The organism is Collimonas sp. OK307, assembly GCF_900113705.1.
Classification (GTDB): Bacteria; Pseudomonadota; Gammaproteobacteria; order Burkholderiales; family Burkholderiaceae_D; genus Collimonas.
This window is the reverse complement of the sequence record NZ_FOQI01000002.1, coordinates 171,653-402,338: the sequence shown is the minus strand read 5'-3', so window position 1 is coordinate 402,338 and position 230,686 is coordinate 171,653. Positions and strand designations below refer to the sequence as shown.

The window sequence follows — 230,686 nt, the reverse complement described above, 5'->3', positions numbered from 1 at the left end:
TCACATCGATATCGAAGCCGACCAGTTCCTTGTGCTCGTTTTCGTATTCGAAAGGAGCATAGGTAGCGCCGGTGCCGACCACATATTCTTTGATCTCCGCACTCGCAGCAGGTTTGTCTTCATGCTTGCTGCATGCGCTGATACCGCTCAAAGCCAATACGGTCAATATGAGGGATGCTGCTTTGATTGCGGTACGTTTCATGATTTTTCCATTTCCTGTGGTTCAGCAAATCAGCCCAGGCGCTTGGCCGCGATAGCGTTGCCCGCGCGGCTCACCGCCTTGCGTCCGAGATGCGCCGAGATAAACTGTCCGGCGTCGACGACGGCATCCAGATTGATACCGGTTTCGATGCCGAGCCCTTGCATAAGATACAACACGTCTTCCGACGATACGTTGCCGGTCGCGCCCTTAGCATACGGGCAGCCGCCCAGGCCTGCAACTGACGAGTGATAAATCGAAATGCCGACTTCCAGGCTGGCATAAATATTTGCCAGCGCCTGGCCGTAAGTGTCGTGGAAATGACCCGACAGGCGCTCAATCGGAAACTCCTGCACCAGTCTTTGCATCACCGTATGTACTTTGTTCGGTGTGGCGACGCCGATGGTGTCGGCAATATCGATTTCGTCGCAGCCGAGGTCGCGCAAGCGATGCAGTACGTCGACGACAGAATCTACGCTGACTTCGCCCTGATACGGGCAGCCGAAAGCGCAGCTGATGCTGCCGCGCAGACGCTTGCCCTCTTGTTTGGCCACTTGCGCCACTTCACGGAACCGTTCGATGGATTCGGCGATCGAGCAGTTGATATTCTTTTGCGAAAACGCTTCCGAGGCCGCGCCGAAAATCACCATCTCGTCGGCGCCGGCTGCGAGTGCGGCTTCCAGGCCTTTCATGTTGGGCACCAGAGCGGAATAGATGACGCCCGGCTTGCGCTGGATGGCAGCCATCACTTCACTCGAGGTTGCCATCTGCGGCACCCATTTCGGCGATACGAAGGAAGCTGCTTCGATGTTGACGAAGCCGGCGTTGGTCAGCTGGTCGACCAGCGCTATCTTGACGTCGGCCGGGATGGTTTCCTTTTCGTTTTGGAGGCCATCGCGCGGGCCGACTTCGACGATTTTCACTTTGCTTGGGAATGTCATGTCATCACCTGTTCTTCAAATTTCGGTTTTCAATAACCTTTGGTACGGTCGACTACGCCGTTTACGCTCTGGCCACTTTCCAGCGCCAGTATCTTGTCGCGGATCTGCCGGACCGTGTCTTCATCTACCGTCACAGCCGATATATGCGGCGTGATCGCGATACGCGGCTCTTTCCAGAACGGGTGGGCTGGCGGCAAAGGTTCTTGCTCGAATACATCCAGTGTCGCGGCAGCTATTTGCCCTTCCCGGATAGATGCCAGCAGATCTGCCTCGACCACATGACCGCCACGGGCCACATTGATCAGGTAAGCGCCGTCTGCGCCCTTTTGCAGTTTCTGCAGGTTTTGTCGATTCACAATGCCACGCGTGGCGTCGGTCAAAGGCAGGATGCACACCAGCACCCGTGACGCTCGCAGGAAAGCGTCGAGATCGTCGTCGCCGACAAAGCTGCGCACCCCCGGCTGGTTTTTGGGAGTGCGACTCAAGCCATTCAACGGGAAGTCGAAATGCGCGAGTGCTTCGGCGATACGCGAGCCTAGTACGCCCATGCCGAGAATGCCGATGCTGAAATCGCGTTTGTCGGACGCTGGCAATGGACGCCATTCGCCGCGGGCGGCTTGTTGCCGGTAGATGTCGTGACGGCCGAAATAACCTAGCACGGCATGCGTCACGTAATTTGCCATCTGGATTGCCATGCCGCCGTCGTCAACTCGGATTAATGGTACGCCGGCGGGCAATGCCTCGCCTAGTTGCAGGATTGCGTCTACCCCGGCGCCGAGATTGAAGATGGCTTTGAGGTCGTGGCGGCCTTGCAGCATGGCTGCGGGTGGGCGCCATACCAGCGCGTAATCGGCCGGGGCGTTGTCGCCTTCTTGCCAGAAACGGATATCAGCTTGCGGCAGGGCTGCGCTGAAGTCGGTGATCCAGTTTTCGAAGTCGGAGCCTGGTGGTACGTAACACAGGAGTTTCACTGTTTGGTCCTTACGCTGATTTGTTTGCTGTCTTGTGTGCTCCGTGGCCCGTTAAGTGGGGTCAGAGTAATTTTCGCAAAAAACGCGAAAAAAAACTCTGACCCCATTTAACTAGTTCTGCGATTCTTTAAGCCGTCTTAAAGACTAGCAATTGGGCGGATTCGCTTACTTGATCGCCTACTGCGTATAACAACTCTTCGACCAGGCCATCGGCGGGGGCGGCGATTGTATGCTCCATTTTCATGGCTTCCATAATCAGTAATGGTGCGCCTTTTTTTACCTGTTCGCCTTGGGTTACCAACAGCGCGACGATCTTGCCTGGCATTGGTGCCGTGAGGCGGCCGCCTTCGGCTTCGGTGTCGCCGGCGTGCAGCAGCGGATCGACATAGCCCAGCGTGTACTGGCTGCCGGCGTAAAACACGTGGAACTGCTCGCCTTCGCGCACTACGGTGCCGGCTACGGTTCTGTCGCCGAGGCTGATTTCGATGGCATTGCCGTCTTGTTCCAATACGGTCATCTGCTTGAACGTCTGGGCGCCGAATTGCTCATGATGCAGCAACCAGCGGCCTGCCTCGTAGGTAACGTCGAGCGGACTGGCCTGGCCGTCGTCGACAAATGCGAGTCGGCGTTGCAGGCTGCCGTTCAGGCGCCAGCCATCAGTGTTGGTCCATGGATCGCTGCCGGCGTTGTTGGTGGCATTACGCTCCGATAGCAGCAACGATGCCGCCGCCAACGCGAATACCTCGATCGCCACCGGAGTCGCAGGAGGAAACAAGGTATCGTGATGCCGTTCAATCAGGCCGGTATCCAGATCCGCTTCGGAGAACGGCTTACCGGCAATCAGGCGCTGCAGGAATTTGACGTTGCTGGCAAGGCCGACGATCTGGTATTGCGCCAGCGCCGTTGCCATCGCAGCCAGTGCTTGTTGCCGGTCCTGGCCCCAGACGATCAGCTTGGCGATCATCGGATCGTAGAAAGGTGAAATCGCATCGCCTTGACGCACGCCGGAATCGATCCGGACGATGCTGGCCCCGGATTGGGTGACCTCGAATTCGGTTGCAGCCGGCGTGCGTAGATGGCGTAACGTGCCTATCGACGGCAGGAATCCTTTGTCCGGATTTTCAGCGTAAATACGGGCTTCCAGTGCATGGCCGCTCAGTTTGAGTTGTTCTTGCTTGAGCGGCAGCGGTTCGCCTGAAGCTACCCGCAACTGCCATTCGACCAGATCAAGGCCTGTAATCATTTCAGTCACAGGATGTTCTACCTGCAGGCGGGTGTTCATTTCCATGAAGTAGAAAGAACCGTCCTGGTTGGCGATGAATTCCACCGTACCGGCACCGACATAACCGACTGCCTTGGCTGCGGCTACCGCGGCTTCGCCCATGGCGCGCCGGCGTTCCGGCGTCATGCCCGGCGCCGGTGCTTCTTCCAGCACTTTCTGATGGCGCCGCTGTACCGAGCAATCGCGCTCGAACAGATAGACGCAATCGCCCTGGGTATCGGCAAACACCTGGATCTCGATGTGACGCGGGCGCGTCAGGTAACGTTCGACCAGCACCTTGTCATCGCCAAAGCTGTTGATCGCTTCGCGTTTGCAGGAGGCCAGCGCTGCCTTGAAATCGGCGCTTTGCTCGACGATGCGCATGCCCTTGCCGCCACCGCCGGCACTGGCTTTCAGCAGCACTGGATAAGTGATCTTGTCGGCTTGCTGCTGCAGGAAGTCGGCATCCTGGTTCTCGCCGTGATAACCAGGCACCAACGGCACCTGGGCTTTTTCCATCAACTCTTTGGCCGCCGACTTCGATCCCATCGCCGATATTGCGCTAGCAGGCGGGCCAATAAATACCAGACCGGCCTTGGCGCAAGCTTGGGCAAACTGCGCGTTTTCTGACAAGAAACCATAGCCCGGGTGGATAGCCTGCGCACCGGTAGCCAAGGCCACTTCAATGATCTTGTCGGCACGCAGATAGCTTTCCTTGGCCGCGGCCGGACCGATCAACACCGCTTCATCGCATACCGCAACGTGCTTGGCGCCGGCATCGGCATCCGAATACACGGCCACGGTCTTGATACCCATGCGCCGTGCGGTAGCTGCCACGCGGCAAGCAATCTCGCCGCGATTGGCAATCAGTATCTTGGTAAACATGCTGTCTCCCCCATTAATATTATTTATTGCGGTTGGGTATTGCTGTCGGCGGTAACTTCACAACGTGCATCGAATGTCGATGAACGCGAATGCATGCCGAGTTTTTCCAGCAGGGCACGGTCTTCTGCCACTTCCGGATTGCCGGTGGTGAGTAGCTTGTCGCCGTAGAAAATCGAGTTGGCGCCAGCCAGGAAACACAGGGACTGGATCGCTTCACCCATTTGCCGGCGGCCTGCGGACAAACGCACCCGCGCCTTCGGCATGGTGATGCGGGCCACGGCCACGGTACGCACGAATTCAAACAGGTCGATCGGGTCGATGCCGTGCAACGGTGTACCTTCGACTTGCACCAGATTGTTCACCGGCACCGATTCCGGATACGGTTCCAGATTCGCCAGTTGCGCCACCAGGCCGGCACGTTGCAGGCGTGATTCGCCCATGCCGACGATACCGCCGCAGCAAACCTTGATGCCGGCGCCGCGCACGCTGTCGAGCGTATCCAAGCGATTCTGGTAATCGCGGGTGGTGATGATGTCACCGTAAATTTCCGGTGCGGTATCGAGGTTGTGGTTGTAGTAATCGAGGCCGGCGCCCTTCAGGCGTTCAGCCTGGCCTTCGCCAAGCATACCAAGCGTGGCGCAGGTTTCCAGGCCCAGTGCCTTGACTTCGCGTACCATTTCTTCGACTTTTTCCAGGTCACGGTCTTTTGGTTCTCGCCATGCTGCACCCATGCAGAAACGGGTTGCGCCATGCGCCTTGGCTTGACGTGCGGCTTCCAGCACGGTATCCAGCGGCAAGATTTTTTGTGCGGTGACGCCTGTGTCGTAACGCGCTGCTTGCGGGCAGTAGCCGCAGTCTTCCGGGCAGCCGCCGGTCTTGATCGACAACAGTGTCGCCAGTTCGACTTCATTCGGGTCGAAATTTTCGCGATGCGTTTGCTGCGCCTTGAACATCAGTTCGTTGAACGGCAGGTTGAACAGATCCAGCACGGTTTGCACCGGCCATTTGGCGTCGGCTGGCAGCACCATAGGCTTGGCGGCTGGCTGGAATGTAATTGGTTGCGATGACATGATCAGACTTCCTTTGTGTTGAGGGAATACGGTTAAGAGTTTGGTGTATTGCCGGATGGCGCAGGCCAACCCGGCAAACAGGAAAAATTCAAATGACTGGCGGCGGCCTCGACCAGCGCCTTGGCGGGCAATGCGTTCATGCGCGGCACGTGCCCGAGAAATGGTGCGTCGATGCGATTCTTCAATGCGGCGATATTCGCGTCGCCATTGAGCATGGTGGCGTCGACCGTGTTGGCGACCCAGCCAGCCAGCCGCAAGCCGCGCGCGGCAATCGCTTCGACCGTCAACAGTGCGTGGCTGATACAACCCAGTCGCAAACCGACCACCAGCACTACAGGCAAGCCGAGCTGCTGCGCCAGGTCGGCGGTATCGTGGGTATCGTTGAGCGGTACGCGGAAGCCGCCAACGCCTTCGACTACCACGGCGTCGGCCAGCTCCGTCATCTGTCGATAACAAGACAGGATGTGCGCTAGCTCAATCGTCCGGTCTTCTTGTGCCGCGGCGATATGTGGCGCGGTCGGCTGGCGTAATAGAAACGGTGTGGTCAATTCCTGCGGCAGCTTCACGCTGGCCTCTGCCGCGAGGATATCGGCATCGTCGTTGTGCCAGACGCCGTCGCGCAACTCGGCGCCGGCGGCGACCGGTTTCATGCCGGCGCTACGGACGCCGGTTTTAGTCAGTCCATGCAGCAAAGCGCCGGCGATCAGCGTCTTGCCGATTTCCGTATCGGTGCCGGCGACAAACCACGCGGCCTTTTGGGTATTTACGATAGCGTTAGCCATGATCGATCACGCTTTCGAAAACCGCGGCGGTGCGGGTTGCCAGCAACGTGATCTCTTCGTCGTCGAGAATATACGGCGGCATCAGGTAGACTGTTTTTCCGATCGGCCGCAGCAGCAATTCATGCTCTACCGCACTGCTGAAAAACCGGCGTGAAAATGTCGCGGCGTGCGCTTTGTTATCGATGACGGCATCGAATGCCCAGATCATGCCGCGTTGACGGAAATGCTGTACTTTCGAATGCTGCGCCAATGGCGCCAGCGCCGCAGTGATGCGCTCTGCCCGCAGACGATTGGCGTTGATCACGTCGTCTTCCTCGAAAATCGCCAGTGTCGCCAGCGCAGCGCGGCAGGCCAGCGGATTACCCGTGTAGGAATGCGAGTGCAGGAAACCGCGCGCCAGGTCGTTATCGTAGAACGCCTGATAGATTTCATCGCGCGTCATTACCAGCGATAACGGCAGGTAACCGCCGCTGATGCCTTTCGACAGACACAGGAAGTCCGGCCAGATTGGCGTCTCTCCCGGCGCAGCCGCCTGTTCGGACGCAAAGAAAGTGCCGGTACGGCCACAGCCGACGGCAATTTCGTCAAAGATCAGATGGACTTTGTAGCGGTCGCATAGAGCACGCAGTTCGCGCAGATAAACCGGATCGTGCATCGCCATGCCGGTGGCGCATTGCACCAACGGTTCGATGATGATGGCGGCGATATGACTGGAACGTTGCTGCAATAATTTTTCCAGTGTGGCAGCCGCCCGGTGGGCGACATCGGCAGCGCTCTCGCCGTCGCGTGCGCCACGCGCATCGGGTGACGCCACCACATGCGCCTGGCGCAACAGGGGACCATAGGCATCGCGAAACAGGGGCACATCGGTCACCGCCAGCGCACCGATGGTTTCGCCGTGATAACTGCCTTTCAGGCACACGAACTCCTGCTTGTCGGCGTAACCGGCGTTACGCCAGGCATGGAAACTCATCTTCAAGGCGATCTCGACTGCCGAGGCGCCGTCGGAAGCATAGAAACAATGACCCAGCACATTGCCGGTGCGCGCCGCCAGTTGTTCCGACAACTGCACTACCGGTTCATGTGTGAAGCCAGCCAGCATGGCGTGTTCGAGCTGATCGAGCTGATCCTTCAATGCGGCGTTGATACGTGGATTGGCGTGGCCGAACAGGTTGACCCACCAGGAGCTGATCGCATCCAGATAGCGTTTGCCATCGGTGTCATACAACCACGCGCCACGGCCGCGGCTGACCGCGATCAGCGGCACCGATTCATGGTGTTGCATTTGGGTGCACGGATGCCAGACACTGTTCAGGCTACGCTGAACCAGATCCGACTGTGGTGCACGTGTATCTGTACTATTTTTACGCAATTTTGTTCCTGGCATAATTGTCAGCCAGCACGTGCAGCGCGCTGACCAACTGATCTATTTGTTCGATGCTGTGCGCCGCCGACAGCGATATGCGCAAGCGCGCAGTGTCCTTCGGCACGGTCGGCGGTCGGATCGCCGGTACCCAGATGCCTTGCTCGCGCAGGCCTGCCATCAGATCCAGCGCCAGCTGATTGTCTTCCACGATCAACGCTTGCACCGGGGTCTCCGACGGCAGCACAGGCCAAGGCAAACTGGCCAACCCGCTGCGCAACCGCGCAATCAAATCGCGCAAGTGCTGTTGCCGCCAATCTTCGGTCTGCATCAGCTTGACCGCTGCCAACAAAGCCCTCGCCAGCATCGGCGGACTGGCTGTAGTAAACACATAGGTGCGCGCCCGCTGCAGCAGCCATTCAATCAACAGCGCATCGCCGGCGACGAAGGCGCCTGCCACTCCGGCCGCTTTACCCAAGGTCCCCATATACAGGATGCGTTGCGACTTCAATCCGAAATGCGCCAGGCTGCCGCGTCCTTGCGGACCCAGCACGCCGAAGCCGTGGGCATCGTCCACCAGCAGCCAGGCATCGTATTTTTCACACAGGGCCAGCAGTTCAGGCAACGGAGCGATATCGCCATCCATGCTGAACACGGCATCGGTAACGATCAGCTTGCGCGGGTGGTCGCTCTTGGCCAGCAATTGTTCCAGCCTTGCCACATCGGCATGCGGGTAGATGCGGAACTGCGCGCCCGACAAGCGCGCGCCATCTATCAGGCAAGCGTGATTCAGGCGATCTGAAAATACGATGTCGCCGGGGCCTGCCAGTGCCGGGATGGCCCCCATGTTCGCCATGTAGCCGGTCGAAAAATGCAAGGCGCGCGGCATGCCGACGAATTCTGCCAGCGCCAGTTCCAATTCCTCGACTACGCTGGTGTGCCCGCTGATCAAGGCAGATGCACTGGCGCCGACGCCGTATTGATCAAGCCCCGCCTGCGCTGCGGCACGCAGCGCAGGATGGTTCGCCAGGCCGAGATAATCATTGCTGCAAAAGGACAGATATTGGCGGCCCTCGACGTCCAGCAACGGTCCCTGCGGACCGTCGACGATGCGCCGCTTGCGTAGCAGCTTCTGCTCTTGCAGCGCAGCCAGCTGTTCGCGGATCTGGTTCAGCAGCTCAGGCATATTGGGCTTCCGCTGATGTTGCCGGTGTCGCTTGTTCTGCCGCCGACGGCCGCGCAAATTTTAGCGACAGCCGGTTCAGGCTGCGATATACCGCGTTGCCGCCCCATGATTGCGTAACGCCGGCCAGTTGTAGCTGAGGCAAGCGCTGCATTACGCTGCGCATCGCGATTTCTGCTTCCAGATAGGTCAATGTTGCACCGATGCAGACATGTGGACCATAACCGAAGGACAGATGGGCACCCTGATTGCGCGCGATGTCGAGCCGGTCCGGCTCGGTGAACTTGGCGGGATCGCGATTGGCGGCGCCGATCAGCGGGATCACCAGATCGCCTTTTTTCATCAACTGGCCGTGCATCTCGACATCGACCTTGAGCCGGCGGCCGGTGTATTGCACCGGGCTGTCGAAACGCAGTAATTCTTTTAAGGCGGACGGCAGCAGCGACGGCGTGCCTTGTAGTGCCTGCCATTGTTCTGGATGCTGCAACAGCGCCAACATGCCGTTGCCGAGCAGGTTACGCGTGGTTTCATGGCCGGCGAACAGCAGCGTGCAGCACTGCGCCAGCAATTCCTTGGTGGTGATTATGCCGCCTGTGGCTTCAGCACGTATCAGCTGACTCATCAGATCGTCGCCCAACGCTGCGCGACGCTGCGGCAGCAGCTGGCGGAAATATTCGTTCATGGCGATCAGGCTGACCTGGGCCGCGCGGGCGATCTCCAGCGTTGGTGTCGGGCTGCCGATGAAGGCGGCGATGTCGTCGGACCAGGCGACAAATTCGCTGCGGTCTTCGGCCGCGATGCCTAGCATGCCGGCGATTACCAACGCTGGCAAGGGACGGGCGAAATCGCGCATAAAGTCGAATTCGGCAAACTCCCCGGACCCACTGTCAGCGGCCTTGGTCAACACCTGGTCCAGCAGACGATCGACAATCATCTGGATCTGCGGTCCCAATTCCTGCAATGCCGCTGGCTTGAAGCCTGCATTCATCACCTGCCGCAAACGGGTGTGCTGCGGCGCATCGACGAACAATAGCGAACGCGAAAAAATCCGTTTGAATTCGCGCAGTTCGGCCAACGCCCCCGGGCCGCTGCTATTGGCCCAACCACCGGCGCGGCGCACCGAGAAACGCGGATCGCGCAACACGCTGGCGACGTCGGCGTGGCCGGTCAGCAGCCAGGCGCCGCCGCAGAACTCCGGGCTCCAATGCAACGCGCCTTGGGCACGCAACGCGTGGTAAGCCGGGTAAGGGTCGTTCAAAAATGCTTCATTAATCATTTGCTATCTTTTCCGGCAATTAAATCTCTGCAAGGACGAGATTGTATGTGATCACAGCGTAATCACTGCATGATCACTGCAGCCAGGACGGTTTGCGCTTCTCCAGGAAGGCGCGCACGCCCTCCCGCCCTTCGGTGGAAGCACGGATTTTGGCGATCTCTTCGACCGTATCGGCAATCAGCACTTCCGTCAGCGGCTGGCCAGCAATCGCACGCACCAGACGCTTGGCTTCGGTGACAGCGTTGGGACTGGCCGCCAATAACGCTTTGAGCAACAAACTGACGCTTTCATCCAATTTCTCTGCGGAAACCATCTCATGCACCAGGCCGAGCTTTTGCGCAGTTTCTGCAGAAAATCGTTCTGCGGTAATAAAGTAGCGGCGCGCAGCCGATTCGCCGATGGCCTTGATCACATAGGGCGAAATGGTTGCCGGTATCAAGCCGATCTTCACTTCCGACAAGCAAAACTGTGCCGTATCGACCGCCGCCACGATGTCGCAGGCAGCCACCAGGCCAAGTCCGCCGGCATAACAATCGCCCTGCACCTTGGCAATCACCGGTTTCGGGCATTGGTAAATGGTGCGCAACATGGTCGCCAGCTGGGCAGCATCGGCGCGATTCTGTTCCGGCGTGTAATCCGCCATCGCCTTCATCCAGTTAAGATCGCCACCGGCGCAGAACGCTACGCCATTTGCCGCCAGCACAATCGCCCTGACCTCGGCGTTGCTGCCCAAATCGGCAAAAGCGTGGGTAATTTCGGCAATCATGGTCTCATTGAAGGCATTACGTACGTCGGGCCGATTAAGAACGATAGTAGCCACCTGGGACGCATGTTGTATTGCTAAAGTCTGATAAGTCACTTGTTCATCTCCGCTTGCCGCATTGCTACGGCCCAATAAATAAGATCCAGTTCCGGGCATGCATGGCCCATGGCGGTCAGCGCCGCAGTGAGTTGACCACGATGGTGGGTTCCATGATTGAACACATGCCCCAACGTTGTCGCAAACGGTGCGATGGCCGGCGCACCTGACGCTCTGTTGTAATGTAGATCCCGGTCGAAATCTTGCGCTGGATTCGCATCCAGCCAAACTCCCCAACGGCCGGTTGCCTCTCGCAACGCCACGGCAAGCGCGCCGCGCTGGCTTTCCAGCTCAGTTTCCAGCGGCATTTTCAGCGACACGCCCTCGGCAAAACGCGCATACCAGAGCCGCTCACCCACCAGCATGTGATTAAGCGTGCCGTGGATAGAGCCAAAATACAGCCCCCGATCCTGACGATACTCAGTCTCGCTGACAGCATCGATATCTGTCAGCAATTTGTCTGTGGCCCAGACGTGGTAACGGGCCAGTCGTGCAAAATATGGTTGCATCATTTACTCAACGGCTCCGCAGGAAATCCATTTCGTCCCAGAAAATCGGCCACCACCGGCTCCCAGATGTTGAGGCCGGATGAAAACAATAAATGTCCATTCTTGGCAAACGGCGGCAGTAATTTGAGCTCGGCCTGGCCGCCTGCGTTGTTAAACGCGGTGTACCATGCCTGGCTGTATTGCGGACCGAAATACAAGTCATTCTGGGTGTATACCCAAAGCATCGGCACCTTGGCGGTCTTGCCGAATTGCGCATACATGCTTTCCAGCTTGGCGCCCTGGCAAGGTATTCCTGGATGTCCCTCCGGATCACCGCCGGCGCCGCCGGCAAAATTGATCGCCGCCACCAAGCCTTGCGGCATCCTGGCTGCGGTAGCTGTAGTGGTGTAGCCACCAACCGATTGGCCCACTAACAACACCCGCCCTGGATTAACGTATGGTTGTTGCTTGGCATAATCAAGTACGGCCAGCACTTCGCTGCTAGCTGCCTCGGCCATCGGCCCGTAGTCTTTGTCGCGGCAGCCGCCGCTATCTTCAGGGTCGGGCTCGACACCGGCTTCGCCATAACCCAGCCGGGTCGGCACAAACACGGCAAAACCACGCTCGATGAAGAAGCGCACCTGCGGCGTGTAACGGAATCGCGGCGGCTTGGAGCGATCGGTACCGCTCCGGCCGTGATTGATGATTACAATCGGAAACGGTCCGGTACCGGCAGGCTTGAATTGCGTCACGATGACATTGCCGCTGACGGGCCGGCCGTACAGATTCTTGACAGTGACCGGCAAGCGGGTGACAGCTTCGTTCAAATCCTGGGCCAGGGGCTGATCTGCGGCTTGCGCGCACCATGCACACAGACACAGGCATGCAGACGCCACAGCTTGTGTCACCGATATTTTTGTCATTGTGCGCATGATGGCTTTCTGTTCGCTATCCGGTTTTACATCCGGAACACGCCGAACCTGGTTTCCGCAATCGGTGCATTCAAGGCTGCGCTCAAACCCAGTCCAAGCACCCGGCGCGTATCGGCCGGATCGATCACGCCGTCGTCCCACAAGCGGGCGGAGGCGTAATACGGATGGCCTTGATGTTCGTACTGGTCGCGAATCGGTTTTTTGAAAGCTTCTTCTTCTTCGGCGCTCCAGCTGCCGCCCTTGCCTTCGATGCCATCGCGCTTGACGGTTGCCAGCACGCCGGCGGCCTGTTCGCCACCCATCACCGAGATACGGGCATTCGGCCACATCCACAGGAAGCGCGGTGAATAAGCGCGGCCGCACATGCCGTAGTTACCGGCGCCGAAGCTACCGCCGATGATGACTGTCAGCTTGGGTACGGCAGTGGTTGCCACCGCCGTCACCATCTTGGCGCCGTTGCGGGCGATGCCTTCGTTTTCGTAGCGGCGGCCAACCATGAAGCCGGTGATGTTTTGCAGGAACACCAATGGAATCTTGCGTTGTGAACAGAGTTCGATGAAGTGGGTGCCTTTTACAGCCGCTTCGGAAAACAGAATACCGTTGTTGGCGACGATGCCGACCGGCATGCCGTAGATATGGGCGAAGCCGCAAATCAGCGTGGTGCCGTAGCGCGCCTTGAATTCGTCGAATTCGCTGCCGTCGACGATGCGCGCGATAACTTCGCGGACATCGAAAGGCTTGCGGGTATCGAGCGGAATCACGCCATACAGTTCATGCGCCGGATACCTGGGTTCGACTACCGGACGCAGCAGCGGACCTTGCGGTTTCTGGCGATTCAGGTTGGAGACGATAGTGCGTGCCAGCGACAACGCGTGCATATCGTTTTGCGCCAGATGATCGGCCACGCCGGACAGCCGGGTGTGGACATCGCCGCCGCCGAGGTCTTCGGCGCTTACCACTTCGCCGGTTGCGGCCTTTACCAGCGGCGGGCCGGCCAGGAAAATCGTGCCCTGGTTCTTGACGATGATCGACTCGTCGCTCATTGCCGGCACATATGCGCCGCCTGCCGTACACGAACCCATCACCACCGCGATCTGCGGAATGCCTTTGGCAGACAGGTTGGCCTGGTTGTAGAAGATGCGGCCGAAATGGTCACGATCCGGGAACACTTCATCTTGATTCGGCAAGTTGGCGCCGCCGCTATCGACCAGATAGATGCAAGGCAAATTGTTTTGCTCGGCGATCTCCTGCGCGCGCAAATGTTTTTTGACGCTGAGCGGATAGTAGGTGCCGCCCTTGACGGTTGCATCGTTACAGACCACCACGCACTCCTGTCCCGCGATACGGCCGATGCCGGTGATCACGCCCGCGGAGGGCGCTGCATCGCTGCCGTCCTTGTCTTTGTAGACGTGATAGGCGGCCAGTTGCGAAAATTCCATGAACGGCGTGCCGGGATCAAGCAGCATCTGCACCCGCTCGCGCGGCAGCAACTTGCCGCGCGCCACATGCTTTTTGCGCGCAGCGTCGCCACCACCCTCGGCGATCTGCGAGACCTTTTGGCGCAAGTCATCCACCAGCAAATTAAGCGCGCTGGCATTTTCCTGGAATTCTTCGCTACGTGAGTTCAGCTTGCTTTCTAACTGGGGCATTGCGATGTCCTTTGTGTCTAGAATTTTGAATCATCCTTTTGGAACGATTCTTTTGGAACCGTTCTTTTGGAACGATCTTTATGCGGTGTGGATATCGTTGAGTTTCAACTCGTCCTTCATCGCTTCACGGATCTTGAATTTCTGTATCTTGCCGGTCACCGTCATCGGGAAGGCATCGACAAAACGGATATAGCGCGGCACCTTGTAATGCGCGATCTGGCCTTGGCAGAAATCACGCACGGCTTGTTCGTCCGCGGTTTGCCCGGGGCGCAAGATAATCCAGGCGCATAATTCTTCGCCGTATTTCTGATCCGGCACGCCGACTACCTGCACATCCTGGATCGCCGGATGACGATATAAGAATTCTTCAATCTCGCGCGGGTAGATATTCTCGCCACCGCGAATCACCATGTCTTTCATGCGGCCGACGATATTAACGTAGCCTTCAGCATCCATCGTCGCCAGATCGCCGGTATGCATCCAGCCTTCGCTGTCGATAGCTTCGCGCGTCTTTTCTGCATCGCCCCAATAACCGTGCATCACCGAATATCCGTGTGTGCATAACTCACCTGAACTGCCGATGGGCATGATCGCGCCCGATTCCGGATCGATGATCTTTACCTGCAGGTGCGGCTGTACCTGGCCGACGGTGGAAACCCGTTTCTCGAGCGGCGTATTGGTCATGCTCTGACAGCTGACCGGACTGGTTTCGGTCATGCCGTAGGCGATGGTGATCTGCGCCAGATGCATGTCGCGCACCACGCGTTTCATCACTTCGATCGGGCATGGCGATCCGGCCATGATGCCGGTGCGCAGTGTCGACAAATCGAATTCGGCAAAGCGCGGATGATCCAGCTCGGCGATGAACATGGTCGGCACGCCGTGCAAACCGGTGCAGCGCTCTTCCTGTACCGCCTGCAGTACCGACAGCGGCTCGAAGCCGTCATTCGGATAGACGATTGTGGCGCCGTGCGTCAGGCAGGCCAGATTACCGAGTACCATACCGAAGCAGTGATACAAAGGTACCGGAATACAGAGTCGGTCCTGCGCCGTCAGCGTCATCGCTTCGCCAATGAAGAAACCATTGTTAAGAATATTGCGATGGGTCAGTGTCGCGCCTTTCGGAAAACCGGTAGTGCCGCTGGTGAACTGGATGTTGATGGGATCGCTGGCTTGCAATTGCTTGCCGATCTCTGCCAGTTGCGGATCGGACGGGTCGCCGCTGGCGATAAAATCGGCAAAGCGCAACATGCCCGGCTGCGCATCGCTGCCGAGCTGGATCACGGTTTTTACAGTCGGCAAACGCGCTGCCTTCAAGCTGCCCGCGGTGGCGTGTTCGAGTTCAGGCGCCAGCGTGCGGATCATGTCCAGATAGTCGCTGGTCTTGAAACTGGTCATTGAAATCAACGCCTTGCAGCCGACATTGTTCAACGCATACTCCAGCTCGCTGACGCGATAAGCCGGATTGATATTCACCAGCACGACGCCGGCGTAGGCCGTGGCCAGTTGCGTCAACAACCACTCGGCATTGTTGTGCGACCAGATGCCGATGCGGTCGCCCGGCTGCAGCCCGAGCTTGAGCATGGCGCTGGCCAGTTGCCTGGCCTGGCTTTGCATTTGCCGATAGCTCAGGCGAATCTGCTGATGACGCGATACCAGTGCGTCATTGTCGGCTACCCGCTCCACCATCTCGTCGAAAAAGCAGCCGATGGTCTGTTCGATCAGCGGGATATCCTGACCGCCTCGGTCGATGCTGGAATTCAGTTGCTTCATGATCTTGTCTCCTGTTATGACCTGCTAATGCTTCCCGCAATGATTTTTATTTTTCCGGGAAACTGCCATCGACATAAAACCAGCGTGGCTGGTCTTCTGCGCCAGGTTCACGCTCGCGCACAAAGCGACTTACTTCGTGCAAACGCTCTGCACGGCCGCCGATCTTGTAACGCGCTACAAATTCCACGATGGCGCTGTCACCGTCGGCCTGATGCTTACGAACGTCAAGGCCCAGCCATTTCAGCCCGGCTTCGGCCACGATCGGCTCGGTCGGTCTGGTACTGCGATGCCAGGTCGCTTGCAGATAGGCGCCGTTGTCCATGACGTAGGCGCTGTAACGTGAGCGCATCAGCGCCAGTGCGGTCGGCGCCACCTCGCTGCCACTGTGGTAGCGACCGCAGCACTGTGCGTAATTGCCCCCACCGCAAGGACAGTCATCAACCTTATTCTTCAAATCTTGCCATCCCTCAGAAATGCTTCGAGTTGGTCGAAACGGTCGAAACCCCAGAACGGCTCGCCATCGACAATCATGAACGGCGAGCCGAACACGCCGCGCGCCATCGCCAGATCGACTTCCGCTTTCAGCTGATTCTTGATAGGCACGCTGTTGATGCCCTCACTCAGGCCAGTGGTCTCGATGCCGCTGTGATGGCCGATCTCAAGCAGATTCATCGGCTCGGCGATATTCGTGCCGTCGACAAAATAAGCTTTGTAAATCTGCTTGGCGTATTTGATGGCTTTGTCTTCACCTTGTTTGCCACGTACCCACAGCACGGCGCGTGCCGCTGCCTGGGTGGAAATCGGGAAAGCGCCGGGACGTTTGTACGGGATGCCGTGAAACCGCGCGCTGCGCTCGAAATCGTGGAACGAGTAATCGCCCTTGATCGGCACTTGCGGCAAAGGTGACGAGCCGGTGGTCTTGAATACCGGTCCGAGCAGGATCGGATGCCATTCGACATCGCGCTTGTATTTTGCCGCCAGTTCGTCGATACGGGTGGCTGCAAAATAACCATACGGAGAGGAAAAATCAAAGTAGAAATCAATTGCTGAAGCCATCTTCTTATACCCTGTCTGACGGGAACCTCTGGAAACCTACTGCGCGCCTCAATCTCTGGTTTCCAGCGGCTCCCGAATCCAATTGTTTAAATCACAATTTATGGAGGCTTATAACAAAGATCAGCGTGAATTCGCGAAACTCCGCGAAAACCGCTGATCCATTTGATGCCTGCTACTCAACTACATCAGAACTTGTTGCAAGGACTAGTTGTAACGCATCAAACCAGTTCGACTGCGATGGCAGTACCTTCACCGCCGCCGATGCACAACGATGCCACGCCACGCTTGCCGCCCTTAGCCTTCAAGGCGCCCAGCAAAGTGACGATAATGCGCGCGCCGGAAGCGCCGATCGGATGGCCGAGAGCACAAGCGCCGCCGTGGACATTGATCTTGTCGTGCGGAATATCGTGTTCTTTCATCGCTGCCATCGGCACCACGGCAAACGCTTCGTTGATTTCGTACAGATCGACGTCGCTGCTCTTCCAGCCGACTTTCTTGTACAGCTTTTCAATCGCGCCTACCGGTGCGGTAGTGAACCATTCCGGTTCTTGCGAATGGCTGGCATGGCCGAGAATGCGGGCAATCGGCGTGCAACCGAGTTTCTTGGCAGTCGATTCGCGCATCAGCACCAGTGCTGCGGCGCCGTCGTTGATGGAGGACGACGAAGCCGCCGTGATGGTGCCGTCTTTCTTGAACGCTGCGCGCAGCGACGGGATCTTGTCGATCTTGGCCTTTTGCGGACCTTCGTCCTTGTCGATCACCACTTCGCCGGCACGGCTGGTGACGGTCACCGGCGCGATTTCCCATTTGAAGGAGCCGTCGGCAGTGGCGGCTTGCGCGCGCTGTACCGAAGCGATCGCAAACGCGTCCTGGTCGGCACGGCTGAAATGGTATTTGGCTGCGCATTCTTCACCGAAAGTACCCATCGAACGGCCGCCGCCGTTTTCACCCTTGGAGTAAGCATCTTCCAGGCCGTCCAGCATCATGTGGTCGAAAATCGTGGCGTGGCCGATGCGATAGCCGCTGCGTCCTTTTGGAATCAGGTAAGGCGCATTGGTCATCGACTCCATGCCGCCGGCGACCACCACTTCATTGGTCCCTGCCAGCAAGGCATCGAAAGCGAACATCGTGGCTTGCATCGCCGAGCCGCACACCTTGGAAATGGTGGCGGCATTGGTAGAAACCGGCAAACCGGCTTTGATGGTTGCCTGCCGTGCAGGCGCCTGGCCTTGGCCGGCTTGCAATACATTGCCGAACAACACGCCATCGACCTGCTCCGGCTTTAGCCCGGCGCGCTCAACTGCGGCCTTGATCGCCACGGCGCCCAGATCACTGGCGGTCAATCCCGAAAAATCACCTTGAAACGCACCCATTGGAGTACGTGCTGCACCGACGATAACGATTGGGTCATTCATGTTACTTCTCCAGATTACGACAACTTTGTAAGCCGCTTCAGGAATCACCGGCATTGCCCTGTGATTCGCCAGAACGGCTTTGCTGCCTGGTTGGTCAAAAATAAAATGGTTCGGATGGTTCGATTTCTTGCGTCTGTTACCGGTCAATCAACCTTGTGCGTAGGTAAAACGGCATTCTTGCGGATACGGGAACACATCGTCGAAATGCCCCTCGAGAATGTGCTGCTTGTGTTGTTGCCAATATTGCTGGGTCAATAGATCCGCATGATGTTTTATAAAGTATTTCTTCACGTTTTGATTTCCGAGAAGAAATACACCAAATTGTTCCGGAAAGACATCGTTCTTGGCGATGGAATACCAGGGCTCGGCAGACATTTCGTCTTCCTCATTACGCGGCTGCGGGATAGTCCTGAAATTGCAGTCGGTAATGTATTCAATCTCATCATAGTCGTAAAAGACGACACGATTGTGACGCGTCACGCCAAAATTTTTGTACAACATGTCGCCAGGAAAGATATTCGCCGCGACCAGTTCCTTGATAGCGTTACCGTATTCGGTGATGCCATGCTCCAGCGCCGCCTGATCGTTGTTTTTCTCGGCATTATTCAGATAGATATTCAGCGGCACCATGCGCCGTTCGATATACAGATGCTTGATGACTATTTCGTCGCCATCTTCTTCGACTACCGACGGCGCTACCAGCTTCAACTCGGCTAGCAGTTCGTCGGAGAAACGCGCACGCGGGAACGCCACGCTGGAATATTCCAGGGTATCGGCCATGCGGCCAACCCGATCATGATGCTTGACCAGCAGGTATTTTTCCTTGACCAGCGCGTTGGTGGTTTCCTTCGGCGCCGGGAAATAATCCTTGATGACCTTGAACACATACGGAAACGACGGCAAGGCGAATACCACCATCACCATACCGCGAATTCCCGGGGCGATCTCAAAATGATCCGACGAGTGCCGCAGATGACGCAGGAAATCGCGATAAAACAATGCTTTACCGAGTTTTTGCAAACCCAGGATGGTGTAGATTTCACTACGCGGCTTGTTCGGCAACAGGCTGCGCAGAAACTGTACGTAGGCTGACGGCACTTCCATGTCGACCATGAAATAAGCGCGCGTGAAAGAGAACAGGATCGTCAGTATCTTGGTGTCGAACAGCACCGCATCCAGCACCAGCTTGCCATCCCGGTCATGCAGGATTGGCACCACAAACGGATACTCGCGCGGGCCGTTGATCATCTTGCCGACCACGTAAGCGCCCTTGTTACGGTAGAACAGGTTCGACAGCACCTGGATCTGGTGATTCGGCTCCAGCGCGACGGTGCCGAAGGCTTGCGCTATGCGATCTTCTGCCATTGAGACATCGCGGTCCAGGTCTGCGAACGGCCGCTGCAGCTGGAAGTTGGTAATCAAACGCTTGAGCGTGTAGTGCAAGCCATCCTTGGACGGGTAGTACACCCGGTAGGTAGGCAAGGCTTCATCGGTATCGATGTATTCAGTCGACACTGCCGGCCGCACGAAAATGAAATCGTTATGGAAATAGGCGCGATGCAGGATGTTGCAGCAGACCGAGTTGAAGAAGGTCTCGGCCAGCTCCGGCTGCTTGTGATCGGTCAGCATGCCGATGTAATGCAGCTTCACCTCGCGCCAGACCTCGTCGGTCAGATCGCTTTGGTCGTATTCGTCTTCCAGCGCCTGCACGCATTCATGCACCCGCGCGTCGTAGAAACCGATCCGCTCGCGCGCGGCGAGTTGCGCCGTTTTCCAGTCGGCGTCTTCGAAATGCTGCTTGGCCAGCACACTGGCTTCACGGAACAAACGGTAATGCTTGTCGAAACCGTCCAATATCATGCGCGCAGTATCGAATGCGATCTGCGACGACAGTAATTTTGGAAAGTTTGCCGACGTAATCATCCCGGATTCCTCGGTTGGACACGCGTGAGTGCGCATTTTTCCGGCCCTCTGGCTAGGCGCGACGACGACGCGGACTGCATTCCGCTAGGAGGAGCAACGACACCAGAGGGTCGGAAAAGTGTGCAATCGCGCGTGTAGCGCTCGTCATCCAATTGGCGGCCTCTATCGAATGAAGATACATACACACTTACCAGGCTTTTCAGGCGAAAGTAAGCGGTCAACCGAGGAATTTGGGATCATAGCGAGAACCGTTCCTTCCAGCCAGCCAACATCGCCAGGCTGACGCCGATACCACCGCACACCACGATCAATGGCCGTTGATACGGCGCCAGCACCGGCAGTTTTTCGTAGGCCACGGCCAGCGCCGCGCCGCATGCCGGCTCTACCAGCGTGCGCATCTGATCGGCAAATGCCAGCGAAGCGGCGACCGCCTGGGCATCGCTGACCGTTACGCTGTGCACTTCATGCCGCCTGGTCCAGGCAAAACATTCAGCGGCCACACGCTTGGCGGCAAGGGTACCTGCAATCGATGTAATCGCCGGCAAGGTCACCAGCTCGCCGGCGCGCACTGCGGCGTTCAGCGAAGCTGCGCCTTCAGTTTCTACTGCGATCAATGGGATATGCTGCAAGCCGTTGCGATGCAAACCGCTCAACACGCCGCTCATCAAACCGCCGCCGCCGACCGAGCAGATGACAACGTCGAAATCAACGCCCAGCTCGCGCGCCTGCAGCACCGCTTCGTCGATCATGGTGGCGTTGCCGTCCCAGATATCAGGATGATCGAAAGGTGGAATGTAGACGCTGCCAGGCTGCTCACACAGCTTCAACGCCAGCTGATTTGCTTCATCCCAGACGCTACCATGGACGATCACCTCGGCGCCGATATCGCGGATGCGCTGGCAAACTTCTGCTGCGGTGGTTTCCGGTACCACGATAGTCGTCTTGACGGCCAGCGCCGCACCGGCAAACGCCGCCGCAAAGCCCGCATTGCCGCCCGAGGGACACACCAGGAGGCTGGCGCCGCCGGCCACCGCGCGCTGGCACAGCAAACCGATCCCGCGCAGCTTGAATGAGCCGGCCGGCTGGGTGTTTTCCATCTTCAACAAAACTTGCTTGTCGAGAGCGACGGAAAGTTGCGGGTGTCGCAGTAACGCGGTGTGAATATGCAGTGAAGTCATGTTCTCGACGCTGTTGCCTTTATGTTAATAATACAATTCGAAAATGCAATTAATTACAAGGTTTCCGCAAACAGTTCACGGCCGATCAGCATACGGCGGATTTCGCTGGTGCCGGCGCCGATTTCATACAGCTTGGCGTCGCGCCACAGGCGTCCTACCGGATACTCGTTGATGTAGCCGTTGCCGCCCAGCGCCTGGATTGCCTCGCCTGCCATCCAGGTAGCCTTTTCGGCCGAATACAAGATCGCCCCGGCCGCATCCTTGCGCAGAGCGCGGGCTGCAGCCGGTGTCTTGGCGCGGTCGCAAGCCTGGCCGACGGCGTACACATACGCCTTGCATGCCATCATGGTCGAATACATATCGGCCAGTTTGCCCTGCATCAGCTGGAATTCGCCGATGGACTGGCCAAACTGCTTGCGGTCATGCACGTAGGGGACGACTACATCCATACATGCTTGCATGATACCAAGCGGGCCGCCGGAAAGAACGGTGCGTTCGTAATCCAGGCCGGACATCAGCACGTTGACGCCTTTGCCCAGTCCGCCCAACACATTTTCCACCGGTACTTCGCAATCCTGGAACACCAGCTCGCCGGTGTGCGAACCGCGCATGCCGAGCTTGTCCAGCTTTTGCGCCACGCTGAATCCCTTGAAACTCTTTTCGATCAAAAAGGCGGTCATGCCGCGCGCGCCGGCTTCCAGGTCGGTCTTGGCGTAAACCACCAGCACGTCCGCATCGGGGCCGTTGGTGATCCACATCTTGGTGCCGTTGAGTATCCAGCGGTCGCCCTTCAGTTCGGCCCGCAATTTCATGCTGACCACGTCGGAACCGGCATTCGGCTCGGACATCGCCAGGGCGCCGATATGGTCACCCGAGATCAGCTTCGGCAGGTATTTGGCTTTTTGCTCGGCGCTGCCGTTACGCTTGATCTGGTTGACGCACAGGTTCGAGTGAGCGCCGTAAGAGAGGCCGACCGAAGCCGAAGCGCGTGAGATTTCTTCCAGGGCGATGATGTGCGCCAGGTAACCCATGCCGCTGCCGCCGTATTCTTCTTCGGCGGTGATTCCGAGCAGGCCCAGATCACCCATTTTTTTCCATAAATCCATGGGGAACTGGTCGTTGCGATCGATTTCTGCGGCGCGAGGCGTGATTTCCACGGCGGCGAATTCCTGGATTGCACTACGTAATGCGTCGATATCTTCGCCGTGATCGAACGTCAAGCCGGGTAAGTGGATCATGTTGTCTCCTTCGTTATTTTGCTAGCTAGAGTTAGCTGGCTGTCATGTGAATTTACGGTTACTAGTCATGGTGCGACGTGATCGTTCAGCTCGCCGCTGCTCAGCAGGCGGCGGCACTCATCCTCGTGCGCGCTGATTTCTGCCAGGGTCACTTCGATGTCTTCGCGCTGCTGTTCCAGATGTTCGCGGTGACGTGCCAACACCTCCAGGAACAGTTCCAGTTGGGGCGCCGAATCCTTGGGCGAGTCGTACATATCGACCAGGCTCTTGATTTCCGACAACGTCAGCCCGAGCCGCTTGCCGCGCAAGGTCAGCTTCAGACGCGTGCGCTCGCGGGCGGCATACACCCGGTTGCGGCCGCCGGCGCCGTCCCGCTTCGGGCTCAACAAACCCTGATCCTCATAAAAACGGATCGCCCTGGGGGTAATGTCAAATTCGCGGGCAAGTTCAGTAATGGTGTAAGTCGACATGGTCTCAGGGTGGCAGAACAAGAATTGCTGGTTTAGGTACAATGGCAGTTAACGTTAACGTAAAGCACATTGTAGGCGCGCTGGCGGAAAATGAAAACACCGAAAAACTACTAGCTATAAAACTAGTTACAAAAAGAGAAAGAATCCAGGATGAACGCACTCGAAGCCCAGCTCAGCTATGCATTCGGCGACACCTTGCCAGCCAGCGGCGCTACCCTCGAAGTCGCGCCGGGCGTGCGCTGGCTGCGGATGGGATTGCCATTTGCACTGGACCACATCAATTTATGGCTGCTGGAAGACAGCGTGGAAACCGACGACGGTATCCGGCACGGCTGGACTATCGTCGATTGCGGGATTGCCAACGACGCCACGCGTGCCGCCTGGGATGCCATTTTTGCAAGTGAGCTGCGCGGCCTGCCGGTATTGCGGGTGCTGGTCACCCATTGCCATCCGGATCACGTCGGCCTGGCCGACTGGCTGTGCCACCGTTGGCAAGCGCCGCTATGGATGAGCAGCGGCGAGTATCTTTCTGCGCGCATCATGTCGGCGGCGCTACCCGGCGCTGACGGCAGTGCATCCTTGCCACATTTTCAGCAGCACGGCATGCACGATCCCGAGGTTATCGCCAAGGTATCTCAGCGCAAGTCTTACTATCCGAACATGGTGCCTGCGGTGCCCCAAGCCTATCATCGGCTGGCGGACCAGCAACAGGTACGCATCGGCCAGCATCAATGGCGTGTGATCACCGGCTTCGGCCACGCACCAGAACACGTCGCGCTGCATTGCACCGACCTGGATCTGCTGATTTCCGGCGATATGGTGTTGCCGCGGATTTCGACCAATGTCTCGGTGTTTGCGATTGAGCCGGAATCGAACCCTGTCCAGCAATATATGGATTCCCTGGAAAAATACCGCGCGCTGCCAACCACAACGCTGGTGCTGCCATCACACGGCAAGCCGTTTCGCGGTTTGCAGATCCGTATCGACCAGTTGCAGCAACATCATGGGGAACGGCTGGCGGAGGTCGTGGAAGCCTGCACGGCGGCGCCGCAGTCCGCCAGCGACATCGTGCCGATCATGTTCAGGCGGCCGCTGGATGCGCATCAAATGACTTTCGCGCTGGGCGAAGCGCTGGCGCACTTGCACAAGCTGTGGTTTGACGGTGTGCTGAAACGGCGGCTGGATGCCGATCAGGTTTACCGTTTCGGTATTGCTGAATCGGTCTAGCTGAACTACTGCTGTATCGCCGCCACAATCATCGCTACCGCCAGCATCAGGCTACCTGCGACGCGATCGGTAATCCGGGCAAAACTCGGTCGGGTGGCGATGGTTTGCATTTTTCCGGCCAGGGCGGCGTAGCCGATCAGGATAAAGCATTCCGGAATAATCGAACCCGCCGCCAGCCAGATCATTTGCGACGGTATGTTAGCGGCCGGATTGAGGAACTGCGGCAAGATGGCGATGAAGAAAATCAGCGCCTTGGGATTGGCCAGTTGCAGCGTCAGGCCGCTGAACCAGATTTTCCAGCCGGAGGCGTTGCGGCTATCCAGCTTGGAGGCGGTGATCGGCGAAGGCCGGCCGAATATTGCCGACAAGCCGAGATACGCCAGATACGCCACTCCCAGCCATTTCACTACGCTGAACAAGGTATGCGAAGCGACGATCAAGGCGCCCAGGCCGGTCGCCGAAATGGTGAAATAGATCGCATTGGCGGTCAGTATCCCCAAGATGGCGAAAACCGCCTTCTTCCAGCCCACCGTGATGCCGTAGGCAACCACCAGCATGACCGCCGGCCCCGGCGATGCCGACAGCGCAAATTCCGTCAGTACGAATAAGAAAAAATTGTGAAAGTCCATGTGCTCTGATCAGTTCGTTGTTTTGCGTGCCTTGTGCGGCGCTTTGGAAAACGCCAGATCGTACAGCCAGTTCGGCAACAGGCGCAATAACTTGGCGACTACACCCATCTGCCACGGAATCACCTGATAGCTGCCGCCGCGCGCGACCGCAGCGCCGGTCTTGGCGGCGAACTGTCGCACCGGCATCAGGAACGGCATCTTGTAGTGATTGACCTGGGTCATCGGCGTGTCGATATAACCCGGGACGATGGTGACCACCTTGATGCCGCTGGCGCGCAATTCCACCCGGAGCGACTCGCAGTAACTGATCACCGCCGCCTTCGATCCGCTGTAGGCGCCGGCTCCCGGCAAACCGCGAATGCCGGCCACGCTGCCGACGCCGACCAGCCGCAGACCGGTTTGACCGGCCTTTGCCTGGCGTTTCATGGTGGCGATAAATGGTGTAAAGGTAGCTACCGCGGCCAGTACATTGGTGGCAAACACTTGCTCAAACACTTGCTGGTCTTCGGCATACTCGGTCAAGGTGCCTTGTGAAATTCCGGCGCTGGCGATCACCACATCGACACCGTCGCTGGCAGCGATGAAATCCTCGGCAGCAGCAGTCAAGGCAACATGGTCATTGACATCCAGCGCGTACAGGCGATGCCGTTCCGGATGCGGCAAGCCCGCCAGCAATTGTTCCAGCACAGCCTGACGCCGGGCAACCAGCCCCAGCGTTGCGCCCTGCTCTGCATAATATTGCGCCAGTGCGGCGCCGATGCCGCTGGAGGCGCCGGTGATGAATACACGTTTCATGGAAGTGCCTTTACGTCGATAAAAAAGCCCGCCCTCTTGCGAGAGGCGGACTTTTCAAGATCTGCTGCCGACTGACCGTGATGGTCAGCTTGCTTGTCGGCTTGCTTTTAAGCTGACTTATTTTTTGGTCGCAGCGACCTTCGTCACCAGGCTATCCATCACTTGCAAGGTCGCCTTGAACAGTTCCGGTTCACTATTGCCAGCGCCAGGAGTCGCACCGACTATCGACGGCGAGGTTACGTAACGACCGTCAATCACCAGCATTGGCACACCGTCGACCTTGTAGGCATTTTGCAACTGGACGGCGCGAGTGACCTTGGTTTGCACCGCGAACGAATTGTAGACTTCCAGGAATTTGGCTTTATCGAGACCTTGCTTCACTGCGAAATCGGCGACTGCGCTGTCTGTATCCAGGCGCTGACGCTGTACGTGGATCGCGGCAAAGACCTTAGCGTGCATTTCAGGCAGCTTGCCCATGGCTTCCAGCGTGTAGTACAGCTTTTTCTGCGGTACGTACGGTGACTTTGGCTGCTGCTGGTTCGGATTAGCAGGATCGATAGCGAAATCGACCGGCACACGCTTGAAAGAAATCTTGTCGCCTTGCTTTGCTACCCATGCTTCCAGCGTCGGTTCGAGCGCATTGCAATGAGGGCAGAAATACCCGAAAAATTCTGTCACTTCGACTTTTTTCCCGAGACCGGAATCGACAGGTTGCGGGTTATCGAGAACTTTGTATTCGGCGCCCGCAACCGGGTTAGTCGGCGATGCACTTGCGCTGGCGGCAAGCAGGCCGAAACTCAACGTAAGACCAGCGACAGCCAAGGCTTTTTGAAAAAAACGCATGAAATATCCTTTTTTTATTAAATTGCGAAGCAAATTATTGACGGAACAGAGTTCAAGAACCACCTGGCGTAACATTGTGGCGAATCACACTATTCCTGACCGATTAAACAAACCGCATAAATTACAAACAAAAACATTCACTTACTTGTTCATTTAGTTGTAATCAAAGCGTGTTATTTCGCAGCCCGTACCACTGCTGCATTAACGCCGTTATCTGACAACTTTCCGCGTATCCGGTTCATTGTTTCCAACTGATTAAATGGCCCGACCCGTACCCGATACAAAGAACCGGTATCGGCCTGGCGTTCGCTGATCTTGGCTTCAAAACCCATCAGTGCCAGTCTGGCCTTGGCGCTTTCAGCTTCGCCCTGCTCGCGGAAGGCGCCGACCTGCAGGAAATAAATCCAGTTGTCGTCAGCCGCAGCGGCTTTGGTTTTAGCTTCGGCGATGTCGCCGGCCGCTTTCTTGGTCTTGTCGGCGGTGGACTTATCGACGATAGGGGGCAACTTGCTGTCCTGCGCCTTGGCAACCAGTGCATCCAGCTTTTTCTCGGCGGCAGGGCTTGGCGGCGGCGTACCGTCGGCGGACGGTGCGGCGGCGGTAGCCGGCGGAGTAAACGCCTTGGCTGCTTCCTTCGCCGCATCCTTGTTACCATACAGCGACTTGTTCGGATCCGGCAACTGATCGTTCGACGGCGCCGCCGACGTCGATGCCGCAGGTGCAGTAGCGACGTCTGGTGTTTTTTCGGTCTTTGTAGTCTTGTTGGTAAACGGCGTTGGGGTCTTGGTGATCATGATCGCCACCACGACGGCAATCGCCAATCCGATAATCAGGCCGAAAATCAGGCCCAGTAAGGTACCGCCAGCTTGCTTGTTGTTAAGTTTGCTCATACTTCCCCAATGACATCCTCATTACAGACGAATACAGACGATTACAGACCGTCTCCGGCAGCGGCTGCCAGAGATCGCCGATTGTAGATTTACATCACATGCGGGCCGGCGCCGATACGCCGATCAGCGCCAAGCCGTTGCGCAACACCTGACGGGTTGCGTACATCAAGGCAAGGCGCGCCATCTTGAGCGCTTCATCGTCAACCAGAACCCGCTCAGCATTGTAGTAGCTATGCAGCTCACCCGCCAAATCGCGCAGATAAAATGCAACCTGATGCGGTCCCAGCTCTTCCAGCGCATGCTGCAGCATATCCGGATATTCGGCCAGCTTGGCCAGCAGGCTGGCCTCGCGCGGCGCGGTCAGCGGGCTCAGGTCGACGCTGCCGATGCCGGCTTCGTCACCAGTCCATTGCGCCAGCACCGAACAGATCCGGGCGTGGGCGTACTGCACGTAGTAGACCGGATTTTCGTCGGATTTGGCCAACGCCAGATCGACATCGAACACGAATTCAGTATCGGCCTTGCGCGAAATCAGGAAGAACCGCACGGCGTCGCGGCCGCGGGTCAGGTCGCGCGGGGTGTCCGTGCCCTGCGTACCGTCGGTCGCGCCATCCTCGCCAGACGACCATTCGATCAGGTCGCGCACCGTGACATACGAACCGGCGCGCTTGGAAATCTTCACTTCCTCGCCGTTCTTCATCACAGTCACCATCTTGTGCAGCACGTAGTCCGGATAGCCTTGTGGAATGCTCATGTTGACGGCTTGCAGGCCGGCGCGCACCCGCGCAATCGTACCGTGGTGATCGCTGCCCTGGACATTGATAACCTTGCCGAAGCCGCGCTGCCATTTGACGATATGGTAAGCAACGTCGGGCACGAAATAGGTGTAGGTGCCGTCAGACTTCTTCATCACGCGATCTTTGTCGTCGCCGTAGTCGGTTGTGCGCAGCCACAATGCGCCATCCAGCTCATAGGTGACGCCGGCGGCGATCAAGGCCTCGACTGTGGCATTGACCTTGCCATCCTTGTACAGCGACGATTCCAGGTAATAGTTATCGAACTTGACGCCGAAGGCCAGCAAATCCAGATCCTGCTCGCGGCGCAGGTAAGCGACGGCGAATTTGCGGATCGATTCGATATCGTTAATGTCGCCACTGGCGGTCACCGGTTCGCCATCGCTGGCGGCAACCGTCTTCTTCGCCAGGAAATCCTGGGCAATATCGGCAATGTAATCACCGTTGTAGGCGTTTTCCGGCCATGCAGCATCGCCCGGCTTGAAGCCGTTGGCGCGCGCCTGCACGGAAGTCGCCAGGGTAGCGATCTGGACACCGGCGTCGTTGTAATAAAACTCGCGGGTGACGTCGTAACCTTGTATCTCGAACAGCGCAGACATGGCATCGCCGAGCGCGCCCTGGCGGCCGTGGCCTACATGCAAAGGTCCGGTCGGATTGGCAGACACGAACTCGACCAGCACTTTTTTGCCGGCGCCAAGCTTGCTCTTGCCGAAGTCGGCGCCTTCTTGCAGCACGCTCTTGACCACCTGTTGCTTGGCCGCCGCCGTCAAACGCAGGTTGATGAAGCCCGGGCCGGCGATTTCAGCGGATTCGATCAGATCGCGATGTTCGGTGCTGGCCAGCACTGCCGCTACCAGGGCTTGCGCCAGTTCACGCGGGTTCTTTTTCAGCGGCTTGGCCAGTTGCATGGCGATATTGCAGGCGACGTCGCCGTGTGAAGGATCGCGCGGACGCTCCAGCGTCACGATCGGCTGCAGCTCGCTGCCGGCAATAATAGGCTGCAGGGCAGCGTTGAAAAGGTCGATGATCTGTTGTTTCTGTGGTGCAAGCATAGGATAGGTGGTCAATAGTACGGAGGCCGTACTGGATTAATGCGAAAAGTCTATGGGACAGCCCCATTTACTTGATTATTCTCGATTATACCGGCTTGGCGGCGCAATCTTCACCCTGCTTGCCACTGCCAGATTACAACATCCGGTAAATCCAGCCGCGCGCTGCAAGCATCAAAAACAGCTGCTAAGATGCTGCGTCTCGGCCAGAGCATTTTTGACAAGTTTCCGAAACGCATCTAAACCGCCCGTGGCCGCAACGATTTTGCCTTGTTAATTTGTCTACAGGAACCTCATGACCCAGTCCACACCACGTGTAGCCGACCACCCTGCCCACCCGCAATTTCTCAGCCGCTGGTCGCCACGCGCCTATGCCAATGACGAGATTTCCGAACAAGAATTGCTGACCATCCTGGAAGCGGCACGCTGGGCGCCATCGTCCTACAACTCGCAACCTTGGCGTTTCGTGTTCGCACGCCGCGGCACACCGCACTGGAACAACCTGCTGCCTTTGCTCAACGATTTCAACCGCAGCTGGGCGGAAAATGCAGCGGCATTGGTGATCGTCTTGTCGAAAACCACCTTTGCGCCACCGGGCAGCAGCGAAGAACACCCGATGCCGACCCACTCTTTCGACGCCGGTTCAGCCTGGGGTTACCTGGCGCTGCAAGCCAGCTTGTCCGGCTGGCATGCACACGGCATGGCCGGTTTCGACAAGGAAAAGACGCGCACCGAACTGAATATCCCTGCCGATTTCGCGATTGAAGCTGCGGTAGCCATCGGCAAGATCGGCGATAAAGCCATGTTGCCGGAAGGTTTGCGCGCCAAGGAAGAGCCAAGCCCGCGTTTGCCATTGCAAGCTTTGGTTTCCGAGGGGACTTTCAAGGCCTGAGAGCTTTGTGGATTTGATCCGCTTTTTGCGGGTTGCCAAATTTAATGCGGATAAACAGTGAGAACTGTTTATCCGCATTTTTTATTTGCTTTGCCAATTCACCAGCACAATCCCGCTCAACACCAGCAACGCACCGAATACGAATGGCAAACCAATCGGATCGCCCAGCAGCAATACGCCGAAACTGACACCGAACAACGGCGTCAGGAAAGAAAACACCGTCAGCCGCGAAGCGAGATAGCGGCGCAACATCCAGAACCAGGCCAGGAAGCTGCCGAAAGCGACGATCAGCGACTGGAACACCAGGCTCACCCACATGATGCCAGTCGGCGGCGCTACTTCGGTCTGCCCTGAAACCAGAGCCACCAGCGGCAGCGTCAATGCGGCTATCACCAACTGGTACCACAAGGTCATGCTGGGAGAGGCGTTGGTGAGGACGCTGCGCTTGATCATGATCGTGGTAGCAGCCCAGAATACTGCGGCCAGCACACCCAGCGCATCGCCGATCAGCATACGGCTGAAACCGGCGCCGGCTTCAAAGCCACCGGCAAACGCCACGGTAATCCCGGCAAATGCGGCGATCACACCTAGCCATTGGGTGACGCCGAAACGTTCGCCCGGCACCAGCCAGTGCAAACCCAGCACGGTGAAAATCGGCGCGGTGTAAACAAACACCGACATGTGCGAAGCAGTTGTGTAATTCAAGCCGATAGAGACGCACAGGAATTCGCCGGCAAACAACAAGCCGGTTGCCAGCCCCGGCCAGAAGGTGCCGTCGGTCAGCGAAAATTTGCTGCCGCGCCACCACATCAGACCGCTCACCAGCACTGCCGCTACCGCCGAGCGCAAGCCGTTTTGCAAAATCGGCGAGATGCTGGGCGCCGCCACTTTGATTGCAACTTGTTGCAGCCCCCAGCACAGGCACAGTATCAACATCAGGGTCATAGCCAAACCGTCCAGCGGTTTGCGAGTCGCGGGCATATTGCTATCTTTCAGAAACAGGGATTGTTTGTCATAAATGTCATTTTACTCAGCGCTGATTTATCCCTATCATCAGCTTGATCGGGCAAGAGTGAGTGCCCGGTAAAAATCCGATTTCAGATTGCGAGGAGTATGCTTGAAAGTAGTCATTTTTGCATTACCGGCAGCAAACCGATGATGGCCGGAGCATATTATTCATAAGCCAGTCAAAGCCCCGCGCCCTCGTAAACTGTTACTGTTGAGCGTCTCCGCCGGCGCCGGCCATATGCGCGCCGCCGAGGCGCTCAGGGCCTATGCCGCCGCCGAATTCCCCGACACCGAAGCGATTCATCTGGACGCGATGGATTATGTGCCGGCCGGATTCCGCGCCGTGTACACGGATTTTTATCTGCATCTGGTAAATCGCCATCCTGCGTTGTGGGGCTATGTTTACCAAAAGAGCGACAAGGCCCTGACCAACTCGCCAACGCAAAAACTGCGGCGTGCGATTGAACGTATCAGCACCCGCCCCTTGCGTGCTGCGATCCAGGCAGCGGCGCCGGACGCTATCATTTGCACCCACTTCCTGCCGGCCGAATTACTGGCGCGCGAAATCGGCAGCCAGCGTGTGGTGTGCCCGGTCTGGGTACAGGTTACGGATTTCGATTTGCACAGCATGTGGCTGCAACCGCTGATGCGCGGTTATTTTGCCGCCACCGAAGAAATCGCCTATCGCATGCGGGTGCGCGGCCTGGCGGCCGATGCGGTACACGTGACCGGCATCCCGATCATGCCGGGATTCGGGCAACCGCTGGATCGCCGGCGGTGCGCACAGCAATTCGGCCTGGATCCCGACCGCAAGATTATCCTGATGATGTCCGGCGGCGCCGGTATCGGCGATCTCGATAAGACCGTGCAACGGTTGCTAGAGCTGGCCGACGATTTCCAGCTGGTGGCGCTGGCGGGCAAAAACGCCACGCTGCTGGCCAGCCTGCAGCAACTGGCAGCTGCCCATCCCGGCCGCCTGTTTCCTTTCGGCTTTACCCATCACGTGGAACAATTGATGGCGTGCGCCGATCTGGCGATTACCAAACCGGGCGGCCTCACCACCTCCGAATGCCTGGCGATGGGGGTACCGATGATCATCCACTCCCCGATCCCGGGCCAGGAAGAACGCAACGCCGACTATCTGCTGGAACAAGGCGCAGCACTGAAAGCGATCGACCTGACCGCACTGGCGTTCCGGGTTCAGCAACTGCTGCAACAGCCGGAACAGCTTCAACGCTTGCGGCAGCACAGCCTGACGTTGGGCCGGCCGCATGCCGGCCGCGCGGTACTGCAAACTGTCTTTAGTAAACTCGATTCTCAATTTCATACGTTATCCACATGACCGCAACTACACCTTTTCGCCGCTTGTTCGGCATGCTTTTCTGGGCAGTGCTGACTGCCTTTTTTTTCGCCAACGTCGAAATCCAGATCGAGGGCGCCGCCGGCTGGGCTACCAACTTGCCGACCTGGCGCATCGAACATCACTGGCTGCTCGACATCTTCTGGGGCGGCCGCGCCATGACCGGTTATCACGCCTGGATTTTTCCTTTCATTGCGCTGATGTTCCACTATCCGATCTGGTTCAACGGCAGTTGGGACTGGCGCGCCGAAGCCCGGATCATGGCTTCCATCATGGTGTTCTGGATCAGCGAGGACTGGCTGTGGTTTGTACTCAACCCGGCATACGGACTGGGACGCTTCAATCCGGTCGACGTACCGTGGCATAAGCACTGGCTGGGCGGCGTGCCGGTCGACTACTGGATTTATTCGATAGTGGCAATCCTGTTGTTGTGGCTGGCCGAACGCAAGCCGCGTCCGGCACGCGTCGCGCTGAATTAGAGCTGAATCAATATATGAATCTCTGGTTCTGTATAGAAGTAGAGATTCACATATGTATTGTAAAAACAATTGGAACTTGGTAAATTGCGGACCCGTTCCAAGTTTGAAATGTTGTTAATGCTGATCAAAAAACCCGCAAAAAAAAAGCCACTCTCTCAAAAAAACGCGTCTCTCTCTGAAAAAAACGCGTCTCTCTCGAAAAAAAATACGCCTCTCCTGAAAAAAAACGCGTCTCTCTCCCAAAAAAACGCGCCTCTCCCGCCAGAAAACGGGTCTGATCCGCGCTTGCCGCGTTATCTGCAAGTCCGTGACGATCTGCTCCAAAGGATCGCTTTGCGTAGCTGGGCCGCTGACGAAGCGCTGCCATCCGAGGATAAACTGGCCGCCGAATACGAAATTGCAGTCGGCACCATGCGCAAGGTGCTGGACGCGCTAGTCATCGACGGCGTCGTCGATCGCGTGCGCGGACGCGGGACATTCGTCGCACGCGCTGCCGAACGCTCATCGATGCTGCGTTTCGTGCGGCAACACGTTAAAGCTAAAAACCAGCTGCCTACCGCGCAGATCCGGTCGATGACGACCGCCATCCCGCCCGTTGCAGTGGCAGATAAACTCAAACTCAAGCCACGTGACAAAGCGCTATATCTGCATCGCACCCGTTCTTTAGATGATGAAATCGTCCTTTCGGAACATATCTGGCTACCGCTCGCGCGCTTCAGGAAGCTACAAAAATATCTAAAAAGCAATTCTCCGGCATCCCTGTATCCCGTCTATGAGAGCGAATGCGATGTATTGGTCTCGCGCGCCATCGATGATTTGACAGCGAAACCGCTGAACCGGGCCAATGCTTCCGTGTTCAAGCTGAAAACCAAGACCGTGGCGATCTGCGTCGAGCGGCTGATGCTGGATCACGCCGGCGAACCGGTCGAATGGCGCACGTCCTTTGTGCCGGCTGAGCGTTTCCAGTATTCGGCGGAAATTCGCTAGGATTCTGGCAGGCGGGGCAGGGGGCGGCACGCCAAGGCGGAGAGCCATCCTGCCTGGCTGTCGATTCACGACGTATTCCTGCATTTCGTCGCTTTCCGCTTCTCCCGCCTCTGCGGCGGCCAGATAATCGCCGCAGATCAATCAACCGGAGAACGACATGCTTGCACAAATCATTTCACACACGCCAATTTGGGTCTGGGCGCTACTGGCTTTCCTGATCTATCGTGGCGTCCTGGCCAGCGTCGATCGCGAACTGACGTTGAAAAAACTATCCATTATTCCGCTGGTGATGCTGGCACTGTCCTGGCAGGGCGTGTCCACTGTGTTCGGCGTCACGCCGCTGCCTGTGCTGTGCTGGCTGCTGGCGGCCGCTGTCGCGGCGAGCTTGAACTGGCGCCTGTTCAGGAAGGATCGCGTAATTGCTTACCCAGAACGCGGCGTGGTGTTCCAGCGCGGCAGCTGGCTGCCATTGATACTGATGATGGGGATTTTCCTGACCAAGTATGCGGTTGGCGTGACGTTGGCGATGCATCCGGCGCTAGCGCATGATGTCGCATTTACAGCCCTTGTCTGCGCACTCTACGGCGTCTTTAACGGCATGTTCATCGGCCGCCTGCTACGCGTCGTCAGCCTCTATCACCGTGCGCAACAAGCGCCAGGCGTCTATAACGGTCAATTGAACGGCTAAAGACAGGGGGGAAAATGGTTCTTCACGGATTACCGATAAACAACGGTAAAAATAGGAAGGACGTAGGGTGGGCACGCTTTTGTGCCCACGCGTTACCGCGATAAACGGAGTACAAACCCTCGCGGCGCGGAAATAGGCATGTGCGTGGCGCGAGTTCACGCGTGGGCACAAAAGCGTGCCCACCCTACAGGCTGCCATTTAGCCATGCCGCGAGCATCGCCCCATAATTCAAAAACCGATTGCGGTGCAAGGTGCGGCGAAATTAGCGCTTACAACTCATCCACAATTTAGGTGGGTGAATTTAAACTGATAGCGGTTGGCACGTTTGCACCGTTCTCAACAGAGTTGAGTACATACCTCAAATTGCCCATTGGCACTCAACGTAGTGACATCGCTTACTCGGGTTGCATCTGCATTGATGACAGGCTCAAACACCACATTGGCGCTAAAATGCTTGCCCCGTTGCGGTATACCAGCCGATAAGGGGGCGACGACCTCGTCAGGACGCAATTGGTGGCTGGCCTGACTGTGTTCATTAATTTGGCGACGACGTGTCTTGGCGCCAACTTCAACCACTTTGCCATCCAGGCGCGCATCTTTAAAGGTCATCGTCAAACGACCATCCGCGCCAAACTGGTAGGCGTCAGCATCGAGATGGGGGGCAATAAAACGCACTCCGATTACCTCTGGATTCCGGCAATGCACATTAATAGTCATCGTGCGCTGTCCCATGCTGACTTCTTTTGCCTGCAGATTATTTTTCAATAACTGACCACGGCTCTGGCTACCGTAATCGATATCGACGTGACTGGCTTGCAGAGTACAGTCACGTTCTTCAGCCGCCCATAGCGGCAATGAAAGGGATGACAGCAAACCTGCCATTAAGAAGCGGCGGACAGACGCTATTGCTATTGTCAACATCAGAATATTCCTTCATATCAAATTGATGCTATGCACTAGCTGTACAGGTAGTGCATTTTCATTCAAACAATGTTCGCGCGCAGGAATCCGTAGCAGGATTCCTGCACCTAACGGCAGGTTGCATCCAGAGTCTCGAAGTACGTCGTCGTATTCGCCTTGGCTGGCACCTTAAAATCGAGCAAACAACTACCTTTGTCAGTTTCAACCATAAGTGGCAGCGCAGCAGGCACGTTATTGAGGAAAATTTTCTGCTTGCCCAACACAATCGTCAAAAAATTTCCATCTGCATCGAGCACCGACGCGCCTTTGGGTAAAGCTTTATCCAGCGTAGTTATATTGAGCAACATACGCCGCGTCTTGATCACCTCAAAATCGATTTGTGCTACGGCACCTCTGCTGCTGTTGACTTCTTTGATACCGTTAACAATATCAATATTGCGTGGCAAGCCTTTGGTCGTCAGTACAACCCGGCTCTTGTTATAGGCGAGCAACTGTGGCAATACCGCTTGCCCGACAAAATCGGTCCAGACCGGGCCGGCGGGAGAATCGATCTTGACGCCGCCGACATCACCTACCTTCACGATACCGAAGGTATCCTGGATAGGATAAGGAGATGCTGTCAAGCCATTTGCATGCGCTGCGATCCCGCCTTGAACCTGTATTGAGGTATTGTTGGAGCCAGTTGATGAACGCGAGTACATCAAGTTAGTACGCGCATAGCGTGGCAACAATGCCAGGTTAGCGGATATGTCATTGTCCTTGGTACGCGTATCATAGTTGGTAGACAGGTTATAACTAGCATACTCATTAATCCGCTCGCTATAACCGACGGTGGCACGCTGCCTGCCTTCGGCGCCGCTAACAGAAGTATAAACACGACGCTGATGGCGTGGATTGCCTAACGGCATGCTGACACTGAGGTAAACCTGATTGCGCGGTTTATTGATATTACCGCGATGGGTATCCGCAGTCATATCGCGTTGAAGATTAAGAGAGACATTCGCATTACCGATACTCTTGCTCCAAGATGCGCTCATCTGCTGGCTATTGCGACCATTGAAGAAGCTAGAGCCGGTGTAACTTAGATTCAAGCCGCCGATTTTGTCGTGACGCCAGCTCACGCTACCACTCAATTGGGTGCGATAACGGCTTTCGTAGCGTTGCAGATAATCATCCTGCTGCATTGCAAAGGTGTCGAAGGTATCGCCCAATTCTCGATAACCCGCAGTACGCTGACTGACCGATACGCTGGTGCTAAGGCCAGCATCGTACAGTTGGCCACGCCAGGCGACTCTGGCCTGAGCGCCTCGCACACCTTCCCGACGGGCATGCGAGCCTTGCAACTGAGTGCTCATGCCATGGGACACCCAGTTATTATCCAAACCGACACCACCAGAGACGAAATCCTTAGAGGCAAGCAGGCCAACCGAGGTGGTAGATGCCAAACCGCTCTTCCAGGCAGCGCTACCTGCCGCCACCACAGGAGCGCCAAGCTCTGAATCACCCGAGCCAAAAGTGCGCACTTTACCAACCGCGAAAGAATAGCCGGGAGCTCCGCCCTGAGAGCCAATTTCCAGCGAGGCGGCGGGAATTGTCAAATGCTGTGTTGCGCCATTTTCTTCGATGATATGGACATCCACATCACGGCTACTACTTAACAGCGGCACATCTTCAAAAGAAAATGGCCCGGGAGGCACCACCGTGGTATACAGCAGCGCCCCATTTTGTCGTACTTCCACCCGCGCCTGGCTTTGGGCCAGCCCGTTGATGCGGGCACTGGGGCCACCATTACCGGACAACCCGGCTTCCGGCCCAAATTGAACCCCGGTAATCGCGGCACCGCCGAACATGGACATATTCATATCGATCTGGCCGATTTGCATGGTGGTTCCCATGTCGACGAAAGTATGCTGCGCGTAGGTATACAACTGCTGGAAGTCAGAGCGATTGTTTTGCGCAGAATAACTTTGACGGCTGCGTATTATCCAATCGCTGACATTGAGACCCAGCTCTGTATTGGCGAACACATAATGGTCTTTGTAACTGCCGTACTGGCTGTGCTGCGACAGCACGTCGTAATTGAACATACCGGCAGTGCCGCCACGTTCATAATGCGAATTTTGTGCGCTGGGCGCTGCACTTGCCAATGCCGCAGTCGGCACCACCAATTCGATTTCGTCAAGATTGGGGCGTAAGGTAACGATCGTGGCAGGAAAAGTGCAGAGGAAAGAACACTCGGCGTCAGGGGCGCCTGCAGAATCAGACAACGCCTCAGATTCCGTCAGTCTTTCCTGTCTTTGATGCGGCAACACCAAGCGTGCCTGCTTCAGGAAATCCTTATCCATCATCAATGCGCCATCGGCATCAAAACGGGCCTGTACCCGGCCACGCGCTTCACCGTTGATGATCAACGATACCGCGCGGCGCCCCTGCAGATAACGCGGCGCCTTAGCAAAATAACCAGCCAGGGCCGGATCCAGGCCGCGTCTCTTCAGCGTGTCAGCATCAAACTCTGCTAACGCCAACTCCAATGGCGATGTATTTTCGGCAAAGGCCGAGCTCGCGCATAGCGTGGCAGCTGCCAAAGCCAAAGTGTGCAAACCGGCGCCGAATGATGACCAAGAATGCTTCACGGCGTTACCGCCTCTTCATGCTGCAAAGGCGCATCATAGGTTTTGGTCACAAAACCATACACGGTGGCCGGGGACATACGCACCCCGGTGGTGGCGCGGGTAGCCGACACCTCGCTGGTGAGCTGCAGTGTTTCACCTGGCAGAATATAGGTACGCGGCAAACTAGCCAACATATCCTGTGGCAATAACTGTACCGATTGCGCCATGCGCACGACATAGGGGCTACTGTTCTTGAGGCTCAACTGCCCGCCGTTGGAATGCCAGGTCAACAACTTCCATGGCTCACGCTCCATCGGCAAGCTCTTGGGATTGATCAGCAGCGGGATATTCTGACGGGTACTGACCCCAATCCGCTCATCGCCCTGCCTCTTGGCCTTGGGTGGCAAACCTTCCAGAATGACACGCCGCAACCGTTGGGTGGTCAGAGGTTGGCCATTGTCATTTTGCAACATAAAACGCACTAATTGCTTTGCACCAGCTTCCACCCTGATGACCGGCGGATTAACGATGATCAGCTGATCCTTATCTTCTGGCAAATTAACGATAGATGTGTGCAGCAATACCGGCGTTTTATCCGTATTTTGCACCACCAGCGATACCTCACCATCAGCTTCCTGGAGGATGACAACTGACGTGTCGGGCACTACGCCAGCAGCGTAAATAAAAGAGCTGGAAAAAAAGCTGGCCATCAAGCCAATGGCGATAAAACGTTTAATGGGGAACTTATTGGGAAACATAATGAATCCTCCTATTGTTAGTACTGACCCTACCCATGGCAGGACGAATACCATGATAAAACAGCACTTATTCCATGTCGGCCGGGCGATTCCGCTTTTTGGCCGGAATCGCCCGCAAGTGATGTAGGAAAAATCGCAAATCACAAGAAAAGGATTAAATCCATCATGATTTATGATTGAATAATTAATAGCTGCGACACCCGTCAACAAAGACTGAGCTTCCCCTGAAACATCATCTTCACCCAGGCGGCGTAAATTGGCGTTACACAGCAAGGAGCCGGGCCAATGATTGCGGGACTCGGCAAGCGCCGGCCACCGAACGTGATCACGGGGCGCTGGCCGGAACGGTCTGGGCACTGCTGGCGCATGATCGCTCGTATGACAAGGGTTACGTCAGTGTCGGGCCGATGCAGGAAGCCCGTATTGAAACCGGTTTATTAACGAAAGGATGGCACGTCGAAAGGGGGGTATAAGGTATTGAGTGTGATGACAAACAGGTCGGACCGGGCTTGACTAAACCTGATGAGGTTATAGAACTTAAAGCTCGTCGAGGGAATGCGGTGTGAGTCAGCGGATTTCATCGGGGGCCAGCAGAGAAAAATTAACTGCAGCAAGGCCGGATTTACAGCGGACCAGGCCTGTCTGCACCTTGGCAAACGGGAGTCGTCCATATAGAACCATATAGCACCAAAAAATATCGCGGCCTTAACCGTCTCAGACCTTGATCAACCCCAATAAAATTTTTGTCGGACGCATGGCACTCAGCTTTGCATTCCTGGGAAAACAGTTCCCAGAAAATCCCCTAACCCACCAGGCTAGGGGACATTAAAACTTCCAATGCCAGGAACAAACGTAAAAGGCCACCTTGGCAATGACGATAGTTCACATTGGAGTTTGCCGCAAAAATATTAGAGGGTATACATCTCGAGCGTTAGTTCTCCTTGCGCTTCCACGAGATCCCCACTGTGGTCGTAGCTGGCCGCAGGAGGGTACACTACCTGGGTTCTAAGGTTGAAGCCATGATTGATAAGTGCTGCTGGGGTAGTAGGGTCGGCAGCGACAGCCAGAGCGGTCAAGTACTCAGCCTTCGTATATTGGTGATGCGTTGCGGAGTCATCAACGATGCTGGTATGGGATTCCCATGTCGTCCCATCATTAGACATCGCGTAATAAGTGTTCCTGTTCCCCTCAGGTTGAGTCAACGTCACGAACAAGTTTGCAATCGGCTTCGCATTGTGCACCCCCATGCCGAACGCGGCTGTGATCGGCCGCTCTGAAGTCACCGCGTCTGGGTGAGTAGAACCTGCTTTATTATCCACAACTTTCAATGCGACCTGCGTTCCGGCAGCGCAGGTGACTACCACACTATCTCGCTTTGACGCACTCACAAGCGGCGCGGCACCCAATTGCTCTGTTTTAATGCCGGGATGGTCGATCTGTGTAGGCACCGTGCTGAAACTGCAACTACCTGGGCTAATCTCGGCTTTAACATTGACGACACTCGATGTCACCAAGGTCGCCGCTTGCGCGGTCGTGGCGCACAGAGCTAACGCGCCCAATATTAACAAGGGGGATTTCTTGAATGATGATTTGATATGCATTTGAACTATCCTTTATGAAAATTAATATAAGTAAATCAACGCTACCCAGTGATCCGCCATGCACCCTCCTGACCTTTGCCAGAGCGTGACATGCGCACCACCGATCAACGGCACATGTGGCGATTAAAAGAGATGAAAAATCGCAGTGGTGGGATGGATCGATAAATCAGCCCAGTCCCCACACATCGCCACTAGCGACCGATACCTGCTCGCCCCGTTTCCGAGTAAGGCAATAACCTTTACGAAGGGTGCGCAGGTGTAATTATGGAGGTGGCACATAGGTGCCGACCATAGTATTAATCTCAATATTTTGTAGGAATTATCCTAAAAAACGATAGTTTTTTCAGGTGCGTGCCCACGAGGCTTAAACGTGACGCAAGTGCGTCCAATTTCAGGCCTGGAGCACAAGTGCGGGGGGGGTTACGTTCGTTTTTGTGTGGTCTCTGCTTGGGCTGCTGGTGCATCTGGCGCTGCACGGACGGCTTTACTCGCTGCTGCGGATGCTGCCGGCCAGTTCGTAGGTATTAACAGATGTGCCTGGCAAGGATATCTTGCATGCGATAGAAACCGTGATTACCGGCGGCATATACTACATACAGCGCGGCGCTGGCGCAAAAACGCGTGCAGCCGATGACGCCGGGGCAATTGCTGACCGCGTGCGAACACCAGGTATTTCACAATTGATCAAGTTTGCGGTGGAAAATAATTTCCGCTGACAAAATTGATCGAGCCAGCGACTGTTACCCTAACTTTCCTTCAGCGGCCAGCTCGCGGATCACGCGAATGGTGTCGATATCGGCTTCTTCATAAGCCGAGCGCCGGAACTCGTCATAAAATTCCTGTTCGGCCTGGGCTGCCGGTTCCCGCTCGACCGCCTCGTCTTCATATTCAAACCGTACGAACAGCATTTCCGGTCCGGGCTCTTCAATCGTCATGATCAGGCTGGAGCCGGCAATATCTTGCTGTTTCGGCACCTGGTAGCGCACTTGCAGCTGCGGCAGGTAACTGACCACATCCTTGACGGTCACTTTGCCGTACCGCAATTCACGCGTCACCGACTGCACCGATTTGTCTGACAAGCTGCAATCGTCCAGATGCTCGACAAACAACATCGGCTGCTCAGCTCGCGTCACCAGTCCTCGCCATAGCTGCTCACGGGTCAAAGAGTCGATCAGCGGGTTGAGGGGATCGTTGATTTCGATCAGATGACTGAATTTCATGGCATGTCCGGCAAATAGTTGATGACAGATTGTCCCATATTCGGCACTAAAGCAGGTGCAACACGCCAGCAACCGTACCCGCCCCTCGCGCACTGTTAAAATACAGCGCTTTGCTCCTTCAGGTCAGTCGCTGCGCTGTAACTTATGTCGTCTACTCCCAATTTCGGTCTCAATACTCCCCAACGGGAAGCCGTCAAGTACCTGGACGGCCCCTGTCTGGTGCTGGCCGGCGCGGGCTCGGGCAAGACGCGCGTGATTACGCAGAAAATCCAGCATCTGATCGAGGATTGCGGCTACGATCCCAAGCATATCGCGGCACTCACCTTTACCAACAAGGCGGCCACCGAAATGCAGGAGCGTATAGCCAAGCTCCTGAAAAATCCGAAACAAGCCAAGCACATCACCGTCAGCACCTTCCATTCGCTAGGCGTCAAGATCCTGCGCCAGGAAGCGCGCGAACTGGGCTTGAAAGATCGTTTTTCCATCATGGATAGCGATGACTGCTTTTCAATTGTGCAAGACCTGGCGATTACCACCGATAAACAGCTGATCCGCCGCATCCAGACCGCCATGTCGCTCTGGAAGAACGGCCTGATCGATCCCGAACAAGCCATCAAGCAGGCCGTTACCGAAGATGAAGCGCAGGCGGCGCGGATTTACCGCAGCTATGTGGCGACGCTGGCGGCCTATCAGGCGGTCGATTTCGACGACCTGATCCGCTTGCCGGTTGAACTGTTCCGTAGCAATGAAGCGGTACGCGATAAATGGCAACGGCGACTGCGCTATCTGCTGGTCGACGAATATCAGGATACCAACACCTGCCAGTATGAACTGGTGAAGCTGCTGGTGACGGGGCTCGGCAAGAAGCCGATGTTTACCGCGGTGGGCGACGACGACCAGGCGATCTACGCCTGGCGCGGCGCTACCATCGAAAACCTGAAAACCCTGCAGGTCGATTTTCCGGACCTGAAAGTGATCAAGCTGGAACAGAATTACCGTTCCTCCACGCGCATCCTGCAAGCCGCCAACGCGGTCATCGGCAACAATCCCAAGCTATTCGACAAAAAACTGTGGTCTGAGCACGGGCTGGGCGATCCGATCAAGGTGATGGGCATGGAGGATGACGAAAAAGAAGCGGAGCAGGTAGCGATCATGCTGTCGGCCCATCGCTTCGAGCGGCGCGCCAAGTTTTCCGATTACGCCATCCTGTACCGCGGCAACCATCAGGCGCGGACGTTTGAAAAGGCCCTGCGGCGCGAACGCATCCCGTACACGATGTCGGGCGGCCAGAGCTTTTTCGACCGTGCCGAAATCAAGGACATCATCAGTTACCTGCGCCTGATCGCCAACGAAGACGACGATCCGGCCTTCATCCGCGCCATCACCACGCCCAAGCGCGGCGTCGGCCAGGCTACGCTGGAAGTGCTGGGGACCGTGGCCGGGCAATGGCAGTGTTCGCTGTTCGAAGCGGTGTTCAAGGGCGGCATCGAAGCCAAGCTGACCGATCGCCAGCTTTATCCGCTGCGCGAATTCTGCCATTTCATCAACCAGCTGGAAGCCCGCGCCAGCCGTGTCGGCCCGGCCGGCAGCGGTGAGAATGCCGCCGCCGTGCTGGACGACATGATGAAGGAAATCAATTACGAACATTACCTGTACGACAGCTTCGACGACCGCGCAGCGCAAGGCAAGTGGCAGAACGTGCTGGACTTCACCAACTGGCTGAAGGAAAAAGGCACCGGCGGCAAGGATGGCGCGGGCGAAGAACGCAATCTGCTGGAGCTGACCCAGATGGTGGCGCTGATGTCGATGCTGGAGGGCCGCGACGAGGAACCGGATGCGGTACGCATGTCGACCTTGCACGCGTCCAAGGGACTGGAATATCCGCACGTGTTCCTGATCGGGGTCGAGGAAGGTATCTTGCCGCATAAGGGCGATCCGGATGCACCGCCGGACACCATCGCCGCCCGGATTGAAGAAGAACGGCGCCTGATGTATGTCGGCATCACGCGCGCCCAGCGCAGTTTGCATGTCAGCTGGTGCAAGAAGCGCAAGCGCGCCGGCGAATCGGTTGTTTGTGAAATATCACGCTTCGTCAAGGAAATGCGGCTCGACGAGGGTGAAGCCATGCCAACCGAGGCGGAACAGATCACCCCGCAAAATCGCCTGGCCAATTTGAAGGCTTTGTTGCAGAAGCCGAGAGCCGCGTGAGATGATAGGCACTACAGCAAAACCTATCCAGGAGTAATACCATGAGCATAGACAACATCAAGACATCGCTGGAAAAACTCCGTAGCACGCTGGAAAGCAGCGGCACGGTGGACAGCGAGTTGAAAGGCTTGCTGCAATCGCTGGATAACGATATCCAGGAATTGCTGAAATCTTCGGAGGCCACGACAACAACGTCGACGACGTCGGCGTCAGAGCCCGCCTCCGATATCCGCTCCGCCCTGATAGAACGCGCCCAAGGCATTTCTGCTCGTCTGGCGATACGTCATCCGCATCTGCAACCTGTATTGCGTGAAATTGCGGATACCTTGACCAATATGGGCATTTGATCCAGATTAGATTGAAGCTCATCTGGTGGGCCGGAGAGGATAACACCTCCCGTCCTGCACACTTTTCAGGCAAGCCTGGCGACAGCTGCAAGAATTAGCGCTACGCTCATCCGCCCTGCTTGTTTAGCCATCTTATTTGATTGCTTTGCTCCCTGAACTCCCCCTGCTTAGCCGGTTGGGAACAGAGCAATTGTCATTATTTTTTTATTGGAACAATATGTGGTTTAAAAATCTGCAGATCTACCGTATTCCCGCACCATGGGCCATTTCGGCCGAACAACTGGAGGCATTCCTGGCGCCGCAGGCATTTGCCAAGTGCAGCAGCCTGGAACTGCAAAGCCAGGGCTGGCTGTCGCCACGCGACAACGGCATGCTGGTGCATACCGTGAATCGCCAGATGATGATTTTGCTGGGTACGGAAAAGAAATTATTGCCGGCCACGGTCGTCAATCAGGTGACCAAGGCGCGCGCCGCTGAAATCGAAGAACAGCAAGGCTATGCGCCTGGCCGCAAGCAATTGAAAGATCTCAAGGAACAGGTCACCGACGAGCTGCTGCCGCGCGCCTTCAGTATCCAGCGCAATACCTGGGTCTGGATCGATCCGGTCAACGGCTGGCTGGTGATCGACGCCGCTAGTCCGGCCAAGGCAGAAGAAATCCTCAAACTGTTGCTGGGATCAGTCGACAAATTGCTGGTTTCCAGTCTGCGCACGGCCCATTCGCCACTGACCTCGATGACCAACTGGCTGGCTTCAGACGAAGCGCCGCACGGCTTTACCGTCGACCAGGACACCGAATTGCGCGCCGCCGGCGAAGGCAAGGCTACCGTGCGCTACGTGCGCCACACTATCGAAGCTGACGATGTGCGCCGTCATATCGCCTCCGGCAAGCAATGCACGCGGCTGGCAATGACCTGGGCCGACCACATCTCCTTCGTGCTGACCGAATCGCTGGCGATCAAGCGTATCGCCCCGCTGGACGTGCTGAAGGAAGGCAACGACACCAGCAGCAAGAATGACGACGAACGTTTCGATTCCGACATGATGCTGATGACCGGCGAGCTCAACAAGATGCTCGGCGACCTGGTATTTGCGCTCGGCGGCGAACCGGCGGTCTGACGCAAACGGTCGACAGGGGCGGACTGAAACTCCGCCCCATAAGTAAGCTTTAGAAAGCCCTGATAGTGGTGCCGCCGTCGGAAGACTCGAAACTGTCGGGGCTGATCATGACGCGGTTGCGGCCTGCCGCCTTGGCGCCATACAGCGCCATGTCGGCGCGCTGGAAGGCCTCGTCTATGCTCTCCCCCGGACGGAAATCGGTAATCCCGATGGAGGCCGTCAGGATAATATCCTTGCCGAACTTGCTCCAGTCATACATCTCGGTCTCGGCGCAGATCCGGTCCAGCGCCGTCACGCCCTCTTGCACCGTAGTGCCGGTCAACACCAGTACGAACTCGTCGCCGCCGTAACGGGCAAAGTGGTCGCTCAGGCGCATTTCATTACGCACGATCTCAACAAAAGTCTTCAGCACCATATCGCCGGCAGCGTGGCCAAAATTGTCGTTAACCGACTTGAAGCCGTCCAAATCCAGGATCGCGATGCAGAAAGGCGTGCCGCCGCGCTGGAAACGCTTTTGCTCGACCGCCAGGATTTCCATCAGCGAACGGCGGTTTTCGATATTGGTCAGCTCATCGCGGGTAGCCAGTTCCTGGACCCGCTTCATGGCCAGCACCAGCTGCTGGTTCTTTTCCATGATCTTGCGCTGCATGCGGCTCAGCATATTGGTCAGGTAGATGCAGCGGCCCAGCGTCAGGATGAAGGACAGGCACACCAGCAACTGGCTGAAATTGCTCGCCACCGGCAGCCGCAGGTGCGCGCCTGCCACGCTGAAAGCCAGCACCAGGGCTAACGAACCGATCAGCCAGCTCACCACGTACCAGAAGGTACTCAGCCCCAGTACCCCGAAGCCGTAGATGATGAAGAAATTGATCAGGAACAGGTAACCGACCTGCGGCGCCAGGATCATGAAACCGGTCTGTAGCAGCAAGGCGATGACCACTTGCGGGAACGTCAGGGCTGGATCCTTGTAACCCCGGTTGAAGCCGCCACGGATTATCAGGTAGAAAATACCGTTGGTTATCACCACGGCCATGCCGTAAAGCAGCGCGATTTCCGGCTGGATCACCCCCGCGCGGGCAAAACCCCACAGCAGCAGGGTATCCAGCAGGCTGCTCAAGGCAGCGCGCCCGAGCATGCCCAATGCCATCGCATTCACTTCTTTTCGTCGTTGCTGTTTCATGTCTCCGACTTCCCGTTGATTGCCATTGTTTTATTCACCCTCATAGGCAACCAGCAGTCACGCATGACTGACAGCGATTCACGTTGTGGGAGAAATGGATGCAGGACATGGTGCCAAAAAGAAACAATAATGCCATGTTCTGGTGATCGCACGGATGCGGAATTAAGTTATGTATCAAAATTATTGCACTACAGATATTCTATAGCTTACTTGTAATTTAAGCCGCATCGGCAAAAATGGCGCAGTAAATTTTAGGCGTCTTTAGCGTTTTAAGAGGATCAGGGCAGTATGAGAGTCATTATTTTGTTATTAGTTGCCATCGGGATAGGCGGTTGGTACTGGAATCGTCAAAATTCTATCGATGCGGAGAGCGTCACACGCTTTTACGACACCGCCACCGAGCATGTCCTGAACGGCCGCGGCAAGGACTTATGCGCAATGCTGGCCAAGGATTTCACCCGCACCGGCATCAATTCCACCAGTCAGGGGCGGCTTCAAGAGAATTACGATAAGGAAGAAACCTGCGACAGGTACGACAAGATGTTTGAATCGCTGGCCCAAGCCGGAAGGCAAAGCGGTATATCGACCAATTACCAGGTCACCATCGAACATATCGAGATTGGCAAGGATCGTAAGAGCGCTGAGGTGAAAGTTGCTACGAATATCAGCATGGCCGTCGGGCCGATCGGCAGGATCGCCGAGACCAGGGATAAGAGCAGCGAAACGCTGGTGATCCGCAATGGCAAGCTGCTGCTGCAAAAATCCGAGGGCAGCGCGATTACCCGTACCATCGGCGACCGGTTTTAATCTCTCGCCGGAATTCGAAGCAAAAAAGACGGCCGCAAGGTCGTCTTTTTTCATATGGATTCTTGAAATAAAAATGCCCGCTTGCGCGGGCACTTGTATTCTTGGCGGAGTGGACGGGACTCGAACCCGCGACCCCCGGCGTGACAGGCCGGTATTCTAACCAACTGAACTACCACTCCTAAACTACTGCTTCATTTACGATCATTTGGCCACTTGGTGGGTGCTGAGAGGCTCGAACTCCCGACCTACGCCTTGTAAGGGCGCCGCTCTACCAACTGAGCTAAGCACCCAAAATGCACACTTAGACAGCCAAATTTTCTTAACGTATGTCACTACGTCTGAAGGGGGCAGATTGTACAACGGTTTTTTTAAATTTGCTAGCGCTTCGTCGCATTTTGTTTTGGAAAGTTTTTTTAGGCACTGCATTTTCGCCCGCAACCCCGCGTATTTACTGGGTTAGCGGGGTTCGCAACGGGTTTTAATTTTTTCTGGAATTCGTCTCTGGAATTATTTTTACCGGGTCGGTTTGCCGAGATGGAACATCAGGCGCATATCGATTGTCTTAACAAAATACAGCTTGATAAAGATCGTTGCCAACGGTGCTACTGCCGGATAATCCAGCCATCTTGGACTTTCATTAAAAATTATCAATACTTATAAAATAATTAATAAAATCTTTGGAGGTGACTAAGATGAATGCCCGAATCAGGATTGGCCTGTACTCTATCAGCGCGCTCATGCTGGCCGCCTGTACCAACAAGCTGGCAGAATCGCCGCTGTCCTCCACCACTTCGACCGCAACCTCAACCGCCACCACGCTGGATGACTACAAGCGTGGGCTGGCGCAAAGAATCGCCGCGGTCAATTCGACCGAGGTATACGTCGGCCGGCCGCAGGCATTATTGCGCGCCGTGATTGTAGTCAAATATTTTGTAGGCACGGACGGCCAACTGCTGCGTGCGGACATTTTGCGCACCAATCGAGACCGCAAGGCCGAAGCTACCGCATTGGCAACGCTACGCCGCGCAGCCCCCTTCCCCAAACCAGATAGCAGGCTCGTGCGACGGGGCGAAGTCGAGATCTCCGAAAGCTGGCTGTTCAATAACGACGGCCGCTTTCAATTGCGCTCGATCGCAGAACAGCAGATGGACGAGTAACTGTCATCCCACAGTCTGGACGCGATTGCGTCCGGCTTGCTTCCAGCGCGCTTCTCGCCTACCATCGAGCTACCAGCCGGAACGCAAAGACAGACCCCGTGTGAGACTCCACCACGCCGCGTTCGCAAATTTATCCCCTTTATCCCCCTTTTTTTACGAGACAGCATCGCAATGGATAATCAGTCGCCACTCATCATTTCCAGTTTCGACCTGGAGCGCATTGAACAATTGATGGCATCGAACGCCTACCGCAACCTGCCCGGCATCGACGCCTTGCAGAACGAACTGGGCCGCGCCACCGTGGTGGCCCCCGAAGAAATTCCGCCGGGCGTCATCACGATGAATTCGGCGGTGCGTTTCGTCGATGAAGTCAGCAACACGGAATACCGCATGACGCTGTCTTATCCGGGCCCATCCAATGCACCTGACGCGGTATCGATCCTGGCGCCGGTCGGCAGCGCCTTGCTGGGCCTGTCCGTGGGACAAAGCATCTCCTGGCAAGGTCCGGGCGGGCGGCCTTTAAAGCTGCGCATACTGGATGTGACCTATCAGCCCGAAGCCAACGGCGAATTCCATCTTTAACGGAACACGCAATAGCGCTGTATTCATCAACGATGCAGCTGCAAGTTTTCAATACGCGGGATTTTCGCGTCGGTTACACAAAGAATAAAGACAAACATCATGTTAAGCGCAGATTATCAACGCCCTACCAAACTCTACCGTTATTCGGAGCGGCAATGGCTGGAGCGCTCGCTGACGCTCGGAGAATTCCGTTTGCGTCCACCCGCAGAGAGCCTGCAAATCAGCAACCTCCATCATTCGCGCGGCGCGACAGGCCGGGCGGCGCCGCAAATGCTGACCTTGAGCATGAGCAGCAGCGATGACGCCAGCTTGTTCAACGCGTTCGCACCAGCGGATTGCTGCCTGGTGATTCACGACACAGAACAATTCGGCGAGCTGATCCACCGCGCCGCGCAGCGCGTGCTGCCGAACTGGGCCGGAATTGACGCCGCCGTCAGCTACGGTCAGCCGAGCCCGCTGGGCAGCGCCTTCAGCAAAACCAAACGCGACGCTTCCCACCACGAATGGCTGTTTGCCTGGCGGCCGGCGCAAGCGACGATTGCTTTGCGCCCCATCGTTATCCAGATCGGCAACATCGAAGCGATTGCAGAACTGCAAAACAAGAAATAAAAAATGCGATATAAAACTTGATTGCCGCAACATCAGTCGCCCGCACCGGGTGACCGCCAGACGCAAAATAACTGTCAAAAAAACACTTTGTTGGCAGGCTGGCATAAGAGCCTGTATTATCGACACACATCGATACGCCTAAGTCAGCAACACCGCAGATTTTTACAGAAGCGATTGCTACACTTGAAATTTACGAATGAAGGAGCTACACGATGCACCGATCCACTCTGAGAACCCGCAGCGATATCCGCAGCATGGTCGAAGATGCGCAACAACTGTTTCGCGAAGCAGCCGCCAGCACCGGCGAAAAAGCCGAAGATCTGCGCAACAAAGGTTTGGAACTACTTGACTCTGCCGTGTCTAAGGCACAAGACGTGCAAGCTGCTGCAATTGAAGCAGGTAAGGAAATCGTCGCCACCACCGACGACTACGTCCAGGAAAATCCATGGCGCGCGATTGCTATTTCGGCCGGTATCGGCTTGCTGGTCGGCCTGGTCATTTCCCGCAAATAATCGCAATATAACTATCAGGCTCGCATGAACCCACAACAAGCCAAGCAAGGCAGTCCGGGTCTGGTGTCCGGGTTGGTCGGCACCGCCAAGAACATGTTTGCGCTGGTGATCAGCCGCATCGAGTTGGCCGCCCTCGAATTCTCCGAGATCGGCTCCCACCTGTTCAAGTTATTCCTGGTCTGCGCGCTCGGCATCGTCGCCTTGTGGTTTGCTCTGGCCTTCTGGAGTGGCCTGGTGCTGGTGCTGGCCTGGGAAGCCCTCGGCTGGAAGATACTGCTGATCCTGGCGGTGTTCTTTACCATACTGGCGATCGGCACCGGCTTGTACGTGCGTAGCGTGTTGCGCCAGGGCCGGCTGGGTTTGCCTGTGACCATGGCAGAGCTGCGTAAAGATCGTGACGCCTTACTTTGAACACGGGACCTGACATGAGCAGATACTCAGGGTTGGACAGCAAACTTTCAACCGCCGAGCGCAAGCAAATGCTACTGGCGGAAGGCGCCGCCTTCCGCGCCGACATGCTCGTCTCGCGCGATATCGTGCGCGCGAACCTGAACAGCAAATCGGTAGCGTCCATTTTGCTGGGCCGGATGACCGGTATCGCGTCTTCGGCATTCAGCAATCCGATCAATCTCAAGACCGGCAATCTGCGCACTGTGCTGCCGCTGCTGCTGACCGGCGCCTCATGGTTATCCAGGCGCGGTACCCGCAAACCCCTTCTTATCGGCGCGGCCGTCATCGCAGCAATCGGCGGCGCCTTATTTTTCAGCAGTAGAAATACCAAGGCAACAACGGACGACGAATAACCGCAATCTCCAGCCGGAGATACGGTTTTTTTGCTGATGCTGTCTAAACTTTAGAGAGGAAATACCATGCATAAATTCAAGATCGGCGCCCTGGTTCTGGCAGTTACCGTGGCAACAGCAGGCTGCGCCAACATGACAGAAACCCAAAAAGACACGGGCATAGGCGCCGGCGCCGGCGCTGTACTGGGTGGTCTGGTGGGTGGCATTGCAGGCCCGGGCGGAGCCAAACGGACAGCTGCCGGTGCAGCAATCGGCGCTGCAATTGGCGCGGTTGGCGGCAATATCTGGGGCAAGCGCCAGCAAGAGCAAAAAGCAGCGATGGAAAAAGCTACTGCCGGTACTAACGTACAAGTCACACAAACTGCCGATAACCGCCTGAAGGTCAACGTTCCAGCCGATACCGGCTTTGCTACCGGACGCGCCGACCTCAATCCGGCCCTGCGCCCGATCCTGGACCAGCTGGCGACATCGCTGGTTCAAAGCCCGACATCGCTGGTGGAAGTCTACGGCCATACGGATAATACCGGCAGCGACGCCATCAATGGCCCGCTGTCACGCCAACGCGCGCAGAATGTCAGCAGCTACCTGAGCAGCCGCGGCGTCGCGCCAAACCGCATCAGTACCGATGGCCTGGGCTCATCCCAGCCACTGGTTGCCAACGATACTGCAGCCAATCGTGCGGTTAACCGCCGTGCCGAGATTTATGTCCGCGAGCCGGCTCCTGCTCAATAAGTCCAGCAACCGGCGAATTGATCTGCCGGCCAGGCCCACGGGCGAAAAAAAACCAGTCGATGTTTCGACTGGTTTTTTTTACGACTTCCGGATGCGGAATGAATTATTTTGCTGCCGGCTCCGAAGCAGCGCTGGCTGCAGCAGAGGTTGAAGCGGAAGCAGCCGCACTTGCAGATGCGTCGGCAGCAGCGGCTGGCGCAGTAGGCGCCGGCACTTCCGGTTCCTTGAACTTGCCACCGGATTGATTGGCCATGTAAACCACGGCGCGCGCAACTTCGATATCGTCCAGGTCGGCATTACCGCCCTTGGCCGGCATCGCCCGCAGACCGTGCAATGCATATCCGACCACCTTGTCGTAGCCATCGGCCAGACGCGGGCCCCAGGCGCCGGCATCGCCGACCTTAGGTGCACCAGCTACGCCAGCTGCATGGCAAGCTGCGCAGGTGGATTTGAAAACTTCTTCGCCCGACAGCAATTGCTTCGGTGCGTTGACATCTTTGAAAGTGAAACCGGCATCGGCCACAGGGCTGATACGGGCGGCAATCGCTTCCGGTGTCTGCCCCTCGGAACCGGCGCCGACTTTCTTGCCGGCGGTAACGTATTGCACCAGCAATACGATGCAGATGATGGGGACCAAAAAGCCCGCTGCAATGGCAATGATCAGTTGCTTCGGTGTTCTGATCGCGGATTGATGTTCTTCGTTATGTGCGTCGCTCATGATTCCCTCAGTGCAATTTTCAAAGCCGTAGCCGGATAGGCGCAAAAAACAGTTGAAACCGCCCAAACAGCACACGATCCCCCGCCAAACCCTTGATTATAGTCGCAATAATTACTATTTGGAACGGAGAAACGTTGCTTTACATGGACGCGCGCGCAGAAAAACGGTATCCTTCATGCCTCTTCACCGTTCCTCTTATGCGGCTGTAGCTCAGTGGATAGAGTATTGGCCTCCGAAGCCAAGGGTCGCTGGTTCGATTCCAGCCAGCCGCACCAGTTTTTCTTATATAAATCAATTTGTTACGCGCTTATACCCGTAGCTATTTTTCTTTTCGACGTCTATTAATCGCTCCATGTAACCGCTGTGTAACCCAGCTTGAGGAATAGTCAGCTTTTTCGTGACAGCATAGCGCGCATGAAAATAAAACCCTCACGCGCTTGCCTTGCCGGCTGCATCCTTATCGCCTAGGTTGGCGACTTTCCGCGCTCTTGTAGAAATTTCTTTCGCCCTTCGGGAGTTATTACTATTTTGCGCGCACCATTTACAAAAGATACCGCAGCGAATTTATCGCTCAGAAGCTGGTCGATGTTGCTTTCATTAGCGATTTTGTCCGGCCCACTTACAACAATTAGGTCCCCGCGTAACATTCCTTTGGAGGACGATTCCGCGAGTTTCCTGAGTATTTCCAGTTGGTCATTGTCTATATCTGGTTCAGGCATTGCCTGGTACTCAGGAATTTCAGATGCACCGTGGGATGTAAGTGCTTCTATTTGATCCTGCTTGTCCTTAACTAACTTTGTCAAGACGGCTATCTGACTCTCGTTGCTGGACAGTGTTTTGTCGTATTCAATGGCTTTTTGACGAACTTCACTCCTTAATTCGCGTGCGTCCGCTTGGGTCATCGGCGTATCGTCCTCAATCTGCTGCTGGATCAACTTCAACTCTTTTTGTTTGTTTTGCCAGTATTTATACAAAGATTTTGAGACAATCGGATAAAGGTAAATGAATGCGACTGCCGAAATAAAGGGGTAGCAGATGCCGTGAAAAATTACGTCCTGATAATCCCGGAAAATGTGGGAGTCAACGTAATTAAGTTTTTTTTCGGTGTCGCCGGAGGCGGTAAGTACGAGAATAAATCGGTAGTTCCAGCAAATCCAAGCTAGAACGAAGGAGCCAAATAATGGGCTACTTGCTCGCTCATAGAGTTGTGCCTTAACTGATTTTGTAAGGTCGTCCCACACGCCGCTCTCCTACTTTTTATGGAAAGTCGATTGTATCCGCTTGACGCGACTGGCATCAAAATATCGCCCGGAGATGCGTGATGTTCCACGTTGCTTGATTCTGCGCCTGCGCACCTGTTCAGCCGCTAGTGGCCCGAGGCATTGAAGTTACAGATACAGTTCAACCCACTTTGACTTTACAAATAGCGTCGTTCCGGCGTAACGGTAGTCCTTGGCGACTGCGTCAGGGCCACTCAATAAATAAAGTCGTCGCTGCCGATCCTATGCGATCCAAATATCACTTGGTGCCCATCGCCTGTTGAAATAGCGAACCGAGCCGCTTCAATCTCTGTCTTAAACACTCCGGCCAGGTGCCGCGGCTTCTGGCGCAAAACGCCGTATCCGACGCGCCAACCCGGAACTCCAGCGTCAAGTGATGGCATTAGCTCACGCACGGGCGCCCATTTGAGACATGTCGCATAGCCTACGCCTTTTGAATTGCCGTCTGGGACCAAAGACCGACTGACGATTCCGACGACCTCACCCTGCTGATTGAATACCGGCCCGCCGCTCATCCCCGACTGCCAGTCAGCCTCAACCTCGAAGACTGGAGTAGGATTGGTTAAACCTCGACCTTCGGGGAAGACATCAGTAATGCGTCCATAGGCGCCGCGTATACCGTCTTTGACTATTGCTAGAAGGGTATCGGGTCCAACCTCATCTTTGGGTTGCAGTTGTGGGTAACCAACAGCAAACACATACTCACCAATGGAAGGCTGCCACCCATCCAATCTTACCGGCACGGAGAACGGGAGTTGGGCCTCAGACGCAAAAAGCGCTTGCATGCCGCAAAGGTCAGCGACGACTTGAAAAGCCGAATCGCCTCTGAGGTTTGCTAATGGATCATCTCGCTCCGCAACGGAGGTGAGCAGGCTAACAACGGGAGCAAAGGCCCATGGAGGAATCGCGACTTTTCCGAATACGACACCGATTCCCAAGAGCAGCACTGCATGTGCACTCCTTGATAGGTCCATTTCCATGACCCGCGTGGGGTCTAGGCCATTACACGGCAAAGTCTCTCTGACAAAATCAATCACATGGTCAGCGGTCAGAAAAGCGCCCCAACCGTCTACATGAAAAGCGGTCCCCATACCGTATATTCGACCATCCGCCTCACGGCGAAATACAGGGATTACAGCTTTCCGAAGACCGAACGGATCCGCGATCTCGAAGGGGGTGAGCGGCGCGCCGGGTGGATAATCGAACGGAAGTTTTCGTTCATTATTAACGAGGGCCTCACAGGTACCAACGTAGAACGGATCGAAAGTCATTTGATAATTGTATGTGGTACGCAATCGAGCATGGCTGCCGTGGCTATCAAACGCCCCCGTCGATGACCTGCGCTTGCGCTGGACACGGTTCCGACTCGTAGCGGTGGCAGCATCGTTCGGCATATTTAAATGGCCGAGTGAGTTTTTCTCGCGCAGAATGAATTGGGCAACATGGTAGCATTGCTAATCGAAAAATGACCGCAATGCCTCACTAGTCCGAAACGAAATCATGCCTAACACGCAGCCATTTGACCCGCCCTATAAAACGATTACCCGCACCCCCGATAGTGAGCGCATGGTGGAGACGCACGCCGATGGCACGGAACGGGTCGTTAACGCACAGGCCATCATCCCTGGGCACGCCGTTTCGAGCCAATCCGTGACGCCAGCGCGCACGGCTGTTAACTCGGTGGTGCACGGGACGGCGGAAACCATATTGTCCCTAGACGTGTCGTTTGCGGTGAAGGACCGCGTCAAGCGCCTGGGCGCGAAATGGGACAGCACCATGCGCAGGTGGTACATCCCCCACGGCGTGGACGTGCATTTGTTAAGCCGCTGGTGGCCCGAGGCATTGAAATTACAGATACATTTCGGCCAGCGATGACTTTGCGGATGTCCAGTTGCCTAATCCGGCAGTCCAGCGTACTGCTATCAGCAGTCGCTTAAGTCGAACGTTAAACGTTTTCTTCCATAGCCCCCCAAGGATAACCCGTGTCACTCTTCTCTCAGCGAAAAGGCATTCGTCCTATCCAAAAATCCATACAACGTGAGGCCATCGATGACGAACTGCGGAATCGCCTTTGGAGCGCGCTAAAACTTATAATTTGGGACAATTACAGTCAGGCAGATGTCTTTGGTCACATGCATGAGGGTTCCCGTCGAGTGCTTCATCTAGTGCAGGAGATCTGGCTGCATTATTACAAGGCTCCCGTGGATGCCATTCCCGACTTTCGTTCAGATTACCCAAAGAGCGCTTATACAGTTATCCGAGAGAAATTTTTCGCGGCGAAATGGTGGCAGGTCTATGATTTCATTGAGTTCATCGCAAAGGTGGCTGACGAATCTTGGTCGGAAGAGCTTGTTCAAGTCTGCAATTCGTTCCTTGAAGCCGAGAATGCCGCATATCGGTTTGTAGGCAATGAAATTGTCGAAATCACGAACGAGCAGGAAATTGCAGCAATCGAAAGCGCCCTGGATAAATCCACCAAGTCAGTTCGACAGCACTTTGAGCGCGCCTTGGAGTTGCTGTCCGACCGGAAGCAACCCGATTACAGAAATTCAATCAAGGAATCCATTTCCGCAGTTGAATCCCTGTGCCAGACGATAGCGGGAAATCCTAAAGGTACTTTGGGAGATTGCCTGAAGTTACTGAAGAGCAAGGCGCCAATCCACCCAGCTCTTGAAGGCGCTTTTGCCAAGCTCTATGGTTACACCAGCGACGGCGGTGGTATTCGTCATGCGCTGACCGATGCTTCTGAACAGCCTAGTTTCTCCGACGCCAAGTTCATGTTAGTTGCATGCTGCGGATTCAATAGTTTCCTGCTGGGGAAGGCTGCCGAAAATGGGATCAAGATCGCTGGCGACTAACCCATCTATCACGGACGTGGGCGATAAAGAGTAGCTGTCCGGCATCGCCAGAGTCAGCTTATGTGGTGGTGACGATGAGTCGATGTTGAACCCCGAAACTTTCCCTGATGGTATCTAACCTATCTGTGTTCCGAACACAGATAGCAGCCATACAGTGAAAGTTGGATATACGCCAACTTGACACATTGGGTTGACACTTTATAGCTCTGAACAATGTGCAAATAGGGTTGTTTTATTATTCCTTGACACTTGCCGTTCAACGTCTAAACTCTAACTGTACACATTGTGGATAGCTAGGGAGGCGGTCATGAAAGGCAAACAGATCGGTTACGTCCGAGTATCGAGCGCGGACCAGAACACGGAGCGCCAACTCGACGGCATCGCCTTGGACAAGGTGTTCACCGACAAATGCAGCGGCAAGGACACCCACCGTCCGCAATTGGCCTTGGCGCTCGACTACGTGCGCGAGGGCGATACGCTGGTGGTGCATTCAATGGACCGGCTGGCGCGCAGTGTGGATGACCTACGCCGCATCGTCAAGACGCTGACCACCGACGGTATAGCGGCAAAGTTCGTAAAGGAGAACCTGACCTTCACTGGCGACGACTCACCGATGAACAACCTACTGCTGACGCTCTTGGGCGCAGTGGCCGAGTTCGAGCGCTCGATGATTCACGAACGCCAGCGTGAGGGCATCGCCATCGCCAAAGCCAAGGGATTGTACAAGGGCCGCAAGCAGCAACTGACCGAGCAAGAAGCGGCCGAATTAAAAGCCCGCGTAGAACGTGGTGACCAGAAAGCGCAGATCGCCAGAGACCTCGGGATCAGCAGAAACAGTCTGTACAATTACCTTGACCGCCTGCAATGACAAGGCCGGCTATCCTCAGGGGTGAGAAATGAAGATAAATTTATTCAAGTTGGGCCTCGTACTTATCGCTGCGGCGCTAACCGCCTGCGCGGCACCACAAAACGATGGAAGCTCTGCTGTCGTCAGACAGCAGCTCACACCAACCGGCAAAGTGAGGGTCGCGATCTCTGTGGGGCCGACAGCGAACACGTTCCGCGCGACGCTCGATCCCGCGACTGGTCGCCCGCAGGGTGTAGCAGTAGATTTGGCGAACGCGCTCGGCGAAAGACTTGGCGCACCGGTAGAGTTCATGATGTATGACAATTACGTGGAACTACTCGAAGCGGCCCGCCACGATGTGTGGGACGTCACTTTTCTCCCGTTCGATGAGGAACGCACGAAGGTGTTGGACTACGGGCCTGCATATTACCGCTTCGAGTTCACCTATCTCGTTCCTAGCGGCTCCGCAATCCGCGCCCAGGCGGATGTGGATCGTCCCGGCGTAAGGATCGCTGTTGCGGAGGGATCGGTTACAGCCCGAAATCGGCAGCAGGCTCTGAAGAGCGCGACTCTACTCCGCTTCAAGACGCTTGCCGAGATTCAGGAGCAGGTGCGGGCTGGAAAAGTGGATGCGGCCGCTGCGGGACGCGAAACGCTTGCGGGTCTCGCTGCCCAAATTCCCGGTGCGCGCGTTCTGGATGGTTCCTTTCATGCCGAGGGCGTCGCCGTGGCGGTGCCAAAGAACCGACCTGCCGCGCTCGAATTCGTTTCCGATTTCATCGAAACCGCAAAAGCGACTGGGATCGTCCGCCGGGCCTTCGACAAAGCGGGGTTCAAGGACGCAGTGGTTGCGCCAGCAGCGTCTCGACCGTAATGCCGTCTATCAGCTTGCTGGGCAGTGACAACGAGCATGCTGGCCCCTGAAATTTTCCCCGATGGCATTTGACCCATCATTAATCGGATTAATGATAGCCGTCATACAGGTGTAGGTTGGGTATACGTCAGCATGGTCGTGCGCTCGTTGGCGTGATCGTAGCGGTCATCTTGGTCGCCTTGACCAAGGCGGACCGCTATCTTATTTCAGTGCGTCTGAGCGGCTAGCCGTGGATCATCGCCTGGCACCGCGCCACGGTCGTTTTAGGCGGCCTCCCGAAGGTCTTTCCTCTCGCCTTGACCTGGATATGACCGACCTGTATGCGCTCGACCAGCAAACCGCAATCCATTTTCCCGACCACCGCCAGCATCAGTTTGCCGGGCGGAGCCAACGAGTGTGCAGAACCCTGATGTTCTCCCAGATGGTATCTGAGCCATCTTATAACGGTTATAAGATGGCTTACAAATAAGGCTTCCCTGGCAGTATTTACACCAAGGGGTACGGTGGTAGCCGGTGACAGTGGAGGTGCTTCGCGCCCGCTTCAACGACTCCATCGTGGTCCTCAATTTCCAGCAGGATGATTGTCGCCGTTGATTATTTAGCAATTTCCTTTTTTGGCTTGTCCTGGTGGGCAAAAACCATTGCCAGGGCCGCCTTGTGCGCGGCCTTCCGGGGCCACTATGACGCCGGGATAATCCAGCCCATAGACCGCACAACCTTGTAAGGCTAATACGGCAAAAGCGGATAGTGCTAAAAGCTTTTTCATGATTCTTTTCCTTTTACTAGAATGATTGACCTCGTATTAAAACGCGCTCATTTTGGCATATTGATTAGCGCGGTTGTTGGCTTTCGTAACAGGTTTGTAGCAATTCACAATGGTTTACAAATCTGCGTCTGCAATACCGATTTCTTTGCCGCCAGGCTAGAAAATATGAGTATTGGCTATTGAGCATTGCTCAATACTGGAAAAATACTACGCTGAAACAATTTGATACATCTAATACACTTAATACGTCAACTTTTCATCAGATTTGAGCGCTAATGGAGCCGTCGCGCCCGTAATAAGCATGCTTGATATTTCTCGCTTATTCGAGGTCATGCACAAAGCAATTCAATTTCATAAAAAGAGGAAAGATCATGTTTAAAAATGCATGCGTTATCGGCGCCGCCATACTCCTGACCAGTACTAGCGTTACCACTTTTGCTCATGGTGGTGGTGGTGGTGGCACGCATTTCGGTGGCACGTCTTCACAGCACATCAGTAGCGAGGGGATGAAAAACACTAATGGGGCTAATGCCGTTGACCGTGACAAGGGACTACAACGTTCAGCAGACCGCACAAATCAAAAGGGTTTAGTCCACAAAAAAACGAATAAAGGAAAGGCGCATACGCATGCGCTTGCCAACGTTCCACATTAAAAATTTGCGCGGCACTGAGTCATCGACCAGACGGGTAACCATGCGGTGCGTCCAGTTCTGCAAGTGATGTCCTTTTTGTTTCAGTTACACGGCAGCGCTGTTTGCGGCCATACAAAAATTATTGCTGCTAAAACCACATTCTGAGCGCCGCTTAATACGCTGCATATCCAGTATCTATTAATCATAAGGAAAAAATAATGAAAAATCCTGTACGCACGTTATGCTTATTCAGCGCGATGTCGACAGCGGTGTTACTCGCGGCTTGCGGCGGTGGCGGTGGTGGAGGCGCCCCAGCGACCGGGACCCTGGGTGTGGCGATAACCGACGCACCGTCTTGTGGATTTGATGCGGTCAATGTCACCGTTAACAAAGTGCGCGTGCATCAAAGCGCAACTGCCAACGAAAACGATGCCGGCTGGACGGATATTACGCTCAAACCGGCACGCAAAATCAATCTTCTTAACCTCACCAACGGCGCTCTGGAAGACTTGGGCCAGACACCTTTGACAGCGGGCCACTATACACAGTTGCGCCTGGTGCTTGATCCAAACACCGGAGCCGGCCTCGCCAATTCGGTGATCCCATCCGGCGCAAGCACGGAAATTTCACTCGATACGCCAAGTGCGGTACAAAGCGGCATCAAGCTGATTAACCAATTTGACGTCGCGTCTGGACAACGAACTGATCTGGTACTCGATTTCGACGCCTGCAAATCCGTTGTGACCAAGGGCAATGGAAAATACGCATTGAAGCCCGTGATCAGCGTGATTCCCACGGTTGTGAATGGTATCGACGGTTTCATCAACCCTGCCTTGCTGAATAGCCACGTCACGGTGTCGGCGCAACAGAATGGTACGGTAGTGCGGTCGACGATACCCAATGCCACAACCGGAGAGTTTTTCCTCGCACGTCTTGTGCCGGGCAACTATGACGTCGTGATAACTGCGGACAACCGTGCAACCGCAGTCATTGCTACCGTACCGGTTGCCAGCACCACCAGCACAGTCGTGGTCAGCAGCAATAGCACACCCATCGATTTGCAAGTAGCCACCACGCCTCCAGGCAGCATTAGCGGCACGGCAACGTTAAATCCGGTCAGCGCAACGGAAGTTGCCTATGTAGCGGCAAAGCAAAGCTTCTCGGCCGGCCCTACGGTGACGATCAAATATCAGGGCGTTGATGTGGCAAGTGGCGCATATACATTGTCAAACCTGCCCACCGTGGCGCCGCAGCTTGGTCAATATAGTGCGGCGTTGCCGATCATGTTTGCAACGCAGCCAAACACCACACCCGGCACTGGCAAGTACGTAGTTGAAGCCACGGCGAATGGTTATGTAACTCAATCGAATCTATCGGTAAACATCACGACGGGTAACCAGTCTGCTATCAACTTCACGCTGACACCTTAAACGTTCCTGCCGCAAGCAGCACACGCTCTTGAAAAGTGTGGCTGCTTGTAAAAGGTCGATTATTATCAATTGCTGTTGTTAACTCGCTTGGCGGCCTTAAGATACCGCGAGAGTGCCCGGTACCGGGCAAAAGGCTGCGGACTTGTGCCGACCAGAAGCCATGGAAACGCCATAGGGCCGCGCACGCTCGATGGGCCGAGGATATAGCCCTGGTGCTGCGCCACGGCTTTTAGGCGGTCTACCGAACGTCTTACCTTCCACCTTGGCGCGAGCAGAACCTGTCCGTGTGCGCTCGACCAGCACGCCACGATCCATTTCCGCGACCACGGCCAGCATGAGTTTGCAGGAAGGTGGCAACGAACATGCTGGCCCCTGAAGTATCCCCGATGGGATTTGATCTATCTATAAACGGTTTATAGATAGCCGTCATACAGGTGTAGCCAGCATGGCTATGCGCTCGTTGGTCTGGTCGTGGCGGATGCGCTGGAGGACACCGTGTGCGCGACCATAGCGGTCGTTTTGGTAGCCATGGCCGGGGTGGACCGAAATCATCGCGTGGTGCCAGGGCGGCTTCTGTGGGCTACTGACCGTTTCACCCTCCACCTTGACGCCGGATGCGGTCAAGAGCAGGTCGCGTTCCGTACGGGACAAGATAGGTGAAGTTAGTGGGACCAGTGCAAGACTCCTTGCGTCACGCTCAACTCATATTCTTCTTTGGACATCTGTCCTTGATCTTTAAATCCACCCTATCGGGGTATAGCCGGCCCGATGAATCTCGCTGCAGCTTGATTGGCCCAGCGTCCAGCGAGCTGACGGTACCATACGGCATATCACAGTAGTCCGTTGGACCTCTTGGACTTGCCGCCTTGCCTGTAACAAACCAGAACGCCAACCCTGGCCACCATCGACATAGCTCATCAATCATTGCCCTGCTTTAAATAACAGACAGAAAAAGAATACAAAGTTAATTGTGTAAATAGTTACCGTTGCAAAACATGCCAATGTGTAACAATATGTTTCATCATGTCGTAACAACAAACAGCAACGAAATATATCAATCTTGCAATTCTCTCTGAAGGGTAGAAATTTCGATGAAAACCGGCCCCTACTTCAAACTTCTCACCGCAATATCCGCCTCTACGCTTCTGCTGACTTCCTGCGGCGGTGGTTCAGACGCCTCCCTGCCCGTTGCCGCAAAGGACGTGAGCTGCCTTGCGATGAACAGTAGCGGGTCGAGCGTCGTTATTGGCTCGAATCTCCCGGGTGACCCGTCGCTTCCTGAAGCCGCTTCGGGTTATCGCACGGGACTTAAGCCCATATACGCACAGACCTATATGGTCACCACATCGAATGCATATGCGAGTGCCGCTGGCTGCGCCGTGCTTAAGAAAGGTGGGACCGCAGCCGACGCCGCAGTTGCTGTACAAGCAGTGCTGGGTCTGACAGTTCCCGAAGCGACGGGGCTTGGATCAGGAGGAGTGCTGCTGTATTACGATGCATCGAAGAAAACAGTCCAGGCGTACGACGGCCGCGAATCGGCACCGAGCGCTGCGACAGAAAACTATCTTCGTTATGTCGACGATACAAACGATCTTTCCGCACCAAAGCCGAACGCCCGCGCAAGCGGTCGTTCGATCGGTAACATCGGCGTACCGCGACTTATTGAGGCACTGCAACGGGATCACGGCACGCTTGCGTGGAAGGATCTGTTTGGCGACGCGATCACGCTGTCGACCAATGGGTTTCCAATCGGCGGACGGCTTGCTGCCGCAATTGCTTCGAATGCAAGCAACCTGAAACGCGACCCCGAAGCAGCTGCGTACTTTTTTAACGCGGACGGCTCGCCCAAGGCATTGGGCACCCTGCTGAAAAATCCAGCTTACGCCAATACACTGAAGGCGATGGCAAACAGCGGCGCCAACGCGTTGTATACCGGCCAGATCGCACAGGATATCGTGAAGAAGATTGCGACGACCACCGGCGCGGACGGGTCGGTGATCACGCCGGGTAAAACGACGCTTGCCGATCTCGCGAACTATCAGGCAAAAGTGCGCGATCCCATTTGCACGACTTATCGGAGCTACTGGATTTGTGGCATGCCGCCACCTTCCTCCGGCGGAATTGCCGTGGCATCGGCACTGGGCATTCTTGAGAACTTTAATCTTCAACAACTCAAGCCGACGGCAATCGATCTCGAAGGCGGCAAGCCTACGGTTCAGGGCGTTCATCTAATTACCGAAGCCGAACGGATGGCCTATGCGGACCGTGACAAGTATGTCGCTGATACCGATTTCATTCCGCCTCCGAACGGCACCTGGAACACGTTGCTGAACAAGCCGTATTTGCAGAGCAGGGCGGCCCTGATCAACATCAACAAGAGCATGGGCACGGCTGTTGCCGGCAACTTCGGCCCGGTTCCACTTGGTGTGGATAAAACCATGATTGAACACGGCACGAATCAGTTCACCATTGTCGATGGTAGCGGCAACGTGTTAACGGCTACCACAACGGTTGAATCGAGCATGGGTTCGTTCCACATGACGAACGGTTTCCTGCTGAACAACCAACTCACGGATTTCTCCGCGAGTCCGACCGACACCACCGGCGCCCTCGTCGCGAATCGCGTGCAGCCAGGCAAGAGACCGCGCAGTTCGATGGCCCCTACGCTCATTTTCAAGATCGCTGCCGATGGGTCGAAAGGCGATTTTGTGATGGCAACGGGCTCACCTGGTGGCGGTACGATCCCGCAATACGTCGTCAAGACAATCGTTGGTGTGCTTGACTGGGGACTGGACGCGCAGCAATCATCGAATCTGGTCGACTTTGGGGCAAGCAATAGCCCTGTCACGACCGTCGGCGGAGAGCATCCGAACATTAACACTTCAAATGGTGGTGCGAACGACCCTTTGCTTACCGGCCTTGTCGCACGGGGACACACCATCTCCACGGCGGCTCAGGCGAGCGGAGTCAATACGATCCTGCGTACCAGTATCAATCAGTCGAGCTTCCTGCAGGGTGGCACGGATCCGCGCCGGGAGGGGGTAGTTCTGGGTGATACTTTCGCCCATTAAGGAACGAGCCGGTGGTTTTGGTCACTCCATGCCACCGAGATGCGCTCTCTCTTAAAATGAAAAGCCCGGCCTCCTGAGGGGGTCGGGCCGGGCCTATGCCGGATTGTGAATGGAATCACAAAATATATCCGGCTCAAACAAGCGACGACCAAAGATGCTGCGCCGCATACGCGCGCCATGGCCGCCAGGTTTCCGCGCGCGCGGTTAATTCTTTGGCATTCGGCCTGACGCCTTCATGTACTGCGATCGCATGCATCAACGCCACATCTGCCGCCGGAAAAGCATCGGGCTCGCGTAAGTGACGAAGCGCGATGTATTGCGCGGTCCAGTCACCTATGCCTGGCAGTGCACGTAATTTGAGCACGGCTTCTTCCAGGCTGGAACGGGTGTCCAGTAATTGCGGATCGGCTACCAGCGCTGCTGCCACGGCAGACAGGGTTGCCGCGCGCGCTTTCGGCATACCTAGTGTCGCCAGATCTGCTTCGGCCACGCGTGCGGCTTGCGGAAATACATGGGTCAGGCCAGGCCGGTCTGCACTGGGTTCTCTGAGCGTTTTACCATATTGCGCCACCAGCTTGCTCGCCAGCTTTATCGCAGCGGACACGGTAATTTGCTGGCCCAGCACCGCTCGCATCGCCAGCTCGAAACCGTCCCAGGCGCCGGGCACGCGCAGGCCTGGCCGTGCGGCAGTCAATTTCGCCATTAACGGATCTGCTGACAGTTGACGATTAATGATTTCGGGGTCGGCCGCCAAGTCGAACATTCTGCGCAAACGGGCGATGATAGCCGGTAGCGATGACAGGCGTGGGAAGCGTATGGTGACTTTCAGGGCATTCCCTGTGCCCTGTTGCACTGCCAGCGTGCCGTGCACGCCATCGAGGTTGATAGTGCGGTAATAACAACCGTCTGCCACCAATTCCAGGCCGGTGATTGCGCGCGCACTCAAGTGCGTCAGTACGGCTGGCCAGTCGTAGGGTGGGCGGTAACGTAACAACAACGTCACTCCGGCCTGCGCGGATTGCTCGGGCTGGCTGCCGTGACGTAGTGCGCTTGGCGGTCGCTGGAACAAATCCTGGAAAACCTCGTTGAAACGCCGGATGCTGCCAAACCCGGCAGCGAATGCAATTTCAGTAAGCGGCATGCGAGTCTCGTGGATCAGCTGCTTGGCCAGCAATACCCGGCGCGTCTGCGCTACGGTAACTGGCGAGGCGCCCATATGTTGTGCAAACAATCGGCGCAATTGCCGCTCGCCTACGCCCAGGCGCTCTGTCAGCGCGTCCATTCCGTTGTCATCCAGCGCACCCGTCTCGATCAGCGCCAGAGCGCGCGCGACGGTATTCGATACGCCCGTGTTGGAAACGCCACGCCACGCCCCAGAATCAGGCGCGGCTTCCGGCCGGCATCGCAGGCAGGGACGAAAACCGGCTTCCTGCGCAGCGGCAGCGGTCGGCAGAAACAATACGTTTTCCGATTTGGCGGTACGTGCCGGACAAATTGGCCGGCAGTAGATGCGCGTGGTTTTGACAGCAATGAAAAAGCGCCCGTCAAAGCGCGCATCGCGGCTGGCCAGAGCCCTGTAACAGGTGTCGTGATCGAGTTCCATGCGGGCATGATCGCGCCGACGGCGGGTGATGTCTAGCGCTTTTCGGACATTGTCATTTTATGGTTTCGGGGGAGGCAGAGGCGCTATTTGCTGCGCCTTGAAAATCCGACCTCGTAGCCACGGTCAGGCGAATGTCGATGGATAGATGGATGGATTGACGACAGAATTCTCTGTCGCAAATTGATTGTCAAACGGGAATTTATTTACCGTTCAGCGCAGGCCAGAACCGCGGGCCGCCATCGCCGTAACGATCGTCAAAGCGCTGTAGCACGGCTTCGCGCGCTGAATCGGACAAACTCGGATATTTGTCGCCTTGCTCTATTGCAGCGTATTCTTCCCCCGCCTTGGCGAGGTCCGCCGGGATATGAAAATTGGCGACAAAATCTTCTTGCCATTGCTCCGTGACCTTGGCAACGAGTGCGGCACGTGCGGCGTGATTCAACACACTGAACTCATCCGCACCGGCGGCAATCCGTTGCAACGTCTCGGTAAGTCCGCCCTCGGTCAACGGTGCCTTGGTGAACTCCTTTACGGCATGTGTGCCACTCGTCTTAGTCATGTCACTCTCCTCGGTTAGGTGGTGCGATGGTGGACGGCCCGCTTGCGGCAGGCAAAACTGTTATGTGGTCAGGATTGAGTCTGGATAGATTTCCGCAATTGAATTCTGCTGTATCTGCTTGATGTTCCGCTTTTAAATCTCATTTATCAAGGCGTGGTAAAAAACCTTTCTTCCATTTCTTCCAGTCCCAAGGTGTGCAGTACTTCCTGCAAACGCTCGGTCGGCCGCTTGCGGGGTAGATCGCGGTAACTGGCAATGATCAGTTCATTCTTCATGGAGTGCTCCCAGCCTACCAGTTCCGTTACGCTGACTTGATAACCGTGCGCTTCCAGTTGCAGGCAACGCAGCACGTTGGTGATCTGGCTACCGAATTCGCGCGTATGCAGCGGGTGGCGCCAGATTTCCGTCAACGCTTCTTTCGCCAGAGATTTACCCTTGTTCTTTTTCAATACCGAAGCCACTTCCGCCTGGCAACAAGGTACCAGCACCATGAAACGCGCCCGTTTCTTCAGGCCAAACTCAATCGCATCATCCGTCGCCGTATTACACGCATGCAAGGCCGTGACAACATCGATCCGACCTGGCAGCGCAGCGGACTCTATCGATTCCGCTACCGACAGATTGAGGAACGACATCCCCGGAAACGCCAGGCGTTGCGCCAGCTCTTGCGATTTCCTCACCAGCTCTTCCCGGGTTTCGATACCGAAGATATGTGAGTTGTCAGTCAACGTCTTGAAAAACAGGTCGTACAGGATGAATCCGAGGTACGACTTGCCGGCGCCATGGTCGACCAGTTGCACCCCGCCCTGTTCTTTCTGGATTTCCTGCAGTAATGGCTCGATGAATTGATATAAATGATATACCTGCTTGAGCTTGCGGCGGCTGTCTTGGTTCAATTTTCCGTCACGCGTCAGGATATGCAACTCTTTGAGCAACTCTATCGATTGACCGGGACGAATTTCGTGCTTGGACGGCTGTTGGCTGGAGGAAATGGATTCTTGCTTGGTACCGTTCATGGAGCTTGCTTTCTGTCGGCCGGACTAACCGGCTATTACGCAAGTATAACGGCTTCAGCGGCAAGAGGCTCTTATAACTGCCGGCAACCACCCTTGAATCACCACCGGAATCTGGCCGATATCAGCTGATGTGCCCCATGGTGCTGGTATATCTGCCCAGTTCGATATCATTGCGCAGGCCCATTTTTTTCATTGCAGAAGCCTTTTGCAAACCCACCGTTTTGACGCTCTTGTTGAGCTTCTCGGCAATTTCGCGCAGGCTGTTGCCAACCACATACATCTTGAGCACCTCGACTTCGCGCCTGGTCGGCAACCTGCCGCTCGGGCCTTTCCTCAGTATAGGTAGCGCTGATTTGCCGATATACGGCGTGTCGGTTGAACCTTCCAGCATGGCGCGGCCGAGTTCCGCCATCTCGTCGCTTTTATGCACCAGCCCCTTTACGCCGCTATTGACGATCTGATACAGCACCGCGGGCACATCAATCATCGTCAGCACGATCAGCTCCAGCGATGCATGGTCGCGCTTTAGCTGCTTGAATAAGGCACAACCGCCGCCAATCCGATTGATCGGCATGGAGAACTCCGTGATCAATATGTCGCACGGCGTATCTTTCAGGCGCGCCAACAGTTCTGCGACCGAGGTCGCCGTTGCCACTACGGTAAAACCTGGCGTCTGCCCGATGTATTGCCGTACTCCGGAAATGATGGCTGGCTGATCGTCCGCCAGGATGATCTTGATCATGAAATTTTCTCCCCGCAACAAATGGACGGCGCCAGCTTAGGATTCCACTTATCGTTATCAATTAGGAAATGCCGGACTTACATATTATTAAATATATAAGTAAATTTCATAAATGTATAGTTTAATTGTTAACTTTTTGACAAAGCAATTAGAATCAATCGCACTGCAACCCTCGCTGGGACACTTTGAATTTTCTGGACCAGCTCCGATCCCGTTTGGCATTTGTGATGGAGAAATCAAAGTGAAGATTGTTCTGGCGGACGATCACCCCATGTTTACCGCAGGGGTGCGCAATTATCTCAATCACGTACCGGATTGCCGTGTGGTAGCCAGCGTCACCAGTTCCGATGCACTGGTCAGATGCCTGGAATCGACGCCATGCGATCTGGTCATCACCGAGTTTGCGATGCCGATGGTGCGTGTCAGCGACGGTTTGCATTTGCTGTCGTACATCAGGCGTCACCATCCGCAAACCTGGCTGGTGGTACTGACCATGAACGCGTTTCCGGTGGTGCTGTACCAGATCGTCAATAGCGGCGCGAACGGCTTGCTGCACAAAAGCGATGAAATTCCTGAACTCGGCAAGACTATCCGCCACCTCGGCAACGGTTCGCCCTATATGGGACCGTCCTTCAAGGCACTGCTGCGTAACGGCATTGACGGCCAGGCAAAAAGCCATATTCCCAGCCCACGTGAAACCGAAGTACTGCGCCTATACGCGGCGGGTAATAGCCTGCGCGATATCGCCAGGCGGATGAACAAGAGTGTTAAAACAGTCAGCTTGCAAAAAGCCTCAGCCATGAAAAAGCTCGGCCTGAGCAATGACATCGAATTGGGCCGCTACTGTGCCGCGGTCAGCGGCGATACGGTCCAGTCACCGGGATGCGGCGACTGGTTTCTCCCGGGCCCCGAGACCAGCGACTATAGAAACTGAATCCGAGGCGTCTCAGCCCTGTCTCAGGATTGCTGCCGCAGATCGAATATCTGCGCCATGGCCACCCACTTTTCTCCAGCCGGGGTCCATGGTGTGGGTGCCTGGAATTGCCACATCAAGGTTTCCCATTCCTGTACCTTGGGGTTATTGCGTGCAGCGCTTGCCATCCGCTCCGCACTATAAATTACGTCATCGGTTTCCATCAGCATCACCAGACGGGTACCCAGGCGATAGATTTCCATGCCCAGCACGCCATGCGAACGCAGGTGGGCAGCAATCTCGGGCCAGATACGGCGGTGATGCGCTTCATAGCGACCGATCAGGTCGGCATCATCCTTCAGGTCCAGCGCCAGGCAATAACGCATAATTTTCAGACTCTCTTACGTATCCGGGGGTTTTTCGAAAAGATATTGTATACTGCAAAGGTACATTGGCTGGACCAATACTAGCACAGCAAAAATCCAGAGAGCAATTGATAAGACCAATTTAAATAGTCATGCTGCACAGGTGCCGTGCAGACGCCGAAGCTATTCGGTTCGCAGCCGCCGTGCCGTGGCACAATGTGAAAAATATCATTCCTTGCTCCCATGCCCATACAAGTTATCCACAACCGCCGCCTGTATCAACAAATCGCCGATCAGTTGCGTGACATGATTGATCGCGGCGAATACGGCCCCGGCGACAACCTGCCGCCCGAGCGCGAACTGGCCAAGCAATTCGGCGTTAGCCGCACCTCGGTGCGGGAAGCCTTGATTGCACTTGAAGTGATTGGCATTGTCAGTGTCCGTGTCGGTAACGGCGTGATGGTGTTGCCGCCGACAGAAGACACCAGCGAGCGCAGCGACGGCAGCGAAGCGCCTGCCCTGCAACAAGCGGCGCACCGTAGCGGCTGGGAAATCGATCCGGAACTCGATCAGGAAATCCGTCTTGACCTGGATGATGAAATCCCGCCCTTCAAACTGCTGCAGGCAAGGCGCCTGGTAGAGCCGGAGACCGCTGCCCTGGCAGCGCTGAACGCCAGCGATGAACAACTGCGCAGCATTGCCGAAGCTTATGCCCGCAATGTCGAAGACAACCGCAGCGGCTCGCACACGCATCCCGGCGATCGCCTGTTCCATATCCGTATCGCCGAAGCCAGTGGCAACCCGGCCTATCTGCTGCTGGTCAGCCATCTGCTAGGACGCAAATACGGCATGATGTTTCAGCGCCTGCAAACCCTGTATAGCTCGAAAGACATGCCGAATCGCTCAGAGCACGAACATCAGCTGATCCTGGAAGCGCTACAAGCGCGCGATGCGATGGCCGCGCGGCGGGCGATGCGAGCGCATATGGATTCGGTGGTCAAGATTTTTTCTCGCTCGGTACCGGAACAGGATATCCGGGCTCGCTGACCTTCACTAAACTAAATATCAACCGGATCCACTTCCAAAGACCACTTCGCGCGCGTCTTAATTTGCCGCAACTGCGCCATCCAGTCGGTCAGGAAGGCTTGCAATCCCGGGCGCGACGGGCACTCGATCAGTAATTGCGCGCGGTCGACATTGGCGACCCGGGTCATGGTCATCGGGATCGGGTCGTGCATGGTGATGCCGGTGTGTTCGATACAATTGGCAGCCTGTTGCAGAAACTCAATCGCGGTTTCCAGCTCTTTCGCCTCGGCCCTCAACAACGCTTGATAGATGTAAGGCGGCAGGCAGGCCTGCGCGCGTTCCTCCAGCAGAGAGGTGGCGAAGTGATCGTAATCGTGCGCGATCACTGCCGCATACAACGGATGCTGTGGATAACGCGTCTGGATCAGCACCTCACTGGCGCTCCCGCCCTCTTTTTGCGCGGCGCGGCCGGCGCGGCCCGCCACCTGCATCAATTGCGCGAATAAGCGTTCACTGGCGCGGTAGTCGTGGGAAAACAGCGCCGTGTCAGGATTGAGGATGCCGACCAGGGTCAGGTTTTTGAAATCATGTCCCTTGGCGACCATCTGGGTACCGATAAGAATATCTACCTCACCGTTGTGCACGCTATCGAAAGCCGCTTGCGCACTACCTTTGCGACGGGTGGAATCGGCATCGATGCGCAATACCCGTGCTTCCGGAAACATCGCTCGCAATCCCTCTTCCAATCGTTGCGTGCCGCGTCCCAACGGCTGCAAATCGATGTTGCCGCAAGTTGGGCAGGATTTCGGGATCCGCAACTCCAGGCTGCAATGATGGCAGCGCAGGCGATGTTCGGGTTTGTGCAGCACCATGAACGAGGTGCAGCGGGTGCAGTTGCTGACCCAGCCGCAAGCATCGCAAGCTATCACCGGCGCGTAGCCTCGGCGGTTCAGGAACAACAGCGATTGCTCGCCCCGCTCCAGCCTTAGCTTGAGCGCGCTGACCAGGGTCGAGGTCAGTCCCTCGCTAGGCTTGTCGCGCTCCATGTCGATGCGACGCACCAGCGGCAATACTGCATCCTTGACCGCCCGCTCGCGCAGTTCGAGTTTCTTGTAGCGTCCAGACTGGGTGTGATGCCAGGTTTCCAGCGATGGCGTGGCCGAGCCCAGCACAATCGGAATCCCCAGCTGGTGAGCACGCCATACGGCCAGATCGCGTGCCGAATAGCGCAAACCTTCTTGCTGCTTGTAGGACGGGTCGTGCTCCTCGTCGATGACAATCAATTTTAAATGCGGCAAAGACGCCAGCACCGCCAACCGGGTTCCCAGGATAATCCGCGCCTGTCCCAAATGCGCTGCCAGCCAGTGGCGCATGCGCTCGCCTTCTGCCAGGCCGCTATGCAAAGTCGCCACCATCACGCCTGGGAAACGGGCGCGGATGTTGCCCTCCAGTTGCGGCGTCAGATTGATTTCCGGCACCAGGATCAGGATTTGCGAGGGGTTGTCCTCGCCATTTTCGCTGTGGGCCAGGATTTGTGCCGCTGCCTGCAGATAGACCTCGGTCTTGCCGCTGCCGGTAACGCCGTACAGCAACGTCGGCGCAAAGCCGGTAGCGCCAGCAATCGCATCGGCCGCCTGTTGTTGTGCAGGATTCAGCTGCGCCACATCGATCGGCGTGGCGTCGTGCGCGGCGCCGGTTTGCTGCAATTTCTTCAAGCCGCGATCCAACGCCACAGTGGTCATCGCACGCAGGTTTTTCGGCAAACCCGGCAACGCCACTTCGCCCAGTGGCCGCTGGTAATAATCGGCGGCAAAACGGCAGAGCGCGAGCCATTGCTTCGAAAGCGGCGGCAGCTGATGGCGCACCGCCTGAACGTTTTTCAATTTCTCGGCCGGCACGTCGCTCTCGGCGCTGGTACCGACAATCATGCCGACTACTTCGCGGTGACCGAAAGAAAGCTGAACCAGCTGTCCGATTTGGGGCATGGCTTCGCTTTCATCGCTGGCCTGCCAGCGATAGTCGAAGCTGCTATCCAGAGGGGTGTCGAGGACGATTTGGAGGATGCTTTGTTTCACGAACTTAATGTAATTCCCGAGGAAATAAGCTAACTATCGGTTTCATAAGTGCTTTTAAGACTATCCACAAAATCTGTGGATAACTTTGTGGACAAGGTTGCGTAAACAACGTGAAAGCGCCTGTTTACGACATATTTTGGCTCTTGCTCAAACTAGCATCAATAAAAATATCATTTACAATCAAAGACTTAGCTTATTCACTCTAGATAAGTAGTAATTCTCATGTAGTAAAAAAATAGCCTTGAAGTAACTTCAATATGTGCATAACTAAATTCGAAATCAGCAAGGAGTCAACAAGTGCAGGCACCAAAAAGTAACATCCATGAATACAGCCAAATTCATTGACCTGCACCATCATGTTGCTTTTTGCTATTGGTTCATCAAGTTTCGCGTCGGAAAAATTAGTCCGATGTCAACTGTCAAAAACACCCCGGGAGTCCGAATTCTTAAGACTCTACTTAAAGTAAAGTATTAGGACATGTCCTAAGCATCGGTTTCATAAGCGCTTTTCAAATTATCCACAATGTCTGTGGATAACTTTGTGGGTAACCTGGTCTTGACAGGCTGCAGACGCATATTTGGTGCGGGTCTCAATAAATTGCCTAAACTAAAAGCAGAAAATAAACCATTTAAAATCAAACACTTACAAAACGTACTCAAGAGCTAAATAATAAATATAGTTACAAAAAATTGCCGTGGTGCAGCAGATTTTTTTTGTGCATAACTAGTGAGTGACAATCGCCTGATTGGTGCCGAATGTGTTATGTGTGACACTGTGTAGCAACATCCCGCACCAGTAAGCAGGCATAGACGGGTGCCGGTAAGCGCCTATTGCCTCACGCTTATCTGCGTAATTTACGGCTGATTTCATGGACCGCATCCACCATGACGGCAACCGACTCCGGCGGCGTGAACTGCGAAATGCCGTGACCCAGGTTGAATACATGGCCGCTATCGGCTTGCGGCACGCCATACGCATTCAGCAAACGCTCGACTTCGCTACGGATCTGCTCTGGCTTGGCAAACAGCACTGCAGGATCCAGGTTGCCCTGCAAGGCCACCCGCTGGCCGATACGGGCCCGCGCGTCGGTCAGATTGACAGTCCAGTCAAGGCCGACGGCGTCGGCGCCGATATCGGCAATCTGTTCTAGCCACAAACCGCCGCCCTTGGTAAATACAATCGCCGGAATCGGCACGCCGTCTTTTTCGCGCTTCAGTTGGGAAACCACCTGGCGCATATAATCCAGCGAAAATTCCTGGTAAGCGCCATCCGCCAGCGCCCCGCCCCATGAATCGAAAATCATCACGGCTTGTGCGCCGGCGTCGATCTGCGCGTTCAGGTAGGCCGCTACTGCCGCCGCATTGGTGCTGAGCACGTGGTGCATCAGGTCTGGGCGGTTGTACAACATCGTCTTGACGGTATGGAACTCGCGCGAGCCTTCGCCTTCGACCATATAGCAGGCCAGGGTCCAAGGACTGCCGGCAAAGCCGATCAGCGGCACGCGGCCGTTGAGTTCTGTACGGATTTGCGTGACCGCCTTGAAAACATAGTCCAGTTTGCCCAGATCAGGAGTTTGCAGCGCCATCACATCTTTTTCATCACGCAGCGGCCGTTGGAACTTGGGGCCTTCGCCATCGGCGAAATACAAGCCCAGTCCCATGGCATCCGGCACGGTCAGGATGTCGGAAAACAGAATCGCGGCATCCAGCGGGAAACGGTCAAGCGGCTGCAGCGTGACTTCGGTAGCGTAATCGGGATTGGTCGCCAGCCCCATGAAAGAACCGGCGCGGCTGCGGGTTTTACGATACTCCGGCAGATAGCGGCCGGCCTGGCGCATCAGCCACAGCGGTGTGTATTCGGTTGGCTGGCGCAACAGTGCGCGCAGGAAGGTGTCGTTCTTGAGCGGGGCGAATTGGGACATGAGAGGCAATCTGAATGCATGTGGTAATACCCCATTATCTCATCCAAATCCACGGCTGCGGCATTGGTGCAGCGTATGGTTGGTATAGATTGGCATCATGTGCCCTCCCGATGCACCGCAACCAGGTCGTCCTGAAACGCTTGCAGGACCTCGCCCCGGCTGGATTGGCGGCGTGCGACCATATGCAATGTGACCTCATAGGAGAACTGCGCCGGATTAAGGGCCGCCAGCAATCCTTGCCGTACCAGCGGCGCGGCAAAGTGTTGCGGCAGGAATCCGAGATGCTGCCCCGACAAGATCAGTACCGCGACCGCCTCCATGTTGTCAGCCAGCGCAGTCACCCGCGCCGGCGCAGACATGCCGCCCTTGCCTTCGGCCTCTGGCAGAGGGTAACTGCGCCAGACCCAGTCGTGCTGCGCCAGGTCTGCCGGTTCTAATTTACCGGCCCGGCTGAACAATGGGTGTGCGGCGGCGCAATACGCCACCTGATGTTCTGTGTACAGAGGCAAATATTCCAGATTTGGCAGGCGATGCCAGAAATAGCCGATGCCAAGGTCGAGCCGGCCGTTGATCACCTCCTCTTCCAGCTGGCCCGGTGCCAGCACCGCCAGCGACAGCATTACCGCCTCATCTCTGGCGCGGAACCGGGCGATGGCCTGGCTCAGGCGCGCGTTGGCGCTCATGGCGGCGTGGCCGATCAGGCCCAGATGCAGTTGCCCCACCAGCTTGCGTCCGATCTGGCGCGCGTCCAGGCAAAAATGGTCGATGTTTTCCAGCAACCGGCGGCTGGACTGGGCGAACTGTTCACCTCGCGGCGTCAGCCGAAACCCGGCTCGGCCGCGTTCGCACAAACGAAACCCGAGCCGCGTCTCCAGTGTTGCCACCTGGGTGCTGATGGTGGACTGGCTGACATTCAGGGCCGTCTGCGCAGCGGAAATGCCGCCGGCGTCCAGCACCGACAGGAAGACACGAATCAGGCGCAGGTCAAGATCGGATAATTGCTGGAGCATATTGCATCGGGTAACGCTAAAGGAAGGTGCGGGTCAGATCGATAATACATCTATTCCCATCAATGTAAATGTTACATCACGATCATTTTTTATAATGTGACTTCCCGCTACAGTGGACGCTGTATAGAAAACAGAACCCCTTCCCCTTACGGAGACGATCATGTCGGAAACCCCACTTTATCAACCGCTTGGCGGCAACGACATGCCGCGTTTCGGCGGCATCGCCACCATGATGCGCTTGCCGCACGTGAGCAGCAGCGCCGAGCTGGATGCCTGTTTCGTCGGCGTCCCATTCGACCTGGGCACCTCGAATCGCTCCGGCACGCGTTTCGGGCCGCGCCAGATCCGTACCGAATCGGTATTGCTACGTCCCTACAACATGGCCACGCGCGCGGCACCTTTCGATGCGCTGCGTATCGCCGATCTTGGTGACGTTGCCATCAATCCCTACAACCTGCTCGATTCAATCAAGCTGATTGAAACCGCCTACGACAGCATCGTCGCTTCCGGCTGCCGGCCGATTTCACTGGGCGGCGACCATACGATCGCGCTACCTATCCTGCGTGCGCTGCATCGCAAATACGGCAAGATCGGCCTGATCCACGTCGACGCCCATGCCGACGTCAATGACACCATGTTCGGTGAAAAGATCGCCCACGGCACGCCATTCCGTCGTGCGGTGGAAGAAGGCTTGCTGGATTGCCAACGCGTGGTGCAAATCGGCTTGCGCGGCACCGGCTACACCGCGGAAGATTTCGACTGGTGCCGCGACCAGGGTTTCAAGGTAGTGCAGGTGGAAGACTGCTGGAACAAATCGCTAACGCCGCTGATGGAAGAAGTGCGCGCCCGCGTGGCGGGCGGCCCGGTGTACCTGAGTTTCGACATCGACGGTATCGATCCGGCCTATGCGCCCGGCACCGGCACCCCGGAAATCGCCGGCCTGACCGTACCGCAAGCGCTGGAAATCATCCGCGGCGCCTGGGGCCTGGACATCGTCGGCGCCGATCTGGTGGAAGTATCGCCGCCTTACGATCCGGTCGGCACTACCGCCCTGCTGGGCGCCAACCTGGCCTACGAAATGCTGTGCGTGCTGCCAGGCGTGCCGCGTCGCTAATCAACAGGTATTACTTTAACCGGCATTACGCTACTCATTCATCGTCGCGCCAGGGAATAGTCCATTCCTCGCCGCGCACGGTGGTGATGTATTCCGGCCAGCGGTACTGATGCGGGACCTTGAAATCCTTAGCCAGCAAAGGTGCCTGCCACTCGCTGCCGCCGATACCTCCGCCGGTGCGTTGCCTGAATTCCGCGCCGGCTGCTTCCAATAAATCCGGCTTGGTGAACAGATCGATCAAGGTCGCGGCGATGGTCTTGGCGGCGGACTGGATCATCGGATCGATGGTGGCGGGTATGCCGCCCAGCGCATTCGCCACCCAGTCCGGATACACAATCCCGCGCGGCGCCGCCAGCATCGGCCGCGCCACGTACAAGCGCACGGTCGGGCAATGCCAGGTGTAATCGGTGTAATCGTCCGAAGTCAGGTATTTCTGCCAGGCCGGCATTTGCTTGCGCAACTCGCGTTCACAATCTTCCGGATCGATCAATTCTTCGGTAACCGCCAAAAATGGCTTTTCCATCTTCTCGATACCGAGATTTTGCTGCATCTCCTGCGCGATCTCGATCGCTTGCTGGTCCCACTTCGGCGGTCCGGCCAGCACCATGTTGTCGTAAGTCGCGCGCGCCATCACATGATTGGGCAAACCGCCGCGCGATTTGCTGACCCAGGTTTTCCTCCATTCGCAAAAAGTCGCCTTGGCCGCGGCTTCTGCATTGTTGTCCATCACCTGGCTGATGATCTCGGCCTGTTCGATGGAATCGGTGCGCAGCATGAAATTGATTTGCGAAACATGCGGCGTCAAGTTGTCTGCGGTGGCCTGGCCGGCGCACAGGATGGCTTCGTTGAAACTCCACAAACCGGTGGCCGGCAGCATCGAACGGCGCAGGCTCTCATTCAGGTTATAGAACAACACCAGCGCATCGTTGGCGCCGGGAGCGCGCGCGGCCAGGTGGTTTTGCGGTATCGGGCTGAACTTGTCGGCGGCAATCCAGTTTTCCGGCGCGTCGCAAGTGAAAGTGTAGATATAGTTGTAGCCGACGCCGCAATGCGCGTCCCAGACCGTGGTGTTACACAGCGGCAGCATGTAGGTCGGATGAAAACTCACCGCCGCATCCAACGTATCGTAATACCCCTTGGCGGCATGGATGGGTTTGGATGCCCGCAATTTTTCAGCCGGTTCGCCGAAAATCTTGAGGGTGCCCTGTATCCCGAATTTCAGCATGGCGCTTTGCGCGGCCAAGGCGCCGCCGAGGGCGCTGATCCCAAGCGCCGAATGCGGATCGGTATGACCCGGCGCGTATTTGGACAAACCCTTGCGCGGTTCCTTTTTGGTCGACGCCGCCTGGCAATTACCAGGCACCGCATCGTATTCGGCATAAGTGGCAATCGTCGGCCCCTCGCCGTTCTTGAAAGTGGCGACAAAGGCAGTCGGCATGCCGCCGCTGCCGACTTCGACTTCAAAACCGTATTCACGCAGCATGGCAATATACCAGGCGCTCGATTTGTATTCGCGAAAAGCCGGTTCGGCGTAGTGCCAGATAGTTTGATGCCAGTCGGACAACTGGCTGGCGTTATCGCTCACCCAGTCCAGCGCACTTTGTTTTGCTTCTGTGGCCATGCTCGTCTCCAAGATAGTAGATTGGTTAGCTGCCGATGCATACTAATCAAGATGCACGCCATGCCATAATTAACGGTCATCTGTTTTGTCGATAACGCCGCCTCATATCACCCCTTCGCGCCATTCCCATGACTCTCGAAAACCTGCTGGTATTTGCCACCATCGCCGACTGCGGCAGCCTGTCGGCGGCGGCGCGGCGCTTGGGCAAGGCGCAATCAACCGTCAGCACCGCGCTGGCCAACCTGGAAGTGGATATGGGCACGCGTTTATTCGAGCGCGATTTACATCACCTGGCCCTGACTGCGGACGGCGCAGTGCTGCTCGGGTTTGCCCGCTCGACGCTGACCGCGGCCGGCAATCTGGAACGCAAAGCGCACAGTCTGAGCGCCGGCCATGGCCATCGCTTGCGGCTGGGCATCGACCAAGCCTTGCCGGTAACCCGCAGCCACGCCTTGTGTGCGGAGCTGGAACGGCGCTTTCCACAATTGCAACTGGAGTTGTTCCGCCCTACCAGCATCGACGCCACCGATCTCATGCGGCGCGGCTTGCTGGATATCGCGATTGCGATCACGGTCGATCCCATGCCCAGCGATTTCAACGCCAGCTCGTTGGGCCAATTGCAATTCGTTCCGGTAGCGGCTGCCGATCATGCGCTCAGCCATTTGCCGCTGGTGCATAACAGCGATCTTGCGCAACACCGGCAGTTGCTGGCGTCCAGCCGAGATGGCGGCGGCGCTTCGATTTTCGGTCGTTACAGCGAGATCATGTGGCGTATAGAAAGTCCGGAATTGCTGCTGGATCTGCTCAAACGGGGAATGGGCTGGGCGTTCCTGCCGCAGCACGCAATGCAGGAAAGCGTTGCCAGGGAAGGCTTGAAAATCCTGGTGCATGAGTATCAGGAACCGGCTTTCCTGAAGAGCGTCGACCTGATCTGGAGCAAGCAAGACCAGCAAAGCGAGGCCGCTCGCTGGCTTAGCAGCGATCTCGCATGGGCCCGTTCGGTAGTGCCATCCTGACCACGTTTATCAGGTCGGAGTAAGCGCCAACACTCCGATTTAGCTAAATATTATCTATATCTCTGTTTGAAATCACGCGGACTGATACCCTTGGCTGCACGGAACTGCCGATTGAAATGCGCCAGGTTGCGATAGCCCGATTCCTGGGCGATCACGCCTATCGCCTTGTCGGTCTGGATCAGTTGCTGGCAGGCGCTGCCGATCCGCAATTGGGCCAGGTAGGCGGTCACCGTCAGCTGCGTGTGCCGCTTGAAAAAGCGATGGAAGGCCCCCACCGACAATGCCGCCCGCTCAGCCAGCAGCTCCACCGGCAACGCCGTCTGAAAATGCGCATGCATGTAATCCAGCGCCCGTCCCATGCGCTGGCGTTGCGTATCCACCGCAATCGACGCCGAAGCAACCGAGGCCAGCGGCTGCGCCAAGTCGTCTTGCGCCAGCAGCAACAGCAACTCAAGCAATAAAGGCAGGCGCTGCGCCGGCGCCAGTTTCTCCATGCGCAGCATCAAGGGCCTGACGCGGATCGCTGTGTCTACAGAAAACTGCAATCCCCTATCCGCTCGCTTGCCCAGTTGCAGCAGACCGGCCAGCTCCGGCAAGCTGGTTTGCAACTGGATCAGCCAGTCGCGCGAAAACCAGACCACCACGGCCAGCATCTGGCGCTCCGGCTCTATGCGTTCACTGGCAGACCAGGTATGCGGCAGATTCGGCCCCAGCAGGATCAGGTCGCCATCCGAGAAATCCGCCAGATGGTCGCCCACATAACGCTGGCCGCGCGCGTTCAAGGTCAAGGTCAGCTCGAACTCCGGATGGTAATGCCAAAGAAACGGTAACTCCGGCAGTTCGCGCCACAACAATTGCCAGGAATGACCGGGAGACAGGGTGAGATGCTCATATTGCGGTCGCATTCTGACCTTCCAGTGAGTAATAACATCAGAATAGTATCAATAAGCGGCAGTTGCGGCGAAATCTGATGAGGACTGCGGGCCCAGAATCTAACTGCCCCCCCCCATAAAACCAACGCGGAGATTTCCATGAACCAGCCTTACGCAGCCGCCAGGCAGCGTCTCAGCAACCCGTCCGTGCTTTATCCCGAACAGGCGCAACTGCGCGACATACAAAAAACCTTGCCGCTGCGCGTACTGACTGCAGCCGATTTCTATCACTGGCAAACCTATGGTTATGTGATCGTCAGGAATGCCGTGAGCGCCGAACAAGTGCAACGCACCGCCGACTTCCTGTGGGAGTTCCAGGAATTGGATCCCAATGCGCCTGAAACCTGGAATCGGGCGCAGTTGCGCGACCATGAAATGAAAGAGTTGAATGGTTCCGGCATGGTCGAGGCCTACCACCACCAGACTTTCTGGGACAACCGCCAGACGCCGCGCGTAGTAGACGCTTTCGTCGATATCTGGGACCGCGAAGACCTGTGGGTAACTATAGACCGCGCCAACCTGAATACGCCGAATCAGGGCGCACGACGTTTCGGCGGTTTTATCCACTGGGATGCTGACACCTCGCTGGAGCCGCTGCCGGTGAATGTCCAGGGCGTGCTGGCGTTATCGGATACGACGCCCGAAGGTGGCGGTTTCCAATGCATCCCCGAACTGTTCCAGCACTTCGCCGAATGGCGCAAGAACGCGCCCCAGGATCGCAATCCGTTGCGTCCCGATGTGGAAGCGCTGCCGTGGCAGCCAAAGTTCGTACCGATGCAAGCTGGCGACCTGCTGATCTTCAACAGCTTGCTGGCGCACGGCATCCGTCCCAACACTTCCGCCGACAAGGTCCGGCTGGCGCAGTACATCGCGTTTACACCGGCACGTGAAGAACAGGCGGAATTGCGGGATTGGCGGGTGAAGAGCTGGGAGCAGCGGACGCCGCCGGACGGTTATGCCTTTCCCGGCGATCCGCGGGAATGGGAAAAGACCCGTTATCCCCTGGCCCGATTGAGCGATCTGGGCGAGAAGATCCTGGGCAAAAGAAGTTGGTAAAGATCGGATACGGGCGCGATCGCCCTACTCGCTCGGCGTCATCGCCAGGCCGTCATTGCGCTCAATGGCGGCCGACCACAAAGTCAGACCCAACGCCAGCACCACCACCACTACGCCGACATAAGGCAAAGTAGTCAACTGGAAGCCGGCGCTGATGGCCATGCCACCAAACCAGGCGCCGCCTGCATTGCCGAGATTGAAGGCGCCCTGGTTCAAGGTCGAGGCCAGGTTCGGTGCAGCGCTGGCGCGTTCCACTACCAGCACCTGCAACGGCGGCACGATCGCGAAGGCCAGCACGCCCCAGATAAATATCGTGATCACCGCTGGCAACGGCGTACGCATGGTCAGGGTAAATACGGTCAGGATAACTGCCAGCGCCACCAGGAAACTGATCAGGGACGGCATCAGGCGCCAGTCGGCCAGTTTGCCGCCGACTGCGCTGCCCACCGTCAGGCCAAGGCCGAATACCAGCAGCACCAGCGTCACGGCATGCGGTGTCAGCCCGGTGACATCTTCCAGGATCGGCGTGATGTAGGTGAATACCGAAAACAAGCTGGCCGAAGCCAGCGCGCTGATCCCCAGCACCATCAGCACCTGCTTATCCCTGAGCACCGCAAATTCCTGCAGCAGGCTGGTCTTTTGCATCTCGATTTTTTTCGGCAACCAAAGCGCCAGCGCAATTGCCGCCAGTATCCCGATCACTGTCACCGCCCAGAACGTCGAGCGCCAGCCCAGTTGTTGCCCGAGGGCAGTGCCAAACGGTACGCCAAGCACGTTGGCCAGGGTCAGGCCGGCGAACATCAGGGCAATCGCTTGCGCGCGCCGGTTCGGCGCCACCAGTCCGGCCGCTACTACCGAGCCGATACCGAAGAACGCACCATGGCAAAACGCCGTCACCACCCGCGCCAGCATCAACACGGTGTAATTGGGCGACAAGGCGCACAAGACATTGCCGATAATAAACAAGCCGATCAAACTTAGCAGCGCCGTCCGCCGTGGCATGTTGGCGGTGGCAATCGCCACGATCGGCGCGCCGATTGTCACGCCCAATGCGTAACCGGTCACCAGCATCCCGGCCGCCGGGATTGTCACCCCCAGGTCACGCGCGACATCGGGCAGCAAACCCATGATGACGAACTCCGTCGTACCGATGCCGAAAGCGGCAACAGCAAGGGCAAATAAGGGCAAAGACAGCATGATGATCGTCCGGAAATGGAACCGCCGGAATAAGCTGCGTGGCGGTCAGAGGCGCGCACCGGGGGACGTGGTGCGAAGCAACATTATATCAATGGCGATTTATTTATAGTAGCGCTACCAGATTTCACGCATGAAATAGGCATGCCGATGAGGAAAGTGTTGGATTTTTGCGATATAGCCAACGAGTAACAACCAGCGGTTCATGGCAAGTTACTCAGGCTCCATTTCCCGCCGTGCTGCAATATCAGTTCGCTGCTGTGGAATGCCGCCAGGCTGCTGCGATGGCCGACGCTGATCAGGATCACATCCGGCAGTTGTTTGCGTAGCAAACTGTACATTGCATGCTCCAGGCCTTCGTCCATGGCAGAACTGGCTTCGTCGAGGAACACCAGTTGCGGTCGGTGCAACAGCACGCGCCCCAGCGCCAGCCGCTGTTGTTCGCCGAGCGACAGGATGTTGCTCCATTCACTCTCCGTATCCAGCTGCGTCGCCAGATGTCCGAGTTGTATCCGTTCCAATATCGCGCGAACCGCGCTGTCGTCCGGTTGGGCTGGCTCGGCCGAGGGGTAATACAGGGCCGATCGCAGAGTCCCTAGCGGCAGGTAAGGTTTCTGCGGCAAGAACAGGCATTGCTGTCCAGCCGGATAGATGATCTTGCCGTCTGCATACGGCCACAATCCCGCTATGGCGCGTAACAGCGTGGTTTTACCGACACCGGAAGGGCCGCGCACCAGCAATGCGGCGCCGGGCGCCAAAGCCAGGTTCAGATTCGCAGTCAATATCGCGCCGCCCGGACTTTCGACAGTTAGCGCTTCGACCGCAAAATTTTGTCCCTGATGTGCAATCTGCGGCATCGTGAGCCGGTCGGCGGCATCGACCGTATCCAGGAAACCGGTGAGGCGGTTGACGATGGCGCGATAACTGGCGAATTCATCATATGAGGATCGGAAGAAGGACAAGGCGTCCTGAACCTGTCCAAAGGCCTGCGCGGCCTGCATCAGATCGCCCAGCGTAATCTGCTTGCTGAAGAAGCGCGGCGCCTGCACCACCACCGGAAACACGACGGCCAACTGGTTGATCCCCAGGTTGAAGCCCTGGAATTTCAGTGACCGGAAGACAATCGCCCAGGTATTCTCGATGACATGCGAGAAGCGCTTGAGCAAGGTCCGATGTTCCACCGCTTCGCCGCGGAAGAAAGCAATATTCTCGCCGTACTCGCGCAAACGTATCAAGGCATAACGAAAATCGGCGTTCAGCTTTTCGCTCAGAAAATTCAACTTGATCAGCGGCCGTCCGAGTTTCACTGCAAACACCGTGGCAACCAGTACATACGCATAGACCAGAAAAATCATTGCCCGTGGAATTTCCTCGCCAAACAGGGTGAGCGTGCCGGACAAGCTCCACAGGATCAGCGTGAACGAAAACAGTGAAACCGCAGAGCTGATGAGCCCCAGGAACAGCGTGAGCGAACTGCTGACAAAACCGGAGATATCCTGCTGGATACGCTGATCCGGATTATCGGTCCTGCCGGGCAGATGCTGGCTGCGGTAGTAAGCCTGCTGGTCCAGCCAGCGCGCCATCAGGTTCTCTGTCAGCCAGACACGCCAATGAATCTGGAACGCCTGGCTGATGTAAAAATTCACAAGTCCGCGCACTACATGGACGCTCGCAAGTATGCCGAACACCGCCATCAGCGACCAGAACGCAGCAACATTGAAGTTCTGCAGCGAGGTGTACATGCCGTTGCTCCAGAACGTGAACAAGATGTCCATGCGCACCGCGAACAAGGTCATCAAGATCAGCAACGAGAGTATTGCCAGCGGCCGCCAGTTGCGAACCGGTGAAAACCAGACCCACGTCACCCGTAAGAACTGCTGTCCCCAATAAGTAAATTTTCCAAGCAAGGCTGTGACGCAGGCGATTGCCACCATGCTGATAGCAAATGCCTTGCAAAGCCAGATGACACTGTCGAGCAGTTGATGATGCCAGTCCATTCTGTTTCCGCCGTTTCCAGGAAAGGGACGTCATGCGATGATGAAATAACAAAATCTATTAAACCGGCAAGCAGTACCTGCATGCATTCAGGCGCTGTAATTTCAGTAACGATATGTTACTTTGGCAAAAAATGTGCAGGGCAAAAAAACTCGCCTGCTTTTTAAGACAGGCGAGGCAGATGAAGAATTCAGGAATCGTTGCTGCCGTAGAAATTACAGCAAGATCGGCGATCGGTCGATCTCAAATTCCACCCATGCACAGATATTTAATGACTTGATAATCCTCAATACCGTACTTCGAACCTTCGCGCCCCAGTCCGGATTGCTTGACGCCCCCGAACGGCGCGACTTCATTCGAAATCAAACCGGTGTTGATGCCGACCATGCCGCTTTCCAGGCCTTCGGCCACGCGCCAGATACGGCCGATATCGCGTGAGTAGAAATAGCTGGCGAGACCGAATTCGGTATCGTTGGCCAGCGCCAGCACTTCTTCGTCAGTCTTGAAGCGGAACAAGGGCGCCATCGGACCAAAGGTCTCTTCGCGCGCAACGATCATGTCGGAAGTCACGTCGGCCAGCACGGTCGGCTCGAAGAAACTCTGGCCCAGCGCATGGCGTTTGCCGCCGGCCAGGATGCGCGCGCCTTTTGCCACGGCATCGGCGATATGTTCTTCAACCTTGGCGACCGCCTTCTGGTCGATCAGCGGGCCTTGGGTGACGCCCTCTTGCTGACCGTTGCCGACCTTCAGCCTGGCCACCGCAGCCACCAGTTTTTCGGCGAAAGCGTCGTAGATGCCATCTTGCACATACAGACGGTTGGCGCATACGCAGGTTTGCCCGGCGTTGCGATATTTGGAAGCCATCGCACCTTCCACGGCGGCATCCAGATCGGCATCGTCGAACACGATGAACGGCGCGTTGCCGCCCAGTTCCAGCGACAGTTTCTTGATGGTGGCTGCGCATTGTTCCATCAACAGCTTGCCGACTCCGGTGGAGCCGGTAAAGGTCAGCTTGCGCACGATAGGGTTGCTGGTCATTTCCGCACCGATTTCGCGGGCGGAGCCGGTCACCACGCTGAACACGCCGGCGGGTATGCCGGCGCGCTCGGCCAGCACCGCCAGGGCGAGTGCCGAGAATGGTGTCGACTCAGCCGGTTTAAGCACCATGGTGCAGCCGGCGGCCAACGCCGGGCCGGCCTTGCGCGTGATCATCGCCGCCGGGAAATTCCACGGCGTGATCGCGGCACAAACTCCGATCGGCTCTTTCACCACCACGATGCGTGAACTCGGCGACGGCGATGGAATGGTATCGCCGCCGGCGCGCTTGCCCTCTTCTGCAAACCATTCGATGAATGAAGCAGCGTAAGCGATTTCACCCTTGGCTTCGGCCAGCGGCTTGCCTTGCTCCACGGTCATGATCAGCGCCAGATCGTCGAGATTAGCCAGCATCAGGTCGTTCCATTTGCGCAGGATGATGCTGCGTTCCTTGGCAGTTTTTTTCCGCCATTGACGCCAGGCGTCGTTGGCCGCGGAAATCGCACGTTTGGTCTCGGCGGCGCCCATCAGCGGCACGCTGCCTATGGTTTCGCCGGTGGCAGGATTGGTCACGGCATGGCTGCCACCTTTATCGGCATTGCACCATTCGCCATTGATGTAGGCTTGCTGACGAAACAATGAGGGATCTTTTAATTGCATCATGTGGATAACTCCTGTGAACGTTGAAGACACGCATATCACGCTGCAACCAAGCTGAGGTCGAGCTGAGATACGCGTGCCGAAAGCAGTGGCTTGCGCGGCACTACACTAGAATTTGGCGAGCGCCTTGTTGCGTCCGCGTATCCATTCCAGCACCAGCAGCAAGCAGGTGGAAAACACGATCAGGATGGTGGCCAGCGCAGCAATCGTCGGGCTGATGTTTTCCTTGATTCCGGTAAACATCTGGCGCGGTAAAGTCGCTTGTCCAGGACCGGCTACGAACAAGGTTACCACTACGTCGTCGAACGAGGTGGCGAAGGCGAATAACGCGCCTGAGATCAAACCCGGCGCAATCACCGGCAAGGTAATCCGGAAAAAAGTAGAGAGCGGATTGGCGCCCAGGCTGAGGCTGGCACGCACCAGGTTCTGGTTGAATCCCTGCAGCGTCGCCAGCACGGTGGTTACCACGAACGGTGCGCCCAGCGCCGCATGCGCCAGTATCAGGCCGGTATAACTGTCGGACAAACCGATCTGCGCGAAAAACAGATAGACACCGACACCCACCACCACCACCGGCACCACCATCGGCGAAATCAGCACCGCCATCAGCAAACCCTTGCCGCGGAAGTCCGCCTTGTTCAGGCCGACCGCCGCCAAGGTGCCAAGTATGGTCGCCAGCACGGTGGCTAACGGCGCCACGATGAAGCTGTTCCTGGCAGCGCTAACCCATTCTTCCGATCGCACCAGGTTTTGATACCAGCGCAAGGAAAAGCCGTGGATCGGATACACCAGGAAAGTGCTGTCGCTAAACGACAGCGGAATGATGACCAGGATCGGCAGCAACAGGAATAACAGCACCAGCAGATTGAAGCCGCGCGAGAAGAAAAACCAGGCGCGTTCGGTCAATGAGACGTAGGGAGGAAATTGTGGAAATAGTTTCGTTTTCATTTTCTTACCCCATCGCCACATCGTTTTTGGTGAAGCGGCGATACACGCCATACAGCACCAGTGTCGCCGCGAACAACAAGGCGCCGAGTGCACAAGCCATGCCCCAGTTGATGGTGACATTGGTGAAATAAGCGATGTAATAACTGACCATCTGTTCGTTCGGTCCACCCAGCAACGCTGGCGTGATGTAGTAACCGACCGACAGGATAAACACCAGCAAAGCGCCGGCGCCAATGCCGGGATACGTCTGCGGCACATATACGCGCCAGAACGCGGCGAACGGATGACTGCCAAGCGATACCGCCGCGCGCAGGTAGGTCGGCGGGATCGACTTCATCACGCTATATAAAGGCAGGATCATGAACGGCAGCAGGATGTGCGTCATCGCGATATACACACCGATGCGATTGAACAGCAACTCCAGCGGCGCCTGCGTCAGGCCGGTGACCATCAAGGCTTTATTGACCAGCCCTTCCGATTGCAGCAACACAATCCAGGCCGCGACCCGCACCAGGATCGAAGTCCAGAATGGAATCAGCACCAGGATCATGAACAGGTTGGCACGCCGTTCCGACATGGTCGACAACCAGTATGCCAGCGGATAGCCAAGCACCAGGCATGCCAGCGTAGCTACCAGGCCCATCCAGAAAGTACGGCCGAAAATCTTTTGATATACCGAGGCGCTGGGATCGGCCTTTTCGATATGGCCGAAAGCGTCTTGCTTCAGATCCAGCGCCGCCAGCAGGTAATACGGCGAATACGGCGCACCGTTCTTGGCAATCACTTGCCAGTACGGCAGCTGACCCCATTGTTCATCGATATCGATCAACGCCTGTTTGATCTGCGTGGCCGGCAGCGGCTTGCCGTCTGCATCCAGCAGCGGCAAAGCACGTGCGGTTTTCATGATGATCGAACGGGCGCCGGAGATTTCCGAATTGAGACGGCGCGCCAGCGAACCGGCCGAGCTGTCTTCTTTAGCTTGCAGCAGATCGCTTGCCAGTCCGGCATAGGCGGCATCCGGCGGCGCGCTCTTGCGATCCCAGTTGGTTAATGCCGCCACGGTATGCGGCAGCGTGGTGGCGATTTCCGGATTTTCCACGGCGCGCTTGAGCAACATGGCGATCGGCACCAGGAAGGTCAGCAACAGGAAAATCGCCAACGGTGCGATCAATGCCAGCGCGGCGGCGCGCTTGCGAAATTGTGCCTGGCGCAGTTCGCGCTTGAGGTGGGAATTCTGCGGTGATGCAGGCGGCGCCGTCATGACAGAGCTGACGCCGGCAGATGCAATAGAAGTCATGGTGTTCCGGGTATGCTGAATAGTGAATTGCAAAGAACTACCGCAAGCGGTGCTGTGCTGTACTTACATGCAGTGCCGCTTGCGGCTAACCCTATCTTTTACTTGGCTGCCCAGGCAGTGAAGCGTTGTTCCAGTTCTTCACCGTGATCGGTCCAGAACGACAAACTCAGTTGCAAGGCATCCTTGGCGTTAGTCGGCGAGGTCGGCAAATTAGCCAGCACTTTCGGGTCCAGCAGCTTGAGTGCATTGTTGTTCACCGGGCCGTAAGCAATATTGCTGGCGTAGGCTTTTTGCGAATCCGGCTTGCTGGCGAAGGCGATGAATTTCTCAGCGTCGGCCTTGTTCGGCGTGCCCTTTGGAATCACCCAGAAATCCAGCGTGTAGATGCTGCCGATCCAGCTCACTTTGAGATTCTTGCCTTCCCGTTGCGCTGCATCGATGCGGCCGTTAAATGCGGTCGACATCACGACATCGCCTGCCACCAGGAATTGCGGCGGCTGCGCACCGGCTTCCCACCATTGAATATTCGGTTTAAGTTCGTCCAGTTTCTTGAAGGCGCGATCGACACCGGCTTTTGTACCGAGCACTTTGTAGACGTCTTTCGGCGCCACACCGTCCGCCATCAGCGCGAATTCCAGCGTATATTCAGCACCCTTCTTCATGGCGCGTTTGCCTGGATATTTCTTGACGTCCCAGAAATCGGCCCAGGTTTTAGGCGCGACTTTCAGCTTGTCGGCATCGTAGGCCAGTACGGTCGACCAGACAAAAGCGCCGACACCGCATTCGTGGATGGCGGCAGGGCTGAAATCGGCCTTGTTGCCGATCTTGCTGAAGTCGATTTTTTCGAGCAGGCCTTCTTCGCAAGCGCGGCCGATATCACCGGCATCCACTTCCACGACGTCCCAGCTTACCTTCTTGGCTTCGACCATGGCTTTGACCTTCGCCAGCTCGCCGTTGAATTCGACCACCGTGATCTTGTCGCCGCTAGCCTTGGCATAGGGATCGATGTAGGCAACTTTCTGTGCCGCACCGTTGGCGCCACCGAAATTAACCACGGTAAGGGCCGCCGCCTGCGCCATGCCGATTGCGGCCAACGACAATACGATGCTGGTAAAAACTGGTTTGAATATCGACTTCATCACGTCTCCTCGTGGATTGAAAAACAAGTGCAGAAAATTATCGGATAGCGCTAAATGAAAATGCGCAGGTGCTTGGGATCTACGTCCAATGCAACCTGGGTGCCTTCATATAACCCGGCCAGCGCAGGGTCATTCAGGGTGAGTTTGATGAAGCAGTCGTCTTGTTGCGGGATCGCGCAACGCACCCGCACGTGATCGCCGAAATAGATCAGGCTGCTGACGCTGACGCGCATAGCACTTTCCGGGGCGTCGGCGAGCGGCAACAAATGAATGCGTTCCGGCCGGATGCAAGCCACTACCTGCTGACCGACGCTGGCCTGGTTGGCATTCAGGCCGCTCAGCAAACCGCCATGCGGCAGACGCACTGTGCCGTTGCCGCCGTCAGTCGCGGCCAGCACGCCATTGAAGCGATTGTTGTCGCCGATGAAACCGGCGACGAATTGGTTTTCCGGATATTCGTAGAGACGGTCGACCACCGCCAGTTGCTGGATGATGCCTTGGTCGAATACGGCGACGCGGTCTGACATGGTCAACGCTTCGCTTTGGTCATGGGTGACGTAGACAAACGTCACGCCGAGACGCCTGTGCAAGGCTTTCAGCTCCAGCTGCATATGCTCGCGTAGCTGCTTGTCGAGCGCGCCCAGCGGCTCATCCATCAGCACCAGCTTAGGATCGAATACCAGCGCCCGCGCCAACGCAATCCGTTGCTGTTGGCCACCGGAGAGCTGCGCCGGATAACGATCGCCGAATTTTCCCATCTGTACCATGTCCAGCGCTTTTTTTACCTTTTCGACGCGCTCGCTACCGCTGATATTGCGTACCTGCAGCGGATAGGCTACGTTCTGCGCCACGGTCATGTGCGGGAACAAGGCATAGTTCTGGAACACCATGCCGATGTTGCGTTTATGCGGTGGCACTTTGTTGAGCAACTGGCCGTCCAGCCGGATTTCACCGCCGGTAGGGAATTCGAATCCGGCCAGCATCATCAGGCAGGTGGTCTTGCCGGAGCCCGAAGGACCCAGCAAAGTCAGGAACTCGCCACGCTGTATATCCAGGTTCAGGTTCTTGACGACCAGGTTTTCGCCGTCATAGGTTTTCTTGACGCCGGAAAACTGCACCAGGATATCCGGTGCGCCTGGTTTATCGGCAACTTCCTTGGAGACCAAGGGCAGGTGGGTGGCGATATTTTCTTGCTTCAACTCATTCTCCCGACAAGTTTCAAGCAGCTGCGACGGTGCGCATCGCGGCACTCAGGATGCCCAGCGCCTCATCCATCAAGTTATCCTCAATCGTCAGCGGAAACAAGAAGCGGATCGCATTACTGTAGACCCCGCAGCTCAACAACAGCAAGCCATTTTTGAGCGCTTCTGCCTGTACCTTCTTGGTAAACTCGACATCCGGCTGACGTGTACCTGGTTGCAGGAATTCCACCGCCACCATCGCTCCCAGGCCACGGATATCGGCAATCTGCGGAATCTCTGCGCGCAAGCCTTCCAAAGCCTGTTTCAGCCTGGCGCCGAGCAGATTGGCGCGGTCGACCAGCTTCTCTTCCTCGATCACGTCCAGCACTGCCAGCGCAGAAGCCACTGCCAGCGGATTGCCGGCGTACGTGCCACCCAGGCCGCCGGGCGCTGCCGCATCCATGATCTCGGCGCGGCCGCACACTGCCGACAAAGGCATGCCGCCGGCCAGGCTCTTGGCCATCGTCATCAAATCCGGAATCACACCGGAATGTTCCACGGCGAACATCTTGCCGGTACGGGCAAAGCCGGTTTGCACTTCGTCCACCACCAGCAAAATTCCATGCTCATCGCACAATTTACGCAGCGCCTGCATCAATGCCGGTGGCGCGGCGTAGAAACCGCCCTCGCCTTGTACCGGTTCCAGGATGATGGCGGCGACACGCTTGGGATCGACGTCCGCCTTGAACAGCGACTGCAGCGCCGCCAGCGAGCTTTCCACGCTGACGCCATGCAATTCGATCGGGAACGGTACGTGATACACCTCGGCCGGGAACGGCCCGAAACCGACTTTGTACGGCACCACTTTGCCGGTTAATGCCATGCCCATCATGGTACGGCCATGGAAGGCGCCGGAAAACGCGATCACCGCGCTACGTCCGGTAGCGGCACGGGCGATCTTGACGGCGTTTTCTACCGCCTCGGCGCCGGTTGAAAAGAAAGTGGTCTTTTTGGCATGATCGCCCGGCGTGACGGCGTTGATGCGCTCGGCCAGTTCGACATAGCTGGCGTACGGCACGATCTGATAAGCGGTATGAGTAAATTTGCCCAGTTGTTCCTGGATCGCGGCCACCAGCTTCGGATGGCGATGGCCGGTGTTCAGGACGGCGATGCCGGCAGCGAAGTCGATGAAGCGGCGGTTTTCCACATCCCAGATTTCTGCGTTAAGCGCATGCGAGGCATAGAAATCGCACATGACGCCGACGCCGCGCGGGGTCGCGGCGTTTTTGCGTTGATGCAGCGAGGCGTTGGTGTTTGAGTTTGCTACAGCTGCAGCGGCGGCTGCCTGATATCCGTCGTTTTTCATAATGGCTCCTAGATGCGTTGTACGCGTTATGCGGTTTTTGTATTAGCTTTGATGCATACTAAGGCCGAGCTGGATCTATAATATAGTGCCACTTTCAGTTTTCTAATGGAGCCACTTTGCGCATCGCCTCGCTCACCGATTTTTTGCTGATGCGCATAGAGCGCGGCACGGATGGCGCTATCGCCAAGGCCGGCAGCACTCCCCTTAACCGGCAAATTTACCAAGCCATCCGTGAGGCTATCTTGTCGCAATTGCTGCCATCCGGCTGGCAATTACCGTCATCGCGCGACCTGGCGCGCGAACTGACGATATCGCGCAATACGGTGACCTACGCCTACGAACAGTTGATCGCCGAAGGTTATCTGGAAACCCGGGCCGGTTCCGGCACCTTCATCGCCGATACCACGCCTGACCAGATTCCAGAGATGCGCTTGAACACGCCGCCACTGACAGATCCCAGCGGTGAATCGGAATTGTCGGCACACGGCGCGCAACTGATCCAGCAGGCCGGCGTCAGTGATTTGCAGTGGGGCGCGTTCATGCCCGGCGTGCCGGACGTGACGCTATTTCCGAACAAGATCTGGAGCCGCCTGCAAAACAAGCATTGGCGCCGCTCGCGCGCGGAGTTGCTGACCTATGGCGACGCCGGCGGTTATATGCCGCTGCGCGAGGCGATTGCTGAATATTTGCGCATCGCGCGCTCGGTCAACTGCAACGCCAATCAGGTGATCATTACTACCGGCATCCATCAATCGCTCGATATCGTGGTCAAGCTGCTGGGAGAGCATGGCGATAGCGCGTGGGTCGAAGATCCCTGTTACTGGGGCACGCGCAGCGTCCTCAATTCACTCGGGATCAAGCCGGTGGCGATCCCGGTCGACTCGGAAGGCATGCGCATGCGGCTGGCCAACCTGCGTCAGCCGCCGCGGTTTATCTGCGCCACGCCGTCTCATCAGTATCCGCTGGGGATGGTGATGAGCCTGTCGCGGCGGCGTATGTTGCTGGAGTACGCGGCGACCCGCAAAGTCTGGATCATCGAAGACGATTACGACAGCGAATTTCGTTACGGTAGCCGGCCGCTAGCGTCGTTGCAGGGCATGGATACCGACGACCGCGTGTTATACATGGGCACCTTCAGCAAGACCATGTTCCCCAGCCTGCGAATCGGCTTCATGGTGGTGCCGGAATCGCTGGCGACGACGTTTGCGATCGGGGTTTCCGAACTGTATCGCGGCAGCCAGGTATTCATGCAGGCGATCATGGCCGATTTCATGACAGAAGGACATTTTGCTTCGCATATCCGGCGCATGCGGGTGTTGTACGCCGAGCGCCTGCAACTGCTGCAAGCTGCCATCGAACGCCATTTCGGCGACCGCATCACGCTCACCGGCGGCGAGGCTGGCCTGCATCTGGCGCTCGGCTTGCCGGCGCAATGCGACGATCTGGCGATCAGCCGTGCGGCGCGTGAAGCGGGGATTGTGGCGCGGCCGCTGTCGCGCTATTACATGAATGCCGAAACTACGCGCAATGGCTTGCTGCTGGGTTATGCCTGCGTGCCGAACGAGCAGATAGCGCCGGCTTTCGACAAGCTGGCAGCCATCATAAAAGCGCATTGGAAATGAAAAATGAAAGCTGTCCCGATCCAGACTTAAACCAAGGAGAATCCATGAAGAAATTTGTTTTTACGTTGATGTTGTTGCTCAGCGCCGCAGGTACCTCTGTAGCCACCTCAGCGTCAGCCCAAGTGCCGCCGTCGCGGCTGGACGAAGTCGTCAAATCGGGTAATTTGCGTGTTTGCATGACGGGCGATTACAAGCCGTTCACTTTTTTCAAGAGCGACAACAGTTTTGAAGGTATCGATGTCGATCTGGCCAAATCGCTGGCCAAGGCGCTCGGTGTCGAAGCGCGCTTTGTCAAAACCAGCTGGACCAACCTGACCAGTGATTTCCTGGAGAAATGCGATATCGCGATGGGCGGGGTCTCGGTGACGCTGGAGCGCCAAAAGAAAGTGTCGTTTTCGGCACCACATATGGTGGACGGCAAGGCTGCGATTGCCCGTTGTACCGATGTCGGCAAGTTCCAGTCGCTGGCGGCGATCGACCAACCCACAACCCGCGCCATCGTCAATCCGGGCGGCACCAATGAACGTTTCGCCCGCGCCAACTACAAGCAGGCGCAGTTGATCCTGCATCCGGATAACGTCACCATCTTCGACCAGATCGTGCAGGGAAAAGCCGATGTGATGGTGACCGACGCCAGCGAAACCCTGTGGCAGGCGAAGCTGCATCCGCAGTTATGTTCGATTCGTCCTGACCAACCGCTGCAATTCTCGGAAAAAGCCTTCATGCTGCCGCGCGGTGATGTGCCGTTCAAGGAATTCGTCGACACCTGGATGCACCAGCTGAAGGCGACCGGCGACTATGACCGGGTGTTCAACCAGTGGCTTAAATAGCACCAGGTTGCGAAGACTAACCCTGCTTGCTGGCCGACTGCTGCGCGATCTTGCTCTTCCTGATCGATTTCAGATGCGCGGCGACAGCGGTCGCCAGCTGGCGCGCCCATAACGAGACGCCGCTGGCCGAAGGATGGTAACCATCGGAGGCCATCAGCGTTTGATCGTTGATGTCGATCAGCATCGGCACACGTGTCACGCGCAAATGATTGAGATCGGCCGGCAGATTGGCAATCAACTCTTCCACCGTTTCATCCAGCGCCTTGGCTTTCATGCCAAGCACATAACGCAGGGGTTCGGGCAGCGCCGGGAAAGCGTGGATAGGAGGAATGCCGGAAATCACCAGCAGGCGCGGCGACAGATGCGCCTGCAAGTCACGCATCAATTGCAACAGCTCGGCCCGATAGCGGCTGCAGGAGCGAAACGCGGTGGTGTCATTGACGCCAAAGGCGATCAGCACGATATCCACTTTTTGCGACGCTACCTGAGGCAACATGGTCTTGACCGCATCGCTCAGGGTCGCGCCATTTTCGCCGACCGCCTGCCAGGTCACGCTACGCTGCAGGCGCATCGCCAGCGCAGCGGCAAACTGGCCGGTAATCGCTTCGTAATGGGTGGCGACGCCGACCCCGGCCACCGGCGATTCGCCGATAGTCAGCAAGGCCAGCGGCCGCTGCGGCGGTTCCGTGGCGCTGGCAATCTGGGCCTGGCCGATTGTCGGTCCCTTGGCTTCCGGCAGGCGCGGCGTGAGACGGCGGGTGCGACGGCCTTGTATGATCAGCCATGGCAAGAGCGGTAATGCAATCAGTTCCGGCAGCCAGCGGCGCACTTCATGTCTCCTTGAGTATTGCTATGGTCCAGGATCAAACTATTTTATTTATATGATTTTGCAAAACGTTTTGCTCAACGGCAAACAATTATAGTGGTTAGCGGCTGTCAATTCACTCAATCTTCAAGCCTTTTAATTCTGGCTTGGGCGGCGGCGGTTTCAATTTCAGATCGGCAAGGGTTTCCATCAAAATACTGGCAATCGCCAGGTTGCGGTGCGTCTTGGAGTTGGCAGGAATCACGTACCACGGTGCGTGATCGGCATCGGTAGCTTGAATCGCTTTCCCGAACAACTCCTGATACTTGTCCCAGCTTTTGCGCTCCTCCAGGTCCTGCAGATCGAATTTCCAATGCTTGGCCGGATCGTCGATGCGCTCTTGCAGCCGGACGCGCTGCTCGTCTTTTGAAATATGCAGCAGGCACTTGATTATTGTAGTCCCTGTTTCGGCTAGCATCCTTTCAAAATCGCGAATTTGGCTGTAGCGTCGCTCACATTCGGCATCATCGATCCAGTCATGCACCCGGGTGATCAGCACATCTTCATAGTGGCTGCGGTTGAACACCACGATTTCGCCCTGTTGCGGCACCTGCTGGTGGACGCGCCATAAATAATCGTGGGCGCGCTCGATAGTGTTCGGCGCCTTGAAATCGGCAATCTGGATGCCCTGCGGATTGATCAGGTTAAACACTCCTTTTACGGTGCCGTCCTTGCCGCTGGTATCTATGCCTTGCAATACCACTAGTATCTTGTGCTCCTGGGAGGCGTACAGCATTTCCTGTTGTACGGCGATTAGCGCTGCCAACTCGATAACCAGCTCTTTATCCTTGATTTTATCGCCGCTGGAAAGCGGTTTCTCCGCTGCGTCGGCATCCTTGATCTTGGTGGTCTTGCCGGCACGGAACTGCTTGCATGCGTTCATTGGTCTCTCCGATAAGGTGACTACGGGCGGGTGGTATTGCGCTGGCAATACCGATTGGCTACGTCGACTGGCTGCTTCGGCTGCTTACAGAATGCCGTGCAGATTGCCGAGCGCGTGCTCGATCTTGATGCAGCTATCCATCTCGACCTGGATGCCGTTGGCGCGCGCCTTTGCTGCGGCGGCTTCATTGACTATGCCGAGTTGCATCCAGATGCAGCGTGCATCGATCATGATCGCCTCGCCCACGATCGGCGGAATGTCCTCCGCCTTGCGGAAACAATCGACGATGTCGATTTTCTGTTTGTCCGCTGCCAGTGCCTTCGCCGCATCGTACAGATTGGCGTAGCAATGCTCTCCGAGGATGTGAGCGCCTACATGCATCGGATTGACCGGGATAATCCGATAACCGCGTTCCTGCATGTAACGGGCCACGCCGTAACTTGGCCGATCCGGTTTGGACGACAGGCCGACGATGGCGATGATCGGGTTGGCGGGGTTGAAAACGGGAGCGGATGTATTTGGCATGGGTTCGGTGATGGGCTTGTCGGCGTAAGTGGAATCCTGTTTAACGAGGCTTTACATGATCTTACCGCGATAATCAGATTTCCTGCCAGCAAGCTCAGGGCTGCCTGCCCAAGCCCTGAGCTTGCCGTGCAATACCACGCGTCATTTACCTGGCGAAGTAGTTGGCCTAAATCTTGTCGTTGGTGCCGACCGAGCCGAACGGCGCAAATGCGGCATTCATGCCGACCTGATGCACTTTAGGAGTGGGAGCCGTGTCAGCTGGCTTTTCGCAGGCGCACAGGCCGATTGCCAGTAGAGAGACGGTCAGGAAATACAGTAGCCGGAATTTCATGTGTCTTCTCCTCGTATAGCCATGGCCGTTGATGCCCACGGCTTGATATATCTTAGCACGCAGGGTGGACAGGTCTTTTTTGCCCACGCGTTACGGTTGAGATTCCGCGTAGTTGCCGATGCCCACCCTGCCCGACTGGCTACGTCATTCAGAAAACGGGATAGGAAATGTCAAAGGCAAACCGTTCGGGCAACAAAAAAGCAGCCGAAGCTGCTTTTTCTTGTTGCCATCTGATGAAGTACAGCTGAATTACAAAATCAGCGACCTTTTTGACGCAATTTCGCAATCGCTGCCAATTGCGCAATAGCTGCCGACAACTCGGACTGTGCTTTTGCGTAATCGATCAAGGATTCCTTGTTGCTCAACGCTTCTTCCGCGCGACGCTTGGCTTCGGTTGCCTTCGCTTCGTCCAGATCGGCGCCGCGGATTGCGGTGTCGGCCAGAACGGTGACGTTATTCGGCTGCACTTCCAGCAAACCACCGGCAACGAATACAAACTCGTCTTGCGCCTGGCCTGCCACCTTGATCCGAACAGCACCCGGCTTGATGCGCGTGATCAGCGGGGTATGACGAGGATAAATCCCCAGCTCGCCCGACTCACCCGGCAACGCGACGAATTCAGCTTCACCGGAGAAGATCAACTCTTCCGCGGAAACAACGTCTACGTGAATAGTGTGTGCCATCTTAAACCCTTTGTTGTCCATTAAATCAACTACCGAGAAGCACCATCGCCTACCGTTGAGCGGAATAGTAACCAGCAGCTGCGCTGCCAGTTACTCGCCACCACGCTCAGCTGCAGCGCTTGTCAATTAGCCGATCTTCTTGGCCTTTTCGATTGCTTCTTCGATCGTGCCGACCATGTAGAACGCTTGTTCCGGCAGGTGATCGAGTTCGCCGCTGGCGATCATCTTGAAGCCCTTGATCGTGTCCTTCAGCGAAACGTATTTACCTGGCGAACCGGTAAACACTTCAGCAACGTGGAAAGGCTGCGACAGGAAACGCTGCATCTTACGTGCACGCGCCACCAGCAACTTGTCTTCCGGAGCCAGTTCGTCCATACCCAGAATCGCGATAATGTCGCGCAATTCTTTGTAGCGTTGCAAGATACCTTGCACAGCGCGGGCAGTTTCGTAGTGCTCTTGGCCAACCACTTGCGGATCCAGCTGACGTGAAGTCGAATCGAGTGGATCAACCGCAGGGTAGATACCCAGCGAGGCGATATCACGCGACAACACAACGGTGGAATCCAAGTGAGCAAACGTAGTTGCAGGCGACGGGTCGGTCAAGTCATCCGCAGGAACGTAGACGGCCTGGATCGATGTGATCGAACCGGTTTTTGTCGATGTAATACGTTCTTGCAGCTGGCCCATTTCCGAAGCCAGTGTAGGCTGGTAACCCACGGCGGAAGGCATACGGCCCAGCAGCGCCGAAACTTCGGTACCGGCCAGTGTGTAACGGTAGATGTTATCGACGAAGAACAACACGTCTTTACCTTCGTCACGGAAGCCTTCAGCGATCGTCAGGCCGGTCAGCGCAACGCGCAGACGGTTACCTGGCGGTTCATTCATCTGACCGTAAACCATCGCTACCTTGGATTTTTCCGGATTTTCCAGATCAACCACTTTAGCGTCAGCCATTTCGTGATAGAAGTCGTTACCTTCACGAGTACGCTCACCAACACCGGCAAATACGGACAAGCCGCTGTGTGCCTTGGCGATGTTGTTGATCAGTTCCATCATGTTCACGGTCTTGCCCACACCCGCGCCACCGAACAGACCAACTTTACCACCCTTGGCGAACGGGCAAACCAGATCGATAACCTTGATGCCGGTTTCCAGCAATTCCTGCGATGGCGACAGTTCGTCGTATGCAGGAGCTTTGCGGTGGATCGAGGCAGTGGTTTCGTGGCTTACCGGACCGCATTCGTCGATCGGGTTACCCAGCACGTCCATGATGCGGCCCAGTGTTGCTTTACCGGTCGGCACCATGATTGGCTGGCCTGTGTTCTTGATTGTCATGCCGCGGCGCAAACCGTCGGATGTACCCAGCGCAATGGTACGGACTACGCCGTCGCCCAGCTGTTGTTGTACTTCCAGCGTCAGTTCCGAGCCATCCATCTTCAAGGCATCGTAAATCTTAGGCATCGCGTCACGTGGAAACTCAACGTCCACCACAGCGCCGATACACTGAACGATTTTGCCATCAGCCATTTTCGTTCCTTCAATATATAAAAATTAGACTTCTGTTAAGCGCGGTGCGCGCTAGACAATTCTGTTTTAGTCAGTTGGGGACAGAGTAATTCATCGCCCTTCGGCGCCTCTTAAACTCTTTCCCGCAATAGCCTTTAAACCGCAGCTGCACCCGCAACGATCTCAGACAATTCCTTCGTGATCGCAGCTTGACGCGTCTTGTTGTATACCAGTTTCAGTTCGCCAATCACGTTACCCGCGTTGTCGCTAGCCGACTTCATCGCTACCATCCGCGCCGATTGCTCGGACGCCATGTTTTCAGCGACAGCCTGATAAATCAGCGCTTCCACGTAACGCACCAGCAATTCATCGATGACGCTTTGCACATCCGGCTCGTAAATGTAGTCCCAGGAATGCGAACCTTCTTTATCAGCCTCAAGACGATCGCTCGACAGCGGCAGCAACTGCTGCAGCATCGGCTCTTGCTTCATCGTGTTGATGAACTTGGTGTACACCAGATAAACCGCGTCCAGGCGACCTTCCTGATAAGCGTCGAGCAGTACTTTGACTGGTCCGATCAGCTTGTCCAGATGCGGCGTATCGCCCAGTTGCACGGCATGCGCAACGACCTTGGCGCCGATCCGGTGCAGAAAACCCAGACCCTTGTTGCCGATCGCTACTGCCTGAACCTTATTGCCTTGTCCTTCCAGCTCACGCAGTTTCGCGGTCAGCAAACGCAAGGAGTTGGTGTTCATGCCGCCGCACAGACCTTTGTCGGTCGTTACAACGATGAAACCAACGTTCTTGGAGTTGTCCTGCTTCACCATGAACGGGTGCGTGTACTCTGGATTGGCTTGCGACAAGTTAGAAGCGATATTACGAATCTTGTCACTGTAGGGACGTGCCGCACGCATCCGGTCCTGCGCCTTGCGCATTTTGGATGCGGCGACCATTTCCATCGCCTTGGTGATCTTCTTCGTATTTTCTACGCTCTTGATCTTGCTGCGTATCTCTTTACCTGTAGCCATTCCGTGCTCCAGTTAAATTAAGCCACGAACGATTTTTTGAAATCAGCAACGGCGGTAGACAATGCAGCTTCACCATCTTTGTCGAGTTGCTTGGTTTCTTCGATCTTTTGCAGCAAAGGCGCGTGGCTGGTCTTCATGTAGTTATGCAGACCGCTTTCGAATGGCAGTACTTGCTTGACGTCGATGCTGTCCAGGAAGCCCTTGTTGACCGCGAACAAAGTCACAGCCATCAGCGAGATCGACAACGGCGAGTATTGCGCTTGCTTCAACAGCTCGGTCACGCGTGCACCGCGATCCAACTGCTTGCGGGTCGCTTCGTCGAGGTCGGAAGCAAACTGCGCAAACGCAGCCAGTTCACGATACTGCGCCAAGTCGGTACGGATACCGCCGGACAAGTTCTTGATAACCTTGGTCTGAGCAGCGCCACCAACGCGCGATACCGAAATACCAGCGTTGATCGCAGGACGGATACCGGCATTGAACAACGATGTTTCCAGGAAGATCTGACCGTCGGTAATCGAAATCACGTTGGTCGGAACGAAAGCGGAAACGTCGCCAGCCTGGGTTTCGATGATCGGCAAAGCAGTCAGCGAACCAGTCTTGCCCTTGACTTCACCCTTGGTGAAATCTTCAACGTATTTTTCGTTCACACGTGCTGCGCGTTCCAGCAAACGGCTGTGGAGGTAGAACACGTCGCCAGGGTAAGCTTCACGGCCTGGTGGACGGCGCAACAGCAGCGATACCTGACGGTATGCAACAGCTTGCTTGGACAGATCGTCATACACGATCAGTGCGTCTTCACCGCGATCACGGAAATATTCGCCCATTGCGCAGCCGGAGTAAGCCGACAGGTATTGCATCGCAGCCGACTCGGAAGCCGATGCTGCAACCACGATGGTGTATTCCATGGCGCCGTGTGTTTCCAGCGAACGCACGATGTTCTTGATCGACGATGCTTTTTGACCGATAGCGACATAGATACATGTCACGTCCTGGCCCTTTTGATTGATGATCGCATCGATCGCAACAGCGGTCTTACCGGTCTGGCGGTCGCCGATGATCAGTTCGCGCTGGCCGCGGCCGATAGGTACCATCGAGTCGATCGACTTGATACCGGTTTGCATTGGCTGCGAAACGGATTGACGGGCAATAACGCCCGGCGCGATCTTTTCAATCGGGGCTGTCAACTTGGCGTTGACCGGACCCTTGCCGTCGATCGGCTGGCCCAGCGCGTTCACTACACGGCCGCGCAGTTCCGGACCGATAGGCACTTCCAGAATACGGCCGGTACATTTAACTGTATCGCCTTCGGAAATGTGTTCGAAGTCACCCAGAATAACGGCGCCGACAGAGTCGCGCTCGAGATTCAGCGCCAGGCCGAATGTGTTACCTGGGAATTCCAGCATCTCACCTTGCATCACGTCAGACAGACCATGGATACGGCAGATACCGTCGGACACGGAAATAACCGTGCCTTGATTGCGAATTTCAGCGGTATCGCCAAGGCCTTGAATCCGGCTCTTGATCAGTTCGCTGATTTCAGACGCGTTGAGTTGCATATTAACTCCTAAAATTTTCTCGTTGCTCGGTTACGCAGATAAGCAAAGGTCAAAGCCAATCGATAATCACGCAGCCAGGGCAGCATGCAGTTCTTGCAGCTTGGCGCGCACCGATGTGTCGAGCACTTCATCGCCGACTACTACGCGTACGCCGCCGATCAGCGAGTTATCCACAGTTACCGATGGGTTCAGCTTGCGGCCGAATTTCTTTTCCAGCGTGGCGGTCAAATCTTTTACTTGCGCTTCGGTCATTTCAAAAGCGCTGGTGATCTCGATATCCGCAGCGCCTTCTTGTGCGTTCTTCAGCACTTGAAATTGCTCGGCGATTTCCGGCAGCGCGATCAAACGACCGTTTTCAACCAGCGTCGCGACGAAGTTTTTCACTTCGGCGGTGGCTGCTTGCGGCGATTTCAACAGCGCCAGGAACGTATCGGCGATTTGCTGATGCGTAAGGGCAGGATTGTGCGCCAGCGCCTTGACATCGGAATTGGCCGCTACCTGGCCCATCTCGACAACCAGATTCGCCCACGCAGCCAGGTCTTGCGACTTGGCCACACGGAACAGTGCTTCTGCATAAGGACGAGCAATCGTTGCAAGTTCAGCCATGATTACAGCTCTGTTTTCAGTTGGTTCAGCAAATCGGCATGTGCCGCGGCATTGACTTCGCGCTTGAGGATCTGTTCGGCGCCTTTGACCGCAAGGGTCGCAACTTCACCGCGCAGAGCTTCACGTGCTTTAGTCATTTGCTGCTCCGCTTCGGCCTTAGCGTTAGCGATGATACGGGCAGCTTCTTCGGAAGCCGTTTTCTTGGCTTCGTCAACGATCAGCTGGCCGCGCTTTTCAGCTTCGCCAATACGCTTTTGACCTTCGTCGCGCGCGGTTGCCAGTTCTGCCGAGGCACGCTTTTCAGCGGCTGCCAGATCTGCCTTGCCGCGATCAGCGGCTGCCAGGCCGTCCGCGATCTTCTTGGCGCGCTCATCGAGCGCTTTTATCAGCGGCGGCCAGATGAATTTCATCGTGAAGCCGGCGAGGATAAAGAAGACCAGGAACTGCGCAAACAATGTTGCATTTAAGTTCACAGTAATTTCCTTCTCAGAATAACGTGGGCTGAAATGCTTTCAGCCGATTCGGTTACGCTCGATTAAATTACTTAGCGATGAACGGATTTGCGAATGCGAACAACATAGCGATACCAACACCGATCAGGAACGCAGCGTCGATCAGACCAGCCAACAGGAACATCTTGGTTTGCAGAGTGTTCATCAGTTCTGGTTGACGTGCCGATGCTTCCAGGTACTTACCGCCCATGATTGCGATACCGATACAAGCACCGATAGCGCCCAAACCGATGATCAAACCACAAGCCAAAGCAACAAAAGACAGATCAGTCATGACAATTCCTTCAAAGTTAAGTGAATACAAAAATTAATACAAAAAGTTAATACAGAAAATCAGTACAGAAAACAGATTCAAAACAAGAACTACACATTCAAAAACCGGCGCTCTTTAGTGAGCCTCATGTGCCTGGCCGATGTACACCAGAGTCAGCATCATGAAAATAAACGCTTGCAACAACACGATCAGGATATGGAAAATCGCCCAGATGGAACCGGCAATGACATGGCCGACGAAACCGAACGCAGTCGCAGTCGAACCGAGCAGCGCGATCAACAGGAACAACAACTCACCGGCATACATGTTGCCGAAAAGTCGCATCGCCAGCGACACGGTTTTTGCAGCAAATTCAATGATGTTCAGCAAGAGGTTGGCTGGAGCAAGCCAGATACCGAAAGGCGCGGCGACCAGTTCGTGCAGGAAGCCGCCGATGCCCTTGATCTTGAAGCTGTAGTACAGCATCAGCACCAGTACGCCCAGGGCGATGCCCATGGTGCCGTTCAGGTCGGCGGTAGGTACTACGCGATGATGGGAAATGATGCCGTCCAGGCCAACCAGTTTGAACAGGCTGGAGAACATGTCGACCGGCAGGAAATCGAGCGAGTTCATCAGGGCGACCCAGATGAATACTGTCAGCGCCAACGGTGCGATAAAGCTGCGATCGCCGTGGACGATGCCCTTGGCTTGATCGTCGACCATCTCGACAACCATTTCGACGAAAGCCTGGAAACGCCCTGGTACGCCCGCAGTCGCTTTACGCGCGGCGAGATACATCAGCAGGCAACCGACTATGCCGGCAAATACCGACCAGAAGATCGTGTCGAGATTGATAATCGAAAAATCGACTATCTTGGATTGATGGCCAGTGGAAAAATGTCCGAGGTGATGGACAATATATTCTGAGGGGGTTAGTGCTTCGCTTGGAGCTACAGTCATGATCGATGTCTAAAAAGTAAAATTATGTAACTTTTGAGTACCACAATGAAGCTGACGATAAATGCCGGCCAATTCAAATCGTGATACAACCATACGACCGCGCCAACCAGCGCAATCGTTGTAGCAATTTTGACAAACTCGCCGATGAAAAAAGACATCGGGTTGGCGCCGCCTGGTTTGCGCGCGCTGATGTAAAGACGGAGAGCAAACAATCCGTTAGGAACCGCGCAGCACACACCACCTAAAAGCGCGGAACAGAATCCGGATACGCCGGCCAGTAAACCTGCCACAGCTGCCAGCACGACCGTAGTAATGAATTGCATAAGCACGATGCGCAGCATACTGACCCAATATTGTGCGAAAGCTATTCGCCGAACAGAACGCGACTGCAACTTAGTCGATGCAGCGCAGCTAATTCCCCCAGCTCATTCTAGTCTACGGCTGTTTTAGAAGCCCGAGGATTATAAAGGCTGGCCGCGGCTTTCGTCAAACTTTTGCTGCCGAATCATAAGCTTATGCAACACCTGGACTTGCTTAAAAAGGTCCGCCTTGCGCGTCATGCAATCGGATCGGTAGTCAATTTGATTGTGATCGATGCACCAATATTGTGAGACCGCCCTATTTTTTCCGTTTTGCGTTTTTTCTACTCTGCGCCTTTGAGACGCGCAATCAGACCATCCAGCGTATCCAGATCCGAGAAATCGATAATCAGCTGACCGCGATTCTTGGCTGCAGTCTTGATTGTTACCTGGGTCGCCAGCAAATCAGACAACTCTTCTTCCAGCCGGGCGATATCGCGCGACTTTTCCTTGGTTTTGGCTGGCCGGCTAGCTGAATCGGCCTCGGTGGTGGTGCGCACCACGAGTTTTTCGGTATCGCGCACCGACATCCGCTTGGCCACCACCTGGTTGGCCAGCGTGATCTGGGTTGCAGCATCCACCGCCAGCAGCGCCCGCGCATGGCCCATATCTATATCGCCCGCCATCAGCATGGTTTGCACCGGCCTGGCCAGGTTCAGCAAGCGCAACAGATTCGAGACTGCACTGCGCGAACGCCCTACCGATACCGCTGCCTGCTCATGGGTAAAACTGAAATCGGTGATCAGGCGATGAATACCCTGCGCTTCTTCCAGCGGATTCAGGTCTTCGCGCTGCATGTTCTCGATCAGCGCCATCGCCGCGGTGGTCTGGTCGTCGACATCCTTGACCAGCACCGGCACCTCGATCAGGCCAGCCAGCTGCGCCGCACGGAAGCGCCGCTCACCGGCGATGATTTCATAATGCTGGGAACCATTGTGCAAGGCGATCGGCCGCACCAGGATCGGCTGCAGCAAGCCCTGCTCCTTGATCGACGCTGCCAGCTCGGCCAAGGCGCCCTCGTCCATGCGCGTACGCGGCTGGTATTTACCGGCTTGCATGACGGTGACTGCCAATACCGATGGCGCGCCGGCAATAGTCGGCACAGCTTCCGTGATATCGGTGGAGCCGCCCAGTAAAGCTTCCAGGCCGCGGCCCAGTCCTTTTGATTTTTTCGTGACCATCTTTTCCTACCGTAAATGACTGATTACATTGCAACAGGCTGTGGATAACTCTGTTGATAACCCTGTTTGCAACCGTATTGATAAGCTGTTGATGAGTTGCGTATAAGTCTGTGCATAGGCGGTGTATAGCCGGTGTACAACTTATGTATTACATAGTCTTGATACGCTCTACCATCTCGGCGCCAAAGGCGATATAAGCCTGCGCCCCCTTGGAAGCGGCGTCAAAAGTGACTCCCGGCATGCCATATGAAGGTGCTTCCGCCAGACGCACATTGCGCGGGATGACCGTCTTGAACACCTTGTCGCCAAAGTGCTTTTCCAATTCCTCCGAAACCTGTTGCGATAAAGTCATGCGTGGATCGAACATGACACGCAGCAGGCCGATGATCTTGAGGTCGGGATTCAGATTGGCGTGCACCTTCTTGATGGTGTTGACCAGGTCCGACAAACCTTCCAGCGCATAGTACTCACACTGCATCGGGATGATTACCCCGTTCGCTGCGCACAATCCGTTCAGCGTCAGCATCGATAGCGCCGGCGGACAGTCGATCAGGATAAAATCGTATTCGTCTGCAACGCTGGTGAAAGCATCTTTCAAACGCTTCTCGCGATTTTCCAGTTCGACCATTTCCACTTCGGCACCGGCCAGTTCACGATTTGCCGGCAGCACATCAAAACCGCCGGTCTCTGACGTTTTGCGGACTGCTTTGATATCCGACATCCCCAATAGCACTTCATAGATCGACGCCGTCAGCGTGCCTTTGTTGATCCCCGCGCCCATGGTGGCATTACCCTGTGGATCGAGATCGGCCAGCAAGACGCGTTGCTTCAGTTGCGCCAGGCCAGCGGCCAGATTGACGGCAGTGGTGGTTTTACCGACCCCGCCCTTTTGATTGGCGACACAAAATATTTTTGCCATGTATTGGTATGAAGGTCGTAATTTAGTTAGTCGTTAATTTGATGCCAAAGCCGATCAGGAAAATTCCTGCGGCTTTGGAGGCGAATGCGGCAATACGGCGATTGTGTCCCAGGCGTTTGGCAGCAGTGTTCCCGAGCAGTACCAGCAGACTACCGTAAAACAGTGCGCAACTGGAGATGATTGCAGCCATGGTCAGGAATGTGAGGCTGCCGCGCTGCGTCGCCGGATCAATGAACAGCGGGAAAAACGCCATGTAAAACACAATTGCCTTGGGATTGATCAAGGTCACCAGGAAGCCGCGGGAAAAATTGCCGGCGCCGGCAAAGCCGACAGCTGCACTGGCGTTGTCGTTGTCGCTGTTCTTGGCAAATAACAATTTGCAACCCAGGTAGGCCAAATAAGCTGCGCCCAGATATTGCACGCCCTTGAACACCATTGGATTCGCGGTCAGCAAGGCTGCTACACCTATCGCTGCCAAAAACATCAGTACTGCGTCGCCCGACATGATGCCAAACACTGAGGCATAGCCGCCGCGCACGCCGTGTCGGCCGGCGCTGCCAAGGATACAGAAAGTACCAGCCCCCGGAAGCATCAGGAACACCATGGTCGCAACGATCAATTGCCAGACGTCGGTAATGCCGAGGGTATGAAACAACGCGCTCATGATGAATTTACTCCTGTGATGAATCGGGCTGAGATTGGACAGGCTACCTTACTATTGTTTGGTGCTGCTGCTTCCCTTACGCTGCACTGCGTTTGATAAAAATCAGATGGCGTTCCGCATCCAGTCCCGGCACCTTCAATGGCCGCACTTCCGTCACTTGCCAACCGGCTGGCAGCCTGGCGATTTCTTCGTCCGGCTGTATGCCTTTGAGGGCGATGAACTGGCCATTATCCGTCAACAAATGCGCCGACCAGTTAATAAAATCCGCCAGCTCGGCAAATGCCCTGGAAGTGATCACGTCAAATTTTTGCGCTACCTGCAACTGCTCTACTCTTGCGGTATGAACGGTAACGTTGCCAAGGCCGAGCTCGGCTTTGACCTGCGTCAGGAATGCCGTTTTCTTGTGCACCGTATCGATCATCGACACCCGCATCGCCGGCTTGGCCTTGGCTGCCCAGATCGCCAGGATCACTCCTGGCAGGCCGCCGCCTGAGCCGACATCCAACACATGCTCTGCCGCTGCAAAGGCCGGCACCACCGCCAGGGAGTCCAGCAAATGGTGCGTCATCATCTGCGCAGGTTCGCGGATCGAAGTCAGGTTATAGGTCCGGTTCCACTTCGCCAACAAGGCCAGATAAGCCAGCATTTGTTGCTGCTGTTGCTCATCCAATTCGATTCCCAATGCTTGCGCACCTTGCTGCAGGCTCGCTTCCAGCGCTTGTTGTGCCGCCGGCGCGGTCTGCGTTGAACTCATGGTGCCACTCCTTGTATATCCGGGCAATTACCTTGATGGTAGTTGATTATTAAGCATTTACGTAATTAAGCAATCAGGCGGCTTGATCGTCTGCATCCAGCCGCTTCATGCCACCCTTTTTCAGATGTACCAGCAACAGCGACAATGCCGCCGGCGTGACGCCAGAAATCCGTGAGGCCTGGCCGAAAGTTTCCGGCTTGTGCTGGTTCAGCTTTTGGCGCACCTCGATCGACAAGGCTTGCACATCCATGTAATCCAGATCGGCAGGCAACTTCAGGTTTTCATTGTGCTCATGGCGTTCCACTTCCTTCGCCTGGCGGTCAATGTAACCGGCGTACTTAACCTGGATCTCTACCTGTTCCTTGACCGTGTCATCCTGAACGCCCGGGCCACCCAGATCCTGGCCATCGATACCCTTGAGCGTCATCAGTTGATCATAAGTAACGTTTGGCCGACGCAACAGATCGACCAGGGAATATTCGCGCTCGATGGACTTGCCAAGCAAACGCTCGGCTTCTGCTTCGGCCACGATGCGGGGATTCACCCAGGTCGATCGCAGGCGTTCCATCTCCAGCGCTACCGCTTCGCGCTTCTTCTCGAACTGCGCCCATTGAGCATCGCCGACGCAACCAAGCTGACGGCCGATCTCGGTCAGACGCAAGTCAGCGTTATCTTCGCGCAGGCTGAGGCGATACTCGGCGCGGCTGGTGAACATGCGGTAAGGCTCTTGCACGCCCTGGGTAATCAGATCGTCAACCAGTACGCCAAGGTAAGCTTCGTCGCGCCGTGGAGTCCAGGCGTCGCGCTCCTGTGTTTGCAATGCGGCGTTCAAGCCGGCAAGCATGCCTTGGGCAGCTGCCTCTTCATAACCTGTGGTGCCATTGATCTGGCCCGCAAAGTACAGGCCTTGAATCAATTTGGTTTCCAGCGAAGCCTTCAAACCACGTGGATCGAAGTAATCGTATTCGATAGCGTAGCCGGGGCGAAGGATGTGCGCGTTTTCCAAACCGCGCATCGAATGCACCAGAGCCAGCTGCACATCGAATGGCAAACTTGTCGAAATACCATTGGGGTAAAACTCGTTGGTGGTCAAGCCTTCCGGCTCCAGGAATATCTGGTGCGAATCCTTGCCCGCGAAGCGATGGATCTTGTCCTCGATCGATGGGCAATAGCGCGGCCCTACTCCCTCGATCACGCCGGTATACATCGGGCTGCGATCCAGGCCGGCACGAATGATGTCATGCGTTTGCTGGTTGGTATGGGTAATCCAGCATGGCAGTTGCGCCGGGTGCATTGCGGTATTACCCATTACGGAAAATACCGGCACCGGATCGAGATCGCCCGGTTGTTCCTGCATTACCGAGAAATCAATGGTACGGCCGTCAATGCGTGGCGGTGTACCTGTCTTCAGGCGTCCTTGCGGCAACTTCAATTCTTTCAGGCGCGCCGACAGGGAAATCGCCGGTGGATCACCGGCGCGGCCAGCCGAATAGTTATTGAGGCCAACGTGGATCTTCCCATCCAGGAAAGTACCGGCGGTCAAGACCACTGCCCTGCTACGGAACTGGATACCAACTTGCGTCACGGCGCCAACCACGCGATCACCCTCTACCAGCAGATCATCCACGGCTTGCTGGAACAACCAAAGGTTTTCCTGGTTTTCCAGGCGGGAGCGAATCGCTTGCTTGTACAAGATGCGGTCGGCTTGCGCGCGGGTTGCGCGTACTGCCGGACCTTTTGAAGAATTCAGGATACGAAACTGGATACCGGCTTCATCGGTGGCGATAGCCATCGCGCCACCCATGGCATCGACCTCTTTTACAAGGTGGCCCTTGCCTATCCCACCAATTGAAGGATTGCACGACATCTGACCCAAGGTCTCGATATTGTGAGTCAACAATAGAGTCTTTTGGCCCATGCGAGCGGACGCCAGCGCGGCTTCGGTGCCGGCATGACCGCCGCCGACGACGATTACATCAAAATTTGTAGGAAAAAGCATAGTGCGCCTCTTAGAGACGATGAAAAACGGTGAGCAGAGGCGTGATTATAAAGCATGCAGCCTTCGCCTACACTCCTAGTGTAGTGTGCAGATGACTACGGCGACCACAACACAACAGATGTTTCACGTGAAACATTGCAATATCGGATTTTTGAAAACGTGAAAAGAAAAATGGCGATTGTTTCACGTGAAACAATCGCCGCTATTATGCCCAACTCAAGTACCTAGTCTCTACTTCAGGAAGGCATCGTAACCAGTTTTCAAGATCAATACCGATACCACCAGCAAAAACAACTTCCGCACAAAACCACTGCCATGTTTGAGTGCGAGCCTTGTACCGACCAATGACCCGCCGACATTGCAGATAGCCATTATCAATCCAAGCTGCCAGATGATATGTCCGCTATATCCAAACCAAAGCAAGGCGGCTAAATTGGTCGCAACGTTAATAACCTTGGATACAGCCGAAGCCGCCAGGAAATCGAAACCAAAAAACCGCACAAACAGGAAAATCAGGAAGCTACCTGTACCGGGGCCAAAAACACCGTCATAAAATCCGATACCGCCACCAATCAATACCGCGAGCAACTTCTCTTTCGATCCGGTATGCAGAGGAGCATGGATGCTACCGAAATCTTTCTTCTTTACCGTGTATATGGCGACGGCCAGCAAAATGAAAGGCAGAGACTTACGAATCGCCTCGGTAGGTATATGGGTAACGACATAAGCACCCAGAAACGAAAGCAGAAATGCCGCCCCTGCAGCGGGTAGTGCGGCGCTCCACGCCAACTTGACCCGCCTGGCAAAATTGACAGCCGCAGCGCTGGTACCAAATATCCCCGCCAGCTTATTGGTCCCGAAGATGGTGGCCGGGGTGGTATTGGGTAGCATCGCGAACAGGGCAGGAATCTGGATCAAGCCCCCTCCCCCAACCACTGCATCAATCAAACCTGCAACGAAACTGGCAATAGCTAGAATAAAAAAATCGGGAAATAACTCAGGCATGGTTTGGCAAACGAAGGTTGAGGGATATTGAAGACATGCAATTTTACGTGCCTGAGCCTGAATAGACATGTCGGATGGCTATGTTATTTCGTCATAGCTATCCAAGTAATTCGATTAGCTGGAATTAAACTGCCCATTATTTAAGCAGACGATGTTCATCCCTACCCTGAAACAAAAAGCCCGTACCAGCTAAGCTGAGTACGGGCTTTTAGCCACCGACCAGGATTACATCATCTACTGTCGGAAGATCGCTTATTAATCAAGGCAGAAATCTCCCCGACAATCCCGCGCCGGAATGCCAGCACGCAAACGATGAAGATGAAACCGGTAACGATAGTCACCGATTCACCCAGCCCGCTAAACCAGTCAATGTGGGTAACGGATGCGAGCCAGTTACCGATATCCCCCAGCTTGTTTTCCAGCATGATGATAATCAACGCACCGACAATCGGCCCGATGATAGTGCCCAAGCCCCCTACCAGCGTCATTAACACCACCAGCCCCGACATGGTCCAATGCACGTCGGTCAGTGTTTCGAAACCCAGCACCAGCGTCTTGGTTGAACCGGCAAGGCCCGACAATGCCGCCGACAACACGAAGGCCAGCAGCTTGTAACGATTGACGTCGTAGCCCAGCGAGATGGCGCGCGGCTCATTTTCCTTGATAGCTTTCAGCACCTGGCCAAAAGGAGAGTTCACGGTACGCACGATCAGCGCAAAGCCGGCCACGGCAATCGCCAGCACCACATAGTACAAATTCAGATCATTGCCGAGATCGATAAAGCCCAGCAAATGCCCGCGCGGTACGCCTTGCAAACCATCCTCGCCACCGGTGAACGGCATCTGCAGACAAACGAAATACAGCATCTGCGCCAGCGCCAAGGTGATCATCGTGAAATAAATCCCCTGGCGACGAATCGCCAGGCTACCCATCACCAGCCCGATCAACGCACCCGCGGCAGTTCCGGCAATCAGCCCGACTTCCGTTGGCAAGCCCAGAGTCGTCAGCGTATAACCGGCAATGTAACCGGCGCCGCCAAAAAACGCGGCATGTCCAAACGACAACAAACCGGTAAAACCGATCAACAGATTGAAAGCGCAGGCAAACAGCGCGAAGCAGATGATCTTCATCAGGAACACCGGATAAATGCCGAACGGTGCTGCCAGTAAGGCGACTAACAGCAAACCGTAGCCGATCTTCTTGGTATTCATACTCATGCTCATAGCTGCTCCGCTCATTTTTCTTTACCGAACAGGCCTGCAGGCCGGATCATCAGCACAATCGCCATCACGATAAACACCACCGTGGCCGACGCCTCCGGATAAAACACGCGGGTCAATCCTTCAATTACACCCAGTGCCAGACCGGTAATGATCGACCCCATGATGGAACCCATGCCGCCGATCACCACAACCGCGAATACGACGATAATCAGGTTCGAACCCATCAGTGGCGAGACCTGGATCACGGGAGCCGCCAGCACCCCTGCAAAGGCCGCCAAAGCGACGCCGAAGCCGTAAGTCAAGGTCACCATCAAGGGCACGTTGACACCGAACGCTTCAACCAGTTTCGGATTCTCGGTACCGGCGCGCAGATAAGCGCCTAGCTTGGTCTTTTCAATCACGAACCAGGTTGAGAAACATACGGTCAGTGACGCTACCACCACCCAGGCGCGATAGTTCGGCAGCACCATGAAGCCGAGATCGGTAGCCCCGCTCAGCAGGTCCGGAACCGAAAACGGCTGGCCGGAGACGCCATAGAACGAGCGGAAGATGCCCTCCACCATCAAGGTGATGCCGAAGGTCAGCAGCAAGCCGTAAAGATGATCCAGCTTGTACAGCCAGCGCAGCATGGTCTTCTCTATGATGATGCCGAACAGGCCCACCAGCAGCGGCGCCAGGATCAGCATCACCCAGTAATTCAGGTTGAAATAAGTCAGGCCGATCCAGGCCAGGAACGCGCCCATCATGTACAGCGCACCGTGCGCGAAATTAATCACGTTGAGCAGGCCGAAAATCACCGCCAGCCCAAGCGACAGCATGGCGTAAAACGAACCGTTGACGAGCCCTAGCAACAACTGGCTCATCAAGGCTTGCAGGGGAATGCCGAATATTTCCATGGCAATGTCATCAAAAAAATCACTCGGGCGAGTGAAGGACTATCGAACAGCGCATCGGACAAAATATCAAACAAAGCACCGGCCTGCGCATCTCATCAGAAATGTGCAGGCCGGCAGCAGGTTGACGATGCGCCAGGCATATCTTCAGACTACGCTCTCGACCTTGGTCCACGACCTCGGTTCTTAACCATGATCAAGCGCGGTTACTGCAGAGCTGCTATATCATTTCCACAATCCGCACTTGCTCTCGGCCTTGGCGGTGAAAGCCTGTTCGCCTGGGATGGTCTGGATCTTGGTCAGGTAATCCCAAGGATATTTCGAGTCAGCCGGCGCCTTGACCTGATACAGCGTCATGTCATGCACCACCCGGCCGTCCGGGCGCAAATAAGCGTTCTTGGCATACATGTCGTTGAACTTGGCGGTGCGCAGGTGCGCCATGACCTTGTCGCCGTCATCCGTGCCGATAGCCTTGACCGCCATCAGGTATTGCATCGCTGCGGAGTAATCGGCCGCTTGCAAACTGGATGGTTCCTTTTTCATTTTTTCAAAATAACGCTTGGCCCATTTGCGCGACTCGTCGTTTTGATCCCAGTACCAGCTGTCGGTCAGGTACATGCCTTGAGTTTGTTTCAGCGTCAGCGAATGGATGTCATTGATGAACACCAGCAAACCAGCCAGCTTGGCGTTCTTGGTAACACCGAATTCATTCGCAGCCTTGACCGCATTGATCAAATCGCCGCCGGCATTCGCCAGGCCGATGATTTGCGCTTTAGACGATTGCGCCTGCAGCATGAACGAAGAGAAATCGGAAGCGTTCAGCGGGTGTTTGACCGCGCCCAATACGTTGCCGCCGGCAGCTTTCACCACTGCGGTCGTATCTTTTTCCAGTGAAGCGCCAAACGCATAGTCGGCAGTCAGGAAATACCAGGTCTTGCCACCATGGTTAACCACGGCAGAGCCGGTACCTTTGGCCAAGGCGTAGGTATCGTAGGCATAGTGCACAGTGTAAGGCGTGCATTCTTCATTAGTCAGACGCGTGCTGCCGGCGCCGATTTCGAAGAACGGCTTCTTCTTTTCAGCCGTAATTTTTGCCATCGCCAAAGCAGTACCGGAGTTGGTGCCGCCGATCAGCACGTCCAGTCCTTGCTGGTCGAACCATTCGCGTGCCTTGCTCGATGCGATGTCGGCTTTGTTCTGATGATCGGCCGTCACCAGTTCGATTTTCTTGCCGTTGATGCTGCCGCCCATATCGGCAATCGCCATCTTGATCGCTTCAGCGCCGCCAGGGCCGTCGATGTCGGAGTAGACGCTCGACATGTCGGTGATGAAACCGATCTTGATGACGTCCCCGGAAATCTGCGCCGATGCAGGCACTGCAAAACCGAGAGCGATGGTGCTACTCACCGCGACTGCCAAAGTCTTTAATTTGATATTCATTGTCTTCTCCATTTTTTTAAACGACTCGTCATCTCGCAATTACCGAGACTCCCTGCCCAAACTACACACCTAATAACGCATTCAACACCGGCATCTTTTCTTCCAGCTGCGACGAAGCAAACGACTCGACAATCTGACCGTGCTCCATCACATAAAAACGATCTGCCAACGGCGCGGCAAAACGGAAGTTCTGCTCCACCATCACGATCGTGTAACCCTTGGCTTTCAACGTGGTGATCATGCGTGCCAGCGTTTGCACAATCACCGGCGCCAGGCCTTCTGAAATTTCATCCAGCAACAACAAACGTGCGCCGGTGCGCAAGATGCGCGCAACCGCCAGCATCTGCTGTTCACCGCCAGACAGCCGTGTACCCTGGCTGTTCCTGCGTTCTTTCAGGTTGGGAAACATGTCATAGATTTCTTCGACAGACATGCCCTTTTCGGTGGTCGACAGCGACGGTGGCAACATCAGGTTTTCTTCCGTCGACAAGGACGAAAAAATGCCGCGCTCCTCAGGGCAATATCCGACGCCATGATGTGCAATCTTGTGAGTCGCCAGCCCGATCGTCTCGACTCCGCCGATCCTGATCGAGCCCTTGCGTGAACCGGTCAAGCCCATTATCGCGCGCATGGTAGTGGTGCGGCCGGCGCCGTTGCGGCCCAGCAGCGTCACCACTTCGCCCTTATGAACACTCAGGTTCACGTTGTGCAAAATATGCGATTCGCCATACCAGGCTTGCAGATTTTCGAGAGCGAGCGCAGGCGTGCCTTTAGCAGCCGCGCCGACAGATGAGGATTGTGGGGAATCAACTGCAGACATCAATGCGCTCCTGCCAGTACCTCGGTGGTGGTGCCCATATAGGCTTCCATTACCAATGGGTTCTTCGAAACTTCTTCATAGCGGCCTTCCGCCAGCATCGCACCGCGCTGCAGCACGCTGATCTTGTCGCAGATGCCTGACACCACATTCATGTTGTGCTCCACCATCAGGATGGTGCGGCCGGCAGATACCTTCTTGATCAACGCGGTGACCCGGTCGACGTCTTCGTGTCCCATGCCTTGCGTGGGCTCATCCAGCAGCATCAGTTCCGGCTCCATCCCCAGCGTGGTGGCAATCTCCAGCGCACGCTTACGGCCGTAAGGTAAATCGACTGTCAGGGTATCGGCAAATTCGGTCAGGTCGACTTCTGCCAGCAATTCCATCGCGCGCTCGTTCAATTGCGTCAGCGATTTGCCGCTTCTCCAGAAATGGTAAGAAGTCCCCAGTGTCCGCTGCAATCCTATGCGGACGTTCTCCATCACGCTCAAATGCGGGAAAACAGCAGAAATCTGGAAGGAACGGATGATTCCCTGGCGGGCGATCTGTGCCGGCGCATCGGTGGTGATGTCGCGGCCGTTGAACAGGATCTGGCCGGAAGTCGGCACCAGGAATTTAGTCAGCAGATTGAAGCAAGTCGTCTTCCCTGCCCCGTTGGGACCGATCAGTGCGTGGATATGGCCGCGCTCGACCTGCAGGTTAACGCCATTAACAGCCGTAAACCCCCTGAACTCCTTGGTCAGGTTTTTTGTCTCCAAGATGATGTCGGTCATCTGGTCTCCTATTGATATTGCTTGTTCGGAACATTCCTGGTTCAAAGATGATATGGCAATCATCTTATCAGCCTTATATTTTTTTATGGATACTACCGTTGCCACTCTACTGGAGCAATACGTAGAAATACTATACAAAAACTTTACAGAAATTAACTATGCCTGACGAAATAGTTTGTTCGATATTTATGCGTGGAAACTATATTCTGCCTGCTAGCGACCTTCCTTTATGAATTTTGCTGCCATTTCCGCAATCATCAAGGTCGGTGAATTGGTGTTGCCGGAGGTGATCGTCGGCATCACGGAGGCGTCAACCACGCGCAATCCAGCTACTCCTTTAACCCGGAGCTGGCTATCCACTACCGCCATAGGATCGTCGCTGCGGCCCATCTTGCAGGTTCCCACCGGGTGAAAAATCGTGGTGCCTACCTCACCGGCAGCCTTGATCAATTCTTCTTCAGTCCGGTATTGCAAGCCAGGCTTGAACTCTTCCGGCAAATACTTTTGCAGCGCCGGCGCACCGATGATTTTCCGGGTAAGCAACAACGAAGCTGCCGCCACTTTGCGGTCTTCCTCGGTATCCAGATAATTCAGCGTGATTTTTGGCGCGCCCTCTGCCGTACCTGAGCCAATCCGCACATGGCCGCGCGAGGTCGGTCGCAAATTACAGACGCTGGCGGTGAAGGCCGGAAACGCGTGCAGAGGATCGCCGAATTTCTCCAGCGACAAAGGTTGCACGTGATATTCCAGATTGGCGGTTGACTGCGCAGTATCGGATTTGGCAAACGCTCCCAGCTGCGATGGCGCCATCGACATCGGGCCGCTCTGACTCAGCAGATACTCCATGCCGATTTTCGCTTTGCCAAACCAGTTGTTACTCATCGTGTTCAGCGTCTTGACGCCGCTAACCTTGAACGCCATCCTGATCTGCAAATGATCTTGCAGATTCTCTCCAACGCCAGGCATATCCTGCATGACCGGAATTTGATGCTGCCGCAATAGCGCCGCCGGTCCGATGCCGGACAATTGCAAAATTTGCGGAGAGCCTACAGCGCCTGCACTCAATAAAGTTTCGCGGCTGGCCTCGGCATGCCACTCCTTGCCGCCACCTGAAAACTCAACTCCCTTGCACACCAGCCCCTGCTCGCCGCGCTCCAGCACCAGCCGCCTGACCTGGCAACCAGTCATGATCGTCAAGTTGCCGCGACCGCTGGCTGAACGCAAAAACGCTTTGGCTGCATTCCAGCGAATGCCGCGTTTCTGGTTGACGTCAAAGTAACCGGATCCTTCGTTGTCACCGCGATTAAAGTCGTCAACTTTGGGGATGCCGACTTCCGCTGCAGCATCCCGGAAGGCATCCAGGATTTTCCAGGACAAACGCTGCTTTTCAACCCGCCACTCACCGCCCGCGCCGTGGAATTCATTAGCGCCGCCGTAGTGATCTTCGCTCTTTTTAAACAATGGCAGCACCTGTTCCCAGCGCCATGCCGGATCAGCGGTAAGCTGCGCCCACTGATCATAATCGCGTGCCTGGCCGCGCATGTAAATCATGCCATTGATCGATGAACTTCCACCCAATACCTTACCGCGCGGATAGATCAGGCTGCGGCCATTCAAACCGACATCAGGTTCAGTACGGTACATCCAGTCAGTGCGAGGATTATTGATGCAATACAGGTAGCCGACAGGAATATGGATCCAGATGTAATCGTCCTTTGCACCTGCTTCAATCAGTAGCACCTTGACCGAACTATCCTGTGTCAAGCGATTCGCCAGCACACAGCCGGCGGTCCCCGCGCCAATCACGATGTAGTCGTACTTACCTGCAGTTTCCATGCGTCTCTTTCTATTTTTTTTAATTATTTATACTATTTATTTTGCGACCGGCATGGTGAATTCCGCGCCTTTCGAAATCGTCTGCGACCAACGTTGCATGATCGATTTGTACCGCGTATAAAACCGCAATCCTTCTTCGCCATACGCATGCGTATCGCCAAACAGAGAACGCTTCCAGCCGCCAAAAGAATGCCATGCCATCGGTACTGGAATCGGTACGTTGATGCCCACCATTCCGACCTCAACCCGACGTGAAAACTCGCGCGCAGTATTGCCGTCCGAGGTGAACAAAGATACACCGTTGCCAAATTCATGGGCATTGACCAGATTCACGGCGGCAGCAAAATCCGGAACCCGGACGATGCACAGAACCGGCCCGAAAATCTCTTCCTTATAAATCGTCATCTCTGGCGTAACCTGATCGAACAGCGATCCGCCAAGGAAGAATCCGTGCTCCAGGCCGGCTACTTTCAAACCACGGCCATCGACCAGCAACTTGGCTCCGGCAGCAACGCCGCCTTCAATATAGGTCTCGATCTTATCCTTGTGTGAGGCGCTGACAACCGGACCCATTTCGGCATCTGCTTCCATGCCATTTTTGATCTTGAGTGCCTTCACGCGTGGAATCAAAGCTGCAATCAATTTATCGGCAACATTGCCTACTGCGACCGCCACGGAAATGGCCATGCAACGCTCGCCGGCAGATCCGTAAGCGGCACCCATCAACGCATCGACCGCCTGGTCCAGATCGGCATCCGGCATCACCACCAGATGATTCTTGGCACCGCCCAGCGCTTGCACTCTAAGCGGGTAAGCGCCTTTGCGCCTGGCGCCTTCCTGGTAAATGTATTCTGCAATTGGCGTCGATCCGACAAACGATACCGCCTTCACGTCAGGATGCTGCAATAACGTATCGACTGCCAACTTATCGCCCTGCACAACGTTGAATACACCATCCGGCAAACCTGCCTTGTGAAATAGATCGGCCATCATTAATGACGGCGATGGATCGCGTTCAGATGGCTTGAGAATAAAAGTATTACCGGTAGCAATCGCCATCGGCGCCATCCACAGCGGCACCATCACCGGAAAATTGAAAGGCGTGATGCCGGCGGTGACACCCAGCGGCTGACGCAAATTCCAGTTATCGATGCCGCCACCGATATTGTCCGTAAATTGCGTCTTCAGCAGATGCGGGATACCGCAAGCAAATTCGATGATCTCGATACCACGTGTCACTTCTCCCCTGGCATCGGAAAATACCTTGCCATGTTCACGCGTAATCGCCGCTGCCAGAGCATCATGATTCTGTTCCATCAATTCCTTGAACCGGAACATGACCCGCGCACGCTTCAGCGGCGCAGTATCAGCCCATGCCGGTGCCGCGGCCGACGCCGCAGCAACTGCAGCGTTGACCTCTTCCACACTACCCAACACAACTTTCGCAGAAACTGCGCCGGTGGCCGGATTGAACACATCTTGCATGCGGCTGCTGCTGGATTCAACCACTTTTCCATTGATGTAGTGCTGGATAAGCGGGGTTGAACTGGATGAATTGAATGAGGCAGTCATAAGGATTCCTTTTGGTGAAACCGGGTTGGGATAGCGTTTTTACAGAATATCGCTAGCTTTACCAACAATCCAATGAGTTATGATCAACATCAATATAAGTAATCCTAATAATAAAACCACCATGATGAAAAATTAATCAAATGGATATCACCCAACTTCGCGCCTTCGTCACCGTCGCCAGAGAAGGAAACCTGACCCGCGCTGCCGAATTACTGCATGTCACACAACCGGCTGTCAGCCTGCAAATCAAGTCGTTGCAAAACAGCTTGAATCTGCAATTATTTACACGCATCCCCAGCGGCATGAGGTTAACCGACGATGGCATCAAGTTACTGCCATTTGCCGAACGTACAATCGCAGCCGTATCCGAATTACGTCAACAAGCAGAAAGCCTGCATTCAAACAGCTCTGAAATACTGAGCGGAAAACTCGCGATCGGCACAATTCTCGATCCTGAATTTATCCGGCTAGGTGCTTTCCTCCAGCGTTTGGTAGAAAGTTATCCACAACTTTCTACACAGTTGCAACACAGCATGTCTGGTGATGTACTGCGGCAAATCAAATCCGGCCATCTTGATGTCGGCTACTACCTCGGCACACCAAGCAAAACTTTCCATAGGCTCACACTGACACAATTTACTTACTGTGTGCTTGCACCATCAGGTTGGAAAAGTCGCGTTTCCGGAAAAGACTGGCCGGCATTGGCTGAATTACCCTGGATTTGGACTCCGCCAGAGTCGGCCCATCATCGCTTACTCAGTAAAACCTTTGCTCAATACAAAGTTACTCCCAATAAAGTTGCTTTGGTTGATCAAGAACCATCGATGCTAGATCTGGTGAAATCCGGAGTTGGTCTGTCTTTGGTGCGTGAGTCGATTGCATTACGGGAAGCACATGCTCATGGCCTGGTAATTTCAGACACGGTCAATTTATCCACCGAACTTTCGTTTATCACCCTGGATAAACGTAAAGACGAACCAGTTATCGCTGCAATATTTGCCATATTGAAAACGATTTGGCGTAATTAATGTTTTAAAAGCATTTTTTTGAGAAAGAAAACCTCTTTTTTTGGAAAACCAGCTTCTTCAGCTTTGTATTTAAAGATTTATATATATAAATAGTAGTAGTAGTTAACCACATGCTTTTCTGTGGATAAGTACGAATTTGACTATTCATTCAAGTACTTACGACTTGGATAAAGGCTGAGTAAACCTTGTATCTGGAAAGAACATTTCTTGGATAAAAAATAGGGTGTGGATATCTAACGTATTTATTCACAATGGATTCCTGTAGTTATCCAAAGACTTATCCACAGTTGCTTTTCTGAATTTCCTTCTTTTCTGCTTTCGAAGTAGATGTCTTTTGTAAATTTCATGAAATAGAACTCGAACAAAAAACAAATTTTTTTTGAAAAATTGGTTTTTTAACCTTTTTTCGTTAATTATTTTTTTAAAGCAACTTCAAAAGAAAAAGCTTTTCGGTTTTGTATTTAAAGATTTATATATATAAATAGTAGTAGTAGTTAACGCCCTGCTTTTCTGTGGATAACTATAAATTTGACCATTCATTCAATGACTTGCGAATTGGATAAAGGCTGAGTAATCGGTGTATCCCTGAAGAATAGTTCTTGGATAAAAAGGCGGCTGTGGAAAACTATTCCAGATATCCACAAATGAAAAACACGATATCCACAGCTTTATCCACAAAATCGAAAAAAGCGGCTGTTTATGGATGTTTTTTAGTCCTGGCAGGCAATTTTTAAGAAAATTTTTCTTCTGCCTAAATAATAAGCAGCCGTAAAAAAACGAAAAATCTGGACAAGCTAAATTCAAACCTTTAATGTACGCATAGCGTATATAAGGAGATGCGAATGAGCGATCAACAGACTTTTCTCCGCGATGCAATGCGTCGCATGAACCTCACCAGGGACAATTTTTCCGATCGAATCGGCGTTCGAAAGCGCGCGTTGGATACCTGGCTGCTACCGGAAACATCCGGTGAATTCCGCGTCATGCCTGACATTGTGAGCAAATTCGTCAACGAGATCCTTGCGGGCGACCCGATGAAATCGCCATTAACGCAGAGCGTATATATAGCAAGGCCAGACGCACCGCTACGCGAGCAGATTTCCCATAACGGCAAACCGCAACTCCTGTCAGTTGATCAATTCTCTCGCGATTCACTCGAGCAGCTATTCCGCGTGACGGACATCATGCAGCCCATTGCAAGGCGTCAGAAGGTCTCGCGCATCCTCGAGGGTGCCGTGCTAGCCAATTTGTTCTTCGAAGCCAGCACGCGCACGCGTATCAGTTTTGGGGCGGCTTTTTGCCGGCTAGGTGGCTCGGTATGCGATACCACCGGCTTCACCTTCTCTTCCATGACCAAAGGCGAGTCGATTTACGACACCAGCCGTGTCATCAGCGGATATGTCGACGCGCTGGTGGTCAGGCATCCGGAACAAGGGGCGGTCGACGAATTCGCTCGCGCTACGAATATCCCGGTGATCAATGGCGGCGATGGCCCCGGCGAGCATCCGAGCCAGGCGATTCTCGACCTGTACACCATACAGCGCGAATTCTCGCGGCTAGGGAAACTGATTGATGGCTCCCACATCGTCATGGCGGGCGATTTGAAGTACGGCCGCACAGTGCATTCGCTGATCAAGCTGCTGGCGCTCTACCGCGGCCTGAAGTTCACCCTGATCGCACCGCCTACGCTGGAGATGCCGGCGCATATACTGGACCGGATTGCACGCGGCGGCCATGTGGTGGAACAGTCAACATCCCTGGCGCAGGGGCTGAAAGGCGCTGACATCGTGTATGCCACGCGGATCCAGAAGGAGCGCTTTGCCGATGAAGCGATAGAAGGCTATACCCCGGATTTCCAGATTAACCAGGCTCTGATCGACGCCACCTGCAGCGTCGACACCATCGTCATGCATCCTTTGCCGCGCGATGGCCGCCCCGGCGCCAACGACCTCAGCACGGATCTCAACCACGATCCGCGCCTGGCGATTTTCCGCCAGACCGACAACGGCATACCGGTAAGAATGGCGATCTTTGCAACTTTGCTAGGCGTGGAGAATCAGGTGCAGCATTCGATGCGCGATGTCAGCTGGCATTCGCCGCACCATGTCGGACCGGACGACGCGGTGTTTGACGGATTGGATTGAGATGTTGCGGTCGGTGCTTCGATTGTAGGGGGGTACAAAGGCGTGCCCACCCTTCCTTTGCTTCAGGTAAAAAAGGCGCCTAGTGCGCTTTCGCTTTCTTTTGCTGCAAAGTCTTGCCGGGCGGAGGCGCTACCGGCTTCTGCCGGGCTTCCGCCAGCAAACCTGCACAATCGCTCTGCTGATCAGAGCTGATGTTAATCAACGGCAGCACAGCCGTCACCGGCGCCAGCACGGCAAGCGCAATCGCGCCGCCAGCCTTCAAGGCCAATACACCCTTGTCCACCCCTACATCAGGGTTCTTGAAGCTGCCTGTGACGTATATCGGCGTTCTCAGCGTGAAAATCCGCAGCCCCTTGGATTTCGGATGAATGATCAGGGCCAGCGACTCCTGAGCCAGATTGATCTTGCCATCAACGCTGATGATCGCATCGTCGGTATCCATCACGAAGGTGCGGGCGTCCATCACGCCATTGGTCACCGCAAAATCGCTGGCCAGGCAATTCACCTTGACCTGTTTATCGCCGAACAGCTTGGAAATGACGACATTGCCGATATTCAGGCCAGCCGCTTCCAGCACGAACTTGCTGATGGAGCCCTGATTGACGAGTGTTTTCAGTTCGCCGTTCGCGCTGCCCAGCATGCTGGCGACGGAATTGCCAACAGCCGATAGCGAAGCATCGCCGTTTATTTCGCCCAAACTGGCCTGGGCCGACTCTAATGTCGGGAATAACTGTTTGATTTTCAGGTGCCGTGCCGAGATCTTCATCTCAGCCTTGATCTGTTTATTGCTGCCATCAAGCTTGATGTTGGAAATCAGATTGCCGCCCGCCACGCCAAAATTCAATGGCGTCAATGACAGCACACTGTCTTTCAAATGCAGGTCCGCCACCAGATCCTGGATCGGCAGCTCTTTGTCGCGGATAATTTTGCGGCCGGTGAATTTGACGTCGGCATCGATGCTGCCCCAGCGCGTAGTGTCGAACTGCTCGACCGGCAGCACTTTATTGCCTGGCTGGGCCACGCCGTCGCCGCGATTGGCCTTGCTGGCATTCGAGTCAGCGCCGATCAGCGGCGCCAGATCCTGCAGCCTGAGCTGGTTGGAGAGCAGCGCGCCTTTTAACAATGGCCGTGGTTTTTGGGCGATATATTCAAGCGTCCCGGACAAATCGCTGGAGCCGACATGACCGCTGAACTTATCGTAAGTCCAGTCGCCGCCCGCGCGGTTGATCTTGCCGATCAGCCGTCCCTCGGTGGCAAATGGCGGCGTCGCTGGCAGTACGATGCCAGTCAACGGGTACAGGTTCGACATACTGGCGCCAGACAGTTTCAGACGCAGGTCAAGCGCCGCCAGGTCGCTCGGTTTGGTCAGGGTTCCTTGTATCGCAATCGCGGTTTTGCCGATATGGACGCTAGCTTGCAGCGGATACGGTGTGCTGGAATTTTGCAACGACAGCACTGCACCTGCCTTACCCTCGCCGCTGACGGCGGCCTTGTTAAATGTGCCGCCGACCTTCCAGCCGATGCCATACCCTTCCGCGGTGGTGGCCGGCAAGCTATCGATATCGGCCTTGATGTCGACCTTGCTGACCGGGTCCAGTAATCTCACCGTCCCCTTGGCCAGCACCAGTTTCTGCAGTTCCAGCTGCCAGGCAGAAGGCCCGCTCGATTTGAAAGTCCAGTTATTCTCGCCATCCGGCTTGCGTTCCAATGCGATGAAAGGCGCAGTCAGCTCCAGCGACGGCAAAACGATATTGTGGGCAAGCAAAGGCAACGGACTCAACGAAAATGTCAGCTGGCCGATCTCCGCCATATGCGGGCCGGTCTTGGCCCACTCGGGATTGTCGAGCACGATGTCTTTGGCGCTAAGACGCGGCCAGGGCACCCAGCGGCGCCAGCTATCCTGGTCGGTCTGGGATTTTTCCCAGGTCAAAGACAGATCGCCTCGAATCGCAAAATTGCGTCCGGTCGCCTCACTGACGCGCTGGTTGAGCCACGGCTTGGCGTGGTTCCAGTCGAAGGTGAGCACTAATGCCGTACATAGGGCAATCAAACCGATCAACGCCACGATTGACCATAACAGTAGCCGCGCGGGTCGAAATTTAGAGGTAGTCATAGAGTTGTGATGAGCCGCATGATGAAAAAGTTCAATTTGGCAAGTGTCCCAGCAGTGCCCAGGTTGCGATATTTACCGTTTTAGCAATATTGAAATTGATAATTGATTGTATGCCATCGTCCGTGTCATCGAGACCTGATGAGGGAACGTTAAATGAAAATACGGGCAAATTCAGGCCGGCCGTTTGCAGAGTGTGATTATAGAGTGTGAGACTTGCAAGAGTTTGTAACCCCTTGTTGCATAGACAATCTGCCGTGCTAGCTTGTAACTACTATCTATATCCATATCTTGCTGTCGGGAGAAAAAATGCAAAACAATAAAACCCCATTGGCGCTGATGCTGAGCGTGTGCGTAGCATTGCTGCCGCTTGCGGGCTGCGATAAGAAAACCGACACCACGCCAGCCGCGTCGGCGCCGCAAGTACCACAGGCACAGGCGGCCCCCGCGTATGTCCCGCCAACCGCCGATCAGCTATACCAGCTGGTCGGCCCGATCGCCTTGTTTCCTGACAAACTGGTGGCACAAGTACTGGCAGCATCCAGCTATCCCGACCAGGTAACGGCTGCAGACAACTGGCTGGCGCAGAACAAGAATCTGAAAGGCAGCCAGTTGCAGGACGCCGCCAACCAACAACCCTGGGATGTCAGCGTAAAAGGCTTGACCCAGTTCCCTAGCGTGCTGGACCAGATGGCCCGCAATATTCCCTGGACCTCGGCTCTCGGCGACGCCTATGTCAACGATCCTGTCGATGTGATGAACGCGATTCAGGTCATGCGTCAGCGCGCTGCCAGCAGCGGCAACCTGAAAAACACTAAACAACAGCGGATTGCGGTGAGGCCGCGCGCCGAACCGGCGCCAGCTTACGATTACGTGCAAGCGCCCGGTGAGCCACCGATCTACGACGGCCCGGAAATGGTGCCGCCGCCGCCGGAAACCATCGTGATTGAACCGGCCGAACCCGACGTAGTGTATGTACCGGCTTACAATCCCGGCGTGGTCTACGGCGAGCCGCTACCGGTTTATCCCGGCTACTCCTACGAACCCGCCCCTGTGTATTACCCGCCTGGCGAAATTGTGACTGCCGGGGTGCTTACTTTCGGGTTGGGGATTGCAGTGGGCAGCGTTATCAGCCATCACGACTGGGGTTGGGATTCCTGGGGCGTGCATTGGGGCGGTCGCCCTGGTGGCGGCGGTGGCGGTGGCAACTGGAATGGCGGCAACTGGCATCGCCCTGCGGTTGTGTATAACGACAATACCTATGTGTCGCGTTCGACCACGATCGTCAACCGTGTTACCAACAACACGGTGATTAATAACAACAGCAATAACAACAATAACAACAATAACAACAATAACAACAGCAATAACAACAATAACAACCGTTTCAATAACAATAACAACAATCGCAATAATTTTGGCGGCCCTGCCAACAATCCCGCGTTAGCCAACGGCGGGCGCCTTGGTCAGCCTGGCGGTGGCGCTCCTAATTTCAATGCACCCCGGCCTAACTTCGGTGCGCAGGGAAATCCTGTACAGCCGCAGGTGAATCAGAATGCCGTGCCGTTTGCTGGCAATCCTCGGCAGAATCATCCACAGCAGGATTTCAACAACATGACCAAGCCTAATTTCGGCAAGGTTCCGCCAGGTGCAAATGGCGTAGGTGCTGCACCGAATCTGAATCAGTTGGCGCGCCCGGGATTTGTCCGGCCGGCGCCAAACCAGCCGCAAGCCGGCGAACAGGGACATCCTGCGTTCGGCCGGCCTGGGCAGAACGCAAGACCGATGCCGAATCAGCTACAGCAAAACGCGCAGAACCTGCACCCGGCTCCGCCCAGGAATGTGGAAGCACAAAAGCCTGCGAACCTGAACCAGCATCCGTTCGGCGGCAATATGCAAAGGCCGAACATCAACCGCCCTGCCGCGCCGGAGATGGCAAGGCCGCAGCCACAGCCTCAGCCAGTTCAACCGCCGCAGAACGTGCAGAACCGGCAGCCGGAACAGTTCCAGAACCGGCCTAACGGCGGCCAGCAAATGCATCAGGAAATGAATCGGCCGCCGGCAAATCCTGCTCCTCAGGTATTCAACCGTCCGGAACCGCGGCCACAGCCTCAACCTCAACCGCAAATACAAGTGCGGCCGCAGCCGCAGCCTCAGCCTCAGATGCAACCACGGCCACAACCTCAGGCACAGCCGCAAATGCAACCACGGCCACAACCTCAGGCACAGCCGCAAATGCAACCACGGCCGCAACCTCAGGCACAGCCGCAGCAAAATCACGAGCAGCCGCATAACAATGGCGGCATCCATCTGCAAAAGAAGGAAGACGATCACAAGTAAGCGCTCTGAGAAAACGGAATCGAGACGGCCGGAACAGTTATCCACAAGCTGCTGTTCAACAAAAAAGGCTGGCTGAACACATGGTTCAGCCAGCCTTCTTATTTTCACCTGTTGCTATTCGATTTCTATTAGCCTAAGCCTGCAAAGTCATCAGGCTGGCGTTACCTCCGGCAGCGGTGGTGTTGACGCAAACAGCGCGTTCGGCAAGCAAACGCCACAATGGAATCGAGGCGTATTCCGAAGTTTCCAGCAAAGGCACCAGTGCCCCGCTCTGTTCCCCGAGCGCTGTCAGCAAAGGACGCAGGCGCGCGGTGCCTGCGCCGTCGACCAGAGCCAGTTGCAGACGTGTGGCATGGTCGTCGCCGGCGAGCTTCTCGACCACCCTGATAGCAGAACGCACCGCACGTGGCAAACCTTCCGGAATCATCGCAGACGAAGCTGTTTCGACCACTGGCAAATTGCCGGTAGCGAAAACCGCCGCCAGTTGATTCAACATGGTGCCGACGTTATCCGCGCTGCACAGAATCGCGCCGCGCGGTGCGAACGACAGGCTGTTGCGCTCGCCGGTAGGACCTGGCAGCACCAGCGAGGTACCGAGCCAGCTGGCATGCATGTATTCCTCGCCCAGCGCCGCGATACGTTGATGGCCATGGGTCCGGGCCCAGCTCAGCAAGGCTTGCAGCACCGGTGTCGCGATCGTCGCGTCGGCATTCGGTGCGTGAATCGTGTGCGCACCCAACGAGACGGCAGAATTACGTTGCAGGCGTTTCAGATACAACGGACCGCCGGCCTTCGGCCCGGTGCCGGATTTTCCTTCGCCGCCAAACGGCTGCACGCCGACTACCGCGCCGACGATATTGCGGTTGACGTAGATATTGCCGACATGCGCGTGAGCGACGATGAAATCGATGGTTTCATCGATGCGTGAATGGATGCCCAGGGTCAGGCCGTAACCGCTGCCGTTGATGGCGTCGATCAATTGTGGCAGTTCATTGCGCGCATAACGCAGCACATGCAATACCGGGCCGAATACTTCGCGCTTCAACTCCGACATTGAACCGATTTCGATCAGCGTAGGCGCCACGAAAGTGCCGTTGCTTTGTTCCGCCGGCAGCGGCAACTGATAGAAATCTTTCGCTGTGGCGCGCATCTTTTCGATATGGGCCAACAACTGTCCTTGTGCATCGGCATCGATCACCGGCCCGATGTCGGTACTCAAACGATCCGGATTACCAATCCGCAGTTCTTGCATCGCGCCCTTCAGCATATGCAAGGTGCGGTCGGCGATGTCGTTTTGCAGACACAGTACACGCAAAGCCGAGCAGCGCTGGCCGGCGCTGTCGAAAGCCGAGCTCAACACGTCCTGCACCACTTGCTCCGGCAATGCGCTGGAGTCGACGATCAACGCATTCTGACCACCGGTTTCGGCGATCAAGGGCAGGTCGACCGATTCCTCCAGCGAACGTTTGGCCAAGGTGCGATTGATGATTTGCGCGACCTCGGTCGAGCCGGTAAAAATCACACCCTTGACGCGTGAATCGGCGGTAAGCGTGGCGCCGACGGTATCGCCCTGGCCCGGCAAGAATTGCAGAGCCGCTTGCGGCACGCCGGCTTCATGCATCAGTTGTACTGCGCGCGCGGCGATCAACGGCGTCTGTTCGGCCGGCTTGGCCAACACCACGTTACCGGCTGCCAGCGCAGCGCTGACTTCGCCGATGAAAATCGCCAACGGGAAATTCCACGGGCTGATACACACCACCGGCCCCAGCGCCAGCGCATTCTGCGCATGCCGGACCTGTGCCGAGTAGTAGCGCAAGAAGTCGATCGCTTCGCGTACTTCAGCGATAGCGTTGGGCAGCGATTTTCCTGCCTCGCGGATCGCCAAAGCGATCAACTCCAGCTGATTATCTTCAAACAAAGCTGCGGCGCGATCCAGTTTGTCGGCACGTTCCGCCGGCGGCAGGGTTTGCCAATCCATGGCGTAGACGCTGGCGGCATGCAAGGCCTTATCCACATCGGCCACGCTGGCTTCGACCACGCTGCCGACCACGTCACGCTGGTCGGCAGGATTCAATACCGGACGCGCAGCCTGACTGTACGTTTGCAAGGAAGTCTGTGATTCAGCCAGCATCGGCGTGACATGCCATTGCTGCTTGCCGAAAACACCGAAAGCGCTATCGATCTGACGCAAAACTTCTTCGTTGCTCAAGTCCAGGCCCGCCGAATTCCTGCGCTCCGCGCCGTACATGGCCGTCGGCAATGCAATCTGCGGATGCGGCTCTCCGCCCAGTTCCCGGGCGGCTTGCAGCGGATCGGCAATCAGCGAATCAATCGACACATTCTCGTCGACGATCTGATTCACGAAAGAAGAATTGGCGCCGTTTTCAAGCAAACGCCGCACCAGGTAAGCCAGCAAAGTCTGGTGCGAGCCGACCGGCGCGTAGATCCGGCACGGCTTGTCCAGCATGTCCTTGCCGACCACCTGGTCGTACAAGGTTTCACCCATGCCGTGCAGGCACTGGAACTCATAATCGGTGATATTTTTTTCTTGCGCCCAGCTATAGATGGTGGCCAGCGTGTGCGCATTATGCGTTGCAAATTGCGGATAAATGACATCGGTCGACGCCAGCAATTTTTGTGCACAGGTCAGATACGAAACATCGGTGTACACCTTGCGGGTATATACCGGGAAGCCGGACAAGCCGTCGACCTGGGCGCGTTTGATTTCAGAATCCCAATAGGCGCCCTTGACCAGCCGCACCATGAATTTACGGCCGCTGCGATGCGCCAGGTCGACCAGGTAATCGATCACGAAAGGACAGCGTTTCTGATAGCCCTGCACCACAAAACCAATGCCGTCGAAACCGGCAAGGTCAGGATCGAACGCCAGCGCTTCCATCAAATCCAGCGACAACTCCAGGCGATCGGCTTCTTCGGCGTCGATATTCAAGCCGATGTCGTACTGTTTAGCCAGCAGCAGCAATTGTTTTAAGCGCGGCAGCAATTCTTCCATCGTGCGTTGCCGTTGCGCGCGTGAATAACGCGGATGCAACGCTGACAATTTCACCGAGATTCCCGGCCCCTGCTTGATGCCGCGCCCGGCCGAAGCCTTGCCGATCGCATGGATCGCATCTTCATACGAGCGGTAATAGGCGGCCGCATCTTCTTCCGTCAAAGCCGCTTCGCCCAGCATATCGTAGGAATACCGGTAGCCGCGCTTTTCATTGTCGCGGCTGTTGTCGAGTGCTTCAGCGATGGTCTGGCCGGTGACGAATTGATTGCCCAGCATGCGCATGGCGACGTCGACGCCCTTGCGGATCAGCGGCTCACCACCGCGGCCGATCAATTTTGTCAGCGCAGAGCCCAGTCCGCGCTCGCTATTGGTGGCCACCAGCTTGCCGGTAATCAGCAAGCCCCAGGTAGCCGCATTGACGAACATCGATGGCGATTCACCCAGATGGCTGCGCCAGTCGCCCTTGCTGATCTTGTCGGCGATCAGGCGATCGGCAGTCTGGTGATCTGGAATCCGCAATAGCGCCTCCGCCAGGCACATCAGCGCCACGCCTTCTTCCGATGACAACGAGAATTCATGCATCAAAGCATCGACGCCGGAAGCGCGCGTGCGCTTTTCCCGCACGGCTTGCACCAGCTTGCGCGCCAGCGTCTGGCTGGCAGCATGCGAGCCGGCGCTGGTCTGCACCTGCGCCAGCAGCCATTGCACGGCCAGCGTTTCATCGCGCCGGTAAGCAGCGGTGATGGCGGCGCGCAGTGGCGTCGGATCGGTCATGACTTCGTGGTGGAACGCGGTGAATGGAGTGCTGAACATGGTGGCGGAAGGAGTGATGCTGGATGGCTGGGATGACGGCGGTAGCGGCGGCATGGCGATTGTCTCGGTCTCTGTAAGAATATTAGGTGTCAACTTGTGGTTGCTCCCACAAGCCGTAAGCAACCCGCTGCCGGGCGATAATGCTGACTTTGCCTGCAATTAAATTGCAGAAATTGCAACATCATCGTCCAGCCGCAGATTTGCTCGCTGGCATTGTTGTTTTAGTTTCGGTAGAAATCTAAGTTGTTCGATTGTAGGCGGCATCGGCATGGATTAATTCTGGTAATAATGGCCGCTATCAAAATTTTGTTATTGGTGAGAAAATTTAACCGAATAAAATTTTTCAGAAAACAACCCATGCTAGACAAGATAAGTAAGAAAATCCTGGCCGAATTGCAAAATGATGGTCGTATCAGCAATGTCGACCTCTCGGCCCGCGTCAATTTGTCGCCCGCGGCCTGCCTGGAGCGCGTGCGCAAATTGCAGGAGGCCGGCTATATCTTGCACTACACCGCCCAGCTCAATCCGCAGCTGCTGGACGTAGCGCTATTGGTGTTTATCGAAGTGGTGCTGGACCGCACCACGCCGGAAGTATTCGAAGCATTCAGCCAAAGCGTGCAAATCATCCCGGAAGTGCTGGAATGCCACATGGTGGCCGGCGGCTTCGATTACCTGGTGAAGGCGCGCGTCAAGGATATGAACGCCTACCGCGAGTTTCTCGGCAAATCGCTGTTGCAGCTCAAGGGCGTGCGCGAGACCCACACCTATGCGGTGATGGAAGAGGTCAAGCACACCACCAAGTTGCCGATACGCTGATACATTGCGGAAAATCCACTGAATTTTGATTACGGAAAATGACCATGAATCGACTTATATTGGCCGCGGCATGTTTCGCCGCGCTGCAAGGATGCGCCCCCATGGATGAACCGGCGCCAACTCCGCAAGCCGAAGCGCATGCGAGCAACGCCTCATCGGGCTGTGTGGCAGACAAACAGGAAGATAGCGCGTTGGTAGGCAAGACCGAACAGGATGCCGTCGCTATGTTGTCCGGTTGCGTCTGGCGCATCGGTGAGCGCGATGGCGAGCAATTCGCCGGGACCATGGATTATCAGGAAGCCCGGCGGACGTTGGGGATTGCTGCCGGCAAGGTGACTTGGGTGCGGCGAGGCTGAGGCGGAATACCAGACACGGTGCGTCATGTTCCTGAGCATGACGCGCCAGCTCCCTCCTGTGCAACACGCAAAGCAATTCCCCGCATCTTAGTAATCTCCTGTAGGGACACACAGTGTCTCTACAAAAGCAGTAGCTGACATTTCGACAAATGCAATCTGCGTTGTCACCAGCGCGTGCTGCTTCAGAAAAAATCTGATTCACGTATCAATTATCAATTTCCCCATCCTTGCAAAGAGACCGGGCTCACCTGAGCTGGCTCTCTGATCCGCTCAAAAATGTCGCCGTACGTAATTATCCGGTCACATATGCACCTTATGCTGGACATCCGCACTCCCCCATTCCCGTCTTTCTCACTATTTCACTATAGGAAAAGAACCATGCAAACCCCGAAAAAAATCACTTTGGCGGTACTGCTGTCTTGGCTCGCATGTACAACGACGTTCAGTCATGCTGAAGAGATGGAGGCTGGGAAACAGCCAGTTAAACAAGCCAAGCATGTCCTGCTTATTTCAGTCGATGGCCTGCACCAGGCTGATCTTGACTGGTTCGTTACTGCGTATCCGCACTCCACCATCGCGCGCATGGTGCGTGAAGGCGCCAACTACACCAACGCCAGAACCCCATTTCCTTCGGATTCATTTCCAGGCATGGTCGGACAAGTCACTGGCGGCAATCCGAAAACCACGGGTATTTATTACGACGACGCCTACAGCCGGGCGCTGCTGCCTGCGGGAACGACCAGCTGTGCGGGAGCGAAGCCCGGGGCGGAAGTTTACTATGCCGAAGTTGACGCAAAGGACATGAACCGCTTAGACAGCGGCCAACAGATTCCCGGGTTATATGCTGATTTTACAAAAATCTCTCAGTTGACCGGGCATGCGCAAGATTTGATAGATCCAAAAACATTACCAGTAGATCCAAAAACATGTTCGCCGGTGTTTCCACATCAGTATCTTCAAGTGAATACGATTTTTGAAGTGGCGAAGCAGCATCATTTACGTACAGCGTGGTCGGACAAGCACGCAGCGTATGAAATTCTCAACGGCCCGTCCGGCAAGGGCATTGATGACTTGTTCGCACCTGAAATCAACAGTTCTGTCACGGATCCATCGACACCTGCGGGTCCCGGTAACGACTGGACCAAAGACAACACTAACACGCAAAAATACGATGCCTTCAAAGTGAAGGCTGTCGTGAACTGGATCAAGGGCTTCGATCACGCCGGCAATAACTCATTGGGTACGCCAGCTATTTTCGGCATGAATTTCCAGGCTGTCTCCACCGCGCAGAAACTCAACAAATCAGGCTACTACACAGACCCGAATGACCCCAACACCATCATGACCAACGGTCTGGGCGGCTACACCTTGAACGGCGCTGTGCCAGGACCGGTATTGCAAAGTGCACTTACTTTCGTGGATGATCGGCTCAAGACCATGGTCAACGCGCTTGATCTCAAAAACACGGTGGTGATTCTCTCCGCAAAACATGGCCAGTCCCCACAAAACCGCTCGGCACTGACGATAATCAATGATGGCAACATGATTGACGCATTGAACTGCGCGTGGGAAAACAATAGTGCAAGCTGCAAGGACCCCGCCCAAACGCATTTGGTGGCACATGCAATTGATGACGACGGTATTCTGATGTGGCTCACCGACCGCTCGGTTAAAGCAACGCGCTTTGCGAAGAAATTCCTGCTAGCTTATTCGGGAACCGGCATCGGCTCGGATACTTTGGGTAACGCCATCTCCAAACCATTCACGCAAGCCGGCGTCACAAAAATCTATGCGGGCGAAGAGGCTGAAGATTGGTTCGGCACCAAGCGTGGCGATGAACGCGTTCCCGATGTGGTCGGCATCGCGCAGCAAGGAGTCGTCTGGGCCGGCGGCAAGTTGTCCAAGATTGCCGAACACGGTGGCGATGCACACCAGGATAGACATGTGCCTATCGTGATATGGGGTGCTGGTATCGGACACCAATCAAATGATGAGCATGTCGAGACTAACCAGATTGCGCCGACAATTCTCTCGTTGCTGGCGCTGGATCCGCGGGAACTGCGGGCTGTACAGATTGAACATACTAAGGCTTTGCCGGATTTGCATTAACCGGTAACTGGTAATTTGACAGGTTGGGCTGAGAAGCCCGACCTGTCAAGGAGACCTATTATCTGCATGCCAATGCCGTAGCGTCAATTCAGGTACTGCTCCGTATCGCCAACCGGAAACCGAGATCGACACTGGTTGTTTCCACCACCTCGCGCCTGAGTATCTTGATCAGCAACTGGGCGGCGGTAAAGCCGATGTCGTAACGCGGCGTGACAATCGTGGTGATGCCGGGATTGGCGTAGGCCGACCACGGCAAATCGTTAAAACCGGCAATCGCCATCTGGCCGGGAACCGACAGGCCGCGCCGCTGACACTCGAACAAGACGCCAAGCGCCAGATCGTCGTTGCAACAAAATACCGCATCGCAGGAAGGGGTATGCTGCAAGATCTGGCCTAGCATCCTGGTGCCGAGTTCCACCGTGGACGGTGCCGGCGTCAATACTTCAACGTCGGCCGCTATGCCGGCTTCGGCAAGCGCCTTGCGAAAGCCGTGCCGGCGTTTCATCATGCGCGGATCAAGCTGGGCGCCGAGGAAGCCAGGTTGGCGGTAGCCGCGCTCGATCAAATGGCGGGCGATGCTGTAGCCCGCATCTTCATGTGAAAAACCGACTGTGACATCGCTGCAATCGGGATTCAGGTCGAACATGCGTACCGCCGGCACATTGTGTGCGGCCAGCTGGTCGCGTAACACATCCTGCTGTTCTATGCCGCTGAGCAAAAAGCCATCCGGCGCATGCGCCAGGTAAGTGCTGATCAGCTGGCTTTCCTTTTCCGACGAATAACTGCTTTCACCGATCAGGAATTTGTAACCGTGCTGATTCAGGCTGTCGCGGATCCCGGTCAGGGTTTCCACGAAAACCGAGTTGCTGAGCGACGGCACAATCACGCCGATCACCTGCGATTTGGCTGAGGCCAGCGTGCTGGCGGCTTGATTCGGCACATAGCCGAGTTGTTTGATCGCCGCAGCAATCCGTTCCCGTGCTTCCAGCTGCACCAGCGCTGGCGTTTTCAGTGCGCGCGATACCGTCATCGGACTGACGCGGGCGAGCCGGGCGACGTCGACGATAGTTACCCTGCCGCTGGCGCGGCTATGGCGTTGTTGTTTGAGTTCCGGGCCGCTCATGGTTGCAATGGCATTCTTGTAGTCTCGTTGTACTTTGTATTTGGCTGGCTGCTATTTCCTGTACGCATTATCCGGTCAAGCTGCAGATATTTGTACGCGGCAGCGGAATCTTGTTCATTTGGCTAGCGCAGCCAATGTTACACGCAAGGCATGGCACATTGATATAGTCTCCTTGGAGGAATGATGCTGCCGCGCCACGCTATTGCATCCTGATTTACTGATAATCCATATGGTAGCGCTACCACGTGAAGTGTTACTACAACCACTGCGCAGCCTCCGACAAGCACTACAATGAGGCGATGAAACCAGGGATTCGTCAAATGACCGGTCAAATCCGGGATAGCGGCCTGTCCAGCGCATTTTCATTACATCACCATATTCCATCACGAGGTAGTTCATGCATCACCAGCCAGAATACATGCTTGGCGTAGATATCGGCACCACCAGCACCAAGGCGGTGCTGTTCACCACCCAGGGACAGGTTGTAGCGCAGCATGCGGTGGAATATCCCTTGTTGTGCACCACGCCGGGCATGGCTGAGCAAGATCCGCGGCAGATCTACGCGGCAGTAATCAGCGCGATCCAGAATGCGGTCGGCAGCAGCAAAGTCGCCGCCGGCCAGATCGTCCTGGTGTCCTTCAGCGCCGCCATGCATAGCGTGATTGCGGTGGATAAGGACGGCGCGTTACTGAGCAACAGTATTACCTGGGCCGACAACCGCGCGGGCGAATGGTCTAACCGGATTCGCGACGAGCTGGATGGCCATGCAATCTATTTGCGCACAGGCACACCGATTCATCCGATGTCGCCGCTCTGCAAAATCATGTGGCTGCGGCACGACCAGCCGCAGCTGTTCGGACGCACCGCAAGGTTTGTCGGTGTGAAGGAATATGTGCTGTTTCGCCTGTTTGGCGAATGGCTGGTCGATCACTCGATTGCTTCCGCGACCGGCATGTTCAATTTGCAGCAGCTGGATTGGGATCAGGGCGCGCTGGAGATGCTCGGCATCGGCCCGCAGCAGCTATCGCGGCTGGTGCCGACAACGCATTACCTGAGCGGCCTGGCGCCGGCCATGGCGCAGCAACTGGGCTTGTCAGAGTCGACGCCGTTCGTGGTCGGCGCCAACGATGGCGTGCTCTCCAATCTTGGCGTCAACGCCATCGGCCCGGGCCAGGTTGCCGTCACCGTCGGTACCTCGGGGGCGATGCGGACGGTGATCGACAAGCCGATGACCGATCCCGCCGGCCGTACTTTTTGTTATGCGCTGACTGCCAAACACTGGGTAGTCGGCGGCCCTACCAACAATGGCGGCAGCATTTTCCGCTGGGTGCGCGATGAGCTGGCCACCGCCGAGTCCGCCGCCGCCAGGGAAGCAGGACTAGATCCGTATGAAGCGTTGACCAAGATCGCCGAGTCAGTGACTGCCGGCGCCGAAGGATTGCTGTTCCATCCCTATCTTGCAGGTGAGCGCGCGCCGCTATGGAATGCCGATGCGCGTGGATCCTATTTCGGCCTGGCGATGCATCACGGCAAACCGCATATGATCCGGGCCGCGCTGGAAGGTGTGATTTTCAGCCTGTACAGTATTTTGCCAGCCGTCGAAGACCTGATCGGACCGACTACCCACATGATGGCGACCGGCGGTTTTGCGCGTTCAGCCTTGTGGCGGCAAATGATGGCGGATATTTTCGAGCGCGAAGTGGTGGTGCCGGAAAGCGTCGAATCGTCCTGTCTCGGCGCTACCGTGCTAGGTTTGTACGCCCTGGGGAAAATCGATTCACTGGATGCAATCGGCGGCATGGTCGGTGCTACGCACCGGCATCTGCCGATTCCCGAGAATGTGGCGCTGTATCGCCGCTTGTGGCCGATCTATGCGGCTATTCCCAAGCAACTGGAGCAGCAATACAGGCAACTGTCGCAGTTTCAGCGAGAGACCGCGGCTGCCGTTACAGCTTCTTAATTTTAATCTTCATCCTCAGGATCGATCAGGCTGAATTTCTCGTGGGCGGTTTCACTCAAATGCGCGCGCAGCCACTTGTGCGCCGGATTGCGGGAATCGCGCTCGTGCCACAGCATATCGACATGGACCGCTGGTGTCGGGAACGGCAGTTCGCGCGCCACCAGTTCTTCGGTCATGCCGGTCGCGCCAATCAGGTGACGCGGCAAGACCGTCAGCAGATCTGAACTGGCAACCACGCGGCCGGCCGTGAAGAATTGATTGACGGTCAGCAGGATGCGCCGCTCGCGCCCCATCGCCGCCAGGGTTTCATCGATCAAACCATGCGCCCGGCCGGAAAAACTCACCAGCAAATGATGCGATGCGCAGTAGTTATCCAAGGTCAGCACTTGGTTGGCCAGCGGATGCTTCTTGTGCATCACGCACACATATTCGCCGGTGTAGAGCCGTTCATGATGGATCGGCGAGGCGCTGGTAGTCTGGCCGCCGGCCAGCTGTGCTGCAACGCCAGGGAAAAAGCCTACCGCCAGGTCGACATCGCCACGCAGCAGCATTTGGCGCGGATCGCGGGTGGTCAGCGGCACCATGCGCAGATTCAGTTGCGGTGCTTCGCGTTCGATCGTGCGTACCAGCCCCGGCAGCCATAGCGCTGCGGTAGCGTCCGCCATCGCCATCTGGAAGGTGGTGTGGGCGCGCGAGACATCGAAAGTTTCCGGCGTGATCGCGGTTTCCAGATCCGTCAGTGCGCGCCTTACCACCGGCCACAATTCTTCGGCGTGCTGGGTCGGCTTGACGCCGTGGGCGGTGCGAATCAGCAGCTCATCGTTGAGCGTATCGCGTAATCGTTTCAAGGCGTTCGATACTGCCGGCTGGGTCATCGCCAGGCGGCTGGCGGCGCGCGTCAGGTTTTGCTCGGTCATGACGGCATCGAAGACACGCAGCAGATTTAAATCAAGCGTTAAAAAACTCATGGTCGGATCTATTGTTAATTATTCTGGGCTGGATTTTTACTGAAAACGGGGCCGGAAAATTTGGCCTGAATGCAATATTCACAGATTCTATATCTGTTATATGAAAGCGCAATGACAGAATTCAAGTCTTGTGAAAATATTGCACAACAACATAAAGCGGCTATCAGCTGAGATTATGTCTGAAAATTAAAATGGTTGCCCAAGCGAAACTAAACGAAACCAAAATAAGGCAACTTCTCCTTGCCAGGCTTTATCTTACAGGCATTGCCTAATTGGTGTGCACGGTGGATTTTTCGACAGATACCGAACGTTATTCGTTTAGTACATAACTGATATCCATAATCAGAATTGGATAGCTCACTAAGTAATGAATATACTGCAATGCAACATCAACATAACCATCATTGAAAAGTAGTCGTATGTCTTTATTCGCTTTTGCCCTGCCTGCTGAAATAGCTTTGTTCGACGCGTCGGCGCTGCTCGCTGCTGCTGCAGCCGCGTTGCGGCCATTGCTAGGCCTGGGAGCGTTGGCGACCTTGATGGTGTATTTCAAACCGCTTTGGATGGGGGTTTTGCGCGCTGCATTGATGTTGATCAAGCCGCGTAAATCGCTGGACCAGCGGATTGCCCGCAGCAAGTTCAACGGGCAGCAATTAGTACGCCGCATGGCTAACGACCATGCACTCAGCCAGCCAAGCCTGGCAGCTGAACTGCGACTGCTTGCCGGTCGCGATTAACTACAAGGAGTTGTTATGCACCAATACATCTATCACGACGAAGACGGCTTCCCTACTTTTGCAGTGATGCAATGGCTGCGTGCCGTGGCAACGCGCGTTTCAGCCTGGATGGGTCTGAACGGCCTGTAATAAGCCGGTTTCACCATCTTCACTATTGAATTTCTGACGTCTCCTCTTTCCCGCGATGGAAAGATTGACCCTGCTGGCTAACCGTCGGCAGGGGTTTTTTTGACTGTCGAGCGATATAAAAAACGCCCGCTAGCTTACGCTGCGGGCGTTTTTGTTTGTTACGCGGTAAAGCTGGTAACTGAGACAGTTACCAACTTTATCCACAGCTTCAGTCGGCCAGCTGTTTTTCCAGCGCCAGCTTCACATCAGCCAATTCTTTCGGCAAGTGATATTTCAGCTTGTCAAACAGTTCTGTATGCAACGCGGTTTCCGCTTTCCAGGCAGCTTTATCGATAGCAGTGATGAGATCGAATTGTTCTTCGCTGAAATTCAAACCTTCCCAGCTCAGATCTGCATAGCGCGGTGTCACGCCGAACAAGTGCTCAACGCCGCCGGCCTTTTCGCCCTCAAGACGGTCCAGCATCCATTTCAGTACGCGCATGTTGTCGCCGAAGCCAGGCCAGACGAATTTGCCGTCGGCGCCGGTGCGGAACCAGTTGACGCAGAAAATCTTTGGCAACTCGACGGCATTTTGTTTGCCTTGGGCAGCCAGCTTTTCACCCAGCGTCAGCCAGTGCTGGAAATAGTCGCTCATGTTGTAGCCGATGAACGGCAGCATCGCGAACGGATCGCGGCGTACGATACCTTGCTGACCGGCAGCCGCAGCGGTAGTTTCCGAACCCATGGTGGCAGCCATGTACACGCCTTCAACCCAGTTACGGGCTTCAGTTACCAGCGGCACGGTGGTAGAGCGGCGGCCGCCGAAAATAAAGGACGAAATCGGCACGCCGGCCGGATCGTCCCAAGCCGCATCGATCACCGGATTCTGGGTCGCCGCCACGGTAAAGCGTGCATTCGGATGCGCTGCCTTGGCGCCGGTTTCCTTGGCGATGGCAGGCGTCCAGTCCTTGCCCTGCCAGTCGATCAGGTGCTCTGGCGCGGTGCTGGTCATGCCTTCCCACCAGACATCGCCGTCATCGGTCAGGGCGACGTTGGTGAAGATCGTGTTTTCACGCATTGACGCCATGCAGTTGTGGTTGGTCTTGTCATTGGTGCCAGGCGCAACGCCGAAATAGCCGGCTTCCGGATTGATCGCATACAGGCGGCCATCGGCACCCGGTTTGATCCAGGCGATGTCGTCACCGATGGTGGTGACTTTCCAGCCTTCAAAACCGACTGGCGGAATCAGCATGGCGAAATTGGTTTTGCCGCAAGCCGAAGGGAAAGCCGCTGCCACATAGTGCTTTTTGCCGGCCGGCGATTCGACGCCCAGGATCAACATGTGTTCAGCCAGCCAGCCTTGATCGCGGCCCATGGTCGAGGCGATGCGCAAGGCGAAACATTTCTTGCCGAGCAATGCATTACCGCCGTAGCCGGAACCGTAAGACCAGATTTCGCGGGTTTCCGGATAGTGGACGATGTACTTGGTCGGGTTGCACGGCCAGGCGACGTCCTTCTGGCCGGCTGCCAATGGCGCGCCGACACTGTGCACGCAAGGTACGAACTCGCCGTCGCTGCCGAGCACGTCGTACACCGCTTTGCCCATGCGCGTCATGATGCGCATGTTGACCGCGACGTAAGGAGAGTCGGACAGTTCAACGCCGATGTGCGCAATCGGGGAACCCAGCGGGCCCATCGAAAACGGCACGACATACATGGTGCGGCCTTGCATGCAGCCGTCGAACAAACCATGCAGCGTATTGCGCATTTCGGCCGGGTCGGTCCAGTTGTTGGTCGGGCCGGCGTCTTCCTTGTTGGCCGAGCAAATGAAGGTGCGGTCTTCGACCCGTGCCACGTCCGACGGATCGGAGCATGCCAGATAGCTGTCAGGACGTTTTTCCTGGTTCAGCTTCTTCATGGTGCCGGCGGCGACCATTTCGCTGCACAGGCGATCGTATTCAGCCTGCGAACCATCGCACCAATAGATTTGATCAGGCTTGGTCAGGGCCGCAACTTCGGCTACCCAGTTGATCAGCTTTTGCTGTTTGACATATGCCGGAGCATTGATTGTGGCGATGCCACCCATGCGTGGTTGATTCATGAAAAACTACCTCCAATACCAATAAAGAAATCTTTTTTGCCAGCTGCCGGTAGTCAACTAACGTCGACTGATTTGCCATGTCGGCTGGCTGAATTCTGGTGCGCTTGTTGCGGGCGATCTGATTAGTTAGCGGTATCATTTGTCGGCGAACAAACATCGCGTTGGTTTTACTGCGGGTCTAACTGCAATTTTTTCAGTGCAGCAGGCCGCACACCTATTGAGCGATGTTGCCCGTTTTATCAGGGAAGTAGCCGCTATCCCGGAAAAAGTGGGCCGATTGTACACCTCATTTGTAGTGAAAATGACCAACTATTGTAGTAAGGTATTTCCCGTTTTCCGGAAGCTGTTGCTTTATTACGTGGCGGCCGTTTTTCTTTCTTTTTATGCAATTTTAATGCCAAAAAACTCCTATGAAAATTGCCATACTGGATGATTATCAAGACTGTGTCCGCCATCTCGACTGTTTCAAGATGTTGGATGGCCACGAAGTCAAAGTGTTCAACAATTCCGCGCGCGGCGTTGGCCAACTGGCAATTCGCCTGGCCGGTTTCGATGCGCTGGTATTGATCCGCGAGCGCAGCAGTTTTTCCAAAACGCTGCTGCAAAAATTGCCTAAGCTGAAATTGATATCCCAGACCGGGAAAGTCAGCGGCCATATCGACGTCGAGGCGGCCACCGATTGCGGTATCGCCATCGTCGAAGGTGTCGGCGATCCGACCGCGCCCGCCGAACTGACCTGGGCCCTGATCATGGCGGCCAGCCGCCGCATTCCGCGTTATGTCAGTAATCTGCAGCAGGGACAATGGCAATCGGTCTCGGCGACGCCGCAAAACAATGTGCTGGGTACCGTGCTCAAGGGACGGACGCTGGCGATCTGGGGTTATGGAAAAATCGGCCGCATGATTGCAGCGTACGGTAAGGCGTTCGGCATGCGCGTGCTGGTCTGGGGCCGGGAGGCGAGCCGCGCTACGGCGTTAAAGGATGGTTATCTGGCCGCAGAGTCGAAACAACAGTTCTTTGCCGAAGCTGATGTGTTGACGCTGCATCTGCGCTTGAATGACGCAACTCGCGGTATCGTCGAGGCGGCCGATTTGGCTTTGATGAAACCCACCGCCATTTTCGTCAACACTAGCCGTGCCGAACTGGTAGCCGATGGTGCATTGCTGCCGGCCCTGCAACAAGGCCGACCCGGGTATGCCGCGCTGGATGTGTACGAAACCGAGCCATTGGCGCCGGACTCTCCGCTGTTGCGGATGGAGAACGTGCTGGCTACTCCGCATCTGGGCTATGTCGAAAAAGACAGCTACGAGCTGTACTTCCGCGCCGCATTCCAGAACGTTGTGGAGTTCGCCAACGGCACACCGAAGAATGTCCTGAATCCGGACGCGTTGTTGTAGGGTGGGCATGAATGCCCACGCGGACGCGCATTGCACATCATCGCGTGGGTAAAAAAAGATCAGTCGTCGTCGGCGCCGCTAGGCAGAATCAACTTGTTCAGCCGGGCTGCCGGCGCGGCCAGCGTTGTGTCATGCCACATGGTCTTCCAGCCCGGTGGCCACGGCAACGGCGGGCCGCTATATTCAGGCACGTTCTTGCGCACCGGGATCACCGGCAAGTGATGCGGCATGACGCCTTCGCTCCAGCCCAGGCTGAAGGCATAATCCGGCAGCAAGGCATCGCACACCTTGGCAAACCAGTTGCTATGGTCCTCATCGTTTCCCAATGCCTGCGCCAGGCCGTGCGGATCGAATTGCGCCAGTGCGCTTGCCAGTTCCGGTATCGAAGCGCCGGGCTGGTCGCCCCAGCCCAGGATCGGGTTGAAATTGTAATCGGCGCCAGAGCCGTACCAGCCTTCGCGCCGGGGGCGTTCCATCCAGCTGCGGCGTCCGCAAAACAGATGCCAGCGCCAGTGCAGGCCGGACGGTTTGGGCCAGCTGTACAGATACAGCCGTTGATAGCCGGCGCGATGCAATTCGCGCACCAGCGCCATCAGGCGCGCATGCGGCATACGGTCTGGCGGTGCGTGACGGAACATGATGGGTTCGCCATCTGCGTGCTGCACTTCGTCGGAAGACAGATTCAAATCCAGCGTCCGCTTCTCACTGCCGAAACGCGCAGCTATCCAGCCGGTTAACAGGTTAACCGAAGTGATTACGCCGTAGCCGCGAAAGCGGTGAAAAATAACGGTGCCGGGAGCGATGGGTTTCATGAGTCGGAATTCTTAAAAAAGTGCACGCCTAAGGCAAATGTTACCAGTGTAGCCGCTGTGCCGCGTTTTCATAGGATAGGCAAAAGGCGCAACATCGATTTGCTTACCTAGAACTCATTTCATCTATATCCGTGAGTGCGAACGCGGCTATTTGGGAGGTAGTGCAAGGCGCGTCGCGCAGCCAAGGGTGGTTCCCTTGGCAAGCGGCGCAACGCAGCAATACGCCCAAATAGCCCGTTCCCGAAGGGTTCTTGCCAGAAGAGGCGCTGGCCGCGTTGCACTCCTTGCCAGCGCCTCTTCTGGCAAGAACGCATCTCACGGATATAGATGAAATGAGTTCTTGTATAATCAAGCAACCCTCCAAGGTAGAAAGGACTAGCCATATGAAGCAACGTCCATCAGTTGCAGACGAGCGATCAAGCGACCAGCCCATCACAGCAGCCACCGGCAGCAGCGCATTTTCCGCTGGCAGGCGCGGCCTCTTGCTGTTGGGAGGCGTCAGTTTCGCGACGATGAGCATCCCGTACTGGCTGCGGCAGGCTTCAGCCCAGACCGTCGCTCCTGCCTCCACCGCCTCCAGTTCTACCAGTTCCCCTCCCAGCGCAAGCAACCAGCAACATACTGATTTCATGGCCTTGTCGGCATTGCTGACCGGCGCGCCGAAACTCAACCCGCGCATCGGCGCAAGAATGTATAGCGCATTGAGCGCGCAAGCGATCGAGTTTGAGAAACAGGCCGCAGCGTTGTGGCAGTACAGCCTTGAACATCAAATCAAGGATGTCGATAACCTGGCTGCCGCAGTCGGCAACGATAGTGCGCTATCGCTGGTCTTGCACCGGATTATCAGCGCCTGGTACCTGGGCGTGGTCGGTGACGGTGGCATAACTAGCGGTAGCGGCGGCCCCAAGGTGATCGCCTTCGAGCAGGCATTGATGTTCGACCAGGTGCGCGATGCCGTCGTGGTGCCGACCTATTGCCGTGCCGCCCCCGGCTACTGGATTACCCAACCGGCAGTCTTGAAAGCGAGGGTTTGAGTATGGCTGACAACTTATCTGCGGATGTCGTGATTGTCGGTTCCGGCGTTGCCGGCGCCTTGGTGGCGCATCAACTGGCCTTGTCCGGCGCTTCGGTACTGGTACTGGAAGCGGGGCCGCGGCTGGAACGCTGGCGCATCGTCGAAAATTATCGAAATACGCCGAGCAAAGACGATTTCATGGTGCCCTACCCGTCCACCAAATACGCACCGCATCCCGAGTACACGCCGGAAAATAACTACCTGATTCTCAAGGGTACGCATAAATACAATTCGCAATACATCAGAGCGGTGGGTGGCACCACCTGGCACTGGGCCGCTGCCGCCTGGCGCTTCCTGCCGAACGATTTCAAGATGAAAACGCTATACGGCGTCGGCCGCGACTGGCCCATCAGCTACGATGAACTGGAGCCATATTACTATCGGGCTGAAGTCGAACTGGGCGTATCCGGCCCCAACGACGGCACCGATCTCGGCTCGCCGCGCAAGCAACCTTATCCGATGGATCACCTGCCGCTATCCTGGAACGACCAGCGCTTCAGCGCCGTGGTCAACGGCAACGGCCACAAAGTCGTGTCGGAGCCGGTGGCGCGCAACAGCCGCGCCTACGATCAGCGTCCCAACTGCTGCGGTAACAACAATTGCATGCCGATCTGTCCGATCGCTGCCATGTATAGCGGCATCATCCACGTCGAGAAAGCTGAAAAGGCCGGAGCCAAGGTTCTGGCCGACGCCGTGGTTTACCGGATAGAAGTCGACGCCAAGGAACGCATCAGTGCCGTGCATTACAAAGATCCGGAGGGCGTCACCCATAGAGTCACCGGCAAGTATTTCGTGCTGGCCGCGAACGGTATCGAGATTCCTAAACTGATGCTGATGTCCACCGACGACAAGCATGGCAACGGTGTAGGCAACAGTTCAGACCAGGTTGGCCGCAACCTGATGGATCATCCCGGCACCGGCGTTACCTTCCTCGCCAATGAAGACCTGTGGCCGGGGCGCGGTCCGATAGAAATGACTTCCATCGTCGATATGCGCGACGGTGCTTTCCGCGCCGAATATGCGGCCAAGAAGCTGCATTTGAATAATATGGCGCAAACCAACCATGCTGCCCAGACGGCCCTGAAAGACGGTCTGGTCGGTATCAAACTGAATCAGGAAATCCGCCGCCGCGCCGCGCGTACCGTAAATATCAACAGCTTCCACGATATCTTGCCGGATCCGGAAAACCGCATACGGCCCAGCACGGAAAAACGCGATGCGCTCGGCATTCCGCAGCCGGAAATTACCTATTCGATCAACGATTACGTCAAGAAAAGCGCAGTGTTGACGCACCAGGCCTATGCCAGCATCGCTGCCATGTTCGGCGGCACGGAAATCAAGTTCGATGACGATTTCGCTCCCAACAACCACATCATGGGCGCCACCATCATGGGCGGTGATCCGCGTGACTCGGTGGTCGATGCCCATTGCCGTTCACATGATCACGAAAACCTTTTTATCGCCAGCGGTTCGGTGATGCCGGTGGCTGGCACGGTGAATTGCACCTTGACGATTGCGGCGCTGTCTTTACGCATCGCGGATACCTTGAGGACAGTGCTATGACGGCCCGCTCTCAATTCGCTTGCCGTCTCGCCCGCTGGATTGCGGGCATGGCTCTGGTAGCCGGCATGGCGCACGGCGCCGCTGCTGCGGATGCCGCTCCGGCTGCCCCCTCGGCCACGCTCGCCGCCCCTCCCAACGCCGACCAGATCACGCGTGGCGAGTACCTGACCAAAGCTGCCGACTGCATCGCTTGCCACACGGTCGATCAGGCCAAGCCGTTCGCCGGCGGTTATCCGCTGGCGACGCCGTTCGGCACCATCTACGGCTCCAACATTACGCCCGACAAAGAGACCGGCATCGGCAACTGGAGCGATGAAGATTTCATCCGTGCGCTACACAACGGCGTCGATGACAAAGGCAAGCACCTGTATCCTGCAATGCCCTACGCTTCCTATACCAAACTGTCGCGCGACGACGTGCTGGCGATCAAGGCTTATCTGTTCAGCCTGCCGCCGATACAGCAAAAAAACCTGGAAAACAATTTACCTTTCCCGCTCAACCAGCGCTGGATCCTGGCCGGCTGGAACCTGTTCAATTTCAAGCCGGGCGAATGGAAGGACGATGCCGCCAAAAGCCCCGAATGGAATCGCGGTGCTTACCTGGTGGAAGGGCCGGCCCACTGCCAGGAATGCCATACTCCGCGTAACCTGACTATGGGCGTGGACCTCAAGCGTTCTTTCGGCGGTGCCCAACTGGGCGGCTGGACGGCGTTCAACATCACGCCCGATCCGGTCAGCGGCATCGGCGGCTGGAAAGACGAAGAAGTGATCCAGTACCTGAAAACAGGCCTGGTGCCGGGCAAGGCGTCCGCTGCCGGCGGCATGGCTGAAGCGATCGAACATAGCCTTCAATATATGAGCGACGCCGACCTGAAGGCGATTGTTACGTACATGCGCAGTGTGCCGGCCATCAGCGATGCCGCCGACAAGAAGCCGCGTTATGCCTGGGGCCAGGCAGCAGATGACGACGCCGATTTGCGCGGCGTAGCCGCAGTATCGGTCAGCAGTAATGCTTCCGGCGGTGCAGAGTTATTCAGCGGGAACTGCGCCAGCTGCCACTCGGCTAGCGGCAGCGGGGTGGTCGGCGGTTATTACCCGTCGTTGTTCAGCAATAGCGTGGTGGGCGCGCGCGAGCCAGGCAATCTGCTGATGGTGATCCTCAACGGCGTACAGCGCCGCGGTAAGGATGACGAAGCCTTCATGCCCGGCTTCGCAGATCATCTGAACGATATCCAGATTGCAACACTGACCAACTACATCCTGAAGCAATACGGCCAAGCAGACGCGCCAGGCATCACCCCTGAAATGGTCAAAACCCAGCGTCAAGGGGGACCGGCTTCGCCCATGCTGTCTTTATTGCCGTGGGGGCTGGCGGCGGCAGCGTTGATCGTGGTATTTATACTGTTTTCGTTGTTCGCGCGTCGACGGCCTCGTCCGGCTGCTTCACGTACTCCACCGAAATGACCGCGAGCAATCATAATTATTGAAAAGGAAACGGATTCCCATGGCTTTACGTATCATCGCCACCGGCGGCACCTTCGATAAGCATTACGACGAGATCGCCGGCAAACTGACTTTTGCCGCCAGCCACCTGCCGCAAGTGATCCAGCGCGCGCGCATCACTACCGAAATCGCGCTGGAAGAATTGCCTTTGCTGGATTCACTCGACATGCAGGATATAGATCGCCGGCGCGTGCTGGCTTCCTGCACCCATGCTGAGGAGCAGTCGATAGTGATCATCCACGGCACCGACACCATGCGCGAGACAGCCGCTGTGCTGGGTGCTGCCGCGCTGGACAAGACCATCGTGGTGACCGGCGCGATGATTCCCTACTCCATTGCCAATTCCGATGCGCTGTTCAATTTCGGTTTTGCTTGCGGCGTTGCGCAAGCCTTGCCGCCTGGCGTGTATGTGGCGATGAACGGCAAGATTTTTGCGTGGGATAAAGTCGAAAAAAATCGGGCGGCTGGAGTGTTTGAACCACTGTAATATTTTGCTGTAACGCGCATCTTCGAGACGAAAAAAACGGGGCAGATTTTCTGCCCCGTTTTCACGTTCCAGCGCAATTTTCTGACACCGGTTATCTTGGCAACGCTTGCGCAAAAAGCTTACCCACCCTGCCGTGCTGCTTTTGCAGGGTTGTTTAAAATCATTGTTGAAATGATATTTTTAAGTGGGTACTATCTTTGAATCTCAATCAAATTGATAGGCGCTCTCCATGAAAGAGGTATCTTTGCATTCGGCAATTTTTGAGGGCGTCCATAAATTTCGAGTTCCCCCATCTTTTGCTAAAGTGAATACTGGCAGTCTCCACAATGATTTCTCAATGTTGTCTGGTTACAGCGGGGCTATGGCGCTAGTTGGTGATGAGGGTAACTATGAATTAGCGAAATTTTCAATTCCAAACGTTCAAATTCCAGATCTAACGCTTGATCAGCTTTGGGAGTGCGCTAAAGATCATTATGGGTTAACGGCGGCTGCAGCGATTTCAGGTATCGGTGGTATGCCTATTCCTAAATCAGCCCTTGGAAGAGGCCAATTTCTTGGTGCCGGAAAAAACACAAATTTGATAAGCCACTATGGCCTGAAATTTTTTCCCTTTGCCAAAATTCCGGCAAGCGCGAATAGAGCAGCAAAGGCTGTTTTTGGAACTACCAGGGTATTTGGCATTATAGGTCGGGCGTCCCCATTCGTTGCTTTAGGATTTGCCGTTTTCGATGTAGTCAGCATCGGCATGTGTGCAATCGAGAGTAAAAATGGCAAATGAACAGACAAGAGATGAGGTGCTGGGAAAAGTCATTGATATTTTTATCGATGCCATCGGATGGATTAAACGGGAAGAATTGCTGGTTGATGCCCGCCTTGTATCGGATTTAAAAATAGATGGCGATGATTTATTTGTATGCGTAATGCAAGTCGAAAAATATTTTGATATGCGTTTGACAGAAGCGGAATGGGGGGCTGTTGCTACTATCGAGCAAGTAGTAGATTTGGTGATGCGCTATAGAGGCTTAAGAATCCCAGGAAAAAAACAGCCAGGTATCTTGGGATGGCTCAGTGATCGGATGTCTATCAAATATTGAAATAAATTGTTTACACTATTTATTTCCAATTTACTTGCCTCGGAAAACTGCGCCTTCAACCTGTAGGGTGGGCATGAATGCCCACGCGGACCGTAAATTTCCTGACACCGGTTATCTTGCTAACACGTGGGCAAAAAAACTTGCCCACCTTACTCGGCTCCAATACGGATTTCCAGGACGAAAAAAACGGGGCAGATTTTCTGCCCCGTTTTTACATTTCAGATTACTTTGCGGCTTCCGTCAAACCACGCGCCTCCAGCAACGGGCCGACTTCCGGCCCGCGTCCATAAAAGTCCTTGAACAAGGCACTCGGATCGGCACTAAAGCCGCGTGACAGCACCTTGGAGCGCAGCAGGTCGCCGTTGCCGCGTTTCAAGCCGCCGTGGGTATTCATCCAGTGCTCGGTATCCTTGGCCAACACGTCGCTCCAGATATAAGCGTAATAACCGGCCGAATAGCCGTTGGCGAAGATATGCTGGAAATACGCGGTGTGGTAGCGCGGCGGCACCACATAACCTTCACCGCCCGCTGCAGTCTGCAATGCTTTCGCTTCAAACGCCATGACGTCCTTGGCTGCGGGAGTCTGGTCAGCCGGCAGCTGGTGCCAGGCCTGGTCCAGTATCGAAGCCGCCAGATACTCGGAGCTGTCGTAACCGGCATTGAATTTACGCGCAGCCAGGACTTTGTTGACCAACGCCTGCGGCATCGGCTTGCCGGTCTTGTAGTGCTTGGCATAGTGCGCCAGGACTTGTGGATTGTGCGACCACATTTCGTTGAATTGCGACGGATATTCGACGAAGTCGGGCGGCACTTCGGTACCTGAGAAGCGTGGATACTCGACATTGGAGAACATACCGTGCAAGGCATGGCCGAACTCGTGGAACATCGTGTTGACTTCGTCAAAAGTGAGCAATACCGGTTTGCCGGCCGGCGGTTTGACGATGTTGATATTGTTGGATACTACCGGTTTGGTCCCGAACATCCGTGATTGCGCGACATAGCTGTTCATCCAGGCGCCGCCCTGTTTGTTTTCGCGCGCGAATGGATCGAACAGGAACAGGGCCAATGGCGAACCATCCTGGTTGAACACTTCAAACACGCGTACATCTTTCTGGTAGACCGGCAGGTCGGTGCGTTCCTTGAAACTCAAGCCATATAGCTCGTGGGCCGCGTAGAACACGCCGTCCCGCAGCACATGATTCAATTCGAAGTAAGGCTTGGTCTGGGATTCGTCGAAGTTGTAGCGTGCCTTGCGGACCTGCTCGGCATAAAACGCCCAGTCCCACGGCTGCAGCTTGAATGGCTTGGTATGGCTGGCTTTAGCCTGGCGGTCGATCAGCTGTTGCATCACGGCTGCTTCCTTACGGGCGTTGGATGCGGCTGCCGGCGCCAGTTGCGCCAGCATGCGGTTGACGGCTTCGGGCGTGCCGGCGGTTTCATCTTCCAGCACATAGGCGGCGTGGTTGGGGTAACCCAGCAACGCGGCATGCTGGGCGCGCAGTTTGACGATCTGGGCGACCGCCGCGACATTATCGTCGCTGCCGCCATTCGCACGGGTGATCGAGGCAGCATAGATGCGTTCGCGCAGCTGCCGGTTCTTGAGTTGCGCCAGTAGCGGCTGGTCGGTCGTGTTCTGCAGCGCGATCAGCCACTTGCCGTCGAGCTTGCGGTCGCTCGCGGCTTGCGCAGCGGCGGCGATGGACTCCGCCGACAAGCCGTCCAGATCGGCCCGTTTGTCGACCACCACAGCACCGTCGTTATTCGCTTTCAGCAGGGTTTGCTGGAATTGCGTGGTGAGCGTGGAAATTTGCTGGTTCAGCGTGCGCAGCTGGTCCTTGTCGGCCGCCGATAAACGGGCGCCGGCGCGGACGAATTCAATGTGATAGCGCTCCAGCAGCCGCAGCGACTCGGGATCGAGGCCCAGTGTGCTGCGTTGTTGATATAGCTGAACTACGCGGGCAAATAATTGCGGATCCAGAAAGATGGCGTCTTTGTGCGCAGCCAGCTTGGGCGCAACGTCTTGTTGGGTCTGGTCCAGCTCCGGGCTGGTATTGGCGCCGACCAGGTTGAAAAACACATCCGAGACGCGTGTCAGCATTTGGCCGGAACGCTCCAGCGCCAGGATCGTATTGTCGAAACCCGGCGCCGCCGGATTGGCTGCTATCGCGTTGACTTCCTGGCGTTGCTGCGCCATCCCGGCTTCGAATGACGGTTTGTAGTCGCTGTCCTTGATCTTGTCGAATGGCGGCAGGTTGTAAGGCAGGGAACTGATCTGGGCGAAGGGAGAACTTGCAGCGAGTGCCGCAGTGGCGGCGGTGGTGGCTTGTGATGCCTTGGTGGGCGTATCGCCAACGGCAGTGCATCCCATCATTCCCGCAGCCGCAGTCAACATCAATCCGCATAGCGAGATACGTCGTGTAGAAATTTGCATCAATTCTCCTGATATTGGTTCTGGGAATTATTTTTTTGACGAAACATTCTACGTCAGCATTCAAGGTCAGGGGGATCACGGACTATATTGATAAAAACCGGATGTAAAAAAAACACGAAAGGCATTACAAAAATACGCCATGTCTTTCGTGTAAAAAAGCAGCTCGGCAAGACGCAAGTTAATTTGCGTCTTGCCGGGCTTTAATGCGGTCTTTAGAACCGGTGCTGAATCCCGCCGATAACGCCGGTCTGGCTGGTGCCGTAGGCAACGTCGTCACGCGACACGCCAACCAGTTGCTGGTTCTTGGCTTTGGCGTAGGCCGCGCTCAGATACAGGTCGGTGCGTTTCGAGAGTGCATACTTGCCGCGAACCGAATACATGATCGGATCGGCATCCTTGCCGCTGGCTACATTCTTGATGTTCTGATAGTAGACAGCGCCGATCAGCGTTACTACCGGCGTTACCTTGTAGGTAGCGCCACCCCAGAAGAAATCGCTACGCAGATCGGCCGCATTCGATGCCAGCGTCTTCTTGTAGTTGCGATAACCCAGGTCCAGGCCCAGCGTGCTGCTCAGTTGGTAATCGCCGGCCAGATGGATGCTGGTGGCCTTGTCGTAAGCGCCGCCGGCGACTGCCGCAGTGCCGTCGACCCGGTCAAATGTCGCGGCAACCCGGAACGGGCCGTTTTCGTAACCGGCGCCCAGCGCGTATTTTGCTGTGTCGCCGGTGCTGCCTGCGACTTCACCGAAGCCATAGGTTGCGCCCAGCTTGAAGCTGCCGAATTTCCCTGTGTACTTGAGCATGTTCGGCAGGTTGGTCAGCATGCCATCCTTGCGGCCGCCGGTAGCGCCGGCCGAAGTCACCCATGAATACTGGCCGGAATAACCCATAGGGTCGAACGGCAAGATGAAGTCATAGGTGGTGGAGTAGGAACGGCCGGCAACGATGCGTCCGAAGCTGCCTTCCAGGCCCACATTGGCTTGACGGCCGAACAGCAGGCCGGCGCTGTCGAATTCGCCGGTATCGGTCTTGAAGCCGTTTTCCAATTGGAATACCGCCTTCAACCCGCCGCCAAGATCTTCGGTGCCGCGGAAGCCGATACGCGAGGTATTCATGGCGCCGGAACTCAAGCGGACCACGCCATCCTTGTTGGCATTGGCGTTATTCACATACTCGACGCCGGTATCGACGAGACCGTAAACAGTGACGCTGGATTGGGCATAAGCGCCGGATGCCAGCAGGCCGAGCGCGGCGAGGATTGCTGTCGCCAGGTGTTTTCTTTTCATTGTTCCTCCGTTGTGTAATATTTTTCTACTGCGATTTTGTTGTTGATTGTGCGGTGATGGTCAAGCTGCACAAAGGCTGTTGTCGGATATCGATAGAGCTCCCCTTTTATAACTCCCCCTTTCCTGTTTCTATATCTCTATATCTATACATCTCTGGCTAGAAGGCCCACAGCGAGACTTGCGGCAATTGCAGCCAGTACTCGCCCGGCGCCAGCCTTTGCCGTGCATAGGCGCGCAAGACAGTGCTGTCGGCGCCGCTTGCGTCGATATTGCGGAACACGCATTCCCAGCGATCGCCCAGGTACATGCAGGTCGACAGCGGCAGCTTGATGGCGTTATCCACAGGTGTGTCTGAGATGTTGACTTGCTCGACGCGGATAATCGCGACCGCATCCTTGCCGTCGTTGTTGATGGCCTGGCCACGTAGTGTCGCCTTCACATTGCCGCCTTCGACCTGCAGCAAGGCTTGTTCGCCGTCGCGTTGCAGCACCTTGGCCCGCAGGCGGTTGTTACTGCCCATGAACTCCGCCGTGAACAACGTATCCGGCGTTTCATACATACGTTGCGGTGTGCCCTGCTGTTCGATCTTGCCGTTGTTGAGCAACAGGATGCGATCCGAAATCGCCATCGCCTCGGCCTGGTCGTGCGTCACCATCAACGCTGACAAACCTAGCCGCACGATCAGCTCACGCAGAAAGGCGCGCGCTTCTTCGCGCAGCTTGGCATCCAGGTTGGATAGCGGTTCGTCCAGCAGGATGACCGGCGGGTTGTACACCAGCGCGCGGGCAATGGCGACGCGCTGCTGCTGGCCGCCGGATAATTGATGCGGGAAACGGTCGCCCAGATGGCCGAGGCCGAGCTGGTTCAATACCGTTTTGACGCGCTCGGCAATGTCGCTGCCGTTCATTTTGCGCAGCTTCAAACCATAGGCGACGTTGTCGAATACGGTCTTGTGCGGCCACAGCGCGTAGGACTGGAACACCAGGCCCAGATTACGTTCTTCCGCTGGAATTTCCAGCTTGCGATGGCCGTCAAACATGGTGCGTTCGCCGATCTGGATGTTGCCTGACTTAGGTGATTCCAGGCCGGCTACCGCGCGCAGCAAGGTGGTTTTGCCGCTGCCGGAAGGCCCCAGCAGCGCAACCACTTCACCGCGCTGCAATTCCATCGACACACCTTTGAGAATCGGATTGGCGCTAGCGCCGCTGCCGTAGTCGAGATGCAAGTTATTGACGCTTAATTCACTCATGATGATTTCCTGATTAGTGTTGCAACATAGTCGTGCAACTGATTTGTGCAATCTAGTCGTGCAACTTCACGCCAAAGCGCAGTGCAATGCCAAGGCCGATGGCCACCAGCGTGATGTTGATAAAGGAGAGAGTGGCAACCAGATCGACCGAGCCCGAGGCCCACAGCGAAACGATCAGGGCGCCGATGACTTCGGTGCCGGGCGATAGCAGATAAACGCCAGTCGAATATTCGCGTTCGAAAATCAGGAACACCATCAGCCACGCGCCGAGTACGCCGTAGCGCACCAGCGGCAACGTGACATCCCGCGTCACCTGCGAACGGCGAGCGCCAACCGCGCGCGCCGCCTCTTCCAGTTCCGGACCGACCTGCAGCAACGCCGTGGTTATCAGGCGCAAACCATACGCCAGCCACACCACCGAGTACGCCAGCCATACCGAGAAAATGGTGGAACGCAGTTCACGCAATTGCGGAATGAAATTCTCCACCAGCCATTGCGCCACCACGTTGTCGTAACCCTTCAACATGCTGTCGAGGAAGGATGGTACGAACAGGAACACCCACAGGAACGACAGACCAGCGAGCAAGCCCGGCACAGCGCGCGGAATCAGCACGCTGTAATCGAGGAAGCGCGTAATGCCATCCGATTTGCGATGCATGGCGAGCGCGATACAGCAATAGCAGGCCACCGCAATCGCACCGCCGATGACACCGATCATGATGGTATTGACGATGCCGCGCACCAGCGCCGGCTGGTCCCAGATGTCGCGGAAGTGCTGCAAGGTCAAGGTATCCATCAGCGATACGCCGTAACCCCAATGCGACACAAGCGCACGCAAGGCGATGCCGGATAATGGAATCACGATCGTGAAAATCAGCCAGGCGGCGATCAGGCTGAACGCCAGCCATTTCCATTTACCCAGCGGCAGCGCTTTCTGACGTGCGCCCTTGCCCTTGATCGACACATACTTGTTGGCCGAACGCAGCAGCCAGCGCTGGATCATCACCAGCGGCAAGGTCACCGCCACCAGACACACCGCAACCGCAGCCATCAAATGATAGGAAGGAGTACCGAGTTTGTTGGTCAGCTTATACAGGTAAGTCGGCAGCACCAGATGGCCTTCAGGATCGCCCAGCACCAGCACCAGTCCGAACACTTCGAAACCCAGGAAAAACACCAGCACGCCGGCATAGGCCAGCGCCGGCATGATCATTGGCAGCGAGACATTCAGCGCTACTTGCAACGGCGAAGCGCCGGCCACGCGAGCAGCTTCTTCAACGTCGGCGCCCAGGCTCTTCAGCGCAGCCGAGGCGTACAGATAAACGTGCGGGACATGAGTCAGGCCGGCGATGATGATAATACTGGGGAAGGCATACACATTCCACGGCGTCGCTTCGATGCCGATCATCCGCAGCAGGTCTTGCACCCACACCGTATAGAAGCCGACCGGGCCCATCGAGACAACGTAACCGAAGGCGATCACCATCGGCGATACGAAAATCGGCACCAGCAGCATCGGCGCAATCCAGTTGCGGCCGGGCAGATCGGTGCGCACCATCAGGAACGCCAGCATGCCGCCCAGCGGCACCGCGATAAATGCAAGGCCGGTAGCCAGCAACAAACCGTTAATGAAAGCCTGGCGGAAATCCGGGTCGTCGAAAATGAAGCGATATGGCTCCAGGCTCAGGGTTTTGACCGGCGCGAAAAACGGCGCGGATAAGAAACTTTGATAGAAAATCAGTACCAGCGGCAGAAAAATGGCTATCGCCGCCAGCGTAACCACCAGTCCGCGCGGCCAGTTAAGGCGCGCCAGCCGGGAACGGCTGGCCAGCGGGTGGGGAGGAGAAATGGATGACATAGTTGTACCTTGCAGAAAACCGGGATCTTGAAAAGCCGTCATCCCCACTTACGCGGGGATGACGTTGTTTATTTATTTTTTCCCTGCAGCGGCTTTCCATTGCTTCAGGAATGCCAGGCGCTTGGTCTGGTCCAGGTAGTGCAGCAGGTCTGGTGTGATCGCGATTGGCTTGAGGGCAGTGCCGAGTTGGGTAGTCAGGCTCGCCAGCGTTGCATGGCCGCTGACATCCGAACGCAATGAATACAACTGGGATTCGTTCGAAATGATGGTCTGGCCACGCTTGGACAGCAGATAGTCGATCCACAGCTTGGCTGCGTTCATGTTCTTTGCAGATTTGTTGATGAACGCCACGCGCGACAGCACCAGGTTGTAATCCTTGGTGAAAGTGACGCCGATCGATGGGTCTTTTGCAGCACGGGCCTGGGCGTAAGAACCGATCACGTTGTAGCCGATCAGGTTCTCGCCGGATGAAATTCTTTCCAGCATGGTGCCAGTCGACGATTGCACTCTGACGCTGACATCGCCGAAGGCTTTTGCCAGATCCCAGAATTGCGGATTGATTTGCGCATCTTCGGTAATGAAGGAAAAGCCGACGCCGGATTTTTCGATATCGTAAGTGGTGACCTTGTTGCGGAACTTGTCGGCCTTGGTGGTCAACAGTTTGGTCAGTTCGGCATGGGTTGACGGCACTTCGTCAGCGCTGACCAGCCGTTTGTTATAGACGATTGCCAGCGGCTCGAAAGTTGTGCCGTAAGCGCTATCCTTGTAATTGGCCCAGGCAGGAATTGCGGCGGCTTCCTGCGATTTGTACACCGCGCCATAACCTTCGCTGACCAGCTTGAATTGCAAATCCATCGCCGATGACCACAACACGTCGGCAGTAGCGCCGCCGGCAGCTGCTTCCGAGATGAAACGGTTGTATACCTCAGTCGAATTCATGTCGTTGAATTCAACTTTAACGCCTGGATAAAGCGCGCTGAAATCCTTGATCAAAGGTTCTGCCGCCTTGGAATCGGTGGCGCTGTAAATCACCAGCTTGCCTTCTTTCCTGGCGCCGTCGACAATTTTTGCATAGTCGGCCGGGTAGCCTGCCGGCGTCTGCGCCGAAGCATTCAGCGTCAAGCTCAGGGACAGAACGGCTAGCGCGCTTGCCAGAGGTTTTTTGATCAGCATGGGTGTAATCTCCTGGTAGATATGGGTACTGCGAACGAGGTAAGTCATTCAAAAGGCGCAGGCGAGCAGAAGCCAGCCACGTGATGGCTGCCATCTGGCATTGCTTACGGGGTTTTGCCGGACCTGCAAGATCTGCAGGTCGAAGCCGGATTTATCTGATCAAGCCAAGCTGGATCGATTGCTGGTGATAGTCATCAACGGTTTTCCTGATATATGCAGTGAGCTTGTCGCCGCTCATCGCGAATGGATACAAGCCATTGCTGGCGCGCAGGCGGTCGAATTCGGGAGTCGCCATCATTTTGTCGAAAGTGCCGACCCAACGTTTGTAGTCGGCATCGCTGACCTGCGGACCTACGTAGACGCCGCGTATGATCGGCCAGCTGACCGGCAAGCCTTGCTCGCGCGCCGTCGGCACATGGGCCAGCGCGCCAGGCAGGCGCTTGTCGGATAACACCACCAGCACGCGGATCTCGCCATCCAGGGAATGCAAGGTGGCCTCTGAGGCATCGCCCGAAACCACTTGCACGTGGCCGGCATGCAAAGCCGTAAATGCCTCGCCGCCGCCTTCCAGCGCGACAAAGCGCAGCGTCTTGGGATCGATCTGATCTTGTTTGGCCAACATGGAAATCTTCAGCCAGTCCTGGCTGCCGACGGTGCCGGCAGCGCCGATGGTGATCTTGCCCGGATTTTTCTTGAGCGCGTCCAGCAACTCGTGCAAGGTCTTATACGGTGAATCGGCGCGCACCGCGATCATGCCGTAATCGACGCCGACCGCCGCTACCCAGCGAACATTGCTGACATCGGCATCGCCATATTTGCCTTGCGCCAGGTTCATCAGGGAGCCGCCGGAAAACACCACCAGCGTATCGGCTTCGGCACGGCGTTGCGTGACGATGGAATTCCAGGCCACAGCACCGATGCCACCCGGTAGGTAACTGATCTTGACGGGAGTATCCTGCTTTGCACCTGCGGCCGGCAGTTGCAGGCCTTTCTGGATCAGCTTGCAAGTCACGGCCATGCCGCCACCCGGTTTTGCCGGGGCGATGCATTGCACCGGCGCTGCGTAAGCGCCTAGCGTGACACATGCACCGAGTGCACCAATCCAGTTGATAACGGAAGTCATTGTCTCCTACCCATTCTGTTGTTGTTTCAGCTGCAATACTAGTGTGTATGCGAGCAAATGCGAAACCAGGGCTTTATTCATTTTTTTACATCATAACGGCCGCAGTCTTTCATTTTCCTTTCACTCAGGTTTTGCCAAGCGCGGTTTTCTGTGTGAGTATTGGCGACCGTTTTTTGAATTTTAGCTACTACTCGCCCATTACTCGCCAATAGCCATGCGGATTTTACTGATTGAAGACCATGTCGAGTTATCGCGCTGGCTGACCAAGGCGCTGCAGGATGCACATTGGTCGGTCGAGTGCGCCATGAACGGCGCCGACGCCGACAGCTTGTTGCATACCCAGCAATATGCCCTGGTGATACTGGACCTGAGCTTGCCGAAAATGGACGGACTGGAAGTATTGAAGCGTCTGCGCGCCCGCGGCAGCAAAACACCGGTACTGATCCTGACCGCGCGTGGCGGCTTGCAAGATCGGGTGCAGGGCCTCAATCTGGGTGCCGACGATTACCTGGCCAAACCGTTCGAGCTGGTCGAGCTGGAGGCGCGCGTTAAAGCGTTGCTGCGCCGTGCGCAAGGCGGCGAGGCGCCAATCTACAATTGCGGCGCGCTGCAGTTCGATACGGTATCGCGCATGTTCAGCTATGGCAATGCGGTACTGGCGCTGACCCCGCGTGAGCATGCGGTGCTGGAGGTGCTGATCAGCCGCACCGGCCGCGTAGTATCCAAGGAAAAATTGTTCGACGAGGTATTTTCGCTGGTCGATGACGCCAATCCCGACGCGATTGAAATCTATATCCATCGGTTGCGCAAGAAACTGCAGCGCACCGATACCGAGGCAGTCGCCATTACCACTTTGCGCGGCCTCGGTTATCTGCTGGAAGTTGTCGCGGAAAAATGACGGCGCCGTTAGCCCATCCTGCCGGCGCTGACCACAAATCCAAGCCGGCTAAATCCTTAGGCAGCTTGCGCAGCCAGCTATTGAGCTGGCTGCTGATTCCCTTGCTGCTGGTGGTGGCGCTGGATGCCTTTTCCGTCTATCGCAACGCGCTCGATGTGGCCGACCTGGCGTATGACCGCGCCCTGCTAGCCTCGACCCGGGCTCTTGCCGAGCGGGTCTCGGTGGTCGATGGCAAGGTGGTCGCCGATGTGCCGTATGTGGCGCTGGACAGCTTCGAAACCGATACCCTGGGACGTATCTATTACAAGGTCACCGGCACTAACGGAGAATTTGTTTCCGGCTATGAGGATTTGCCGGCGTTGCCGCCGGACGTGCCGCGCTCGGAAATCTATCCAGCGCTGGTGCGCTTTTATCATGCCAGTTATCACAACCAGCCAGTCCGCATCGCCGCCCTGTATCAACCGGTGTACGACGATTCGATGCGCGGCATCGCCTTGATCCAGGTTGGTGAAACCATGGATGCGCGCAGCGACCTGACCCGTAAAATTCTCTTCAGCACCATGTGGCGCCAAGGTTTGCTGGTGACGGTGGCGGCTTTGCTGGTGTGGTTTGCGGTGCGTTTCGTATTGCGCCCGCTGATGCAGTTGAAAGCGGCAGTGGAAGCACGCGCCACCACCGATCTGGCCGATTTCGAGGTCAACCAGGTGCACCGGGAAGTGCGGCCGCTGGTGGTCGCCATGAACGGCTATATGGGACGGCTGCAAGCGCTGATTACCGGTCAACGTCGTTTCATCGCCGACGCCTCGCATCAGCTGCGCACGCCGCTCACCGTACTCAAGACGCAAGCCGAACTGGCCCTGCGCGAATTCGACCGCAATCCCGACGACCCCCGCGCCTGGCAAGACCTGCGTGAGATCGTCGCCAGCATTGCCGGCACCACCGACGCTACCGTCCATCTGGCAAATCGGCTGCTGACGCTGGCGCGCGCTGAGCACGGCGCGGCTGAGAGTGGCGTCGAACCGGTGTCGCTGACTGACATTACACGCCAGGTTGGACTGGAGCAGGCGCGCAGTGCGGTCAAAAAGCAAATCGATCTGGCGTTCGACGCCACCGACCAGCTGATCGTCAACGGCAATGCGCTGCTGCTACACGAATTGATCAGTAATTTGCTCGACAATGCGATTCACTACACGCCGGTTGGCGGTAAGATCGTCTTGAGGTTGCGCCGCGATGGCGTGGCTAGCGTGGCGCAGCGTGCCATACTGGAGGTGGAAGACAGCGGCATGGGTATCCCGGAAGAAGATCGGGAGCGCGTGTTTTCTGCCTTCTATCGGGCGCCGTCGGCGCAGCAGCAAAACCCTGGCGGCGCCGGTCTCGGCTTATCGATCGTGCGTGATATCGCTTCGATGCATCAGGCGCAGATTACGCTTTCCGTGGCAGACGACAGCAAGGATCAGGCCCCAGGTCTTAAGGTCACGCTTAGTTTTCCCTTGCCTTTATCGTTGAATCAAGGAGGTTGACATTGAGCGATACCCCTATAAAAATCGTGCATGGCACGGCGCTGACGGATGAGCAGAAAAAGGACTTGCTGCATCGTCTGGCACGGGTCGAAGGCCAGATTCGCGGAGTGCAAAAACTGATTGCCAATGCCGCAGTGCCGGCAGATTGCGATGGCGTCGCCCAGCAACTGGCCGCCGCCCGCAAGGCGCTGGACCGGGCATTCATCACTCTGCTGACCGATGCCATCGTTACCCACACCACTGCTGCAGACGGCCCTGAGCAAGTACAGCAGAGCGCCAGGAATCTGGCCGCTCTGCTGGATAAATTTGCTTGAAGTTTATTAGGTATTGCCTGCCGCGTACTTAGGCGCATAACCTATTCCCTCGTCGACATGCCGTTCCTATAATTCTTTCCAGAAGATGTTGGACTGAAAAGGAGACGGATATGAGCTTGGCCGGCAATCGCGCTACGATGCAATCCGGAATCGGCATGATAGAAGTGCTGGTGGCGATCGTCATCATGGTCTTCGCCATGTTTGCCTTGATCAGCATGCAGATCGTCGCGTTGCGCTATCAGAAGACGGCGCACCTGCGTTCCATGGCAAGCCAGTTCAGCGCCGACCTGGCCGATCGCATGCGCGGCAATATCCGCGGCGCCCATGACGGCGCCTACAATCTGTCGCGGCAGAGATATCCCGCGCTTGGTGATCCTGCGCCATCCTGCCCTGGTCCCGGGAGTTGTACTTCGCAGGAACTGGCGGCAAAAGATATTCATGAGTGGCGTACCGGCCTCGGCAATGCCATGGTCGGCGGCTGGGGCGAGATCGCCGGTTCGGTGGCCGATGGTTTTACGGTCAAGGTATATTTCCTGGATATGCTTGCTGCGGCCGACGGAGCTACTCCAGTTGCGAGAAATTGCCAGCCAACAGCAGCCGATCCGGTGTTGCATCGAGAGGTGTCTTGCTACGCTGCGGTGGTATCGCCATGAAGAATTTTCGTCGGCAATTGCATCCACAGTCTGGCCTGGTCTTGCCGATGGTGTTGATTTTCCTGATGGTCATGATGCTTATCGGTTTCACCGCATTGCGTGCGGCTTTGCTTGAAGCAAAAATGGCCGCCAATGCCGGCAACCGGCAGATGGCATTCCAGGCCGCCGAACACGCCCTGCGTTTTTGCGGAAACCAGCTGCAGCTATCGCCGATTACCATCCCGCAACTCAAGCAAGGGCCGATTCCGGTTGACGGCGCAAATAGCAAACCCTATTGGGAAATCGCAGACAGCTGGAGTAACAGCAATGTCTCGGTGGCCATGCCGCGCATAGGCAGCGAAGGCGCGGCGGCTGCGATGCCAGCGCGTTGCCTGGTTGAGAAATTGCAATTCGACGGCGACCTGCAGTACCAGCAGCACCTCCCGCAACAGCGGCCAGCGTATAGAGTTACCGCGCGCGGGATAGGCGCGAGTACGGCGGCGGTGGTTGTGTTGCAAAGTTATTTGCTTTTGTAGCCTTCGTATCCTTCATAACGTCGTTCCTCATGGAAGTGCTCCCAAGTATGAAAGCTGTCTTTTGCGGCATCTGCGTAGCCATGCTGATGTTTGTTAATGCCCAAGCCGCAAATACGCCGGATGAGCAACCGTTCATCTATACAACCAGCTACGAAGCCACCACATGGCAAGGTCATGTCAAAGCCTATCCGATCGGTATGAACGGCGTTTCCGAAACGGCGCAATGGGATGCCGCCGATCTGATTCCGCCGTGGCAGGCGCGGCGTATCCTGACTGCCGGCGAAGGCACCGTTGCTCGAACGCTGCCATTTGAATGGCCGCATATGGACGACGTGAAAAAATCCATATTGTCCTCGGAGGATGTCCTGCAATACCTGAGAGGTAACGACGCGCTGGAAATAGGACATGGCGTCGGCCGGTTCCGGGATCGTGAAGGCAAGCTGGGCGACATCATCAATTCGTCACCGCTGTATGTCGGCGTCTCCGATTCGGCTTATCAGCTGCTGCCTGCAACAGAAGGCGGTGGCAGTTACCGGCAGTTTGTCGATAGCAAGAGCCAGCGTCGCGCCATGCTGTACGTTGGCGCCAATGACGGCATGCTGCATGGTTTCGATGCCATCAGCGGCGTCGAAAGAACCGCATTCATTCCACACGCCATCTTTGAGCATTTGCCGTTATTGAGCGACATCGACTATGCACACCGTTTGTTCGTTGATGGCCAGATCACCGCAGGTGACGCCTATCTCGGCAAGAGCGGAAGCGCCGCATGGAAAACCATCCTCCTTGGTTCGACCGGCGCCGCTGCGAAGAGCATGTTTGCGATCGATGTCAGCGATCCGGAGGCGCAGATATCCGCACTCCTTTGGCAAAAGAGCGCGGAAGACGACGGCCAGGGGCTACCCGATGAAGACATGGGTTACTTGCTGGGAGAGGCCTTCGCAATCCGCCTGCGCAACGGTAGCTGGGTCGCGCTGTATGGCAATGGTTATCAGAGCGAGAAACAACGCGCCGTCATGCTTCTGGTCGACCTGGTTAGCGGCAGACTGATAAAAAAGCTGGTGGCCGGCGCCGTTGATTCGGCGATTCCAAATGGCTTGGGGACGCCGGCCCTGGTCTTTAACCAACGGCGTGAAGCAAGTACTGCCTATGCAGGCGACTTGCTAGGCAGTCTTTGGAAATTCGACCTTAGTGCAAGTGAGCCGGAGCGCTGGCAAGTCGCGTTCGACGGTCGTCCCCTGTTTGTGGCTGCCGATAGCGGCGGCAAGATGCAATCCCTGATGCGGCAAGCCTTGCTTGATCATCATCCCCAAGGCGGCGCCATGATCATGTTTGGTGCGGGTAAAACTGAGGACGATGCCAGGAGCAAGTCTCAAACAGCAAGCTTGTACGGCATCTTGGAAAAGCCAGGCGCTGTTCCTGCCACAAGCAGAAGCCAGTTGCAGAAACAAACCCTGACGGAGTCAGATGCCGATACCGGAAAATGGCAATTAACCAGCAACACCGTCAACTGGAGCAGACAAGGCGGCTGGTACATCGACCTGCCCGCTAAAGTTGGCCAGGTAGTCGGGAAATTGCAGATCATCGATGGCGTATTGTGGGCGTTGACCTACTCTTCCAGCACGGAAAAATCGTATCTGATTGCAATCGACTTCACCACAGGCGGCGCCACGGCCGAAGCGGCACTCGATGATTTCCCGCAAGATGTTTCAATGCTGGAAGTAGCTGTTTCAGCCGTAACACCCGCTTTCATCACGTTGCCGGATGGTCGCCGGCAAGTAGCTATAAGAGGCCGCGACGGCGGGCTGCAAGCGCTCGACCTTAATCCGGCCACACGGCGCCCGATAAGAACCTGGCGTCAATTGCCGGTGCCGTTGAATAGTGTTGGCCCGAGCTAGAGACAAAGAGTATGCACAAGCAAAGAGGCTTCACCTTGGTCGAAATCATGATCGTGGTAGCAATCGTCGCTATCCTGAGCAGCATAGCGTTGCCCAGTTATAGCGAGCATGTCAGGCGCAGCCAACGCGTGGCCGCGCGAGCAACCATGCTGGAAGCGGCAAACTGGATGGAGCGACGTTTCTCCGTGCATCACACCTACCTCGGCGGTGATAACCAGCCCCCTGTCCTGCCGGACGACCTGAATCGTTCGCCGCAAACAGGTGCGATCAAGTATGCGATCAGTCTGGTAGACGGGCAAACCCATGCCAGCGCCTATCAATTGCACGCGGTGCCCGCTGTCATGGACAAATGCGGCACATTCACTTTGGACCATACCGGCGCACGTGGACTAATCGGCAATACTGCCTCGTTGGCGGAATGCTGGGGGCGTTAGTCGTAAAAAAAGAAGCCCGCTGGCAGCGGGCTTGGTTCAGTCGAATGCAAGCTTAGTCAAGCTCAATCGTCGTCATGATGGCGACGATGTTCACGCCAGCCTTCCCGACGACGCCATTCTTCACGACGCCACTCGTCGTCACGACGCTCCCGCCATTCGCGATGCTCGCGCCAGCCGGGTTCCACATAGACTGGCTGCGGAGGGTAATACACCGGCGCGGGAACATAGCGCGGTTCGTACTGTACAACCGGCGGGTAATATACCTGTGGCGGCGGCTCGACGTAAATGCCAACGCCGACATCCACACGAGCTGCAGCGCTGCCGCAAGCACCAGCGGCAATGACGCCAAACGCCAGACATGCTAAAAGTTTTTTCATTTTGTATCCTGTTTACCTGCACACCATTCGGCAATTTCGCCGTTTCATAGCTTCAGTGTACGGGTAACAATCAGTAGATGTTGTTCGGAGGGGCAACAAGTGTAACTTTAAGTAAATGAATGTAGCAAAATGAGATTGCAAAATCGTCTTCTCTTTTGTATTTGGCATGCTTATCCATCCAAAATTCGGATTTATGCAACAGAATCTTAGAGAATAGATAATCAGAACCGGGCCTTAGCTGAATTAAAGGAAATCTTGTATGGGAAAGAGCCGGCTGGAAGCATTTAGCGATGGCGTGATCGCCATCATCATCACCATCATGGTGCTTGAAATGAAAGTGCCGCACGAACCTAGCCTGGCCGCGCTGTGGCTGATACTGCCGGTGTTCGTCAGCTACATACTCAGTTTTATCTATACTGGTATCTACTGGAACAACCATCATCACATGTTGCATGCAGTACAAAAGATCAATGGTTCGGTCTTGTGGGCCAATCTGCATCTGCTGTTCTGGCTCTCGCTGATTCCGTTCGCCACCGGCTGGATGGGTGAAAATCATTTTTCCGAAGTGCCGGTGGCGCTGTATGGCGTGGTGCTGCTGATGGCCGGCGTTGCCTACTACATTTTGAGCCGCACGCTGATCAATCTGCATGGAAAGGAATCGGTTCTGGCCCAAGCGGTCGGCAATGACTTCAAGGGTAAGTTATCGGTGATTGCCTACGCGGTTGCGATTCCATTTTCTTTCGTCAATCGGTGGCTGGCGCTCGGGCTGTACGTGCTGGTGGCGATCATGTGGTTAATTCCCGATCGGCGGATTGAGAAAGTAATTGGCAGCTGAGGCGGGCAGTTGCAATCGATCTCCCTGGTGAGCCGAGATCATCGCATTAATTTGACAGCCGAGACTTTGCATTTTTGGCAATAGATGCATAAAATATACCATAGGCAACACAAGCGCCATGTCTTGCACGAACAGTAAGAACAAAATCAGCTTCTGGCTCTCTAATTGGAAGCTTCGCCTGCTCCACTAAATCAAAGGGTGTCAAAATGAAAAATTCACATCGCCTGCCTGTCCGGAGGGATCAAGGTTTCACGTTGATAGAGTTGATGCTGGTTGTTGCGATTATTGGCATTTTGGCAGCGGTTGTCATACCTGCTTATCAAAACCGTCTGAAGAAAGAAAAATTTGCAGAAGTGATTGCGGCGAGCGTTGCGACTAAATCTGCAGTCGAGGCTTGTGTGCAGAAATTGAATGCCACCGCAGGTTGCGACGGCGGCGCCAATGGCATTCCCGCCGATGCTGCCGGAGATCCAGGCGGTCGCGTGGCTACGGTCAGCACCAAGAACGGCGTCATCACAGTTGTTCCACAAGCAAAAGACGGCATTCTTGCCACAGATACCTATGTGTTGACGCCGACCGCCGGCAATCCGGTCCAATGGTCGACTAGCGGTAGCGGCTGTATCGCCACGGTGCTGTGTAAATAACGGAACTCGCCAGCCAATGTGCCTGTCAGAATTTTTATTCTGTGTAGATGTCTTTCTGTGTAGATGTCTGTTAAGCGTTTGGATTCTGTAATGAAAATTGCAGAAATTGCTGCTTCAAGACATTACGCTTTAGGGCATTATTTTCGTAGCTGAAAAGCAAGAGGCAAATATGTACGGCGAGGTTGACTGGAGACATGCGCCGAAAGGCGCGCATTGGTGGGCAATGGATGCAAGCGGGCACGCCCATTGGTTCATGGAGCCGAATCATAAGCTCAGGACACATTTTTGGTACGCCCAGGAAGTCCATGCCCCGACTTTCGCCTATTCCGGCGACTGGCGCGAAAGCCTGACCGAACGGCCGGCCAGCTAGCCATTTCCATATCGGACCGATTCGGGCGGAATGAACGATACACGGATTCAAGCGTCGAACCTGATATCCCTGAAAAGTCTGGAAACCATCATGAAACGCCTTGCTATCTTGTTTGGTTTGGCCGTCCTGCTCAGCGGCTGCGTAGTTGCCCCATACGGTCCGAGAGATGGCGGTTATAGAAATGGCGGCGACCAGCACGAGCACCACGATGACAGAGGTGATGATCATCGCAGGGATGACAACCCGAACCGCTATTAATCACTGATCGCAGGTGGCGGGCAATATTGCCGTCAATCGCGCCGCACGCTGATCGTCGACCCTCGATATCGAGGGTCGACCGATACGAGGCGCGCTACTTCCTTACGCAAATCCTGTACAGGTTTTTTGCCGTCTGGATGATCAAGGCTGCCAGCCACGTCATTTTCAATGTCAGGAAAAGAGCCAGGATTGCAATGCCGATCTTGAGCGTCATGCTGTCGACATGGGCAATGCCAAATTTGCTGCCTCTTAAAATGGCAAACATCATGGGTATGCACAACAGGCACAGGTAGAGGTTCTCGTCGCGGAGCAGCCTGGAGAGGTATTTCATAGATCCCTTTATTAGGCGGAATATGGACTGTACACGTTTCGGTTACCATTGAAAACGGCTGCGGTTGGCCAGGACGCATATCAACTAAAAAAGACACCTCTATGATCCAACGCAAGTCTGGCGAGCCAGAACCTGGCAACAAGAAAATCCAGCAAGCCGCATCGACCGCGCTCTATGCGGTGCTCGTCATACTCGCACTGTGGGTTGTGCGCGATTTCATTCCGGCAGTGGTTTGGGCCGCCGTGATTGCGATAGCGTTGTGGCCCCTGTTGTTGCGCCTGGAACCGCAACGTGGATCGCGGGCCCGCGCAACCATCGTCGCCTTATTGCTCGCAGCCGCAGTCGCATTGTTCGTCGTGCTGCCTTTCGCACTCGTCATTACACAGGCCGCGCATGAGATGCACGACTTCGTAACCTGGTTCAAGCAGGCGGAAGCCAACGGCATCCCGCTGCCTGACCTGGTCAATCACTTGCCTTTCGGGGCGCAGCAGATCGCAAGCTGGTGGCAAGAAAATCTCGCACGTCCGCTACACGATTCGCCGGTAATGAACGGGTTGCATGGTGAAACGGCGGTTGCTTTCGGCCGCCATTTTGGCGCGGTCGCCGCACACGGGCTGATCCTGTTTGGCTTCATGCTGGTCACGCTCTTCGTCATTTTCCTGGCTGGTCCGCGCATGAGCGAAAACCTGGTCAAGGCAACCCGCCGCGCCTTTGGCGCCGAGGGAGCGCTGATCGCAAGCCAGATGACGGCGGCCGTGCGCGGCACCGTCGCCGGCCTGGTGGTGGTCGGTATCGGCGAAGGTGCGCTGCTGGGTATCGCCTACGCGATATCCGGTGTACCGCATGCGACGCTACTCGGCCTGCTGACGGCAATTGCTGCCATGCTGCCGTTTTGCGCGCCAATCATTTTCTGCGGAGCCGCCCTGTGGCTTTTCGTACAAGGGGCAACCGTCGGCGCCGTCAGCGTCCTCGTATTCGGCTTTGTTGTTGTGCTGATCGCCGAACATCTGGTGCGGCCATTGCTGATCGGCAGCTCGACGCGCCTGCCATTCCTGCTGGTCCTGTTCGGTATCCTCGGCGGCGCACAGACGTTCGGACTGCTGGGCCTCTTCATTGGCCCTGCACTGATGACGGTGCTGATGGTGTTGTGGCGGGATTGGGTGAGGTAAGCCGGCGCAGGCCGGTAATCGAAAATCGCGTTATTTCAGCAGGAGCGGCCTGGACTGACGTTTTGCTCTATTGGCCAGCCAGGCAGCCACCAGCAGAATTTTCAGGGCAAGCAAAAGACCCACTGCCACAACGCCAAGCTTTAGCGTCGCGCCAATAACGTAGGCAATCCCGAGGGTGATACCTTTTATCACGGCAAATATCGCGAGCAGACCCAGCAACCCTGCGTAGAGGGGATTTTCGCGGAGAAAGGTGGAGAAATGTTTCATATGCGGTTTCATATGCGCCTCGGTTCGACGTTATCAGCGTTATCGACGCTATAGGCAATGTACACCTTTGATTTGTCGTTGAAAATAATTTCCGCGAGTGTGCGAACCGGGAATATTGTCATCTTGTTATTTTTTTCGACGCATTTTCAAGAGACAAAAAAAAAGCCCGCCAGCCTTGCGGCAGCGGGCTAAATCCAAAACTTAGGGAGATTTGGAGGAGACCAGGACAATATTGTGCCCCCCGTCCAATTTTCAAGACCTATTAAGTTATTTACTATTTATATGTGGCAATCGCCGGGTCAGGGTGCGCCATCCAAAAGTCTGAAGCCTACTTTGAGCGTGACCTGAAAGTGAGCGACCTTGCCATCCGCTACATGCCCCCGGGTTCCAATGACTTCAAACCAGTCAATGTGTTTTACCGTAAGTGCGGCCTTGGAAATCGCGTTCTGGATGGCGTCGTCAGTGCCAATCGTGGACGATCCGACGAGTTCGACTATCTTGTAAGTATGTGCGGACATACGAATCTCCTTTGTGAATTGCTGTTTTAAGGAAGATGCACGTGCCCGTTCACTTTACTCCTGCTGCGCAGTAAAGCAATCCGCGATGAACCCCAAAAAAAGCCCGCCAACCTTTCGGTTGCGGGCTAAGTCCAAAACTTAGGGAGAGTTGGAGGAGACTAAATCAATATTGTGTCCCCTCAACTGATTTTCAATACCCCTTTTTAAGTCATTCGTATTTGCGCAATAAAAAGGTCTCGAACCGATGAAGGAGCGAGGCTCTAAAAATTGGCTCGAGCGCCGCTTCTTTGCGTATTACGACTAATCAGGCAAGTTTTAAGGCAATTCTTGGATTGTCTAAAAATCAAGTTTTGATGGGGGAGATGGTCTAGTATGAAATCCTGGTTTTAATGAATTGAGCACCTTACCGATATCCCGGCAGGCATGTCACTGCCCTGCTACGTGAAGCCGAGCGGCATCGAATCGATGGCTCCTGCATCGCGGGGCTGCGCGTCATTGAGGTAAAGATTTTTAGGTCGCACTTGCGTCCAGAAAGAACAACGAGCGCCATATGGATGAAGATCAGGAAGTCACCCCTTTGCTCGATTCCCCGCCTGCCGGGAACGGCATGTTTTTGCTGTGTGTGCCAGCGGGATGGGAAACCTATATTTCACGCGAATTCTACGAACTGCAACAAGGCTTGGTTGATTGCGGTTGGACCAAGCTTGTCATCGGCGAAGTGGACGATGCGGTCGTGGTGGCGGCGATTCGACGTGCGCGAATTGTCTTGCTATGGGAGGCATATGAGTTACTTGAACGAAATGCCTCGGCACTTTGCGCAAATTCGCTCCCTGCCGACGGGCAGGCGAAGCGGATCTTTTTTTGCGATGACGTACATTACTTCACTCCTCATCGTCGAGAGCAGCGGCTGCGTGCATTTGAGTGGGCCGATTTGATCCTCGCAACCTATCAGGACAAATTGCATCAGTGGTACCCGGAGATTACTCGGCACAAAACCCACTGGATGCCACATGCCGCAGCATCCTATTTCCATTGCCCCGCTAAATTTTCACCGTCGTCGGATCGTATTCTTTTGTCCGGTTCACGTACCTGGCCCTATCCATTCCGTCAGTTTTGTCAGGCGAAACTGTCAGCATCGGTTTGCGACGTTGTTGATCACCCGGGCTACCCAGGTTACCCGGGTGACAAGGCGAACAACATGCAAGCAGATTCCATCGCTCTACTGCATCTGGGCCGTGAACGTTATGCTGAATTACTGCGAACTTATCCCGCCATGCTCGTTTGTGGCTCAGTCTTTGGCTATCTGGTTGCGAAGGTATTTGAGGGGATGGCGGCTGGTTGCCTCCCAATATGCGAGCGAACGTCTCTTGGCAAGTGGTTATCGGCGTTGGGTTTTGTCGAGGGTGAACACTACGTCGGAACCGATCTGCAGAGCGTCATTGGAGACACCGTTGATGTGCGCGATGCATTCCTGCGGGGTGACCCGGGGTGGGCGAACATGACCGCGGCAGCCGCTCACAAAGTTTCCAGCGAACACACAACCACTGTGAGAGCTTCCCAGATTCATCATATTTGCATGGAGGCTATCGTCGCATGAAGCCTGAAAATTTACTGTTATCGGAATACCGGCAACATGGTGCAGTCTTTCCTCTGCCAGCCTTGTCAGAATTGGAAGCGCTGCGGGCATATCGCCAATATCTGGATTTTTGTGACCCGGGTAAAGTTGTTGCAGAGGGAGAGAGGCGGGTTTTCGGGCATTTATTGCACCCTTGGATCGCCGATTTGGTTAGCCATCCGGCAGTCTTGGAGGCGGTTCGCTCCCTGGGAAGTTGTGCCGCCGATACGTCCAGCCTATGCGTGGCTGGTGAGTGGCGAAGATAAGTACAGCAACTGGGAATGCTGCTGAGCTTGTTCTGCGCCAGCCGTAACTCTTCCGCAAACAAATCAAGCGACTGAACGTTGACGTGGTTGTCGAGCGACGCGTGCCGATCGGCAATATCCAGATGCCTTGTGGTTGCGGGCTAAGTCCAACACTTAGGGAGAAAAAAGCGGAACTGCATGAACGGAGCAATCATTTGTTCAGGATACCCGGCCTGCACTTTGTTATAGCGCACTCCTTTTCGCTAGCCATCAAATTGTAATCCTCCAGCCTTTTTCGCCCGTCGCCCAGGTCATTGGTATATATAAAACGCATACTCGTTTGATACGGAAAATACGGACGTGCCGTCTCATCGAGCAAAGGTTTAACCAACGCCACGATGCTCAGCACGAAAACCACCGTCAGCTGGGCCGCTCTATGCAATGGTTTTATTGTTTCCCATGTTTTGTATAACAAGATTCCCTGGGCAATTACAACAAAGTAGTGGGCTCGGAGCCAGAGTAGCGAGAATTGCCAGAAAACCGCTTCCAAAATAATCGTTACAAGGATCGAAAGCATCAACGATTTTTCTAATCGAGAGCTGATATTTGCAAATTTTGAAAAATACAAAAAGCTGAAAATATTAATTAACAAATATATTGCTGTCCCCACGCTTTTGGGAGATGGCCCAAGGCTGGAATAGTGCTGGAATTTTTCTGTAATGAATCTGAAGTGGGCGTGCTCAGCGACGTATCCGAGCATATCAAACAAGCTGATTCCTGAAAGGTAAAACGCCGCTAACGCCAATAAAATCGGGATCTCGAATGCAATAATCTTCTTGTAAGCTTTGGTGAGAAAAACCGGTGCAAACATCAGTACTGAATACTGGAAGCCGATCGCCATAAAGAAGAGAGCAAGCGCCGACGAATGCTTTGACTTATCGAACCGGATTAGCGAAAGCATTAAGAACGACAAGGCGATCGACTGTCGGATAAGTGCCATCTGAGCCAATAGATATACCCAGCAAAAATACACGGCAAACGCAAAAATAACGCTCGCTCTGCAATACCTGACGAAAATATAGAACGTGACCCCGTTGAAAAGCGCAACAATCAAATAAAGCGATTGCATGGTGCCGCCAAATGTCTTTATTGTTGATAGCAATATGACGAATAAAGGCTCCATTGGCCTGAGGGCGTCTGGTAAATGCGCAAAGGACAATTGGAAAAGCGAGGGCGCGGCGGCAAGCGCCTGCTCGTAAGCTATCCAGTCATATCCGGTCTCCCACCGAAAACCCGCGAGCATCACAAAAGCGATGGTGACAGCGGCGACGAGTAATTGATGCAGATCTTTACGATGTTCAGCTATAAGAACAAAAGCCCAAAAAATAAGCGCAAGAGATAAATAAAAGATCAAAATTTCACCAGGTTCCCGGAGTCGGAGCTATGTTGAGCAGGATTGCGTTCTATACCTGGATCAATTTTCGATGCAGTTATCCAGCTAAGCAGGTTAGCTTCAGATGCATGTATGGATCTGACAAATCAACGGACTGAACGGACTGTTTATTTGCCTATACAAAACCGCGAAAAAATCACCCCCAGCAAATCATCAGGCGTAAACGCCCCGGTAATGCTGCTGAGCTTGTCCTGCGCCAACCGCAACTCTTCCGCAAACAAATCAAGCGACTGATCGTTGACGCGGTTGTCGAGAGATGCATGCTGATCGGCAATATCAAGGTGATCCCGCGCCGCCTTAAGCGCAATCAGATGCCGTTCGCGGGCCAGGTAACGCGATTCGCCGGTTTGCTGCCAGCCGGCGATGCGTAGCAGCTCCCCACGCAGCAGGTCGATACCAAGATGGTCGGTAGCCGACAGGTAAATATGGGTAGCGTCATTCATCACATCGACCGCGGGCCGGTGGCCGGATTGGTCGATCTTGTTCCAGATGCGGATGATCGGTGCGCTGTTCGGGAAGCGGGCGACGATTTTTTCATCCGCCAGCGACGGGCCGTGATTGGCGTCCAGCATGTGCAAGATCACATCGGCGCTGGCCACTGCGGCCCAGGTGCGTTCGATGCCGATCCGCTCCACTTCGTCGTTGGCGTCTTCGGCTTCGCGAATGCCGGCGGTGTCGATGATGTTGAGCGGGATACCTTCCAGCTGGATGGTTTCAGTCACCTTGTCGCGGGTGGTGCCGGCGATCGGCGTGACAATGGCCACATCAGATCCAGCCAGTACATTCAGCAAGGACGATTTACCGACATTCGGCTGCCCCGCCAGCACGATGTTCAAGCCGTCGCGCAGCAAAGCACCCTGCGCGGCCTGGCTGAACACGTTATCCAGCGTACTGCGGATAGTCGCCAGCTGGCCGCGCGCATCGGATTTCTCCAGGAAGTCGATTTCCTCCTCCGGAAAATCCAGCGTCGCTTCAACCAGCATGCGCAGATTGGTAACTTGCCCCACCAACGCGTGGATCACCTTGGAAAACGCACCGGATAGCGATTCCGAAGCCGATTTGGCAGCCGCCTCGGTGGACGCTTCAATCAAGTCGGCCACCGCTTCAGCCTGGGCCAGATCCAGCTTGTCGTTGATAAAGGCACGTTGCGTAAATTCACCCGGCTCCGCCATCCGCAGTCCGATATCCGCACCCGCCTCCAGGCAACGGGTCAGCAGCATTTGCAAAACCACCGGGCCGCCATGACCTTGTAGTTCCAGCACATCTTCGCCAGTGTAAGAATGCGGCGCCTTGAAATAGATCGCCAGCCCCTGGTCGATGACGCTGCCGTCGGTATTCTTGAAAGGCAGATAGGTGGCGTGGCGCGGGGTCAGCTTGTTTTCCGGAACGCCGCAAACGGCTTCAATCAGGGAGCCCAGCTGCTTGCCGGAAATACGGACTACGCCAATGCCGCCGCGTCCTGGTGCGGTGGCAATTGCGGCGATGGGAGAGGAATCGAAAGACATGGAATTATTCTACGAGGGTTGTTGGATAATAGAAACAACGATAAGCAAATGGCCACAAAAAAGCCCGTGAATTTTTAATTCACGGGCTTTTTTACGACAATCGGTATATCCGATTTTAAGCCTTGGCCGGACCTGCGCCCATCTTGCGGGTAATCACCCACTGCTGCGCAATCGACAGCACGTTGTTGGTGACCCAGTACAACACCAGGCCCGACGGGAAGAAGAAGAACATGACCGAGAAAATCAGCGGCATGAACATCATCACCTTGGCCTGCATCGGATCCGGTGGCGTCGGGTTCAACTTGGTCTGGATGAACATCGAAATCGCCATCACAACCGGCAAGATGTAGAACGGATCCGGTGCAGCCAGATCGTGAATCCAGCCGAGCCACGGTGCGTTACGGATTTCAACGCTGGCCAGCAACACCCAGTACAGCGAGATGAACACCGGAATCTGCACCACGATCGGCAGGCAGCCGCCGAGCGGGTTGATCTTCTCGGTCTTGTACAGCTCCATCATGGCCTGGTTCATTTTTTGCGGTTCGGATTTGAAACGCTCGCGGATCGATGTCATCTTCGGCGTGACCAGCTTCATCTTGGCCATGCTGCGATAGCTGGCAGCCGACAATGGGAAGAACGCCAGTTTGATCAGCACGGTCAGCGCGATGATGGTCCAGCCCCAGTTGCCGAGGACTTTGTGGATCTGCGTCATCAGCCAGAAAATCGGTTTGGCGATGATCGTCAGCCAACCATAATCCTTAACCAGTTCCAGGCCAGGAGCGACGGCTTCCAGGTCAGCCTGTACTTCCGGACCGGAATACAGACGCGCATCCATGGTCACGCTGGCGCCCGGTGCAATCGTGCCCAACGGCAGGATGTTACCGACTGCATACAGGTTGGTAGCGATCTTCTTGGTGAAGATTTCGCGCGGCGCCTTGTCTTGCGGAATGAATGCCGAGACAAAGTAATGCTGGATCAGTGCAAACCAGCCGTCGTCAGACTTGAGTGCATGGTCGGCTTTGCCGCTTTCGATCTTGTCGAAGGCAAACTTCTGGAACTTGCTGGCATCGGTATACACCGAAGCGCCAGTGAAGGTGTGCACAAAACGCTGTTCGCCTTCTGGCGCATTGCCGTCACGCACCAGTTGCATGTACAGCGAAGGCGAGACTGGCGCGGCGCTGTCGTTGGTAACTGTGTGCTTGATGTCGATCGAGTAATCGCCGCGTTTGAAGGTGTAGGTCTTGGTCAGCTTGACGCCGCCTTCAGTCGATTCCAGCACCAGTTGCACCTGGTTGCCGTTGTCCATGGTGCGGGCACCTGGCAAGGCCGTGAATGGCGACTTGTGGTTAGGGAAAGGACCGCCGATCAGGCCTGTTTCAGCCAGATAGGTACGGATCGCGCTGTGGTCGAACAACACCAGGTTCTTGGTCGGATCGACCGTGTCCTTGTGGTGCAACAGTTCCAGGCGCGTCAGTTCACCGCCAACCGTATCGATGTCAGCTTTGACGACATCGGTAGTGATGGTGATGATTTCGCCTTTGGTTTCTGCGGCAGTGGCAGGCACGGCGCTAGCCGATGCACCGGCGACAGCAGTAGCGGCAGAAGCTTGCGGCACCGAAGTGCTGGCGTCGGCTGACGCAACAGCGCTGGCAGAACCCGCAGGACCGGTTGCTACTGGCACAGTCTGGTTAGCACTTGGGAAGAACAATGACGGCTGGCCGTTATGGCGCTGCCATTGATCCCAAAGGAACAAGAGCGAGACCGAAAATACAACCCACAGGACGGTACGTTTGATATCCATAAGAGTATTTATCTATGATTCAGGAATGGCCGCAACCACACGATCGGGAAACCGATGCGGGTTTGGTTGCAGAGGGGGATGTGGATGACTGGTGTGGCGGAACCGGATCGAGTCCGCCCGCATGCCACGGATGGCATTTGCACAGGCGACGTCCGGCCAGCATGCTACCCTTCAGGGCGCCATGCGTGCGGATAGCTTCGGCTGCGTAATCGGAGCAGCTGGGATAAAAACGGCAATTCTGTCCCAGAAACGGGCTGATGCCCAGTTTGTAGAGGCGCAACAGGAACAGTAGAGGCATTTTCATGACAGCTTTTTTCCTTCTTCTTCCGTGCCTGGACTATGGACTAAGGCTATCTATAGCCAGGCTGGAACAATACAAGCCCTGAAATATATCGATATAAATACGACGTTACAAGGCTGTACTGCTACGGCGAGCCAGCCGCCAGACGTTGCGACGCGAACAGTTGCTTCAGTTCGCCATGTAGCTCTCGCTTCAAGCGCGCAGTCGTAGCCGGGCCTGCTTTGGTGTTTACCGGTTTGGATAAACGCACAACGCAGTCGATTGGCGGCAATGGTGTCAGACGAAACAACTCACGCGTAACCCGTTTTACCGTGTTACGCGTAACAGCGCGTGGTGCCAGCCGTTTTGCCGCCACTACGCCCAGACGGGCATGCGGCAGCGCATTAAGGCGGGTATACAACACGAAATGCGCCGTTCTAAAGACAGGGCGCAAACGAAAAACGGATGAAAACTCATCCGTTTTAACGATGCGCCGTTTACGTGCAAAGTCTTGGACGTAGTTCTTCGAACGGACGTCTGGATTCTCTGTCACGCAAGCAACGCCTTAAGCGTCAGGCTTGAGATTAAGCTGCCAGACGCTTGCGGCCTTTGGCGCGACGTGCATTGAGCACAGCGCGGCCACCGCGGGTTGCCATACGGGCGCGGAAGCCGTGAGTACGCTTACGGCGCACGACGGAAGGTTGGTAAGTACGTTTCATGTTGGTCTCGCTAATCAGCAAAAATAAATCGGATCTTCACACTCAGAGCGCTGGGTTTTTACCCTTTCGCCATTGGATCTGAGCCTGGTCGCCACGGGTTCGAACAACGAAATCGGGACAAGTACAGAGAGCAGTCAACACGCAAACCGGCAATTCAGCGGACAGTGAACCTTGAATTAGAACCCATTTTCTGCTTGTTTGTCAATCACTTAGCGGTCTTTTACACTTAGGCTTTTTACTTTAATAGTCGGTATTAATTGGCCGTGCCTGTGGATAACTTGCGCCGGCAAGGGTAGAATAGCGGCTTATGTGTGGCACGCCCGCCAGTTATGCATTGCGCAGTATTGTTAATCATTACTGAAACCAGCGTGCAATAAAAAAACCAAGCCTGGGCGTAAAGAACCTCATCCCGCACACCTTCACTTAGAACGATTCATGGAAAATTTCTGGCAGAGCTGCTCTACCCAGTTGGAGCAGGAATTGACGCCTCAACAATTTAGCGCGTGGATAAAACCACTGGCGCCACTCGACTACGAGGACGGACGGTTGCGCATAGCTGCGCCGAATCGCTTTAAGCTGGATTGGGTCAAAACACAATTTGCAAGCCGCATCACGACCCTGGCGCACCAATATTGGGAGGCGCCGATCGAAGTCGTATTCGTGCTCGATCCACGCAAGTCGACGGCAGCGCCGGTCAGCTCCAGCATGCCGGTCGCTATTAACAACAATAATAATAGCGAGCAGTCGAGCGGCCAGTCGTCCGCTGCCGGCGGCGGCAGTTATGGCAACAGCAACTTCGATCGCCTGCCGGAAGTGCAGACCGAGAACAGTGCCGTCAGCGCCAGGCGCGATCAGTCGCGCATTAATACCGCGTTGAGTTTTGACAGTTTCGTAACAGGTAAAGCCAACCAGCTGGCACGGGCGGCAGCTATCCAGGTAGCGAATAATCCGGGTGTTTCCTACAATCCGCTGTTCTTATATGGCGGTGTCGGGCTCGGTAAAACCCATCTGATCCACGCCATCGGCAACCAGCTGCTGGCCGACAATCCGAACTCCAAGATTCGCTACATCCACGCAGAACAATACGTTCGCGACGTAGTGACTGCTTACCAACGCAAGGGTTTTGACGATTTCAAACGTTATTACCACTCGCTCGATTTGTTGCTGATCGATGATATCCAGTTCTTCGGCGGCAAGAGCCGTACCCAGGAAGAATTCTTCTACGCGTTCGAAGCATTGATCGCTGCAAAGAAGCAAATCATCATCACCAGCGACACCTATCCAAAAGAAATCACCGGCATGGATGACCGCCTGATTTCGCGGTTCGACTCCGGTCTGACGGTCGCCATCGAGCCGCCGGAACTGGAAATGCGGGTAGCGATTCTGCTGAAAAAAGCGGCATCGGAAGGCGTCACCTTCTCCGATGATGTGGCGTTTTTTGTTGCCAAACATTTACGTTCCAACGTCCGTGAGCTGGAAGGCGCACTGCGCAAGATTCTTGCTTACTCACGTTTCCATGGCAAAGATATCAGCATCGATGTTGTCAAGGATGCATTGAAAGATTTGCTGTCTGTACAGAACCGGCAGATCTCCGTCGAGAACATCCAGAAAACCGTGGCCGACTTTTTCAACATCAAAGTTGCCGATATGTACTCGAAAAAGCGGCCGGCCAATATCGCCCGTCCACGCCAGATCGCCATGTATCTAGCCAAAGAGTTGACCCAGAAGAGTTTGCCGGAAATCGGCGAATTGTTCGGTGGCCGCGATCACACCACGGTGCTGCACGCAGTCCGCAAGATCGCCGGCGACCGTACCAAGAATCCAGAGTGCAACCATGAATTGCACGTGCTGGAACAAACGCTGAAGGGCTGATTTCAATGTCGTCTTGTCCACAGCCTGGATTGCCTGCAATCCTGTGGATAAGTTTGGATAAGGCAATTTTGAAAATTGGTTGCAAGTGTGGTTTTTTTGTCGCTACGCTTAAATAAAGATGTTCTGGCGGAAACTGTAAAAAAACCTGAAACCTGCGCAGATTTACATGGTTTGTGAGTCGCTGGCAGTCGAATTAAGTTACATTTATAGACTGCTTGAAAGTATTCGCAAAGTAATAGCAAAGTAACAAGTAAGGCATGCAAGCAAGCAGCAATATTTGATTTTTAAATAACAAGGATATAGCTATGCAATTGGTCAAAACCAACCGAGATACCCTTCTCCGGCCACTGCAGATCGTGAGCGGTATTGTCGAGCGTCGGCACACATTGCCGATTCTGGCCAATATCCTCATTCGCAAAGACGGCGAAAAGGTCTCTTTCCTGTCGACCGACATCGAAGTGCAAATCACCACCAACGCCAAGGTCGGTAGCGGCAGCGAAGTTGCAGCAACGACCGTTGCAGCGCGTAAGCTGCTCGATATTCTGCGCGCCCTGCCGGATACCGGCGAAGTCTCGCTGACTCTCAGTAACAAACGCATGACTGTGCAATCCGGCAAATCCCGTTTTGCACTGCAAACACTGGCCGCCGAAGAATTCCCGACGGTAGCCCAGGCAGATCATTACAACGCCACCGTCACCCTGCCGCAAAAGACCCTCAAGCATTTGTTCAACATGGTCCATTTCTCGATGGCCCAGCAAGACATCCGCTATTACCTGAACGGTCTGTTGCTGGTACTCGATGGCAAGAACGTTATAGCTGTCGCCACCGATGGCCACCGCTTGGCGTTTTGCCAGGTAGCCACCGAGCAGGAATTTGCGCGCCAGGAAGTCATCATCCCGCGCAAGACCATCATCGAACTGCAGCGCCTGCTGGAAGAAACCGACGAACCGGTCCAACTCGAAATCGCCAACAACCAGGTCAAGCTGTCGTTCGCCGATATCGAACTGATCTCCAAGCTGGTAGAAGGCAAGTTCCCCGACTACACCCGCGTGGTGCCGAAGGGTTACAAGAACGACTTCACCATCAGCCGCGACCAGTTGCTGCGCTCCCTGCAACGCGCCGCCATCATGACCAGCGACAAGTTCAAGGGCGTGCGTTGGGTAGTCACCCCGGGCAGCCTCAAGATCAGCTCGACCAATGCCGACCAGGAAGAAGCGATTGAAGAACTCGAAATCGATTACGGCGGCGATAGCGTCGACATCGGCTTCAACGTCACCTACCTGCTCGACGTACTCAACAACCTGAAAGGCGACAACGTCAACATCGCCCTCGGCGACGCCAATTCCTCAGCACTGATTACCGTGCCGGAAAACGCCGATTTCAAGTACGTAGTCATGCCAATGCGGATTTAATTCGCTAAAGAAACAGGGCGGAACGCGTTGTGCGGTTCCGCCCTGTTTACTTGCAAAAGTAACATTCAGCCCCAATATATGTAGTTCCGAAGTAAGCTTTTCAGAAGGTAGCCATGTCATCAGCCCCTCAAGACAACACCAATCAGCCGCAACCCAATGCATACGGAGCGTCCTCGATCCAAATTCTCGAAGGCCTGGAAGCGGTACGCAAACGCCCCGGGATGTACATCGGCGACACCTCTGACGGCACCGGCCTGCACCACCTGGTATTCGAAGTGCTGGACAATTCCATCGATGAATCGCTGGCTGGCCACTGCACCGAAATCCACGTCACCATCCATGCCGACAACTCGATCTCGATCACCGACAACGGCCGCGGCGTGCCGACCGGCATCAAGTTCGACGACAAGCACGAACCAAAGCGCAGCGCAGCCGAAATCGTCATGACCGAGCTGCACGCCGGCGGCAAGTTCGACCAGAACTCCTACAAGGTGTCCGGCGGCCTGCACGGTGTGGGTGTGTCTTGCGTTAACGGCCTGTCGAAACTGCTCAAGCTGACCATCCGCCGCGACGGCAAAGTGCATTACATGGAATTCGTGCGCGGCGTACCGCAAAATCGCGAAACCGAAATGCAGGAAGGCGTACTCGTCTCCCCGATCAAAGTCATCGGCGATACCGACAAGCGCGGCACCGAAGTCCACTTCTGGGCCGACGAAGAGATTTTCACGCACGTTGAATTCCACTACGAAATCCTGGCCAAGCGCATCCGCGAACTGTCCTTCCTCAACAACGGCGTGCACATCAAGCTGACCGACCAGCGCACCGGCAAGGAAGAAAACTTCGCGTTCGAAGGCGGCACCCGCGGTTTCGTCGAATACATCAACAAAGCCAAAACCGTCCTGCACCCGACCATTTTCCAGGCCACCGGCGAAAAAGACGGCGTCTCGGTCGACGTCTCCATGCAATGGAACGACGCCTACAACGAACAAGTACTCTGCTTCACCAACAACATCCCGCAACGCGACGGCGGCACCCACCTCACCGGCCTGCGCGCCGCCATGACCCGGGTGCTCAACAAGTACATCGAAGAACATGACTTCGCCAAGAAAGCCAAGGTAGAAACCAGCGGCGACGACATGCGCGAAGGCCTGACCTGCGTCTTGTCCGTAAAAGTGCCAGAGCCGAAATTCAGCTCGCAAACCAAAGACAAGCTGGTCTCCAGCGAAGTCCGTCTGCCGGTAGAAGAAATCGTCGCCAAGACGCTTAACGACTATCTGCAAGAACGCCCGAACGACGCCAAGATCATCTGCGGCAAAATCGTCGAAGCCGCCCGTGCACGTGACGCTGCCCGCAAAGCGCGTGAGCTGACTCGTCGTAAAGGCGTGATGGATGGGCTTGGCTTGTCCTCCAAATTGGCCGATTGCCAGGAAAAAGATCCGGCGCTATGCGAACTCTACATCGTCGAGGGTGACTCAGCCGGCGGTTCCGCCAAGCAGGGTCGTGATCGTAAATTCCAGGCGATTTTGCCGTTGCGCGGTAAGGTGCTCAACGTGGAAAAGGCCCGTTTCGAAAAAATGCTGTCGTCGGAACAGATCACTACTTTGATCGCCACCCTCGGCACCAGCATCGGGGCTGATGAATTCAACGCCGATAAGCTGCGTTACCACCGCATTATTATCATGACCGATGCGGACGTTGACGGCGCCCACATCCGTACACTGTTGCTGACTCTGTTCTATCGTCAGATGCCGCAATTGGTTGAGCGTGGTCATATCTATATTGCGCAACCGCCGCTGTATAAGGTCAAGCATGGCAAGGACGAGCGTTATCTGAAAGATGATGCTGAAGAAGTTACTTACATGATGCAGGTTGCGTTGAATGATGCGGCTTTGGTGCCAAGCGAAGGTGCGTTGCCGATCAGCGGCCCTGCCCTGGCTGAGCTGGTGCGTCAATACAACATGGCGAACTCGATCATCACCCGTTTAACACGTGCGATTGATGGTGCTGCACTTACCTCAATCATGACTGGCGTTACGCTTAAGCTGGATACGCTGGTAGATGCCGAAGCATCGGCCAAGGCGTTGCAGGCATCGATCAACGAGCCATCGGTGGAAGTCTTCGTGAAGTCCGACGAACTCTCCGACAAGCACTCACTGCGTATTCATCGCCGCTACCATGGCAACATCAAAGCCAGCGCTATCGACAGCGATTTCGTTGCGAGCCCTGACTACACGGTATTGGTCAACGCTGCGGAAACGTTCAAGGGTTTGATCGGTCCTGGCGCTGTGATCCGTCGTGGAGCTGGTGAGAAAGTCAAAGAATCAGCGATTATCGATTTCCACCAAGCCATGGCTTGGCTGCGTGATGAAGCAGAACGTGGCGTTAGCAAGCAGCGCTATAAAGGTCTGGGAGAGATGAATCCTTCGCAATTGTGGGAAACCACGATGGATCCGACAGTGCGCCGGTTGTTGAAGGTGCAGATTGAGGATGCTATTGCTGCGGATCAGATCTTTATGACCTTGATGGGGGATGATGTTGAACCTCGGAGAGCGTTTATTGAGTTGAATGCGCTGCAAGCTGGGAATATTGACGTCTGATTTGTCGGGTGCCACGGAAAGTGAAAGCTGTGCCAAGTTAGTGACAACCTATTTTAGGACCGGACACGTATATCAAAAAGGCCAACCTCTGCGGGTTGGCCTTTTTGATTTCAGTGCGCTGTTGTGGAATACCCGGTGCATACGTTGGTGGAGTTGAACGTGCGATCGGATCGTTTTGGCGCTTCATGTACATAGTTGTAACCGTGTGTAATGTGCGTCAACAATCCCTTAGCAGCACTCGTTAATTGCTCAAGTCCTCAGGAATTACCCGGGGTAATCAAGATAACGTAAAGGTACACAAATGAACAAATTAATCGCTACTCTGATCGCTGGCTTGTTTGCTACATCTGTTTTCGCCCAAGGCACTGCACCAGTTGCTCCAGTCGCACCGGCTGCCGCAGTCACTGCTACCACTACCCAGGCAGTCAAGACTGATGCAAAGACGGAAGCAAAGGCCGCTGGTACTGAAGCCAAGGTCAAGACCGCGACAACCAAGGCGCACCACAAGGCTGTAAAAGCCAAGGCGAAAGCCGTAGTAAAGTCGGAAGCAAAAGAGCCTGCCGCAAAAGAAAAGGCCGAAGCGCCGGCAGTCAAGGCAGACGTCAAGGCGCCTGTTGCCAAGGCAAAGGCCGACGCGCCTGTCGCCAAGACCGATGTGAAAGAAGCTACACCTAAGTAATCAGCATCACGCCGTGAACGCCACGGCTGCAATCAAGATGGTGGCCATGCATGCGGGGAATCACGCGTCCATGGCCACTATCCGTTTCGATTGCGACGGATGCTTGCGCCGGCAGTGACGGTGGCTTCACGGCGCCGGCGATGTACCCAATACATCCCGGCAAACTTCCAGTCAGGCGCTCGTCGCGTGCGACAGGTACTTTTGGCTATAGAGCGGCTACATCAACAAATTAGTGAATTTTCAAAGCTATTGATTTGGGTCAGCAGGATTTGATTTTTTATCGCCCCATCCCGTCCATGATGAATCTCACGATGGCAGTTTGGACAGATTGCTGCGATCCAAGAAGGAATGTCTAATCCGTCATCTGACAGTTGGCGAATGTGATGTGCTTCCAAATACGACTTCCCGTCTTTATTTAAGAATGGCGCCGTCTTCCCGCATGATTCGCAAATACCTTTAGCACGGGCTAAAACGTACGCTTTGACGTCTTCGCTTCGTTTGTATAAGTTTCTTTTTGAAACCACCGGTGCAGTGCATACTTTGTTTTCAACGGCGGCGTAAGCACGCTTCCTCATCTCATCTAGACTGAGATTTTCATGCGTTACGAGTTCACTTGATTCATCTTGGAGATGTGCCGTTAGCACTGATGATGGAGTTAAGTGAAATTGTATTAATTTCCTCGGATTGCCCTCTGTGTCTGGTCCGACCATTTCGTCGCTGCATCCCGCGCACAAAAACGGTCCTTTGAATCTGTAGATCCCACTTTTCTTTGTAGAGGAAAAGAGAAGTAGCTCTTTCCCATCTTTGATATGGTCGCGGATCGCACGATTTCCCCTGAGGAACTGCATGGGGCCAGTTTGTCCTTCACCCGTATAGATGAACAAGCCGTTTTCGTCATAGCCGTCACGGTAGCCGTGCTGTTCGCCAGCTTCGCTCGTAAAAAGAAAGATATAAGGCGCGTTCGCCGGCGTCGCGATTCCGCCTTGCTGCTGTCCACCGAATTTTTCGTGGATATCTTTGCGACGGCTATAAAGTTTTTCGAGTTCGAACGCCACGATCATTTTTCATTCTTGATAATTTTCTATATATTATCTTAAGGCAATTGAATTTATGCAACATTTTGCCGATAAGTATCAAAAATGATGATGAATGGCACAATTTCTTTTGTGCCATTTGATCGGCTTGCACGATCTAAAGGGATTCAGACTTGAAAAAATGATGTACTGGGTTCGTTCCGCGCCAACGAAGACGAGCTCCCCGGCAAATGCGCCCAGACCAACATCCACAAAGGTGCCGGACTTGCTGTTGAACTGGTTACCATTGCCGGATCTATTGGGTAAGGCGGCATGAAAGTGAGCCAGGCGACCAAAGTATTTCCCTCTGTCGTCAATGTTGGACTCAAGGGAGTGGAAGCGAGGAAGCCGGCGACCGAAGATTGGTCGCCAGAGCAGATTTCAAGCTGGCTGAAGCTGTCGTACTGATCTCGGGGAGCCGGCCAAGCCAGACAGAGCAAAAAACCAAAATGCAAACCGTTAATTCAGAGCGTTCATAAAGAAAGCAATGTCTGCATCGCCTTCTGCATTTTCTCAACAAACAAAGTCTGCTCTCCATGCGTCATGATTAACTCATGTGTTGCCCGAGTCATCGCAACGTAGACCAAGCGCGCTTCATCTTGCAAATCTTCATCCGCGATGATTTCCGCGCCAAGGCTAGGAATACAGACCATCGGAAATTCGAGCCCTTTACTGCTATGCATAGTGATGAGCTTGACGCTGTTATGCGTTGGATTGTAGGGATGGCTTTTGCCCAGTTGCGATTCAAATGGGATGTTCCTTCGATTCAAGCTCTCTATAAGTGGGTTACCGGTGGAATAGTGTCTGCAAATAATCGCAATGTCGTTCCATGCGGTTCCAGTCCTGTTTGCTTCAGCCAGTCTCTCCGCGAGATAGTCCGCCTCTTCCTTTAGCGATGGGAGCTTGATCAACAACGGCTTGGGCCCTCGGCGGCCGGTGCTCATAGGGAGAAGGGTTGGCGCTTGATCGTCTTCAGCATCGTTTTGCGATAGCAAATCGTCGGCAAAGGCTCGTGCGACAGACAAAATTTCAGCCGTGTTTCTGTAGTTTAATTTGAGGATGGTGGTGCGTCCTTGCGCCTGCACACCAACGCTGGAGAAAGAAAACCGGAGTTTCTTCTTACCCCCATAAATCGACTGCGCATCGTCGTAAAGCACCAATAATGAATTTGAGTCCGGATGGATCATCTGCACCACTAGCTTGAACCACTCAGGCTTGAAATCGTGACCTTCATCGATCAATACCGCATCATATTGGGCAGACGGGATAAGTTTGTTGTCGACGGATTGAATGAGCTTTTCAACGCAAGCGTCGAAGAAATTAGTCTTATTTGAGTTCTGAGGTGGCGTCCCGACGTTATATGCATTTAGTTGGCGAACGCACCAGGCGTGGAAGTTAACCACGTTAACCTTGTCTTGCAATCCTTTGGCCTCGATCATGCTGCCAAGTTTTGTAGCCAGAGTCTTGTTATAGCAAAGGACCAAGATCGGACGTTGACATAGCTTGGCAAGGTGTTCCGCTCGATAGCCCAATATCAGCGTTTTCCCTGATCCCGCCACACCATGAATGACTCGATGACCTTCGCCAAGGCTCCGAGCTAGTTGCTCCTGCTGCAGATCCATGACTTGCAGCAAGTCTGGAATTTCAGTCATTTTCTGTCCGGCATCCTCAAACATATCTTGCTGCGCCGGAATGCGGATTTCCGGAAACATATGCCAACGAATGCGATCAATCTGCGGCAGCGAGAGTCGTCTGGTGAATTTGATCGGGAACATTTCCCAAAGACGTTTTTGAAACGACTCGACGTCAACACTCTCGGTCATCTCGTCTTGGCAAATGACCAGATGGGGGGGAATCACTTCGCCGATATCGGTGCTATCGAATTGCTTGCGACTGATGTTGGTCAGCACTACGCCGTGACCGTATGGGAATGAAGGTTTTCCCTTCAACGATCCACTGGGCCATATCAACTGTGGATCTCGTTCGAATAAATTTGTTACTGCGAACATGTATTGACGGGCCTGTACAAGCGGATTCAATACATGCTTTAGTCCTTGGCCGGTGAGGATGCTGGCATTTTGTTTATCGATACTTTGTATGGTGTCGAGTTTCCAGTCTTTGACTTCGAGCACCAACAATCCGCGACTTGGATGAAATACGACAAAATCCGGATGCTTGGTTCGCTCTCCTATGGAAACGTCATACCAGCACAGGTAATCAGTCTCCAGCTTTTCTTCGAGCCGGAGCGCGAATCGCCTTTCGCCAGAAGTCATTCTGGAGGAACAGGAGCCTATTGCCGGAATGAGTGTCGCCATATAAACGTTTCCTTTTGGTAACGTCCATATTACTCGTGTTATTGCAGAATTGACACGCCAAGTAGATGTTCTTCAAAAGAGAACTGGCAATTCGAGATGATCGCAGTGGAAGGAAGGGCTGGATTGACGTGATTTGGCAACGCTAAAGTCCGCTAAAAAGCTCCGCCACTGTGACACTCAATGCCATAGCTAAAGCCTCTATCGCAGACAAAGAGGGATTGCGCACCCCTCTTTCAATACCGCTGATATACGTACGGTCAAAACCACACATGTCGGCAAATCCCTCTTGAGAAAGAGCTCGCTCTTTCCTCAGTTCTCTTATGCGTTCACCGAAGCGTATGGATAATGTTTTCACATAAGCATTAACCCATTTTGTAGACTAATCGGACACGGACTAATCGTCACATGTTACGTTGTAGACTAATCGACACTTTTTGGCGGCGCGGGTTCTGAGCAGTTGAATGTCTCACAAGGCTGCTTTGCGAAAGTTTTATCTTGAGCCTTGCCGTCTCCACGGAGTTGCCGATTGTTCGCCCCGACTTCAGACAATGGTAAAGGAGTTCCTTGTGACAAACATCCATACACGACCTACAGAATCCGCGACATCTGCTCCAGACTGTTCCGAAGCAATCAGCAAATTCGCCACGAATATTCAGGAACGACTCACCGTGTCCTTTTATCAGGAGGATGATCCCGAGATTTTCTGGATACGACTGCAAGGTGCGGGACTCGAGCGAGCAGGCTTTACGCCTCATTCTTCGTTACGCGTCAGAATTATGAGCGGCTGTCTTATGATTACCGGCGAATAGGCCAACCGAGTCGAGGACTTCCTACCCTGGCATTACGCCGCGCAGATTACCTCCGCCTGAAAACACGCCGCTTCCCAGCGGTGTGACGCCATCATCGAGCAATTCGACGTCAGACACAGACGGCGCTGACCAAACGCCTACCGACAATCAGTGGCTTGGAGATTTGAATTCGACTGGTATTACAGGACTCTGTTAACCGGAAATACTGGCGGAAAATTTAGTGGAAAAATAATCGGCAAAATAACTCTAAATTTTCGCTATCTATTATTTTAAAATTCATAAAAATCAATTACTTGGAATAAATCTACAGCGGAAAAATAACCGGCAAAAAAATGCACAGCTCTCCCCATCAATTTGAGCCTCTGTTGCCCTTCGTCAGAATCGACGCTCTGCTCGACAAAGCCAGCGGCATAGTTCAATCGGCGATTGCCTTAACGTCTGTGGGCCATACCGCTCACATAGCGGCGATGAAGAATCTAGCCCTTGGCTTTCATGCTCATTTGATCTAATATAATTGCTCAAAGGAGCGTGCTATGACAATTTCAACTGAGAAACGCTCTCAAGCCAAAAAAGCACATCGGGCAACGGCGTTTGCCGCCGAGTCCGGCTTGATTTCGCTGACAGACTTTCGTAACGTGTATGGCTCTACCCCGGCTTCTCGCGTGAGATTGATCCGGCAAGGTGTGCGCGCCGTTGAGGTAAAAGACATGGTGCGTATGATGGATACGCCCCAGGAGAGGATTTTCAAGTTCCTGAGGCTGTCAACGGCCACCGTCAATCGCAAGGCGAGCAGGGATGAAGAGCTTTCCGCGGAAGATAGCGAGCGTGTGGTCGGCATGTCCAATTTGATCGGCCAGGTGCAGGCAATGGTAGAGCAATCCGGCAACCCGGAAGGATTCGATGCCGCAAAATGGGTTGCGCACTGGCTGGAAGAACCGATTCCCGCCTTAGGCGGTGAATGTCCGGCGAGTTACATGGACACCATGGAAGGTCAAAAACTGGTTTCCAACCTTCTGGCCACGATGCAAAGCGGAGCCTACGCTTGAGTCGGGTGGTGTGGCGCATTGCTGCCGACACGCCTGACTATACTGCTGACGACCTGACTGGCGCCGGTGCGAAGGTCACCGGCGGGCGCTGGAATCGCCCCGGAACTGCCTTATTTTACTGTGCAGAAAACATTGCTCTGGCTTGCCTGGAAACATTTGTCCATGTGAAGTCTGCCGGGCTACCGTTAAATCGCTACCTGGTACGCATCGAGATCCCTGACGTCGCATGGAAAGCGGCCGTACAGCTAACGGCGACAAGCGCGCCAGTCGGATGGGATGCCCTTCCAACAGGCAGGGTAAGTCTTGACGCTGGCGATGCCTGGGCTGCCAGTGGTGTTTCTGCCTTGCTGCTGGTGCCGTCTGTCATTGTTCCTGAGGAACAAAACGTCCTGATTAATCCGTTGCATGCAGATGCCAAAGGCATCACGGCAACCAAACTTCGGAAATGGCTTTATGACCCAAGAATGGGTTAAGGTCCACTCTGGACGAACATGTCATGGTGCTGTTGCATGGCTTTATTAAAAAGTCTCAGGCCGCACCAAAAGACGATTTAAAAACAGCGGGCAACCGCAAGAAAAAAATGAGGGGCTAATGATGAGCAGAAAGCATATCGGCAGCAGTTTCGATGATTTCCTTGCAGAAGACGCAACGTTGCAAGGCGTAACGGCTGTGGCCGTTAAACGTGTGATTGCATGGCAAATTGCGCGCGAAATGAAGGGGCAAAAAATGACCAAGACTGCGCTGGCCAGTAAGATGCATACCAGTTGTGCTGCGCTGAATCGCCTATTGGATGAAAGCGACACCAGCCTGACACTAACTACGCTAGCTGGCGCGGGGCGGCACTGGGAAAGAAAATCAAGATAGAGCTGGTTCCGGCCTGATCTGGCGGAACTTCAAGAGCAATCGGACCTAGGCAAGAATGACTTTCGTTTCATAGAGGCTATTCACCGATATTTTTCCTCTACGTATGCACGGTAATCTCGCTTGTCATCAACATCATGGCTTGACGCCAAGATTCCTGAGAGGGATCTTGTAACAGGCGGGAAATTATCGGCCAGCCCCAAATCTTTGGCTGGCTGCTGGCCTGCAGTTGGCTTCAGGTTATCTACGAGCGGAAAAAAATCGCCAGCTATCTTGGGGAGGGGTTTACCTGTCATCATATTTCACCAATTACTTTTTCAGTTTTTCAGCCAGAAAGCGCTGTAACAATTCAATTTGGGAGACGCTGACTCCCAAATCTGCGGATAAGCGCCCTCTCAATCTCCTAGTTCCACCACCGAAGCCAACGGCACTCCCTCCGGCGCTTCATAAAGCGCAATCACCCAAGCCTGCCCCGGATTACCCGCAACCTGATTCAACATCTTCACGACAAAATTAATAGACGCCTTATCCAACCCCGCAAACGGATCATCCAACAAATTAAGCGTGGCGCCGGCCGCAAACGCAGCCGCCAACCAGACTTTCCGTTTGCTTCCTGTGGATAACTTATACAGCTGCTTGTCCAAATGCGGCGTCAGCGACAACCCTTCGGTGAGGGCTGGCAACAGTGCATCATCAAACCCGGGATACGCACCGTGCAACGAAGCAAAATACTCATGCGCCGTCATCTGGTCGAACGCCTCCGAACGCGGATCAACCCAGAATACTTGCCGCCGATAAGCGTCGGGCTGCTCATGCAGGCGCACATCGTTGATCTGCAATTCCCCCGCTTGGGCCGCCAAGTCGCCGGCCAGCAGCCGCAGCAAACTACTCTTCCCCCGCCCATCGCCACCGCGCACCAGCGTGATGCCTGCAGGAATTTCGGCCGACCAGTTATCGAATAAATTTTGCTCAGGGTAATGAAAAGTGAGATTGACGGCTTGGAGAATGGCTGTGTGATGGTGCTTCATGGCATGGATTTTCAACTATAAACGGGGAACCGGATACTGCTTGAAGCGAGTCAGCCAACGTGTTTTCGTGAAGCCCGGCGCGGGTCGAAAGAACAGGTCGAAACCATTTGTAATAGGTCAAGACGTGCACTAATCTTCACTCAGTGAAAACACATTTTGACGATGAATTCAATGCGTCACCTTGCGTTCATGGAACGTCTCAATGCTGAAGCACAACATGTCTCGATTGTAAGCATTCAAAGGATCTGCTGACCTGCTTCAGGCTCGCATGTCGATCGCGTCGAACCACGATGCGCTCACAAACACTGACAGGAGAATAGCATGGCACAAGCTGACTGGCGCCTCGAAGGCGAATGGATCAAGAACTGCAATTGCGCATTCGGGTGCCCTTGCGATTTCAACGCCAGGCCGACGCAGGGTAGCTGCCAGGGTCTCGCAGGCATGCGCATCACCAAGGGCCATTTCGGCGCCACCAGCCTGGATGGCTTGAGCTTCTTCGTAGTGGTGTCGTTCCCGGGTGCATTGCATGAAGGAAACGGGCAATTGCAGCCGATCATCGAAGAGCGTGCCAGCCCCGACCAGCGTGAGGCATTGTTCAACATCATGTCGGGGCAGAACTCGGCGGAAGGCACGCTGTTCCATATCTTCAGCGTGATCGTGACGAAGATGCACGATCCTATCTTCGCTCCCATCACGTTCGAGTTTGACAAGGCTGCCAGGACCGCGCGCCTGGTTATCCCCGGCGTGCTTGAAACCGAAGTGGAACCGATCAAGAACCCGGTGACCGGCGAGCCGCACCACATTCTGGTTGTGATGCCGGAGGGTTTCGAGCACCACGAGGGCGAGGTGGCATCAGCCAATATCCGCAGCAACGGCGCCATCAAGTTCGAGACTACGGGCAGCCACAGTACGCTGGCTAATGTAGTGCAAACACCGCAAGGCGTGGCGGCTTGAGTGGCTGATAGCGCATTCATGCAGCGCGTGCTGCGGCACGATCGTGTCCTGGTCGTATCCGGGCTGCTGGTCGTCGTCATCCTGTCCTGGACGTATCTGCTGACTGGCGCCGGGATGATGCAAGCGATGGGCGACATGCTGATGCCGATGAGCATGGGGCCGTGGACGCTTGGCCATGCAGTCCTCGTGTTTGCCATGTGGGCGGTAATGATGGCGGCCATGATGTTGCCAAGCGCCGCGCCGATGATCCTGCTCTATTCCACAATCGCACGGAGCAAAGCCGCAACCGGCGAGTTGGTGACGGCATCAGGTGGATTCATGCTTGGCTACGTCGCGGTCTGGGCTACGTTTAGCCTGGCGGCTGCCGCGCTTCAGTATGTGATGGAGCAAAGTGCGTTGTCGCCGCCGATGATGGAAACCACCAGCGCCGTCCTGGCGGGAGCGGTGTTGATCGCCGCCGGCCTGTACCAATGGACGCCGCTAAAGCAGTTTTGCTTGCGAAACTGCCGTTCGCCGATTGAATTCCTGACGGCGCATTGGCGGACAGGAGTGCGCGGTGCGTTTGTGATGGGTTTCCGACACGGTGCTTACTGTGTCGGTTGCTGCTGGCTGCTGATGCTGCTGCTTTTTGTTGGCGGCGTGATGAACTTTACGTGGATCGGCGGCATTGCCCTGTTTATCCTGATCGAAAAACTTGCACCTGCTGGTCATTGGATCGGTCGTGGCACCGGCGTCCTGCTGATGGCGTGGGGCGCCGCGACTCTATATTCCGTAGCCTGACCGGAAAAACCACATTGCGCGTCGCGCAAATCCGTAACTTCAGTAGACAACTTTCCCGACAGTCCTTATGCTGTGATGCCATTTGGCAACTATTTCGGCTTTTGTTCCGCTGCCGCTAACTACAATTCGAATAATCATGCAGAAAAATATCTACTGGGGGCAGTCCATGGGACTGAGAGAAACCACAAAAAGAGCCATCGGAGCCATCCTCATTACCGCTTCGTTAGCGGCATGCACGACAGTGAGCCATACGCCGCTTTCGCAAGATGGTTCGGTACAGCTGACAGGCAAAAAAGTCGTACTGACAAAGTATCCAACTCCGGATTTTTCTGCATCCACTGCCGGCAAAGCCGCGTTCGCTGTGCTGGGAGCTATCATGATGGTTGCAGAGGGTAACGAAATCGTCCGGACCAACGGGATTGAAGATCCCGCACTGAAGATTGGCCAGGGGCTGGCAACAAGACTGAGCGAGGAACGAGGGACAACGCTGGTCTCCAACCAAAACATCGTTGCAGCCAGTGACGACGTGCAGAACCTGGTGTCGACCTATCGGGGAGCTGACTATCTTCTGGACGTTAAAACCTTTGCGTGGATGTTCCTCTACTTTCCGAGCGACTGGGCCCACTATAGGGTTATTTATTCGGCTCGCATAAGGCTGGTCGATACATCAACCAAGAAGGTGGTTGCTGAAACGCTGTGTAAAACAGCAAGAGGAGATGCACAAAATCCGGTAACCAAAGATCAGCTCCTGAGCAATAACGCATCGCTCCTCAAGACCTATCTGGATAAATCTGCATCGGATTGCGTCAATTTGCTTGCCACGGATATTTTGAAATTGCCTGGCACAAAGACCTTAGCGGTTGCCGGATCGGCATCGCCAGTCGCAGTTTCTCCACCGGTTCAGACTACAGGGGTTCAAGCCACAACTAATACCGGAGCGATTGCGGGGCAATTGAACGGAAGTAAGCCGTCAAGCCCGGCGCAACCGGTAATTACGGAAGCCACCGTAACGACTGCTGTTGCCACCGGCATTCCACCCGCCGAGTCTCTTGCTGGGCAGGTAGGCAAATACTCATATCAAACCGAACATCTCCCCGAGGCGAAATCTTGTTCCAGGGCGCCGCGTGCGATCCTTAACGACAGAGGTCCGGGATTCGAGTCATATACGGTTTCATGTGATAACGGCGACGCGCTTGCCATGCGCTGTGATTACGGGCAATGCCGAGTATTGAGGTAAGAGACCTAGGCGACAGTGATCTGGTTTTTTTAGATTCATGAATTCTGGAAATTCACGATCGCTGCGCTAAATGGAATCACCCCGGCGGAATTCTGCCAGGGGTTTGATGCAGCAAAATCTTTTTTAAGCGGTTTGCAACCTGCGCACAATCGCATCAGTAAACTCTTGAGTCGATGCCTTGCCCTTGAGATCACCGGTAGCAACGTGATCTTTGTTAAGCGTGTCGGTGATCGCGGTGCGTAGTCGGAGGGCGAGATCATCGTGGCCCACATGGTCTAGCATCTGCCCCGCTGCCAGCAGCAACGAAATCGGATTAGCAATACCCTTGCCCGCAATATCCGGCGCTGATCCATGCACTGCTTCAAAGATCGCGACGTCATCGCCGATATTCGCGCCGGGCGCCATGCCGAGGCCGCCTACCAATCCCGCCAACTGATCCGAAAGAATATCGCCGAACAGGTTGGTGCATAAGAGCATGTCGAACTGCCACGGATTCAGCACCAGTTGCATCGCGCAGGCATCGACGATCATATCGTTCATCTGCACTTTGCCTTCGTACTCGTGCGCTATTTCCCGGGCGGCTTCGAGGAAGATGCCGGTCAGCGCCTTGAGGATGTTCGCCTTGTGCACTACGGTGATTTTCTTGCGGCCGTTCTTTACCGCATATTCAAAGGCGAAGCGCGCAATCTTCTTGCAAGCTTCACGTGTGTTGATGCCGGTAGAGACGGCCACCGCGCGCGGATCGTCGCCGACCGGAATGTAGTATTCGTGCGCTACATAAAAGCCGCCGATGTTTTCCCGAATCAGGACGACGTCGATGTCTTCAAAGCGGCCTGGAACAATCGTCCGTGCCGGCCGGACATTGGCATATAGCTGGAATTCTTCGCGCAGACGGACGTTGGAGGAGCGGAAGCCTTCGCCGATCGGTGTGGTCAGCGGGCCTTTGAGGGCCAGCTTGGTCTTGCGGATGCTGGCCAGGGTGGCTTCTGGCAGCGGGTCGCCGCTGGCATTGACGCCGGCTACACCTGCTTGTTGTATATCCCAGGAGAATGGAGAACCCAATGCAGCCAACACCTGGACCGTGGCCTCGACTACTTCAGGGCCGATGCCGTCTCCGGGGATCAGCGTGGCGGGAATTTGCTTGAGTGTCGGGTTATTCATGGAATCCTCTTGAGAGCGCAGTGATGGGACAAGCCGGAACAGACAGCTAGACAGACAATCTTAGCACCGCGAAGCTTTCGGTCAGTTTACAAAGGCGTGGTGCACGGCAAAGCGCGCGGCGGTAGTGTCGCGTTGCGTTTCAAACAATTAAGGATGGGGATAGAGGCCGGTCGCCGTTGCGCCAGCCGCGGATCGGGCTGGCGCAAAACTTCATGGCGAGTTGATTACTTAGGCAGCAACAGTTTCAGCTTCGCTGACAACATCTTCTTCATCCGAGTCCGAACTACGGATCAGATAATCGAATGCGCTCAACGATGCCTTGGCGCCCTCGCCTACCGCAATCACGATCTGCTTGAACGGCACGGTGGTGACGTCGCCGGCGGCGAATACACCCGGGATCGAGGTCTGGCCCTTGGCGTCGACTTCAATTTCACCATGACGCGACAAGGCCAGCGTGCCTTTCAGCCATTCGGTATTCGGCACCAGGCCGATTTGCACGAACACGCCTTCGAGTTCAACGGTATGCACGGCATCGGTCTTGCGGTCCTTGTACACCAGGCCGTTAACCTTCTTGCTGTCGCCGGTGATTTCGGTAGTTTGCGCCGAAGTGATCACGGTAACGTTGGCCAGGCTGTGCAGCTTGCGTTGCAATACTGCATCCGCACGCAATTCATCGCCAAATTCAATCAATGTGACATGGCTTACCAAACCAGCTAGGTCGATCGCCGCTTCTACGCCGGAGTTACCGCCGCCGATCACCGCTACGCGCTTGCCTTTGAACAGCGGGCCATCGCAATGCGGGCAGTAGGCGACGCCGTGGTTACGGTATTCGCGTTCGCCCGGCACGTTGATTTCGCGCCAGCGGGCGCCGGTGGCCAGCACCACGGTTTTGCTTTTCAGCGAGCCGCCGTTGGCCAGCTTGATTTCAATCAGCTTGCCTGGAATCAGGGCCGACGCCAGTTGCACGTTCATGATGTCGACTTCATAGGTCTTGACGTGTTGTTCCAGCGCGGTGGCAAACTTAGGCCCTTCGGTTTCTTTTACCGAAACGAAGTTTTCAATCGACAGCGTATCCAGCACCTGGCCGCCAAAGCGTTCCGACACCACACCGGTGCGGATGCCCTTGCGCGCTGCATAAATCGCAGCTGCCGCACCGGCAGGACCGCCGCCGACGATCAGCACATCGTAGGGCTCTTTGGCGCTCAGCTCGACCGCTTTGCGGGCGCCGGCGCCGGTATCCAGCTTGGCGAGGATTTCTTCGACGCTGGTGCGGCCCTGGCCGAACACTTCGCCGTTCAGGTAGGTAGTCGGCACAGCCATGATTTCGCGTTTTTCCACTTCATCCTGGAACAGTGCGCCGTCGATGGTGACTTGACGGATACGCGGATTGATCAGCGCCATTACGTTCAATGCCTGCACTACTTCAGGGCAGTTCTGGCACGACAGTGAGATATAGGTTTCGAAGACATAATCGCCATCCAGATTGCGGATCTGTTCAATGACGGTGTCGTCCAGTTTCACGGGATGGCCGCCGACTTGCAGCAAGGCCAGCACCAGCGAAGTAAATTCGTGGCCCATCGGAATTGCGGCAAAACGGATGCCGGTATCGACGCCTGGGCGATTGATGGAGAACGAGGGTTTGCGTTCGTTGTCGTCGCTACGCTCGATCAGCGTAATGCGTTCCGACAGCGTCGCGATTTCTTGCAACAGCGATTGCAGTTCACGTGACTTGTCACCGTTGTCCAGCGACGCAACGATCTCAATCGGTTGCACGATTTTTTCCAAATAGCTTTTCAATTGGGTTTTGAGATTTGCATCAAGCATGGCGGTTCCTTACGTTTGTCACGATGTTTGTGACGATTTGAATAGGGGTACTGCCGGTTCGAGCCCAGCTTCAGGCTCGAACCGTAAAACATTTGCAGCTATCGGATCTTAAAAAATCTTAGATCTTGCCAACCAGGTCCAGCGATGGAGTCAGGGTTGCTTCGCCTTCTTTCCACTTGGCTGGGCAAACTTCACCTGGGTGCGATGCTACGTATTGCGCTGCCTTAACTTTACGCAGCAATTCCGAAGCGTCACGGCCGATGCCGTTGTCGTGGATTTCGTACAGCTTGATCAGGCCTTCTGGATTGATCACGAATGTGCCGCGCAGTGCCAGGCCTTCTTCTTCGATCAGTACTTCAAAGTTGCGCGACAGAGTTGTAGTCGGGTCGCCGATCAGTGGGTAGTTAACTTTCTTGATCGCGTCCGATGTGTCGTGCCATGCCTTGTGAGCGAAATGGGTGTCGGTCGAGATACCGTAGATTTCCACGCCCAGTTTCTGGAATTCAGCGTAGTTGTCGGCCAGGTCTTCCAATTCAGTCGGGCAGACGAAAGTGAAGTCGGCTGGGTAGAAAACGAATACAGACCACTTGCCCTTCAGGGTTTCCTGAGTGACTGGAACGAATTTGCCATTGTGGAGGGCAGTTGCTGAGAAAGGCTTAATTTGAGTATTGATCAAAGACATAGTGTTTTCCTTACTAAGTGCTGGTTGAGAAGTCTAGGTAGCAACGATAAACCAGGTTGATTCATTTGTATAATTGATTTAATTTTGAGTTTCGATTTGCAATAACTATCGATAACGGATTAATTCCTCCTATGAGTGCATTTTGCCTTGGTATAAATAATGCTTTAAGGCCATCAACAAGAAACAGGCAAGAAGCTGATGGACGCTTTATCGGGCTATTAGTTTAGGCGACTTCTAAAAACTCCGTCATCCCCGCGAAAGCGGGGATGACGGCGAGATTTTAGTTGTTGGACGAAAACCTGCAAATGTACAGTCCGAAGCAAACCGAGTCGAATGTAACGCAATGTAATGATCGGGAAATATTTCCAAAATATAATCTTCGCCCGGAACGCCCCCAAAAAGCGCGTGTCAGTGGCGCCAGCTTCTTACCCAGACCAGCCCATAAATATTTCCGAAAGTTATCATGCATAAAAAGATGCGTTTGCCCGCCTTGACTGTCCTGGCCGCAGTGGCCGTTTCCGGTTGTAGCAGCAATGGCGGCGGCAACCTTGAGGTTTCCATTCCAGAAGGGACTGTGCTGAAGCTGGGACTGCTGGAAACCACCGACATCCACCAGAACGTCCTCAGCTACGACTACTACGGCTTGAAGGCCGACACCAGCCTCGGCCTCGAGCGCACCGCAACCCTGATCAAGGGCGCGCGCCAGGAAAATCCTAACAATCTCTTGCTGGACGATGGCGACGTCATCCAGGGCACGCTGCTCGGGGATTACCAGGCGGTGGCCGCGCCGGTTACCTGCAGCGGCACGCTGGCGGTGCATAAGGTGATGAATGCCTTGCAATACGACGGCGCCGGCATGGGCAATCACGAATTCAACTACGGCCTCGATTTCCTGAGCCAGATCACCAATACCGACTTCGGTGTTCCGGGCGTGCAAAAAGGCAGCAACTGCGGCGCGCCGAATTTCCCGTTGGTGTTATCCAACGTGGTCGGCGTTGCATCCGGCAAGCCGATTTTTAATCCGTATGCGCTGATCGCCAAACAATTCAGCGCCACCAAACCTGACGGCAGCGCCATGAATGTCGCGCTGAATGTCGGCATCATCAGCTTTGTGCCGCCGCAGATCATGGATTGGGACCAGAAGAACCTGGCCGGCAAGGTGATGGTCAACGGGGTGCAGGAATCGGCGCTCAAGTATGTGCCGGAGATGCGCAGCAAGGGCGCCGACCTGGTGGTCGCCCTGTCGCACGGCGGGCTGGATGCTTCGCCTTACAGTCCCAAGATGGAAAATGGCAGTTTGTATCTTGCCAGCACCGGTATCGATGCGCTGATGCTGGGTCACTCCCACCTGATCTTCCCGCAAGCGCGTGAAGCCGGCGCGCCAGCCATCGATGCATCGCTGGCGGCCTTGCCGAGCAATCTGGTGGATACCAGCAAAGGCCTGGTCAACGGCATTCCGGCAGTGATGGCGCAAAGCTGGGGCCGACGTCTCGGTATCATCAAGATGGTGCTGAAATACCAGGGTGGTAAATGGGTAGTGCAAAAAGACCAGACCAATGTTGAAGCACGCGGCTTCAAATATGCCGACGGCAAGACCAACATCAATGCCGATCCTGCGATCGCACCGCTGGTCGCCACCGAACACCAGGCCACGCTGTCTTACGCCACACAGCCGCTGGGCACCACCACCGACTTTGAGATGTCTGCCTATTTTTCGCTGGTCGGTGATGTCAGCGCGATCCAGATCGTCAACCAGGCGCAGATCGACTACGTGAAGAACTTCCTCGCCAATTCGACCGATCCGGTGCTGGCCAGCTACAAGGCGATCCCGGTGATTTCCTGCAGCGCACCGTTCAAAGCCGGCCGCAATGGTCCTACCGACTTTACCGATGTCGCTCCAGGGGCTTCCCCGGCGGCGCCATTCGGCTTGCAGGTACGGAATCCGGGCGATCTGTACTTATATGGCAACAACAACCTGCAAGCAGTCAAAATCAAAGGTTCCGACCTGAAGAAATGGCTGGAAACCGCTGCAAAGCAGTTCGCCATGATTGATCCGGCCAGCACGGCCGAGCAAGACCTGGTGCCGTCCTACTCGACGATCTTCAATTACGACGTGTTCTATGCCGAAAACAACGCGATGCAATATCAGATCGACGTCACCAAACCTGCCGGTAGCCGCATCAGCAATCTGACTTATGCCGGTAAGGCCGTGGCCGACACTGACGATTTCATCGTCGCCACCAATGACTACCGTGCCGGTGGCGGCGGCAATGTGCCGGGTATCGACGGCAGCAAGACCATCATCAAATCGCCGGACGCCAACCAGGCGGTGGTCAGTACATATCTGAAAAAGCAGGGCAAGGTCACCAGCGCGGCAAACGGCAGCGGCCAAAGCTGGAGTTTCGTCAAGGTGGCCACCCAAGGCCCGGTTATCCTCCGTTCGGCGCCGGGCAAGTTGCCGGTTGCACAAGCGCTGGGCTTGAGCCGGGTGAAAGCGGAAGGCGCGCTGGATGCCAGCGGGTTTGCCAAATACGCAATCGACTTGAGCAAGTAATAGTGATGAGGCATAAGAAATCGCATGTGATTGCACTCTTGCTGGCTGCGGCTGTCTTGAGTGCATGTACCCAGACCCAAGATATGGGGCCAGACAATGCCCGCATAGAATCGGTGGGTTTGCTGGCCCTGCACGGCCGCCGGGCAAGTGCGATTGACCAGTTGCGGGTCTGGGCCGTCGCGGGTCGGCCGGTGGCGCAACGCGAACTGGCGTTAGCGCTGGCCTCGATTCCTGAGCAATCCGCACAAGCTGGCGCATGGATGCAGAACGCGGCAGCCGCAAATGAACCCGAAGCGCAGTTTCAGCTGGGGCAGGCTTTTTATCAAGGCAGACTGGGGTTCCAGGTTGACTACGGCCAAGCCTGGAACTGGTACGAGCGAGCGGCTACATCAGGCAATGCAAAAGCCAGTTTCATGCTGGCCCGCATGGCGAAATATGGCGAAGGCGTGCCGCAGGATCTCAAACTCTCGGCTAAATGGCTGCTGGAGGCGAGCGTTCAGGGTAATGCGCAGGCGATGTTCTTGCTGTCAAATGCTTATGCTGCAGGTGAAGGCGTAGAACAGAATCCGCAGTTAGCCCGGGATTGGCTCGAACGCTCGGCCGCAGGTGATTTTCCGGTAGCGATACAGGCGCTGGCCATGAGCCTGGAAAGCGGCGACCAGCATGGCGAGCGCGATCCGGTACGCGCTCGTCATCTGATCAAGGAAGCGACCGACGAACGCAGCATGCGCTGGAATAACTACCAGTGATCAGCAACGCCTTTGCTCTATCCTCATATTCAACGGAGTAGAATTAGCCAGGAACCTGTGTGCCGATCCGGCGTCATATGCCGGCATCATCCGCACACACCTGACCTGCTTCTCCATGAGGAATTTTCATGCTTTTGTCACTACGACGCACTTTCGTTGCCGCTTTATTCCTCACCGCCACACAGATTACCTTCGCTCAAACGCCGAAAACAGTCGTCCTTGAAGACCTGACCTGGACTGAATTGCGCGCCCAGATCGCCGCTGGCAAGACCACCATCATCATTCCCATCGGCGCCACCGAACAAAGCGGTCCCGATGTCGCGCTGGGCAAACATAACGTCCGCGTGAAGATTTTGTCGCAACGGATTGCCGAAGGATTGGGCAATGCGCTGGTGGCGCCGGTAATCGCCTACGTACCGGAAGGCAGCTACGCGCCGACTACATCCCACATGCGTTTCCCCGGCACCATCACGGTTCCGGACGATGTCTTTGAAAAGACGCTGGAATCCGCCGCCAACAGTTTCAAGGTCCATGGCTTCAAGAACATCGTCTTTTTAGGCGATCATGGCGGTTATCAGAACGACATCAAGAAAGTGGTGGCGCAGCTCAACAAAGCCTGGTCCGGATCACCGGCGCGGGCTATCCTGCCGCCGGAATATTACGCTGCCAGCTCGGACGGCTACGCGCAAATACTGCGCAAACACGGTTATCGCGATGACGAAATCGGCACCCACGCCGGGCTTGCAGATACTTCATTGCAGCTCGCCGTTGCGCCGCAGATGGTGCGCCAGGATAGTTTGCGCATTGGCCCGAAACTCGGGCTGGCCGACGGTGTCTATGGTGGCGATCCGCGCCGTTCGACGGCAGAGCTTGGTCAGTTGGGGATCGATGCGATCGTGGCGCAGACCATCAGCGCCCTTAAGACGGCTACCGCCGCCCGCTAGATTTTTCCCGGTATTCGTTTACAGTTGCCACATACTCAGTTGCCACAAATTTAATCAAGGAACCTTTCATGGATTTTCACCCTCGCCGCCTGTCGCGCCTCGCTTCCTCAATCAGCGTTGCATTGGCTGCTTTATGTATCGCCGGCAGCGCCTCCGCCGCGCCTGCACCCGCAATTACCACGGTGCCGGGCATGCCGCCGGTAGCCAATCCAGCCAATCTGTACAGCGAAGCTGGCGCGGGCCATTTCAGCCCGGCTGTAGCCGGCGCATTGCCACGGATCTACGTACCGAACCTGCGCTCGAACGACGTCTATGTGATTGATCCGGCTACCTTCAAGGTAGTCGAGAAATTCAAGGTCGGTTACAGCCCGCAGCACGTGGTTCCTGCATGGGATCTGCAAACCCTGTGGGTGGCCAACAATGCCGAAGGCCGGCCTGACGGCAGCCTGACTCCCATCGATCCGAAGACCGCAAAGCCGGGCAAAGAGATACCGGTGGAAGATCCCTACAATATGTACTTCACGCCCGATGGCAAGGAAGCCATCGTAGTGGTGGAAGCCCACGCCCAGCTGGATTTCCGCGATGCGCATACGATGGCCTTGAAGTCGAGCCTGTCGGTGCCGGAATGCAAAGGCATCAATCATGCCGATTTTTCCATCGACGGTAAATACGCCCTTTTCACCTGTGAATTCGGCGGTCGCCTGGCGAAGATCGACCTGGTCAACCGCAAGGTGGTCGGCTACCTGCAACTGGACAAGAAGGGCATGCCGCAGGACATCCGCATTTCACCGGACGGCAAGGTGTTTTTTGTCGCCGACATGATGGCCGACGGCGTGTTCGTGATCGATGGCGACAATTTCACCAAGGTCGGCTTCATCAAGACCGGCACTGGCACCCACGGCCTGTATCCAAGCCGCGACGGCAGCAAGTTGTACGTCGCCAATCGCGGCTCGAACAAGATCCATGGCGCGCGCAATGGCAAGGGCAGCGTCTCGGTGATCGACTTCGCCACGCGCCAGGTGGTGGCCAACTGGCCGATCCCGGGCGGCGGCAGCCCTGACATGGGTAACGTCAGCGCGGACGGCAAGATGTTGTGGTTGTCCGGCCGCTTTGACGATGTCGTGTATGCCATCGATACCACCAGCGGCGCTGTCAAAAAGATTGCAGTCGGCGCGGAACCGCACGGCCTGACCGTCTGGCCGCAACCCGGCCGTTATTCGCTGGGCCACACCGGCAATATGCGTTAATCGGAGCGGCCTCCCAAGCGTCTTGTCAGCGTTAAGGAATACGCGGGCAGGACGCAGGAAGCCGGGTGCCGAATAACACCGCCTGGCCGCATGCCGATGTGAACATGCCGCGATTATCGTGGCCCACGCTTCCCCCTCTGACCATGCAAGCAATAGAAACCTTTGAAGTCGCCTACGAAAACTTCGCGCTGAAAGGCGATTTCCATCCAGGCACCGCAAGTACACCGGGTACACCGGGTACGCCGGCTTGCCATGCATTGATACTGCATGGCGCCGGCCGTAGTTCGTGCGCCACCGCCAGCCGTTCGGGATTGCGGCCGGCATTGCAGGCGCGTGGCGTGGCAAGTACTTCTTTCGATTGCATCGGCCACGGCGAGACCGGCGGCCTGCTGCAGTACTCGTCGCTGAGCAGCCGCACCCGCCAGGCCGAGGCGGTGATCGCCGCACGTAATTTGACTCAACCGCTGGTGATATTCGGCAGCAGCATGGGGGCTTACAACGCCATCAAGCTGACGCAAGCGCACGAGGTCGCCGCATTGATTCTGATTGTGCCGGGTGTGTATGAACCTGCCGCCTACGATGTGCCTTTCGGGCCGCAGTTCTCAGAGATCATCCGGCGCGACCGCAGCTGGGCCGACAGCGATGCCTGCGCTATCCTGTCGAAATTCACCGGTGACCTGCTGATCATCGCCGCCGAACACGACGCTGTGATTCCCCTGGAAATACCGGAGCGGCTGCTGCTATCGGCACGCAAAGCGCGTTCGCGCCGACTGAGGGTAGTGGCGGGGGCTGACCATCAACATCTGTTTCCATTGTTGAGTGAAGAACGCCCGGACGAATTTGACGAACTGATGGACTTGATTGTCGATTGCGCCCACGGTTCAACGCCCCGGCCCTAGTCCGTACGTTTCACGATCTCACAAACAGCACCGCCGATACCGTCCGTCGGGATGAATATTGATTTACCGCCATTCAGTAGCTACTCTTGCATCCACCTTTTATCAGGAGGAACCGCATGAAAATTGTATGGTTAGGCTGCCTCATCCTCGCCTTGACGTCCACCCAGGTCAATGCGCAGCAGTCCGCCGACACGGCGAACACCAATAAAGCAAAAGAAGTCGTCCGCGATCTGGAGCGCATCGTCGCCCCTTCCGGCATACAAGAATCCTATAAAACCAGCATCGGCGGCATAGACCAATGGCTTAACGTCCGGGGCCAGGACCAGGCCAATCCCATCGTCCTGTTCGTCCACGGTGGGCCAGCCTCGCCCCTGACGCCTGCCATCTGGCAGTTCCAGCGGCCGCTGGAAGAGTATTTCACGATGGTTAACTGGGATCAGCGAGGCGCCGGCAAGACCTATGGCGAGGCCGACCCGAAGGACATCGGCGACAGCATACATATCGCACGTTACGTTGACGATGCGATAGAGGTAGCCGAATACATCAAGAAGCGATATCACAAAAAGAAAATCATCCTGATGGCGCATAGCTGGGGCACCGTCGTTGCCATGAGCGCCGCGCTGAAACGGCCGGATCTGTTCTATGCCTACGTCGGCATCGGGCAAGTCATCAGCACCAGGGAAAACGAGCGCATCAGCTTTGAATACGCGCTTGAGCAGGCAAAAGCGCACGACAACGCAGCCGCATTGAAGGAGCTGGAATCGATAGCACCATACCCGGGTGACCAGCCGATCACCCGCGAGCGCATCATCATTGCCAGGAAATGGCCGCAATATTACGGCGGCTTGAGCGCATTTCGTAATACATCCACTTACTATTTCGACGCGCCGCTGCTATCGCCCGAGTATGACGAAGCCGATGTCCGCGCCATCGACGAGGGCAGCCTGTTCACCCTGGGTAAAATCCTGCCCGAATTTGTCGGTGTCGATTTTTCTAATATCCATACCTTCCCGATCCCCGTCGTGATGTTCATGGGACGCCACGACTACACCACCCCGACCGCGCCCACCGCCGCCTGGCTGAGCAAGCTGCATGCGCCCTACAGGCAGGGCGTCTGGTTTGAGCACTCAGCACACATGATTCCATGGGAAGAACCGGGTAAAACGCTGGTCAGCCTGTTGAAGTACGTGCGCCCTCTGGCAGAGAAGGCCAATTAAGGTTGCTTCGATTCAGGGGATCGAACCGAAAAAATATCGAATCCCGATTTCCTCTATGATTCCAATGTAGCGGCGCCGTTGCGCGTGGGTGCTTCCGGCTTTTTGGTCTTGTTAATCATCAGAGAGAATTCCATGAAAATCGATCTAAGTGACAAACATGCAATCGTGAGTGGTTCGACCGCCGGCATTGGCCTGGCGATCGCCCTCGGCCTGGCGCAAGCCGGAGCGACGGTAGTGGTGAATGGCCGCACCCAGGAGCGCGTCGACCAGGCGCTGGCGCAGATCCGCGACAAATTCCCCGCAGCCCGTTTGCAAGGCATCGCCGCTGACCTTGGCACGCAAGATGGCGCGGCATTGTTGTTCAAGCAAGTGCCGGATACCGACATCCTGGTGAATAATCTCGGCATTTTCGAAGCCAAGCCGTTTTTCGATATTACAGATGAAGAATGGCAGCGTTTCTTCGATGTCAATGTGATGAGCGCTGTTCGCTTGTCGCGCCACTATGCGCCTGACATGGCTAAGCGCGGCTGGGGCCGGGTGTTGTTTCTATCGAGCGAATCGGGGTTGCAGATTCCCAAGGAAATGGTGCATTACGGTGTGACCAAGACCGCCCTGCTGGCGGTCTCGCGCGGCCTGGCGGAAACCATGGCAGGCAGCAGCGTCACAGTCAATGCAGTGTTGCCGGGCCCAACCCGCTCCGAAGGTGTCGGCGACTTTTTCGCATCGCTGGCACGCGACAAAGGTGTCGCGGTGGAAGAATTGGAGCGCGATTTCATTACGGAACACCGCCCGAGTTCGCTGATCCAGCGTCTTGCCACGGTTGAGGAAGTCGCCAATATGGTGGTCTACCTTGCTTCTGTGCAAGCCTCGGCCACCACCGGTGCGGCGCTGCGCGTGGATGGCGGCGTGGTGCGTTCGATTTCGTGATCATGCAGGGCTGGCGCTTGAAGATGCTAAGCTGGATAATCTCGACCGGAACGTTCCGCTCCACAGCATGTCTGTTAGAGCTGCCATTTGACTTATGAGACAACCATGCGCCTGTTCTACCCCCTGATTGCAGCCGTCCTGCTGGCTGCGTGCGGCCACGTAACATCGCCCACCGGCGAAAGCGGAACTACCATTACCCCTTATGGCGTGATCGATACAGGTGTCACGCGCAGTACGAATCGTTAATTACAGGACAGGAGTGCAGAATTGAAGCAACCCGTGAAGCAAGACCTGAAGCAACACATCAACGCCAGCCTGGTCGAAGCGCAGCAAGCGTTGAATGCCTTGCTCACCAACGACGCAGCTTTGCAATCTATCGAGCAAGCGGCCGATTTGCTGATCGATGTATTTGAACGCAAAGGCCGGGTGTACTCGTGCGGCAATGGCGGCTCCATGTGTGACGCCATGCACTTCGCCGAAGAGCTGACCGGCCGCTACCGGCTGGACCGGGCGGCATTGGGGGCGACGGCGATCAGCGATGCCGGGCATCTCACCTGCGTCGGCAACGATCATGGCTATGAACAGGTGTTTTCACGCTATCTCGAAGGTCACGGACGTGCCGGCGATTGCCTGGTCGCGCTGAGCACCAGCGGCACCAGCAAGAACATAATCCGCGCGGCGCAAACTGCGCGCGATCTCGGCATGCATGTGATTGTTTTATCCGGCAAGCAGAGCGAGTTGCTGGCATCTTTGAGCAGCGTCTACATCTGCACTCCGGGCGGTACATTTGCCGATCGTGTGCAGGAGTTGCATATCAAGGTGCTGCACATCTTGATCGAGCTTATCGAGCGGCATTTCTTTCCAGAGAATTACGCCGGCAAAGCATAGCGTTTGATTTTCACGGATCACCGATAAGCAACAGCAATTTCGTAGGGTGGGCATGCGCGCCCTACGAAATTGCTGCACACTTCCTCTCTCTTTTCCGCTCCCCGCAAAATCTCCAGCCGTCTGCATTTATTTATTTTTGTAATAAATAAATGCGGTAATCGCGCTTCGAGCATTTTCCGCTTGAATCGCAAGCCAGGCTTGGTTTTGCACCCAAACACATAAGCTAATAGATAGTAAATAGTTGGGAACAAGCGCAGTGTTTTTTACGATGCATTCTCACTAAATGTGGGGTGATATGACGCGGTCTTGTTCTTACCGGATGTTTGATCGCGCCGTCCGTAACCTGCCCGGCTTATCAGCCTGCGCATTGGATAACCGAAGACTGCACTCCCGATACTGAAGCGCGAAGCGCCCTCATCCGACGGCGCTGGTTCAACCTATTGCCAACATTGCCTGCCCGGGATATCGGGCCATACAACAATGAAAAAATTCAGATCGCAATCCCTCGCAATCCGCCTTGGCGTGATTGGTGCCGCCGTAGCCAGCCTGGTCACACTTGCATCGTGCGGCGACAACTCCGGTACGTCGCTGGGGAACACCGCCTCAACCGTAGCTGCGGCGCAGAAACGCCCTAACATTCTCTACATCATGGCCGATGATCTCGGCTACTCGGACATTCGCGCATTCGGTGGTGAAATCAATACGCCCAATCTTGATGCCCTGGTGCAGTCGGGCCGTATCCTGACCAATCATCACACCGGCACCGTCTGCGCGATTACCCGTTCGATGCTGATTTCCGGCACTGATCATCATCTGGTAGGTGAAGGAACGATGGGTGTACCGACCGATGAGCGCAAGGGCTTGCCGGGCTATGAAGGTTACCTGAATGACCGCGCGCTGTCGATTGCGCAACTGCTGAAGGATGGCGGCTATCACACCTATATGGCTGGCAAATGGCACATCGGCTCAGGTATTCCGGGTAGCCCGACAGGCGGCGGCCAGACTCCGGATCAATGGGGCTTTGAGCACAGCTATGCCTTGCTCGGAGGTGCCGCCACCAACCACTTTGCGCATGAGCCGGCGGGTTCGAAAAATTACACGGAAGACGGTAAATACGTACAACCTGGCCAGCCTGGCCAACCAGGAGGAACCGGCGGCAATCCGGCCGTATTCTATTCGACCGATTTCTACACGCAGCGACTGATTTCTTATATCGATTCCAACAAGGCCGACGGCAAGCCGTTCTTCGCCTACGCTGCGTTTACTTCGCCGCATTGGCCGCTGCAGGTGCCGGAGCCTTACCTGCATAACTACGCGGGCAAGTACGATCAAGGCTACGACGCGATCCGCAATGCGCGCATCGCCCGCCAGAAAGCGCTCGGCATTATTCCTGCCGATTTCACGCCGTTTGCCGGCGTGCCGGAAAAACCGGCTGTATCGCCGGCAACCGTGAATAACGGTACCGCCAATGCCAAATACATCAGCGCCGTGCATAGCGCTGCACAAGGGTATTCGGATTACGGCCCGGGCGTGGTTGACAAGGCATGGAGCAGCTTGTCGCCGGCCGAAAAGAAGGCCCAGGCGCGCTACATGGAGATCTATGCCGGTATGGTGGAAAACCTGGACCACAACATCGGTTTGCTGGTCCAGCATCTGAAGGATATCGGTGAATACGACAATACCTTCATCATGTTCCAGTCGGACAATGGGGCAGAAGGCTGGCCGATCGATTCCGGCGCCGATCCGACCGCGACCGATACTGCCAACGCTTACGATCCGGTGTATTCGGCGCTGGGCAGCGATAACGGCAAGCAAAACGCGCAGCGGCTGCAATACGGCCTGCGCTGGGCCGAAGTCAGCGCGACGCCATTCCGCCTGACCAAGGGTTATGCGACTGAAGGCGGCGTATCGACACCGCTGATCGTGCATCTGCCTGGCCAGACCACACAATTGCCGACCTTGCGGCCCTTTACGCACGTTACCGACAATACCGCCACCTTTCTTGACGTCGCCCAGATCGCAGCTCCAGCGCAGCCTGCACCGCCGTTGTTGAATAGCCTGACCGGCGTCGATCAGAACAAGGGCAAGGTGGTCTACAACAACCGCTATGTTTATCCGATCACCGGCCAATCCTTGCTGCCTGTGCTGAACGGCCAGCGGCAGGGCGTGGTGCATACGGCGCCGTTCGGGGATGAGGCTTACGGACGCGGCTATCTGCGCAGTGCCGACGGCCAGTGGAAAGCGCTCTGGACTGAACCGCCGAACGGGCCGCTCGATGGCCATTGGGAGTTGTTCGACGTGACAGCCGATCGCGGCGAGAACCGTGACGTCTCCGCACAGAATCCATCGATCATCAGCAGCTTGATCCAGCAATGGAATACCTACATGAGCGGTGTCGGCGGGGTCGAGCCGCAACGTCCACGCGGTTATTATTGAGCAACGTATGAAGAAGCGAACCTGGTTGACAGGCACCGCCGGCGTCGCCGCCTTGCTGGCGGCGGCCGCCGGCGGGTTGTTTGCTACGAGCGGCAGCGCCGGCGCATTGGATGGATTGAATCTGTTCCACGTACTGGCGCCGCTAGGATCGGAGGCGCAGTGCCAGGCTTATTCCGGTTTGCCGGCGCACTGGCGCAGTAACGCGCAAGCCGGCATGGTGCATTTGCGTGGCGGTGAATTCATCTTGGGCAGCAAGTTCGGTTATGAAGACGAGCGCCCGGCCGGTAATGGCAAGACAAGGGTGCGCGGATTCTGGATCGACCAGACTGATGTCACGAATGCCCAGTTTGCCTCCTTCGTCGAAGCGACCGGCTATGTCAGTGACGCCGAACGCCAAGGCGGAGGAGCGGTTTTCCACAAGCCGACGCTGGAAGAGTTGAACGCACGTGACCTGGCGTGGTGGACCTGGGTGGACGGCGCGTCGTGGCAGCATCCGGCCGGCCCCGGCAGCAATCTGGACGGCATCGGCAACCAGCCGGTTACCCTGGTGACGCAGGCCGACGCCCTCGCCTATGCGCGCTGGCTGGGGCGTGACCTGCCCAGCGAAGCGGAGTGGGAATATGCCGGCAAGGCCGGGCATGACGGCGCCGAACTCGATACCGCACCGCGCGACGAGCGGGGCCGGCCAACTGCCAATTACTGGCAAGGCGTATTCCCCTTGGTGAACAACAACGAAGACGGCCACATCGGCCTGGCGCCGGTCGGCTGTTATGCGGCAAACGACTTCAAACTTTACGATATGGTTGGCAACGCATGGGAATGGACCAAAGACATCTACACGGGATCGCATCAGACCCACAGCAACGGCGATACCGCGGCGGTAGCGCCGGCAACTCGCCGCCACAACACGCTGATGGTGATCAAAGGCGGTTCCTTCCTGTGCTCACGCGACTATTGCGTGCGCTACCGGGCGTCTTCACGCGAGCAGCAGGAGGCGGATTTGCCAGCATCGCACATCGGCTTCCGCACCATCCTGCGCGACAGTTGAAGCGCATGCTTGCCGCATGCTTGCTGGGGATTATTATGCCGCATGTTTACGCGACGCCGGGCGTGATCAAGGTGGGGGTAACCCCGGGTGCGCACGCAGAGATCATCGACCAGGTACGGCATAGCGCGCAAGCCGGCGGCCTTCAACTTGATGTGATCGTATTTGACGACAAGAGCCGCATCGATGCTGCGCTGGCGGCAGGTAAAATCGATGCCGCCAGTTTCGAAGATGGGCCGAGCTTCGAGGCGCAGCGGCAGCGTTACGGGTTGGTCAATGTCGGTAGCACGATCACCTTTCCGATGGCGCTTTATTCGCGCAAACTGAAGACACTGACCCAATTGCAGCGCAGCGCCACGATTGCGATTCCTGCCGATGCTGCAGGCACCGCGAGGGCGCTGGTCTTGCTGCAAAATTTCACGCTCCTGACATTCTCCGATCGCGCCGGCCTGCAGGCGACGCTGGCGGATATCACCAGCAACCGCCTGCATTTGAAAATTAAAAAAGTGCCGCGCAAGCAGCTGTTTTCCGCATTGGATCAGGTGGCATTCGCGGTGATCGACAGCAGCGATGCAGCCCGTGCCGGCCTTTATCCGGCGCGCGATAGCCTCGGCATCGAGGATGCTCGTTCGCCTTGGCAAAATGTACTGGCGGTGCGCGCCGCAGACCGTAGCCAGCCGTGGGTCGCACAATTGTCCGCCGCTTACCATTCCGACGATGTTGCGCATTTCATCCTGACGCGTTACCAGGACTCGGTGCGGCGGCCATGGTGAATGGCTAGGGCTTGCCTTCGCCCGGCAACGCCGCTGCGCTAAGCACGGCATCACGCTTGTCCAGCAAATGCTGGCGCAACACTGCGGCCAGCCGTTTGCCGTCGCGCGCTTCGAGTGCTTTCACCATCTCGTCGTGATCATGTGCGGCGCTATCCCATTTTTGCGGCTGGAAATTCGATTTGAAACGCAACGCCTGCAGGCGTCGGTTTAAACCCAGGTAAGTCTGACGCAAGACTGTATTGCGGGCGGCGTCATTGATCTTGTCGTGGATGGCCTGGTTGCGGCTGTAGTATCCCGGCAAATCGTTTTGCGCCTTGCACGCCAGCATCGCATAGTGCAAAGCCTTGATTTCAGCCAGTTCGACCGGTGTAATGCGGTCGCAAGCCAGCTCGCCCGACATCGCTTCCAGGCCGCTCATCAATTCAAAGGTTTCCCAGATTTCGGTTTCCGACATCTTGGATACCGATGCACCCCGGTTCGGGGAAATCTCTATCAGGCCTTCGGCCGCCAGCACCTTCAAGGCTTCCCGCAAAGGGGTGCGCGAAATGCCCAGGGTTTCGCATAACTCGCGCTCGTTGAGTTTGGTCCCCGGCACCAGCACCGCTTCGACGATCAGGTTGCGCAAATGATCCACCACCGTGTCATGCAGGCGTTGGCGTTCCAGTTTAGGGACCAGGGGAGCGGCTTTTTCTTCCTGTTCGGTTATCGCATTTTGCATTCAAAATCCTTTTTACGCGTTTGATCCTATTTTAACATCAAATTTATGGCGCCAGAATCAGCATCGCAGTGACCGCCAAAGTGAATGTAAAAAGGATGTAATCAGCTAGAAATTAGCATATTTCATCGATTATTCGTAGTTTAAGGCAAATTTCAGGCGATTTAAAACCTTTATCCGGAGTCGGGCATTGCAAAAAAATCTTTACGATTGAAATTTTGGATGCTAAAGTATTTTGAATACAAAATTCAATTTATTCAAAGGAGGCGTAAATGTTGACACTCGATTTCCATCCGGCCGGCCGTCATTTCCTGCAAATCCCGGGCCCGAGCCCGGTCCCGGACCGTATCTTGCGGGCCATGAGTTATCCCACCATCGATCATCGCGGACCGGAATTCGGGGCACTGGGTTTGCAGGTACTGGCAGGCATCAAGAAAATTTTCAAGACCGAGCAGCCGGTGGTGATTTATCCGGCCTCCGGCACCGGCGCATGGGAAGCGGCGTTGAGCAACACCATGAGCCCGGGCGACACGGTACTGATGTATGAAACCGGGCATTTCGCCACCTTGTGGAAAAAAATGGCGGAGGCCCTGGGTTTGAAACCCGAATTTCTCGGTTTGCCGGGGATTGAAGGCTGGCGCCAAGGCGTACAGGCAGACCGGATCGAACAGCGTTTGCGCAAGGATAGCGAACACCAGATTAAAGCGGTGTGCGTGGTCCACAACGAAACCTCGACCGGCGTCACCTCGGATATCGTCGCTGTGCGCAGGGCAATCGACGCCGCCGGCCATCCGGCGCTGCTGATCGTCGATACGATTTCCGGCTTGGCTTCAGCTGATTACCGCCATGACGAATGGGGCGTCGACGTCACCGTCTCCGGCTCGCAAAAGGGATTGATGCTGCCGCCGGGCATCAGCTTCAACGCGGTATCGCAGAAAGCCATCGCAGCCAGCAAGAGCGCGAAATTGCCGCGAGCGTTCTGGGACTGGACCGACATCATCGAGATGAATAAAACCGGCTACTGGCCATACACGCCAAATACCAATCTGCTGTACGGCTTGTCGGAAGCGCTCGACATGATCCTCGGCGAGGGCCTGGATCAAGTGTTCAAACGCCATCAACGTCTGGCAAGTGCCTGCCGCGATGCCGTACGGGCCTGGGGCCTGGAAATCCAATGCGCCGATCCGGCACTGTATTCGCCGGTACTCACCGGTGTGATGACGCCGCCCGGTTTCGACGCCGATACGATCCGTAAAACCATCTACGAAAACTTCAACATGTCGCTCGGCACCGGCCTAGGAAAAATGAAGGGCGGCATGTTCCGTATCGGTCATCTGGGTGAAGCCAACGATCTGACTTTGATGGCGACGCTGGCCGGCTGTGAAATGGGCTTGAAGCTGGCGGGCGTTCCTTTGGGCAGCAGCGGCGTGCTGGCAGCGATGGCAAACCTTACGGCGCAAAACAGCAAGCCGGTGTTGAAAGCGGCATGAGCCGGCAAGTCGCAATGTGGTTCTGAACAAAAATGGATTCAATACCGAAACGGGTTGAATCGGTTCCGGCACTGTCCCATAGAGGACAGGCCGGACAAAGGATAAAGATGTCCTGCGGCGCTTGCCGACCACCAAAAATATTGGAGACAAAACAATGAAACACCTGCGTTTGCGTGCGACCACCGTCGTGCTGATCATGTTATGCCTGATGTATTTCATCACCTACCTGGATCGCGTCAATGTCAGTACCGCCGCGGCCGGTTTTGCAAAAGAATTCGATCTTTCAAAAACCCAGATCGGCCTGGTGTTCTCGGCATTCGCCTACCCCTATCTGGTATTTCAAATCATCGGCGGCTGGGTCAGCGACAAGTTCGGCGCCAAACGCACCCTGATCTACTGCGGCGTACTCTGGGGCATCGCCACCATATTGACCGGTTTTGCCGGCGGCTTGTTTTCATTGCTGTTGGCGCGGTTGCTGCTGGGCCTGGGTGAAGGCGCCACCTTCCCTGCCGCCACTTCTGCCATGTCGCGTTGGGTCGCCAAGGAAAACCGCGGCTTTGCCCAGGGCATTACCCATGCGTTCGCCCGGATCGGCAATGCGGTCGCGCCCACGCTGGTAGTAGTCATTATGGCGACGCATGGCTGGCGTGAATCTTTCTATATCTGCGGCGTGATCAGTTTGATCTGGGTCCTGGTCTGGGCATTCGTGTTCACCGAGCATCCTGAGAAACATCCGCGCATCACCGCGGAAGAATTGGCAACACTGCCTGCTGTCAAGAAAAGCACTCCGAAGATCCCATGGGGGCCGTTGTTCAAGCGCATGCTGCCGGTCACCATTGTCTATTTCTGCTACGGCTGGACCTTGTGGTTGTTCCTGAGCTGGATTCCGCAATACTTCTTGCACAGTTACGATCTGGATATCAAGAAATCGGCATTGTTTGCTTCAAGCGTATTTTTCGCGGGCGTACTTGGCGATACCCTGGGCGGCATCGTCAGCGACAAGATCCTCAAACGCACCGGTAACCTGAAGCGGGCTCGGAGCCAGATGGTATCGGTCTGCATGTTCCTGACGCTGTTGTCGTTGCTGCCGCTCCTGTACACCCACAATGTCTATGTCTCGATACTTTGCCTGGGCGCCGGTTTTTTCTTCGCTGAAATGACGATCGGTCCGATGTGGGCGATCCCGATGGATATCGCCCCGCAATATTCGGGCACCGCCAGCGGCATGATGAATACCGGCTCGGCGCTGGCGGCCATCATCTCACCGGTATTGTCCGGCTACCTGATTGACCGCTACAACAACTGGGAATTGCCATTCGTGGGCAGCATGATCCTGATGGGATTCGGCGTGCTGCTGGCTTTTCGCATGCAACCGGATAGCAAGTTCGAGCAAGGCGTAGCGGATGCCGGGCCCGCTACAGTGAAAGCTGGCGTATAGAAAGCGGCCGGTTCATTTAGTTTCTTTTGACAGGATTTCCTCTATGCTGGTCAAGCCCATCCATCTGGTCCCGCGCAACGCAACATCTTCTATGTCGCTAGCCGTACAGCTACGGCAAGAGCTGAGGGGCGACATTCTGTTCGACACGGCCGATCGAGGCAGATACGCAACCGATGCCTCGATCTATCAAATCATGCCGGTCGGTGTGGTAGTGCCGCGCGATCAGAAGGATTTGCTGCTGGCGCTGGATATCGCTCGTAGCCACAACATGCCGGTTCTGGCGCGTGGCGCCGGTACCAGCCAATGCGGCCAAACCGTCGGCGAGGCACTGGTGATCGACAACAGCAAATGGCTGAATAACGTCATCGCTTTCGACCCTGAGGCGCGCACGATCACGGTGGAACCCGGGATAGTCCTCGATCATCTCAACGCCTGGCTGAAGCCGCATGGTTTATGGTTTCCGGTCGATGTATCAACTGCGGCCCAGTGCACGATTGGCGGCATGGCAGGCAATAATTCCTGCGGTTCCAGGTCGATTGAGTACGGCAACATGGTGCACAACGTGACGGCGATCGACGCCGTCCTCGCGGATGGCACGCAAGGGCGTTTCGAGCGTCTGGATCGCATGGAGAAAACCGACCGGATTGGTGATATTGTCAGCGGCCTGCAGCGCATTGCGCAGCGTGAACGGGCAGAAATTACAGAGCGGGTGCCCAAGGTCTTGCGGCGTGTCGGCGGCTACAACATCGATATCTTCGATTGCCAGAACCCGCGCGCCTATACCGACGACGGCATGGCCAACCTGGCGCATATCCTGATCGGCTCTGAGGGAACGCTGGCCTATAGCCGGCAGCTCACCTTGTCATTGGTGCCGCTGCCGGCGCACAAGGTATTGGGCGTGGTGAATTTCCCGACCTTTTACCAGGCGATGGATATGACGCAACACATCGTCAAGCTCGGTCCGACTGCAGTCGAACTGGTCGACCGCACCATGATCGATCTGTCCATGAGCAATCCGGCATTCAAGCCGGTCATCGAAAAAGCATTGACAGGGCGACCGCAAGCGATTCTCCTGGTCGAGTTTGCCGGCGAGGATCATGCCGCATTGCTAAAAAAATTAGTCGCCCTCGATGAGTTGATGGCCGATCTGAAGCTGCCCGGCTCAGTCGTGCAAATGGCTGGTGCCGCCGACCAGAAAGCACTGTGGGATGTACGCAAAGCCGGCCTGAATATCATGATGAGCATGAAGGGCGACGGCAAACCGGTATCTTTCATCGAAGATTGCGCCGTGCCGCTGGAACATTTGGCGGAATATACCAGCCAGCTGACCGAGGTGTTTCACAAATACGGCACCGAAGGCACCTGGTACGCACACGCCAGCGTTGGCACATTGCATGTCAGGCCGATACTCGACATGCGGCGCGGTGGCGCCAAAGATATGCGCGAGATTGCAGAAGCTGCTTCGGTGCTGGTCCGCAAATACAAAGGCGCGTATTCAGGTGAACACGGCGACGGCCTGTGCCGTGGCGAGTGGGTGGCATGGCAATATGGTCCGAAAATCAATGCTGCCTTCACTGAAATCAAAGATCTTTTCGATCCGCAAAACCGCTTCAATCCGGACAAGATCGTGCGCCCGCCCAAGATGGACGATGTCGCCAATTTCCGCTTTGCGCCAGGATACAGAGAGTTACCGCATCAGCCTATGCTGGACTGGTCCTCCTGGAACGTCAGGCGCAATCCCCTGACCGGCGAGGAAACCGCTGCCGGTACCGGCGACGACAGGACCGGCGGCCTGGCAAAACTGGTTGAGATGTGTAACAACAATGGCCATTGCCGCAAGTTCGACGCCGGCACCATGTGTCCCAGTTATCGCATCACCAAGGATGAAAAACACGTGACGCGCGGCCGCGCCAATACCCTGCGCCTGGCGCTCTCCGGCCAGCTCGGCGCTGAGGGCCTGGCCAGTGTCGAGGTCAAGGAAGTACTTGATCTGTGCGTGTCCTGCAAAGGCTGTAAGCGCGATTGCCCGACCGGCGTCGACATGGCGAAAATAAAAATCGAAGCACGTGCGGCATGGGCAAACAAGCACGGCCTCAGCCTGCGCGACAAGCTGATCGGATTCATGCCGCAATATGCGCCATATGCCAGTGCGGTCGGTGGGCTCATCGCCTGGGCCGATCGTGTTCCGGGAGTGTCAACCTGGTTCAAAAAACGGATAGGCATTGCCCCGCAAAGATCTTTCCCGCAGTTTAAGAATGCATTCCTGAATAATGCAAAATCTGCGGTGAAGAGCGAGCGCGAAGTATTGCTGTTCGTCGATACCTTCAATAATTACATGGAGCCTGAAAACGCCCGCGCCGCACAAACGGTGCTGGAAGCTGCCGGCTATACGGTCCACTTCAACACGGTTGCAGGACAAAAGCCGCTGTGCTGCGGCCGTACTTATCTATCTGCAGGCCTGGTCGACCAGGCAAAGGCAGAAGCGCGCAGGACGCTGGATGCATTGATGCCCTACGTCGAACGCGGCATTCCTGTCGTCGGGCTGGAGCCTTCCTGCCTGCTGACCTTGCGCGATGAATTCCTCAATTACGGTTACGGCGAGGAAGCGCAGAAGCTGGCGAAATCGGCCTTTCTTTTTGAAGAATTCCTGGTGAAGGAAAAACGGGCTGGCCGCCTGCAGCTGGATTTGCATCCTCTGCAAACCAGCAAGGTGCTGCTGCACGGGCATTGCCATCAAAAAGCTTTCGATGCCTTGCGACCGGTACAGGCCGTCTTGCAATGGATTCCGCAAGTCGAGTTATCCACGGCGGAGTCGTCATGCTGCGGCATGGCTGGTAGTTTCGGGTATGAGGCTGAGCACTATGATGCTTCGATCGCCATGGCCGAACTGGCGTTATTTCCGGCAGTACGCAAAGCCGGCAAAGACAGCATCGTAGTCGCCGATGGCACCAGCTGCAGGCATCAGATTCACGATGGCGCGGATACGGTTGCACTGCATGTGGCGCGGGTGTTGGCGTTATCTTTGTCCGGCAAGGCGTTGAACTGACGTACCTCAGTTCAGCTCGCGCAGCCGGCTGTGCTTGGGCAGCCGGGCGGCCAGGTAGTCATGCTGGTCGGCCAGCACATTTCTGCCGCTGAGCAGATAGTGCTCGGCACGGCATGGCACATAGGGCACATACAGCAACGGGCGAAAGCTTTCCAGCGGCTTGTTGCCCTTTTCCTGGTTGCAGTCCTTGCAGGCGGTGACGCAATTCATCCATGTATCCCTGCCGCCGTGGGAACGCGCATGGATGTGGTCGCGCGATAGTTCGCTGTGAGGAAAGTGGCCGCCGCAGTAGGCGCAGGTGTAGCGGTCGCGTTTGAACAACAGGTCGTTGTGATGGCCCAGCGGCAGTTCCAGGTGCAGCATGCGCGCCATGATGGCGCTGCCGGCGATGGCGATGATAGGTTTGACGGCGATGCGCGATTGCACCCCGGTGCGGGAATAACCACCGCGGAAGACGATGTCGCCATCCCCGAGTTCCCAAGCCACCTTCCCGCTCGCATAATAGAGCACAGCATCTTGTGGCGAAATCCAGTCGAACGGATTACCTGCGATATCCAGAGTCAGAATATGGGAATTCATTTTCTTCACCTTTGCCGTTGATTATAACCAGCATCCAGCTATTTCGGAAAGCATGTGCTTTTCTGTTGTTTTAGCTGGCAAACAAACTGGAAACCAAAGCAAGGTGAGGCGCATCAATCTTGGCGTTCAGGTATATGGCGGCCCCTTGAGCTCGACCACATTACCCTCCGGATCGGTGATGTAGATCGAGGGACCTTCTCCTTCCGCGCCGTTTCTTGAAGCGAGTTCACCCGCTGCGACGCCGTTAGCGGCGAGGTGGGCCCGAATTGCCGCTTCGTCGAAGGGTTCGACACGGAAGCAGAAATGATCCAGGTTGCGGCCTTCCTTGCCCGGCGCAGCGCCGCCTGCGCTGCCGAGTTTGCCGTCTACCGGCACCAGGTCGAGCATGGCGCTGCCGGCTCGAAGTTGCGCCAGGCCAATGCTGTCCACTCGGCGGTCGATGCTGCATCCGAGTGCGTCGCAGTAAAACCGCAGCATGCGGTCAAGGTCGGTCACGCGCAATACGAGGTGGTCGATTTCACGAATACGTATCATCTTGATGCTCCATCTTGATGCTCGCTCACGCCGGTTTGCGCCATACCACCAGCTTGGATACGAACAACTGCAGCACTTCGCCGCGCTGGTTGCGCGTCTCGCTGCGCATTTTGACCATGCCGCGTTCCGGCCGCGAGCGGGAAGGCGTAATTTCCATGATCTCGCTTTCCACATGCAAGATATCGCTGGCCCGGGTCGGCTGCGGCCAGCTGATTTCGCCGCCGGCGCCGATGAGGCCGTCTTGCAGCGGCATGCCGCTGGTGACCAGCAGGCGCATGGTGATAGCTGCGGTATGCCAGCCGCTGGCCGCCAGTCCGCCAAACATGGTGTTCTTGGCGGCGGCGTCGCTTAAATGGAAAGGCTGGGGATCGAATTGCCCGGCAAATGCCAGGATTTGCTGTTCGTCCAGTGCGTGTTCGGCGCTGCTGAAGCGGTCGCCGACTTTCAGGTCGTCCAGGTACAACTTGGACGGTGAGGGGGGATTGCTGGTGGGGTTGTCGGTGGCGCCGCTCATTACAGGTTCCTCGCTATGGTCAAAGCTTGCTGCGGTCAAGATCAATGGTTAGGGACACGGCGGGGCAGGAAGACAATAGTCATTTGAATGTGTGCCACCGCACAGATGTAATATTACATGCCGTCTACAGTTTAATCGTGATTGCGTCAGGAGCTGGGAGGTTATGGAAGCTCAGTCGAAAATGCTGGTTCATACATGTGTTTTGCAATGTCTTTTTTGCAAAATTGTTTAATCACTATTGATTTTGATGGAGAAAAAAATGCGAAAAAATTCCTCTTTCCCGTCCAAAGGACTGGCAGCTATCGCGGTCGCCATGGCTTGCCTCACATTTGCCGGCTGCACCACAACTGCCCCGGGTCGCGACGCAAGTTCCCAAACCAGCCGCAACGATGTCAATGCTGGCGTAGATGCCACTTTATCCAAACTGTACCAGACCGCACCCGCTTCGCGCGAGCTGGTAGCCCGGGCCAAGGGTGTGCTGGTATTCCCGGCAGTGCTGCAAGCCGGTTTTGTGGTCGGGGCTGAATACGGTAAGGGCGCACTGCGCGTCGGTGGCCGTAACGAGGGTTATTACAGCACCACTGCAGGTTCGATCGGCTTCCAGGCCGGAGCGCAATCGAAAGCAATTATCTTGTTATTCATGACGCAGGATGCGCTTGATAAATTCCGCAACAGTAATGGCTGGACGGTTGGCGCCGACGCCACCGTGGCGCTGGCTAATATCGGCGCCAACGGCAACATAGACACGAATACCGCGCAGCAACCTATCATCGGTTTCGTCACTACCAATGGCGGATTGATGGCCGGCGTGTCGTTGCAAGGTGCGAAGATCGCGAAGATCTCGCTCTAAATCAAAACTGCGGTACTGTAGGCGCAACACCGATACGGCATCTGAGGATGCCGTATTTTTTTATGCGGCGAACAACCGACAGGTGGGAGTTTAGTCACCCAGCAATTCAGCCACCGCCTGCATGCCATCGACACGTTTGGCGATGACTTTGATGATGACAATAATCGGAATGCCGAGCAGCAGGCCCCATATTCCCCACAGCCATCCCCAGAACAGCAGGCCGATAAATACCGCAGCCGCATTCATTTTGGCGATTCTGCCGGTCATCCAGGTGGTCACGAAGGTACCGACCAGGGTGGCGATAACCAGCGTCGACGCTGACACCAGCAACATCATCGAAAACGATTGAAACTGCATGAACGCGGTCAAGCCGGTGGCGACGGCGATCAACAGCGGGCCGAAGTACGGAATGATGTGCAGGAAGCCGCCCGCTACCGCCCAGGCGCCGGCGTTTTCCAGGCCTACCGAGCGAAATACCACCCACATCATGGTCGCCAGCAAGGCATTCGTCACCAGCAGCATGAACATGTAATTCTGGATCGAGGTATTGATGTCTAGCAGGATATTGACGGCGATCTTTTTGTTAGACAGGGTCGGCCCCGTCAGTTTCACCAGTTTGCGCTTGAAGGTATCGCCGGACAGCAAAAGAAAGAAGACCAGGAAGATCACCATCATCACTTGTCCGATGAATAGCATCGCACCCATCGAGCCGGTCCATAGCCATTCGCCCAGTTGAAACGGTGGCGGCGCCGGACTAGCCTGGCGTTTGTTATCCGGTCGTACGCCAGCGGCCTGGCCGGCGGCGGTCTGGATTTCGTTCGCTGCGGCCTGCATTTTCTGGATAGTGCTGGTTCCCCCGTCCTGTGTCTTGGCCTGTATGCTGACCATGGCGCGGGATAATTGATGGGCGGCAGCCGGCAGGCGTTCGACAATCGATTGGAATTCACCGCGTAAAGAATAGGTAACCTGGCCCAGGCCAAGCAGCAAGGTAAGCATCACGACGCAAGTGCCGACTAAACGCGGGATGCGGATACGCTCCAGGCAAGCCACCAAAGGATTCAAGGTGTAGGCAATGAAAATGCCGAACAGCAAAGGGACCAGGAAACTGCGCGCCCATTGCAGGGCGAATACCAATGCCAATACGGTAAGTATCCGCAGGCAAAGATTGCGGACATTGGTCGAGCCGGTGGCGGAAAATGGCGCCAACGGCCCGGTCATTACGGGCTCCGCTGCCGCGCTTGTATCCGGCTCGTCCTCGGGCGCAGGTACATGCTCAGGCGCATCGTTGGCGCTTGCTTCTGCTACTGCAACTGCGGCTGCATGGGCGATTGGTGGTTTCATCGGATAATTTGCGGCGCAACTCTTGAATCTAGGTTTATGGGAAGAGATTACCTACCTTAACCCAAAAGTTAAGTACGTCACCGCACAGAGACCGCATTATTTTCCCGGGGTGATGATCAGAAAGACAAGTTCAACTTGTCACTTCTCCATGAGATTTCGCGGGCTGCGGAAAAAGAGTATTCTTGATCTGAAATACACTAAAAAAATTATTGCCGACTACATTCGTTCGCAATTTCTACTCCTTACTCCTCATCCCCCGGAGCTTCCCGCATGACAGAATCGCTTGAGCCGCGCATCACCGGCTATCACGCCCACATCTATTTCGATGCAACCACCCTGGCGCAGGCGCAAGCCTTGTGCGAGGCGGCGGCGCGGCGGTTTCCGTTAACCATGGGCCGGGTTCATCAGCGGCCGGTCGGGCCGCATCCGGACTGGAGCTGTCAGCTGGCGTTTGAACCGGCAGTGTTTGGCGAGTTGATTCCCTGGCTGGCCTTGCATCGTGCGGGGCTGGTAGTGTTTATCCATCCATTGAGCGGCGACGATCTGCAGGATCATCGCGACCATGCCATCTGGATGGGCGCGGTACGGCCATTGAAATTATCGATTTTCTCCAACGAGTCAGAGACGGCGGGCCAGGAATAATGAAACCGGGCCGGTGCAGAAAGATGGGTAAATATCATGTTTGATCGCGTCATGCGTAATCGAATCTTGCCGCAGCTCGCAGGGCTGGCGCTGCTCGCCTTGCAACTGGCTCCCGGCATCAGCGCGGCCGCCGGGCCGGTGACCATGATCGATCCCGGTCGTGCCGACAAACCGGGCTTCCTGGTCGTCATTGAAAAAGCGGGATATTACCGTCTGTCCGGTAATTTGAAAGTACCGGATGCCAATACCACGGCGATCGAGATCAATGCCGACAACGTTACCCTGGACCTCGGCGGCCACGCGATCCAGGGGCCGACGCGGTGCCAGCAACTGCCGGCGCCTTGCTGGCCGAGCGGCGTCGGCAACGGCGTGCATGCAGTTGGTCGCAACGGGATCGTAATCAGGAACGGGATCATCCAGGGCATGGGGAATTACGGCATCTACCTGGAAACCAATTCGGTCAGTCTCGACCACATAGTCGTTAACCGGAACGGCCACGGCGGTGCGGTGTTCTTTGGCGGTTCCATCAGCAACAGCGTGGCTGAGGGTAACGGTGGCGACGGTATCTTCGGCGTCGATCTGAAAGTGCGCAGCAATGTGATGCGTGGCAATCAGATGCTGGGGCTAGCCGCCTTTGGCCGATCCAGTTTCAGTAATAATCAGTTCAAGGGCAATAACAACAATGCCGCCCAAACCAATCTGAAATCCAGCGCCGCCGATCGCAATGCCTGCAATACGGCGGCCTGCCAGTGATGGCTTAGGCTTAGCGATCTACCCAAGCCATGCGTTCCTTGCTATAACGTTCGCCGGCCACTTGCTGCAGAGCGTTTTCCAGCAACGTGGTTTCGCTTGGATCCAGCGTTACTTCAACTGCACCGGCATTTTGTTCAAGGTAGGCGCGGCGTTTGGTGCCAGGGATCGGCACGATGTCGTCGCCTTGCTGTAATACCCACGCGAGCGCGATCTGGCTGCTACTCACACCTTTCAACGCAGCGATCTCGCCGACCACTTTTGCGGCCCGCATATTGGCATCGAAGTTGGCGCCCTGCATGCGTGGATCAAGATGGCGAAAATCGGAAGCAGGATAGTTTTCCGCCCGTTGCGCAGTACCGCTCAGGAAGCCGCGGCCAAGCGGACTGAATGGCACCAGCCCGATACCGAGTTCGCGCAAGGTCGGCAGGATATCGGCTTCCAGGTTGCGCTCCCATAGTGAGTATTCACTTTGCAGGACGCTGATCGGATGCACTGCGTGGGCTTTGCGAATATTCGCGACACCTGCCTCGGAAAGACCCAGGAACCGTACCTTGCCTTCACGCACCAGATCGGCCATGACGCCCACCACCTCTTCAATCGGCACGGCCGGATCGACCCGGTGCTGATACAGCAAATCGATGTAATCGGTATCGAGGCGGCGCAACGATCCTTCCACCGCCCGGCGTATGTGGCCCGGTTCGCTGGTGATGCCGGTGGTAGCGCCATTCTCTATCTTGAAGCCGAATTTGGTGGCTAGCACCACTTCATGCCGGCGACCCTTGAAGACGCGCCCCAGTAATGCTTCGTTTTCGTAGGGACCGTATTGTTCGGCTGTATCGAAAAAGTTGATACCCAATGCCAGCGCCCGCTCCAGGGTGGCGATGGATTCCGCTTCGTCGGCCGCGCCGTATGCGGTGCTCATGCCCATGCAGCCGAGGCCGATGGCCGACACTGTCAGCCCGGCTGATCCCAGTTTCCGTTGTTTCATCATAGATTGCTCCTGATAATGTTAACTTCGCGCTCAAGCCTGGCCCCGCGCCGAGGGTTGACCGGGCAAAGCGCCGCAAGTTAGTATAAGCGATGCTTACGCAATCCCTCATCTCCTCACTCCGCCACGTCTGCACGCACTGTTCGTGTTGTTGCTGCACGCTGTCAATGCGGCGCGCTTGATCTCTTCCGGTTCGCTGGCCTGTATTTGGCCGATTTATGGCTAACTTGTTTTTCGCTGGCTCATCTAGTTAATTTTTTGAAAAAAACGGCATGGAACTCCATCTGTACGATAGCTGGGAGCGTCGCGTCCGGCGCTTTGAAAGTATTGAGGCGGGGCGCGTGGGTTTGTATTGCTGCGGTCCGACGGTTTACGACTATGCTCATATCGGCAACCTGCGCACCTATATTTTCGAAGATTTGCTACGGCGTACGCTGAGCTTCAATCATTATCAGGTGCAGCATGTGGTCAATATCACTGACGTCGGCCATCTGGTTTCAGATGCCGACGACGGTGAGGACAAGATGGAGAAAGGCAGCAGGCGCAGCGGTAAGAGCGCCTGGGAAATCGCGGCGTTTTATAGCGCTGCGTTCATGGCGGATTTTCGCGCCCTGAACCTGTTGGAGCCCGTCACCTGGTGCCGCGCCACCGAATACCTGCTCGAGCAAATCGCATTTATCCAGACGCTGGAAGAGAAGAGTTATACCTATCGCACTCAGGATGGCATCTACTTCGACACCAGCCGGCAAAGCGACTATGGCTACCTGGCCAGGCTCGACCGCAACACCCTCCAGGCCGGCGCGCGCGTGGCCTTGGGAGAGAAGCGCAGCAATACCGATTTCGCTCTCTGGAAATTCAGCCCTGCAGACTCCCGCCGCCAGATGGAATGGGATAGTCCATGGGGCCGAGGTTTTCCGGGTTGGCACATCGAGTGTTCGGCGATGTCGGCGGCGCATCTCGGTACCTGGTTTGATATCCATTGCGGCGGCGAAGACCATATCGCCGTCCATCACAGCAATGAGATCGCGCAAACCGAGGCATGCCACGGCACCCGCCTTGCGAATTTCTGGATGCATGGTTATTTCCTGCAGACCGGCAGCGAAAAAATGTCCAAATCAGGCGGTGATTTCCTGCGTCTGCAGACATTGATCGAACAAGGAATCGATCCCTTGGCGTATCGCTATCTGTGCCTGATGGCGCACTATCGGAGTCAGCTTGAATTCAGCTGGGATGGCTTGCAAGCTGCGGCTACCGGATTGCAACGTTTGAGAGAGGCTTACCATCGCTGGCCGGACGGCGGGCAGATCGACCATACATGGTTAACCCGCTTCCGCGATGAAATCAACAACGACCTCAATCTTCCGCGCGCATTAGCTATCGTATGGGAACTGGTGCGCAGCGAGACCGGCGCAGCAACATACAAAGCTACATTGCGTGAGATGGACCAGGTATTGGGGCTGGGGCTAGAGGATTGGCGTCCAGCCAGCTATGAGATACCCGAGGCGGTAGGAGCACTGGTCAAACAACGCCAAGCTGCACGGGAAATGCGTCAGTGGCAAGAGGCCGACCGTCTGCGGCTGGAAATCAAGGCGCATGGATTTCTGGTGGAAGACAGCGCTTCCGGCTGCTTGCTTAAACCGGACAGCAACTGAGGCGCTGGCGCTGCCTCAGGAAAATTTATCGAGGATGCTGTAGTAGGCAACTCCGGCGGCAATGTAAAACCGTTGCAAACCGTGAAACGGAATCGGCTGGATGGTGCTGATCGGGAACGGGAACGGCGCGCTCTTCGCGCTCAGCAGGCGTTGCGCCAGGCAACGGCCCATGGTCGACGCCATCGCGATGCCGCGGCCGTTATAGCCGAGGGCAATCGTCAGGCCGGTGGCGGGTTCGTGCACATGCGGTAAAAAATCACGCGTGATTGCCACCCTGCCGGCCCAGCGGAATTCATAGTCGACCTGCGCCAGTTGCGGGAATAGCAGCGCCAGCGAGCGTTCCAGGTGGCTGAAATCCTGTGCGCCTTGCGGCTCGGAAAATGGACCGCGCCCGCCCATCAGCAAGCGGCCATGCGCATCGCGCCGGTAATACAGCAGCAGCCGGCGCGAGTCGGACACCACTTCTTTGGATGCCAGGATGCTGTCGCCCAATTCAGGCGACAGGGGTTTGGTCGCGACGATGAAACTGTTGGCGGCGATTACCGATTGCTTCAGGCGCGGCCACAGATCGCCGGTGTAGCCGTTGGTGGCAATCACCACCTGCTCGGCCGTCACGCGCGCGCCGCTTGCGGTGCTGACTTGCCAATGTCCATCTTGCCGCGCCAGGCCGGTGACCAGGGTGTTGCCGTGGATGGCGACGCCATGCGCCTGCGCCGCCCGCACCAGGCCGCGGCAATAGCTGAGCGGCTGTATGCTGCCGGCGCGGTGATCAATCCAGCCGCCGACGTAGGCTGGTGTGCCGATGCGTTGCGTTACCTCGCTGCGCTCCAGTATGTCCACCGGCGCGCCACGTTCGGCCCACTGTGCGGCGCGTTTGACCAATGCCCGCATGACTTGGTCCGAATGCGCCGGCTGGATCCAGCCGTTGCGGGTAGCGTCGCACGCGATGCTATATTTTTTGATCAGGTCGAATACGGTATCGGCGGCCTTGCCGATGGTGTCGGTCAGCAGTTCGCCCTTTTTGCTGCCGAACATGACGTTCAACTGGTCGGGATCGTATTTCAAGCCTGGAATCACCTGGCCGCCGTTACGCCCCGAAGCACCCCAGCCCGGTTCCGACGCTTCCAGCAGGCAGACGCTGGCGCCGGCTTCGGCCAGGTGCAAGGCAGTGGATAACCCGGTATAGCCGCCTCCGATGACCACCACATCGGCCTTGCGCGATGCGTCCAGTGCCGGCGTGGCCGAGGCTGTTATCGCCGTCGCCGCCCACAAGGATGGCGGCAGTGCTTGTCCTGCAGAGATGTTGTTCATGCTGTGCTTTGATTTATGCAGGCTGGTCAGATGCTTGCTGGCCAAGCACGCGGCGCAGGAAATCCTTGGTGCGTGCATGTTGCGGAGCGCTTAATACCTGTTGCGCCGGGCCTTCTTCGACAATGGTACCGCTATGCAAAAAGCAGACGCGGTCCGCAACATCGCGTGCGAATCCCATTTCATGCGTCACCACGATCATGGTCATGCCGTCGTTGGCCAAGGTGCGCATGACCGCCAGCACTTCACCGACGAGTTCCGGATCGAGTGCCGAAGTTGGCTCGTCGAACAGGATCGCCTTCGGTTTCATGGCCAGGGCGCGGGCGATCGCCACCCGCTGCTGCTGACCGCCAGAGAGCTGGTTCGGATAAGCGTCGGCGCGTTGTTCGAGGCCGACTTTGGCTAGCAACACCAAAGCTTCTTTCCTGGCGATGGCGGGATCGATCTTGTTGACGTAGATCGGACCTTCCATCACGTTTTCCAGCACCGTACGATGCGGAAACAGGTTGAAGCGCTGGAACACCATGCCGACATGGGTGCGTAGCTGATGGATGGTGGCTGACTTGCTGTCGACCCGTTCGCCTTCGATCAGGATGTCGCCCGCTTCGTAGGTTTCCAGGCCGTTGATGCAGCGCAGGACGGTCGATTTGCCGGAGCCGGATGGTCCGATCAGGCACACCACCTCGCCCGCAGCAACTTGCAAGGAAACGCCTTTCAGCACTTCCTGCTTGCCGAAACATTTGTGAATTTGCCTGACTTCAATCATTTCCGCTTCCCCTGGCCAAAGCGTGCTTCCAGCTGGCGCGTCAGCAGCACCAGCGGCAGGCTCAGCAGCAAATACATCAACGCCACCATGGTGTACACGGTCATGTTCTGGAAGGTCGACGAGGCGATCATCTGACCGGCGCGCGTCATCTCCAGCACCGTGATGGTAGACACCAGCGAAGAATCCTTGAGCATCATCACCAGCGTGTTGCCATAGGGCGGCAGCGCGATGCGGAACGCTTGCGGCAGCACCACGCGCCGCATGATCATCGGCATGCGCATGCCTATCGATTGCGCTGCTTCAATCTGGCCGGGATCGACCGCTTCAATACCGGCGCGGAAATTCTCCGCCTGGTAGACCGAATAGGCGATGCCGAGGCCGATCACGCCAGCCTGGAATGCCGTCAGTTGTATGCCCAGTTCCGGCAGCACGAAGTAAATGTAGAACAGCTGGACGATGATCGGCAGGCCGCGGATGATGTTGATCACGGTGGCCGCAAACCAGGATACCGGGCGCAGCTGCGACACCTTCATCAGAGCCAGCACCAGGCCGATGACCGTGCTCAGGATCAGCGAACAAAAGGTGACTTCCACCGTAATCACTGCACCGCGCAGCAGGATAGGCAGGAAGTCCTGGATGTTCTGGATCAGCATGACGTGTTTTTCAATGTGCTTTTAATTTATTTGTCAGTTCAAATTCCACTGCTGCACGATCTTCGCCAGCGTGCCGTCCGCCTTGGCAGCCGTGATCGCCTTGTTCAGGCGTTCCAGCAATTGATGGTCGCCCTTGCGCACTACCAGGCAGACATCGCCCACCAGCGTCGGCTGGTATTCCTTGACCAGGCGCACCTGCGGATTGGCGCCTTGAGCCAGCTGGTAGGCAACGATAGGGCGGTCGCCGAAACCGGCCTTGATGCGGCCCAGTGCGACGTCGCGCATCATGTCGGCGACGGAATCGTAGACGCGCACTTCCTTGAAGCCGCCTTTCTTGTTGAGGGCGTCGATGAAGATCGTGCCGACCTGGGCGCCGACGATTTCACCTTTCAGATCGTCCAGCGTCTTGTAGCTGCGCTTGTCTTCAGCGTTGACGAACAGGCCCTCGCCATACGAATACACCGGATCGCTGAAATCGACGATTTGCGCGCGCGCTGCCGTCTTCAGCATGGCCGCAGCGATGATGTCGATCTTGTTCGACGTCAGCGAGGGGATCAGAGCGGAGAACGGCGTCTGCTGGATGTTGACGCTGAAGCCGGCGTTCTTGCCGACGGCGGTCACCGTATCGACGATCATGCCTTGCAGTTTATTGGTTTTGATATCGAGGAAAGTAAATGGCACGCCGGTGGAAGTCGCGCCCACCGTGAACGATGTTTGCGCCAGGCAGATCGAAGCGGCGCTTGCGGCCACTAGCAAAACGGTTGCCTTGGTAAGACGTTGGATCAGCTGTTTCATGGTTTCCCCCTCTGTGTTGCAGCCAGGCGAAGGACTGGCATGCCCCGTAGTTGATATCAAAAGTCGCCGTTCATTTAAGTATATTCAATTTATTTATATCGTCAATAGATATTTGAATATCGATATTCGATATTATGGCGTGATAATCTGGGTATAATAAGTCATCGTGCAGAGTGAGAGAACCCTATGAATGAGCATCCACAGCCGGAAGTTGCCGACGCCCTGTTCAACCAGTCGCTGGAAAAAGGGCTGGCAGTGTTGCGCGCGTTCGACGCCCGCCGCCGGACCATGACGCTGGCCGACGTGGCGGAGGCGACGGCCATCACCAAGAGTTCTGCGCAGCGCATGATCTACACGCTGGAGATGCTGGGGTATGTGAAAAAACATCCGACCACGCGGCGCTATCAGCTGACGCCGAAAGTCATGGAGATCGGCTATAACTACCTGGAAGCCGATACCTTGGTCGACGTCGCCAATCCATTCCTGGCGGAGCTGGCCAACACCACTGGCGAAACCACCAACATGACCGAGCCGTATGAGAGCCAGATGGTGTATGTGGCGCGTTTCGTCGGCCACCAGTTCATTCCGATCCATATGCCGATCGGCAGCCGCATCCCGATGTATTGCACCGGTTCCGGCCGCGCCTACCTGAGCACGCTGGCGGCGGCGGAAGCACGCACCGTACTGCAATCGAGCCAGCTGACCGCGCGCACGCCGCATACCCGTACCGATATCGACGAGCTCATGGCGCTGCTGGCGACGGCGCGCGAAAAAGGTTATGCCTGCAACAATGAAGAATTGTTCCTGGGCGACATGACGATTGCCGCGCCGATCATCAGCAACCAGGGCGTAGCTGTCGCCGCCGTCCACGTGGTGACGCCGACCAGTCGTTGGACGTTGGCGGAAGCAGAAAAGAAGATAGGACCGCTGGTGCTGGAATGTGCACGCTCGATCAGTAATTCGATCAGGACCCTGACCTGAGGCGGGTTGCCGTCGTCATTCCCCTCGTTCGAGGTGACGACGACAATCCGGCTTACCTTGTTACTTTGCAGTAGGCATGGTGAACTCGGCACCCTTGGCGATGCTATCCGGCCAGCGCTGCATGATGCTCTTGTAGCGCGTATAGAAACGGATACCCTCTTCGCCGTAGGCATGGTGATCGCCGAACAGCGACCGCTTCCAGCCGCCGAAGGAATGCCACGCCATCGGCACCGGAATCGGCACGTTGATGCCAACCATGCCGACCTGGATCTGCCGTGCGAAAGCACGCGCGACACCGCCGTCGCTGGTAAAGCAGGAAACGCCGTTGCCGAATTCATGGGCATTGATGAGTTCCACGGCGCTAGCCAGATCCGGCACGCGCACCACCGCCAGCACCGGGCCGAAGATTTCTTCCTTGTAGATGGTCATCTCCGGTGTAACGTGGTCGAACAAGGTGCCGCCGACGAAGAAACCGTTTTCATGACCGGCAACGCGCAAGCCGCGGCCGTCGACCAGCAGCTTGGCGCCCTCTTCCACACCTTTGGCGATGTAAGCTTCGACCTTGGCCTTGTGCGCGCCGGTGACCAGCGGTCCCATCTCGGAGTCGGCCTGGTCGCCGTTGCCGATCTTGAGTGCAGCAGCGCGTTCTGCCAGCCGCTCCA

The 230,686-nt window shown here is 55.8% G+C and carries 213 protein-coding genes, 3 tRNA genes and 2 pseudogenes (2 of these 218 cut by a window edge); 91 read left to right on the top strand and 127 right to left on the bottom strand.

The features are described 5' to 3' along the window. The 21 genes from BM205_RS05525 to BM205_RS05425 form a co-directional block, all read right to left on the bottom strand. A protein-coding gene (locus BM205_RS05525; protein ID WP_092413314.1) for a basic amino acid ABC transporter substrate-binding protein crosses the window boundary here: on the bottom strand, positions 1–202 show its start. 593 nt of this gene lie to the left of the window's left edge; 202 of the gene's 795 nt are visible here — the first part of the coding sequence; its start codon is at positions 200–202; its stop codon lies beyond the left edge, outside the window. Positions 203–231: 29 nt separating this feature from the next. Further along, entirely contained in the window at positions 232–1,140 is a 909-nt protein-coding gene (locus BM205_RS05520; RefSeq protein WP_092413312.1) for a hydroxymethylglutaryl-CoA lyase, read from the bottom strand. A gap of 29 nt (positions 1,141–1,169) precedes the next feature. Next, on the bottom strand, positions 1,170–2,111 hold the full coding sequence (locus tag BM205_RS05515) for a 2-hydroxyacid dehydrogenase (RefSeq protein ID WP_092413311.1): 942 nt from the start codon (positions 2,109–2,111) through the stop codon (positions 1,170–1,172). A gap of 127 nt (positions 2,112–2,238) precedes the next feature. Continuing rightward, on the bottom strand, positions 2,239–4,257 hold the full coding sequence (locus BM205_RS05510) for an acetyl/propionyl/methylcrotonyl-CoA carboxylase subunit alpha (protein WP_092413309.1): 2,019 nt from the start codon (positions 4,255–4,257) through the stop codon (positions 2,239–2,241). 23 nt (positions 4,258–4,280) lie between these two features. Next, a complete protein-coding gene (gene bioB / locus BM205_RS05505; protein WP_092413307.1) occupies positions 4,281–5,327 on the bottom strand; it encodes a biotin synthase BioB in 1,047 nt (348 codons plus the stop codon). 32 nt (positions 5,328–5,359) lie between these two features. Continuing rightward, entirely contained in the window at positions 5,360–6,109 is a 750-nt protein-coding gene (bioD, locus tag BM205_RS05500) for a dethiobiotin synthase (RefSeq protein ID WP_092413305.1), read from the bottom strand. Beyond that, positions 6,102–7,496 (bottom strand): adenosylmethionine--8-amino-7-oxononanoate transaminase, encoded by a 1,395-nt coding sequence (bioA, locus tag BM205_RS05495; RefSeq protein WP_092413303.1) that lies wholly within the window; start codon positions 7,494–7,496, stop codon positions 6,102–6,104. Before bioA ends, bioD begins: the two co-directional genes overlap by 8 nt. After that, on the bottom strand, positions 7,474–8,658 hold the full coding sequence (gene bioF, locus BM205_RS05490) for an 8-amino-7-oxononanoate synthase (protein WP_092413301.1): 1,185 nt from the start codon (positions 8,656–8,658) through the stop codon (positions 7,474–7,476). The genes bioA and bioF overlap by 23 nt, the downstream gene beginning before the upstream one ends. Next, a complete protein-coding gene (locus tag BM205_RS05485) occupies positions 8,651–9,931 on the bottom strand; it encodes a cytochrome P450 (RefSeq protein WP_092413299.1) in 1,281 nt (426 codons plus the stop codon). Before BM205_RS05485 ends, bioF begins: the two co-directional genes overlap by 8 nt. A gap of 73 nt (positions 9,932–10,004) precedes the next feature. After that, positions 10,005–10,790, bottom strand: a complete 786-nt coding sequence (locus tag BM205_RS05480; RefSeq protein ID WP_092413297.1) for an enoyl-CoA hydratase/isomerase family protein — start codon at positions 10,788–10,790, stop codon at positions 10,005–10,007. Beyond that, complete coding sequence (locus BM205_RS05475) at positions 10,787–11,302, bottom strand: DinB family protein (RefSeq protein WP_092413295.1); 516 nt, start codon at positions 11,300–11,302, stop codon at positions 10,787–10,789. Before BM205_RS05475 ends, BM205_RS05480 begins: the two co-directional genes overlap by 4 nt. Beyond that, positions 11,299–12,210, bottom strand: a complete 912-nt coding sequence (locus BM205_RS05470) for an alpha/beta hydrolase family protein (protein WP_254783752.1) — start codon at positions 12,208–12,210, stop codon at positions 11,299–11,301. Before BM205_RS05470 ends, BM205_RS05475 begins: the two co-directional genes overlap by 4 nt. Positions 12,211–12,236: 26 nt before the next feature. Then, positions 12,237–13,859, bottom strand: a complete 1,623-nt coding sequence (locus BM205_RS05465; protein WP_092413294.1) for a carboxyl transferase domain-containing protein — start codon at positions 13,857–13,859, stop codon at positions 12,237–12,239. A gap of 78 nt (positions 13,860–13,937) precedes the next feature. Then, positions 13,938–15,632: an AMP-binding protein gene (locus BM205_RS05460; RefSeq protein WP_092413292.1), complete on the bottom strand. Its 1,695-nt coding sequence runs from the start codon at positions 15,630–15,632 to the stop codon at positions 13,938–13,940. 46 nt (positions 15,633–15,678) lie between these two features. Next, a complete protein-coding gene (locus BM205_RS05455) occupies positions 15,679–16,086 on the bottom strand; it encodes a YchJ family protein (protein ID WP_254783751.1) in 408 nt (135 codons plus the stop codon). Beyond that, entirely contained in the window at positions 16,083–16,688 is a 606-nt protein-coding gene (locus BM205_RS05450; protein ID WP_092413289.1) for a 2-hydroxychromene-2-carboxylate isomerase, read from the bottom strand. The genes BM205_RS05455 and BM205_RS05450 overlap by 4 nt, the downstream gene beginning before the upstream one ends. A 218-nt stretch (positions 16,689–16,906) precedes the next feature. Further along, a complete protein-coding gene (locus BM205_RS05445) occupies positions 16,907–18,103 on the bottom strand; it encodes an acetyl-CoA C-acetyltransferase (RefSeq protein ID WP_092413288.1) in 1,197 nt (398 codons plus the stop codon). A gap of 147 nt (positions 18,104–18,250) precedes the next feature. Beyond that, positions 18,251–20,026, bottom strand: coding sequence for a bifunctional isocitrate dehydrogenase kinase/phosphatase (aceK, locus tag BM205_RS05440; RefSeq protein WP_254783750.1), 1,776 nt, complete (start codon positions 20,024–20,026; stop codon positions 18,251–18,253). A 236-nt stretch (positions 20,027–20,262) separates the two neighbouring features. Next, the gene (locus tag BM205_RS05435) at positions 20,263–21,204 is read right to left on the bottom strand and encodes a pyridoxal-phosphate dependent enzyme (protein ID WP_092413286.1); all 942 of its coding nucleotides are present in this window, start codon (positions 21,202–21,204) and stop codon (positions 20,263–20,265) included. 53 nt (positions 21,205–21,257) lie between these two features. Beyond that, positions 21,258–22,442 (bottom strand): isovaleryl-CoA dehydrogenase, encoded by a 1,185-nt coding sequence (locus tag BM205_RS05430; protein ID WP_092413284.1) that lies wholly within the window; start codon positions 22,440–22,442, stop codon positions 21,258–21,260. A 65-nt stretch (positions 22,443–22,507) separates the two neighbouring features. Further along, positions 22,508–22,912: a MerR family transcriptional regulator gene (locus BM205_RS05425; protein ID WP_092413282.1), complete on the bottom strand. Its 405-nt coding sequence runs from the start codon at positions 22,910–22,912 to the stop codon at positions 22,508–22,510. 150 nt (positions 22,913–23,062) lie between these two features. Here BM205_RS05425 and BM205_RS05420 point away from each other — a divergent pair, with 150 nt between their 5' ends. Next, positions 23,063–24,139, top strand: a complete 1,077-nt coding sequence (locus tag BM205_RS05420) for an MBL fold metallo-hydrolase (RefSeq protein ID WP_092413280.1) — start codon at positions 23,063–23,065, stop codon at positions 24,137–24,139. Positions 24,140–24,144: 5 nt separating this feature from the next. On the opposite strand, the gene BM205_RS05415 is transcribed toward BM205_RS05420, so the two are convergent. From BM205_RS05415 to argS, 5 genes are all read right to left on the bottom strand, one after another. Further along, positions 24,145–24,768, bottom strand: coding sequence for a LysE family translocator (locus tag BM205_RS05415; protein WP_092413278.1), 624 nt, complete (start codon positions 24,766–24,768; stop codon positions 24,145–24,147). 9 nt (positions 24,769–24,777) lie between these two features. Then, positions 24,778–25,563, bottom strand: coding sequence for an SDR family oxidoreductase (locus tag BM205_RS05410; RefSeq protein WP_092413276.1), 786 nt, complete (start codon positions 25,561–25,563; stop codon positions 24,778–24,780). A gap of 117 nt (positions 25,564–25,680) precedes the next feature. Further along, entirely contained in the window at positions 25,681–26,406 is a 726-nt protein-coding gene (locus tag BM205_RS05405) for a thiol:disulfide interchange protein DsbA/DsbL (RefSeq protein ID WP_092413274.1), read from the bottom strand. A 173-nt stretch (positions 26,407–26,579) separates the two neighbouring features. Then, positions 26,580–27,296, bottom strand: coding sequence for an SPOR domain-containing protein (locus BM205_RS05400; protein WP_092413273.1), 717 nt, complete (start codon positions 27,294–27,296; stop codon positions 26,580–26,582). 94 nt (positions 27,297–27,390) lie between these two features. After that, a complete protein-coding gene (argS, locus tag BM205_RS05395) occupies positions 27,391–29,142 on the bottom strand; it encodes an arginine--tRNA ligase (protein WP_092413271.1) in 1,752 nt (583 codons plus the stop codon). A 292-nt stretch (positions 29,143–29,434) separates the two neighbouring features. Between argS and BM205_RS05390 the strand changes: the two genes are divergently transcribed. Beyond that, positions 29,435–30,031, top strand: coding sequence for a nitroreductase family protein (locus BM205_RS05390; protein ID WP_092413269.1), 597 nt, complete (start codon positions 29,435–29,437; stop codon positions 30,029–30,031). Positions 30,032–30,112: 81 nt separating this feature from the next. Here BM205_RS05390 and BM205_RS05385 read toward each other — a convergent pair whose 3' ends face one another. After that, positions 30,113–31,012 (bottom strand): DMT family transporter, encoded by a 900-nt coding sequence (locus BM205_RS05385; RefSeq protein ID WP_092413267.1) that lies wholly within the window; start codon positions 31,010–31,012, stop codon positions 30,113–30,115. Positions 31,013–31,277: 265 nt separating this feature from the next. Here BM205_RS05385 and BM205_RS05380 point away from each other — a divergent pair, with 265 nt between their 5' ends. The 4 genes from BM205_RS05380 (at position 31,278) to BM205_RS05365 (ending at position 34,553) form a co-directional block, all read left to right on the top strand. Beyond that, on the top strand, positions 31,278–32,381 hold the full coding sequence (locus BM205_RS05380) for an MGDG synthase family glycosyltransferase (protein WP_092413265.1): 1,104 nt from the start codon (positions 31,278–31,280) through the stop codon (positions 32,379–32,381). Beyond that, complete coding sequence (locus BM205_RS05375) at positions 32,378–32,878, top strand: hypothetical protein (RefSeq protein WP_092413264.1); 501 nt, start codon at positions 32,378–32,380, stop codon at positions 32,876–32,878. The genes BM205_RS05380 and BM205_RS05375 overlap by 4 nt, the downstream gene beginning before the upstream one ends. 285 nt (positions 32,879–33,163) lie before the next feature. Beyond that, positions 33,164–33,865: a GntR family transcriptional regulator gene (locus BM205_RS05370; RefSeq protein WP_254783749.1), complete on the top strand. Its 702-nt coding sequence runs from the start codon at positions 33,164–33,166 to the stop codon at positions 33,863–33,865. Between the two features lie 157 nt (positions 33,866–34,022). Further along, a complete protein-coding gene (locus tag BM205_RS05365; protein WP_092413262.1) occupies positions 34,023–34,553 on the top strand; it encodes a DUF6622 family protein in 531 nt (176 codons plus the stop codon). Positions 34,554–34,889: 336 nt separating this feature from the next. On the opposite strand, the gene BM205_RS05360 is transcribed toward BM205_RS05365, so the two are convergent. From BM205_RS05360 to BM205_RS05350, 3 genes are all read right to left on the bottom strand, one after another. Continuing rightward, positions 34,890–35,474 (bottom strand): DUF1120 domain-containing protein, encoded by a 585-nt coding sequence (locus tag BM205_RS05360; RefSeq protein WP_092413260.1) that lies wholly within the window; start codon positions 35,472–35,474, stop codon positions 34,890–34,892. 107 nt (positions 35,475–35,581) lie between these two features. After that, positions 35,582–38,107, bottom strand: a complete 2,526-nt coding sequence (locus BM205_RS05355) for a fimbria/pilus outer membrane usher protein (protein ID WP_092413259.1) — start codon at positions 38,105–38,107, stop codon at positions 35,582–35,584. Continuing rightward, positions 38,104–38,844: a fimbria/pilus chaperone family protein gene (locus BM205_RS05350; RefSeq protein WP_092413257.1), complete on the bottom strand. Its 741-nt coding sequence runs from the start codon at positions 38,842–38,844 to the stop codon at positions 38,104–38,106. Before BM205_RS05350 ends, BM205_RS05355 begins: the two co-directional genes overlap by 4 nt. Positions 38,845–39,094: 250 nt before the next feature. On the opposite strand from BM205_RS05350, the pseudogene BM205_RS24540 reads away from it, so the two are divergent. Further along, positions 39,095–39,251: pseudogene (locus tag BM205_RS24540) on the top strand (IS110 family transposase); the annotation flags it as partial. A gap of 501 nt (positions 39,252–39,752) precedes the next feature. On the opposite strand, the gene BM205_RS05345 reads toward BM205_RS24540, so the two are convergent. After that, positions 39,753–40,445, bottom strand: coding sequence for a hypothetical protein (locus BM205_RS05345; RefSeq protein WP_092413255.1), 693 nt, complete (start codon positions 40,443–40,445; stop codon positions 39,753–39,755). A gap of 740 nt (positions 40,446–41,185) precedes the next feature. Beyond that, the gene (locus BM205_RS05340; RefSeq protein WP_092413253.1) at positions 41,186–41,665 is read right to left on the bottom strand and encodes an SRPBCC family protein; all 480 of its coding nucleotides are present in this window, start codon (positions 41,663–41,665) and stop codon (positions 41,186–41,188) included. Between the two features lie 144 nt (positions 41,666–41,809). Between BM205_RS05340 and BM205_RS05335 the strand changes: the two genes are divergently transcribed. The 3 genes from BM205_RS05335 to BM205_RS05325 all read left to right on the top strand — a co-directional run bounded on the left by BM205_RS05335 (position 41,810) and on the right by BM205_RS05325 (position 45,337). Beyond that, positions 41,810–43,873, top strand: coding sequence for a UvrD-helicase domain-containing protein (locus BM205_RS05335; RefSeq protein ID WP_092413251.1), 2,064 nt, complete (start codon positions 41,810–41,812; stop codon positions 43,871–43,873). A gap of 41 nt (positions 43,874–43,914) precedes the next feature. Continuing rightward, positions 43,915–44,220 (top strand): DUF4404 family protein, encoded by a 306-nt coding sequence (locus BM205_RS05330; protein WP_092413249.1) that lies wholly within the window; start codon positions 43,915–43,917, stop codon positions 44,218–44,220. 217 nt (positions 44,221–44,437) lie between these two features. Further along, positions 44,438–45,337: a recombination-associated protein RdgC gene (locus BM205_RS05325; protein ID WP_092413247.1), complete on the top strand. Its 900-nt coding sequence runs from the start codon at positions 44,438–44,440 to the stop codon at positions 45,335–45,337. 49 nt (positions 45,338–45,386) lie between these two features. Here the strand turns inward: BM205_RS05325 and BM205_RS05320 are convergent, their stop codons facing one another. Beyond that, positions 45,387–46,517: a GGDEF domain-containing protein gene (locus BM205_RS05320; protein WP_092413245.1), complete on the bottom strand. Its 1,131-nt coding sequence runs from the start codon at positions 46,515–46,517 to the stop codon at positions 45,387–45,389. Positions 46,518–46,805: 288 nt separating this feature from the next. Here BM205_RS05320 and BM205_RS05315 point away from each other — a divergent pair, with 288 nt between their 5' ends. Next, entirely contained in the window at positions 46,806–47,324 is a 519-nt protein-coding gene (locus BM205_RS05315) for a hypothetical protein (protein ID WP_092413244.1), read from the top strand. Between the two features lie 102 nt (positions 47,325–47,426). Here BM205_RS05315 and BM205_RS05310 read toward each other — a convergent pair. Together BM205_RS05310 and BM205_RS05305 are read right to left on the bottom strand one after the other, a co-directional pair. Continuing rightward, a tRNA-Asp gene (locus BM205_RS05310) sits at positions 47,427–47,503 on the bottom strand. A 35-nt stretch (positions 47,504–47,538) separates the two neighbouring features. After that, positions 47,539–47,614, bottom strand: a tRNA-Val gene (locus BM205_RS05305). Between the two features lie 402 nt (positions 47,615–48,016). Between BM205_RS05305 and BM205_RS05300 the strand changes: the two genes are divergently transcribed. The 7 genes from BM205_RS05300 (at position 48,017) to BM205_RS05270 (ending at position 51,719) form a co-directional block, all read left to right on the top strand. Next, the gene (locus BM205_RS05300) at positions 48,017–48,481 is read left to right on the top strand and encodes an energy transducer TonB (protein WP_175511170.1); all 465 of its coding nucleotides are present in this window, start codon (positions 48,017–48,019) and stop codon (positions 48,479–48,481) included. A 171-nt stretch (positions 48,482–48,652) separates the two neighbouring features. After that, positions 48,653–49,063, top strand: a complete 411-nt coding sequence (rnk, locus tag BM205_RS05295) for a nucleoside diphosphate kinase regulator (protein ID WP_092413243.1) — start codon at positions 48,653–48,655, stop codon at positions 49,061–49,063. 99 nt (positions 49,064–49,162) lie between these two features. Next, positions 49,163–49,672: a hypothetical protein gene (locus tag BM205_RS05290; RefSeq protein ID WP_092413242.1), complete on the top strand. Its 510-nt coding sequence runs from the start codon at positions 49,163–49,165 to the stop codon at positions 49,670–49,672. 212 nt (positions 49,673–49,884) lie between these two features. Further along, the gene (locus tag BM205_RS05285; RefSeq protein ID WP_092413241.1) at positions 49,885–50,184 is read left to right on the top strand and encodes an ElaB/YgaM/YqjD family protein; all 300 of its coding nucleotides are present in this window, start codon (positions 49,885–49,887) and stop codon (positions 50,182–50,184) included. A gap of 24 nt (positions 50,185–50,208) precedes the next feature. Beyond that, on the top strand, positions 50,209–50,595 hold the full coding sequence (locus BM205_RS05280; RefSeq protein WP_092413239.1) for a phage holin family protein: 387 nt from the start codon (positions 50,209–50,211) through the stop codon (positions 50,593–50,595). Between the two features lie 14 nt (positions 50,596–50,609). Then, a complete protein-coding gene (locus tag BM205_RS05275; RefSeq protein ID WP_139227215.1) occupies positions 50,610–50,987 on the top strand; it encodes a hypothetical protein in 378 nt (125 codons plus the stop codon). A 66-nt stretch (positions 50,988–51,053) separates the two neighbouring features. Then, a complete protein-coding gene (locus BM205_RS05270; protein WP_092413235.1) occupies positions 51,054–51,719 on the top strand; it encodes a YiaD family glycine zipper/OmpA-like lipoprotein in 666 nt (221 codons plus the stop codon). 103 nt (positions 51,720–51,822) lie between these two features. On the opposite strand, the gene BM205_RS05265 is transcribed toward BM205_RS05270, so the two are convergent. Further along, a complete protein-coding gene (locus BM205_RS05265; RefSeq protein WP_092413233.1) occupies positions 51,823–52,437 on the bottom strand; it encodes a c-type cytochrome in 615 nt (204 codons plus the stop codon). Between the two features lie 199 nt (positions 52,438–52,636). On the opposite strand from BM205_RS05265, the gene BM205_RS05260 reads away from it, so the two are divergent. Beyond that, positions 52,637–52,712, top strand: a tRNA-Arg gene (locus tag BM205_RS05260). A gap of 189 nt (positions 52,713–52,901) precedes the next feature. On the opposite strand, the gene BM205_RS05255 is transcribed toward BM205_RS05260, so the two are convergent. Next, the gene (locus BM205_RS05255) at positions 52,902–53,678 is read right to left on the bottom strand and encodes a hypothetical protein (RefSeq protein WP_092413232.1); all 777 of its coding nucleotides are present in this window, start codon (positions 53,676–53,678) and stop codon (positions 52,902–52,904) included. Between the two features lie 233 nt (positions 53,679–53,911). Further along, on the bottom strand, positions 53,912–54,988 hold the full coding sequence (locus tag BM205_RS05250; protein WP_175511169.1) for a S1 family peptidase: 1,077 nt from the start codon (positions 54,986–54,988) through the stop codon (positions 53,912–53,914). 229 nt (positions 54,989–55,217) lie between these two features. Between BM205_RS05250 and BM205_RS05245 the strand changes: the two genes are divergently transcribed. From BM205_RS05245 to BM205_RS05230, 4 genes are all read left to right on the top strand, one after another. Continuing rightward, a complete protein-coding gene (locus tag BM205_RS05245) occupies positions 55,218–55,592 on the top strand; it encodes a DUF5710 domain-containing protein (RefSeq protein WP_092413229.1) in 375 nt (124 codons plus the stop codon). A gap of 107 nt (positions 55,593–55,699) precedes the next feature. Next, entirely contained in the window at positions 55,700–56,575 is an 876-nt protein-coding gene (locus tag BM205_RS05240) for an AbiJ-NTD4 domain-containing protein (protein ID WP_092413228.1), read from the top strand. 307 nt (positions 56,576–56,882) lie between these two features. Continuing rightward, positions 56,883–57,443 carry a recombinase family protein gene (locus BM205_RS05235; protein WP_092413227.1) on the top strand — a complete coding sequence of 187 codons (561 nt, stop codon included), beginning with the start codon at positions 56,883–56,885 and terminating at the stop codon, positions 57,441–57,443. 28 nt (positions 57,444–57,471) lie between these two features. Next, on the top strand, positions 57,472–58,296 hold the full coding sequence (locus BM205_RS05230) for a transporter substrate-binding domain-containing protein (RefSeq protein ID WP_092413225.1): 825 nt from the start codon (positions 57,472–57,474) through the stop codon (positions 58,294–58,296). 223 nt (positions 58,297–58,519) lie between these two features. Here BM205_RS05230 and BM205_RS24220 read toward each other — a convergent pair whose 3' ends face one another. Next, positions 58,520–58,687, bottom strand: a complete 168-nt coding sequence (locus tag BM205_RS24220) for a hypothetical protein (RefSeq protein ID WP_175511168.1) — start codon at positions 58,685–58,687, stop codon at positions 58,520–58,522. 207 nt (positions 58,688–58,894) lie between these two features. Further along, positions 58,895–59,062, bottom strand: coding sequence for a hypothetical protein (locus BM205_RS24215; RefSeq protein WP_175511167.1), 168 nt, complete (start codon positions 59,060–59,062; stop codon positions 58,895–58,897). A 371-nt stretch (positions 59,063–59,433) separates the two neighbouring features. On the opposite strand from BM205_RS24215, the gene BM205_RS05225 reads away from it, so the two are divergent. The 3 genes from BM205_RS05225 (at position 59,434) to BM205_RS05205 (ending at position 64,195) form a co-directional block, all read left to right on the top strand. After that, the gene (locus BM205_RS05225) at positions 59,434–59,715 is read left to right on the top strand and encodes a hypothetical protein (protein WP_092413223.1); all 282 of its coding nucleotides are present in this window, start codon (positions 59,434–59,436) and stop codon (positions 59,713–59,715) included. Positions 59,716–59,912: 197 nt separating this feature from the next. Beyond that, positions 59,913–61,124, top strand: coding sequence for a DUF4382 domain-containing protein (locus BM205_RS05220; protein WP_092413221.1), 1,212 nt, complete (start codon positions 59,913–59,915; stop codon positions 61,122–61,124). A 1,091-nt stretch (positions 61,125–62,215) separates the two neighbouring features. Beyond that, positions 62,216–64,195, top strand: coding sequence for a gamma-glutamyltransferase family protein (locus BM205_RS05205; RefSeq protein ID WP_092413217.1), 1,980 nt, complete (start codon positions 62,216–62,218; stop codon positions 64,193–64,195). A 133-nt stretch (positions 64,196–64,328) separates the two neighbouring features. On the opposite strand, the gene BM205_RS05200 is transcribed toward BM205_RS05205, so the two are convergent. The 4 genes from BM205_RS05200 to BM205_RS05185 all read right to left on the bottom strand — a co-directional run bounded on the left by BM205_RS05200 (position 64,329) and on the right by BM205_RS05185 (position 68,115). Beyond that, positions 64,329–65,798, bottom strand: coding sequence for an AlkA N-terminal domain-containing protein (locus tag BM205_RS05200; RefSeq protein WP_092413215.1), 1,470 nt, complete (start codon positions 65,796–65,798; stop codon positions 64,329–64,331). A gap of 199 nt (positions 65,799–65,997) precedes the next feature. Next, positions 65,998–66,357: a hypothetical protein gene (locus tag BM205_RS05195; RefSeq protein ID WP_092413213.1), complete on the bottom strand. Its 360-nt coding sequence runs from the start codon at positions 66,355–66,357 to the stop codon at positions 65,998–66,000. Between the two features lie 146 nt (positions 66,358–66,503). After that, entirely contained in the window at positions 66,504–67,373 is an 870-nt protein-coding gene (locus BM205_RS05190; RefSeq protein ID WP_092413211.1) for a class I SAM-dependent methyltransferase, read from the bottom strand. A gap of 121 nt (positions 67,374–67,494) precedes the next feature. Continuing rightward, on the bottom strand, positions 67,495–68,115 hold the full coding sequence (locus BM205_RS05185; protein ID WP_092413209.1) for a response regulator: 621 nt from the start codon (positions 68,113–68,115) through the stop codon (positions 67,495–67,497). Positions 68,116–68,356: 241 nt separating this feature from the next. Here BM205_RS05185 and BM205_RS05180 point away from each other — a divergent pair, with 241 nt between their 5' ends. After that, positions 68,357–69,049 (top strand): response regulator, encoded by a 693-nt coding sequence (locus BM205_RS05180; protein ID WP_175511166.1) that lies wholly within the window; start codon positions 68,357–68,359, stop codon positions 69,047–69,049. A gap of 23 nt (positions 69,050–69,072) precedes the next feature. Here BM205_RS05180 and BM205_RS05175 read toward each other — a convergent pair whose 3' ends face one another. Next, a complete protein-coding gene (locus BM205_RS05175) occupies positions 69,073–69,414 on the bottom strand; it encodes an L-rhamnose mutarotase (protein ID WP_092413206.1) in 342 nt (113 codons plus the stop codon). A gap of 222 nt (positions 69,415–69,636) precedes the next feature. On the opposite strand from BM205_RS05175, the gene BM205_RS05170 reads away from it, so the two are divergent. After that, positions 69,637–70,440: a FadR/GntR family transcriptional regulator gene (locus BM205_RS05170; RefSeq protein WP_092413205.1), complete on the top strand. Its 804-nt coding sequence runs from the start codon at positions 69,637–69,639 to the stop codon at positions 70,438–70,440. A gap of 11 nt (positions 70,441–70,451) precedes the next feature. Here BM205_RS05170 and BM205_RS05165 read toward each other — a convergent pair whose 3' ends face one another. The 3 genes from BM205_RS05165 to BM205_RS05155 form a co-directional block, all read right to left on the bottom strand. Next, positions 70,452–72,494: a primosomal protein N' gene (locus BM205_RS05165; RefSeq protein WP_092413203.1), complete on the bottom strand. Its 2,043-nt coding sequence runs from the start codon at positions 72,492–72,494 to the stop codon at positions 70,452–70,454. A gap of 842 nt (positions 72,495–73,336) precedes the next feature. Beyond that, positions 73,337–74,416, bottom strand: a complete 1,080-nt coding sequence (gene hemE, locus BM205_RS05160) for a uroporphyrinogen decarboxylase (protein WP_092413201.1) — start codon at positions 74,414–74,416, stop codon at positions 73,337–73,339. 95 nt (positions 74,417–74,511) lie between these two features. Then, positions 74,512–75,426: a LysR family transcriptional regulator gene (locus BM205_RS05155; protein WP_092413198.1), complete on the bottom strand. Its 915-nt coding sequence runs from the start codon at positions 75,424–75,426 to the stop codon at positions 74,512–74,514. A 160-nt stretch (positions 75,427–75,586) separates the two neighbouring features. On the opposite strand from BM205_RS05155, the gene speB reads away from it, so the two are divergent. Continuing rightward, positions 75,587–76,540, top strand: coding sequence for an agmatinase (gene speB, locus BM205_RS05150; RefSeq protein ID WP_092413196.1), 954 nt, complete (start codon positions 75,587–75,589; stop codon positions 76,538–76,540). Between the two features lie 34 nt (positions 76,541–76,574). On the opposite strand, the gene BM205_RS05145 is transcribed toward speB, so the two are convergent. Then, on the bottom strand, positions 76,575–78,161 hold the full coding sequence (locus BM205_RS05145) for a zinc-binding metallopeptidase family protein (RefSeq protein ID WP_092413194.1): 1,587 nt from the start codon (positions 78,159–78,161) through the stop codon (positions 76,575–76,577). Positions 78,162–78,289: 128 nt separating this feature from the next. Between BM205_RS05145 and BM205_RS05140 the strand changes: the two genes are divergently transcribed. Further along, positions 78,290–79,177, top strand: coding sequence for a LysR family transcriptional regulator (locus BM205_RS05140; protein ID WP_092413192.1), 888 nt, complete (start codon positions 78,290–78,292; stop codon positions 79,175–79,177). 50 nt (positions 79,178–79,227) lie between these two features. On the opposite strand, the gene BM205_RS05135 is transcribed toward BM205_RS05140, so the two are convergent. Continuing rightward, positions 79,228–80,082, bottom strand: a complete 855-nt coding sequence (locus BM205_RS05135; protein ID WP_092413190.1) for a helix-turn-helix domain-containing protein — start codon at positions 80,080–80,082, stop codon at positions 79,228–79,230. Between the two features lie 126 nt (positions 80,083–80,208). On the opposite strand from BM205_RS05135, the gene BM205_RS05130 reads away from it, so the two are divergent. After that, positions 80,209–81,165, top strand: coding sequence for a phytanoyl-CoA dioxygenase family protein (locus BM205_RS05130; RefSeq protein WP_092413188.1), 957 nt, complete (start codon positions 80,209–80,211; stop codon positions 81,163–81,165). 24 nt (positions 81,166–81,189) lie between these two features. Here the strand turns inward: BM205_RS05130 and BM205_RS05125 are convergent, their stop codons facing one another. From BM205_RS05125 to gabT, 8 genes are all read right to left on the bottom strand, one after another. Then, positions 81,190–82,359: an MFS transporter gene (locus BM205_RS05125; protein ID WP_092413375.1), complete on the bottom strand. Its 1,170-nt coding sequence runs from the start codon at positions 82,357–82,359 to the stop codon at positions 81,190–81,192. Positions 82,360–82,562: 203 nt separating this feature from the next. Beyond that, a complete protein-coding gene (locus BM205_RS05120; protein ID WP_092413186.1) occupies positions 82,563–84,356 on the bottom strand; it encodes an ABC transporter ATP-binding protein/permease in 1,794 nt (597 codons plus the stop codon). A gap of 241 nt (positions 84,357–84,597) precedes the next feature. Then, entirely contained in the window at positions 84,598–86,052 is a 1,455-nt protein-coding gene (gabD, locus tag BM205_RS05115; protein WP_092413184.1) for an NADP-dependent succinate-semialdehyde dehydrogenase, read from the bottom strand. 105 nt (positions 86,053–86,157) lie between these two features. Continuing rightward, positions 86,158–86,997 carry an ABC transporter permease gene (locus BM205_RS05110; RefSeq protein WP_092413182.1) on the bottom strand — a complete coding sequence of 280 codons (840 nt, stop codon included), beginning with the start codon at positions 86,995–86,997 and terminating at the stop codon, positions 86,158–86,160. 4 nt (positions 86,998–87,001) lie between these two features. Continuing rightward, entirely contained in the window at positions 87,002–88,258 is a 1,257-nt protein-coding gene (locus BM205_RS05105) for an ABC transporter permease (protein WP_092413373.1), read from the bottom strand. A gap of 134 nt (positions 88,259–88,392) precedes the next feature. Then, on the bottom strand, positions 88,393–89,433 hold the full coding sequence (locus BM205_RS05100) for an ABC transporter substrate-binding protein (RefSeq protein ID WP_092413180.1): 1,041 nt from the start codon (positions 89,431–89,433) through the stop codon (positions 88,393–88,395). A 50-nt stretch (positions 89,434–89,483) separates the two neighbouring features. Next, positions 89,484–90,617: an ABC transporter ATP-binding protein gene (locus BM205_RS05095; RefSeq protein ID WP_371326458.1), complete on the bottom strand. Its 1,134-nt coding sequence runs from the start codon at positions 90,615–90,617 to the stop codon at positions 89,484–89,486. Between the two features lie 34 nt (positions 90,618–90,651). Next, positions 90,652–91,980 carry a 4-aminobutyrate--2-oxoglutarate transaminase gene (gene gabT / locus BM205_RS05090; RefSeq protein ID WP_175511165.1) on the bottom strand — a complete coding sequence of 443 codons (1,329 nt, stop codon included), beginning with the start codon at positions 91,978–91,980 and terminating at the stop codon, positions 90,652–90,654. A 116-nt stretch (positions 91,981–92,096) separates the two neighbouring features. Between gabT and BM205_RS05085 the strand changes: the two genes are divergently transcribed. Next, on the top strand, positions 92,097–93,602 hold the full coding sequence (locus tag BM205_RS05085; RefSeq protein ID WP_092413178.1) for a MocR-like pyridoxine biosynthesis transcription factor PdxR: 1,506 nt from the start codon (positions 92,097–92,099) through the stop codon (positions 93,600–93,602). 44 nt (positions 93,603–93,646) lie between these two features. Then, a complete protein-coding gene (locus BM205_RS05080) occupies positions 93,647–94,432 on the top strand; it encodes a transporter substrate-binding domain-containing protein (RefSeq protein WP_092413176.1) in 786 nt (261 codons plus the stop codon). 16 nt (positions 94,433–94,448) lie between these two features. On the opposite strand, the gene BM205_RS05075 is transcribed toward BM205_RS05080, so the two are convergent. From BM205_RS05075 to BM205_RS04950, 26 genes are all read right to left on the bottom strand, one after another. After that, complete coding sequence (locus BM205_RS05075) at positions 94,449–95,261, bottom strand: SGNH/GDSL hydrolase family protein (protein ID WP_092413174.1); 813 nt, start codon at positions 95,259–95,261, stop codon at positions 94,449–94,451. A gap of 112 nt (positions 95,262–95,373) precedes the next feature. Then, positions 95,374–96,180, bottom strand: coding sequence for a PPK2 family polyphosphate kinase (locus BM205_RS05070; RefSeq protein WP_092413172.1), 807 nt, complete (start codon positions 96,178–96,180; stop codon positions 95,374–95,376). Between the two features lie 84 nt (positions 96,181–96,264). Continuing rightward, positions 96,265–96,705: a CoA-binding protein gene (locus tag BM205_RS05065; RefSeq protein WP_092413170.1), complete on the bottom strand. Its 441-nt coding sequence runs from the start codon at positions 96,703–96,705 to the stop codon at positions 96,265–96,267. A gap of 166 nt (positions 96,706–96,871) precedes the next feature. Then, a complete protein-coding gene (locus tag BM205_RS05060; RefSeq protein WP_175511164.1) occupies positions 96,872–97,036 on the bottom strand; it encodes a hypothetical protein in 165 nt (54 codons plus the stop codon). 257 nt (positions 97,037–97,293) lie between these two features. Next, positions 97,294–97,719, bottom strand: a complete 426-nt coding sequence (locus tag BM205_RS05055; RefSeq protein ID WP_092413368.1) for a F0F1 ATP synthase subunit epsilon — start codon at positions 97,717–97,719, stop codon at positions 97,294–97,296. Between the two features lie 126 nt (positions 97,720–97,845). Then, positions 97,846–99,246: a F0F1 ATP synthase subunit beta gene (gene atpD / locus BM205_RS05050; RefSeq protein WP_014008363.1), complete on the bottom strand. Its 1,401-nt coding sequence runs from the start codon at positions 99,244–99,246 to the stop codon at positions 97,846–97,848. 134 nt (positions 99,247–99,380) lie between these two features. Continuing rightward, complete coding sequence (gene atpG / locus BM205_RS05045) at positions 99,381–100,253, bottom strand: F0F1 ATP synthase subunit gamma (RefSeq protein WP_092413168.1); 873 nt, start codon at positions 100,251–100,253, stop codon at positions 99,381–99,383. Positions 100,254–100,270: 17 nt separating this feature from the next. Next, positions 100,271–101,812, bottom strand: coding sequence for a F0F1 ATP synthase subunit alpha (atpA, locus tag BM205_RS05040; RefSeq protein WP_092413166.1), 1,542 nt, complete (start codon positions 101,810–101,812; stop codon positions 100,271–100,273). 66 nt (positions 101,813–101,878) lie between these two features. Beyond that, positions 101,879–102,418: a F0F1 ATP synthase subunit delta gene (locus BM205_RS05035; RefSeq protein ID WP_092413164.1), complete on the bottom strand. Its 540-nt coding sequence runs from the start codon at positions 102,416–102,418 to the stop codon at positions 101,879–101,881. Between the two features lie 2 nt (positions 102,419–102,420). Next, positions 102,421–102,891 (bottom strand): F0F1 ATP synthase subunit B, encoded by a 471-nt coding sequence (locus BM205_RS05030; protein ID WP_092413162.1) that lies wholly within the window; start codon positions 102,889–102,891, stop codon positions 102,421–102,423. A gap of 67 nt (positions 102,892–102,958) precedes the next feature. Beyond that, on the bottom strand, positions 102,959–103,204 hold the full coding sequence (atpE, locus tag BM205_RS05025) for a F0F1 ATP synthase subunit C (RefSeq protein ID WP_011872763.1): 246 nt from the start codon (positions 103,202–103,204) through the stop codon (positions 102,959–102,961). Between the two features lie 114 nt (positions 103,205–103,318). Continuing rightward, positions 103,319–104,143, bottom strand: coding sequence for a F0F1 ATP synthase subunit A (gene atpB / locus BM205_RS05020; RefSeq protein ID WP_092413160.1), 825 nt, complete (start codon positions 104,141–104,143; stop codon positions 103,319–103,321). Further along, entirely contained in the window at positions 104,140–104,484 is a 345-nt protein-coding gene (locus BM205_RS05015; RefSeq protein WP_092413158.1) for an ATP synthase subunit I, read from the bottom strand. The genes atpB and BM205_RS05015 overlap by 4 nt, the downstream gene beginning before the upstream one ends. Before the next feature lie 302 nt (positions 104,485–104,786). Continuing rightward, entirely contained in the window at positions 104,787–105,683 is an 897-nt protein-coding gene (locus tag BM205_RS05010; RefSeq protein WP_092413156.1) for a ParB/RepB/Spo0J family partition protein, read from the bottom strand. A 148-nt stretch (positions 105,684–105,831) separates the two neighbouring features. Continuing rightward, positions 105,832–106,602, bottom strand: coding sequence for a ParA family protein (locus BM205_RS05005; protein ID WP_092413154.1), 771 nt, complete (start codon positions 106,600–106,602; stop codon positions 105,832–105,834). Between the two features lie 22 nt (positions 106,603–106,624). Further along, positions 106,625–107,266, bottom strand: coding sequence for a leucine efflux protein LeuE (gene leuE, locus BM205_RS05000; RefSeq protein WP_092413152.1), 642 nt, complete (start codon positions 107,264–107,266; stop codon positions 106,625–106,627). Positions 107,267–107,342: 76 nt separating this feature from the next. Continuing rightward, positions 107,343–108,020: a 16S rRNA (guanine(527)-N(7))-methyltransferase RsmG gene (rsmG, locus tag BM205_RS04995; RefSeq protein ID WP_092413150.1), complete on the bottom strand. Its 678-nt coding sequence runs from the start codon at positions 108,018–108,020 to the stop codon at positions 107,343–107,345. A 73-nt stretch (positions 108,021–108,093) separates the two neighbouring features. Beyond that, complete coding sequence (gene mnmG / locus BM205_RS04990; protein WP_092413149.1) at positions 108,094–110,019, bottom strand: tRNA uridine-5-carboxymethylaminomethyl(34) synthesis enzyme MnmG; 1,926 nt, start codon at positions 110,017–110,019, stop codon at positions 108,094–108,096. A gap of 231 nt (positions 110,020–110,250) precedes the next feature. Further along, the gene (locus tag BM205_RS04985; RefSeq protein ID WP_092413148.1) at positions 110,251–111,024 is read right to left on the bottom strand and encodes a sulfite exporter TauE/SafE family protein; all 774 of its coding nucleotides are present in this window, start codon (positions 111,022–111,024) and stop codon (positions 110,251–110,253) included. Between the two features lie 230 nt (positions 111,025–111,254). After that, positions 111,255–112,241: a branched-chain amino acid ABC transporter permease gene (locus tag BM205_RS04980; RefSeq protein ID WP_371326455.1), complete on the bottom strand. Its 987-nt coding sequence runs from the start codon at positions 112,239–112,241 to the stop codon at positions 111,255–111,257. A gap of 17 nt (positions 112,242–112,258) precedes the next feature. Continuing rightward, positions 112,259–113,143, bottom strand: a complete 885-nt coding sequence (locus BM205_RS04975) for a branched-chain amino acid ABC transporter permease (protein WP_092413145.1) — start codon at positions 113,141–113,143, stop codon at positions 112,259–112,261. A 222-nt stretch (positions 113,144–113,365) separates the two neighbouring features. Next, positions 113,366–114,574 (bottom strand): ABC transporter substrate-binding protein, encoded by a 1,209-nt coding sequence (locus BM205_RS04970; RefSeq protein ID WP_092413366.1) that lies wholly within the window; start codon positions 114,572–114,574, stop codon positions 113,366–113,368. A gap of 67 nt (positions 114,575–114,641) precedes the next feature. Beyond that, positions 114,642–115,400: an ABC transporter ATP-binding protein gene (locus tag BM205_RS04965; RefSeq protein ID WP_092413144.1), complete on the bottom strand. Its 759-nt coding sequence runs from the start codon at positions 115,398–115,400 to the stop codon at positions 114,642–114,644. Further along, entirely contained in the window at positions 115,400–116,170 is a 771-nt protein-coding gene (locus BM205_RS04960; RefSeq protein ID WP_092413143.1) for an ABC transporter ATP-binding protein, read from the bottom strand. Before BM205_RS04960 ends, BM205_RS04965 begins: the two co-directional genes overlap by 1 nt. 213 nt (positions 116,171–116,383) lie before the next feature. Then, positions 116,384–118,006, bottom strand: a complete 1,623-nt coding sequence (locus tag BM205_RS04955) for a GMC family oxidoreductase (RefSeq protein WP_092413142.1) — start codon at positions 118,004–118,006, stop codon at positions 116,384–116,386. A 36-nt stretch (positions 118,007–118,042) separates the two neighbouring features. Beyond that, positions 118,043–119,578, bottom strand: a complete 1,536-nt coding sequence (locus BM205_RS04950) for a CoA-acylating methylmalonate-semialdehyde dehydrogenase (protein WP_092413141.1) — start codon at positions 119,576–119,578, stop codon at positions 118,043–118,045. A 140-nt stretch (positions 119,579–119,718) separates the two neighbouring features. Here BM205_RS04950 and BM205_RS04945 point away from each other — a divergent pair, with 140 nt between their 5' ends. Together BM205_RS04945 and BM205_RS04940 are read left to right on the top strand one after the other, a co-directional pair. Further along, complete coding sequence (locus BM205_RS04945) at positions 119,719–120,606, top strand: LysR family transcriptional regulator (protein WP_092413139.1); 888 nt, start codon at positions 119,719–119,721, stop codon at positions 120,604–120,606. 842 nt (positions 120,607–121,448) lie between these two features. After that, positions 121,449–122,750: an aspartate carbamoyltransferase gene (locus BM205_RS04940; protein ID WP_092413137.1), complete on the top strand. Its 1,302-nt coding sequence runs from the start codon at positions 121,449–121,451 to the stop codon at positions 122,748–122,750. A 79-nt stretch (positions 122,751–122,829) separates the two neighbouring features. Here the strand turns inward: BM205_RS04940 and BM205_RS04935 are convergent, their stop codons facing one another. Beyond that, positions 122,830–124,863, bottom strand: a complete 2,034-nt coding sequence (locus BM205_RS04935; protein WP_092413135.1) for an AsmA family protein — start codon at positions 124,861–124,863, stop codon at positions 122,830–122,832. 306 nt (positions 124,864–125,169) lie between these two features. Between BM205_RS04935 and BM205_RS24210 the strand changes: the two genes are divergently transcribed. Beyond that, complete coding sequence (locus BM205_RS24210; RefSeq protein ID WP_175511163.1) at positions 125,170–127,200, top strand: DUF3300 domain-containing protein; 2,031 nt, start codon at positions 125,170–125,172, stop codon at positions 127,198–127,200. Positions 127,201–127,333: 133 nt separating this feature from the next. On the opposite strand, the gene putA is transcribed toward BM205_RS24210, so the two are convergent. After that, positions 127,334–131,026 (bottom strand): trifunctional transcriptional regulator/proline dehydrogenase/L-glutamate gamma-semialdehyde dehydrogenase, encoded by a 3,693-nt coding sequence (gene putA / locus BM205_RS04925; protein WP_092413133.1) that lies wholly within the window; start codon positions 131,024–131,026, stop codon positions 127,334–127,336. A 357-nt stretch (positions 131,027–131,383) separates the two neighbouring features. On the opposite strand from putA, the gene BM205_RS04920 reads away from it, so the two are divergent. The 3 genes from BM205_RS04920 to BM205_RS04910 all read left to right on the top strand — a co-directional run bounded on the left by BM205_RS04920 (position 131,384) and on the right by BM205_RS04910 (position 134,307). Beyond that, the gene (locus BM205_RS04920; RefSeq protein WP_014008389.1) at positions 131,384–131,842 is read left to right on the top strand and encodes an Lrp/AsnC ligand binding domain-containing protein; all 459 of its coding nucleotides are present in this window, start codon (positions 131,384–131,386) and stop codon (positions 131,840–131,842) included. Between the two features lie 44 nt (positions 131,843–131,886). Next, positions 131,887–132,198, top strand: a complete 312-nt coding sequence (locus BM205_RS04915) for a hypothetical protein (RefSeq protein ID WP_254783747.1) — start codon at positions 131,887–131,889, stop codon at positions 132,196–132,198. 378 nt (positions 132,199–132,576) lie between these two features. Next, entirely contained in the window at positions 132,577–134,307 is a 1,731-nt protein-coding gene (locus BM205_RS04910) for an alkaline phosphatase family protein (protein ID WP_092413130.1), read from the top strand. Between the two features lie 88 nt (positions 134,308–134,395). Here the strand turns inward: BM205_RS04910 and BM205_RS04905 are convergent, their stop codons facing one another. Next, entirely contained in the window at positions 134,396–135,430 is a 1,035-nt protein-coding gene (locus BM205_RS04905) for an HTH-type transcriptional regulator GntR (RefSeq protein WP_092413128.1), read from the bottom strand. Between the two features lie 397 nt (positions 135,431–135,827). On the opposite strand from BM205_RS04905, the gene gntK reads away from it, so the two are divergent. Then, positions 135,828–137,390, top strand: coding sequence for a gluconokinase (gene gntK / locus BM205_RS04900; RefSeq protein WP_092413127.1), 1,563 nt, complete (start codon positions 135,828–135,830; stop codon positions 137,388–137,390). Positions 137,391–137,392: 2 nt separating this feature from the next. On the opposite strand, the gene BM205_RS04895 is transcribed toward gntK, so the two are convergent. Beyond that, positions 137,393–138,358, bottom strand: coding sequence for a LysR family transcriptional regulator (locus BM205_RS04895; RefSeq protein WP_092413126.1), 966 nt, complete (start codon positions 138,356–138,358; stop codon positions 137,393–137,395). 419 nt (positions 138,359–138,777) lie between these two features. On the opposite strand from BM205_RS04895, the gene BM205_RS04890 reads away from it, so the two are divergent. Next, a complete protein-coding gene (locus BM205_RS04890; RefSeq protein ID WP_092413124.1) occupies positions 138,778–139,095 on the top strand; it encodes a hypothetical protein in 318 nt (105 codons plus the stop codon). 337 nt (positions 139,096–139,432) lie between these two features. Here the strand turns inward: BM205_RS04890 and BM205_RS04885 are convergent, their stop codons facing one another. Beyond that, positions 139,433–141,304, bottom strand: a complete 1,872-nt coding sequence (locus tag BM205_RS04885) for a phosphoenolpyruvate carboxykinase (GTP) (protein ID WP_092413123.1) — start codon at positions 141,302–141,304, stop codon at positions 139,433–139,435. 410 nt (positions 141,305–141,714) lie between these two features. Between BM205_RS04885 and BM205_RS04880 the strand changes: the two genes are divergently transcribed. After that, positions 141,715–142,701 (top strand): D-2-hydroxyacid dehydrogenase family protein, encoded by a 987-nt coding sequence (locus tag BM205_RS04880; RefSeq protein ID WP_092413122.1) that lies wholly within the window; start codon positions 141,715–141,717, stop codon positions 142,699–142,701. Between the two features lie 59 nt (positions 142,702–142,760). Here the strand turns inward: BM205_RS04880 and BM205_RS04875 are convergent, their stop codons facing one another. Beyond that, positions 142,761–143,513 (bottom strand): L-asparaginase, encoded by a 753-nt coding sequence (locus BM205_RS04875; protein WP_254783746.1) that lies wholly within the window; start codon positions 143,511–143,513, stop codon positions 142,761–142,763. Between the two features lie 383 nt (positions 143,514–143,896). Between BM205_RS04875 and BM205_RS04870 the strand changes: the two genes are divergently transcribed. The 6 genes from BM205_RS04870 to BM205_RS04845 all read left to right on the top strand — a co-directional run bounded on the left by BM205_RS04870 (position 143,897) and on the right by BM205_RS04845 (position 149,234). Next, on the top strand, positions 143,897–144,547 hold the full coding sequence (locus BM205_RS04870) for a sorbitol dehydrogenase family protein (protein ID WP_175511162.1): 651 nt from the start codon (positions 143,897–143,899) through the stop codon (positions 144,545–144,547). Between the two features lie 2 nt (positions 144,548–144,549). Continuing rightward, the gene (locus tag BM205_RS04865) at positions 144,550–146,151 is read left to right on the top strand and encodes a GMC family oxidoreductase (protein WP_092413118.1); all 1,602 of its coding nucleotides are present in this window, start codon (positions 144,550–144,552) and stop codon (positions 146,149–146,151) included. After that, the gene (locus tag BM205_RS04860; RefSeq protein WP_217646019.1) at positions 146,148–147,614 is read left to right on the top strand and encodes a c-type cytochrome; all 1,467 of its coding nucleotides are present in this window, start codon (positions 146,148–146,150) and stop codon (positions 147,612–147,614) included. The genes BM205_RS04865 and BM205_RS04860 overlap by 4 nt, the downstream gene beginning before the upstream one ends. 40 nt (positions 147,615–147,654) lie before the next feature. Continuing rightward, positions 147,655–148,140, top strand: coding sequence for an asparaginase domain-containing protein (locus tag BM205_RS04855; protein ID WP_092413116.1), 486 nt, complete (start codon positions 147,655–147,657; stop codon positions 148,138–148,140). A gap of 229 nt (positions 148,141–148,369) precedes the next feature. Further along, positions 148,370–148,918: a hypothetical protein gene (locus BM205_RS04850; RefSeq protein WP_092413114.1), complete on the top strand. Its 549-nt coding sequence runs from the start codon at positions 148,370–148,372 to the stop codon at positions 148,916–148,918. Beyond that, positions 148,908–149,234, top strand: coding sequence for an acyl carrier protein (locus BM205_RS04845; protein WP_092413112.1), 327 nt, complete (start codon positions 148,908–148,910; stop codon positions 149,232–149,234). The genes BM205_RS04850 and BM205_RS04845 overlap by 11 nt, the downstream gene beginning before the upstream one ends. A 223-nt stretch (positions 149,235–149,457) precedes the next feature. On the opposite strand, the gene BM205_RS04840 is transcribed toward BM205_RS04845, so the two are convergent. The 6 genes from BM205_RS04840 to BM205_RS04815 form a co-directional block, all read right to left on the bottom strand. Beyond that, positions 149,458–151,665, bottom strand: coding sequence for a M3 family metallopeptidase (locus BM205_RS04840; protein ID WP_254783745.1), 2,208 nt, complete (start codon positions 151,663–151,665; stop codon positions 149,458–149,460). Positions 151,666–151,877: 212 nt separating this feature from the next. Then, positions 151,878–152,951 carry a porin gene (locus BM205_RS04835; protein WP_092413111.1) on the bottom strand — a complete coding sequence of 358 codons (1,074 nt, stop codon included), beginning with the start codon at positions 152,949–152,951 and terminating at the stop codon, positions 151,878–151,880. A gap of 157 nt (positions 152,952–153,108) precedes the next feature. Continuing rightward, a complete protein-coding gene (locus BM205_RS04830; RefSeq protein WP_092413109.1) occupies positions 153,109–154,200 on the bottom strand; it encodes an ABC transporter ATP-binding protein in 1,092 nt (363 codons plus the stop codon). 52 nt (positions 154,201–154,252) lie between these two features. Beyond that, on the bottom strand, positions 154,253–156,058 hold the full coding sequence (locus BM205_RS04825) for an ABC transporter permease (protein WP_092413107.1): 1,806 nt from the start codon (positions 156,056–156,058) through the stop codon (positions 154,253–154,255). A 72-nt stretch (positions 156,059–156,130) separates the two neighbouring features. Next, on the bottom strand, positions 156,131–157,231 hold the full coding sequence (locus BM205_RS04820; RefSeq protein WP_092413105.1) for an ABC transporter substrate-binding protein: 1,101 nt from the start codon (positions 157,229–157,231) through the stop codon (positions 156,131–156,133). 151 nt (positions 157,232–157,382) lie between these two features. Continuing rightward, positions 157,383–158,354 (bottom strand): tripartite tricarboxylate transporter substrate binding protein, encoded by a 972-nt coding sequence (locus BM205_RS04815; protein ID WP_092413104.1) that lies wholly within the window; start codon positions 158,352–158,354, stop codon positions 157,383–157,385. 214 nt (positions 158,355–158,568) lie between these two features. Between BM205_RS04815 and BM205_RS04810 the strand changes: the two genes are divergently transcribed. From BM205_RS04810 to BM205_RS04780, 7 genes are all read left to right on the top strand, one after another. Beyond that, a complete protein-coding gene (locus BM205_RS04810) occupies positions 158,569–159,252 on the top strand; it encodes a response regulator (RefSeq protein WP_092413102.1) in 684 nt (227 codons plus the stop codon). Further along, positions 159,249–160,772 (top strand): sensor histidine kinase, encoded by a 1,524-nt coding sequence (locus tag BM205_RS04805; protein WP_092413100.1) that lies wholly within the window; start codon positions 159,249–159,251, stop codon positions 160,770–160,772. Before BM205_RS04810 ends, BM205_RS04805 begins: the two co-directional genes overlap by 4 nt. Before the next feature lie 2 nt (positions 160,773–160,774). Continuing rightward, a complete protein-coding gene (locus tag BM205_RS04800; protein WP_092413098.1) occupies positions 160,775–161,086 on the top strand; it encodes a metal-sensitive transcriptional regulator in 312 nt (103 codons plus the stop codon). Positions 161,087–161,196: 110 nt separating this feature from the next. Next, positions 161,197–161,739, top strand: coding sequence for a type IV pilus modification protein PilV (pilV, locus tag BM205_RS04795; protein ID WP_092413096.1), 543 nt, complete (start codon positions 161,197–161,199; stop codon positions 161,737–161,739). Then, positions 161,736–162,254: a pilus assembly PilX family protein gene (locus BM205_RS04790; RefSeq protein WP_092413094.1), complete on the top strand. Its 519-nt coding sequence runs from the start codon at positions 161,736–161,738 to the stop codon at positions 162,252–162,254. The genes pilV and BM205_RS04790 overlap by 4 nt, the downstream gene beginning before the upstream one ends. 47 nt (positions 162,255–162,301) lie before the next feature. After that, positions 162,302–164,149 (top strand): pilus assembly protein, encoded by a 1,848-nt coding sequence (locus tag BM205_RS04785; protein WP_175511161.1) that lies wholly within the window; start codon positions 162,302–162,304, stop codon positions 164,147–164,149. 11 nt (positions 164,150–164,160) lie between these two features. Continuing rightward, positions 164,161–164,583, top strand: coding sequence for a type IV pilin protein (locus tag BM205_RS04780; RefSeq protein WP_092413090.1), 423 nt, complete (start codon positions 164,161–164,163; stop codon positions 164,581–164,583). A 62-nt stretch (positions 164,584–164,645) separates the two neighbouring features. On the opposite strand, the gene BM205_RS04775 is transcribed toward BM205_RS04780, so the two are convergent. Further along, on the bottom strand, positions 164,646–164,960 hold the full coding sequence (locus BM205_RS04775; RefSeq protein WP_092413088.1) for a hypothetical protein: 315 nt from the start codon (positions 164,958–164,960) through the stop codon (positions 164,646–164,648). A 259-nt stretch (positions 164,961–165,219) separates the two neighbouring features. Between BM205_RS04775 and BM205_RS04770 the strand changes: the two genes are divergently transcribed. Next, on the top strand, positions 165,220–165,795 hold the full coding sequence (locus tag BM205_RS04770; protein WP_092413086.1) for a TMEM175 family protein: 576 nt from the start codon (positions 165,220–165,222) through the stop codon (positions 165,793–165,795). A gap of 206 nt (positions 165,796–166,001) precedes the next feature. Then, a complete protein-coding gene (locus tag BM205_RS24695; RefSeq protein WP_092413085.1) occupies positions 166,002–166,439 on the top strand; it encodes a pilin in 438 nt (145 codons plus the stop codon). Positions 166,440–166,509: 70 nt separating this feature from the next. Here the strand turns inward: BM205_RS24695 and BM205_RS24205 are convergent, their stop codons facing one another. Beyond that, on the bottom strand, positions 166,510–167,037 hold the full coding sequence (locus BM205_RS24205) for a hypothetical protein (protein WP_175511160.1): 528 nt from the start codon (positions 167,035–167,037) through the stop codon (positions 166,510–166,512). A gap of 124 nt (positions 167,038–167,161) precedes the next feature. Then, complete coding sequence (locus BM205_RS04755) at positions 167,162–167,398, bottom strand: hypothetical protein (RefSeq protein WP_092413081.1); 237 nt, start codon at positions 167,396–167,398, stop codon at positions 167,162–167,164. 101 nt (positions 167,399–167,499) lie between these two features. On the opposite strand from BM205_RS04755, the gene BM205_RS04750 reads away from it, so the two are divergent. Next, positions 167,500–168,567, top strand: coding sequence for an AI-2E family transporter (locus BM205_RS04750; RefSeq protein WP_092413079.1), 1,068 nt, complete (start codon positions 167,500–167,502; stop codon positions 168,565–168,567). A gap of 30 nt (positions 168,568–168,597) precedes the next feature. Here BM205_RS04750 and BM205_RS04745 read toward each other — a convergent pair whose 3' ends face one another. Beyond that, positions 168,598–168,834: a hypothetical protein gene (locus tag BM205_RS04745; RefSeq protein ID WP_092413077.1), complete on the bottom strand. Its 237-nt coding sequence runs from the start codon at positions 168,832–168,834 to the stop codon at positions 168,598–168,600. 299 nt (positions 168,835–169,133) lie between these two features. Next, on the bottom strand, positions 169,134–169,352 hold the full coding sequence (locus BM205_RS04740; RefSeq protein ID WP_092413075.1) for a dodecin: 219 nt from the start codon (positions 169,350–169,352) through the stop codon (positions 169,134–169,136). Between the two features lie 550 nt (positions 169,353–169,902). On the opposite strand from BM205_RS04740, the gene BM205_RS04735 reads away from it, so the two are divergent. Next, positions 169,903–170,949, top strand: coding sequence for a CgeB family protein (locus BM205_RS04735; protein ID WP_092413073.1), 1,047 nt, complete (start codon positions 169,903–169,905; stop codon positions 170,947–170,949). 474 nt (positions 170,950–171,423) lie between these two features. On the opposite strand, the gene BM205_RS04730 is transcribed toward BM205_RS04735, so the two are convergent. The 6 genes from BM205_RS04730 to rpmH form a co-directional block, all read right to left on the bottom strand. Then, positions 171,424–172,626, bottom strand: coding sequence for an EpsG family protein (locus BM205_RS04730; RefSeq protein WP_092413071.1), 1,203 nt, complete (start codon positions 172,624–172,626; stop codon positions 171,424–171,426). A gap of 146 nt (positions 172,627–172,772) precedes the next feature. Beyond that, complete coding sequence (gene mnmE / locus BM205_RS04725) at positions 172,773–174,170, bottom strand: tRNA uridine-5-carboxymethylaminomethyl(34) synthesis GTPase MnmE (protein WP_092413069.1); 1,398 nt, start codon at positions 174,168–174,170, stop codon at positions 172,773–172,775. Positions 174,171–174,285: 115 nt separating this feature from the next. Continuing rightward, positions 174,286–175,971 (bottom strand): membrane protein insertase YidC, encoded by a 1,686-nt coding sequence (gene yidC, locus BM205_RS04720; protein WP_092413067.1) that lies wholly within the window; start codon positions 175,969–175,971, stop codon positions 174,286–174,288. Positions 175,972–175,990: 19 nt separating this feature from the next. Then, positions 175,991–176,275 carry a membrane protein insertion efficiency factor YidD gene (gene yidD / locus BM205_RS04715; RefSeq protein WP_092413065.1) on the bottom strand — a complete coding sequence of 95 codons (285 nt, stop codon included), beginning with the start codon at positions 176,273–176,275 and terminating at the stop codon, positions 175,991–175,993. Positions 176,276–176,396: 121 nt separating this feature from the next. Beyond that, positions 176,397–176,804 carry a ribonuclease P protein component gene (gene rnpA / locus BM205_RS04710; protein WP_092413063.1) on the bottom strand — a complete coding sequence of 136 codons (408 nt, stop codon included), beginning with the start codon at positions 176,802–176,804 and terminating at the stop codon, positions 176,397–176,399. Between the two features lie 31 nt (positions 176,805–176,835). After that, entirely contained in the window at positions 176,836–176,970 is a 135-nt protein-coding gene (gene rpmH, locus BM205_RS04705; protein ID WP_061535510.1) for a 50S ribosomal protein L34, read from the bottom strand. 435 nt (positions 176,971–177,405) lie between these two features. Between rpmH and dnaA the strand changes: the two genes are divergently transcribed. The 4 genes from dnaA (at position 177,406) to BM205_RS04685 (ending at position 183,530) form a co-directional block, all read left to right on the top strand. Further along, a complete protein-coding gene (gene dnaA / locus BM205_RS04700; RefSeq protein ID WP_092413061.1) occupies positions 177,406–178,842 on the top strand; it encodes a chromosomal replication initiator protein DnaA in 1,437 nt (478 codons plus the stop codon). Positions 178,843–179,147: 305 nt separating this feature from the next. After that, positions 179,148–180,254, top strand: coding sequence for a DNA polymerase III subunit beta (dnaN, locus tag BM205_RS04695; protein ID WP_038483788.1), 1,107 nt, complete (start codon positions 179,148–179,150; stop codon positions 180,252–180,254). Positions 180,255–180,367: 113 nt separating this feature from the next. Next, entirely contained in the window at positions 180,368–182,851 is a 2,484-nt protein-coding gene (gene gyrB, locus BM205_RS04690; protein WP_092413059.1) for a DNA topoisomerase (ATP-hydrolyzing) subunit B, read from the top strand. Positions 182,852–183,152: 301 nt separating this feature from the next. Further along, positions 183,153–183,530 carry a hypothetical protein gene (locus tag BM205_RS04685; protein ID WP_092413057.1) on the top strand — a complete coding sequence of 126 codons (378 nt, stop codon included), beginning with the start codon at positions 183,153–183,155 and terminating at the stop codon, positions 183,528–183,530. Positions 183,531–183,751: 221 nt separating this feature from the next. On the opposite strand, the gene BM205_RS04680 is transcribed toward BM205_RS04685, so the two are convergent. From BM205_RS04680 to BM205_RS04670, 3 genes are all read right to left on the bottom strand, one after another. Beyond that, positions 183,752–184,591: an SRA domain-containing endonuclease gene (locus BM205_RS04680; protein ID WP_092413055.1), complete on the bottom strand. Its 840-nt coding sequence runs from the start codon at positions 184,589–184,591 to the stop codon at positions 183,752–183,754. Between the two features lie 485 nt (positions 184,592–185,076). Beyond that, positions 185,077–186,918: a DEAD/DEAH box helicase gene (locus tag BM205_RS04675; protein ID WP_175511159.1), complete on the bottom strand. Its 1,842-nt coding sequence runs from the start codon at positions 186,916–186,918 to the stop codon at positions 185,077–185,079. 142 nt (positions 186,919–187,060) lie between these two features. Further along, complete coding sequence (locus BM205_RS04670; protein WP_092413053.1) at positions 187,061–187,273, bottom strand: helix-turn-helix domain-containing protein; 213 nt, start codon at positions 187,271–187,273, stop codon at positions 187,061–187,063. A gap of 106 nt (positions 187,274–187,379) precedes the next feature. On the opposite strand from BM205_RS04670, the gene BM205_RS24745 reads away from it, so the two are divergent. Next, entirely contained in the window at positions 187,380–187,727 is a 348-nt protein-coding gene (locus BM205_RS24745; RefSeq protein WP_092413051.1) for a SymE family type I addiction module toxin, read from the top strand. Between the two features lie 269 nt (positions 187,728–187,996). Here the strand turns inward: BM205_RS24745 and BM205_RS24200 are convergent, their stop codons facing one another. Beyond that, positions 187,997–188,146: a hypothetical protein gene (locus BM205_RS24200; RefSeq protein ID WP_175511158.1), complete on the bottom strand. Its 150-nt coding sequence runs from the start codon at positions 188,144–188,146 to the stop codon at positions 187,997–187,999. A gap of 114 nt (positions 188,147–188,260) precedes the next feature. Between BM205_RS24200 and BM205_RS04660 the strand changes: the two genes are divergently transcribed. The 4 genes and pseudogenes from BM205_RS04660 (at position 188,261) to BM205_RS04650 (ending at position 189,654) form a co-directional block, all read left to right on the top strand. Beyond that, positions 188,261–188,773 carry an antitoxin Xre/MbcA/ParS toxin-binding domain-containing protein gene (locus tag BM205_RS04660; protein ID WP_092413049.1) on the top strand — a complete coding sequence of 171 codons (513 nt, stop codon included), beginning with the start codon at positions 188,261–188,263 and terminating at the stop codon, positions 188,771–188,773. Then, positions 188,770–189,246, top strand: coding sequence for an RES family NAD+ phosphorylase (locus BM205_RS04655; RefSeq protein ID WP_175511157.1), 477 nt, complete (start codon positions 188,770–188,772; stop codon positions 189,244–189,246). The genes BM205_RS04660 and BM205_RS04655 overlap by 4 nt, the downstream gene beginning before the upstream one ends. 23 nt (positions 189,247–189,269) lie before the next feature. Further along, positions 189,270–189,365: a type II toxin-antitoxin system RelE/ParE family toxin gene (locus BM205_RS23950; RefSeq protein WP_139227213.1), complete on the top strand. Its 96-nt coding sequence runs from the start codon at positions 189,270–189,272 to the stop codon at positions 189,363–189,365. Positions 189,366–189,367: 2 nt separating this feature from the next. Continuing rightward, positions 189,368–189,654 (top strand): annotated as a pseudogene (locus BM205_RS04650) (Fis family transcriptional regulator). A gap of 63 nt (positions 189,655–189,717) precedes the next feature. On the opposite strand, the gene BM205_RS04645 reads toward BM205_RS04650, so the two are convergent. After that, positions 189,718–189,933, bottom strand: a complete 216-nt coding sequence (locus tag BM205_RS04645; protein ID WP_092413045.1) for a hypothetical protein — start codon at positions 189,931–189,933, stop codon at positions 189,718–189,720. 96 nt (positions 189,934–190,029) lie between these two features. Then, entirely contained in the window at positions 190,030–190,662 is a 633-nt protein-coding gene (locus tag BM205_RS04640) for an ABC transporter ATP-binding protein (protein WP_092413043.1), read from the bottom strand. Between the two features lie 321 nt (positions 190,663–190,983). On the opposite strand from BM205_RS04640, the gene BM205_RS04635 reads away from it, so the two are divergent. The 3 genes from BM205_RS04635 (at position 190,984) to BM205_RS04625 (ending at position 193,633) form a co-directional block, all read left to right on the top strand. Further along, positions 190,984–191,616, top strand: a complete 633-nt coding sequence (locus BM205_RS04635; RefSeq protein WP_092413041.1) for a DUF1326 domain-containing protein — start codon at positions 190,984–190,986, stop codon at positions 191,614–191,616. Beyond that, on the top strand, positions 191,617–192,396 hold the full coding sequence (locus BM205_RS04630) for a DUF2182 domain-containing protein (protein ID WP_371326454.1): 780 nt from the start codon (positions 191,617–191,619) through the stop codon (positions 192,394–192,396). Between the two features lie 136 nt (positions 192,397–192,532). After that, on the top strand, positions 192,533–193,633 hold the full coding sequence (locus tag BM205_RS04625; protein ID WP_092413040.1) for a hypothetical protein: 1,101 nt from the start codon (positions 192,533–192,535) through the stop codon (positions 193,631–193,633). A 123-nt stretch (positions 193,634–193,756) separates the two neighbouring features. Here the strand turns inward: BM205_RS04625 and BM205_RS04620 are convergent, their stop codons facing one another. The 3 genes from BM205_RS04620 to ahpC all read right to left on the bottom strand — a co-directional run bounded on the left by BM205_RS04620 (position 193,757) and on the right by ahpC (position 197,300). Then, the gene (locus tag BM205_RS04620; protein ID WP_092413039.1) at positions 193,757–194,794 is read right to left on the bottom strand and encodes an isocitrate/isopropylmalate dehydrogenase family protein; all 1,038 of its coding nucleotides are present in this window, start codon (positions 194,792–194,794) and stop codon (positions 193,757–193,759) included. A 228-nt stretch (positions 194,795–195,022) separates the two neighbouring features. Further along, positions 195,023–196,618, bottom strand: a complete 1,596-nt coding sequence (gene ahpF / locus BM205_RS04615) for an alkyl hydroperoxide reductase subunit F (RefSeq protein WP_092413037.1) — start codon at positions 196,616–196,618, stop codon at positions 195,023–195,025. A gap of 118 nt (positions 196,619–196,736) precedes the next feature. Next, complete coding sequence (ahpC, locus tag BM205_RS04610; RefSeq protein WP_092413035.1) at positions 196,737–197,300, bottom strand: alkyl hydroperoxide reductase subunit C; 564 nt, start codon at positions 197,298–197,300, stop codon at positions 196,737–196,739. Positions 197,301–197,763: 463 nt separating this feature from the next. Between ahpC and BM205_RS04605 the strand changes: the two genes are divergently transcribed. From BM205_RS04605 to BM205_RS04555, 12 genes are all read left to right on the top strand, one after another. After that, entirely contained in the window at positions 197,764–199,854 is a 2,091-nt protein-coding gene (locus tag BM205_RS04605) for a bifunctional 2',3'-cyclic-nucleotide 2'-phosphodiesterase/3'-nucleotidase (protein ID WP_092413033.1), read from the top strand. Between the two features lie 5 nt (positions 199,855–199,859). Further along, a complete protein-coding gene (locus BM205_RS04600) occupies positions 199,860–200,603 on the top strand; it encodes a tetratricopeptide repeat protein (protein WP_092413031.1) in 744 nt (247 codons plus the stop codon). 128 nt (positions 200,604–200,731) lie between these two features. Continuing rightward, on the top strand, positions 200,732–201,547 hold the full coding sequence (locus BM205_RS04595; protein ID WP_092413029.1) for a creatininase family protein: 816 nt from the start codon (positions 200,732–200,734) through the stop codon (positions 201,545–201,547). Between the two features lie 68 nt (positions 201,548–201,615). After that, positions 201,616–202,794: a YncE family protein gene (locus BM205_RS04590; RefSeq protein WP_092413027.1), complete on the top strand. Its 1,179-nt coding sequence runs from the start codon at positions 201,616–201,618 to the stop codon at positions 202,792–202,794. A gap of 104 nt (positions 202,795–202,898) precedes the next feature. Next, the gene (locus BM205_RS04585; RefSeq protein ID WP_371326453.1) at positions 202,899–203,693 is read left to right on the top strand and encodes an alpha/beta hydrolase; all 795 of its coding nucleotides are present in this window, start codon (positions 202,899–202,901) and stop codon (positions 203,691–203,693) included. Positions 203,694–203,809: 116 nt separating this feature from the next. Beyond that, a complete protein-coding gene (locus BM205_RS04580; RefSeq protein ID WP_092413025.1) occupies positions 203,810–204,910 on the top strand; it encodes an alpha/beta fold hydrolase in 1,101 nt (366 codons plus the stop codon). Between the two features lie 132 nt (positions 204,911–205,042). Beyond that, positions 205,043–205,837, top strand: a complete 795-nt coding sequence (locus tag BM205_RS04575; RefSeq protein WP_092413023.1) for an SDR family NAD(P)-dependent oxidoreductase — start codon at positions 205,043–205,045, stop codon at positions 205,835–205,837. 105 nt (positions 205,838–205,942) lie between these two features. Next, positions 205,943–206,083, top strand: a complete 141-nt coding sequence (locus BM205_RS24195) for a hypothetical protein (protein ID WP_175511156.1) — start codon at positions 205,943–205,945, stop codon at positions 206,081–206,083. A gap of 21 nt (positions 206,084–206,104) precedes the next feature. Then, positions 206,105–206,725, top strand: a complete 621-nt coding sequence (locus tag BM205_RS04570) for an SIS domain-containing protein (RefSeq protein WP_254783743.1) — start codon at positions 206,105–206,107, stop codon at positions 206,723–206,725. 480 nt (positions 206,726–207,205) lie between these two features. After that, positions 207,206–209,161, top strand: coding sequence for an arylsulfatase (locus BM205_RS04565; RefSeq protein WP_092413021.1), 1,956 nt, complete (start codon positions 207,206–207,208; stop codon positions 209,159–209,161). 7 nt (positions 209,162–209,168) lie between these two features. Continuing rightward, positions 209,169–210,209: a formylglycine-generating enzyme family protein gene (locus BM205_RS04560; protein WP_092413019.1), complete on the top strand. Its 1,041-nt coding sequence runs from the start codon at positions 209,169–209,171 to the stop codon at positions 210,207–210,209. A 35-nt stretch (positions 210,210–210,244) separates the two neighbouring features. Further along, a complete protein-coding gene (locus BM205_RS04555; RefSeq protein WP_254783742.1) occupies positions 210,245–210,979 on the top strand; it encodes a MetQ/NlpA family lipoprotein in 735 nt (244 codons plus the stop codon). Positions 210,980–210,983: 4 nt separating this feature from the next. Here the strand turns inward: BM205_RS04555 and BM205_RS04550 are convergent, their stop codons facing one another. Beyond that, complete coding sequence (locus BM205_RS04550) at positions 210,984–211,697, bottom strand: GntR family transcriptional regulator (protein ID WP_092413015.1); 714 nt, start codon at positions 211,695–211,697, stop codon at positions 210,984–210,986. Between the two features lie 269 nt (positions 211,698–211,966). Between BM205_RS04550 and BM205_RS04545 the strand changes: the two genes are divergently transcribed. The 3 genes from BM205_RS04545 (at position 211,967) to BM205_RS04535 (ending at position 217,668) form a co-directional block, all read left to right on the top strand. Then, complete coding sequence (locus tag BM205_RS04545) at positions 211,967–213,184, top strand: pyridoxal-phosphate-dependent aminotransferase family protein (RefSeq protein ID WP_092413013.1); 1,218 nt, start codon at positions 211,967–211,969, stop codon at positions 213,182–213,184. 154 nt (positions 213,185–213,338) lie between these two features. Further along, a complete protein-coding gene (locus BM205_RS04540; protein WP_092413011.1) occupies positions 213,339–214,622 on the top strand; it encodes an MFS transporter in 1,284 nt (427 codons plus the stop codon). 43 nt (positions 214,623–214,665) lie between these two features. Further along, positions 214,666–217,668: an FAD-binding and (Fe-S)-binding domain-containing protein gene (locus BM205_RS04535; protein ID WP_092413009.1), complete on the top strand. Its 3,003-nt coding sequence runs from the start codon at positions 214,666–214,668 to the stop codon at positions 217,666–217,668. A gap of 6 nt (positions 217,669–217,674) precedes the next feature. Here BM205_RS04535 and BM205_RS04530 read toward each other — a convergent pair whose 3' ends face one another. The 3 genes from BM205_RS04530 to BM205_RS04520 all read right to left on the bottom strand — a co-directional run bounded on the left by BM205_RS04530 (position 217,675) and on the right by BM205_RS04520 (position 219,295). Continuing rightward, entirely contained in the window at positions 217,675–218,247 is a 573-nt protein-coding gene (locus BM205_RS04530) for an HNH endonuclease (RefSeq protein ID WP_175511155.1), read from the bottom strand. Positions 218,248–218,373: 126 nt separating this feature from the next. Further along, a complete protein-coding gene (locus BM205_RS04525; protein ID WP_092413005.1) occupies positions 218,374–218,781 on the bottom strand; it encodes a VOC family protein in 408 nt (135 codons plus the stop codon). 25 nt (positions 218,782–218,806) lie between these two features. After that, positions 218,807–219,295, bottom strand: a complete 489-nt coding sequence (locus tag BM205_RS04520) for a MaoC family dehydratase (protein WP_092413003.1) — start codon at positions 219,293–219,295, stop codon at positions 218,807–218,809. A 259-nt stretch (positions 219,296–219,554) separates the two neighbouring features. On the opposite strand from BM205_RS04520, the gene BM205_RS04515 reads away from it, so the two are divergent. Beyond that, positions 219,555–220,145, top strand: a complete 591-nt coding sequence (locus BM205_RS04515; RefSeq protein WP_092413001.1) for a BPSL1445 family SYLF domain-containing lipoprotein — start codon at positions 219,555–219,557, stop codon at positions 220,143–220,145. Between the two features lie 90 nt (positions 220,146–220,235). Here BM205_RS04515 and BM205_RS04510 read toward each other — a convergent pair whose 3' ends face one another. Beyond that, positions 220,236–221,486, bottom strand: coding sequence for an AI-2E family transporter (locus tag BM205_RS04510; protein ID WP_371326452.1), 1,251 nt, complete (start codon positions 221,484–221,486; stop codon positions 220,236–220,238). Between the two features lie 270 nt (positions 221,487–221,756). Here BM205_RS04510 and BM205_RS04505 point away from each other — a divergent pair, with 270 nt between their 5' ends. Together BM205_RS04505 and BM205_RS04500 are read left to right on the top strand one after the other, a co-directional pair. Then, positions 221,757–222,128, top strand: coding sequence for a DOPA 4,5-dioxygenase family protein (locus BM205_RS04505; RefSeq protein WP_092412999.1), 372 nt, complete (start codon positions 221,757–221,759; stop codon positions 222,126–222,128). A gap of 51 nt (positions 222,129–222,179) precedes the next feature. Further along, positions 222,180–222,881, top strand: coding sequence for a right-handed parallel beta-helix repeat-containing protein (locus tag BM205_RS04500; protein WP_139227212.1), 702 nt, complete (start codon positions 222,180–222,182; stop codon positions 222,879–222,881). A gap of 10 nt (positions 222,882–222,891) precedes the next feature. Here BM205_RS04500 and BM205_RS04495 read toward each other — a convergent pair whose 3' ends face one another. After that, complete coding sequence (locus BM205_RS04495) at positions 222,892–223,872, bottom strand: aldo/keto reductase (RefSeq protein ID WP_092412995.1); 981 nt, start codon at positions 223,870–223,872, stop codon at positions 222,892–222,894. Positions 223,873–224,141: 269 nt separating this feature from the next. On the opposite strand from BM205_RS04495, the gene cysS reads away from it, so the two are divergent. After that, positions 224,142–225,521, top strand: a complete 1,380-nt coding sequence (gene cysS, locus BM205_RS04490; RefSeq protein WP_092412993.1) for a cysteine--tRNA ligase — start codon at positions 224,142–224,144, stop codon at positions 225,519–225,521. A gap of 15 nt (positions 225,522–225,536) precedes the next feature. On the opposite strand, the gene BM205_RS04485 is transcribed toward cysS, so the two are convergent. Genes BM205_RS04485 through BM205_RS04470 form a run of 4 tightly spaced genes read right to left on the bottom strand, consistent with a single transcriptional unit; the run spans position 225,537 to position 229,043 of the window. Next, entirely contained in the window at positions 225,537–226,832 is a 1,296-nt protein-coding gene (locus BM205_RS04485) for an NAD(P)/FAD-dependent oxidoreductase (RefSeq protein WP_092413350.1), read from the bottom strand. A 13-nt stretch (positions 226,833–226,845) separates the two neighbouring features. After that, positions 226,846–227,595 carry an amino acid ABC transporter ATP-binding protein gene (locus tag BM205_RS04480; protein WP_092412991.1) on the bottom strand — a complete coding sequence of 250 codons (750 nt, stop codon included), beginning with the start codon at positions 227,593–227,595 and terminating at the stop codon, positions 226,846–226,848. Then, positions 227,592–228,248, bottom strand: coding sequence for an amino acid ABC transporter permease (locus tag BM205_RS04475; protein WP_092412989.1), 657 nt, complete (start codon positions 228,246–228,248; stop codon positions 227,592–227,594). Before BM205_RS04475 ends, BM205_RS04480 begins: the two co-directional genes overlap by 4 nt. Before the next feature lie 33 nt (positions 228,249–228,281). Further along, positions 228,282–229,043 (bottom strand): substrate-binding periplasmic protein, encoded by a 762-nt coding sequence (locus BM205_RS04470; RefSeq protein ID WP_092412987.1) that lies wholly within the window; start codon positions 229,041–229,043, stop codon positions 228,282–228,284. A 186-nt stretch (positions 229,044–229,229) separates the two neighbouring features. Here BM205_RS04470 and BM205_RS04465 point away from each other — a divergent pair, with 186 nt between their 5' ends. After that, a complete protein-coding gene (locus tag BM205_RS04465; protein WP_092412985.1) occupies positions 229,230–230,024 on the top strand; it encodes an IclR family transcriptional regulator in 795 nt (264 codons plus the stop codon). A 60-nt stretch (positions 230,025–230,084) separates the two neighbouring features. On the opposite strand, the gene BM205_RS04460 is transcribed toward BM205_RS04465, so the two are convergent. Then, positions 230,085–230,686, bottom strand: the end of a protein-coding gene (locus tag BM205_RS04460; RefSeq protein WP_092412983.1) for a CoA-acylating methylmalonate-semialdehyde dehydrogenase. 898 nt of this gene lie beyond the right edge of the window; only the last 602 of its 1,500 coding nucleotides appear in the window; its start codon lies off the right edge, out of view; the stop codon is at positions 230,085–230,087.

Coding starts and splice junctions, on each gene's coding strand:
- BM205_RS05520 (WP_092413312.1), bottom strand. CDS start 1,140: ATGACATTCCCAAGCAAAGTGAAAATCGTCGAAGTCGGCCCGCGCGAT.
- BM205_RS05510 (WP_092413309.1), bottom strand. CDS start 4,257: ATGTTTACCAAGATACTGATTGCCAATCGCGGCGAGATTGCTTGCCGC.
- bioB (WP_092413307.1), bottom strand. CDS start 5,327: ATGTCATCGCAACCAATTACATTCCAGCCAGCCGCCAAGCCTATGGTG.
- bioD (WP_092413305.1), bottom strand. CDS start 6,109: ATGGCTAACGCTATCGTAAATACCCAAAAGGCCGCGTGGTTTGTCGCC.
- bioA (WP_092413303.1), bottom strand. CDS start 7,496: ATGCCAGGAACAAAATTGCGTAAAAATAGTACAGATACACGTGCACCA.
- bioF (WP_092413301.1), bottom strand. CDS start 8,658: ATGCCTGAGCTGCTGAACCAGATCCGCGAACAGCTGGCTGCGCTGCAA.
- BM205_RS05485 (WP_092413299.1), bottom strand. CDS start 9,931: ATGATTAATGAAGCATTTTTGAACGACCCTTACCCGGCTTACCACGCG.
- BM205_RS05475 (WP_092413295.1), bottom strand. CDS start 11,302: ATGATGCAACCATATTTTGCACGACTGGCCCGTTACCACGTCTGGGCC.
- BM205_RS05470 (WP_254783752.1), bottom strand. CDS start 12,210: ATGCGCACAATGACAAAAATATCGGTGACACAAGCTGTGGCGTCTGCA.
- BM205_RS05465 (WP_092413294.1), bottom strand. CDS start 13,859: ATGCCCCAGTTAGAAAGCAAGCTGAACTCACGTAGCGAAGAATTCCAG.
- BM205_RS05460 (WP_092413292.1), bottom strand. CDS start 15,632: ATGAAGCAACTGAATTCCAGCATCGACCGAGGCGGTCAGGATATCCCG.
- BM205_RS05450 (WP_092413289.1), bottom strand. CDS start 16,688: ATGGCTTCAGCAATTGATTTCTACTTTGATTTTTCCTCTCCGTATGGT.
- BM205_RS05445 (WP_092413288.1), bottom strand. CDS start 18,103: ATGAATGACCCAATCGTTATCGTCGGTGCAGCACGTACTCCAATGGGT.
- aceK (WP_254783750.1), bottom strand. CDS start 20,026: ATGATTACGTCGGCAAACTTTCCAAAATTACTGTCGTCGCAGATCGCA.
- BM205_RS05435 (WP_092413286.1), bottom strand. CDS start 21,204: ATGACTTCACTGCATATTCACACCGCGTTACTGCGACACCCGCAACTT.
- BM205_RS05430 (WP_092413284.1), bottom strand. CDS start 22,442: ATGATCCACTTACCCGGCTTGACGTTCGATCACGGCGAAGATATCGAC.
- BM205_RS05425 (WP_092413282.1), bottom strand. CDS start 22,912: ATGTCGACTTACACCATTACTGAACTTGCCCGCGAATTTGACATTACC.
- BM205_RS05420 (WP_092413280.1), top strand. CDS start 23,063: ATGAACGCACTCGAAGCCCAGCTCAGCTATGCATTCGGCGACACCTTG.
- BM205_RS05415 (WP_092413278.1), bottom strand. CDS start 24,768: ATGGACTTTCACAATTTTTTCTTATTCGTACTGACGGAATTTGCGCTG.
- BM205_RS05410 (WP_092413276.1), bottom strand. CDS start 25,563: ATGAAACGTGTATTCATCACCGGCGCCTCCAGCGGCATCGGCGCCGCA.
- BM205_RS05405 (WP_092413274.1), bottom strand. CDS start 26,406: ATGCGTTTTTTTCAAAAAGCCTTGGCTGTCGCTGGTCTTACGTTGAGT.
- BM205_RS05400 (WP_092413273.1), bottom strand. CDS start 27,296: ATGAGCAAACTTAACAACAAGCAAGCTGGCGGTACCTTACTGGGCCTG.
- argS (WP_092413271.1), bottom strand. CDS start 29,142: ATGCTTGCACCACAGAAACAACAGATCATCGACCTTTTCAACGCTGCC.
- BM205_RS05390 (WP_092413269.1), top strand. CDS start 29,435: ATGACCCAGTCCACACCACGTGTAGCCGACCACCCTGCCCACCCGCAA.
- BM205_RS05385 (WP_092413267.1), bottom strand. CDS start 31,012: ATGCCCGCGACTCGCAAACCGCTGGACGGTTTGGCTATGACCCTGATG.
- BM205_RS05380 (WP_092413265.1), top strand. CDS start 31,278: ATGCGCGCCGCCGAGGCGCTCAGGGCCTATGCCGCCGCCGAATTCCCC.
- BM205_RS05375 (WP_092413264.1), top strand. CDS start 32,378: ATGACCGCAACTACACCTTTTCGCCGCTTGTTCGGCATGCTTTTCTGG.
- BM205_RS05365 (WP_092413262.1), top strand. CDS start 34,023: ATGCTTGCACAAATCATTTCACACACGCCAATTTGGGTCTGGGCGCTA.
- BM205_RS05360 (WP_092413260.1), bottom strand. CDS start 35,474: ATGTTGACAATAGCAATAGCGTCTGTCCGCCGCTTCTTAATGGCAGGT.
- BM205_RS05350 (WP_092413257.1), bottom strand. CDS start 38,844: ATGTTTCCCAATAAGTTCCCCATTAAACGTTTTATCGCCATTGGCTTG.
- BM205_RS05345 (WP_092413255.1), bottom strand. CDS start 40,445: ATGCATATCAAATCATCATTCAAGAAATCCCCCTTGTTAATATTGGGC.
- BM205_RS05340 (WP_092413253.1), bottom strand. CDS start 41,665: ATGAAATTCAGTCATCTGATCGAAATCAACGATCCCCTCAACCCGCTG.
- BM205_RS05335 (WP_092413251.1), top strand. CDS start 41,810: ATGTCGTCTACTCCCAATTTCGGTCTCAATACTCCCCAACGGGAAGCC.
- BM205_RS05330 (WP_092413249.1), top strand. CDS start 43,915: ATGAGCATAGACAACATCAAGACATCGCTGGAAAAACTCCGTAGCACG.
- BM205_RS05325 (WP_092413247.1), top strand. CDS start 44,438: ATGTGGTTTAAAAATCTGCAGATCTACCGTATTCCCGCACCATGGGCC.
- BM205_RS05320 (WP_092413245.1), bottom strand. CDS start 46,517: ATGAAACAGCAACGACGAAAAGAAGTGAATGCGATGGCATTGGGCATG.
- BM205_RS05315 (WP_092413244.1), top strand. CDS start 46,806: ATGAGAGTCATTATTTTGTTATTAGTTGCCATCGGGATAGGCGGTTGG.
- BM205_RS05300 (WP_175511170.1), top strand. CDS start 48,017: ATGAATGCCCGAATCAGGATTGGCCTGTACTCTATCAGCGCGCTCATG.
- rnk (WP_092413243.1), top strand. CDS start 48,653: ATGGATAATCAGTCGCCACTCATCATTTCCAGTTTCGACCTGGAGCGC.
- BM205_RS05290 (WP_092413242.1), top strand. CDS start 49,163: ATGTTAAGCGCAGATTATCAACGCCCTACCAAACTCTACCGTTATTCG.
- BM205_RS05285 (WP_092413241.1), top strand. CDS start 49,885: ATGCACCGATCCACTCTGAGAACCCGCAGCGATATCCGCAGCATGGTC.
- BM205_RS05280 (WP_092413239.1), top strand. CDS start 50,209: ATGAACCCACAACAAGCCAAGCAAGGCAGTCCGGGTCTGGTGTCCGGG.
- BM205_RS05275 (WP_139227215.1), top strand. CDS start 50,610: ATGAGCAGATACTCAGGGTTGGACAGCAAACTTTCAACCGCCGAGCGC.
- BM205_RS05270 (WP_092413235.1), top strand. CDS start 51,054: ATGCATAAATTCAAGATCGGCGCCCTGGTTCTGGCAGTTACCGTGGCA.
- BM205_RS05265 (WP_092413233.1), bottom strand. CDS start 52,437: ATGAGCGACGCACATAACGAAGAACATCAATCCGCGATCAGAACACCG.
- BM205_RS05250 (WP_175511169.1), bottom strand. CDS start 54,988: ATGACTTTCGATCCGTTCTACGTTGGTACCTGTGAGGCCCTCGTTAAT.
- BM205_RS05245 (WP_092413229.1), top strand. CDS start 55,218: ATGCCTAACACGCAGCCATTTGACCCGCCCTATAAAACGATTACCCGC.
- BM205_RS05235 (WP_092413227.1), top strand. CDS start 56,883: ATGAAAGGCAAACAGATCGGTTACGTCCGAGTATCGAGCGCGGACCAG.
- BM205_RS05230 (WP_092413225.1), top strand. CDS start 57,472: ATGAAGATAAATTTATTCAAGTTGGGCCTCGTACTTATCGCTGCGGCG.
- BM205_RS24215 (WP_175511167.1), bottom strand. CDS start 59,062: ATGAAAAAGCTTTTAGCACTATCCGCTTTTGCCGTATTAGCCTTACAA.
- BM205_RS05225 (WP_092413223.1), top strand. CDS start 59,434: ATGTTTAAAAATGCATGCGTTATCGGCGCCGCCATACTCCTGACCAGT.
- BM205_RS05220 (WP_092413221.1), top strand. CDS start 59,913: ATGAAAAATCCTGTACGCACGTTATGCTTATTCAGCGCGATGTCGACA.
- BM205_RS05205 (WP_092413217.1), top strand. CDS start 62,216: ATGAAAACCGGCCCCTACTTCAAACTTCTCACCGCAATATCCGCCTCT.
- BM205_RS05200 (WP_092413215.1), bottom strand. CDS start 65,798: ATGGAACTCGATCACGACACCTGTTACAGGGCTCTGGCCAGCCGCGAT.
- BM205_RS05195 (WP_092413213.1), bottom strand. CDS start 66,357: ATGACTAAGACGAGTGGCACACATGCCGTAAAGGAGTTCACCAAGGCA.
- BM205_RS05190 (WP_092413211.1), bottom strand. CDS start 67,373: ATGAACGGTACCAAGCAAGAATCCATTTCCTCCAGCCAACAGCCGTCC.
- BM205_RS05185 (WP_092413209.1), bottom strand. CDS start 68,115: ATGATCAAGATCATCCTGGCGGACGATCAGCCAGCCATCATTTCCGGA.
- BM205_RS05175 (WP_092413206.1), bottom strand. CDS start 69,414: ATGCGTTATTGCCTGGCGCTGGACCTGAAGGATGATGCCGACCTGATC.
- BM205_RS05170 (WP_092413205.1), top strand. CDS start 69,637: ATGCCCATACAAGTTATCCACAACCGCCGCCTGTATCAACAAATCGCC.
- hemE (WP_092413201.1), bottom strand. CDS start 74,416: ATGTCCCAATTCGCCCCGCTCAAGAACGACACCTTCCTGCGCGCACTG.
- BM205_RS05155 (WP_092413198.1), bottom strand. CDS start 75,426: ATGCTCCAGCAATTATCCGATCTTGACCTGCGCCTGATTCGTGTCTTC.
- speB (WP_092413196.1), top strand. CDS start 75,587: ATGTCGGAAACCCCACTTTATCAACCGCTTGGCGGCAACGACATGCCG.
- BM205_RS05145 (WP_092413194.1), bottom strand. CDS start 78,161: ATGGCCACAGAAGCAAAACAAAGTGCGCTGGACTGGGTGAGCGATAAC.
- BM205_RS05140 (WP_092413192.1), top strand. CDS start 78,290: ATGACTCTCGAAAACCTGCTGGTATTTGCCACCATCGCCGACTGCGGC.
- BM205_RS05135 (WP_092413190.1), bottom strand. CDS start 80,082: ATGCGACCGCAATATGAGCATCTCACCCTGTCTCCCGGTCATTCCTGG.
- BM205_RS05130 (WP_092413188.1), top strand. CDS start 80,209: ATGAACCAGCCTTACGCAGCCGCCAGGCAGCGTCTCAGCAACCCGTCC.
- BM205_RS05120 (WP_092413186.1), bottom strand. CDS start 84,356: ATGGACTGGCATCATCAACTGCTCGACAGTGTCATCTGGCTTTGCAAG.
- gabD (WP_092413184.1), bottom strand. CDS start 86,052: ATGATGCAATTAAAAGATCCCTCATTGTTTCGTCAGCAAGCCTACATC.
- BM205_RS05110 (WP_092413182.1), bottom strand. CDS start 86,997: ATGAAAACGAAACTATTTCCACAATTTCCTCCCTACGTCTCATTGACC.
- BM205_RS05105 (WP_092413373.1), bottom strand. CDS start 88,258: ATGACGGCGCCGCCTGCATCACCGCAGAATTCCCACCTCAAGCGCGAA.
- BM205_RS05100 (WP_092413180.1), bottom strand. CDS start 89,433: ATGAAGTCGATATTCAAACCAGTTTTTACCAGCATCGTATTGTCGTTG.
- gabT (WP_175511165.1), bottom strand. CDS start 91,980: ATGAAAAACGACGGATATCAGGCAGCCGCCGCTGCAGCTGTAGCAAAC.
- BM205_RS05080 (WP_092413176.1), top strand. CDS start 93,647: ATGAAGAAATTTGTTTTTACGTTGATGTTGTTGCTCAGCGCCGCAGGT.
- BM205_RS05070 (WP_092413172.1), bottom strand. CDS start 96,180: ATGAACGCATGCAAGCAGTTCCGTGCCGGCAAGACCACCAAGATCAAG.
- BM205_RS05065 (WP_092413170.1), bottom strand. CDS start 96,705: ATGCCAAATACATCCGCTCCCGTTTTCAACCCCGCCAACCCGATCATC.
- BM205_RS05060 (WP_175511164.1), bottom strand. CDS start 97,036: ATGAAATTCCGGCTACTGTATTTCCTGACCGTCTCTCTACTGGCAATC.
- BM205_RS05055 (WP_092413368.1), bottom strand. CDS start 97,719: ATGGCACACACTATTCACGTAGACGTTGTTTCCGCGGAAGAGTTGATC.
- atpD (WP_014008363.1), bottom strand. CDS start 99,246: ATGGCTGATGGCAAAATCGTTCAGTGTATCGGCGCTGTGGTGGACGTT.
- atpG (WP_092413168.1), bottom strand. CDS start 100,253: ATGGCTACAGGTAAAGAGATACGCAGCAAGATCAAGAGCGTAGAAAAT.
- atpA (WP_092413166.1), bottom strand. CDS start 101,812: ATGCAACTCAACGCGTCTGAAATCAGCGAACTGATCAAGAGCCGGATT.
- BM205_RS05035 (WP_092413164.1), bottom strand. CDS start 102,418: ATGGCTGAACTTGCAACGATTGCTCGTCCTTATGCAGAAGCACTGTTC.
- atpE (WP_011872763.1), bottom strand. CDS start 103,204: ATGACTGATCTGTCTTTTGTTGCTTTGGCTTGTGGTTTGATCATCGGT.
- atpB (WP_092413160.1), bottom strand. CDS start 104,143: ATGACTGTAGCTCCAAGCGAAGCACTAACCCCCTCAGAATATATTGTC.
- BM205_RS05015 (WP_092413158.1), bottom strand. CDS start 104,484: ATGCTGCGCATCGTGCTTATGCAATTCATTACTACGGTCGTGCTGGCA.
- BM205_RS05010 (WP_092413156.1), bottom strand. CDS start 105,683: ATGGTCACGAAAAAATCAAAAGGACTGGGCCGCGGCCTGGAAGCTTTA.
- BM205_RS05005 (WP_092413154.1), bottom strand. CDS start 106,602: ATGGCAAAAATATTTTGTGTCGCCAATCAAAAGGGCGGGGTCGGTAAA.
- leuE (WP_092413152.1), bottom strand. CDS start 107,266: ATGAGCGCGTTGTTTCATACCCTCGGCATTACCGACGTCTGGCAATTG.
- rsmG (WP_092413150.1), bottom strand. CDS start 108,020: ATGAGTTCAACGCAGACCGCGCCGGCGGCACAACAAGCGCTGGAAGCG.
- mnmG (WP_092413149.1), bottom strand. CDS start 110,019: ATGCTTTTTCCTACAAATTTTGATGTAATCGTCGTCGGCGGCGGTCAT.
- BM205_RS04985 (WP_092413148.1), bottom strand. CDS start 111,024: ATGCCTGAGTTATTTCCCGATTTTTTTATTCTAGCTATTGCCAGTTTC.
- BM205_RS04980 (WP_371326455.1), bottom strand. CDS start 112,241: ATGAGTATGAATACCAAGAAGATCGGCTACGGTTTGCTGTTAGTCGCC.
- BM205_RS04975 (WP_092413145.1), bottom strand. CDS start 113,143: ATGGAAATATTCGGCATTCCCCTGCAAGCCTTGATGAGCCAGTTGTTG.
- BM205_RS04965 (WP_092413144.1), bottom strand. CDS start 115,400: ATGTCTGCAGTTGATTCCCCACAATCCTCATCTGTCGGCGCGGCTGCT.
- BM205_RS04960 (WP_092413143.1), bottom strand. CDS start 116,170: ATGACCGACATCATCTTGGAGACAAAAAACCTGACCAAGGAGTTCAGG.
- BM205_RS04955 (WP_092413142.1), bottom strand. CDS start 118,006: ATGGAAACTGCAGGTAAGTACGACTACATCGTGATTGGCGCGGGGACC.
- BM205_RS04950 (WP_092413141.1), bottom strand. CDS start 119,578: ATGACTGCCTCATTCAATTCATCCAGTTCAACCCCGCTTATCCAGCAC.
- BM205_RS04945 (WP_092413139.1), top strand. CDS start 119,719: ATGGATATCACCCAACTTCGCGCCTTCGTCACCGTCGCCAGAGAAGGA.
- BM205_RS04940 (WP_092413137.1), top strand. CDS start 121,449: ATGAGCGATCAACAGACTTTTCTCCGCGATGCAATGCGTCGCATGAAC.
- BM205_RS04935 (WP_092413135.1), bottom strand. CDS start 124,863: ATGACTACCTCTAAATTTCGACCCGCGCGGCTACTGTTATGGTCAATC.
- BM205_RS24210 (WP_175511163.1), top strand. CDS start 125,170: ATGCAAAACAATAAAACCCCATTGGCGCTGATGCTGAGCGTGTGCGTA.
- putA (WP_092413133.1), bottom strand. CDS start 131,026: ATGTTCAGCACTCCATTCACCGCGTTCCACCACGAAGTCATGACCGAT.
- BM205_RS04920 (WP_014008389.1), top strand. CDS start 131,384: ATGCTAGACAAGATAAGTAAGAAAATCCTGGCCGAATTGCAAAATGAT.
- BM205_RS04915 (WP_254783747.1), top strand. CDS start 131,887: ATGAATCGACTTATATTGGCCGCGGCATGTTTCGCCGCGCTGCAAGGA.
- BM205_RS04910 (WP_092413130.1), top strand. CDS start 132,577: ATGCAAACCCCGAAAAAAATCACTTTGGCGGTACTGCTGTCTTGGCTC.
- BM205_RS04905 (WP_092413128.1), bottom strand. CDS start 135,430: ATGAGCGGCCCGGAACTCAAACAACAACGCCATAGCCGCGCCAGCGGC.
- gntK (WP_092413127.1), top strand. CDS start 135,828: ATGCATCACCAGCCAGAATACATGCTTGGCGTAGATATCGGCACCACC.
- BM205_RS04895 (WP_092413126.1), bottom strand. CDS start 138,358: ATGAGTTTTTTAACGCTTGATTTAAATCTGCTGCGTGTCTTCGATGCC.
- BM205_RS04890 (WP_092413124.1), top strand. CDS start 138,778: ATGTCTTTATTCGCTTTTGCCCTGCCTGCTGAAATAGCTTTGTTCGAC.
- BM205_RS04885 (WP_092413123.1), bottom strand. CDS start 141,304: ATGAATCAACCACGCATGGGTGGCATCGCCACAATCAATGCTCCGGCA.
- BM205_RS04880 (WP_092413122.1), top strand. CDS start 141,715: ATGAAAATTGCCATACTGGATGATTATCAAGACTGTGTCCGCCATCTC.
- BM205_RS04875 (WP_254783746.1), bottom strand. CDS start 143,513: ATGAAACCCATCGCTCCCGGCACCGTTATTTTTCACCGCTTTCGCGGC.
- BM205_RS04870 (WP_175511162.1), top strand. CDS start 143,897: ATGAAGCAACGTCCATCAGTTGCAGACGAGCGATCAAGCGACCAGCCC.
- BM205_RS04865 (WP_092413118.1), top strand. CDS start 144,550: ATGGCTGACAACTTATCTGCGGATGTCGTGATTGTCGGTTCCGGCGTT.
- BM205_RS04860 (WP_217646019.1), top strand. CDS start 146,148: ATGACGGCCCGCTCTCAATTCGCTTGCCGTCTCGCCCGCTGGATTGCG.
- BM205_RS04855 (WP_092413116.1), top strand. CDS start 147,655: ATGGCTTTACGTATCATCGCCACCGGCGGCACCTTCGATAAGCATTAC.
- BM205_RS04850 (WP_092413114.1), top strand. CDS start 148,370: ATGAAAGAGGTATCTTTGCATTCGGCAATTTTTGAGGGCGTCCATAAA.
- BM205_RS04845 (WP_092413112.1), top strand. CDS start 148,908: ATGGCAAATGAACAGACAAGAGATGAGGTGCTGGGAAAAGTCATTGAT.
- BM205_RS04840 (WP_254783745.1), bottom strand. CDS start 151,665: ATGCAAATTTCTACACGACGTATCTCGCTATGCGGATTGATGTTGACT.
- BM205_RS04835 (WP_092413111.1), bottom strand. CDS start 152,951: ATGAAAAGAAAACACCTGGCGACAGCAATCCTCGCCGCGCTCGGCCTG.
- BM205_RS04830 (WP_092413109.1), bottom strand. CDS start 154,200: ATGAGTGAATTAAGCGTCAATAACTTGCATCTCGACTACGGCAGCGGC.
- BM205_RS04825 (WP_092413107.1), bottom strand. CDS start 156,058: ATGTCATCCATTTCTCCTCCCCACCCGCTGGCCAGCCGTTCCCGGCTG.
- BM205_RS04820 (WP_092413105.1), bottom strand. CDS start 157,231: ATGCTGATCAAAAAACCTCTGGCAAGCGCGCTAGCCGTTCTGTCCCTG.
- BM205_RS04815 (WP_092413104.1), bottom strand. CDS start 158,354: ATGACTTCCGTTATCAACTGGATTGGTGCACTCGGTGCATGTGTCACG.
- BM205_RS04810 (WP_092413102.1), top strand. CDS start 158,569: ATGCGGATTTTACTGATTGAAGACCATGTCGAGTTATCGCGCTGGCTG.
- BM205_RS04805 (WP_092413100.1), top strand. CDS start 159,249: ATGACGGCGCCGTTAGCCCATCCTGCCGGCGCTGACCACAAATCCAAG.
- pilV (WP_092413096.1), top strand. CDS start 161,197: ATGAGCTTGGCCGGCAATCGCGCTACGATGCAATCCGGAATCGGCATG.
- BM205_RS04790 (WP_092413094.1), top strand. CDS start 161,736: ATGAAGAATTTTCGTCGGCAATTGCATCCACAGTCTGGCCTGGTCTTG.
- BM205_RS04785 (WP_175511161.1), top strand. CDS start 162,302: ATGAAAGCTGTCTTTTGCGGCATCTGCGTAGCCATGCTGATGTTTGTT.
- BM205_RS04780 (WP_092413090.1), top strand. CDS start 164,161: ATGCACAAGCAAAGAGGCTTCACCTTGGTCGAAATCATGATCGTGGTA.
- BM205_RS04775 (WP_092413088.1), bottom strand. CDS start 164,960: ATGAAAAAACTTTTAGCATGTCTGGCGTTTGGCGTCATTGCCGCTGGT.
- BM205_RS04770 (WP_092413086.1), top strand. CDS start 165,220: ATGGGAAAGAGCCGGCTGGAAGCATTTAGCGATGGCGTGATCGCCATC.
- BM205_RS24695 (WP_092413085.1), top strand. CDS start 166,002: ATGAAAAATTCACATCGCCTGCCTGTCCGGAGGGATCAAGGTTTCACG.
- BM205_RS24205 (WP_175511160.1), bottom strand. CDS start 167,037: ATGATCATCACCTCTGTCATCGTGGTGCTCGTGCTGGTCGCCGCCATT.
- BM205_RS04755 (WP_092413081.1), bottom strand. CDS start 167,398: ATGAAATACCTCTCCAGGCTGCTCCGCGACGAGAACCTCTACCTGTGC.
- BM205_RS04750 (WP_092413079.1), top strand. CDS start 167,500: ATGATCCAACGCAAGTCTGGCGAGCCAGAACCTGGCAACAAGAAAATC.
- BM205_RS04745 (WP_092413077.1), bottom strand. CDS start 168,834: ATGAAACATTTCTCCACCTTTCTCCGCGAAAATCCCCTCTACGCAGGG.
- BM205_RS04740 (WP_092413075.1), bottom strand. CDS start 169,352: ATGTCCGCACATACTTACAAGATAGTCGAACTCGTCGGATCGTCCACG.
- BM205_RS04735 (WP_092413073.1), top strand. CDS start 169,903: ATGGATGAAGATCAGGAAGTCACCCCTTTGCTCGATTCCCCGCCTGCC.
- mnmE (WP_092413069.1), bottom strand. CDS start 174,170: ATGTCTTTCGATTCCTCTCCCATCGCCGCAATTGCCACCGCACCAGGA.
- yidC (WP_092413067.1), bottom strand. CDS start 175,971: ATGGATATCAAACGTACCGTCCTGTGGGTTGTATTTTCGGTCTCGCTC.
- yidD (WP_092413065.1), bottom strand. CDS start 176,275: ATGAAAATGCCTCTACTGTTCCTGTTGCGCCTCTACAAACTGGGCATC.
- rpmH (WP_061535510.1), bottom strand. CDS start 176,970: ATGAAACGTACTTACCAACCTTCCGTCGTGCGCCGTAAGCGTACTCAC.
- dnaA (WP_092413061.1), top strand. CDS start 177,406: ATGGAAAATTTCTGGCAGAGCTGCTCTACCCAGTTGGAGCAGGAATTG.
- dnaN (WP_038483788.1), top strand. CDS start 179,148: ATGCAATTGGTCAAAACCAACCGAGATACCCTTCTCCGGCCACTGCAG.
- gyrB (WP_092413059.1), top strand. CDS start 180,368: ATGTCATCAGCCCCTCAAGACAACACCAATCAGCCGCAACCCAATGCA.
- BM205_RS04685 (WP_092413057.1), top strand. CDS start 183,153: ATGAACAAATTAATCGCTACTCTGATCGCTGGCTTGTTTGCTACATCT.
- BM205_RS04680 (WP_092413055.1), bottom strand. CDS start 184,591: ATGATCGTGGCGTTCGAACTCGAAAAACTTTATAGCCGTCGCAAAGAT.
- BM205_RS04675 (WP_175511159.1), bottom strand. CDS start 186,918: ATGGCGACACTCATTCCGGCAATAGGCTCCTGTTCCTCCAGAATGACT.
- BM205_RS24745 (WP_092413051.1), top strand. CDS start 187,380: ATGTCTCACAAGGCTGCTTTGCGAAAGTTTTATCTTGAGCCTTGCCGT.
- BM205_RS04660 (WP_092413049.1), top strand. CDS start 188,261: ATGACAATTTCAACTGAGAAACGCTCTCAAGCCAAAAAAGCACATCGG.
- BM205_RS23950 (WP_139227213.1), top strand. CDS start 189,270: ATGGTGCTGTTGCATGGCTTTATTAAAAAGTCTCAGGCCGCACCAAAA.
- BM205_RS04645 (WP_092413045.1), bottom strand. CDS start 189,933: ATGATGACAGGTAAACCCCTCCCCAAGATAGCTGGCGATTTTTTTCCG.
- BM205_RS04640 (WP_092413043.1), bottom strand. CDS start 190,662: ATGAAGCACCATCACACAGCCATTCTCCAAGCCGTCAATCTCACTTTT.
- BM205_RS04635 (WP_092413041.1), top strand. CDS start 190,984: ATGGCACAAGCTGACTGGCGCCTCGAAGGCGAATGGATCAAGAACTGC.
- BM205_RS04625 (WP_092413040.1), top strand. CDS start 192,533: ATGCAGAAAAATATCTACTGGGGGCAGTCCATGGGACTGAGAGAAACC.
- BM205_RS04620 (WP_092413039.1), bottom strand. CDS start 194,794: ATGAATAACCCGACACTCAAGCAAATTCCCGCCACGCTGATCCCCGGA.
- ahpF (WP_092413037.1), bottom strand. CDS start 196,618: ATGCTTGATGCAAATCTCAAAACCCAATTGAAAAGCTATTTGGAAAAA.
- ahpC (WP_092413035.1), bottom strand. CDS start 197,300: ATGTCTTTGATCAATACTCAAATTAAGCCTTTCTCAGCAACTGCCCTC.
- BM205_RS04605 (WP_092413033.1), top strand. CDS start 197,764: ATGCATAAAAAGATGCGTTTGCCCGCCTTGACTGTCCTGGCCGCAGTG.
- BM205_RS04600 (WP_092413031.1), top strand. CDS start 199,860: ATGAGGCATAAGAAATCGCATGTGATTGCACTCTTGCTGGCTGCGGCT.
- BM205_RS04595 (WP_092413029.1), top strand. CDS start 200,732: ATGCTTTTGTCACTACGACGCACTTTCGTTGCCGCTTTATTCCTCACC.
- BM205_RS04590 (WP_092413027.1), top strand. CDS start 201,616: ATGGATTTTCACCCTCGCCGCCTGTCGCGCCTCGCTTCCTCAATCAGC.
- BM205_RS04585 (WP_371326453.1), top strand. CDS start 202,899: ATGCCGCGATTATCGTGGCCCACGCTTCCCCCTCTGACCATGCAAGCA.
- BM205_RS04580 (WP_092413025.1), top strand. CDS start 203,810: ATGAAAATTGTATGGTTAGGCTGCCTCATCCTCGCCTTGACGTCCACC.
- BM205_RS04575 (WP_092413023.1), top strand. CDS start 205,043: ATGAAAATCGATCTAAGTGACAAACATGCAATCGTGAGTGGTTCGACC.
- BM205_RS24195 (WP_175511156.1), top strand. CDS start 205,943: ATGCGCCTGTTCTACCCCCTGATTGCAGCCGTCCTGCTGGCTGCGTGC.
- BM205_RS04565 (WP_092413021.1), top strand. CDS start 207,206: ATGAAAAAATTCAGATCGCAATCCCTCGCAATCCGCCTTGGCGTGATT.
- BM205_RS04560 (WP_092413019.1), top strand. CDS start 209,169: ATGAAGAAGCGAACCTGGTTGACAGGCACCGCCGGCGTCGCCGCCTTG.
- BM205_RS04555 (WP_254783742.1), top strand. CDS start 210,245: ATGCCGCATGTTTACGCGACGCCGGGCGTGATCAAGGTGGGGGTAACC.
- BM205_RS04550 (WP_092413015.1), bottom strand. CDS start 211,697: ATGCAAAATGCGATAACCGAACAGGAAGAAAAAGCCGCTCCCCTGGTC.
- BM205_RS04545 (WP_092413013.1), top strand. CDS start 211,967: ATGTTGACACTCGATTTCCATCCGGCCGGCCGTCATTTCCTGCAAATC.
- BM205_RS04540 (WP_092413011.1), top strand. CDS start 213,339: ATGAAACACCTGCGTTTGCGTGCGACCACCGTCGTGCTGATCATGTTA.
- BM205_RS04535 (WP_092413009.1), top strand. CDS start 214,666: ATGCTGGTCAAGCCCATCCATCTGGTCCCGCGCAACGCAACATCTTCT.
- BM205_RS04530 (WP_175511155.1), bottom strand. CDS start 218,247: ATGAATTCCCATATTCTGACTCTGGATATCGCAGGTAATCCGTTCGAC.
- BM205_RS04525 (WP_092413005.1), bottom strand. CDS start 218,781: ATGATACGTATTCGTGAAATCGACCACCTCGTATTGCGCGTGACCGAC.
- BM205_RS04520 (WP_092413003.1), bottom strand. CDS start 219,295: ATGAGCGGCGCCACCGACAACCCCACCAGCAATCCCCCCTCACCGTCC.
- BM205_RS04515 (WP_092413001.1), top strand. CDS start 219,555: ATGCGAAAAAATTCCTCTTTCCCGTCCAAAGGACTGGCAGCTATCGCG.
- BM205_RS04510 (WP_371326452.1), bottom strand. CDS start 221,486: ATGAAACCACCAATCGCCCATGCAGCCGCAGTTGCAGTAGCAGAAGCA.
- BM205_RS04505 (WP_092412999.1), top strand. CDS start 221,757: ATGACAGAATCGCTTGAGCCGCGCATCACCGGCTATCACGCCCACATC.
- BM205_RS04500 (WP_139227212.1), top strand. CDS start 222,180: ATGCGTAATCGAATCTTGCCGCAGCTCGCAGGGCTGGCGCTGCTCGCC.
- BM205_RS04495 (WP_092412995.1), bottom strand. CDS start 223,872: ATGATGAAACAACGGAAACTGGGATCAGCCGGGCTGACAGTGTCGGCC.
- cysS (WP_092412993.1), top strand. CDS start 224,142: ATGGAACTCCATCTGTACGATAGCTGGGAGCGTCGCGTCCGGCGCTTT.
- BM205_RS04485 (WP_092413350.1), bottom strand. CDS start 226,832: ATGAACAACATCTCTGCAGGACAAGCACTGCCGCCATCCTTGTGGGCG.
- BM205_RS04480 (WP_092412991.1), bottom strand. CDS start 227,595: ATGATTGAAGTCAGGCAAATTCACAAATGTTTCGGCAAGCAGGAAGTG.
- BM205_RS04475 (WP_092412989.1), bottom strand. CDS start 228,248: ATGCTGATCCAGAACATCCAGGACTTCCTGCCTATCCTGCTGCGCGGT.
- BM205_RS04470 (WP_092412987.1), bottom strand. CDS start 229,043: ATGAAACAGCTGATCCAACGTCTTACCAAGGCAACCGTTTTGCTAGTG.
- BM205_RS04465 (WP_092412985.1), top strand. CDS start 229,230: ATGAATGAGCATCCACAGCCGGAAGTTGCCGACGCCCTGTTCAACCAG.